The organism is Ectothiorhodospiraceae bacterium BW-2 (assembly GCA_008375315.1).
Lineage (GTDB): Bacteria > Pseudomonadota > Gammaproteobacteria > Thiohalomonadales > Thiohalomonadaceae > BW-2.
Map to the genome: position 1 here is coordinate 3,680,523 of CP032507.1, position 230,686 is coordinate 3,911,208.

Genomic DNA, 230,686 nt, shown 5'->3' on the forward strand with positions numbered 1-230,686 from the left:
GACCGCCACTCGGACGATTCGTGCCCAGCGCAGTCCTCCACTAGAGGCTAGACCGACATGGTTAATGAGCGTCTGCACCAATAGGTGCCCCCGCGGACGGCGCACATTGAACCGCACCGCCTCGCTCAGCGCGGGCGGCAGCTCCCCCTCCATCGCCACCATCGCCACCGCAAGCAGGGTGCTCTCTGGCGTCCAGAGGCCAAACAGGCGTATATTTGGCCCATCCAGCAGATGGCGCAGATCGAGCGGTGTGGTCTGATAATGGGCCGCAACCAGTAACTCAAATAGCTGCTGTAACAGCGGCTCCTGCTGCCATAGCGCCTCGCGGTTAAACTCCCGCAACACCACTCTATCGAGATCGGGCACCCAAACCGACTCGGCGCTAGGCTGGCTCTCTAAGAGCAGTAGCTGGCGGCTCCACGGCTCTAACTTATCGTCGCTCAACCAGCGCTGCGGCTGCTGTAGCTGACATAGCTGCCAGTTCGGTAGCTCCCTCTTAAGCCAAGGCAGTAGTCGCAACTGAAAGCCGCGACCACTGCCCTCATATCCATCCACGGTGGTCGCTAGTACCAGTCGCGGCAGCGAGATCAACCACTGCTGGAGCCGCTCTAACGGTAGTGTCGCGGCCTCATCCACCACCACCCAGTCGGCACCGCTTACATCGGCATCTGTGGCACAACAGTAGCGTAGCTGTCGCCCGCGCCAAGTTAGGCCGTTACGATCCAGTCTCGCCCCCGGTAGCTGGCGTCTCGCCTGTTCAAAGAGCGTTGTCACCATAGAGCGCTGCAACGCCACCACCACGATATGGCCTAGCTTGCGTTTGAGTAGCGCTGCGGCGGCCAACCCTAGCAGGGTACTCTTCCCCCGCCCGCGATCGGCCAAAATAACCACCGGACGGTAGCGGTGACCGGTCGCGTTGCGCTCTAAATAGGCGAGCGCCCGAATCTGCTCGGCACGGGTCAAATTGAGTCCTAAGGGGGGCTGCCGTAGCTGCTGTAACAGCGCCAAATTTTGCCAACCCCCTCCCCTCGCAGCGGCCACTTCAGCGACAAAGAGCGGCGGTTTCGCGACAGATAAAAAGCGCACTAACCGCTGTTGATACCGCCTATCCAGCGCCTCGGCCTGCCACGGATAGACCGCTAACCGCTGCTGAACTCGATCTGGCCACCCCTGTGGCCAGCACCGCGTCGGGGGGAGTAACCAGATCAGCACCCCACCCCCTTGCAGCGCCCCGACTGCGGCGGCAAACTGGTTCGGATCAAAGTCGTGGTGGCTAGAGAGCAGCAGCAGACGATACTCCGCACCGATAATCGCCTCGGGGCGATCTGAGGGCTGCAAAGAGCGCCACAGCAAGGCGGGGAGGTGCCGACAGTACCACTTGGCGATAGCGCGACACTCGTCCTCCTCACCACAGAGCAGCCAGATCGCCCGCTGCCCCTGTTGCAAAAAGCGGCAGAGCGCGTTGAAATCGAAACTAGCGTTCAACCATCGTCCTCGGCAGTAACCACGGTAACTGTAGTGATCGCCCCTGTAGTTCTGGATTGGGCACCACGCCAAATAGCTGTGCCATGCGCTCAGGCGTCAACACCTTTGCCGCCTCCCCCTCAGCGACCAGCTTCCCCTGCTGTAACAGCACCACTTTAGAGCTAAAATGGGCCGCTAGCTGCAGATTATGCACCACAAGAAGCAGAGCCCCCCCCTGCTGGCAAAAGCGCTCTAACTGCTGCATAAGCTGTAGTTGATGCGCCAAATCGAGCGCCGCCACCGGCTCATCCACCAAGAGAAGTTGCGGCTCACCGACTAGGACTCGCGCTAAGAGCAGCCGCGCCCGCTCCCCCCCCGAGAGGGTATCGGCACGCCGTTTTCGCAAAGGGAGCAGATCGCACTCGGCCAATACCCGCTCAATGAAGGGGGCCGCCGCCCTCACGCTCTGCATTGAGCCGCCATAGGGGTAGCGCCCTAGCGCCACCAACTGCTCCACCGAGACCCCCCAGGCGATCTCCCCCTGCTGTGCCAAATAGCCAATTTTTTGTGCCCGCTGCACCAGCCCCCAGCGATGGAGCGGCTGCCCCTGCAACCAGATCTCGCCGCGACTTGGGGTCAGCAGCCCCGCTAATAGCTTCAACAGGGTCGATTTACCGGCACCATTCGGGCCGACCAGCGCCACCATCTCGCCGGCACCAACCCGACAGCTCACCCCCTGTAACAACAGGGTGCGCTGATAGCCAAACGAAATATCTTTAACCGTTAACATCAACCCTCAACCACGCCTCCCCACTCAGCGCCGCAAGATTAGCCACAAAAAGAGCGGCGCTCCCAGCAGCGCCGTCACGACCCCCACCTTAAGATCGCCATGAGTCGGCAATAGGCGGGTAACGATGTCGGCCAAGAGTAGCAGAGTAGCGCCACCGAGGGCACTCACCCCCAGTAGATCGGAGGGCTGCTCCCCGACCCAGAGCCGCATCAGATGAGGCACCACCAGCCCGATAAAGCCGATAGCGCCACACACCGCCACCACCGGCCCAACCGTTAAGGCAGTACCCACTAAGACCACCAAACGCAAGCGAGTTAAATCGACCCCTAACGTCGCTGCACTCTCCTCCCCTAGCGTTAACGCATCAAGCGCTCGACCACTACGCCACAGCAGTAGCGCCCCCACTCCCACCCCCGGCAGCAGCAGCCAAAACTCGTGCCACGAGAGGTTAGCGAGCGAGCCGAGCAGCCATAACAGCATCTCTTTCACCGCATAGGCGCTCGGCGCTAAATTGAGCAGTAGCGAGATTAGCGCCATCGCCAATGAGTTCACCGCAATACCGGCCAAAATGAGCGTTAGCGTAGAGATACCGCCGCCGGCCAAACGATAGACCACAACCGTCACCAACAGCGCACCGATCACCCCCCCGAGCGGCAGCGCCAACGGCCAGAGCAGATAGAGACCAAAATAGAGGCTAATGACCGCCCCAAGCGCCGCCCCCGAAGCGCTGCCCATCAGTTCGGGCGCCGCTAACGGGTTACGCAGTAGCCCCTGCATCACCGCTCCGGCTAAACCGAGTGCCGCGCCAGCCGTTAGCGCGATGAGCGTGCGCGGTAACCGAATTTCGACCAAAATCGTCACAAAGGGGTGCGCCTCACCCGACCACCAGCGCTGTAGCGTTTCGAGTAACGGTAGCGGCTCCGCCCCAAGCGTCAATGAGAGTAGCGAGAGCAGTAGCAGCGGCAGCCCCCCCCATACCACTCGATACCCCCCGATCACTGCCTCCTCTCCCTACGAATATGGTAGAGCTGCTCAATCGCCTCGGCGATCTGTGGCGTAGCGCAGATCCAGTAGCGATAGTCGATATCGATCACCTGACGCCCCGCCATTAACCGCCTCAGCGCCGGGTGCTGTAGCAGCAGTTCGGCACGAGAGAGGGGTTCGCTACCGTAACGGGAGGTAAAGATTTGGCTAGGCTCTGCCACCACCAGATGCTCCAGCGCTATCGGCGCATACCCCTCCACCCCTAAATCGGCCGCCACATTACGCCAACCCGCTAGCTCCAGCGCCGTATGTTGCAAGGTATCACGACCGGTCGTGTAGCCATCGGGCTGAAAAAAGAGCGCCGCAACCCTCTCCGATTCGTTGGACGGCACAATGCGTGACAGACGCTGAGCCAGCGCCCGACTCACCCTCTGCCCTCGCTGCGCCGTACCTAGCCAGTGGGCGACCTGTTCGATAGTGGCCCTAATCGCCTCAATCGTCGTTGCAGCGGCCACGATCTCGACCCTTATCCCAAGCTGGCGTAGCTGCTGCAGTAGCTGCGGTGAACTATATTGGTGAGCTAACACCAGATCGGGCTGTCGCGCCAAAATCTCCTCGACTCGACCCCGATGGGCTTGAAATCGGGCCGCAGTTGCCGCCATCAACGAACTCTGTGGCTGCTGCACCAGATAGCTGACGGCGGCAATCTGTTCGGCATCGGCTAGCAGCAGCAGTAGCTGATCGCTACAGAGATTGACCGACACGACCCGCTGCGGCACCTCCCCCCTAACCGCACCGACCACCATCAGGAGGGCTAAGAGGGGTAACCACTGAGCAGCCTTGCGCCTCATCTACTGCCCCATGTTAAAACTCACCATCCAGCTTCGCCCATCAGTGTGGTAGCCCTTAATTTGCTGGTACTCCCTGTCGAGCAGATTACTCACCTTCGCCTCTAACTGCAGATGGCGATGGAGACGGTAATCGAAGCGCAGATCGAGCGTGGCATAGCCGCCAACCTCAGTTAAGTTCTGCTTATCGCTATAGCTGCCACCGCGACCATTGAGCTGTGTCGCTAGACCATAGTGCGCCTCTCGATAGCCGATCTGTAACCGACCGCTCTGCTGTGGTCGATTCGGCAACAACTTATCACTAGCCACATCTCGTGGTGTGAGCCAAGTGTAGAACAGTTCACTAAACCACCCCCCGTTTTGCCAATCGAGCTCTAACTCAACCCCCTCAATCATCGCCTGATCGACATTGGCATTAGTCGCCTCGCTAATGAGATTAAACTCAGCATCATACTCGGCCGGAAGATAGATAATCATCTCATCAATGCGATTACGAAAGCCGCGTAGCGCCCACTGACTCGCCCCATACTCGCCCTTTAACCCCAGCTCAAACGAACGCGATCTCTCAACCGCCAGCTCGGGATTGCCGCCATAGCCATAGAGATCGAGAAAATGGGGGGCACGAAAGGCGGTGCCAAAGCCTGCGGTGAGTTGAAACCGAGGCACAAAGCGCCAACCCCACTCCACATTGCCACTTTGATACTCCCCATAGGCGTCGTTATCGTCCCACCGGCCACCGATAGCGACGCTGTAGTTCAACTCCTCATGCAGATAGTTCATAAATAGCGCCCGATTATCGCGCTCACTCTGGCTAAACACCGCATCGCGTCCACCCACGCCATCACCGAGCCACTCGCCCCCCACCGTCAACAGCCCCCTATCGCTTAGATAGAGGTTGTTCTGCCAGTTTAACTGCTGGCGTCGGGTGTGGTACTGATAGGTTGAGAGGCCATCGGCCAAAAAGTCGCGACTATCGCGGCTATAACCTAGGGTGAGCCCCATATCCCAGCTCTCGTTAACCACCCAATCAACCCCTAGCTCCCCTGAGCGCAGAGAAGTTTCGGTCGTATCATCAACAGTCAGCCCCCCCCACTCGGGGGAGGTATCGTAGTCCGCCTCGCCGTCACTCAAAAGCAGAGTGAACCGACTCTTAAACCGCTCGCCATACCCCTCACGCCAACTGAGGCTAGCGCTGGTCTGCTGATAGCCATCGTTATCGGGGTGACTCCCCGCCATCGCTGAAAAACCATCACTACGACGACCGCTAAGCTGCATCGACAGCGAGCGCTCCCCCGCTGTCGCCTGTAGCAGCGCACGGGTGTGGTAAGTAGCGTCACTCCCCACCCCCAGACGAACTTGGGTTCGGTTCGCCTCACTACGGCGGGTAATAAGGTGGATCACCCCGCCGACGGCATCGGCACCATAGAGCTGGGAACGGGGGCCTCGGACTATCTCAATTCGTTCGATTTGCGCCGGATCGATAAGCTCTAAAGGGGCCGAACCAGAGGTCGATTCGTTAATGCGCACCCCATCGAGCAGCACAACCGTATGTTTTGAGGCCGTCCCTCGCAACATCATCGACCCAACCTGCCCCGCCGGCCCCTGATTAGAGACGACCACCCCTGGCAGACCATTGAGCAGTTCGGTCAGATCACGCGGCTGCTGGCGGGCGATCTCTTCAGAGGTGATCACCGTCACTGCAGCGACGGTGGCATTGAGCGTCTGCGGCATCCGGTTAGCCGTGACATAGAGGGGGTCTAGTTGCAGATCAGCGGCATTGAGACCAGAAGAGATCGTAGAGACAGCGAGAGTGAGTGTCGCCACTGTGGCGACGGGTAAATATTGAGGTAGCATCAATTTTCGCTCCGTTACATTGAGAAGTGACTCTGCGTAACCCAAAACCGGAGCGATCACTCACCACCCGCAGCTTTACCGTTACGCGCCAATGCGCCAGCAACGGAAAACCGCTCTGCAACATACCCCGTACCGCAGATTGTGACGCTGACAAGGCAGGTCTCCTGGCTCACAGATCACCACCGTAACCCCCTTCCCAACGCCTCTATTCGGTAAGCGCCAGTGGTTTTTGGTTACGATTCACTGTTTACAGTTGCGGGGACAGCCGGGGAGTGCGGTCATCTATCGACCCTACCCCGTTCCCTTTTAATCCCTAAGGACACCTTGTCGGTAGCGCTATTGTAAGTGAAGTCTAACCAGACAACAACCTAGCTGCGTGCCATGGCTGTGATCAGAAATCGGCTCTTTACTGTTGCGGGAAGAGCCGGTAAGTGAGGTACACTATGCCCTCACCCCGTTCTCTTTTAATCTGGATGACAAACGAAGTCTAACCATGCAACAACCTAGTCGTTTTCAGCTACAAACTGCCTGCCGCGCACTCTCTAACGGCGGTGTGGTTGCCTATCCTACCGAAGCGGTATGGGGGCTCGGTTGCGATCCTCTCCACTCAACAGCTTTACAGCAACTACTAACGCTTAAACGGCGCCGTGCTGATAAGGGGTTAATTCTCATTGCGGCCACTATCGAACAGCTCTCCCCCTTTTGGCACCCCGACTTTACCCCTACCCCTGAGATGTTAGCTAGCTGGCCCGGCCCTCACACCTGGCTAGTTCCTAAGCATCCACAGTTACCCCCTCTGCTATCGGGAGAGCATCAGACCATTGCCGTTCGGGTGAGCGCCCATCTTGGTGTCATTGCGCTCTGCCAAGCTTTTGGGGGGGCAATCACCTCCACGAGTGCTAATCGCAGCGGCGGCTCAGCGGCTATCACCGAGCGACAGTGCCGTCACCGTTTCGGTAATCGTATCCACTACCTGTCCGGCCCAACAGGGGGGGCAGCTCGCCCTAGTACCATTCGTCACGCCCTCAGCGGAGCTTGGATAAGGAGATAGTTGGTTATGTTAGTTCTCGGCATCGAAACCTCCTGCGATGAGAGCGGTATCGCCCTCTACGACAGTGACACCCATCAGGTTAACCACCAGCTATTTAGCCAAATCGAACTGCACGCCCGCTATGGCGGGGTGGTTCCCGAACTCGCCTCCCGCGACCATATCCGTCGAATATTACCCCTGCTGCAGCAGCTATTAGAGCAGCAGCAGGTGGCACTCAGTGAGTTAGAGGGTATCGCCTATACCGCTGGCCCCGGACTGATTGGTGCCTTAATGGTCGGTGCCGCTATCGGTCGCTCGCTCGCCTTTAGTCTCAATATTGCTGCAGTCGCAGTACACCACATGGAGGGGCATCTGCTAGCGCCGATGCTAGAGCCTCTGCCGCCGACATTCCCTTTTACCGCGCTGCTCGTCTCGGGCGGCCATACGCTGCTGGTCGATGTGAACGGCATCGGAGAGTATGCCATTATCGGCGAGTCGCTTGATGATGCCGCCGGTGAGGCGTTTGATAAAACGGCCAAGCTGCTCGATTTGGGCTACCCCGGTGGCCCCGCTATCGCTAAGGCGGCTGCCGCAGGTGACCCCCATCGCTGGCGCTTTCCGCGTCCGATGACCGATCGTCCAGGGCTCGACTTCAGTTTTAGTGGCCTCAAGACCTTTACGCTGAATACTTGGCAGAGCGGCTCACAAACAGCGGCAGATCGCAACGATATTGCCGCTGCGTTTGAAGAGGCGGTAGTCGATACTTTAGCCATAAAGTGCCGCCGTGCGATGCAGCAGACCGGCCATCGCCAGCTAGTGATAGCCGGTGGCGTCAGTGCCAATCAAAAGCTACGCCAGCGACTACAGCAACAGGCAGATAAGTACCGATTTGAACTCTACTACCCCCGAGCCGAATTTTGTACCGATAATGGTGCCATGATCGCCTACGCCGGTTACTGTCGTCTAGCCGCCGGAGAGCGAGCCGAGCCCCACTTTAGCCCCCGTCCGCGCTGGCCGCTAGATCAGCTAACGCCACCGTGAACAATGTTTGGCACTGTTAATGGCTCTATCTCGGTCAATCAAGATGACTCAGCGGGAAGCTAAAAATCGGGGTGGCAAACTTATCGGTACGCACTCTCGCTAACACCTTATTGGTGACGACAATCTCGCCACTGGCCAGATCGCGAATGTAGTAGCGACACTCACTGATACCGTGGTACATATTGACCGCCAAAATGTCGATTTGAGCCGTCTCCGAGGTATCGCTTAAATTAACCAGCGGTAACGAGAGGCCAAAGGTGTCGGTATCGGTTCCTATCGACTGAAAGAAGAGCTCTAGCTCAATGTCGGCCTCCGCTCTCTCTTTGGTCACAACAATCGCAAATCGCTGCTCTAAGCCGGTGGCTATCAGACGCTGAGCGTAGTCGAGCAGGGCACCGGTTTTAATAAAATGGCTCTGTAGATAGACCCTCTTGCCAGCGAGCGGCAGAAACTCCTCCTCCGGCAGGGAGAGCACCATCTTCTCTAAGCTGTAGCTAATCAGTCGCTGTTCGGTAGAGCCGTTGTAGTGATCCACCACCTGTCGGGTAGAGCAGCCAGCGACTGCCAGTACCATTAGCCCCACCACCGATACTTTTCGTAAACACCAAAACATACCCTTACCCCCTAAAAGAAAGCGATGCCACCGGAGTTATCAGCCGCCGCCTCCTCCTGAGCTGGAGAGCGCATCGTCTCAATCACGCGCGATAGCTCCTCATCCATCCCCAGACTCTGCCGAAACAGAGTATCGACTTCGGCTAGATGGCTATCGGCAATGGCCGAGAGCTGATCCTCCTGCTCGACAGTTAAGATCGCAGTTGCCCCCAAATTGGCTAGCTCTTGGTGGGTCTGCTCCACTAAATCTTCAAAAATTTTAGCGACTGAGAGGTTGAGCTGGTGGTTCTGCGCACGATATTTATCGATCACCCGATGAAACGCCTCCACCCCCTCTATCGCCCTCATTCCCGCCTCAAAGCCATCCATGAGCATCGCTAAATTATCGACATCGCTCTGCAACTTATCCACCAAGAGTGATGCACAGCCCCAGTTAAACACCGCTCGGTCGTGACCGAAACGGTAGATACGATCCTCATCTTGCAGCATCTGCAGCACGCTATTAGATATCTCATGGTTAATAGCGTTATCGGAGAGAAAGAGGTGATTTTGATCGGTGTGAATGTATAGGGTCGCCCGAGTACCAAACCCCCTCGTGACGACAAATAGGTTCTCACACAACGTCTTAACATCGCTGCAACTAAACGCCTTTTGCAGAAAACGGCAGATAGAGTAAACCTTAGCGTTATCGTTTTGCAGCGTCATCAGTGCCGAGGTCGTCAGTTGCAGACTATCCTCGACCTCTAACCGCTGCTTAGCGAGCGTCAGCTCATGCTTCACCTTGTTGTAGAGATCTTCGACCAAAAACGGCTTAGTAATGTAGGCCGCTGCACCGACATCGTAGCCGCGAAAGATATCCTCACCACTCTTCTTGCCACTCAAGAAGAGTACCGGTGTCCTAGCCCCTGCGTCGGAGCGCTTAATCTGTTGGCACACTTCATAGCCATCTATCGTTGGCATATTGACATCAAGCAGCACCAGATCGGGCGAACGCTGGTTAAAGGCCTGAATCGCGGCCTCACCGTTATTGACCACTAGCGTCTGAAACTCATCAAAGATATCGACCACCAGATCGGTTATCAACTCATCATCGTCGGCAATCAGAAGAATCGGTTTGGTTATCATGGATAGCTGCTTTTCCCTCACTCTCAGCGTTGAACTTCAAATTTTGGGGGTATGCTAGCATAAACACGAAAATATTTTGCGTCCCCATCACGAAATGGCTAGACTATGGGCTATGAAATACGAACAAAACGATGGCCTCTATCTGCTGCAAATTAGCATTCATGGCCTTATTCGAAGGGAAAACCTCGAATTAGGGCGTGATGCCGATACCGGTGGTCAAATAAAATATGTCATTGAGCTAGCAAGCGAGCTCGGTCACCACTCGGCGATTGCTCGGCTCGATCTCATCACCCGACAGTTGCAAGATGAGACCATCGCCGCCGACTATGCTGAGCCCTTTGAGCAGCTAAGTCCCCGAGCGCAAATTGTTCGCATCCCCTGCGGCGATAACCGCTATATCGTCAAAGAGCAGCTCTGGGACTATCTCGATAACTTTGCCGATAACCTACTTGACTATCTAAGCGAGCAGCCTCGTCTGCCCGATCTCATCCATAGCCACTACGCCGATGCCGGTTATGTCGCTACCCGTCTATCGCACCAGCTCGGTATCCCCCTAGTCCATACCGGCCACTCCCTCGGTCGCAGTAAGCGTAAACGGCTACTCGCCACCGGGCTCAATAGCGATACCTTAGAGCAGCGTTACAACATCTCCCGCCGCATTGAGGCTGAGGAGCAGACGCTCGGCAGCGCCGACCGGATTATCACCAGCACCTATCAGGAGATTGAGGAGCAGTACGGCCTCTACGACTACTACCAGCCAGATAGGATGCGGGTCGTCCCCCCCGGTACCGATTTAAGCCGCTTCTACCCCCCCGATGGCAGCGAAACCGACTCCCATCTCCTAGCCATGCTCGGCCACTTTCTGCGCCAGCCCGAAAAGCCACCGATTCTGGCCATCTCCCGCCCCGATCAGCGCAAAAATATCATCACCCTCATAGAGGCCTATGGGGAGTCTTTGGCGCTACAGCAGCAGGCCAATCTCATTATTATCGCCGGGAATCGGGACGATATTCGTGAGTTAGAGAGTGGCGCACAAGAGGTGTTAACCGATATTCTACTCACGATTGATCTCTACGATCTCTACGGTAAGGTCGCCTACCCTAAACACCATAGTAGCGATGATATCCCCCTCTTCTATCGATTAGCCGCCAAACTAGGGGGAATCTTTATCAATCCGGCGCTCACTGAACCGTTCGGGCTGACGCTCATTGAGGCCGCCGCCTGCGGTCTGCCGATTATTGCCACAGAAGATGGCGGACCGGTCGATATTATCGGCAACTGCCACAACGGCTTTTTAATCGACCCGCTCAGCCACGACGATATTAGCCAAAAGTGTCTGCAACTACTACAACATCAGGAGCTGTGGGAGCAGATGGCTCACAACGGCGCTCAAGGGGTGGCGCGACACTACTCCTGGTCGGCCCATGTTACCCGCTATCTTGAGGTGATACGACCGGTCATCGATAAGAGTGAACCGGTCATCCAGAGCCGTCCGCAGCGGCGGCAGATGCTCTACCACGATCGCGCCATCTTTAGCGATATCGATCAGAGCCTAATCGGCGAGCCGAAAGCGCTGCGGCAGTTTATTCAGCTATTGCAACAAAATCGACTCTGCACCACCTTTGGCATCGCGACCGGTCGCCGACTCGATTCGGCGCTAAAGCTGTTTCGTCAAGAGGGGTTACCGCAGCCCGATATCTTAATCACCAGCCTCGGTACCGAGATCTACTACGCCCCTAATCTGACCCGTGATACCGCTTGGAGCGACCATATCAACCATTTATGGGATAGAAAGCGGCTGCTACGACTGATGACCGATATCGAAGGGATATCGCTACAGCCGAAACGGGAGCAGAGCCCCTTTAAACTCAGCTACTTTATTGATCCCGATATCGCCCCATCGGTTAACGATATCTACCACTACCTGCTCCAGAACGATCAGTCGGTTAATCTGGTGATGTCGTTTGGAATGTACCTCGATCTGCTACCGGCTAGGGCCTCTAAAGGCCAAGCCCTACGCTGGGTCGCCCGCCAGTGGGAGATTCCATTAGACCATATCCTGACCGCCGGCGGCTCCGGTGCCGATGAGGATATGATGCGCGGCAACACCCTAGCGGTCGTGGTCGCTAACCGCCACCATGAGGAGCTCTCGGAACTTGCCGATGTAGAGAGGATCTACTTTGCTACCCAAAAGTGCGCCGCCGGCATTATTGAGGCGATCGAACACTACCACTTTTTTGATCTGTGCCGTCTCAATCATAACCCACCCTCAAAGAGTCCCGACAATGTATGAACAGGTCTCCCATACACTGCTAAACGACATTCTGCTAGAGCTGAAACCCGATATCCGTAGTCAAAATATCCGCCACTTCTATACTCGGCTAGGGGCCAACTTCTACAATATCTACTCACTCTTTCACCACCTCTATGGTCGGCGAGACGACTTTAGACTCCACGCCCAAAATCTGGTCGAGACAATGGCGCGGCAATATATTCGCCGCCCCGACGCCTTAAAACAGCTCGATCTGGAGCGGGAGCGAGATCACAACTGGTTTCTACACCAGCAGTGGGTAGGAATGGCACTCTATAGCGACGGCTTTGCCGGTAATCTGAACGGCCTACGGGAGCGGGCTCACTACTTTCAGGAGCTAGGGGTGAATATGATCCATCTCATGCCGATCCTCAAATGTCCCCGCGGCGCGAGTGACGGCGGCTATGCGGTGAGCGATTTTCGCCAAATTGACTCCCGCATCGGCACCATGAGCGATTTAGAGCAGCTCATCGAAGAGCTACACCGGCGCGACATTTTAGTGACGCTCGATGTTGTCCTAAACCATACCTCCAATGAGCATGAGTGGGCAAAACTGGCTCGTAGGGGGCAGACAAAGTATCAGGACTACTACTATCTCTTCGAGAATCGCGAAGTGCCCGATATGTTCGAACAGACGATGCCGGAGATATTCCCCGAGATGTCCCCCGGCAACTTCACCTGGGATGAACAGATGAGCAAGTGGGTGATGACCGTCTTTAATAGCTACCAGTGGGATCTCAACTACACCAATCCTGCGGTCTTTATCGAAATGCTCGATATTATCCTCTACTGGGCTAACAAGGGGGCCGACATTATCCGTCTCGATGCGGTCGCCTTTTTATGGAAGAAGATCGGCAGCACCTGCCAAAATGAGCGCGAAGCCCATCTGCTACTACAATTAATGAAAGATTGCTGTCAGGTCACCGCCCCAGGAATGATCTTTATCGCCGAAGCGATTGTGGCACCGGTGGAGATTATCAAATATTTTGGTGAAGATGCCATTAATGCCAAAGAGTGCGAAATCGCCTACAACGCCACCTTTATGGCGCTATTGTGGGATGCGATTGCCACCAAAAATACCCGCCTACTCTATCAGGGACTCAAATCGCTACCCGACAAACTAGAGCGGGCGACTTGGCTCAACTATGTCCGCTGCCACGACGATATTGGACTCGGATTTGATGATCACGATATTCGTATTGTCGGTTACGAACCCCTCGCCCATCGCCGCTTTCTGGTTGACTACTTTACCGGTGAGTATCCCGGCTCGACCGCAAAAGGGCTCCCCTTTGGCTGCAACGACAAAACGGGCGATGCCCGTATCTCTGGCACCCTCGCCTCTTTAGTCGGACTACACTACGCCTTAGAGCACGACGATGAGCATGAGCTCGATAGCGCCATTCGCAGAGTGATGCTGCTCCACAGCATGATTCTCTCCTTCGGCGGTATTCCGCTGCTCTACTACGGCGATGAGCTAGGCACCCGTAACGACTGCTCTTTTGTCGAAGATGAGAGCAAAATTAACGACACCCGCTGGGCTCACCGCCCTAAAATCGACTGGGAGAGGGCCGATCTACGCTGGCAGCCGGGGAGTGTCGAGTATCGTATCTTTCAGGGGTTACGCAACTTAATCGCGGTACGCAAGGAGATCCCCTCGTTTGCCGACTTTAACAACCGCGAGCTGCTCGATATCGATAACCCGCACCTCTTTGTCTTTATCCGCTTTAACCTAACGATGCCCGGCAGCGTGCTCGTGGTCGCCAACTTTGATCACCATCCTCAATACCTCAATCTCGATACCATGCCCCACCGCGCCTTTTCACAACCGACTCCCCTACTCGATCTCATTAGTGGCGACCGCCCCGCGATGTTTGAGAACCAGTTAGTTATCCCCCCCTACCACTGCTACTGGTTAACCCAATAATATCTGTTACTTCCCCTGACCATAGCCTACATATCGAGCCAGTGCTGCCATAACCAGCCACTAATAAAACCGCCAACCATCCCACTGATCAGACCGGCACTAGCGACTGTCGGCAACATGGCGGTCATCTGCACCACGAGCGCCTGATACTCCCCCGCTAACGGCGGATCGAGCGATGCGGCAATTAACCACAACCCCACCGTCACAAACAGCGACACCGCCATACCGACCAGCGCCCCATCGGCAGGAGGCGGCAATAACTTCTCAAACCAACCGATAAACCGCAACACCAACCGAGTATAGAACAGCCCCACCACCGGACAGAGAATAGCCACCATTATCGTCGGCGTCAGCCGCCACGCCATCCAATGAAACAGCCCCACCACCAGCAGCGACACCACCGCACCGGCAACGAGTCCCGTCATCGACTTCGCATCGGCTCTACCGACCCGACTATGGCGCGAAAAGAGGCCATAACCGGCACCGACCACGATCCCCACTAGCAGCGCATAACCAAACAGCTGTAACGGTTCGACCGCCTCGCCCTTCCAGATAAGATAGAAGACACCATAGGCCGACACAAAAAAGGAGAGGATCACCGTCAGGCGCATACTGCCATAGATTAACGCCGCCACTCCCGAAGAGAGGGTACCGGCTAGCAGATAGGCCAGCCCCCCCCCTCCCCACGGCAACGCAATGGCATAGAAAAAAGCAAACAGCACGCCAAATAGCGTGCCAACAAAGCCCCAAATAACAGCACGCAGAGTCGATTCTTTCAATAATTCAATCAATTGGGGAGGAATAGCGATACCACATCGTTCACACTCCTCCTCATCTAACCCCAACTCCCGCTTCAGATCATCATTTCGCATACACTACCTCAATTTAACCGCACAAGCCCAATCACCCCTTGCCTCTGTTCATCTTGGCTCGAAGTCCTTACAATAGCACGCAACGAGATAACTTTTGAGGATTGGCAATGGCAAATATTTTAATCGTAGATGACTCCAACTCAATGCGACAGATGGTTAGTTTCACCCTCAAGGGGGCTGGCCATCACATTACCGAGGCCAGTGACGGAGTGCAAGGGCTAACCAAGACGAAGGGGAGTCAGTTCGATCTGATCATTAGCGATATCAATATGCCCAACATGGACGGCATCGCCATGGTTAAAGCGGTGCGCCAACTGCCAAACTACAAATTTACCCCCATATTGATGCTAACTACCGAGTCGGCATCACACAAAAAACAGGAGGGCAAAGCGGCGGGAGCCACCGGCTGGATTATCAAGCCATTTAACCCTAACGGCCTACTCACCACCGTCAACAAAGTGCTGCGCTAACCAACCGCCGCCATACCTAAACCTTTGGAAAACCTCCCCACCTACCACTGTTTTGATGCCGAGGCGGTCAGCCTCGACACCTTTCGCGGCCAACGCATTATCGTGGTCAACCCTGAGAGTCTGACACGGCTAGCCGATGAGGCGTTCGGGACGATTAACCATCTGTTTCGCGCCTCTCATCTGCAACAGCTACGACAAATTGTAGAAGACAAACAGACCTCCCACAACGACCGCTATGTCGCACTGCAACAGCTAAAAAACGCCGTAACGGCCGCAGAAGGGCGGCTACCGGCGTGCCAAGATACCGGCACAGCGACGATTTACGCCCGCAAAGGGGCGCAGATCTGGAGTGGCGGTCACGATATTGCCGCCCTAGAGCAGGGGATTGTTCAAGCCTATCACCGCCTCAACTTGCGCTACTCCCAACTTGCCCCCCTAACGCTGTTTACAGAGAGAAATACCGGCACCAACCTACCCGCCCAAATCGATATTGAAGCAACTGCGGGGGAGCAGTACCAATTCCTGTTTCTAGCGAAAGGGGGAGGCTCGGCCAATAAGACCCTCCTCTACCAACAGAGTAAAGCTATCCTCAACCACGACGCACTAGAGCAATTTCTGCGCCAAGAGCTGCCCAAAATCGGCACCTCCGCCTGCCCCCCCTACCATCTCGCCATCGTCATCGGCGGCACGTCGGCAGAGGCGACCCTAAAGATGGTCAAACTAGCCGCAGCGCGTTACATCGATAGCTATCTGCCCCACAGTGGTGATGAGAGTGGCCGCCCCTTTCGCGATCTGGCGTTAGAGGCCGAAGTACTAGCGCTCACCCGTCAGCTCGGTATCGGTGCCCAATTTGGCGGGCGCTACTTTGCCCACGATGTCAGAGTAGTACGCCTACCGCGTCACGGCGCCTCCTGTCCTATCGGCATCGGCCTCTCCTGCTCGGCAGATCGCCATCTTACCGCCTATATCGACCGTAACGGGATCTATCTGGAGCAGTTAGAGCGAGATCCAGCCCGTTTTCTACCCCAAACCCCTCTAGCCGAATCGGCAGTGATCGACATCGATCTCAACCAACCGCTAGCCGATATCCGCGCCCAGCTTAGTCGGCACCCAGTAGGGACTCGACTGAGCTTAAACGGCCCCCTCATTGTCGCCCGCGATATTGCCCACGCCCAACTAAAAGCGCAACTCGATAGTGGCGAGCCGCTGCCGGACTACCTCAAACAGCACCCCATCTACTACGCCGGTCCGGCTAAGAGCCCCGCCGGCTACCCTAGCGGCTCCTTCGGCCCGACCACCGCTGGCCGCATGGATAGCTATATCGATCTATTTCAGCGCCACGGCGCAGCCCTCATCACCATCGCCAAGGGTAACCGTAGCCTAGAAGTCACTCGCGCCTGTCACCGCTATGGGGGCTTCTATTTAGGCTCAATTGGCGGTGTTGGCGCTCAACTGAGCCACGACTCGATTCGGGCGATGACCCCTATCGCCTTTGAGGAGCTAGGCATGGAGGCGATATTTAAACTACAGGTAAACAACTTTCCCGCCTTTATTATTATTGATGACAAAGGCAACGACTTCTACGCCACCCCCCACCCATAACCGATAGATAGTTAGAGACAGACTAGAGAGAACCGCTAATGCCTCCCCCCCTATTCGATCAAAATGAAGCGCTCGCTAGGGCCGGTCACAACGCCACCCTCACCGCTGAGCTATTTACCATGTTCCAAGCAGATCTTCCCGAGTATCGCCGAGAGATTGCCGCCTTTAACCGCCATACCCCACTCGCCCCCTTTGTCAATACGATACATAAACTGCTCGGGGCGACCCGCTACTGCGGCTTTCTAGCGCTGCAACAGCTCGTCACCGAGTGTGATGAGGCGCTAAAGAGCGGAAAAGCAGACCGTTTTCTCTCTCTAAGAGAGCCGTTGTTAACCCAAATCGACGCCGTCCTTGCCCTAAAATCCCCCTTTACTACCGCTACCGGAAGCTAACCCATGCGCTATCTTACTCTACCGCTCCTCACGCTTATGATTATCCTCTCTAGCTGTAGCTACACCTCACCCACCCCTGTAGCGACGACTAGCCAAGAGGTAGTCGTCATGGCCTCCGCCGAACCAGACAGCCTCATTATGGTCTCCTCGGCCACAGCAGCCGAGCATCTAGTCAACCAGATAGGTGAAAAGATGATTGAGGATAGACGGCTGCTAGTGACCAGCTTCGTCAATATCCATAACCTCAACGATAGCGCCCCCTTCGGTCGAGTCGCAGCACAGATCTACTCGACCCAGTTTACCAACTACGGCTTTTCGGTGCTTGAGACCCGTATGCGCTCCAATCTTGCGATTCGTGAACAGCAGGGGGAGTTTATCCTCTCACGGGAGCTCGATCAGATTAGCCAAGAGCATCGAGTGCAGGGGGTACTAGTCGGTACCTACGCCATTGCCGGTGAGCAGGTCTTTATTACCGCGCGGGTCATCGACTCGGCCGATAATGTCGCCATCGCCTCCTTCGACTACCGCCTCCCCCTGAACGACGAGACCCGACCGCTATTTAAGCCGGCCCCCGAACATAGCGATGCAGATCGTTCCCTCTATGGCGGCGTGATCAATAACCGCTAACAGCGCTTTGCCACACCGACTCACCGTTATCGTCACTGTTGTGCAGTCCAACTCGCGCCACTAAGCCGGTGTGGGCACCCGGTGCGGTCTCGAACGGTGCCATATAGAGCGCATCGCCAACAATAGCGCCACCAATATAGCCCCGACTACCGCTATGGAGGGTTGCCGTATCGCAAAAGTGCCACGCTGCCGGATCATCAAACGCTAACGAGCAGTGATAGCGGCTAATCTGCCCATGGTAGCGCCCTTCGGCTAGGCAGTGGGGGATAAAGTAGCAGTCGCCCTCATGATAGAGCGCCCCAAAAAACCCACGACTATCGGGCTGTAGGGTGGCGGTATCAAAAAAGTCCCACGACGACCCACTCTCCAGCGGCAGGTGGGTGTCATAACGGGCAATTTGGCCATAACGCCCCTCCCCATCGAAGTAGGGCGAGAGGTAGAGGTAGCGACCATCAAACGCCCCCCCCACAAAACCTCGGCCACGACGGTTAAAACGGCTGATATCGACACTGCGCCAGCTCGCGGCCGACTCAAACTCACCACGATTCGGATCATAAACCATCACCAAACCATGATAGTCGCGCCCCTCACGCACATAGGGGACAAACACAATCTGCTCCCCCACCACCACCGCCGAGTGGTAGCCTCGCGCCTCTGGCCAGCCATTCGCTTCGGCATCAAAAAAGTGCCACCCAGCACCGCTAAAATCGGCGCGAGTATCGTAGCTAGCAAACAGACCATGGTGGCGGCTCCAGCTCTGCTGATAGGGGGAGAGATAGAGCCTACCGGCCGCAAACGCACCGCTAATATACCCTTTAGCTCCGGCATGTAGCGACTCTAAATCGATCCAGTGCCACCCGTCACGACTCTCAAACGGCACGGTGGTATCGTAACGACAGAGCTCTCCATGGTGCCCCTGCTGATTATGGTAGGGCACCATATAGAGGTAGCGGCCATCAAAAAAGCCATCGACAAAGCCACAGCTCGCTGAGTTCACCGCTGCGGTATCGAAAAAGGCCCAGCTCGATGGCAAGCTTAACTCACGCTGAGTATCGTAGCGGGCGACTTGGCCATAGAAATGGCCACTCATCATCGGAATAAAGTAGAGGTAGCGCTGCCCGTCATAGACTGCGCCGGAGAACCCCTTAGCCGTCGGATTCAATTGACTGATATCGATAAACTCAATAGAAGGTTGCATAGTCTCCTACTTGTCCTAGTTTTGGTTCTGGTTCTGATTCTGGCGTGATCTCATGGCCTGAGTTAGCCTCAGAGCGTGACGACCACTCCACCCGTCGCGCTCGATAGAAACCACTACCGAAAGCGGCTCCGTAGAGGAGACTCGATTGGGTCGGGCCGAAGCTAAACAGCGGCACCGCAATGGCATTAAAAGCGCCAAAACTGACCCAAAACAGGAGGCTAGAGGCGAGGTTAAGCTGTAGCCTGCCTCCGAGCTCCATCACCTCCGGAATATGGCGCAGATCACTATCGGTTAACGATACTTGAGCGCTATTGGCCGTCAGCTCCGGCGCATGGTTTAACGAAATCGAGACATTCGCCTGCTTCATCGCCATCGCATCGTTCAGACCATCCCCGACAAAACAGATCCGATGGCCCTGTCGTTGCAAGCGGGCGATTAACGCCGCCTTGCCATCGGGTAGCACCTCAGCAAAGTAGCCGTTTAAAGGTAGCTGTTCGGCTAGCGACCGACACGCCGCCTCACTATCGCCGGAGACCATATAGATATGCCCCACCCCTAACGCCCGCAAGCGGGCGAGTAGCGGCTCCACTTCAGCCCGTAGCAGCGGAGCAAAACCCATCACCCCAACCACCTGATCATCGATTGCGACCACGCCGTGGGAGTAGTGAGAGGAGTCGGAGAGTGTCGCCTGTAGTGAGGCAGGAATCGTCAACCCTAGTGAGTCGATATAACGGAGACTACCAAAGTGGATAAGCTGACCATCAATAGTCGCCTCAACCCCCATTCCGGGCTGGTAGCGGCTCTTTTCGACCCTCGGTAGGGTCAAACCACGCCGCTTCACCTCCTGCTGTAACGACTCGGCCACCGGATGGTAGAGGCGCTCTTCAGCCGCCGTGGCGAGCGTGAGCAGCCTCTCTTCGCTAACTCCGGCACAGCACTCGATACGGACTAAGCGGGGCCTCTCCTCGGTTAGGGTGCCGCTCTTATCGAGTAGGACAGTGGTAATAAAGGGGAACTCCTCCAGCACCCGGCCATCTTTAATTAATACCCCCCGCTTAGCGGCAGCCTGTAGATGGCTATTGGTCTGTAGGGTTAACATCGTTCTAATGGTATTGGTCGGCGCACTAAAGAGTAGCGCTGAAGCGGTCGCTAGCCCCGCTAACGGCCAGACCAGCGCAGTCACCACTAACAGCGGCACGACAGCCCCATCGGCCCACGCCTCGCCCTTTAACTGGAGCCGATTTTTATAGTCTCGGGTCTGTTTGAGTAGCTGCTCTAACTGGCGGCTCTGGCTCTCTTTGCCGCTACAGCTAGCCTCTATCGTCATACGACCATCGACAAGGAGGGTCGAGGCATAGACTCGATCTCCGACGCGACGACTGATCGGCAGACTCTCGCCGGTCAGTAGCTGCTGGTCTAACTCTCCCTCCCCGGCAACGACAATGCCATCGACCGCCAGTAGCTCACCGGTTGTCAGATGGAGTCTGTCACCGCGCTGAATCTCGCTCAGTAACAACTCAATTTCGACCCCCTCCCGCTCAACCCAGAGCGTTCTATCCTGTTGGTCAAACGACTCGGTCAATAGCCGCGTGGTCTCACTCTGACTCTCAGCAACCGTTCTACCGGCCAGATGATAGACGCTGTTATGCACCGCAGCGGCAAAATAGCTCCCCCCCCCGACACAGAGTAGCGCCACCGCCGCACTGTAGCTGTGGCTATCGACCTTGTTATCGCGGTAGAGGGCGTTAAAAGATCGCGCTAGCATCGGTGCGGCGCTATAACTGATGAGTCCTAAATTGAGTATCGATAAGGGGGGATAGAGCCAAGAGCCCACCGTGGTTGAGAGCAGTGAGAGCTGACTTAAACGCAGATGGTGGTGATGGTGATCGTGGTCGTGGTCGTGATGGTCGTGGTGTCGTTGGCGCTTGTGCGAACTCTCCGCCACCTCCTCACTCTCTTGGCGGCGAGATCGCCGTTTCCCCACCCAATGGCTGCCGACAAGCGCCCCGAACACTACCCCTAACGGTAATAACAGCATCAATTATCTCCTCAAACTACGCTGAAAACGGGCGATATGGGTCAGATCGTGCGCTATATTGTGCCAGTGACGCGACGATAAGGGGCTATCCGATCCGCTCTCTAGGGGAAGATCACGCAGCAGATCGGGCCAGAGCGCTACCTCAGAGCAGCGGGATAGCTCCTGCTCGAACGCCTCATCCGCCCCCATTTGACGCAGGCGTGAGAGGGTATCGACGCGATAGCGCAGCGTCGTAATGCTATCGGCACATAACCCTTGATCGATGCGAGTGATTTTTGAGGGGGGCAGCACAAAAAACGCCCCGCCATCGACACGCACCACCGCTTGGCGTTGCAGATCAAAGAGCCGCGCATTATCGGTAATCGATCCCTCACGACAGCGATGGTCATGGTTGCCATAGATATGGAGCGTTAACAGCGGCTCGTGCCCCGGATTCCCGAGCTGATGAATCAGCGCAGGGCTCACCGTACGAACCTCGCCCGGCTCAAGCCATTCGCGAAGTTCGGTACGCAACTGCTCGCCCTGTAAGGAGAAGATACCGTGCTCTGCCCGACCTAGGGCCATAAAGGCCCCCCATCTAGCATGGCCGTGGTCATGAATCGCCGAGATATCGCCCGCTGCCCACGACATCACCCTAACGGAGAAGAAGCGACCATGGTAGAGCTCTCTTCTGCCATAACTGTCGCTCGGCGAGTGGTTAAACTCCCCCCAAGAGGCCAAATCGGCAGCCCGAATCTCGCTATCGGCCATCCACTTCGCGAGCTGTGCACTCTCTACCACCTCAGCAGACTCAATCGCCTCAACTATCTGCTGTAGTCGCTCCGGTATCGGCACGGATCCCTCCATTAGCTTAAATTGAGTCTCATATAGGCCGGATAGGCCTGCTCTCGGCTAAGATCATTCTCAAACAGCACCCAGTTATCGCGCCGCTCTAATTCACTAAAATGATTGAATTTATAGGTCATATACATCATGCGGTTACGATCATTTTCGACAAACTCTGCCTGTAGCTCTACCCCCGCTTCGCGGGCTAGATTGCGCAGATAGCTAATCATCACCCCACCGACCCCGCGACTCATCACTCGGCACGACATCAGCAGCAGCTTAATCGTCCACACCCCCTCCCCCTTCTCGATGAGAGTTAGGCCGATTTTGCCATAGCTGCCATACTTATCATCGAGTCCGGCAACTAGCAGGAGATGATCATCAGAGGCGGCAAAGTGGGCTAGCTCGTCATAGTCGTAGGTGTAGGCGGTGGTATTGAGTTGGTTGGTGCGTTGGGTCAGCTCCTCGGCCCGTTTCAGATCGCCCTCTTCGGCTGGGGCGATCGTCAGCACCATCTCTAGTGTGGCTAAAAAGGCATCTTGCGGGCCGTCGAACCGCTCTTCAACCTCCTTACGGGCGATATCGCTCTGGTACATCTGCCGCCTTTGGCGCGAGTCATCGGTGATAAAGCGCGGAATCATCACCGACATATCGGCCACCCGTGTGATATCGGCCGCATCGAGCAGTGTCACTTGGGGGTGAACAAAACCGACCTCCTCGCGCTCAAACGGCTGATCATCGATAAAGGCGATGGTATCGAGACCGATATTAATCGACTTGGCGATGGCGCTAATCGCCTCCGATTTGGTGCCCCAGCCAATTTGGGGGTAGAGAAAGTAGTGCTCTAGCTGTAGCTCTTTTAGCTTGGCTAGCGCCACTGCCGGATCATTTTTACTGGCGATGGAGTGGAGAATCCCACGCTCATCCAGCGTTTTTAACAGCGCCACCGCCTCCAGATTGAGCTCGACCTCACTATCTTCGAGCAGCACGCCATGCCAGAGAGTGTGGTCGAGATCCCAGACCAGACACTTGATTTTATGCTCCTTAGCCATCGCTCATTTACTCCTGTGGCTGTTTCGCCCGTCGCGCCGCCCGCTTGGCCACTAGATGTTGCTGATAACCCGATTTGGCGATAATAATCTGCTGCATCTGGTTACTCCCTTCAATAATTTCCATAATTTTGGCATCGCGATAGAAGCGCTGCACCGGGTAGTCGCTAGAGCAGCCATTAGCGCCATGAATCTGCACCGCACTATCGGTCGCTTTGACCGCGACGCGGGAGGCAAAATATTTGGCCATGGAGGTCTCCATAATCAGCGATGGCTCGCCAATATCTTTTAGGTAGGCGGCATGGTAATTAAGCATTCTAGCCGCTTTAATATCAACCACCATATCGGCCAAAAGCTGCTGAATTAGCTGATGTTTATTGAGCGCCTCACCGAACTGACGCCTCTCACCGGCGTAGGCCATTGAGGCATCAAGCGCCGCCTGAGCTAAGCCGACACAGCCCCAGCCGACACAGTAGCGGCCATGATCTAGCGCAGTATTGGCGATATGGCTAAAGCCAAAGCCGACCCGTCCGAGCAGATTCTCAGCCGGCACTACCACATCTTTCATCACCAGTTTAGCAATATTCGCCGCGCGAAAACCGAGCATACCGGTAATCGGTTCGCGACTAAACCCGGCCATGTTGCTCTGGACTAGAAACGCGGCCGGTTTATCATCAACTTTGGCAATGATTAAAATCAGATTGGCCGAATCTCCAAACGAAATCCAGCGCTTTTCGGCATTTAACAGAAACGAGCCATCCGCCTGCTCTACGGCGACACTCTCGATGCTCTTTGCGTCGCTACCGACATTCGGCTCGGTCAGGCCAAAAGCGCCAACCGCCGCACCGCTAGCCAGTTTAGGCAGCCAGTTCGCCTTTTGCGCCTCGGTACCCCACTTTGCAATCGACTGTAGTACCATGCCGTGAACGGTTAACAGACTCAGTAGCGAAGCGCTACCGCGACCAAACTCTTCACACAGCAGCCCCCAGCTCACCGCATCCATTGAGCCACCGCCATACTCGCTATCGATCAACGCGCCAAGGTAACCCTCAGCCGCCATCGCATCGATCATCGACTGGGGGGTACGCTGGGCGCTATCGTGCTCATCGGCCACCGGTTCGACATGGGTCTCTACCCACTGTCGAAAGGCCTGTTGCGAAGCCCGCTGCTGTTCAGTTAATGCCATATCCATCGCTGATCTCCCTTAACCCTTTTCACCAATAAAGTTCACAATTGCGTTAACCGACTTAAAATTTTCGTAGTCGAGATCCTCATTAGCGACCACAATGCCGTACTCCTTTTCAACAAACAGCACCAACTGCATCGCAAACAGCGAATTGACCATCCCCGAGGCAAACAGATCGTGGTCGCCATCGACCTCTGGATCGCTAACAAATTGACCTAAAAAGTCACGCACCTTCGCTTCAATATCCAATGTTCACTCCTGCATTTAACAACAATGGTTCATAGTAACTAAACTTTAACAAACAGCGCCATCGACTCAACATGGGCGGTATGGGGAAACATATCTAATACCCCAACCCGTTGCAATCGATAGCCAAACCGATTCACCAACTCACCGGCATCTCTAGCCAGCGTCGCCGGATTACAAGAGACATAGAGTAGGGTCGTCACCCCCATCGCAGCCAAATGGGGCAATACCCTATCGGCACCACTGCGTGAGGGATCGAGCAACACCTTGTCAAATCGCTGCTGCCACCACGGCTGCTGGGCTAAATTATCGCCACCTAAATCGGCCGCGTAAAAGGTCACATTATCGAGCCGATTGAGGGCGCTATTCTCTCTCGCCCGCTCAACCAGTAACTCACTCCCCTCCACTCCGACCACCTCAGCCACTTGAGTCGCTAGCGCCAGCGTAAAGTTACCTAGACCACAGAAGAGATCTAATACCCGCTGCTGCGGTTGCAGCTCTAGCCAGTCGAGCGCCTGGGTCACCATTAAACGGTTAATCGCCGGGTTAACTTGGGTAAAGTCGGAGGGTTCAAACTGGTAGCTCACCCCAAATTGGGGTAGCTGATACTTTAAGACTACCGTTTGTGGCCAGAGTGGCGTCATGCTATCTGGCCCTTTCGGTTGCAGATAGAGGGCCAACGAGTGCGATATGGCATAGTCGGTCAGACGCTGTAGATCGCGCTCAGAGAGCGGGTCGAGATGGCGCACCACTAGCGCCGTTTGGCTCTCATCGACCGCCACCTCTAGCTGGGCAATGCGGTCAAAGCTATCGAGTGAGCCGATCAGCTCAGCCAGTGCCGGTAGCTGCTCTGCAACTGATGGATGGAGTACCGGACAGTGGTCAATGTCGGCAATAAAGCTGCTGCGCCGCTCCCGAAAACCTATCATCACCCGCTCACGCGCCTTCACATAGCGCACCCCTAATCGCGCCTTGTGGCGATAGCCCCACTGCGGTCCTAGTAGGGGGGGGGCCACTTCAACCGCCGCCACCTTGCCGATACGGGTTAAATTACTCAATAACTGCTGCTGTTTAAAGTCGATCTGCGCTGCCGGTTTAAGGTGCTGTAGCACACAACCGCCACAACGACCGAAGGCGCTACAGCGCGGCTCAACTCGCTGTGGCGAAGCGGTGAGAATCGCCTCTGCCCGCCCGACATCGTAACTGCGCCGACTCTCAACATAACGAAAAGTGACCTGCTCCTGCGGTAGCGCATCTTCGACAAAGATCTTTTTCCCCTCGACAGTCGCCACCCCGCGCCCATCGTGCGAGAGCGAGTCGATAGTCACCCGCACCGGATCGAGCTGCTGCAGCCGCTGTCTAGCCCGTTTTCGTGCCATTAGCTCGAAAAAATACCCGTCGAGAGGTAGCGATCTCCTCGATCACAGACGATAGAGACTACCAAGGCCCCTCCTATAGTCAAAAACAACAACTTTATTGGCACAGACAGACATAAGCTCTCCAGTTCGGCTTCACTCAACATCGCCGCGCCACTTTAACACCGCTCATCCTCTGACGGCAATGGTGAACCCACATTCTGCCTGCCCATCTAGGATGGGGAGCCGCTAAGGCGGTTGACTATCGGCTCAGGGAAATGTATTTTTCAGGCAGGATTTGAAAAGATCAAAAACGGAACACAGGCTAAAATCGGTGCGATGCTAGGACAGAATATTTATGCGGTTGACCTGTTCTGCGGGGCAGGCGGACTGACGCATGGTCTCGTGAAGGCCGGTTGCGCGTGGGGGCTTTTGACCGATGGCGAACGATGGACGCTAGTCAACGCAGGGAAACCTTCTCTGGAGAGCCGCCCTAGGTGAAAAGCTGCAATGGCAATGCTAGTCGGTGAACTATATTCTCAGGGACATACAATATGATGGCTGATTTTTTAGATGCACACCAAAGGCATTGGGACGATGCTGAGCTGCTTTTCAACGCAACTTGCTGGGCCAATGCCGATCATCTTTACGGCTTGTCGGCGGAGTGTGGTTTGAAAAGACTGATGGAGCGATTCGGCATGGTGGTCGATATGTCCACCGGTACCCCCAAGAACCATGCGGATAGGGTGCATATAATGGAACATCGTAGGCAGGAAAATGCATGGGATCGCTATGAATCTTACCGCCACGGAAAAAATGCGGTCGCGTACGCCCTACCTGCTCAAAATCCTTTTCAAGATTGGGACATTTCCCAGCGCTATGCGCATCGAACAAATTTCACGCAAGAGATTGCTGAAGCCCACAGAGATGGGGCCAAATCAGTACACCATCTGATAACCATAGCCGTTTTAGAGGGCATTCTCTCATGAGCACTTTCGATCAAATATTGCCATCGGTTCGAGATGTGTTGAGTTCTTTCAATGGAGATTTGAAAAAACTGGGGCCGATAATCATCAACCGAGACCTGAATGGCCGTGTTCGTATGGTGCTTGAAGAAGTACAACACGGCAAAGCAAAAACCGCCGCTTTGATCAATGCTATCGTTCGGGCGCTGGTGGAACGACTCGGTGTACACGGTTTTCCCGTGGAACGCATGGTGCTTTTCGAATCCTCGCTGGAGGCCGTGAAGCGAGGGGCACCGTCTTTTCCATTAGAAGGTTTCGCCGATGTCACCGTTGTTGATCGTCTGGCCAGCGAGACCGATTGGGCCAAGATCACACCGATCTCTTCTGGTGCGCCGCGCATCGTGTTCTTTTCCATTAAGGGCGGAGTTGGTCGTTCCACTGCGTCAGCGGTCGCAGCGTGGTCGCTGGCTCAGTCTGGGAAGCGCGTCATGGTCATGGATCTCGACTTGGAATCGCCCGGCATCTCCAGTTCCCTGTTACCCGATGAACGCCGCCCTACCTATGGCATCACAGACTGGCTGGTGGAAGACTTGGTGGAAAATGGGGCGATGGTGTTTGATAGCATGGTTGCTAGGAGTGATCTCTCCTATGACGAGGAAATCTATATTGTGCCCGCTCATGGGCGTGATCCGGGCGAATATGTCGCCAAGCTTGGAAGGGTTTGGATGCCCAAAATTGATGAGAAAGGATCACAGGAACCTTGGTTCAGACGCTTGAGCCGACTGTTGCTCGAATTGGAAACGCACTGGCAGCCAGATGTGATCCTTATCGATTCACGCGCCGGCATTGACGAAGTCGCTTCGGCCTGCATCACTGATCTGGGTGCTAAAGGAGTGCTCCTGTTTTCGATTGATGGTGAGCAGACATGGTCGGGTTACAGCATATTGTTTCGGCATTGGCGTCAGACCGGTGTTGTGCGTGAGATTCGCGAACGCTTGCAGTTGGTCGGCTCAATGATTCCAGAGGTAAACGGAGCAGAATATTTCGATGGCTTGCGCGAGCAGTCGTGGACGGCCTTCGCCGAAGAACTTTATGACGAAGTTCCTGCTGGGGAGCTTGCAGATATCTATTTCAGTTTCGACCAGACCGATGAAAACGCACCGCACTACCCTTGGCCGATTCGTTGGCATAGAGGGTTTGCGGCGATTCAATCCCTCCATTCCCGCTTTCGGCGTCTCGATGAAGGTGAGTTGACGGCGATCTTCGGTCCTCTGATCACAGGAGTACATGCAATCGTCGGAGTCACGGGAGAACGTCATGAATGAAGCCATAAAGATTCGGGAGGCTATCATCGCTGCCATTCCCTATGAAACATCCAACTATGGACAACCTCCGGAGCCGGAGCGAGTATATATGCCGCGTGCGCATGCAAAAGCACTGAACATCGAATCAAACTTGGTGGTTGGATCGCGGGGTGTGGGAAAATCGTTTTGGACGGCGGCCCTCAACGCACCGAGTTTGCGTTCGATGCTAGGATCTTCGGTTCGCGAGTTGGACAATACCCAGGTAAGCGTTGGTTTTTCGGTCAACGAAAACATCAAAGCCTATCCCAATAGGGAAGTTTTCTCCGCTCTTTTGGGCTCTGGCTATACGCCATACGAAATCTGGAAAGCTGTCGTACTGAGGTGGTTGGCACCAGTAGCTGAAGAAAAGGTTCTCGTGGACGATTGGCGTGCGACAGCGGCTTGGGTTCAAGCTAATCCCGAACCTTTAGCAATATGCATACAGAAAGCTAATGCCGCATTTCACAACAACGGTCGGAAAGGACTCATCATTTTCGACGCACTTGATCGTTCGAGCAATGACTGGCGAACCATGGATGCAATTGTTCGAGATTTACTCCGGATCGTTTTGTGGTTGAAATCCTATCCCGCGATTAATGGCAAGGTTTTCCTACGAGAAGATCAGTTCGTACGCACTGTCACGGACTTTCCCGATGCATCAAAACTCTTGGCCACCCAATCGGAACTTACTTGGCGGCCTCATGATTTGCACGGTCTGCTGTGGCAATTGCTATGCAATGCTCCTAGAGGACATGGCGAGACACTTCGTAACATCTATGGAAAAATTATCGGCAAGTGCCCAGAACAAAGAGAAGGACTCTGGTGGCTTGCAGATGAGGCGAAGCTTGATGGAGCGAAACAGAGGGCTTTGTTCGAAGAACTAGCTGGCCCTTGGATGGGGAGAGATAGACGCCGTGGCGTACCCTATGTCTGGTCAGTAAGTCATCTAGCCGATGGCAGAGGGCAAACTTCACCTAGGTCATTCTTGGCTGCCATCCGAGCAGCCGGAGAGGACTCTTCCGAAAGGTATTTGAGCCATGAGTATGCCTTGCACTATGAAAGTATCAAGCGTGGTGTACAAAAGGCATCCGAAATTCGGATTGCGGAAATAGCGGAGGACTACCCATGGGTAAGAATTTTATTCAAACCTTTGGAAGGATTGACTGTGCCATGTGACTTCTCATTGATCGAAGAGCGATGGAAGCAGCAATTACCAGGCGATTTGTCAACGCTCACGCAAAACAGGCTTCCACCTCAACATTTGGAAGGTGGATGGCCGGGCATCCTTGAAGACCTTGTTCGTTTGGGTATTTTTGAAAAGATGAGGGACGGTCGATTCAATATGCCCGATCTTTACCGTGTTGGTTTTGGATTAGGACGGAAGGGTGGTGTTAAGCCGATGAGGCAAGTGACTACTGTCTAGCCCATTTTCGTGCCATTAGCTCGAAAAGAGACCCGTCGAGAGGTAGCGATCGCCTCGATCACAGACGATAGAGACTATCACACTCTCAGGCTCCGCCTCTCGTGCAATCTGTAGCGCCGCAGCTAGCGCCCCACCGGAAGAGATACCACAAAAGATACCCTCCTCTGTCGCCAGACGGAGAGTTAGCGTCTCCGCCGCCTGTTGCGATACATCTACGATTTTATCGACTCTTGAGGCCTCAAAGATCGATGGCAAATAGGCCGGCGGCCAGCGACGAATACCGGGAATCGACGCCCCCTCCTGCGGCTGCACGCCGATAATCTCAATCGCGCTATTTTGCTCCTTTAGATAGCGTGAGGTACCCATAATCGTGCCGGTGGTTCCCATCGCGCTGACAAAGTGGGTCACGCGACCGGCGCTATCGCGCCAAATTTCGGGGCCAGTGGTCTCATAATGGGCTTGGGGGTTATCAAAATTACCGAACTGATCTAGCACCTTACCCCGCCCCTCATCCTCTAGCTGCTGCGCTAAATCTCGTGCCCCCTCCATACTCGCCTCCTGCGAGACCAATACCAGCTCGGCACCGTATGCCTTCATTGAAGCACGACGCTCAAGGCTCATATTCTCCGGCATCACCAATACCATCTTATACCCCTTAATCGCCGCCGCCATCGCTAGCGCAATCCCGGTATTACCAGAGGTCGCTTCGATTAAGGTATCACCGGGCTGAATCTCCCCCCGCGCCTCGGCGCGGTTAATCATACTCAGCGCGGGCCTATCTTTGACTGAACCTGCCGGATTATTCCCTTCCAGCTTCAGCAGTACCGTAGCGGGCAGATCGTTCGCCAGCCGTTGCAGCCTAACCAGCGGGGTGTTGCCGATAAAGCGCTCAATAGTGGGTAAATTAGGCACCATCGCGGTTAGTGAACATGACCATGGTCGAGCTCTTCTGCGGTAGCATCACGCACATCAATAATCGCGACATCGAAATTGAGCCGCACACCGGCGAGAGGGTGGTTACCATCGATGACCACTTCATCATCGTTAGCTGAGACAACGGTAATCACAATTGTCCGGCCATCACCCGACTGAGCATGAAACTGCATGCCGGGCTCGATCGACTCCTCCTCTTCAAACATGGTGCGTTTAACCGTCTCCACCATCGACTCATTGCGTTCACCATAAGCCAACTCCGGCTCGATAGCCACGCTAAAGTTCTCCCCCTGACTACGCCCCTCCAGCGCCTGCTCCAGCCCCGGCACGATATTGCCCGCACCGTGGAGATAGGCAAACTCCCCCTCTGTCGAGCGATCAATAATCTCGCCGCTATCATCGGTGAGGGTGTAGTTGAAGGTAACAACTTTATTGGCACAAATAGACATAAGTTCTCCAGTTCAGCTTGATTCAAAATTACCGCGCCACTTTAACACCGCTCATCCTCTGACGGCAATGGTGAACCCACATTCTGCCTACTCATCTAGGCTTTTGAAGTGATCGACATCAATGAGCAATAGACAGATCGGCTGCTCCTGAGCCAATAGGCGTAATAGCGCGTTAGCATTATCGATAAGCGACATCTCACCGACTGAAAAATATTGCGGCAGTTCGCGGATCTCCGGAGAATCGACCGAATCGAAGCGTACTTGATCGCTAAAGCTTGTAGGGGGCTTGGTAAAAGCGATTTTAGGGGCTGCTTTGCGACTCATTTGACCTCCCGAGCAACAGAAGATCGAATTTTGCTGGCCCCAGAAACGAGTAACCCCTCACAGGGCGCTGATCTAACGGGTAGCGGGAGGGGTGTTGTTGCAATGATCATAGTTGAGGAAGTTGATCACCACAACATCAAATTGCTGCCCATAGCGATGACAACGGCCAATGCGTTGCTCTACCCGTTGTGGGTTCCATGGTGACACCTGGGCGGCGGAACCAGGGCGGCGATGCGCCCGATCAGTTCGAGCGGCGAGAGGATGATCTGGATTTGCCCGTCCGGGCCGGGCTTGGGCAGGTGGTAGATCAACCGCTGGGCATCGATCTCCTCCAGTCGGTCGGCGGCAAATGGCGGGCGGGCGCAGTAGCGCAGCAGACGCTCCAGGCCTCGCCGGTCGTGTGCCTCGATCCGCACGCTGGCGTCGAGGGAGAACCCGCCGCCGTGATCCCACTGCTCCATCTCCTAGCGATCTGCCTTTTCCAGCAATCCCCGCCGCACGAACGCCCGCAAGATGCGGCGGCGGATTTGGGTCTGCACCGCCTCGGCGTCGTCCGCATCGAGTTCCTCCACTTCGATGAAGTGTGCGCCCTGCTCCGGGTCGGGTTCGAAAATGCCGTCGATGACCAATAGGACGCCAACGGTAACCGCATTGCTGTTATTGACGCCCTGGGCCGCAAAACCGGCCAAAGCGACGAAAGCGGTCGTACCACCCACTACGAATACGATCCCAAGGCGCGCCTCCACCTCAACCGCCGCATCAATGCCGATGGCGGCATTGCCTAGCTAAATGCGTGATGTCAAGACTTGACCCCATGGTGCCCGGTATTGCATAAGCCACGACAAGCATGGTTATCGCCAGTTAGGTTCGTTTCTTTGCTTAACGGGTATCGTAGTGGCAGTGTCTAAGAGCAGCTATCAATTCTTTCCAGCGTGTCCGGATATTGATCAACTAAACGAATCAAAACAGCAGCTTGAGCATTGGGTTTCGTCCGGCCTTGCTCCCAGTTTTCCAGCGTGCGTTTGTTAATTTTAAGATAGTGGGCAAATATAGCCTGTGATAGGTGCAGCTTCTTTCGTACCCGGATTAACTCATCTGCCCCTAGCTCTAAAGACTTATCCATTGATGTCTCTACCGCATGGGTTCTGAGTGTCGTCTTGCCATCCCTTGCTTGTTTGAGTGCATCAAACCCTTCTACTAGCTCGTCGAATAAATTTCTACTCATACCTGTCGCGCCTTGCGTTCTGCCCTTAAAAGCCCGGATAACAACTCCCTTTCTTTCGCAGAAAGATCGGAAACTTCCCCTTTAGTATAGAGGGTGAAAAGCCAAAACTGTTTTCCTTCAGTCCACCAGTAGTAAATGATACGGATCCCACCGCGCTTTCCTTTCCCGCGTTCCACATCGCCAAATCGGGCTTTGCGTAATCCTCCTGTTCCCTGAATAACATCACCAGCTACAGGATTATGAAGTAACTCCAGCTGTAACCGCCTAAAAGCTTCATCAGTCATGTAGCGTTGTCTGTAGCGTTCGAATGGGGGGAGTTCAACAAAAATAGCGTCCATAGCCCAAAATATACGCTATTAGCGTATATTTTTCCATTAAAGAGAGAATAAAGGCGTATATCATTAACTAATATCCCCTCATTGAGGCCACCAACACCTCCTGGTTCTCCCGCTCCCGGCATGCCCACTGCCTTTCTACTGCCGGTTTTGACGGATAGGAAATCCAACCGCCTACGCCAAAGTATCCCCCAGCTCCAGAGTGCCGTCAAGATTCGGTCAGAGCCCCTTCGGACCACCGGAAGGCGACGATGAAACAGAAATTGGCCTGTCGGGAGGTGTTTGAGGCAGTTGTCGCGGCAGGGAGAGAGACGGAAAGAAGCGGGTTTCGCGCGAGCAGCAACGGTCGGTCCGGCAGCCCCTCGGCGGGCTGCTACCAAGTCAGGCTCCGCCGCCACGGGCTGAGGCGCGAGGGCGGTGACCGCCGGCCGCAGGGGTGAGTTGGGGGCGAGCACGCCGTAGTAGCGATGCCGGTGACGCTCCAGGCCTCGCCGGTCGTGTGCCGCGATCCGCACGCTGGCGTCGAGGGAGAACCCGCCGCCGTGGTCCCACTGCTCCATCTCCTGGCGATCTGCCTTTTCCAGCAATCCCCGCCGCACGAACGCCCGCAAGATGCGGCGGCGGATTTGGGTCTGCACCGCCTCGGCGTCGTCCGCATCGAGTTCCTCCACTTCGATGAAGTGTGCGCCCTGCTCCAGGTCGGGTTCGAAAATGCCGTCGATGAAGACGACATGGAAATGCGTGTGTTCCCAGCAGAATATAGCTGGCCAGTGTCTTTTAAATCTTGTGCGCATGACAACCATTAACGAACTGGATCAACGCAGTAAAAAACAGCAGACACTACGCAACCAACTGAAGCGTGAAAAGCAGATGAGTCGCCAAATCACACTCAATGGCGAACTGCGGCAACTCAATCAGACGATGACAACGCTCGTAAAAGCATTGTCTTGTCAATCTGTAATCGAGCGATTACAATCAAACCATGTACACCATTAAACAGACTCCGGAATTTATCCGCTGGTTTACCACCATTAAAGACGGCATGACACGCAGAAGATTAGCCACCCGACTGCGTAAAGCCTCTTTGGGAAATTTGGGTGATACCAAACCGTTAGGTGAGGGACTTTTTGAGATGCGCGAATTTTTTGGCCCTGGCTGGCGGCTCTACTACACCATACGAAATGGTGTCATGGTGATTATGATAGGCGGCGGCGATAAATCGAGCCAAATTTCCGATATTGCCAAAGCTAAAGCATTACTGCGTCAACTTGAGGATTAGACGATGAAAATAGCCGATTTACCTGAGTTTGATATGACCGAACATCTGGAAGATGAGCAGGCGATTGCCGAATATCTGACCATCGTGCTGGAAGAGGATGATCCTGCACTCTTAGCCGCCGCCATTGGCGACATTGCGCGTGCACGGGGGATGAGCGACATTGCCAGCCGTAGCGGCATCACCCGTGAAGCACTCTATAAAGCCCTGCGCCCAAACGCCAAACCACGATTTGAGACGATTAACCGTGTCTGTCACGCATTAGGCGTTAAGTTGGTGGCGCAAGCGAATAAACCACAAACGCTCGATAGTATTTAGGAACCCCAATGACCGAAAAAGCCAAAATGGAACCCTTCACCGAAACCGAGCACAACAGCCACGATGTCATCGGCGACAATCTCGAAGCATTAAAGCGCCTGTTCCCCGAATCAAGTTTCGTTTCAGGAAGCAGCCACGGTTTTTGGAGAGCCTTTAGCAATCAGTTTTGATGATCCCGATCGCTCCATTGATGAACAGAGATTTTTAACATTTGGCACAGCACAATACCTTCGCCAAAAAAATGAGGAGGGCGAGGGGCTAAGGTGATAAGCTTAAGTGACGAAACAACAAGCGAACACCGGAGCCCCAGCCCATGCCAGACATTATGTTACTTTTAACCTGTTTAAGCTACGAGTTAGGAAAAACAAATCAGCGTCGTTTAGTTCGAATCGCTGAAGCGATGCTGTCGATGACAGGCCGAGTCACCATGTTGGGACTTTCCCGTTCAGTCTATCGCTTATTAATAGAGGAGCGGCTGCGCCAAGAGGGGCTAGAGGCAACCGTCACCGGTCGGGAGAAGCACCTCTACAGCATCTACCAAAAGATGCGCGATAAACACCTCTCGTTTAAAGAGGTGACTGATCTCTTCGGCGTCAGAATTATTGTCCCCCGGGTCGATGCCTGCTATCGAGCACTCGGCATGGTGCATAACCTGTTTAAACCGGTGCCGGGGCGGTTTAAAGACTATATCGCTATTCCCAAAATTAACGGCTACCAATCGCTGCATACCTCTTTGCAAAGTAGCTACGGCTTTCCGATCGATGTTCAAATTCGCACCATTGAGATGGAACGCGAAGCGGAGCACGGTATCGCCTCCCACTGGCTCTATAAATCGGATGAGGAGAGTAGCATTCATGTCACCGAATCGAGAGTGCGGGAGTGGATGCAGAAGCTGCTGGAGATGCAGCAGAGCGCCGGCGATCCGCTTGAGTTTCTGGAGAGCGTTAAGCTCGATCTCTTCCCGGATGAGGTCTATGTCTTTACCCCCAAAGGGGAGATTACCGCGCTGCCACGCGGCGCCACCGCGGTCGACTTTGCCTACAGCGTCCATACCGATATCGGTAACCACTGTATCGCCGCCCGGGTCGATGGTCGCCCTGCCCCGCTCCATATTGCGCTGCACAACGGCCAGCGGGTCGAGATTATTACCGATACCAATGCCCAGCCTAACCCTTCGTGGCTACAGTTTGTCGCCACAGCCAAGGCGCGCACCAGTATCCGAAACTACTTAAAAAATATAAAAACCAATGAGGCGATAGAGCTGGGTCGGCGTATGCTCGATACCGCACTTAAAAGTCTGCACCACACCCTTGCCGAATTAGAACAGGCAGAGTTAATTACACCGCGACTGTCGAAGTGGCAGCTACAGAGTAGCGACGAGCTCTTCGCTGAAATCGGCTTTGGTAACCACCTTGCCCCGCTCATCGCCCGCGAACTGCTGCAGCAGCACGATGCTGAGCAGTCGGTCGCCGAGGCTAAAAGTACGTTGGCGATTCGCGGTACCGAAGGGAGTATCGTCACCTACGCTAAGTGCTGCCGCCCGATTCCGGGAGATCCCATCTTTGGCTACTTCACCTCCGGGCGCGGTGTAGTGATCCACACTTGTAACTGTAATAATCTCGCGACCTACCAAAAACATCCGCAAAAATGGGTCGATGTCACCTGGGATTCGATGCACGATAACACCCTGTTTCTGGCCGATCTGCGCGTTAGCGTCTCCAATCAGCGCGGGGTGCTGGCCACGGTTGCCGCGACCGGCCTTGTTCATCGTTTCGTCAGGCCGCCATCGCTAGCACAGGCTTAGAGTCCGGTTTTACTCGTTTTTGTGCGGGGCGCCGAGGTAGATCAACCTGATTGAGCAGGTAAGCAAATAGACTGTCATGCGGCCGCTGAAACAAACGTTGTGCCGGAGTGTCATTTCCTGCTGCGTTATGATAGTTGTGTACGATAGTTAGTGCAGAGAGCCTCTCATCGCTAAGTCGGTGCAAATGATGATGCCAAAGCGCCAAGTGGCCATTGCGCCCTTCCACGGCAGAGCTGGAGCGCTGGAACAGGTCAGCGCACTCATTGGCTACGGCTTCAATTTGTGCCCTTTCTTGCTCAGGTAGTGACATAATGGGGTGTTCGGGTTGGCGTAAGGATTCGAGCAACGCCTGACTGGTAGCGGCGATCGGTTGGGCTTTTTCTGCGGTGGTCATTCTCTGAGCTACCCGTTGAAGGTAGAGCGCCGGAATAAGCTGATCATGAATAGCATCTGTTATCTCCTCGTTGAGATCGAATTCCTTCAGTCGGGTATTAATCGTCTCAGTCACAAAGCAAAGCGTCTGTTGCATTGCCGGGAGTAGGCGCTCAGCCTTCTCAATAGAGGCGATCACTTTATCGCCTAAACCATAGCGATAGACTAACGATTTTAGCCGTTCCATGCGCTGTCGAATTAAGTCGATGCGCTCTTCTGGCGGTAACCCTGTGCCCTTTTGCAAGTCGACTAAATGGTAGTCTGAACTGATGCCGTTAAGCTCATCTTTGGCTTGCTTGCTGATAGTCGCGGGCGATTTGCTCGAAAGCGCGTTGTTCTTTATCAAGAACTGCTTGAGCCTGCTCCAGTCCGGGTTGATAGTTAGCAGGTCTGCCGGGGCCTCTCGGCTCAGTCTGTTGCCTCTCTATCCGGTCTTGCCAAGAGTTGACTCTTATCTGAGCACTATCGAGTTCTGCCAGGCATTCGCTATATTTTTGTGAAAAACGCCGAAAAAGTGTTTTGGCTATTTCGTGGAGTAGGTGAAAAAGATCGGGACTGTGATTGGCCTCGTAATGTTTGGCATGGCTGATGAGGCCTTTCGCTTCATCACTGGTTGATTGAATAACCTTCATAGTCAGCTCGTTAATCGACTCATCTACCACCTTATTCTAGGTATCGGCGCTACGATCCTTTGCATATTGTTCCACAAAAATATAGCCACTCACCGCTTCCATCGCCACTAAGCAAATGTCAGGATGAAAGGTCTCATCTTAGATCAAACTGATAGGCTTTACCGGCGTTTGGCTGCGGTGGGCAACGGCCTGTTCGCGTTGCTCGGCTCCATAGCTAAGGATTTTCTGTTCAATTGGCTGGGCAACGGCTTGCTGAGACCCCAGTGAGTTAGCCACAAAATATCCAGTCCACTGAGCTGAATCATTTGCATCACGCCCCGCAGACCATGCGGTTGATAACTCAGCACAAAGGTGAAGTGTAATAATCAATCGATGCAGAAACGCAATTCCATCCGGGTGCTCAAAAAAGTCAGCCACCACCGGTGAGCAAGGCAGCGACTCTTTGCGCTGACGCCAGTGACGCAGTGTGGTGCGAGGAATGTCCAAGTGCTGTGCAATGTCGGCTTCACTCAGCTCCTGAGTCATTTGCTCGTATTGCTCTAACAGTTGGGCAATGTCTATACGGCTACGGCGCGGTTTCTGCTTGGGATTTGCGACCGATTCAGTTACACTTGCTTCTGACATGACACTTCCTCTTTTGTGGCGATAAATGGTTTTCGTCAACAGATTTTACGCCTCATGAGTGTATGTGTCATGTCTCTTGTAAAATCGCAGCAATTCAGGGGCAGCTCCATAACCGACTAACTTCATAAACTTACATTGGCAAAAAAATTATTTTTTCCAGCAAAAATAGCCCATATATCTCCAATTTTGAGAGGTAACCGCATGTCAACTGCACGAAAATCAGCTTCGAACCAATCCGTCCGGTCTAAAAAAAGAATCGGAATAAACGTAAATTACAGCGCAAAGATGTCGTCTATCAACTCCACCTGACCATCACACACTTCTTTCCTGCTCTCTTTGAGCAGATGAGAGAGCTGGATGAGTGCCGGACATCTACTAATTATGATTTGGCGGCTCTTATTACGGCCTGCATTGCCATGTTTCTCTTTAAAGCCGGTTCTCGTAATGAAATGAATAATCTGCGCGAAGAGAAACGCTTTCGCAAAAACTACCAGCGGTTGTTCAAAATGCCGCTACCTCATATGGATACCGTCGATAATGTCATGCGACAACTCACGGAGGATCAACTGCAAAAACTGACTCAATCCATGGTTAGGGCGCTGTTGAAAAAGAAGATATTCCACAATCAACGGCTGTTTGGTGAATGGTTTGTCATTGCGGTGGATGCGAGCGGGATTCATAGTTTTACAGAGTGTCCCCATGAACAGGCGCTGCACAAAGACTACAGCAGCGGTAAAAGTAGCTGGCATAACATGGTTTTAGAGGCCAAACTGATTACCGCTAACGGCTTCGCCATCTCCATTGCCACAGAGTGGCTGGAAAACCCCGAAGAGGGCAACTATGACAAACAGGATTGTGAGCGTAAGGCATTCAAACGCCTAGCAAAAAAGTTGAAATCGGCGTTTCCGCGTCTACCCATCTGTCTGGTTGCCGATGGACTCTATCCTTATCAGGGATTCTTCGAAATTTGCTCAGAGTATGGTTGGGGCTGGATAGTCACCTTCAAGGATGGCAATCTGCCATCTGTTTGGGAAGAGGTTAAATCCTTGTGCCAGTTAACATCCGGCAATCAACGAAAAATCATTCTACGGCAACAGGATAATGTCATTGAGCAAAACTATACATGGATTAACGATATTGACTATCATGGCGTGAAACTACACTGGCTGGAATGCATAGAGACAACCACCGACAAAGAGGGGCAGATAATTGAAAATCGGTTCGTTCACATTAGCTCCTATCCCATCAACTGGAATACGGCACCGGAATTGAGCCGTACCGGACGCTTACGCTGGAAAATAGAGAACGAAGGCTTTAATACCCAAAAAAATCATGGATATGCATTAGAGCACAAATTTTCACGGGTGAGTTATCTGGCGACCAAGAATTACTACCAGTGCTTGCAAATAGCTCACATCATCAATCAGTTACTGGTATTTAGCAAGACATTTCAAAGTGTTATGCAGGGGAAGATGACCTTAAAGCGCATCTGGGGAAAGATGATTGCCGTTATGACTGAACGAAAACTGTCGGTAACGAAATTAGCCCAACTCACCGGGCGCCCCTGCCAGATTCGACTCATCAATTAAAAGACGATGGAGATCCCCGCTCCGAAATTCGGGATAACCCTCATTACACACTGGAGACAAGCTCACTCAACACCGCTGTACAATTTGAAATAGTTGACTTTTCAACAAGGAAATGTTGAGAAGAGGGGGGGTATTGTCGCCAAGAAAGCAAGGCTATGTAGTGATGCTGGTTTGGCGGTGACTCTGAATTGCTGTAAAATCGGGCAAGCTGCCGGTTTGTGGCTGTCCCTGACGAAACGATGAACAAGGCCCCTTAGCGGTTCATGGCCGCGAGGAGTTAGCCACAGTCATGCGCCGCCTGCGCGGGCTGGATAAGGTGCTTAAAATTAGTCGCGGGCGGTAGGACTTATCTTGGTCTCTCACTCATTATGGATAAAAGCTCTTCGACATTACGCACCGATAGCAACAGTTTAAACCCGACAGCTGTAGATGAACGCATCTCCCGTCTGACCGGAGAGTTTATTGACCCGAAACTGGAGCAGCAGTATCAGCAGCTCTACTGGAGAGAGCGGGCGCTACAGATTAGGATGGTACTGATAGTCAGCACATTGGCCTATCTACTCGCGACCTGGCAAAACCACATCGATCTGGGTAATAGCGAATATTTTGGCTGGATTATGCTATCAAGAATCCTATTATTCAGCTTCTTTATGCTATCTATTATAGCGACCTTCAACAACTATAGTCATACGCTTCGATTCCAACTGCTGATTTTTGTCACCGAAATCGTTACCGGAATAACTGAGGCGGTAGAGACCTACGCCTACCATGCAGCTCCCGATTTTGAAAATAACCTTTTAAGTGCGCCCTTCCTATTTTTTATTATTCTTATCTACTATGCCTTTATCCATATTCGCTGGTATTTAACAACACTCGCCTCGCTTATTGGCGGCACAATTCTGTTAGGTGTCTATGTGGTTATAGTAGAAGGCAATTTGGAGACCATAATTCGCCACCCGGTCATGCTTCTCGGCGTCATTGCTATTGGTGGTGGTGTGATTCGCAGTATGAATCGTCTACAGCGCCATAGCTGGCTACAGGGAAAAAAACTAGCGAATGAGGTTAACGAACGGCGGCGGGCAGAGCAGATAGCTCTGGAGGCTAGTCGTGCTAAGAGCGAATTTCTGGCTGTGATTAGCCATGAAATTCGCACCCCTCTTAACTCCATTATGGCGATGACCGAAGTTTTATCAGAAGATCCGCGCTTAGATAATAGCGATAATCAGCGCCAACTCAATATCTTATCCACAGCAGGGCACCACTTAAAGGATCTGGTAGAAGATATTCTCGACTTTTCCCGTTTTGAAGCTAATGTCAATCGCGTGGTGAATGCCCCTTTTGATCTGCGAGAGACGGTCAAACGAGCAATCATCTCGACTCAGGGTCTTGCCCAAAACAAAGGCCTGGAGCTCACTGTCGATCTAGATAGTCAACTGCCGCAACTCCTTATAGGTGATAAGCAACGAATTCGGCAGATATTGATCAACTTGGTCGGTAATGCCATCAAATTTACCGAACAGGGCACAGTGAAAGTGACTATCAGCCGATCAGACTCGGCCGATAACCAAATTCAGATCTGTGTCAGCGATACCGGTATCGGCATTCCGCCGCAGGAGCTAGAGCGCATATTTGACCCATTTCAGCAGGTTGACTCCTCCGTAACCCGGAAATATCAGGGCGTAGGGCTTGGACTAACCATCTGCCGCAACTTAGTCGAGCAGATGCAGGGCACGATTTACGCCCAAAATAACGCTAATGGCGGAGCGCTATTTACGGTTACCCTACCTTTAGCAGTCGCGACCTACCCTCCCGACGCCAAACACCCCGCTCCCCCTCAAAATAAGCCAGAGCTCCTCTCTCCGGCCAATGCAATTAATATACTGGTAATTGAAGATTCAGAACTCAATCGCCAAGTGATAGCCGAATATCTAAAACACACCCGCTGTAAGGTAATTTTTGCTCATAATGGCCGTGAAGGCGTGGAGAGCTATCAGAAAAATCTATTCGACATTGTATTAATGGATCTACATATGCCCGATATTGATGGCATATCGACCACCTATGCCATCCGTCAGTTAGAGCAGCAGCGCCACTTAAACCGCACTCCGATTGTTATTGTCAGTGCCGATAGCCAGCAGGAGGCGATAGAGCGGGCACAACACTGTGATATAGACGACTTTATCGTCAAACCTATCTCCCGGGCAGAGCTATTTCATGCCCTTAACCAGTTTACCGGTAATCACGACACTGTTTTCGCTACCACGCCTAATGAGAAAGAGGAGAACACCCTACAACCCTTGCTACCGCGCTTCTACCAACAGATGGCACAAGATTTAGAGCAGATGGTACTGGCATTTCAACAGCAAGAGTATGCCAAACTGGGGCTATTGGCTCATGTCGTCAAAGGGCACTGCCAACTATTTGGTTTTGATGAGCTGGCGGCGTCAGCTAAAGCGTTACAACAAAATTGTAATACGACGCCTCTACCCTTACCCCAGATCGCATCAAGCTGGAAAGATTTACAGCAGGGGTATCAAAGATACCTGACAAAACGGAGAGTATCTGAGTGAGAGATAATTTTCTAAGTTAGGGAATAATCAGCTTTAGTTGATTTGCGATTTTTATCAATTTTGCCATCGTAGGGTACTCAAGTTTGCGCATAATATTTTCCCGATGCTTCTGCACCGTGCGAATACTAATTGAGATTTTCTCTGCTATCTCCTTGCTGGTTAACCCTTCAGCGACCATCTTTAATATCTGCTGCTCACGCCGGGTTAAATCGATTGCACTATCCTGTGCAGAATCGCTACCCTCCAATATATAATCTGGCCGGACAAACTCACCGTCATAACACATCACACTAATAATAGAGCGACTCAAAGACGCCTTATCGGCTGTCTTTAATGCATAACCGTGCGCACCAAGCTTATCCGTACGCACTACCCCGTCAAGGCCTTCGTTACCAGTCAGCATCAAAATCCGAATATCGGGAAAGCGGCGGCTGATCTGATACGCCGCGTCCCCGCCATTCATCACAGGCATTAGTAAATCCATTAAAATCAGATCCGGCTTTAACCGCATCGTTTGTTGAATTGCTTCAATGCCATTAACAGCACGACCAACAACACTAATTTTAGGTTTTTTAAGGCTATGCAACAGCAGCTCCATAGCATCCAGGGTTAACAGTTGATCATCGACCAGCAGAGTTCGAATCAGTTGTTTAATTTGTGATGAAGAGTCGGCTTTTCTTTCCATATAAATCGACCGCAAATAAATGGTAAACAGAAACGCTCATGCACAATAAAAGCAGCCTGTCCTATTTTACTACTGCAACACATCAGCACCAGATTTTATCCTCTCTCATATAAAAAATATTATGTAATTAAATCATCTAAAAGATAGATGTTATCAAACTTATTAGTCAAAATCAAAAGCCCAATATAGGCATCAATCATTTCATACAAACTATCTATATATTGATATTCCACCTGAGCGAGTTTGCTTTTTGCCTCCTCTAGCTCAATAATGCTTCGTAATTGATGGTTATACCCCTGTTCCAGAGCTTTTACATATAGTTTGGCCGATTCAATCGCGCCATTATAAATTTGTATAGTTTCAATTGCCGAGTTAAATTTAAGCAATAACTCATCATAAATTAATGCCGCCTGCTCTTGTTCACTTAAAAATGTTTCATTAGCAGCCATTAAAGCAAGTTTAGCCTGGGAGAGTGTTGACGACAGATATCCCCCTGAATACAAGGGTAGTTTTAGATTAATCATTAACTGTTGACTAACATCATACTGACTATCTGTCGTTGGTGTATCAGTATCATATTGAGAATATGAAGCACTCATGCCTAGTGTTGGATAGTAGGTATCATAAGCACGCTCAACTTCCAGTTTTCTCATCTCCATAGTTAATCGTGCCTGATTTAACCTGAGCCCAGCTGAAATATTAGCACCATCATCTAAAATATGATTTTTTATTATTTCAAGATGCTGCATAGATAAGCTATCAGAAAAAACTTTTGGTAAATCAAACTCAGTACCACCAATATACCGACTTAGTTTTAATCTATTTAAGTTAAAAACCTGATCTTCTTTATTTAAATTTACTATGGCAGAATTCTTATCAACATTCGCTTCCAGAAAATCCATTTTATTAGCCAAGTTAAGTTTATACTTCTTTTCTATCGCTTTAAGTTTAGATTCAGTATATTGCAGATAGTATCGATGGTAGTCGATTTTGTTTTTAGATTTTAAGATATCTAAATAGACTTTAAATAACTCTTGAGCAAGCTCTTGCTTTTTGAGCTCTAACTCCATTCTTGATAACTCAGACTTCATCTCTTCTATTGAAATACCAGAATAGACACTTTTATCATAAATTAGCTGCTCAATAGAGATGGTATTGCTATTTAAGGTCTGTTTTATCCGCTGATCAGTGTTAAAAGAATAGGTTGAATTTAATTGCTGATCTGATATTTTATAATATGAAGCAAAATTAATCTTTGGGTAGAGTTTTGACTTTGCCTGTTTGACCAACTCCTGTTGCGATTCCGTTTGAAATTCATACGATTTTATATCTCTTGAGTTGCGCAAAGAGAGTTGATACAGATCTGAAAAGCTCAATACCTCAGCAGCTAACCGATCAAGCGAAAATAGCAACATAGTTAAAATTAAATATTTTCCCATAATTTCACTCTTCCAGAAAAGCCTTTTCCAACATCATAGCTAATGGTTTTAAAAGATACTCTAATGGTGTTTGAGAACCAATTAAAAGTGTAACAGTAACAGGCATACCCGCCACAACCACTAAATCATTTCGTGACAATACCTCTTTGCCATGCTCATTAATAATAAGTTTAACGATATAATAACTTATACCTTCACTATCTCTAACACTATCTGCAGATACAAATATCACCTCGCCTGTAATATCTTCAATCATTTTTCCCTTCATTTGAAATGCCGGAAATCTCATTTTTGCACCTAAGCCCACTTTGGCATAATCGATATATTGAGGATCAAGCTGTGCCTGAATAATTAACTTTGACCCTTTAGGTACAATCTCCATAATCGGCTCACCAGCAGGGATAACAGCCCCTAGTGTATGTACTTTTAAATTAAGCACAGTACCCTCTACGGGTGCAACGATAGAGGTTCTATGCAGCATATCTGTAATCGCTAGCATTTTTGCCTTCATATCAGCTAGTGCTGTTTGAGATTTGCGCAGCTCATCCTTTACTTTTCTAAAAACATCCTCTTCAGATAGCAAAAGTTGTGTTTGTATTTCATTAATTTGTATATTTGCTTTTTGTATTTCGGTTTGGGCTGTCAAAATTTCTGACTCAAGTGACTGAACTTTTCTCTGTACCTCTCGTAGCTGTGTTTTATCAATCAGATTCTCCTTAAGTAGATCTTGTTGTTCAGCCGCCTCCTCCTCATAAGAATTCTTTAAATTTAATTTAATAGCAATATTCTCCTGCAGACTTTTAATTTGCTCCCGCAACGATTCTATTTTTTGGCTAGCGATCTGTTTATTTTTTTCAAACGAGCTTTTATTGTTAGTAAAAATATCAATTTGGGCATTAATTAATTTTTCTCTCATTTGATCCGGAATAGATTGGAGCTCATCAGAGAAATTAATGCTACTCATGTTTTCATTTTCCGCAATAAGCCTATTTTCTAGCGCTAATGTTTCATAGTAATTAGCCTGCAAAGAGAGCAAGGAGGATTGAGCCTGAGTACGGCTAAGCTCAATTAAAACATCACCCTGTTTAACCTTATCACCATCTTTAACATTAATTTTATCAACAATCCCTCCCTCAAGATGTTGAATGATTTTATTATTAGCTTCTACCTCAACCTGTCCGGAGATCATAACTCCAGAATCCATCGGCGCTAAAGCAGACCATAAGCCAATCACCCCAAAGACAATAACTAAGGCAAATATTCCAATTGCTATATATTTACCATCATCTATAGCAGGGAGTTTTTGATTATTTTCCATTTTTCATCTTTTGATAATTTTGCAAGGCCTGAAATTGCATAATCTTAACAACATCCTCTTTATTTCCATAGGCTTTTAATTCGCCATTAGCTAATATAGCTATCGTATCTAAAGCACTTAAGATATTTGATCGGTGCGTCACAATAATAATAGTAGAACCACTCTGTTTCATTGCAATAATCGCCTCTAAAAGCTTTTTTTCACCATCTTCATCAAGATTTGAATTAGGTTCATCAAGCACAATCAAAGGGGGGCTCTTATAAAGTGCACGAACCAACCCTACTCTTTGTCTTTGCCCTGCTGATAAAATTGTACCTTTTGGACCGATAAGAGTATCATATCCGTTTGGAAGCTTGAGTATCATCTCATGGGCACCGGCTATGTTTGCAGCTTTTACAACCTCTTCTGACTCTATCTCGGCAAATCTACTTACATTTTCACTCACTGTACCTTCAAATAGTTCTATATCTTGAGGAAGATATCCAATGTATTTTCCCAACTCTTTGCTATCCCATTGATGTATATCGGCTCCATCAAGTCTTATAATCCCCTCTTTAAGCGGCCAAACACCTAAAATAGCCCTTAACAAAGTTGATTTTCCGGAAGCACTTGGCCCTAAAACCCCTACCGCTGTCCCGGCTGGAATATTCATAGTTATATTTTTAAGAACTTCTATTTGACTATGAGGCGGTACCACGACCACTTTTTCAACAGATATTTCCCCTTTTGGAGCGGGTAATTTCGTGGTATTTTGTATAGTTGAGAGATCCTCTAATAGGCCATTCAATCTTTTATAAGCACCTCTTGCATCAGAAAAGCTCTTCCATGAGTTTGTCAAAAGATCAATAGGTGCTAATGCTCTCCCTAACAATACCGCACCGGCTATTATCATCCCGGGAGTTATAGAGCCCTCAATAACCAAATATGCTCCTATACCGTATGTTAAAGATGCAAAGAGTTGTCTTAAGGTTTTACTTGTATTGGACCACTTGCCGCTTGTGTCACTTGCATTTGATTGTAAGTTTAAAAACTCTAAATGCTTATCAAGCCATCTTTTTTTAATCTGTTCATTCATCCCCATAGCGTGGATAATCTCATTGTTGGCGATATTTTTATCCACATAATTTACAGACTCAAAGCTCATCTTGTTTGCCTCTTCCATAAACTTTTTGGTTGTTTTATCGTTTATAAGCGTAATGGTAAAAATAACAGCCGCAGCAAACAGTGTAAAGAGTGCAAACCATGGACTAAAAAGATACATCACAAAAAGATAGATAGGAAACCAAGGGGAATCAAAAAAAGCAAAGACACCATTTCCCGTCATAAACTGTCTAAGCTTGGTTAAATCATTAAGCGGTTGAACTGAAGCGTTTTCAGGGCTCATTCGTGCTGAGTAAAATATAGTATCATAAAGTTGAGTATTGAGTTCAATGTCTATTTTGTTTCCTATTCTTACTAAAATTCTTGATCGTATGATCTCTAAAAATCCCATCGTTGCAAACAAAAACACCACTATCAATGTAAGCAAACCCAAAGTCTCAACACTCTGACTTGTAAGCACTCTATCGTACACTTGCAACATATAGATAGAGGGCACCAACATCAATAAATTTATAAAAAAACTAAACAGGCCCACATATAAAAATGATCTTTTTACATTTTTAAGAGTCCTTTCTAAGTGGGTGATTGAAGTTTTGTTTTGTTCTTTTTTCATCTATTACCCTATATCCTTACTATTCATTACTTATTAAGCTACAGATATATCAACCTGCTCACTTACACCCACAATTTCAGGATAAACAAAATCAAATGTAGCATCATTCATATCTATCGCTGCAATATTTGTCTGACCGGTATAGCTTTGTACAGGACCAATTACATTTACACCTGCCACAGAAAATTTTAAAAAATCCAACTGATAACCCAAATCTATCCCAAAATCTTGATTATGAGTCATATCTGCATCCAACCCAAGAAGCATATGCACATCCACATTACCATCGCCATTTTCATCATAGTATGAAGCATTATCAATTTGCATTGTATCGCCATATGTATAAGGTAACCTATCTCCATTTTCCATCAAAAGTGTTGCACTAGTACTATTCAATGCAAGTTGCAACTCTTCTATAAAATTTACTCCTACAAAAACATCCAAATCCAAAAATTGAAGCTCTATTTTTAAATCTTTTAACAAGCCTGGCATTTTGTCTAGCACTTTGGCAGTGCTAGGGTTATTCGGTCCAATAATCTTTGTGATAATTTCTTGAAAAGAAGCCCTGATATTAAACGGATTAAATACAATACCTGAATGGTTTCCTGCTGCTTTATTGGCGATTAATGCAAGAAGTTCATCCACATCAAACCAGATTCGGGCAAAATCATTACTTTTACCTTCTGCTAACAAAGTTCCAATAATATCAGGATCACTTGTATTATAAGTAAGAGGATTTGTAGTCATAGGTAAATCAGCCACAGGTTCTCCAGTCGATACACCAATCAAACTACTGGTCCCAGGTATCGGAAGTTTTGGAAGTCCAATACTGTCTAGTGTAACCATCGGTATTTCCATTGGACCATTGGTAGTGTAAGTAGTATTGGTGACATTTGCAATCTCTTCAATAGGTTCATAAGCTTGTTTTACAATATTACCCTTGGCATCGGTGTAGGTTACATTTCCATATTTATATGCCTTATAAAAATCACTCATCTCAAAATTCGCAAAAGTATAAAGAGATATTTTCGGCTTATACTCCATATGTGCATTTAAAGTTGGGTTATACACCGTTGGACCAAGTGGAGAAAAAACATAGATTGAATCAGTACTTTCTTCATATGTGATGTTTGAAGCAAGATCAAAAGGAATAGTTGAGCTAACGTGATTATTCTCAGAGTATTCAATTCGCAAACCATAGCCAACCTGCATACTATAATCCACTCCTGCTTGAAACCTAGTGTTACCAAACCAATAATCATACAAATTAGCTGTCCCTTCCATATCGATTATCGTCCATCTATTGTCACTATTATTTTGTGTTACTACTGATGGGCCCGACTGCCAAAGACTTTGATTTGAATTTGTGAACTGATTGGTAGGAGTGATAGGAGCAACAACATCGCCACTTATACCCTCAACATCTAAAGCAAGAGTGTTTGTTGATTTTTTACCGTTTGAATCAGTTATATCATAGGTAAATTCAACATTTTCTGTCTCTCCAGTATTTAAAAACTGTAAAGTTGTTGGATCGACAACAATGTTGTTTCCATCTTGATAAAAAGTTACCGACCATCCCTTTGTCTGCACGATATTCCCTATACTAAACGAGTCTCCATCCGGATCACTTACCTCTGCACTTAAGTCAATCGTCGATGGGGCTGCATCTTCATTGGTAGTAGCTTGAAGCGGTGTGGCAACAGGTGCATCGTTTGTGCCGGTAAGATTAATAGAAATAGTTTGTGTTGCTTTAGCACCTTTATCATCTACGATATCTACAGTGTAGTTCTGCACAAGCTTTTGTCCATCGGTCAAAAAATCGAGCGATCCATCTTCTACATCAAAGATCCAGTTTACTACCGTTGAGCCATCATCATTTGTGATAATTTCTGTAGTTAGATTACCCAGATAATTAGCTCCATTGGCACTAACATCTACATGGTGAGTATCACTGGCATCAACATCACTAAAGACAATATTCCCAACAGTTATATGGCTACCTGAGCTATTATAGCTATCCTCAAACTCTTCAACATTGCCTTGAAGCATTGATGAGTTTGAGTCAATCCTTGGCGCTGCGTTAGTCCCTGTGATCACAACACTTTTTTGCATCTGCTTTACATACCCATCTGGAAATACAAGATCATAATCAAACAACAACACCTCATATTCACCTTGTGAAAGGTGTTCATATCCGGAAGCTGTCAAGCAATTTGAGACCAGTTGTTAAAAAAATAAAGCTCTAAATCTAGCCGGTGATTGCCACTGCCCTCACCGGTAAATTTCGCCTATGTTGAGTCATGACGCAACAAGGAGCGAACATGACCCTCATGGCCCTTTGCCGCAAGAGCCAAGCCCTTCAGCAAGGGGGAGCTGCAAGGCGAACTGCAACCCCTAATCTAGGAACCTCCCTCCTGCACCGCGTTACCCACAGCCCGCCCCCCTACGATAATAAGGGGGTCTCCGGGGGGCGGGCTATGGATAACGCTCTGTCATTCAGCCACCACAACCGGCTAAAGCCATCGACGATAGACCCACTAGCGGCACCGTCACTCATCTCTCCTTCGCTCTATTCAGGGTTGGATAGTTGACCTCCAGCGACCCCACCCCCTCCTCCGGTAGAGCGGGGTTAATCCATACCTCAGTAGGGGGTTGCTTAACCTTGGGCTCACCATGAATAAAGCGTTTCGGATGCTGCTGATAGGCCTGCTTCAGCGCCTGTTCACGCTGCTCGCTAACCTCCTTGTAACGACCGGTAAATACCTGCTCTGGAGTGAACCACGCAATCCCTCGATGGTGGTGGTGGAAACAGTACCAGTCAACATAGTCACTAAACCATATTCTGGCATGGTCAACTCCTGTCAATCGTTGAGGATAATCGGGTTGTTGCTTGAGTGTTTTAAATTGACTCTCGCTAAACGGATTGTCGTTACTGACTCGTGGACGGCTGTGGGAGCAGGTGATCCCCAGTTCGGCCATCAAGTCGAGATAGCCTCTGGCGGTCATCGGCACACCTCTATCCTGATGCAGTGTTAAGCCACTGAGCGCGACCCGATAGCGAGCCGCTGCGTCACTGATTAACAGCTTGGAGAGCTCACTATTCTCCTTCCTTGAGACCATCCAAGCCACAATAAAACGGCTGTAGAGATCCATCACCACATAGAGATTCAAGAAGTTACCCTGCTCTGTGGTGGGAAGCTTAGTGATATCCCATGTCCAAACATCATTCGGGCGGGTCGCCCGTAATCGGGGGATAGCGTGTGATTTGGCCGGTTTTTGAGCTCGCCGCTCTCCCGTCTGTTGATTAGCACGAAGGATCCGATACATCGTACTGATTGAACAGTAATATTTCCCTTCATCCAGCAGGCTAGCATAGATCTCTGCCGGAGGTTGGTCATAGAATCGTTCGCTGTTCAAAAGCCCCAGAACGGCTTGCCTCTCTGCCTCACTCAGCGCATTGGCTGCGACGGGTCTTGGAAGGCTCGCTCGGGGGGAGACAACCGGAGCCTGTCGGCGGTAGTAGCCTGCACGCGAGAGCGCTAGGCTATCGCAAGCGGCTCTTATGCTCACCGAACTGGGGCACTCTTTTTCAACTAATCTCATAAGCTTATCTCTGTGTTCATCTGCTCCAATAAGCTGAAGGCTTTTTTTTGGAGCGCAATCACCCCTTCGGTCTGCTGTAACCGTTGGCTAAGACGCTGAATTTCCTTCTTTAAACGCTCTATCTCCTTATCTCGCTTGTCTAGGCTCGGTTTGCGACCACTCTGTTTCCCTTTCAGGCCAGCCTGCCCCTGTGCTTGCAGTTGTCGGCGCCATTTGGTCAGATGGGAGCTGTAGATCTGCTCTTTGCGCAGCAGCTCGCCTAGCTGACCCGGCTCCTTGCACTGCTCTGCTTCTGCTAGGATCCGAAGCTTCTCTTCCTCACTAAATTTGCGGTAGGAGCGCTTCTCTTCATCGGGGTCGGTAACCTCGTTGGAGGGTAAAACGGTAGTATCTTTGGGCATCGTGTATCTCCTCTGTTGCCCCCCCTGATTCTACATTCATTTCTCATCAGGGGTGGTCTCAGGGTATCTTGACACTCAGGGTATCCGGAGGTATCGATAGTTAGATTACCTTTTTCATCAATAGAGTAGCTTGGTGTCACCTGATCTTGTGGTGTTGTAAGGTTTTCAACAGAAAATGTTGCAGATGTACTCCAAGGAAGCAAAGTGATATAATTAGTTTTTGTGGTATCTAATGAGTAGCTATTTCCCATTGTCCAAATGTAAAAAGTCTGAGCAAACTCGGTTACATTGCCATTTGGATCAACAACTGTAAAGCTCAACCCGTTATCACCGTTTTTGATATATCGCCAATCTGTGTAATCCCACGCATAATCAGGCTGTGCTAGATCGATAGACCAATCTCCATTCTCATCAACCATCTCACTATAAGACCTTGGTCCATAGTGCAAGGTGATTGTACTCCCTGCCTCTGCCGTACCCTCGATTACAGGGAAAAGTTCCGTGCTATGCAGATCGCTGGTGATGCTTATATTAGGAGGTGTCGCATCAAAATAGGTGACACCCGATAGTGTATTGATCACCTCCCCCGTATTTGGATCTTTTTCAACCACCGTATATTCATAAATTTGAGTATTGCCATCTACAAAATAGTTAGGTGTCCATATTTGCCAAAATCCGCTATTTTCAGCATAGGTTCTATCATATTGTTCTCCCGAGTCTGCTGCCGTCGTTGTAAAAGTTTGACCGCCAAAAGTAACCTCGATATCACTTAAAGCCGACATTCCGCACATAAACTTGGACATCAGGAATAAACATCAATATACCGTTTTCCAAGCAAAAGCAGTAACTTTTTTTGGTGCTCATTTAGGTTCAGTATCATCTCTTCACATTTCCGAATGACTAAAACATGAATGCCTTTAAAATAGAGAAATACCCAGCGTGCTGTCGGTTTATTAGTCAACCCACCGACTTGGTCAGGAAAAAACTCATCAAATTGGCTAAGAGCTTGTCTAATCCGATGCTCCAAAGCGGCATAAATCATAAGACATAAAGTCATAATCATTGTGATTGCCATCAGTCTTTCCTCAGATTTAACAAAGAATGTTGTTGCCATAAATAATGGATCTTTTAGAAACCGAAATCCACGCTCTACTTTTTGCTGTTCTTTATAAATCTTCAACAGCTTAGAATTCGGCAATTCATTAGAATCAAGTTGATTGGTGGCAATAATAAAGCAACTTTTTTGTTGTATCTTTTTCTGAAATAGAGATGAGTCAGATGATAATATAGCGGAAACTTGAATGACTATCTTATCAGGTTTGGCATTCTTTGCCGGACGCCCCTTTTTGCTATAACGAGCGACTTCTTTATATTCAATATCAGTCAGTTCCGTCAGCTTTAGCTGTTTTTGAAGTTTTTCAACGGACTGCTCAGCATCGGCTTGACAGGCAAATTCCTGACGAAATAATGCGTTAATATTTCTCATCTCTTTGTCGCTTACTTTCTGAAACTGCTTTTTGCAAGTTTTAAGCGAACGTTGTCTCGCCTCAGGAGAATAGACTAATAACCAGCGTTGATCAATATCTCCGTACTGACAAGGCAAATCAATCATTGACATTTGATTAAAATCCACCATCAAAGAAGGAGCATGTGACTCAATAAAATAAAGAGCTAATGACAATGTCTCCGGAACGCGAGATATCCAGAATAAATCTTGGCTTAACTCGAGCGTTTCTCGAGTATAAAACGCGCTATCGGCAACTAAATATTCCAACCCAACGTCCTTTTTTAATTGGGCTATATGCTTAGTCACTGTATCCCTAAAGTTAATCTTATCATTACTGTTACCACTGAGAGGTTGCATGAGCACCGGAATACCCGACTTATTTTCACAAATTAATTGTAAAACAACCTGATTTAAATCAGGACGATGATCGCGACTATAACCTTTCGTGACATGTATAATATCACTACCCTCTTGGGGAGGACATTCGCTATTATATCTGCCATCAGTATGAAAGCTACTACTATCCATGTGGTAGATACCTCCCGTTAAGCCGAGTGTATGAACGCTTTTAACAGCTAATTGTCCATAGAGTGAGTCAATGCCATAGTTATATACAGCGTCTAAGGCTCGCCCCAGAGCATCGTCATTAATTTGATCAGCAGTAACTCCTTCTCCGATTAATCTATCGACAGGTTTATCCCGAAAAAAAAGAGGCGTGAGATAGAGTGCGCGATGAGCAAACCCTAATCCGTTCAAAATCATTGCTTTAACAGCCTGTCCGTGGGAAATAGTTTGTTTCTCTTCATCTTTAGGTAGTAGGGCATCTATTTGCTCAACCAACCCTAATTCATCAATCATGGCGGATACTAGACCCAAATGGTCTAGGGTTTTGGTTTCGTAATGGTTGGGATGTAATGGGGTACCTGTTTCTACATGGACTGACATACAATTCTACACCTGATGCTATATTAAAATTCACCAAATCTGGGCGTTGGCTAAATACTCAAGTGAAAATTTTGTATGCAGAACATCAAATACAGGCATGAATTTTGCTTAATATTATTCTTTATTTAAAATCAAAATTTTATTAAATTGCCAAATCTTGGAAATGTATGCGGAATGTCGGTTAAAGGATTGGCAGACCCTCTAATATAATACGCATCGTGTATATCATAAAAATTGGCATAGTATGAGGTGTTAAATACATGTAATCCATCAGGGATGATAGGATCATTGTAAAGTGTAGTGGTCTCACTGTAACTGATATTGCCATAAGCATCTGACTGAGATGCTGTGACATACACTTCTTCATCTGCTTTAAGCTTGGCGATATCTTGTGACGTTACACTAAGTGCCCAATCTCCATTTGCATCTACTGTGGTGACGTTTCCATTCTCCAAAACGATAGGGATACCATTTTTTGATTTGATCGAAACCGTAATATCAACATTTGGCTCACCCCATCCAGACAAGCTAAACCCATTTGTTTTTTCAACAGAGGTAATATGACCATAGTAGCCAACATCCCCTACATAGGCACTCACTTCTGACGGATCATAAGCCAATGTATCTACCATCACATCTTGATATTCTTCAATCCATAAACCATAAACATCTGTTTGCTCTAAATAAAAAGACCAATCACCCTCAGACCCTGAAAACTCATTTGGATCAAGCCGTAATGACCAGTATCCAGTATCATCAACCGTTACAACTCCATACGAATCTACAACAATTTCAGCTCCAGGTGATCCCATTCCTTCAATCAGATAATCAGTTGTAATCACCTCTGTTGTGATCACAGGAGGTATATTTTCAACAACCGTATAAGGGATACTTGATTGCTGGTAGTTTCCTATACTGTTACTAACTTTAACAAGAAGATCGTTCTCACCTAACGGGAGTGTTGGATTACTCCACAAATATATTCCCGCATCTCTTGTACCATTTAATGAATATGAAGAAATTTTATTATCAATAAGCTCTACCCAAGTCTCTCCGTTATCGACTGAGACAAGCACAGAGGTAATATCACCGGTTTCATCAGCTAAAACGTCTAGCTCAAGATCTTGATGTTGGTTGTCCAAAATTGTTAACTCATATTCACCCGCATTGACACCAACAAGTTCTGGTGTACCTGTATGACGATCAACATAACTATTTATATAAGCATCACCTATGTATTCATTTCCGGCTCTATCTTTAAATGAGTAAAATATTACATCACTTAATTCCACCTCATCAATGAATCCAATTTCTTGTGCTTTGAGTTTAGCAGTATATATAGAGTTATTACTACCGGCTACAGGTCTCCAGTCATATATTGATATCCCATTATGTTCAATTGGATTTACGCCCCAAGGTGTATCATATCCATCATAAATAAAATCCTTGACAGACTCACTAAATGTGAATGTTGCGGTTAGCACATTATTTAAACTAAGAGTTTCGTTTGGAACACTTATATCAAGCAGTGTGGGCGCTTGGGTATCTAAGTGTAAAGTTTGATTCGCGGTGTAACTGTTGCCTGCAACATCGCTAGATGTTACCTCTACTATATACTCACCATCTGCTGGAAGACTAAGTGTTCCACTATCTGGAGTGACACTTCCCGTATCTATACTCCAATCACCCTCACTATCAGTGATTGTAGAATATAAAGCCCCGCCAACCTCAAGGGTGATGTCACTACCTGCATCTGCGATACCACTAAAAACAGGATTAGAACTATTTGTATAAGAACCTGAAGTGATTACTACAAAAGGAGATGTTGTATCTAGGGTAAAGTTTAGGCTTGCTACAGGTGAGACATTCCCAGCACTATCACTCTGTCTTGCATAGATAGTATTGCTCCCCTCTTGAGCCGTTGGTTTGGTTGTGCTCCAGTTGGTATTATCGGTACTGTATTCTACTGTTGCGCCATCTTCAACTCCTGAGATAGTAAATATTCCATCATTAGTGATGAGATCATTTGTATTCTCTCCACTATCGTTATTGAGGGTTAATGTTGGAGCTGATGGTGCGACCTCATCAAGATCATTGACGCTAAGCGTAACCGTCCGCTCAGCGCTGTTATTCGACTCATCGGTTGCGATTACCGTGAATGCGTAACTGGCTTTAGCTTCATAATCGGGATCACCGTTGAGGGTGACGGCTCCGGTCGCAGCATTAATGGTGAATGCAGCCACATCCCCACTGTTTTTCAAGCTGTAGGTTACCGTTCCGGCGTCATCTGTCGCAGCAGCGGTGTAGATGGTTTGGCCTGCCCCACTATTTTCATTAATGGCAGCAGCCGTCGCTCCTGAAGTGAAGGTCGGCGCGTTTTCATCTAAGTCGTTAATATTCAGCGTAACCGTCCGCTCAGCGCTGTTATTCGACTCATCGGTTGCGATTACCGTGAATGCGTAACTGGCTTTAGCTTCATAATCGGGATCACCGCTGAGGGTGACGGCTCCGGTCGCAGCATTAATGGTGAATGCAGCCACATCCCCACTGTTTTTCAAGCTGTAGATTACCGTTCCAGCATCATCTGTCGCAACAGCGGTGTAGATGGTTTGGCCTGCCCCACTATTTTCATTAATGGCAGCAGCCGTCGCTCCTGAAGTGAAGGTCGGCGCGTTTTCATCTAAGTCGTTAATATTCAGCGTAACCGTCCGCTCAGCGCTGTTATTCGACTCATCGGTTGCGATTACCGTGAATGCGTAACTGGCTTTAGCTTCATAATCGGGGTCACCGTTGAGGGTGACGGCTCCGGTCGCAGCATTAATGGTGAATGCAGCCACATCCCCACTGTTTTTCAAGCTGTAGATTACCGTTCCAGCATCATCTGTCGCAACAGCGGTGTAGATGGTTTGGCCTGCCCCACTATTTTCATTAATGGCAGCAGCCGTCGCTCCTGAAGTGAAGGTCGGCGCGTTTTCATCTAAGTCGTTAATATTCAGCGTAACCGTCCGCTCAGCGCTGTTATTCGACTCATCGGTTGCGATTACCGTGAATGCGTAACTGGCTTTAGCTTCATAATCGGGGTCACCGCTGAGGGTAACCTCCCCACTATTAGCATCAATCGAGAATAGCCCGGCATCATCGCCCGCTTTTAAGCTGTAAGTCACGGTACCGCTATCGGTTGCTGTAGCGGTATAGATAACTTGTTCGGTACCACTATTTTCATCAATAGCAGTTGCTGTAACGCCAGAGGTGAATTGTGGCGCGTTTTCGTCCAAATTGTTAACCGCAAGGGTGACACTCTGTTCTGAGCTGTTACCGGCATTATCAGTCGCAATTACCGTGAAGCTGTAGCTGGGCTTGGTTTCGAAGTCGGGATCACCTGTGAGGGTAACCTGCCCGCTGTTAGAATCAATCGAGAATAGCCCGGCATCATCGCCCGCTTTTAAGCTGTAAGTCACGGTGCCGTTATCGGTCGCTGTGGCGGTATAGATAACTTGCTCCGCACCACTATTCTCATCAATAGCAGTTGCTGTGGCGCCAGAGGTAAATTGTGGCGCGTTTTCGTCCAAATTGTTAACCGCAAGGGTGACACTCTGTTCTGAGCTGTTACCGGCATTATCAGTCGCAATTACCGTGAAGCTGTAGCTGGGCTTGGTTTCGAAGTCGGGATCACCTGTGAGGGTAACCTGCCCGCTGTTAGAATCAATCGAGAATAGCCCGGCATCATCGCCCGCTTTTAAGCTGTAAGTCACGGTGCCGTTATCGGTCGCTGTGGCGGTATAGATAACTTGCTCCGCACCACTATTCTCATCAATAGCAGTTGCTGTGGCGCCAGAGGTAAATTGTGGCGCGTTTTCGTCCAAATTGTTAACCGCAAGGGTGATACTCTGCTCTGAGCTGTTACCGGCATTATCGGTCGCAATTACGGTAAAGCTGTAGCTAGCTTTAGCTTCATAATCGGGATCACCTGTGAGGGTAACCTCCCCACTATTAGCATCAATCGAGAATAGCCCGGCATCATCGCCCGCTTTCAGACTGTAAGTCACGGTACCTGTATCGGTCGCTGTGGCGGTATAGATGACTTGTCCGGCTCCGCTGTTCTCATCAATGACGGTTGCTGTAGCGCCGGAGGTGAACTGTGGGGCACCTTCATCTAAATCGTTAATATTCAGAGTGACCGTCTGTTCAGTGCTGTTATTCGAATCATCGGTTGCGATAACAGTAAAGCTGTAACTAGCTTGAGTCTCATAATCGGGCTCAACGCTGAGGGTAACCTCCCCGCTAGTAGCATCAATCGAGAATAGTGCCGCATCATCACCCGCTTTTAAGCTGTAAGTCACGGCGCCGCTATCGGTCGCTGTGGCGGTATAGATGACTTGTCCGGCACCACTATTCTCATCAATAGCAGTTGCTGTAGCGCCAGAGGTGAATTGTGGGGCGTTTTCGTCCAGATTGTTAACCGCAAGGGTGACGCTCTGCTCTGAGCTGTTACCGACATTATCAGTCGCAATTACCGTGAAACTGTAGCTGGGTTTGGTTTCGAAGTCGGGATCACCGCTAAGGGTAACCTGCCCGCTGTTAGCATCAATCGAGAATAGCCCAGCATCATCACCCGCTTTCAGACTATAAGTCACGGTACCTGTATCGGTCGCTGTGGCGGTATAGATGACTTGTCCGGCACCACTATTCTCATCAATAGCAGTTGCTGTAGCGCCAGAGGTGAATTGTGGGGCGTTTTCGTCCAGATTGTTAACCGCAAGGGTGACGCTCTGCTCTGAGCTGTTACCGACATTATCAGTCGCAATTACCGTGAAACTGTAGCTGGGTTTGGTTTCGAAGTCGGGATCACCGCTAAGGGTAACCTGCCCGCTGTTAGCATCAATCGAGAATAGCCCAGCATCATCACCCGCTTTCAGACTATAAGTCACGGTACCTGTATCGGTCGCTGTGGCGGTATAGATGACTTGTCCGGCACCACTATTCTCATCAATAGCAGTTGCTGTAGCGCCAGAGGTGAATTGTGGGGCGTTTTCGTCCAGATTGTTAACCGCAAGGGTGACGCTCTGCTCTGAGCTGTTACCGACATTATCAGTCGCAATTACCGTGAAACTGTAGCTGGGTTTGGTTTCGAAGTCGGGATCACCGCTAAGGGTAACCTGCCCGCTGTTAGCATCAATCGAGAATAGCCCAGCATCATCACCCGCTTTCAGACTATAAGTCACGGTACCTGTATCGGTCGCTGTGGCGGTGTAGATGACTTGTCCGGCACCACTATTCTCATCAATAGCAGTTGCTGTAGCGCCAGAGGTGAATTGTGGGGCGTTTTCATCCAGATTGTTAACCGCAAGGGTGACACTCTGCTCTGAGCTATTATTCGACTCATCGGTTGCTATGACGGTGAAGCTGTAGCTTGGTTTGGTTTCGAAGTCAGGATCACCTGTGAGGGTAACCTCCCCACTATTAGCATCAATCGAGAATAGCCCGGCATCAGCGCCCGTTTTTAAGCTGTAAGTCACGGTGCCGCTATCGGTCGCTGTGGCGGTATAGATGACTTGTTCGGCACCACTATTCTCATCAATAGCAGTTGCTGTAGCGCCAGAGGTGAATTGTGGGGCGTTTTCGTCCAGATTGTTAACCGCAAGGGTGATACTCTGCTCTGAGCTGTTACCGACATTATCAGTCGCAATTACCGTGAAACTGTAGCTTGGTTTGGTTTCGAAGTCAGGATCACCTGTGAGGGTAACCTCCCCACTATTAGCATCAATCGAGAATAGCCCGGCATCAGCGCCCGTTTTTAAGCTGTAAGTCACGGTGCCGCTATCGGTCGCTGTGGCGGTATAGATGACTTGTTCGGCACCACTATTCTCATCAATAGCAGTTGCTATGGCGCCAGAGGTGAATTGTGGGGCGTTTTCGTCCAAATTGTTAACCGCAAAGGTGACACTCTGCTCTGAGCTATTATTCGACTCATCGGTTGCTATGACGGTGAAGCTGTAGCTTGGTTTGGTTTCGAAGTCAGGATCACCTGTGAGGGTAACCTCCCCACTATTAGCATCAATCGAGAATAGCCCGGCATCAGCGCCCGTTTTTAAGCTGTAAGTCACGGTGCCGCTATCGGTCGCTGTGGCGGTATAGATGACTTGTTCGGCACCACTATTCTCATCAATAGCAGTTGCTGTGGCGCCAGAGGTGAATTGTGGGGCACCTTCATCTAAATCGTTAATATTCAGCGTGACCGTCTGTTCAGTGCTGTTATTCGAATCATCGGTTGCGATAACAGTAAAGCTGTAACTGGCTTGAGCCTCGTAATCGGGATTACCGCTGAGGGTAACCTCCCCGCTAGTAGCATCAATCGAGAATAGCCCGGCATCATCGCCCGCTTTCAGACTGTAAGTCACGCTACCTGTATCGGTCGCTGTGGCGGTATAGATGACTTGTCCGGCACCACTATTCTCATCAATAGCAGTTGCTATGGCGCCAGAGGTGAATTGTGGGGCGTTTTCGTCCAAATTGTTAACCGCAAGGGTGACACTCTGCTCTGAGCTATTATTCGACTCATCGGTTGCTATGACGGTGAAGCTGTAGCTTGGTTTGGTTTCGAAGTCAGGATCACCTGTGAGGGTAACCTCCCCACTATTAGCATCAATCGAGAATAGCCCGGCATCAGCGCCCGTTTTTAAGCTGTAAGTCACGGTGCCGCTATCGGTCGCTGTGGCGGTATAGATGACTTGTTCGGCACCACTATTCTCATCAATAGCAGTTGCTGTGGCGCCAGAGGTGAATTGTGGGGCGTTTTCGTCCAGATTGTTAACCGCAAGGGTGACGCTCTGCTCTGTGCTGTTACCGGCATCATCGGTCGCGATTACCGTGAAACTGTAGCTGGGTTTGGTTTCGAAATCGGGATCACCGCTAAGGGTAACCTGCCCGCTGTTAGCATCAATCGAGAACAGTACCGCATCATCGCCCGCTTTCAGGCTGTAAGTCACGCTGCCTGTATCGGTCGCTGTGGCGGTATAGACCAATCGACCGGCACCACTATTCTCATCAATAGCATCAGCTATGGCACCGGAGGTGAATTGTGGGGCACCTTCATCTAAATCGTTAATATTCAGAGTGACCGTCTGTTCAGTGCTGTTATTCGAATCATCGGTTGCGATAACAGTAAAGCTGTAACTAGCTTGAGTCTCATAATCGGGCTCAACGCTGAGGGTAACCTCCCCGCTAGTAGCATCAATCGAGAATAGTGCCGCATCATCACCCGCTTTTAAGCTGTAAGTCACGGCGCCGCTATCGGTCGCTGTGGCGGTATAGACTAATTGACCGGCACCACTATTCTCATCAATAGCAGTTGCTGTAGCGCCAGAGGTAAATTGTGGCGCGTTTTCGTCCAGATTGTTAACCGCAAGGGTGACACTCTGCTCTGAGCTGTTACCGGCATTATCAGTCGCAATTACCGTGAAACTGTAGCTGGGTTTGGTTTCGAAGTCGGGATCACCGCTAAGGGTAACCTGCCCGCTGTTAGCATCAATCGAGAATAGCCCAGCATCATCACCCGCTTTCAGACTATAAGTCACGGTACCTGTATCGGTCGCTGTGGCGGTATAGACCAATCGACCGGCACCACTATTCTCATCAATAGCATCAGCTATGGCACCGGAGGTGAATTGTGGGGCACCTTCATCTAAATCGTTAATATTCAGAGTGACCGTCTGTTCAGTGCTGTTATTCGAATCATCGGTTGCGATAACAGTAAAGCTGTAACTGGCTTGAGCCTCGTAATCGGGATTACCGCTGAGGGTAACCTCCCCGCTAGTAGCATCAATCGAGAATAGCCCGGCATCATCGCCCGCTTTCAGACTGTAAGTCACGCTACCTGTATCGGTCGCTGTGGCGGTATAGACCAATCGACCGGCACCACTATTCTCATCAATGGCAGTTGCTGTAGCACCGGAGGTGAATTGTGGGGCACCTTCATCTAAATCGTTAATATTCAGAGTGACCGTCTGTTCAGTGCTGTTATTCGAATCATCGGTTGCGATAACAGTAAAGCTGTAACTGGCTTGAGCCTCGTAATCGGGATTACCGCTGAGGGTAACCTCCCCGCTATTAGCATCAATCGAGAATAGCCCGGCATCAGCGCCCGCTTTTAAGCTGTAAGTCACGGTACCGCTATCGGTCGCTGTGGCGGTATAGACTAATTGACCGGCACCACTATTCTCATCAATAGCAGTTGCTGTAGCGCCAGAGGTGAATTGTGGGGCGTTTTCGTCCAGATTGTTAACCGCAAGGGTGACACTCTGCTCTGAGCTGTTACCGGCATTATCAGTCGCAATTACCGTGAAACTGTAGTCTTTGTTTCGGTTGCTCGGTTGCGTCTATGAGTATGTTTTCGATATTATTTTTCTCAAAAAACTCTTTAAATTCAGTGGGATCCTTAAATTTTCTAATTGGCATACATTCTAACTCATTTAATGCGTGCTCCAAAACAGAGAGACCAAATGCTTGAATTTTGTGCGCATAAGATGATGATATTCCAGCCACAAAACCCAAGTTATCATAAGTTAATCCACTCTTTAAACTGAACAGCGTAAAAAATAAAAGTTCCTCTGTGTTTTTGATACAGAATTCATCACCAATTTCAATCGTATTTTTAAGTAATTTCGATTCGATAATACTAGAGTGGCTTTTTTCGAAAGTTTCCAAAATTAAGTAAAACTGCTTTTTCTTTATGCCAGTAGCAGCAGCCCAACCTCTATCAGTATTTAACTCTGATGTGCTAAATTTCATCATTAAAACCTTTCAAAAAATTGTTTAAAAAAATTAATTATAAACTATATGGTTTGATTGGGAAACAACTTTACTAATTGACCGGCACCACTATTCTCATCAATAGCAGTTGCTGTAGCGCCAGAGGTAAATTGTGGGGCGTTTTCGTCCAAATTGTTAACCGCAAGGGTGACACTCTGTTCTGAGCTGTTACCGGCATCGTCGGTTGCAATTACCGTGAAGCTGTAGCTAGCTTTAGCCTCATAATCGGGATTACCTGTGAGGGTAACCTCCCCACTATTAGCATCAATCGAGAATAGTGCCGCGTCATCACCCGCTTTTAAGCTGTAAGTCACGGTACCGCTATCGGTCGCTGTGGCGGTATAGACTAATTGACCGGCACCACTATTCTCATCAATAGCAGTTGCTATGGCGCCAGAGGTGAATTGTGGGGCGTTTTCGTCCAGATTGTTAACCGCAAGGGTGATACTCTGCTCTGAGCTGTTACCGGCATTATCAGTCGCAATTACGGTAAAGCTGTAGCTAGCTTTAGCTTCATAATCGGGATCACCTGTGAGGGTAACCTCCCCACTATTAGCATCAATCGAGAATAGCCCGGCATCAGCGCCCGTTTTTAAGCTGTAAGTCACGGTGCCGCTATCGGTCGCTGTGGCGGTATAGATGACTTGTTCGGCACCACTATTCTCATCAATAGCATCAGCTATGGCACCGGAGGTGAATTGTGGGGCACCTTCATCTAAATCGTTAATATTCAGAGTGACCGTCTGTTCAGTGCTGTTATTCGAATCATCGGTCGCAATTACCGTGAAGCTGTAACTGGCTTTAGCTTCATAATCGGGATTACCTGTGAGGGTAACCTCCCCGCTAGTAGCATCAATCGAGAATAGCCCGGCATCAGCGCCCGTTTTTAAGCTGTAAGTCACGGTACCGCTATCGGTTGCTGTGGCGGTATAGATAACTTGCTCCGCACCACTATTCTCATCAATGGCAGTTGCTGTGGCGCCAGAGGTGAATTGTGGGGCACCTTCATCTAAATCGTTAATATTCAGCGTGACCGTCTGTTCGGTGCTGTTATTCGAATCATCGGTTGCGATAACAGTAAAGCTATAGCTAGCTTTAGATTCATAATCGGGATTACTACTAAGAGTAACCTCCCCACTATTAGCATTAATTGAGAATAGTGCCGCATCATCGCCCGTTTTTAAGCTGTAAGTCACGGTACCGCTATCGGTCGCTGTGGCGGTATAGATGACTTGTTCGGTACCACTATTTTCATCAATGGCATCAGCTATGGCACCGGAGGTGAATTGAGGGGCACCTTCATCTAAGTCATTGACGGCAAGGGTGACGCTCTGCTCTGAGCTGTTACCGGCAGCATCGGTCGCGATAACAGTAAAGCTGTAACTAGCTTGAGTCTCATAATCGGGATCAACGCTGAGTGTGACCTCCCCACTATTAGCATCAATCGAGAATAGTGCGGCGTCATCACCCGCTTTTAAGCTGTAAGTCACGGTACCGCTATCGGTCGCGACGGCGGTATAGACTAATTGACCGGCACCACTATTCTCATCAATGGCGGCTGTTGCAATAGCCGAAGCAAATACAGGGTTAAAAGAGTCGTAGGTAAAAGAAAAATTATTAACAGATGAGACATTACCCGCTGCGTCCACCTGTCTGACATAAACAATATTTTCACCTTCAACAGGAGTTAACTCTACACTGCTCCAGTTAGTATTGTCGGCACTATACTCCACCTTTGCCCCGACTTCCAAATCTGATACTGTGTATGCGCCATTATTAGTAACAAGGTCTGAATCATCTCTTCCGCTATCTGTTATTAAAGCCACAGTTGGCGCTGAAGGAACCGAAGTATCAAGAACAAACACTCCCCCTTCAACTGTAGTACTATTTCCTAACTGGTCTGTTATAAAGAGACTCGATGTAATAACCCCATCACTCAACGAGCTCAAATCGATAAAGTAAGTTCCATTTGCTGCAACCACCTCTGAGACAACACTACTTCCGTCACTAAACTCTACTGTAACATCTGTACCAGAAGCAACTCCTGCTACCGTATATACTACAGAGCTTTTTTCCACACTATTAATTAAATCATCTGCAACTCCAAATATAATTTCAGCAATAACAACGCTCTCTATTGATGTGGTCAGGTTCACAACATCTGAAGAGCGTTCCAAATCCGATACATCTCCGGTTTCAACCGCCTTAACAATATCTTTTTTTACCGCATCCGCAACAACCTGAGTCTGCGCAAGCTTAGCAAGCAAAACTGAAGCGCTACCATCTTCGGTTTGAGCGGCAGCAGTTTCGGCCATAACAGTATTCACATTAACTATAGAAGCTGACAAAGCTTGAGAAACATTATCAATTTTAGACAGTTTTTCTACCGAAGATGTCACCTCCTCTGCTGAGGATTTTATCACTGAACCAACAGTACTCTCTGACTGAAGATCAAGTTGACCATTTTCAATAACAGAAGAGCTTATCACGCTATCAGATAGTGATTTAAATACTGCATCAGCCGCCGACTTCTCATCCGAAACGCCTAAACTTGATATTGCAGTTGCCGACTGGTTCACAACATTTACGATTTGCACCGCTAAAGATTGTAACTCCAGAGCACTTTTTTGAACTTCACTACTTGAGTTAAGATCATTTGCTGTAGCGATGGGATCAAAATTTAACAGATCTACACTGGGATCAATATTAAATACCTTTGTGACCTTACTCAGAGCATCATCTACAGTGATATTGCCATTTGAATTTTGCACAATCTGATCCACCAGCGTGGTGATTGGAGAGATTACCGTAGAACCCTCTGGTGCAGTAAAAGTTCCCTCAAAAAGCAATCCAGTAGAGATGTCAATACCACCAGTTGCTATAAGATTACCGCGACCTTCAATAAGCTGAAAATCTCCGTTTTCATCTGTAACGGTTTTTGCCTCACCCTCATCCCATGCTCTATTGCCGTTCACATCTATAAATACTGTTGCACCAGCAATATAGCCATCACTTACCTTTCCTTGAATTACATCCTGCTGCTGACTATTAGGTTCTGGATCAGGATTAATAATTTGCGACCCATTTTCAATTTCTGGATATTGTAATTCTGGTTGAGGTTGGGGTTGGGGTTGGGGTTGGGGTTCCGGCTGAGCTTGATATTGTGATTCTGGTTCGGGTTGCGGTTGCGATTCCGGCTGAGGTTGAAGTTGCAACTCTGGTTGGGGTTGCGGTTGCGATTCCGGCTGAGGTTGAAGTTGCAATTCTGGTTCGGGTTGAGGTTGCGATTCCGGCTGAGGTTGAAGTTGCAACTCTGGTTGGGGTTGCGGTTGCGATTCCTGCTGAGGTTGGAGTTGCAATTCCGATTCGGGTTGCGGTTGTGATTCCGGTTGAACTGAAGATAAAATGGTGAGCGGAGCACCTGTCAATTGAAAATTGGACTCCTCAGAATCAAAAGATTGAAAAACATCTGTGTTTAATGAGAAACCAACAGGCAAACCATCTGCAAATTCTCTCCTGTTATAATCCCCATAAATATTATTCAAATCAAGCTTATCGTAATCATTTTTCACAAATTCAGCTAAAGCAGATTTATCAACCGACAGCTCCAGAGAGAGAATGGTTAAAAAATCATTAAAATCAACCTCTCCTGCCTCTATCTTCTCAACCCATCCTTGCAGCTCATCCTCACTTAAACCTAACCCAGTAATAGATAAATAAATTTCCGACAACCGTTCAACTAACCCACCAAAATCTTTAGCTCCAATCTGATTAATATTTTTTTCTACTTCAGATTGAACATCGGATTGGGCAGCACTATCTCCGTTTAACTCTCCTTTTGCTGTCTCTTTTGCACCCTCCCCCGAGTTCAGGTAGTCTGCCTTAGCCTCCTTGACTAACAAAGCCAAACTGACAACCACCAGAGAAAGCTGATATTTTCTGTTAGCAGAGAGCGCGCGATGCTTATCTTTATCCAAATATAACTTCAGCCTTTCAGCAGTAACAGATGCCAAATAAACAACATGATAATAACTCACTTTTTCACAACGAAAAAGATTCGATTTTTCAAAAAGTCTATCAGCTGAAATCATAACAAAAACCTTAATTACCAGTTAACCCAAATAACCAATCAATTTTATCTGCACATATATTTAATTAAAGACTCACACACTCTAACCCCCCCCCTTAATCGTAGACTCATACAACCTACTAACATAACCACGATTAAGGCGAATAACACATAATAATCTAAAGTATGACTTAGCGACTTATCACGCTTAAGGTGATTTAAATAGCGCAACACACTTCACAGAGCCTTGTGTAATTAAATTTAACTATATTTTAGAAACAAAGTTAACCATTTACTAATAGATTTTCCTGCTATATTCGCTTTTACGCAGTTTTGCGTACCTTGAAAATAAACTCATAAAAAGGATAGGAAATCCAACCGCCTACGCCAAAGTATCCCCCAGCTCCGGAGCGCCGTCAAGATTCGGTCAGAGCCCCTTCTGACCACCGGAAGGCGAGGATGAAACAGAAATTGGCCTGTCGGGAGGTGTTTGAGGCGGTTGTCGCCGCAGGGAGAGAGACGGAAAGAAGCGGGTTTCGCGCGAGCGGCAACGGTCGGTCCGGCAGCCCCTCGGCGGGCTGCTACCAGGAGACTCGTTGATCGTATTCGTACTCCGGCTCGGGCTGGGCGAGAGGGTCGCCCTGAAGGGAATCCTCGGCGTCGATGGCGTCCTCCACGGACTCTTCGTACCACTCTGGCGGTCCCCTGGCGGAGGCGATTCGTGGCGGGGCGGCGGGTTCGCCGATGTGCTCCAGGATAGCCCGCACCTCCACGGCCTCGGTGATGAAGGCGATGATCTGCATCTCGGCCCCGCACTGGGGGCAGGTCAAAGGGAACGCTTCGTAAATGCGAGCCAGCAGCATGGCCCAGAGGTAGCGGGCGGGGGATCGCCCGATAGCCACCGGAGGGTCGTCCGCTGCCGTCTCTACCGCCGGTTTCGTTTCAGGCTCCGCCGCCACGGGCTCGGGCGCGAGGGCGGTTACCGCCGGCCGCAGTGGTGAGTTGGGGGCGAGCACGCCGTAGTAGCGATGCCGGTGTTGCCTGGGCGGCGGAACCAGGGCGGCGATGCGCCCGATCAGTTCGAGCGGCGAGAGGATGATCTGGGTTTGCCCGTCCGGGCCGGGCTTGGACAGGTGGTAGATCAACCGCTGGGCATCGATCTCCTCCAGTCGGTCGGCGGCGAAAGGCGGGCGGGCGCAGTAGCGCAGCAGACGCTCCATGCCTCGCCGGTCGTGTGCCTCGATCCGCACGCTGGCGTCGAGGGAGAACCCGCCGCCGTGATCCCACTGCTCCATCTCCTGGCGATCTGCCTTTTCCAGCAATCCCCGCCGCACGAACGCCCGCAAGATGCGGCGGCGGATTTGGGTCTGCACCGCCTCGGCGTCGTCCGCATCGAGTTCCTCCACTTCGATGAAGTGTACGCCCTGCTCCGGGTCGGGTTCGAAAATGCCGTCGATGAAGACGACATGGAAATGCGTGTGTTCGTTGAGTGAAGAGCCGAATCGGTGGATGAACGCCACCGCGCCGGTTCGCGCCTTCGGACCTGCCCCAGGGCTCTGTTCGCGCAAGTGTTGCTCGACGGCATCGAGGAAGATGCGCAAAGCGCTGCTGAGCGCCTTGCGGTCGTGCTGGAGGTGGTAGCGCAGCCGCTTGGGCAGGGAGAGCACCCATTGGCGTACCGGCAGCCGGGGCAGGACATGATCGGTGAGGTGAGCAGCGGTCTCCGCCATCCGCCGGGTGTTGCACGAAGGGCAGACGCCCCGCCCTTTGCAGGAGAAGGCAATCAGGAAATCATGGCCGCATTCGTCACAGCGGGCGCGGGCGAACCCATAGGCGAGGATACCGCACTCCAGAAATCGGCGTAGTTCCCGTTCGGCGTGAGGGGAGACTCGCTCCTGCTCCCAGTCGTCATGGCACAGGGCAAGGAAGGTCTCTAGGTGGTTTTGCACCACCCGATACAGCGGGGTGTCGGCGGGCCGACGCGCTCGGTAGGGGGCTGGGATGCATCCCGGCGTTTGGGCGGCCATTGGCGAGTCTAGGGTGAAATGCGGATCGTTAGCATTTTATTTCCTAATCTTATTTTCTCAAAAAATGCTCTACCAAAGTCTATCGATACCATATTTATCAAACTCACTATCTTTGCTTACTAATGGAACCTGTTCATATAAACTAAGAGATAGGTAATTATATGAATTCATTATCCGACAATTCTCTTGGTATTAATATCTCAAACGATTACGAAATCTCAAGCTTGCTTAAGGATAGGAAATCCAACCGCCTACGCGAAAGTATCCACCGGAGGGCGATGATGGAGAAGAAATTGGCCTGTCGGGAGGTGTTTGAGGCGGTTGTCGCCGCAGGGAGAGAGACGGAAAGAAGCGGGTTTCGCGCGAGCGGCAACGGTCGGTCCGGCAGCCCCTCGGCGGGCTGCTACCAGGAGACTCGTTGATCGTGATAGTCAACCTGCCAGCCGTGACTCATCTAGGCTTTTGAGCATCAGAGATATTTTTAAACTAGCGGCCTCGGCACCCTTTAATCATCTTAGGGATCATCAGACTCTGTAGCCACGCCCCGTTCGGCCCAATCGTGCGCCATGAGGGGGTCGCTAGCTGTAGGGTCACCAGCGCGGCGGTGGGGACTCTTATCGTCCCGCCGCCCATTAAATAGCTAGCCAGCATCGACCAGGTCGGTTCGTGGCCAACTAGGAGTAGATGGCGCACCGAATCGGGCTGCTGCTGTAGCAGCGATATCACCTCCTCCACTGACGCGCCATAGAGCAGATCATTGCATTGAGATGGCGGTGGAGAGCGCAGCTCGTTGGCGACCAAAGCCCAGCTCTGCTGCGCTCTAAGCGCCGTCGAGCAGAGCACCTGCTGCGGAACTAGGCCACTACACTCTAGCCAGCCCCCCATGAGTGGCGCATCTCTTCGGCCCCGTTTAGCCAGTGGGCGTTGGTGATCGCTCTGCGCCCCACTCTCCCAGTCCGACTTGGCGTGTCGTAGTAGTGAGAGTAGTCGCGGCTTATCAGTCTCGTCAGTTAACACAGCGGTGACTCCTTAAGGGTTCATAGCAGTTAATGGGGGGGAAGAGAGGGCGAGTTAAGTAGTGAGCGCAGTAGCAGCTCTAGCGGATGGTAGAGCGCAATCTCAACCCCCCGTCGGCGTGCCTCGGCACCTAGATGGAGGGTACAGCCGATATTGGTGCTGATAATCGCGCCTAACGGCTGCTGCTGTAGCCACTGCAGTGGGGCGATCGCAAAACTAGCGGCATGCTCGGGATCGGATAGAAGATGGCTTCCTCCCGCCCCACAGCACCCATCGACAGGCAGCCTCTGCCAAACTAGCTGCGGAATCTTCGTCAGTAACTCCACCGCCTCGGCACTGTTATTTAGACGGTTACGGTTACTGCACGGGGTATGAAGGGCGTAGCTGCCCGACAGCGGGGCCGGCTGCCACGCATTAGGCCAGTATCGTAGCAGCAGCGCCTCGACTGTCGTGATTTTATCAAGCGCGGCAAAGGATAGTAGCTGCGCGATACAGCTACTACTCACCCCGACTAGCCAGTCAGCTCCACTTCGCTCTAACTGCGCTAGGGTCGCTAGCGCTAACCTATCTCCCTGCTCTATCTCACCGGCATGGCTATGCAGGGCGCCACAGCACTGGGGCTGGGTAAACTCCACCACCTCAAAGCCGCAGCTCTGTAGCAGCCGCTTTGCCGCCTCTAATGCCACCGGCTCTAGCTGGTTCCCCATACAGCCGCGAAACAGTGCCACTCGACCCTGTTGAGTCGAGGGTTGCGGAAGTGGCTCTAGGGGAAGTGGGCGGTAGTCGGGTAGCAGCGACTCTAACCGCGCTAGCTCCCCTCTCACCCATCCCCGCCTACGAACCACCCGTTGCAGACCACTCTTTTGGTACCACTGCCCCATCTGACCTAATAGCGCCAGAGAGCGGGGGTGCGCTACGGCGTCTAAGAGCCGCTCCCTGCCCCCATCGGCCGGCAGGGGTAGGATAGAGGCTCTAGCCGCCACCACAATCTCACTATATCGGACTTGTGAGGGGCAATGGGTCTCGCAGTTACGACAGAGTAGGCAGTGGTTTAGGGCAGTTTGATCGACCTCGGTTGGGGCGATCTCCCCCTTAGCCACCGCCTGTAGCAGCATCAAACGCCCTCGCGGCGACTCCGGCTCTCGCCCCTCGGCCAGAAAGGTGGGGCAGTGGGGTAGGCAGAGGCCACAGAGAACACACTGATCTATCGCTGCTAATAACTCGCTGCGCTGCATCATCACTCCTCTAGTCGGGAAGGTCGGCCATCGGTCGATTTAACTGTTCTACTACCGGCTCGGCAAACGCCCCATGAATACGGTATTGAAACATCGCCGCCTGCTCCACCTCCGGTTCAAAGAGATTCTGCAGCAGCCATAGCGCGGCCCCGACCTGCGGGCCAAGGATAATCGCCCCCGCGAGTGAGATAGTTTCGGTCAGTTTTGGAGCTATCGATAGCAGTAGGTTGAGCTGCTGCTGTGGTAGATCGATAGCGCCAGTCAATAGGGCGTTGCCCGGTACCGCCTTTAGCAACATATTGCTGCTGCTCATCTTGCCTCGGATGAAGCGAATATCGCCACGAATCGACTCATAACGAATATCGCGGCTACGCACATCGTCAAAGTTAAACAGCAGGTGGTTCGGTAACTTTTTCAGACTCAGCAGTTGCAGCAGACGAGTCGCCCCATTTTGGAGATCGCGAATTTTGCCATCGCGAGCGCTGAGAGTGATCTCACCGTGAAGTTTAGCTAAGGCAAAACTCTCCGGTGATCCGGGCCAGTTAAGCTCACCACTGGCGTTAAACTGCCCCTGCTGCAGCTCGCTCACAAAACCCCACTGCTGCAAGGTCGCCCCTAAATCGCTGCTAGTGAGCTTCACTTTCGCTCGGGTCTGCTCATTAGGGCGCCAGCTACCACTGGCATTAAACTGGTAGTTAGCCCCCTCTAATGTCAGGGTCGGCACCCACCACTCCCCCTGACGAGGCACCATTTTGAGTCTTAATGCCCCTAGCTTTCGCTCATCTATCCACAGCTCTTTGATGGCCACATTAACCGGTATCATCCCCTCCCGTATCACAGGCTCAGTCGCCTCGCCTCGCTCTTGATCCCTCGGCTCTGCCGCCCTCACCACCGTTAGCCGCTCCATATCGATATCAATCGGCAAGGTTAGCTCCTTTTGGCTACCGAACGGCAGTAGCTGCTGCCACTCTTTTAGCGCCACTTCGCCCCCCCCCGTGACCACAATACCGCTCCCCCCCTGCTGCGGTAGCGGGGCCTCGGTTGGCCCTAGGTGGAGCCGTAGCTGCTGTAATGTCTCTGCCTGTCGCTGTATATTGACCCCGACCCGCTCCCCTAGCTGAAGCTGAAACCGCTGCTGCTCCGGCTCAAGCTGTCCCCAAAACTGTAGCCGTAGCGGCTCCCCAATCGCTTTGGTGAGCGGCTTAGGTAGATTGAGCGCTAACGGCTCTAATTGGCTCTCAAATTCGACTCGAATCGCCCCCTGTTGCGGCAGTTGTAGCCGTAACTGCCAAGAGCTCCCCCCCGTAACGGCGCGGCTCGGCAGCGACAGCAGCGACTGCCACCCCTGATCGGAGAGGCTACCTACCGCCGCTAGAGTCAAAGTTTGACTCTCGCGCTCTCGCTCTAGCGCTAAGCGAAGCGGTTGCGAGTCGAAGCTGCCTAGCAGGGTACCGCTGTTAAAGCCTTGCTTATCAAAGTTCAGCTCCCCAGAGAGATCGGTGGCCGTTAGCCTATCAAAGGCGGTCATCCTCCCCTGCTGTAGCACCATCTTACCCGCCACAGTGAGCTCCTGATCTTCGAAGGTAAGGGGGCGATTGAGCGGGATCTGTAAGGTTAACTTCACCTCAGCCCGACCCGCCTGCGGCGCTATCTGTGCCCCAACTTGGTGAGCCCGCTGCTGTAGCGGGGTCTGTGCTAGCAGGGGGAGTAGCTGCGGCAGCGGCAGCGACAGCTCCCCTTCAGCACTTAGCTGCGCTCGGCGCATATCGGCGATCTGTACCCGCGTCTGACGCAGCGTTGCCGCTGCCATCTTCGCCTCGGTCGCAAAGATATCCATCGACTGGTTATAGAAGCGAAGCTGGCCTCGAATCGCCTCTAGCGCTGGCCAGTGAGAGTTAAAGACTATAGAGAGGTTTTCGGCACGGGCACGAACATCGATCACGCTACTCGGAGCGAGCTGGAGTAGCTCCTCTAGCGTGCCAAACATGAGCAGCCGTCCGCCACTCATCCGACCGGCTGTAAAGGCCTGTTGTAGCCAAACGGCCGTTTGCGGCGGCAGCAGTCGCTGCGGTAGTAGCTCGGTTATCGCGATCGCTTGCGGCAGCTCAAAGCGCGCTTGGGTATCGATATGGAGCGGCTGCTGCGGCGGCTGTTTTAGGCGCAGATCCCCCTGTAGCGTTAGCAGCGGCCCTTGCAGCAGTAGATCGCGCCCCCGCAGATGCCAGCCGCCCTCACCCTCCCTATCACCATGGTGTAGCTGCCACTCCCCCCGCAAGGTGCCCAAATCGAGCCGCTCAATGCCGGCCGTAGGGATTGAGAGCACCACTCCCTCTGCTTGGAGCGATAGGTGTAGCTGCTCCTCCCCCAGACGAATCCAGCTATGGTGCAACACCCCGCGATGGAGCGTTAGCGGTAGCTCTAGCCAGGGCTGTAGCAGCGGTTGCCACTGTGATAGATCGACCCGCTGTAGCCCAATATCGGTCTGCTGGCCACGATTGAGCAGATGGATCTGCTGTGGTTCGCCCTCACCACTGACAAACTGCACCACCGCCTGCCACCCCTGTGGCACCGGTTGCCACACCAGTCCCCCCTCCATCGGCGGCAGCGGCTTCGCTGCGCCTTTAATGGCGGGAGTCGCTGGGGTGAAGCGCCAATTCGACTGTAGTTGTAGGGGCTCCCCCTGCTCAAAATCGAGCCAAATCTGGCTACTAAGATCACCTGGTAGCTGTGGTAGCGATAACGACTGGTTAAACAGGTAGAGCGAGGCGGTAGGGGCGAGCACCCCCGACAGATAGTTCTGTAGCTCCCCTTTAAGTAGCGTCTTACCTAGTAGCGGTTCTGCCTCTAGTCGTGCCTGAAAATAGCTACTAAACCCCTGCTGTTGCAGTCGCAGCGCCTCAATCACAAGCTGCTCTGGTGGTGAGTTAAGGGGGAGCCCGGCATCTCGGGGCACGCTCACCTCGACACGCGCTATCTGTAGCTGCTGTTGCAGCAGCAGTCGATCGAGCCAGTCGGAGAGCTGCGACTGCGATACGGTCGCTGTAGCGCTATGTGAGCGCTGTGGTAGTTTTAGCTGCAACAGCTCTAGCTGTAGCTGCGCTAAAACCGGTTGTCGGTGGAGCAGCGAACGCAGCAGATTGAGCGAAAGCTCCCCCTGTTGTAGCGTCACCAGCGGTTCACCGGCACGATTTTGTAGCTGTAGCTGCTCAAAACGGAGCAGAGGATCCCGCTGCCACCCCCACCCCTGCAACTCGATAGCGACCAGCGACACCCCCTGCGGCTCTAAATAGCGGTTGAGCAGCGGCAGCAGCGAGTCGATCTGACTAATCGTTAGCCGCAGCGCGGTACTCGCGATCGCCATCCCCAGCAGCAGCAGCCACAGTAGCCGCCATACGACTCGGCCCGCGCCACGAAATCTCACCCTCAATCCCAACCGAGTCGCGGCAGTTACATGAGGACTATATCGAACTGCTCGCGACTATAGAGTAGCTCGGCTTGCAGTCGAATTTCGCGCTCGACAAACTCCTCTAGCTCCGCTAACGCGGTAGAGAGATCGTCTTCGAGTACATCGATAACCTCAGGTGCCGCAAGAACCAACAGGCTTGGGGTATCGTAGGCTTTGGCCTCACGCATAATTTCGCGAAAAATTTCGTAACAGACCGACTCGGCTGTTTTCACCTTGCCACGACCGCCACAGACAGGACACTCCTCACACAGCACCTGCTCTAGACTCTCGCGCGTGCGTTTACGGGTCATCTGCACCAATCCTAACGGCGAGACATCGCTAATATGGGTCTTCGCATGATCGCGCTCTAACGCCCGCTCCAGAGTGCGTAACACCTGCCGCCGATGCTCCAGCTCATTCATATCGATAAAATCGATAATAATAATGCCGCCCAAGTTGCGCAGCCGTAGCTGCCGTGCTAAGGCCGCCGTCGCCTCCAAATTGGTTTTAAAGATCGTCTCTTCCAGATTACGATGGCCCACAAAGGCACCGGTATTGACATCGATTGTCGTCATCGCTTCGGTCTGATCGACAATCAGATAGCCGCCCGATTTAAGCTCAACCTTGCGCCCTAGCGCCCGCTGAATCTCATCTTCAACCCCATGGAGATCAAACAGCGGTCGCTCACCGGTATAGGGGACGATCCTATCCCCTAGCTCAGGAATGAGCCGAGAGGCAAATTTAATCACCTTATCGTAGGTAATTTGGGAGTCGATACGAATCTTCTCGATCTCTTCAGTGGCCAGATCACGCATGGTGCGCATCACTAGCGGCATATCCTCATGCAGTAGCGTCGGGCCGGTTGTGGCGGCGATATTCTCCTCAATGGAGCTCCAGAGCCGTTGCAGAAACTTAATATCCTGCCTAAGAGCACTCTCCGTCACCCCATCGGCGGCAGTACGGACAATAAAGCCCCCCTTTAGGGTACCGCTCTCATCGACGACTGTACGAATTAGCCGCCTCAGCCGATCTCGCTCACTCTCATCCTCAATTCGTTGTGAGACCCCAATCTGCCGACTCCCCGGCAGATAGACTAGAAAACGGGACGGAATCGAGAGCTGGGTTGTCAACCGCGCCCCCTTGCTCCCTAAGGGATCTTTGGCCACTTGGACAATAATCTCCTCACCATCGTGCAGTAACTGTCGAATCGACGGTACCCCCTCGCCGTTAAACTCTGCCCGCTCGCGGTTCAGAAGTAGATCTGAGGCGTGCAAAAAGGCGGTGCGCTCCAGATTGATATCGACAAACGCCGCCTGCATTCCGGGCAGAACCCGACAGATACGACCGCGATAGATATTGCCCACCAGACCGCGCTTTTTACAGCGCTCAATGTGAACCTCCTGCAACACGCCATTTTCGACATAGGCCACCCGCGTCTCCTCGGGGGTCACATTGATTAGTAACTCTTCGCTCATCTCTACCTTGTTAATAGACTTTACTGCCATGTTCGCCCAAAATCGGAAACCCGAACTGCTGTAGCAGTCGCGCTGTCTCAAACAGCGGTAGGCCCACCACATTGGAGTAGCTACCGTGTAGTTGCTCGACAAATAGCGCTCCTCGCCCCTGAATCGCGTAGCCCCCCGCCTTATCTCGCGGCTCACCACTCTGCCAGTAGGCCTCCATGAGCGGCTCACTCAGTTCGGTAAACTTCACCCGACTCACGACCCGCTCTACCCGATCAAAATTGTTCGATACGAGCGCCACGGCGGTCATCACCTGATGCTCTCGCCCCGACAGCCGCGCCATCATCTGCATAAAGTCGCGCCTATCTTTCGGCTTACCGAGGATCTCCCCCTCACCCACCACGATCGCCGTATCGGCACCTAGCACCAGATGGCGCGGAAAGGCCCCCTCGACCACTCTCGCCTTATTAAGCGCCATACGCTCTACGTAACTAGCGGGCGACTCGCCACGGCGGGGCGTCTCATCAATTTTGCTAACCTGTTGCCGAAACGACACGCCGATTTGGGTTAACAGTTCCGCACGACGAGGCGATGCCGAAGCGAGAATTAACGACAACGCACTGGTCACTGTCACAAGCGATGGTAGGGGTGGTTATTGAGCAGCGACCAGGCGCGATAGAGCTGCTCGGCGACCACGATTCGCACCAGCGGGTGGGGCAGCGTGAGCGGCGAGAGTGACCAGCTCTGCTGACAACCACGCGATAGCTCAGACTCAATACCATCTGGCCCGCCGACAATCAGCGCCACCGGTCGCGCCAACTGCTGCCACTGCGCTAGCTGTGAGGCTAGCTGCTCGGTACTCCAGCGCTGACCCTCCACCTCTAGCGCCACGGTATGGGCACGGGGGGGGAGTGCCGCCTCAATGAGCCCCGCCTCCTGCCGTTTCAGTCGCTCAATGTCGCCCTTTTGACTCCGTTTAGGGAGCGGTAGCACCTTTAGGATCAAATTGACCTCGCGCTGTAGTCTGCGGGCGTAGTGGGCATAACCGGCCTCAACCCACGCCTCAGCTCGGTTCGCCACACTAATAAGGTAGAGATTCATACCGCCGCAGCGGGTGCCTCATCACCCCATAACTTCTCCAAATTATAAAAAGCGCGCGTCTCAGGTAGCATCACATGGACGACCACATCGCCTAAATCGACCAAAATCCAGCCACTCGACGGCTCCCCCTCGACACCTAACGGCACTACAGCCGCCGCCTTGCTCTTTTCGACCACACTCTCGGCGAGGGATTGTAGTTGGCGGCTCGAACTGCCGGAGGCGACAATGAGGGTGTCGGTCACCGAGGTCTTACCGATCACATTTAGCACCTTAATGTCGTTCCCTTTCAGATCCTCTAGCGCATCAACGGCTAACTGGGCTAACTCTTTACTCTGCATACTCTTCTATCTGCTCTATCTCTTTGGCCGCATAACAGCCATGTTGTTCTATCAATTGAATCACACTATCGGGGGTTAAATAGCGTATCGACCCCCCCCGCGCTAGCTGCTGTCGAATAGCGCTAGCGCTAATCTCCAACGGAGTCACTGCTACCTCAACCACCTCAGCCAGCGCCGCAGTGGCGCTATCGAGCTCGGCCACCCCCACTCGCCGCTGCCATAGCGGCTGTAGCGGTTCGGCAAGTGTCTCATCTCGCAAAGGGTAGCCGGGGCGGGTCATCACCACCAACCGACAGAGAGTCAGTAGCTGCCGCCAGCGTGACCAGCAGTGCAGTTTGACAAAGGCATCCGCCCCCATCAGCCAAAAAGGCATCGGCTGCCCCTCTCGCTGACGCTGCCACTCTAACAGGGTATCGACGGTGTAGGAAGTGCCGCAGCGCTGCTGTTCGATCGGATTGAGCCGAAAACGGCGATTCTGTTGCAGCGCCAGCTCAACCATTTTTAGTCGCAGCGAGGGGGCTACCTCTGGTCGATCACGCAGCGGGGGCAGCGCGGCGGGCAGAAATTCGACTCGCTCAAGCCGTAGCTGCTCCGCCACCTCCTCTGCGACGCGCAGGTGACCGTAGTGGATCGGATTGAAAGTCCCCCCGAACAGAGCGATCCGACCCTCTATCACCTCGCCCACCACCGCTGACGCAGCAGTAGCGCATCGGGTTCGGGCTGGGGTTCGGGCGGGACTATCTTCGGCTGCGACTTAGCTTCGACAACCCGCTTAGCGAGACTAAACAGCTCACTCTCTAGCCGCTGTAGCTCCTGCTGTAGCTCCAGAGTCAGACTCTGCTGCTGTAACTGCTGCTGCCGCAGCCGCTCTAGTCGCGCTTGGGTTAAGAGCCAATGATCATCCCACCCCTCTAACTGCTCTAGTGCTCGCCTATGGCGATTGGCCAGTGTCACGGCGGCAATGAGATCGATCTGCGCCACCTGCTGCTGCGAGGGGATCTGCAAACGACTACCCGGTTTAAGCTGCCAAATATTATCGTTAGTAAACGCCTGGCGGTTAAGATAGTAGAGCGCCACCATCCAGCGCTGCCAATGCCACGGCGACTCGCCGCGTAACTGACGCGCAATCTGATCCAGACGCTCCCCCTCCCCTACCGGGCCGTAGTAGCGCTCGGAGGCTACCGTCGTGCCAAGAAACACCAGCGAGCCGCAGAGCAGAGCAAAGGCTATTCTACTGCCGAATATGGCCGTCACCGATGACGATATATTTTTGCGAGGTCAGCCCCTCCAGCCCGACGGGGCCACGGGCGTGAATTTTATCGGTACTAATACCGATCTCAGCCCCCAAACCGTACTCAAAGCCATCGGCAAAGCGGGTAGAGGCGTTCACCATGACCGAACTCGAATCGACCTCAGTCAGAAAACGGCGTGCGGTCGTCAAATTTTCGGTCACAATCGCTTCGGTATGGCCCGAACTGTGGCGCTGAATATGGGCGATCGCCTCATCGATACCGGCCACAGTACGAATCGACAAAATCGGTGCCAGATATTCCGTATCCCAATCCTCATCCCTAGCCGATACCATATCGGCAACGATCTCTTTAGTCAGAGGACAGCCCCTCAGCTCCACCCCTTTCGCGCGGTACTGCCGCACAAGCTCCGGTAAAATTCGCTCGGCCACCGAAGCGGCAATAAGCAGCGTCTCCATTGCGTTGCAGACCCCATAACGGTGGGTTTTGGCGTTATAGGCGATCGCGATCCCCTTATCGAGATCGGCATCGCTATCGATATAGACATGGCAGATACCATTAAGGTGCTTAATAACCGGTACCTTCGCCTCGGCACTAATGCGTTCGATTAACCCCTTCCCCCCGCGTGGGACAATCACATCGACTAGCGACTGCATCCGAATTAGCTCGCCTACCGCCTCACGACTGGTGGTCGGCACCACCTGTACCGTCGCTGCCGGCAGAGCCGCCTGCTGTAGCCCGCGACTAATCGAGGCGGCAATCGCGTTATTCGAATAGTGCGCCTCCGAACCACCGCGCAAAATCGTCGCATTGCCCGATTTTAGGCAGAGCGCCGCCGCGTCAGCGGTCACATTAGGGCGCGACTCATAGATAATCCCAATCACCCCGAGCGGCACCCGCATCTTACCGACCTGTATCCCCGAGGGGCGCCGACTCATCTCGCTAATCGCCCCGACCGGATCGGGCAGAGCTGCAATCTGGCGCAACCCCTCTGCCATCGCGCTGACCCGTTCCGGATTGAGCGCTAATCTATCGAGTAGCGCCTCATCTAACCCCTTAGCCCTGCCCGCCTCAAGATCACGCCGATTCTCCTGCAATAGCTGACTCTGACTCTGTTCTAGATCGGTTGCTATCGCCAACAGAGCACTATTTTTCTGCCCTGTGGTTGCGGTGGCTAATACTCTAGCCGCCGCTTTAGCCGCCTCACCTAACCGCTGCATGAGCGCCTGCACTTGCTCCATCTACCTCTCCTAACACTTAATCCCAATCCGAATTTAGGGGCAGAATGATAGCAGCCTCTGTGCCAATTTGCGATAGCTGTTCATTGCTCTCATCGCTGTAGCGCCCGTTCTAGCTTTGGCCAGCACGAATGGCGCTCTATTTGTGCCATAAAACGCCTAAAGTGGCTGCGCAGATGACGCTTTAGGTGGGGGGTAATCTGGCGAGGAGGTAGCCGCTTTAGCGCCGCGAACAGTGCTAGGGCGTAGAGCGACTCAAGCTCTGAGAGATTGGCCTGTCGTACCGCATTGGGATTATAACAGCTACCACAGCCGCCACGATGGGTAAAGGCGCTATTAGCGAACATCACCCCAAAGCCCATATAGATCGCCAGCAGTTCGGTCGCATAGCCCCAACTCGCCTCTCCACCTGGGGGCGGCTCGCGACCCATTTGAGCCAAATAGTGGCCAATCACATGGGCAAAGGTGGCGATCATCCCCTCCGGTCTGGTGAGCTGATCGACCAGATAGGGGATCGGGATAAGTGCCGTCTCGGCCCCCGGCGGCATCGACTCTGCCGCTGGCCGGCGCAGTGGCGGCTCTATCGCCAGACGGAGACTCTCCACCGGCTGACACTGGAGCGAGGAGACGGCCACCAGCGGCCAGTGAGTGGTGCCGGCGTAGCGCTTAACATGATCCAAAATCAGATTGGCCATCGCATCGGAATGATCGGCCCGTCCGGGAAAGAAGCGCTCATTCGGTAGCACCAAGACCGTATGGTGCTGAAAAAAGTCGCTATCAAACTGCTCTAGCGCCCAGAGATAGGTATCGATAAGCCACTGTGTTGCCTGCGGTTCAACCACCGCCGCGGGTTTAAACCACTGCTTAACTGCCGTTAGTAGCGCCACGCCCCTCTCCCCACTAGCTGGCCAAAAAATAACCACAACCCCATCCAATCGACTCCTATCGCAACTTTAGTGAGTTATTCACCCACTTATCCACAAGAACTGTGGATAGTTAACGCGGCGCCTGCCCTAGCTCTTCAGCTAGGAGCTGCGCGAGCTCATCCTCTGAGAGCTGCTCTAGCTCCCCCTCTAATGCAGCGGCTAACTCCGCCGCCACCGCCTCGGTAGCCTTATCGGCATCGGAGTCACCGAGCCCTTGCCAACCGAGAACCTCATCGGCGATATGGCCCTGTAGTGCCTCAAGCGTTGGAAAGTCGAATAGCAGCGTCGAACGCAGCGTGGTGTTGAGCCGAGTCGCGAGGCGATTTTTTAGCTCAACCGCGCCTAGCGAGTCGAGCCCCAGTTCAAACAGCCGCTTGCGCGGGGCGATCGCCCTCCCATCGGCCAATCCCAACGCGCTGGCCACCTCATGCCGTAGCGCCTGCTCTAGTAGAGCGTGCCGCTCCTCTCTATCGGCCTGCTGTAACCGGGTCAAAAGCTCCCCACCGGCACGGCTATCGATCTGGACGAAGTGGCGATAGAGCGCCGTTACGGTACTACGCTGACCAAAGCGGTTCCAGTCGATAGAGGCGACCGCCATGTGACCATGCTCGCTGCCTAAACCTAAGAGCCGACCTAGCGTCATTAACGCCGGCTGTGGCTGCAACGGCTCAATACCGAGATCATAAAAGCGCTGTTGCAGCACTGTTGCCATCCCCAGCGACCAGGGCCCCCAGTTAATCGAGAGCCCCACCCGCCCCTCGCTGCGCCTTTGGGCAATAAAGCCATCGAGCCAGCCATTAGCGAGTGCATAGTTCGCCTGTCCTGCAGAGCCGAGTAGGGCAGCGATGGAGGAGAAGGTGACAAAGTGGTCTAACGGATCATCGAGAGTGAGCTGGTGCAGGTGGCGACACCCAGCCATTTTCGCTGCCATCACCGTCTCAAATCGCTGCCAGCTCTGCTCGGTGAGCGGCGCATCGTCGAGCCTCCCTGCTAGATGGAACACCCCTTTCAGTGGCGGAAGCTCTGCCCTTAATGGTGCCAATCCCGCCTGTAGCGCCCCAAAATCGGTCACATCGGCCTGAAGCAGTACCACCTGCGCCTGCTGTCGTAACGCGAGCAGCCGCTGCTGTTGCCCCTGATCGGGGGCGCGGCGGGCAATTAATACCACAGCCCCCGCCCCCCGCATCACCAGCCACTCGGCCAGCAGTAGCCCAATGTCGCCTAACCCCCCGCTAATCAGATAACTCGCCTCGGCACAGAACGATACGGTAGCCAAAGCTGATGGGTTATAGCGCTGTAGCTGCTGCTGCCATAGCTGACCGTTGTGCCAAGCTAGCTCGTGGCTCTGCTTGAGCGCCAGTAGTGGCGGCAGCGAATTAGGTGAGCCATCAAGCGGCAGATCGAGCCACTGGCAACAGAGCTGTGGATATTCACGCGCGATCACGCGCCACAGCGCGACCAGCGCCGTTACCGCAGGATTGAGCGTTGCCCCCTTGGCAACCGCAGCTCCCCCCCGAGTCAGTAGCCATAGGGTGAGTGTGCTATCGGTTAGCTGGCCTAATAGGGTCAGTAATGGTGCCACTAACGGCTGCAGCGCGGCATCATCACCACTCTCTAAGTCGAGCGGGGCGGCAAATAGAAGCGCGGTTACCCCCTCACGCTCAAGGCTATGGAGTTGGTCTAGTGCTATCGTTTGATAGTCATCCACCCCTTCAGCCTGTAGTAACGATAGGGCGATACCGGCTCGATCAGCCACGACGGCCCAACGCCCGCTAGCTGCCGGTGCGACGTCGGTAAACGGTAACCAGTCGGGGTGGTAGAGGTGATCATCATACCCCTTTCGTAGCTCCCGCAGTAGCTGCTGCTGCGCCACCCGTTTGGCTCGAAACCCCTCGATATGGAGTAGCCGCGCCCCCCTCTCATTGACCAGTTCGACCCGACTGACCACCTCCCCTCGCGCCTCATCCTCCTCTAGCAGCTCGATATAGCTCCAGAGCGGCTGCGGTAACGGCTCTGAGCGACCATAGTAGTCGAGCCTATCGATGGCAAACGGAATCACCACCTCATCAGACTCTATCGCCACTAGCGCAGCCAATACCTGCAGCGTGGAGTCAAAAAGACCCGGGTGGAGCTGTAGCTGCTCGCCCATTAGCTGCTTTAGCGGTGGCTCCAATCTGGCCAAAACGGCCCGCTCGCCGCGCCATAAGGCCCTAATCCAGCGAAACTCTTCGCCCAGTTCGATATGGCTCTGCCAGATATGTTCATAAAAGGGTTCGCTTAGCTGCCCACACTGTCGCTGCCATAACGGAAGTGGCGCGGCCTCTAGCCGAGGCTCTGTCAATGGCATCAGGCGACCGGTCGCGTGCTCCTCATAGTGGTTTGGCGTGTTAAAACTCACTAGCGCGAAACTCCCCTCGGGGTTGAGCTGTAGCTGTACGGTTCGCTCCCCCTCGGCAGGGAGTACTAACGGCTGGGGAAAGATCACCTCCGTTAAGCGGCACGCGCTCTGCCCCTGCTCCGCCTTGGCCGCCTCTAGCAGTAGCGATAGATGCCCCGCTCCCGGTACCACTACCTCACCAAAGACGCGATGCTGGGCGTAGAGCGGCAGGCGTTGGAGTGAGAAAACGCTCTGGTAGAGGCGACTCTCTAGCAGCGGTGCTACCACCGCCTCACCTAGCAGATCAGCCATCGCCTCGCCGCTATTGGTAACCGATGAAAGGGGGGCGGCGGTCGCCTCTCTCGATAGCCAAAAGCGCTGGCGCTGCCACGGGTAGCGCGGCAGCGCTACCCGATGGCTGCGATCAGTGGCGTAGAAACGCTCCCAGTTGATCGCCACCCCTCGTAGCGCCAAGGCGGCCACCGTGCGACTTAGCTGCTCCCCATCGGCAACGCTACTGCGAAGTGTCGGCAGCCAGAGCGCCGCCTCCCCCCCCGCTAGCGCCGCCCCTAGGCCGAGAAGGTTAGGCCGCGGGCCAATATCGATAAAGGTGTTATACCCCTGATCAAGCAGCCTCTGTAGCCCCTGGCCAAACTCGACCGGCTGGCGCAGATGGTTAACCCAGTAGTCGGGTGTCGCTAGCTCCTCTCCGCCCCAATCGCCACTGACATTGGCCATTAGGGGAATCTTTAGCTCACCAAAGTTGATCTGAGCCACGGCGGCAGCAAAATCGGCCAAAATCGGCTCCATCTGCGGGGTGTGGAAGGCGTGCGAGACCGAGAGGGGACGGGTCTCAATCTGCCGCTGCTCTAGCGCTGTGACTAGGTTGGCCACGGCGTGACTCTCTCCAGCGATCACGACATTAGCCGGACCGTTACGGGTCGCCACGACCACCTCTGGCTGCTGCGCTAACAGCGGTTTTAGCTCCGCTTCGGTCGCCATCACCGCTACCATACTCCCCTTAGCGGGTAGCGAGCCCATTAACTCAGCCCGCCGACAGATAAGCCTCAGCCCCTGCTCCAAACTCAATAGTCCAGAGATAGTTGCCGCCACATACTCTCCCACACTGTGGCCGATGAGAGCCTGCGGCTCTATCCCCCAGTGGAGTAGTAGCTGCGCTAGCGACCACTCCAACGCAAATAGCGCCGGTTGGGTATAGCGGGTGTGGTTAAGTTTGCTCTCCGCGGCCTCAGACCAGAATAGCTCTGGCAGCGTTAGCCCCAATAGCGGCGCTAAAATCTGATCACAGCGATCCATCGCGGCTCGAAATAGCGGCTCTCGCCGATAGAGCGCCTCACCCATGCCACGATACTGCGCCCCCTGACCGCTAAAGAGCCAGACCACTGCGGGGGCCTCCCCCGTCTGACTCTGTTGCTGCCAGTGGGGGCTCGCTTCGGCGGCCAGAAACTGGTTGATCCCCAGCAGTAGCTCTGCGCCTGACTCCCCCACCAGCGCCAGCCGCTGCTGCTGTAGTGGCCGGCTGACGGCACTGCTATAGCCAATCGCGGCCAACTCGGCCTGATCGCTCTGTTTAAGTCGCTGCCGATAACGATCGGCTAGCTGCCGCAGTGCGGTACTCTGTTGGGCAGATAGGAGCACAATAGTCTGTTGCAGTGGGGCCGTCGGCGCACCACTCTCTTCGCCTCTGTTGGCAACGGGGGCAGCTGAGAGGATGGCGTGCGCGTTAGTCCCGCCAAAGCCAAACGAGCTAATGGCGCTATAGCAAGCTACCGCCTCCGGCCACGGTTGCGTGGTATTGACCAGCTCAAACCGACTCCCTGCCAGCTCAATCAGTGGATTGAGTGTTTTAAAGTGGCCATTCGGTGGCAGTTGGCGATGGTGAATCGCCAGCACGCTCTTAATCAATCCGGCCATACCAGCCGCCGCCTCTAGGTGACCGACACGACTCTTAACCGCTCCTAAACGGCATGGCCGCTCCCCCTCTCCTAGCACCGCCTGTAGCGATTTGAACTCAATTGGATCGCCAAGTGCGGTGCCGGTTCCGTGGGTTTCGACATAGCCAATCTCACCGGCAACGACCCCACTATCGGCCAACGCCGCGCGAATCACCGCCTGCTGCGCTAGACCATTCGGTGCCGTCAGGCCGTTACTGCGGCCATCTTGGTTAACGGCTGTCCCTCGTACCACGGCCAGAATCGGATCGCCATCGCGCTCTGCCTCGCTAAGCCGTTTTAACACCACCACCCCGCACCCTTCGCTTCGTACATAGCCGTTCGCCTCGGCATCAAAAGTTTTACAGCGACCATCGGGCGAGAGCATCTGCGCCTGCGACAGCGCAATCGAAAGGGTTGGCGAGAGGAGGAGGTTCACCCCACCACTCAGCGCTAGCGAGCACTCCCCCCGACGAAGCGCCGCTACCGCCTGATGCAGCGCCACAAGGGATGAGGAGCAGGCGGTATCGATCGCCATACTCGGCCCATGAAAATCGAAACAGTAGGAGAGCCGATTCGCGGCAATAGAGTAGGCCTGCGCCGGAGCGGTATAGGGGCTAAGCTGTGCCCTATCGGCCAACTGCCACTCACTATAGTCGTGGGTACTGATGCCGATGAAGACGCCGGTATCGCTGCCGGCGAGTTGGTCGGGGTTAAGCCGCGCCGACTCTAGCGCCTGCCAGCTACACTCCAGTAACAGCCGCTGCTGCGGATCCATCACCTCAGCCTCTGGCGGGGTAATTCCAAATAGGGTCGGATCAAATTGATCGACTCCCTCGATAAAGCCGCCGCTACGGTTATTGATTCTACCCGGTGTGCCGGCTATCGGATCATAGAGCGCCGCGCTATCCCAGCGCTCAGCAGGGACATCGATAACGCCATCGCTCTCGCTACAAAGAAACGCCCAATAGGCCTCAGGGGAGTCGCTGCCGCCGGGCAGACGACAGCCGATGCCGATTAGCGCTATCGGTTCATGGGTTGAGGCTGACTGTTTCGGTGCAGGTTGTATCGCTACAGAAACGCCGCTAAGGTGGCGGCAGAGGGCGTCGATGGTCGGATATTCCCATAGGAGGGTTCCCGATAGCCCCTCCTCGCCTAACCACTCCTCTAAAGCGCCTATCAACTCGACCGCTGCGCGGGAGGTGAGGCCATAGTCGGCTAGCGGCGTCGTATCGTTAAGCATCGCTGCCGAGAGGTGCAGTCGCTGGCTTAACTGCTGGCGCAGCCAGCGCCGCAGTGTCTCGGGGTTTATTTGCCTCGCTATGCTCACCGAGTCACTCTCAGCGGAGCCTGCGCCCGAGTCATCCTCACGACACCAGCTAAAGTGGCTCTCAAAGCGCTTATCGAGCCACGCCTGCCGACAGCCACGGCGCTGAATTTTGCCGCTAGAGGTCTTTAACACTTGGCCTTTGCGCAGTAGCTGCAGGCCGTAGAGTTCAACCTCATGGGTTTCGGAGATCGCGCGGCGCAGGCTCGCTAACAGCGGTTGCCAATCCTCAAGCCGTTGCTCAACTTCGGCCACCACCACCAGATGCTCCTCGCCATCGCTCTCAATCGCGAAGGCGGCGCAGTGATCGCGCCGAATCAGATCGGAACTAGTCTGTAGCGTCCACTCAATATCCTGCGGATAGTGGTTCACTCCGGCGATAATGATTAAATCTTTCTCACGACCGGTCATATAGAGCTCACCACGGAGCATAAAGCCTAAATCGCCGCTACGCAGAAACGGCCCCCGCTGTGGCTGATCGATGAGGCGGGCGCGAAAGGTCGCTTCACTCTCCTCTGGACGCTGCCAGTAGCCGGCACCAACGCTCTCACCGCTAATCCAAATCTCACCTACTTCGCCATCGGGCAGCCGCTGCTTAGTGTCGGGATCGACAATCACAATATCCATCCCCTCGCCCGGAACGCCACAGCTCACGATCGCGCGATGTGGGCGCTCTCCCTCTGGAGAGAGCTCCTCAATGCGGTGCTGCTGCTCTAAAAGCGTCGCATCGGCATAACAGTATTGGGGTAAGCTTTGGTGAGGTTTTGCGGTTACTAATAGGGTCGCCTCTGCCAAGCCATAGGCCATATAGAGCGCTTCTGGATCTAACCCACACTCGGCGAAGGTCTGAATAAATCTCTCCACCGTATCGCGCCGAATCGGTTCGGCCCCATTACTCGCCTCTCGTAGTGAGCTTAAATCGAGCTGTTGGCGCTGTTTGGGGGTTATCTTTTGAATACACGCCTCATAGGCAAAGTTGGGGGCTTGGGTATGCGTCCCCTTAAAACGGCTAATCACCTCCAGCCAGCGTAGCGGTCGCTTTAAAAAAGTTAAAGGCGAGAGGATATAGCAGGGAATGCCGCTATAGAGCGGCTGAATCAGCCCATCGACTAAGCCGTAGTCGTGAAAATAGGGCATCCAGGTCACTTCAACGCTACTCTCGTCATACGCAAACGAGCGCTTTAATACAGCGCTATGGCGCATAATGTTAGCGTGAGTCAGCATCACCCCTTTCGGGGTCGAGGTCGAGCCGGAGGTGTATTGCAGATAGGCGATCGACTGCGGATCTATCGCCTCTAGCGCTTGCCACATTGAGGCTTGCGTTAAATCGACACGATCTGAGGCGAGCCAAGCCATGGTTTGACTCCCCTCATCGGCATCCATCACCGCCTGTAGCTGCTGCTGAATGTTGGCGGTGGTGATAACCCAAGCGGCCTCGGCATCATTGACGATGGCATTTAATCTCGGCAGAGTCCGTTTTAGGCGAGCGGTATCGGGGGGGGGGGCCGGAATCGCGATCATGCCTGCATAGAGGGTGCCAAAAAAACCGGCCAAAAATTCGATACCTGGCGGGTAGAGCAGTAGCGCCCGCTCTCCTTGATGTCCGGTCAGCGTCACTGCGATAGCACGAGCCGCCTCATCTAGTTCAGCATAGCTGTAGCTAGCGCTCACCTCTTTACCATCTTTGACAAAGGAGTAGGCCATTTTATCGGGAGTTGTAGCGGCACGATGGCGCAGCAGAGCAACAAGATCGTTAAGCGTTTCCATGCAGAATCTCTCTAGGCAGATAAGAAATTAACAGTTTTAATACAGAAATAGAAAGGGGCCACCCACTATGGATGGCCCCTTACTCTAAAATCGACTTATGTCGTCAAGAGGCTGAGTTTAGTTTGACTCGCGACGCCCCCCTCTAGCTAGATAGCCAGCAGAGAGCAGCACTAACAGCAGCAGCAGCGGGTCGGTGGCGCTGCGGCTAGTGGAGCAGCCGAATGAGTCGGTACCGTCGTAGCTATCTTTGTATTGACGAGCATAGGAGACCTCGCCATTGGCCATAACGCCGTCGTCAGTTTTTGCATCGCGAGATTCGACCGCCGCATCAGCCTTGCGCTGTACCTCTGTGGCAATCGCACTCAATTCAGCGCTTAAACCACTATTTTGTACGGCGGTATCGGCATCGGTAGCGCTATTGAGAGTTCCATCTAGCCAACGCAGGGTATTGAGTACGAACTGCTGATTATTGGTAGCCATCTGGTTATTAAAACCCATTTGGGAGGCGGCATCGGCTGCAATTTGGGCGGTAAACATTCCCGCTTCTGCAAATACCGCCAAACGCCCTTTACCTACTGTTAATACCGCCCCTTGCAGATGATAATAATCGACCGAACCATCACTATGCCTCACAGGTTTGGTCTCCTTTTTAGGCACGGTATAGTCGGGAACATTGCCGGTGGTTAGTGTGGTTGCGACCAGATTATCTTCTGAAGCATCAGCATCGACGCCAAAGTAGTTATCTTGTGCGGTCGTCATCAGGGTGTAGGTTTCGTCACCTAAGCGCATTAGCTCAAGAAAGTTACCGTGCTCACCACTACCATAGGCCTGTAGATCGCCCGCTAGCGGCTTGTTATAGGTAAAACTCTGACCGGTAAAACTGGTCACATAGGGGATCGACTCTGCAGCAGTTCGCCCGCGGGTTATCGGGTGGTCAGTCAACCAGCCATCCCCTTCAGAAAACCCCTGCTCGGCTGTCGGTAGGTCACCTGCCCAAAATAGCAGCGAGTTAACATCGGCACCTAAGCCAACCATAATCCGTCGAACTTCATCGACCAGATCGTCCTTAACGGTACGCTCTTTCCACTCACCGGTCTTCTTTTTGTAGTTATAGCAGATACCATCTTCGAGTTTATTCCCAGACTTCTCTACCGGACAGGGCTCCATGGAGATATCAGAGGTTAATTTCAATTGACGGCGAATATCTTTCGCTAGCTGCCCCTCTAACAGATCATAGACAAAGACATCGTTGTAGTTAGGGTCGAAGTTGTAGCCGTTATCAAATTTAAAGCCAAACCGCATCGCCAACTCGGCCACAGCAGCTGGGAACGGGTAGTGGTCGGCAATGAGGAGCAGATTCCCCCCCTCAGAGACCCACTTGACAATGGCATCCATCTCGCTCGGGCTATAGGCGCTGTAGATAGGATCCATCCAAGCATCGGGCTCCCCTTGGGATTTGGTCGCCGCATTAGAGATGACTAAGACATCGCTACCAATGCTCTCTAGGGTCTCGTTTCGAGTCAGTTTAGCCAAGGTGCCGCTGGCATTACCGCTGGCATCGATATCAAAGCTGATGCCCTCTTCAATAAAAGCGTTGACGCTATAGCCATCCTTCTCTAGTAGCGTTGCAAAGGGCAGAAAACGGCCATCACGGGTATGGAAATTATCTCTGGAGACCGATTGCTCAATGTAGATCTTAGGCGAGCTTGCGGTATGGGCTGGGGCATTGACGGGGATGAACTGATCCCAGTGGATGAAGCACTCGTCATTTCTCTGGCTGCCATAAAACTGGCTGGCATAACGAGTGACACAGTCCTCATAACTTGTTGTGCTCTCTACCGTTATCGTGCCCGCCTCAGCAGAGGTGGTAACCGCTGCAACCGGTGTGGCCTCTTCTGCGTTGAGAGAGCCAGAAACCGCGCCCATAGCCAGCAGTGTGGTAATTGCAACCGTTTTCATCTTGAATTTCATTAAGTAACCTCGCTTTACAGAAGAAGTAGCCGTGGCCGATGCCCGATGATTTGCCGCCAGCGGCCTAAACTAGGGGCCGCCAGCCAAAAACTGCCCGCATATTACCCGCTCTGAAATTTGATGACAACACCTCTGACCACTTAAATTATGAGCAGCCCCCCCCTTTCACTCGCTGCTTGACTCTCCTGAGTGACTACAGGATACTCCCCTTCGTGGGCAGCCGATGCTATGGCTACACTCTGTTTTGTTCATTTTGTTCATCTACACTTGACTTTGTAAGGAGTAACAGCAGCGCTATGGGTCTATTTGATATGTTTAAGGGTGACAGCGAAGAGATGACACCCCATTTCGCTTTTGCCACGGCGTTAATCTACATGATGGGAGCCGATGGTGAGTTCGATAACGAAGAGATTGGCCACCTACTCTCGGTACTTGGCGGTTCAAAAGAGGGGGGCTCTATCGGTGTAGGGGCTAACAATAAGGCGCTACTCGATCGAGCGGTTCGTTATGCTCAGAAAAATCCGCTAGATAAGTTTCTGGAGGAGAGCACTCCGATTCTAACCGAAGGACAGAGGTTCTGCATTTTGGTCAATCTTATCGACTCCTCACTCGCAGACGGCCAGGCCGAAAGGGAGGAGCAGGTGATGTTTGAGAAGATTATGCAGACATGGGGCATTAGCGAAGCGCAATTTGAGCCCTTCTTTGAGGTGATCGTGCTCAAAAATGACCGCTCCATCTTCACCGATCAGAGCCATCCGAAAAACCAGCCGGGATATCAGGTGAAGTTGGGCGTTTAAACCCCCTCTTCACCCATAGTGGGCGCACAGCCGTGCGCCCCTATCCTACCGAGTCGCGTTGCCAATACTGTTATGACTCTGTTACAGCGCTATCGCTGTTGGCAGCGGCTATAAAAATCCCTATACTGTCAGCCGTTTTCTGCCACATTGGCAGAGGCTAACGCCAGATTTGCCTTTAAGTCTGCCGTTTGGGGTGGTCTAGTACCACACATCTGCGACTCTACCCACTGCGTGAACACTGAAACATGGCTTACGATCTCGATACTGTCCGCTCGCTCTACGCCCACTTCCCCGCCCGAGTTGAGGCTGCCCGCCAGCACCTTGGCCGCCCTCTGACCCTAACCGAAAAGGTGCTCTTTGCCCACTTAGGGGAGCCCCTTGCCGACTTTAAGCGGGGTGAGAGCTATGTTAACTTCCACCCCGACCGAGTGGCGATGCAGGATGCGACCGCCCAGATGGCGCTGCTACAGTTTATGAATGCCGGTAAAGAGCGCACTGCGGTTCCTTCGACCGTCCACTGTGACCACCTCATCGCCGCGAACGCTGGTGCAAAGAGCGATCTGGGCGTGGCAATAACGCAGAATAGCGAAGTCTATGATTTTCTACAATCGGTCTCGGCTCGCTACGGTATCGGCTTCTGGAAGCCGGGGGCTGGGATTATTCACCAAGTCATTTTAGAGAATTACGCCTTCCCCGGCGGAATGGTTATCGGCACCGACTCCCATACGGTCAACGCCGGTGGCTTAGGTATGATCGCCATCGGCGTCGGCGGTGCCGATGCGGTCGATGTGATGGCCGGTATGCCGTGGGAGCTAAAGATGCCAAAGCTGATTGGGGTTAAACTAACTGGCCAGCTACAGGGGTGGAGCTCTGCTAAAGATGTCATTCTTACATTGGCCGGTATTTTGACGACCAAGGGGGGCACCAACGCCATTATCGAATATTTTGGCCCCGGTGCCGATTCGCTCTCTTGCACCGGTAAGGCGACCATCTGCAACATGGGCGCTGAAGTGGGGGCAACGACCTCCCTCTTCCCCTACGATGCCAACATGGCGACCTACCTCAAGCAGACCGGTCGCGAAGAGATTGCCCAACTGGCCGATGGCCTGGTGGCCTCGTTACGCCCCGATGATGAGGTAACCAACCACCCGGATAGCTACTACGATCAGCTCATTGAGATCGATCTCTCCTCGTTAGAGCCGCACATTAACGGCCCCTTTACCCCCGATGCCGCCCATCCTCTGTCACAGTTTGCCGCTGCTGTTAAAGCGAACGACTATCCTAACAAACTGGAGGTTGGCCTCATCGGCTCCTGCACCAACTCCTCCTATGAGGATATGAGTCGCGCCGCCTCACTCGCACGGCAGGCGATGGAGAAGGGGCTAAGTTGTCAGGCAGAGTTTATTATTAACCCCGGCTCAGAACAGGTGCGCTATACCGCTGAACGAGACGGCATTTTAGAGGCGTTAACTCAACTCGGCGGAACGGTCATGGCTAATGCCTGTGGCCCCTGTATCGGTCAGTGGCAGCGCCATACCGACGATCCGAACCGTAAAAATTCGATTATCACCTCATTTAATCGCAACTTTGCCAAGCGCAACGATGGTAACCCCAATACCCATAGCTTTGTCGCTAGCCCCGAAATGGTGACAGCGCTGGCAATCGCAGGCTCACTCAGCTTTAATCCTGCCACCGACACGCTCACCAATAGTCGGGGTGAACAGGTCAAACTCGATCCACCCACTGGGGAGGCGCTGCCACCAAACGGCTTTGCAGTCGAGGAGGATGGCTTTTTAGCCCCCCCCGCCGAGGGTAGCGGCGTCGAAGTTAAGGTCGCCGCCGACTCGGATCGACTCCAACGGCTCGCCCCCTTCGCCCCTTGGCCAGGGGGAGATATCGAACAGGCCCCGCTACTGCTTAAAGCTAGCGGTAAATGTACCACCGACCATATCTCTATGGCCGGCCCGTGGCTCAAATATCGCGGCCATCTCGACAATATCTCTAATAATCTGCTTATCGGGGCCGTGAACCACTTTAATAGCAAGACTAACTCGGTGCTTAATCAGCAGAGCGGGGAGTATGGCGCGGTGCCCGATGCCGCTCGTAGCTATAAGGCGGCCGGTTTGCGCTCTATCATTGTCGCTGAAGAGAACTATGGTGAGGGCTCCTCGCGAGAACACGCCGCGATGGAGCCGCGCCATCTCGGTGTCGCTGCGGTCATTGTTAAATCGTTCGCCCGTATCCACGAAACCAACCTCAAAAAGCAGGGGATGCTAGCGCTCACCTTTGCTAATAAGAGCGACTACGACAGTGTGCGAGAAGAGGATAAGCTCTCCATTCACGGTCTCGACAGCTTCAGCCCCGGCGTGCCGCTACAGGCCACATTGCACCATCGCGATGGCACTCAGGAGCAGCTCACACTGAACCACACCTATAATGAGCTGCAGATCGCTTGGTTTCGCGCCGGCAGCGCACTTAACTACCTCTCTAGCAGAGAGGGCTAAGGAGTTATCTGATGGAAGAAGGTCTGATCTGTACCCCTAAAACTGATGTCATCGAAAATATCTCTGAATCGATCAAGTGCTCCAGCTATATCGATCTGGCGCTGTTTGACCAGTTTAATGTCAAACGAGGGCTACGAAATGCTGACCATAGCGGGGTACTGGTCGGGCTGACCAATATCGGTGAAGTGGTCGGTTACCAAAAAGAGGGGGAGCTGCTCATTCCGGTTGAGGGCGAACTCTACTATCGCGGCATTAGTGTCAACGATCTCGTGCGAGGGATTCAGCAGAGCGGTCGCTACGGTTTCGATGAGGTCGCCTTTCTGCTCTTAACCGGCCGCCTACCGACTCGCAGCGAATTAGAGGGGTTCGAGAACCACTTAGCCGACAATCGTGAACTCAATCGCGATGTGGTCAACAGCTTTATCCTCTCGCTCAAGGGCTCTAATATGATGAATGTCCTCGCCCGTACTGTATTAGGTCTCTATACGCTAGATACCTGTGGTGATGATACCTCCCATACCAATTTGGTGCGTCAATCGCTAGAGCTCATCGCCAAAGTCCCCGCGATTATCGTCTATGCCTACTTTAGTATGCGCCATAAGTACCATCGCGACTCGCTCATTATGCGCTACCCGCAGCCGGGGTTAAGCACCGCCGAAAATTTCCTCTATATGCTCAAAGGAGAGGAGTACACCCCACTTGAGGCGGAGCTGCTCGATTTAGCACTCATTCTCCACGCCGAGCATGGCGGTGGTAATAACTCCAGCTTTACGATTCGCGTCACTAGCTCCTCGGGAACCGATACCTATTCGGCTATCGCCTCAGCCCTCGCGTCACTAAAGGGGCCGCTTCACGGCGGCGCTAACCTAGAGGCGCAAGATATGATGGATCACATTAAGGCCAATATTAGCGATTGGGATGATGAGGCAGAGATTCGCGCCTATATCGCCAACATTTTACGCAAAGAGGCGTATGACGGCACCGGTAAGGTCTATGGCATCGGCCACGCTATCTACACCCTCTCCGATCCACGCGCGGTACTGCTAAAAGAGCGAGCACGAGAGCTCGCCAAAGCGAAGGGGCGTGAGGCGGAGTTTCGGCTATTTGAACATATTGAAAGGCTCACCCCAGAGGTCTTTAGTGAGATTAAGGGCAATAAAAAGGTGCTCTGTGCCAATGTCGATTTCTACTCCGGTTTTGTCTATACCAGCATCGGGATTCCTAAAGAGCTCTATACCGCACTGTTCGCTATGGCGCGTATCGCCGGCTGGTGTGCCCACCGCATAGAGGAGCTTAATTTTACCGCTCGGCGAATTATTCGCCCCGCCTATCGCAATGTTTTTGGGCGGCGAAGTTATATAGCTATCGATAAACGGGGTAGCACGGTTTAAGTCAAGCCGCTCCAATGCTCCCCCGACAATAGTGATACACTAACACTCGATCTACTGTACTGTAAGAGGCTACCCCCCCGTGCAACACCCCCTATCTTTTCGCGTCCAACAGGTAAAACCCTCCCCCACTCTGGCCATTACCGCCCGTGCGCAGCAGCTTCGTAGTGAAGGGATCGATGTCATCGGCCTCGGTGCTGGCGAACCCGATTTTGCCACCCCAGACCATATCAAACAGGCAGCGATTGCGGCGATCCATCATAATCAGACCCGTTATACCGCAGTCGATGGAACGGCGACCCTAAAAGCTGCGGTTATCGATAAGTTTCAGCGCGATAACCGCTTACTCTATCAGCCCGATCAAATTTTAGTCTCCTCCGGTGGCAAACAGAGCTTCTTTAATCTGGCTCAAGCGCTGCTAAACTCTGGTGATGAGGTGGTTATTCCCGCCCCCTACTGGGTCTCCTACCCCGATATGGTGCTACTCGCCGAGGCTAAACCGGTGATTGTTCCGACCGGCATTAACCAGCAGTTTAAAATCACTCCCGACCAGCTACAGCAGGCCATGACCCCTCGCACTCGCTTAGTGGTCTTAAACAGCCCCTCTAACCCCACTGGGGTCTGCTACAGCGAGGCGGAGCTGGCGGCACTGGCCGAAGTACTACTGCCCCATAGAGGGATCTATATCGCCTCAGACGATATGTATGAGCATATTCGTTGGAATCACCTCCCCTTTTGCAATATCGTCAACGCCTGCGCCGAGCTCTATGAGCGCACTTTCGTCCTCAATGGTGTCTCTAAAGCCTACGCCATGACCGGCTGGCGTATCGGCTACGCTGGGGGGCCGAGCGATATTATTAAGGCGATGAAACGGGTACAGTCGCAAAGCACCTCCAACCCCTGCTCTATCTCCCAAGCCGCCGCCGAGGCGGCGCTAAGTGGCGATCAGAGCTGTGTGAGCGACATGGTGACCGCCTTTAAAGAGCGCCACGACTATGTGTTAGAGCGCGTGAATCAAATGGAGGGCTTTTCGGCTATCGCCTCAGAGGGGGCCTTCTATACCTTTGTCGATATCAGCGCTTATCTTGCCCAACACCCCCACTTTAGCGACGATATCGTGCTCGCCGATTATCTGCTTAACGAAGCCAAAGTAGCGGTTGTCCCCGGCTCCGCCTTTGGCCAGTCTGGCGCGATACGGCTCTCTTTTGCCACCTCGATGGCACAGCTAGAGAAGGCACTCAACCGCATTGAAGCTACCCTGTACCACCCTTAACCCACCTAGAGGCGCCTCTCATGGCTATAGTGTTCCAGTCACTCTTCATCGCTCTACTGCTCTTTGGTACCGCCCAGGCTAACACCGAACTACAGATCACCCCGATGATGACCGATCTGAGCCACCCTTGGGGGATGGCATTTCTGCCCGATGGCACGCTACTAGTCACCGAACGGGGGGGGGCGCTATACCATATTGATCTCGATAACAGCAGCAAACATAGCGTTACCGGCGTACCTAAAGTGGCCGCTCTCGGTCAGGGGGGGTTACTTGATGTCGCCGTTCACCCCGACTTTGCCACAAATCGCCTCATCTACCTCTCCTATGCCGGTGGTCAGGGTAACTCTGTCGGTACGGAGGTCGCTCGGGCAAGATTGGCAGCGAATCGACTCACTCAATTAGAGATTATCTTTCAACTCGATCCTAAGACCCACACCGGCTACCACTTCGGCTCCCGTCTGGTTTTTGATCAACAAGGCTACCTCTATATCACCAATGGTGATCGAGGCGTCAAGGAGCGGGCACAAAATCTGGCCGATCACGCCGGTTCAGTGGTTCGGCTGCACGATGATGGCACGATTCCGAGTGACAACCCCTTTATCGACCAAGGCTCGGCCCACCCCGGTATCTACACCTTTGGCCACCGAAATCCGCAGGGAATGGTGGTCGATAGCGCTAATCAGATCTGGATTCACGAACATGGGCCACAGGGGGGCGATGAGCTTAACCTCATTGAGGCGGGCAAAAACTATGGCTGGCCAGTCATCACCTACGGGGTGAACTACGGTAGCGGTACCCCCATTGGTGAAGGGTATGAGAAACCAGGGATGGCGCAGCCTCGCTACCACTGGATCCCCTCTATCGCCCCCTCTGGAATGGCGCTCTATCGGGGCGATCTCTTTCCACAGTGGCAAGGTGATCTACTGCTCGGTTCGCTTAAATTTCGAATGCTAGTGCGGCTTGATGTTGAACAGGGAAAAATCGTCGCCGAAGAGCGCTACATTAAAGATCGCATCGGTCGCATTCGTGATGTCGAGATCGACCCACACGATGGTTCGATTCTGGTACTAACCGATGAACGCAACGGCGGACTCTACCGCCTAACCCCAGCCACTCCGTAGCCTCCCCCACCCTACTCACTCTCAGTTTGGAGCAATTTATGCAGCGTTGGTCTATTGTATGGCTCTTTCCGCCGATTCTTATCGGTATTGCCGTGGTTAACTTTGTCGCCTCCGAGCGTCCCGCTCCGACTCGAATCGAACAGAGCGAGACGGCTCGCACGGTTCGAACGCTAACATTAGAGCCGATTAACCTCATCCCCGAGGTACGCGGTTACGGCAGCGTCACCCCGGCTCGGGTTTGGCAAGCCGTAGCCCAAGTATCGGGGCAGGTGATTGAGATGCATCCACGACTACGAAACGGTGAGATGATTGCCGCCGGTGAGCTATTGCTGCGTCTCGATCCGACCGATTACGAGTTACGCTTAGTTCAGGCCGAAGCCGAACTGAACGAACTCACTATTCGCCAGCAGAACACCACCGCACTGCTACAGATAGAGCAGAGTAGCTTGGCCTTAGCCGAACGGGAGTGGCAACGACTCTCTGAGCTGCGCACCCAAAATAGCGTCTCCCAAAGCAGCGCCGATAGTGCCGAACGCACCCTGTTAAATAGCCGCACAGCGGTACAAAACCTACAGAATACGCTAGCGCTCATACCCACTCAGCGCAAGATACTCCAAACCAAAGTGAAACAGGCTCAGCGCGATCTAGAACACACCCGCTTACGAGCCCCCTTTAATCTGCGCGTGGCCAATTTGCAGATAGAAGAGAACCAATTTGTGACCCAAAATAAGCAGCTCTTTAGCGGCGACTATGTTGATAGGGTCGAGGTGATCGCCCAGCTACCACTGAGCTCATTTCGCAACCTACTGCTCGATGAGCGCTATCGCCACCCCACCCAAGACGCCTCTTTGCTCTACGATAACAGTCGCCTACAGCAGTTCACCGGCTTTAATGCCACACTCAGTCTCGATATCGGCACCCATCAGGCGCAGTGGCAGGCGCAATTCGTCCGTTTTAGTGATGCTATCGATAGCCAGACCCGTACTATCGGCGTGGTGGTCGCGGTCGATAAGCCGTTAGAGAAGAGCAGCCCTGGCGTGCGACCTCCGCTCTCTAAAGGGATGTTTGTCGAAGTGACCCTACGAGGCAAAGAGCAGCAGGATCGGATAGTGGTTCCCCGCTCTGCGCTGCACCAACAGCAGCTCTACCGTCTTAACCACGATAACCGGCTACAGATCGTACCGGTCACACCGCTGTTTTACCAAAATGGCTGGGCTATTATGAACGGGGAAGTTAAGGCCGGAGATCAGATAGTCCTCACCGATCTAGTCCCTGCGATTGAGTCGATGCGACTAGAACCTGTCGTCGATAGAGAGGCGACAGCGGCACTTCACGCCTTAGCCAGCTCCACTCACTCGGGAGAGTAACCGATGATTCAGTGGCTCGCCTACCACCCGACCGCAGCCAACCTCATGATGGTAGCCATTATGGGATTAGGGCTCCTTTCGCTACCCGAACAGCAGCGAGAGACCTTTCCAACCATTAAAAACGACAAAGTTGAGATTCGCACCCTCTATCCGGGAGCAACGACCGATGAGGTCGAAGACGCGATCTGCCGTCGGATCGAAAACCGACTCGATAGTATCACCCTACTCGATGAGACCCGTTGTGAAGCGCGAGAGGGGATCGCCATTACCACAGCCATTATGGTCGAAGAGGGCGATATGTCGCGCTTTCTCGACGATGTTAAGGCCGAAATCGATGCCATTACCGACTTTCCTGACGAAGTAGAGCTACCGACGATCCAGGAGTTAGGCCGCACCGACCAGGTGATGTCACTCGCCATTACCGGGCCGAGTGATCCTGTCGTGCTCAAAAGCTATGCTGAAGATCTAAAACAGCGCCTACTGGCCGAAACTGATATCGCCACCGTCACCATTAACGGCTTTGCCGCCGAGCAGATTGTGATCGAACTGAGTGCGGCGACCCTACGCCAATATGGCCTCTCGGCTGCCGATATTGCCGCACTGGTGCAGGGGCGGAGCCTCTCAACCCCGACAGGTCAGCTTAAAGGGGTGGATGAGGATGCGATTATTCGCGTCGATGATCAGCGTCGAACAGTGTCTGAGCTACAAGATCTAACGGTTATTTCAGGCGTGCATGGCGCGGCGATCCGCTTAGGCGATATTGCCACCCTTAGGCACGAATTTGCCAATACCGAAGAGAGGATAGAGTTTAACGGTAAACGGGCTGCGATGCTTAGTATCACCAAAACCCGAGATCAAGATACCCTCAACTCATTCGATTCGATCGCCGCTTTTATTGCACAAGAGCGCCAAAATCAGCCGCCGGGGCTAGAGTTAACGATCACTCAGGATGTCTCCTCAATCGTGCGAGATCGCCTCAGTATGCTAGTCCGAAACGGTATTCAAGGGTTAGCTGCGGTCTTCTTGATGTTATGGCTCTTCTTTGGCACCCGCTATAGCTTCTGGGTCACCCTAGGGCTACCGGTCTCTTTTTTAGGGGCGCTGGCGATTCTGCCCCATCTAGGGGTCACCATCAATATGATTTCGATGGTAGGCCTACTGATCGGCATCGGTCTGTTAATGGATGATGCCATTGTGATTTCAGAAAATATCGCCGCCCGTCTCCATCGCGGGGAGCGGGCACTACAGGCGGCAGTGGCTGGTGCTACACAGGTTCTGCCTAGCGTGCTCTCCTCTTTTACCACCACTATTCTTATCTTCGGCTCACTCGCCTTTATTAGCGGCGAGATAGGTCAGGTGCTGCGAGTCATGCCGATTGTACTGCTTGTTGTGCTATCGGTCAGTCTATTAGAGGCGTTTTTAATCCTACCGAACCATTTAGGCCACTCACTAGCCCACATGGATAAGCACCAGCAGCCCTATATCCAGCGCAAAGTCGAGCAGGGCTTTAACGCACTCCGAGATCGCTGGTTCGGGCCACTTCTCGATCTGGCTATCGACTACCGCTATCTAACGGTGGGGTTAGTGGTGATGTCGCTCCTGCTCTCCATCGCTCTCCCCGTTGGCGGCTGGCTTAAGTTCAAAGGCTTTCCCAATATCGACGGCGATATTATTGAAGCAAGATTACTGCTACCCCAAGGCACACCTCTAGCGCAGACCGAGCAGCTAGTAAAACAGATTACCACTGCGGCAACCCGTAGCGGTGAGCACTTTCAGGCGGCGCAGCCAGAGGGGCAGAGTTTAATTCGTAACATTAGCGTTATCTACGGTCAAAACCCCGACGCTTTTGAGAGCGGCCCCCATGTGGCTCGAATCGTGGTCGATCTGTTAAGCACCTCAGAACGGGGCACCACGATGGATCAGTTTCGCGATCACTGGGCCGCCGAGGTAGATCATTTAACGGATGTCATTGCGCTTAAATTTGCCGAACCGACGATGGGACCGGGTGGTAAAGCGCTCGATCTGCGCATTATTGGTCCCGATCTGGAGCAGTTGAAAGAGGCCTCACACCAACTACAGCAGTGGCTAAATAGCTATGCTGGAGTCATTAATCTTAGCGACGATCTGCGCCCGGGAAAACGGGAGTATCGCATTCGGCTCAAACCCGACGCCGGTGTCTTAGGGTTGAACGCCTCACAACTAGCGAGTCAGCTACGCACCGCCTTTCAAGGGATAGAGATCGATCAATACCCTAACGGCTCCTCGACTATCGAGATTGAGCTACAACTTAACGCCGCGGATCGAGAGAGTATTACCGATCTGGAGCAGTTTACCGTTACCGGCCCAAAGGGGGTACTCATCCCCCTCACGGTGGTCGCCGATATTGAGGAGGTACGCGGCTGGGCTAGAATTCACCGCATTAACGGTCAGCGGGCGATTACCATTCAAGGCGATGTCCAGCACGGCGTGGCTAATGCTCAAGAGCTGTTAGCACTGGCGCAACAGCAGATTATTCCTCAAATTAAACAGCAGTTCCCCCATATCCAGATCGATATTCAAGGAGAGAGTAACGAATCGGCTAAGACCAGCCGCTCCATGTTAGGCCATATTCTCACCGGCCTGTTTGGGGTCTATATCCTGTTAGCGATCCAGTTTCGCGGCTACCTACTGCCGGTGGTCGTGATGGCCATTATGCCGGCAGCCCTCATTGGAACGCTAGTAGGCCACTGGGTGCTAGGGCTCGATATGACTATGCCGAGTATTATCGGACTCGCCTCACTCTTTGGCGTGGTGGTCAATAACTCTATCCTATTGGTGATCTTTATGCGCGAAGCGCACACCCAAGGCGAGAGCGTGATCGATGCGGCAAAACAGGCCGGCAGAGCCCGCTTCAGACCCATTGTGCTCACCTCAATGACTACCATTGGCGGACTCACACCACTCCTACTAGAGACCAGCTTGCAGGCACAGGTGGTGATTCCGTTAGCAGCTAGCCTAGCGTTTGGGTTAACCTCGGCAACTTTAACGGCTCTGTTTACAGTCCCCGCGCTCTACACGATTTTGCACGACTTTAATCTATCGCAGCCCCACTCCCAAGATTAACAGATTAGCCAGTTAGAAGATTAGTACGCCTCGTCCACCTCCGCACTCGCTGAATCGATAAGCGGTGCGGCATCTAGCTCATTCGCATCCATCATACTCGCCACCCGCTGTAGTGAAGAGAGCAGCAGCGACTGCTCCCACTGCTCTAGCCGGCTAAAAGCTTCGATAAACGACTGCTGCATTAGCTGTGGGGCCTGCTGTAGGGCAACCGCCCCCTGCTCGGTCAAAGAGAGATAGACCTTACGCCGGTCGCTCTCTGATCGCCGCCGCCGCACCACCCCTTTACGCTCCATCCGATCGAGAATAGAGGTCACCGTCGCCTGACTTAGGCTCACTCGACGCGCCACCTCTCCGGCCGAAATCGAACTATCCTCACTCTCACCAATCGCGTGCAGTACCACTAGCTGAGGCCCCGTCAGTCCCGATTCGCGCTCAAGTTTCTTTGAGTTTAAATCAATGGCTCGAATAATCTGGCGCAGAGCCACCAGTACCTGCTCATGCGTATTCATCATTATCCCTTTGATACATGACATTGTATAGATACATTTGCTATCTCTTCTAGGCCGTGTTAATATTTAGTCGTCTAAACAATTGCTGATAGCAACAAGTCAAACTTATGCCACATCAATCAAACCTCCTTTTCCGTCACCCCCTTGCCGATGAGGGGCTTATCATCACTAACTTAATAGCTGCTAACCCGCCGCTCGATAGCAACTCGATCTATAGCTACTACCTACTCTGCCGCCACTTTGCAAATAGCTGCGTTGTGGCCGAGACAGCGGGCGAAATCGGAGGTTTTATCTCCGCCTATCCTCTGCCGACTCGACCTAAGACGCTGTTTGTTTGGCAAGTCGTGGTCGCCCCTAACTTAAGGGGACAAAGGATTGCTCGCCGTATGCTCGACTGGCTACTGCAACAACCAATGTTGCGCCATATTACCCAAATCGAGGCCACAGTTAACCCCAACAATATCGCTTCACGCAAGATATTTGAGGGAGTCGCACACGATCAAGGCACCGCTATCGATGAAGAGCTCTTTCTTCCCGCCACCGCCTTTGGCAGCGATGCCTCCCATGAGAGCGAAATTCTATTACGGGTAACCTTAAAAATCTAATCAGTTCTATCGTCAGCAGCTCATGCTGGCGCCCTATCCCACTTTTCTAGCAACACAGGAGAATACCATGCGTATATTTGAGGAGATGGAGTCTGAAGTTCGCGGCTATGTTCGTGCATTTCCGGCCATATTTGATACCGCCAAAGGGGCGTTTCTCTACGATGAACATGGCAACGAATATATCGACTTCTTTGCCGGTGCCGGCACCTTAAATTATGGCCACAATAATCCGCTTATTAGCAGCGCCCTGATCGACTATCTGCAGCGGGACGGCATTGTACATGCCCTCGATAAGGCGACGGTCGCCAAAAAGAGTTTTTTGCAGAAGTTTCGCGACACCATTCTCTCCCCGCGCAATCTCGACTACAAAGTGCAATTCACCGGCCCTACGGGGACGAATGCTGTCGAAACGGCTCTCAAACTGGCCCGAATGGTCAAACGGCGCTCTAATATTATTGCCTTTACCAACGGCTATCACGGTCTGACCATGGGGGCGCTGGCGGTCACCGGTAACGATTTTTATCGCGACGAGTCGTATGGTGCCCGCAATAACGCCGACTCAGTCCCCTTCGATGGCTATCTAGGCGAGGGGGTCAATACCATCGACTATCTGCGTAAAATTATCGGCGATAGCTCTAGTGGCGTTGATCTACCCGCCGCCATTATCGTCGAGACGGTTCAGGGTGAAGGGGGCATTAATGTCGCCTCATTTGAGTGGCTCAAAGAATTAGAGCACCTCTGCCATGAGTTCGATATTCTACTCATTATCGACGATATCCAGATGGGTAATGGTCGCACCGGCACCTTCTTCAGCTTTGAGAGAGCCGGCATAAAACCCGATATGGTTACCGTCTCCAAATCGATTGGCGGCGGATTGCCGATGGCACTGCTGCTCATGCGACCTGAGCTCGATCAGTGGCAACCCGGTGAACATACCGGCACCTTTCGCGGCAATAATCTGGCCTTTGTTGCCGCTACCCAAGCGCTGGGCTACTGGGATAATGACGACTTCGCTAACGCTATTGACTATAAAGGCGAGATTATGGAGCAGGAGCTAGGTGCCATTGTCGAAAAGTATCGCTCCAAACTCGATATCGAACTGCGCGGTCGCGGCATGGTATGGGGGCTCGATATTCACCGTACCGGTTTTGCGAGCGAGGTCTCCCGTGCCGCATTTCAAAAAAATCTAGTCATTGAGCTAGCCGGTGCCGATGATAGTGTGGTTAAGTTCCTCCCCGCCTTGATCATTGAAGAGGAGACGCTACGACAAGGCATCGCTATTATCGATGAGGTCATCGGTGAGTTACTAGCGCAAAAACAGATCGCCATGACGGGGGATACTGCCGCATGATCGTTCGTACACTCGATGACATGAAGGGCACCGAGCGGGAAGTTCATGCCGATAGCGGTAACTGGGTTAGTCGCCGTTTTGTTATTGATAGCGATCGAGCCGGCTTCTCGTTCCACGAAACTATCATTAAAGCGGGCACAAAGACCCCGATTTGGTACAAAAATCACATTGAAGCGGTCTATTGCGTCGCCGGTGATGGAGAGATAGAGGATCTAGCTAGCGGCGAGATCCACCCCATTCGTGACGGTACCCTCTATCTGCTCAATAATCATGACCGTCACATTCTGCGTGGCGGCAGCGAAGACATGCGGCTCATTTGCGCCTTTAACCCCCCGGTAACCGGCCACGAAAAACATGATGCTGACGGTGCCTATAGCGCCCATCCGCAACATGAGGCGTGGCAGAAGCTGCGGCGGGGGGCATAAAATCAAAAAATAGCCTTGACACATTCAGAAAATTATCTATAATACGCCCACCTTTCGGGGCTATAGCTCAGCTGGGAGAGCGCTTGCATGGCATGCAAGAGGTCGGCGGTTCGATCCCGCCTAGCTCCACCAAAAAGAGAGGTAACTGTTTAGTCCCCATCGTCTAGAGGCCTAGGACATTGCCCTTTCACGGCAGTAACAGGGGTTCGACTCCCCTTGGGGACGCCAATTAAAATCAAAGGGTTACGAGTGATCGTGGCCCTTTTTTATTGGCTGTACACTCATCCTTATAACGGCTTGACTAGTTCACTAGTTCGGCAAAGCTATCGACACAGAGCCACGGCACCTGACCCGCCTCGCGCTTCGGCTGTTTAGAGTCGGGGGCTAAAATCGCCACTAAATGGCGAAAACCGTAGTTAAACGCCGCCTGTAGCACCGAGACAGAATCATCAACAAACAGCGTTCTATCGGGATCAAACGGCTCAATCTGTTGCAATCGGTGCCAGAAGTCGGGATGCTCTTTGGCCACCCCTAAATCGTGGGAGCTAATCGAGGCATCGAGCCAAGTGTGAAGCCGAGTCTGCTCCATCTTTAGCGCCAAACTCTTTGTGTGGGCATTGGTCACTAAGACGACTCGCCGCGCCGAGCGCTGTTGTGACTCTAAAAAGGGAATCACATGGGGGTGAATTCGAATCAGATGGCTCACCTCCCGTTTTAGTAGCGCAATATCGAGCTCAAGCTCCCGACTCCAGTAGTCAACGCAGTACCACTCTAGCTGCCCTTGCAGCGCCTGCGATTTGGCCATCACATCAGCCGTCGCCTGCGCTAGCGGCAGGTTATGGCGCAAAGCGTACTGTTTAGGCACATAGGTGAGCCAGAAGTAGTTATCGAAATGAAGATCGAGCAGCGTCCCATCCATATCGAGAAAAACGGTATCAATCTGCTCCCAAGCTATCGTCGGCATAGGCCTCTCCCCTTAAATGCGCTATGATGAGCGCTAATGTTACCACAAGCTAAAGAGAGCAGCCGATGTCAAGTATGATCAAACTTGCTGATATCTCCCGTCTGACAGCAGCGGTGATCGAGATCGCACACGAAGCCGGGCGCACCCTTTTAGAGCTCTACGCCACCGAGCTAAAAGTTGAACAAAAGGCCGATATGACACCCGTTACCGCCGCCGATCTTGCCGCCCACCGCCTCATTCAACAGCGACTACAGCAGCTCACCCCCGCTATTCCGGTCTTAAGTGAGGAGTCGGCAACTATCCCCTTTAGTGAACGGCAGCAGTGGCGCTGCTATTGGCTGGTTGACCCCTTAGATGGCACCCGCGAATTTATCGACCATACGGGGGAGTTTACCGTTAATATCGCCCTCATTTGCGACCAAATGCCAAAATTGGGGGTAATCTATGCGCCAGTGGTGGAGAGCTACTACTACGCCTGTGAGGGGGAAGGGGCGTGGAAACGGGAGGCGACACGCCCCCCTAAAACGATTAGGGTGCGCCAGTGGCAGGGGGGCAGAGTCGTGCTCGCCTGTGGCCGCTCCCGCTACAGCGCTGCTTTAAAAAGGCTGCTACAGCGCCTACCGGAGTATGAGATTCTCACTCTCGGCAGTGCGCTAAAATCGTGCGCTGTCGCCGAAGGGGTAGCCGATATCTACGCCCGCTTCGGCCCGACCTCGGAGTGGGATACTGCCGCGGCGCAGATTATTCTGCGAGAGGCGGGCGGCCACTTGACCGATACCACCTTAACGCCGCTACGCTATAACTGCCGTGAGGAGCTGCTCAACCCCCACTTTATCGCCTTCGGTGGCGGTGAGGCGCTGCGCCACTACCTGCTGCCCTCCCCCTAATGCGCCCTATAACCCCTGCTGTTGCAGCCAGAGCTCCGGCAGCGCTAAATGCCACAGTTGACTCCCCTGCAGACGGGTGAAGTGTTGGTCTGGCTCTAAGAGTAGCTTATCGACATAGCGTCGCTGATAGAGCCCCCGCTGACGACACGCCTGACTATTTAAAATATCGCCCATAAAGTCGAGAAACTCCCCGCGCACATATTTGAGCGCCGGCATCGGAAAGTAGCCCTTTTGACGATCAATCACCGCCGCCGGTAGTAGCGGCCGAGCAATCTCTTTTAGGGCATATTTGGCTTCATCCCCTTTCGGGCCGAGTTTTAACGCTGGCGGTGCCTGCATCACCTGCTCAATTAGGTGGTGATCCAAAAACGGTACCCGCGCCTCTAACCCCCACGCCATGGTCATATTATCGACCCGTTTGACCGGATCATCGACAATCAGTGTTGTCACATCGAGCCGCAATATCTGATCGAGCCAACTGTCGGCACCCGGCTGTTGCAGTAACGCCTCAATGGTGGCGGCGGTAACATCGCCGCTTATCCACTCTGGCTGCAACATCTGCACCATGTCAGCATGATCTCTATCAAAATAGAACGGCGCAAAGCGCTCTAATGGGCTCCCCTCCGCCGCCACCATCTGTGAGTACCAGAAGTAGCCCCCAAAGAGCTCATCGGCTCCTTGACCACTCTGTACTACCTTCACGGTTTGTGAGACCTGTTCGGCTAGCAGATAGAAGGCGACTGCGTCCTGTCCGACCATCGGCTCGGCCATTTGGGTGACCGCCTCTGGCAGCCGCTGTAGCACCTGCTCATTGGCAATAATAATTTTATGGTGCTGACTCTGATAGCGTTCGACCACCTGATCGGAGTACTCAAACTCACTCCCCCTCTCTTCGGGTTGATCTTCAAAACCGATGGAGAAGGTGTGCAGATCACTCACCCCCTGATCGGCTAGCAGAGCGACTAAGAGACTCGAATCAAGCCCACCTGAGAGCAGTACCCCAACCGGTACATCGGCAATCTTTAGCCGCTTTTTTACCGCCTGCTGTAGCTGCTGCTTGATCCTCTCTAACCACTGAGCTTCTGATAACGGCGTCGCGGGCCGCTCTGCGGTCAGACTCCAGTAGCGGTTGAGCTGTGCCTCGCCTCGATAGTTAATCAGCAGGGTGTGGGCGGGGGGGAGTTTATGGATGCCGGCCAAAATGGTATCGGGTGCCGGCACCACCGCGTGCAGGGTAAAGTGGTGGTGCAGAGCAATAGGGTTGAGCGTGGTGTCGATCCCCCCCGTCGCGAGTAGCGCCTGAGTGTTAGAGGCGAACAGAAAGCGCTGCGGGGTGTGGCTATAATAGAGCGGTTTAATGCCAATTCGATCTCGCGCCAAAAAGAGCCTCTGCTGACGACTATCCCAAATTGCAAAGGCAAACATGCCATCTAACCGAGCCACCGCCGCCTCGCCCCACTCGGCGTAGGCTTTTAAGATGACCTCGCTATCGCCATGGGAGCGGAAGGTGTGCCCCTTAGCGATGAGCTGCTGCCGCAGTTCGGGGTAGTTGTAGATCGTGCCGTTAAAGACCAGCGTCAGGCCGGTCTCGCTATCGACCATCGGCTGCGCCGCAGCGTCAGAGAGATCGATAATCGCCAGACGGCGATGACCTAAGGCGATCTGCCCCTGCTGCCACTGCCCACCGCCATCCGGCCCACGACGCTGTAGCTGCTGCAACATTCGCGCCACGGTTTGGGGTTGGGGCTTTTGGCCATCAAAACGGAACTCACCGGCTATTCCACACATTATGCCACCTGCTATTGATAGTAGTAGTCGTAACGACTGAGCACCTTTTGGGTAAACTCCCACGCCTCGTTGTAAGAGAGGCCGCTATTATCGGGAATAATCACCTTAATGTAGAGCTGATTATGGTGCTGTTGCTGTAGCTGCTGCAATTTTTGATGCAGTTCGGGCAGCGACAGTTGGGTATAACCCGCCTCCCCCGGTAGATGGTACTCGATAATTTTAGCCCCTGCCTCCACTCGATAGCGCACATCGACCACATATTTGCCCTGCGCGGTACGGGCCGGACGCACCAACTTGTCATACTCTACTTTGAGCTGCTCATACTGTCCCTGTACTAGTGAGAGCCGCTGATCACTACTGCGGCTAAGTCGCTTTAGCGTCTCATAATCGACAACCTGCTGCTGGTAGTTCTGTTGCAGACTCTCTAGCCGCTGCTGCTCTGTTTGAAGTAGCTGTTCGAGCTGCTGTTTCACCTCGCGGGTCTGTTGTAGCTGCTGTTGGCTCTCGCGAGCTAGCTGACTCTGCTGCGAGAGATCGCCACGCAGTCGCTGGAGCTGCCCATTTAGATCGGTTAGCTGCTTATCTTGATCTTGCAACATTTGGGTCATCAGCTCATTGGCCTCCTCCCGCTGCATCAGTTTCATTCTTAGTTCGGAGACTTGGTACTGGGTCTGCGATAGCTGCTCTTCGAGTGTGGCGTTGGTTTCGGTCGCTACTTCAGCGAGACGGCTAGCGAGCTGTTCTGCCTCCATGGTGCTACTGAGCTCCTTTACCAGCTCAAAGTTACGCAGCACTAGCACTGTACTGGCCAGCATAAAGATCATCACCACCACCATCATAATGTCGGTAAACGATGGCCAGAAGCTGCCGGCACCGTGGTCACTGCTGCTATCGTGGCGCAGATCGACAAAGCCCCCTCTTAACATGATGGCCGATCGCCCCGTTTTAGTGCCTCCAGATCGCTCTCAGAGAGGCGAAAACCGAGCTGTAGCAGGCGGGTAATGCGCTCCATCTCACCGGCAACGGGAGCGAGCTGCTGCCGAAAGCCATCGACTGCCTGATAGAGCTCTCTTCCTGCTGCTGCATACTCCTGCTGGCTACTCTGCATAGTGATCACAATGTTGTGCAGTTGACGCACCAATCCCCCGACTTCGGCAATCACCGACTGCTCGCTGTGGCTATAGCGGGGCAGAAGATAGACCGAGGTCACCTCCTCCACTCGACTCAATAGATGGGTCTGGGCATCGGTCAATTTCAGATAGAAGTAGCCGAAAAAGACATAGCTAATAATGGCAGTAATGGTGGTCGATAGTGCGGTGGACATACCGTGAATCACCATCCCCATATTGCCAAATATCTCTTTATTTTCTAGCAGATTAGATGCCCCAACCAAGGCGATAGAGAGGGAGACGATGGTGCCAAACACGCCGCTTAAAATCAGAATATTGTGGACAAATTTTGGCAGTGAGATACGAGTACTCTCACTCGCTAGCAGCATCGAGGCGAGCGCCGCCTGATCGATAGGTACGCTACGCTGGTTCATCTTCTTAACCATCTCGTAGCGCTGACAGATGATCCGCTTCGGCGACAGATCGTCAGTCGGCTGAGACTCACCGGCATCAATGGCACTCACAAACTGAGCCAGTGCCCCCTCCTCAGCCTGATAGCGTAATAAAATCAGAAACAGCTTCACCATTCCTAGCCCAAATAGCGCCAAAATGGCACCATTAATTAACAAGCCGGTGGTGGTGAGTTGATCTTCCCAATAGATCGCCCGCAGCTCAATCGCGCCATAGACGACCAGCCCCCCGACTAGCAAGGTAAGAATGACAAATCGAATCAAAATCGATCGGCTATAGTTTTTGCCATAACTGCCCATAGAGTAAAGCTCCTACAGAGAAAAATGTGGTTGAAAGTGTAGCACAACTCGCTCGCCATCGTCGTTGCAATATGGCCCCCACCCGCCCCTCTTCGGCCATTGGATTAATTCCCCGCTTCAGGCTACCATAGCCCCCTTATAGCGACATAGACAGGAGCCTCCCCCTGAACCAACTCTCCCCCCGCCTACTAGATCGACTGCTACTGCTGATTCTAGCTATCGGTGCCGGCTGCGGCCTCATCTACGAATATCTACTCGCCCACTACGCCGGACGGGTTTTAGGCGCGATGGATGTGGCTATTTTCGGCATGATTACCACTATGATGATCTCGATGGGGTTAGGATCGTTTGCGGCCAGAAAGATTACCAACCCCTTTACCGGCTTTGCTTGGTTAGAGAGCCTGCTAGCCCTCATCGGTGCCTCGGCCACCCTCATTATCGGGGCTATCTTTGCCCTAAGTTACCTGCTGCCACAGAGTCTGGCCGATACTTTCGCGCTACCGCGCGATCTAATCCCTGAAGGGGGAGTCTTACAGAGCCTAGCGCAGTTTACCCGCCTCAGCCCCTATCTACTCGGCGCCCTGCTCGGCTTTTTAATCGGTATCGAAATTCCGCTTATCGGCCGCATTCGGGCCGAGCTCTACCAAGATTGGCGTCGCAACGATCCCGGGGCTATCTACGGCATCGACTATATCGGTGCCGGTATCGGCGCGACCTTATGGATTGTGGCGATGTTATCGCTGCCGGTCACACTAGCCGCATCAATGACCGCTGCGGTCAACCTGCTGCTAGGGCTCACCTTTTTCGCCCTATTTCGGCAACGCATCGGCCATGCCGGAGCGCTGCTGCTAGTTAACGCCACCGTAGCGCTGATTATTCTACAGATAGCGAGCTACGGCAGCGACTGGGATCACGCCATGGAGGATCTCATCTATCGAGATGAGGTGGTACTGCGCCACAACACCCGTTTTCAGCGATTAGTAGTCACCTCACGCCAGCTCTCGCCGACAGAGCCGGAGGTGATCTTTTTCCATATCAATGGCCGTACCCAGTTCTCAAGTGCCGATGAGCATATCTACCACGCCATGCTTACCTACCCGCCGATGGTAGCGAACCCCCACCGTCACCATATCTTAATTATCGGCGGTGGCGATGGCTTAGCGCTGCGCGATATTTTGCGCTGGAACCCCGACACTGTCACCCTACTCGATCTCGACTCAGAGCTAGTTGATCTCTTTACCCGACCGCTAGAGTTACAAGGTAGCGTAGTCAATCAACGACTACTACAACTCAATCAACACGCTTTTAGCGATCCGCGGGTAAAGACCCACTTTGGCGATGCCTTTATTACCATAGATAGTCTGATTGAGGCACAGCGGCTCTTTGATGTCGTCATTATCGATCTACCCGATCCGAACCACCCCGATCTGAATAAACTCTACTCCTCCCGCTTCTACAGCAAAATTCGCATGGTGATGGCAGGCGATGCGGTACTCTCTCTCCAATCCACCTCCCCCTATCATGCCAAACGCGCCTTTCTCTCTATCGGCAAGACGCTAAAACATGCCGGTTTTACCCATGTCGAACCCTACCACGCCAATGTCCCCTCGTTTGGCGAATGGGGCTGGCATCTTGCCACCTTAAACGATCCCCCAGCCTCAGAACGGATTGCCACAGCCGCAGAGATGCCGGTTGACGACGGCTGGACGACCAAAGGGGTGCTCTTAGCGGCCTTTCAATTTAGTCGCCACTACTTTGATGAGGTTGAGTCGATAGCGATCAACCGCCTCGGCTCGCTAGCCACCTACCAGTACCACCATAAGGACTGGCAGCGAGAGATGGGAATCGTTCCAAACCAAAAAAGAGTTGCACTGCCAAACGAGGGTGATTAATACTTAACGCCATGAAACAGCAATACCCCCTCCATATCCACATCTCGACCCTCTTTATCGCGCTAGTCACCCTCACTGGTCTGCTATTAGGGCTCTCCTCCTACTATGAGGGCCGCGCGATCCTCGCCTCAACGGCCGATAAACTGACCACCCGAGTCAGTCAACAGACCCAAACCACCCTGCACAGCATGGTCAAACCGGCGCAAATGGCGGTCAATTTAATTCGCGCTCACCCCCTCATTGAGAGCAGCAGCACCACAGAGCGCCTGCGTCACCTCCCCTTTCTGCGCCAAGTGCTTGACAATGCCGATGGCGTGATTACCTCCCTCTATCTGGCCTATGGCGATGGCGACTTCTTCTATCTGCACACCATTGAGAACGACAACGAACGGTTTGGGGTGCCGATACCGGCCCACAGCCGCTATATTGTGCAGACCATCGAAGGGGAGCGAGGTCAAGTCCTCTTTTTCGATACCGAGCTGCAACAGCTACAGCAGCTAGAACAACCCGACTACCCCCAGCGCTACAACCCTCGGCAACGCCCTTGGTATCAGGCCGCGATTGGCAGTGACGAGCTAATTACCACCCGCCCCTACCCCTTCTTTACTAGCGGTAAGAGCGGCTACACCATCGCCGGCAGCGTTAGAGAGGAGGGCGTCGTCATCGGGGTTGATATCCTTACCGAAACGCTAGATAAGTTGATGTCACAGCAGAAGATCACCCCCAGCGCCGTGCTGCTACTCATTACCCCACAAGGGGCGATTATCGCCCACGAACAGATGCAGCAGCTACTGCAACAGAGGCGCACGGAAGGGCTGCCAACCCTAAGTGGTAGTGGCGATCCGCTACTCCAAGCGATAGCCCAACAGCCGTTACACAGCGGCGATAGCTATCGCACCGTCTCACTAGAAGAGGGCGATTGGCTCTACCACCTAACGCCGTTTCTGCTTCAGGGGGCGGGGGATATTCTGTTACTCTCGGCCATGCCCGAACCGGAGCTATTTGCCGAAGCCTATACGATTCTTAAACGCTCGGCGCTGACCAGTTTGGCGATTATCTTAGCCGTTATTCCGGTGATCTGGTGGCTCTCTAACCACCTTGCTAGCTCAATTCGACAAGTGGCCCGCTACGCCGAGCGGCTGCGCCACTTCGACTTTTCGAGCAAGATTGAAGCGCATCCCTCGCTGATTATTGAGGTCAACGAGCTCGCACTGACACTCAAAAATCTCCAGAGCACCATCAATACCTTCCAACAGACTAGCACTTCGCTAGTGGCTGAACACGACTATACCCTACTGTTGCCCTATATCGTTAAAAAGATGTTGGCGATATCGACGACCCGCTACGGCCTCCTCTACATCTACAATAATAAACTCGGTCGCCTTGAACCGACAGTGGCGATTCACCATAGCGGCAACGCCCTCCCCCTCCCCACCACCCCCCTCGACTGCGGTAGCCAGAAGAGCCTAGCGACCCTCTCCATGCTCGATGGCTCGACCCGCAGCTCAGAGCTAAGCGCCGCCGAGATGGCCGCTCTAGGCCTCCCCCCCCTACCCGATCCGCCCATTTACCAAGTGGCCGTGCCGCTACTTAACCGCCAACAACAACCGATCGGCCTACTCCTACTACTGCGCGAGCAGCAGCCGGTCGATGATGCCCAAATTAGCTTTATTGAAGCCTTCTCTGGACTCGTCGCGGTCACACTGGAGAATCGACAGCTAACCGGCCAACATAAAAAGCTGTTTGAGTCGTTTATTCAACTCATCGGTAGCGCTATCGATACTAAAAGTCGCTACACCGGCAACCACTGCGCCCGTGTTCCCGAACTAACCCAAATGTTGGCCCAAGCGGCTCAGGCAGAGAGCAGCGGCCCCTTCGCCGATTTCCAGCTCACGCCCGCTGAGCAGTACGAACTCCATATCGCCTCTTGGCTACACGACTGCGGTAAAATTACCACTCCGGAGTATGTGGTCGATAAGGCGACTAAGCTCGAAACCATCTATAATCGTATTCACGAAGTAAGACAACGATTTGAGATATTAAAGCGCGATGCCGAGATTCAGTGCTACCAAGCGATTCTCAGAGGGGAGAGTGACGCGCAAGCAAAACAGCAGTGCCAACAGCAGCAGCAGCAGCTCGATCAGGAGTTCGCCTTTATCGCCGAGTGCAATATCGGTAATGAGTTTATGGATCCGGCCAATATCGATCGCCTCAAACAGATTGGTGCCCGCACCTGGCAGCGCACCCTCGATGATAGACTCGGCCTCTCCTATATGGAGCTACAGCGCTATAGCGAGCCGCCGCAGCCGCTACCGGTCACCGAAACCCTACTAACCGACAGAGCAGAGCAGCGCATTGCCCGCCCCGCCGATGAGGTGATGCCGATCGATAATCCGTGGGGGTTCAAATTAGAGTCTCCAGAGCTGCTCTACAATCGGGGTGAGCTCTATAATCTCTCGATCTCCTACGGCACTCTGACGACCGAAGAGCGCTATAAAATTAACGACCACATCATTCAGACCCAAATGATGCTAAGTCAGCTAGAGTTTCCGGAGGGGCTAGGCAAGGTAGTCGACATTGCCGGCAACCACCATGAGACCCTTGATGGTCGCGGCTATCCGCGTCGATTAACAGCCAAAGAGCTCTCCACCACCGCCCGAATGGTCGCCATTGCCGATATTTTTGAGGCGTTAACTGCCGATGATCGCCCCTATAAAAAGGGCAAGTGTTTGAGCGAAGCGCTAAAAATTCTCGCCTCAATGAGTGAAAAACAGCACATAGATGCCGAGCTATTCGCACTATTTCTGCGCAGCAATATCATTGAGAACTATGCAAAACGCAACCTCAATCCGGCCCAAATCGATATGGATAGTGCAGCCATTGCCGCCTTCGCCTCCTCCCTGCGCTAACTTTTTTCGGCCAAGCCGGCACTCACGACTCGGTTACGGCCATCATGCTTCGCCCGATAGAGCGCATGATCGGCCTGAGTCAGGCAATCTAGCCTCGCCACCTTTAAGAGGTTGTTCTACCCACCCCCATTCTCATCTCTCCTGTTCAAACACAACACTTACTCTAACGATATCCGCAGCGCCACAGCGGCCGCTAAGGGGGCGAAAAAGAGCGCAACTAGCGTCATGGCGGTTAACAGATAGAGGTGCCCCTCCCCACCCAGTCCAGAGCTATCGGCCTCCACTGCACCTGCACCAAAGATAAGCACCGGAATCACCAGCGGCAGTATCAGGAGCGACACCAGCGCCCCTCCCCCACGCAGCCCCAGAGTTAGCGCCGCCCCAATCGCGCCAATCGCACTTAGCGCTGGAGTCCCTAAAAGCAGCGAGATAAACAGCACCCACAACGCCCCCCCCGGTAGCCCATACTGTAGCCCGACTATCGGTGCCATCACCACCAGCGGCAGCCCGGTGACCAGCCAGTGGGTAACAATTTTCGCCAGCACCAGCAGCGACAGCGGCCAGCTACTCAAACAGAGCTGCTCTAGGGTGCCATCGGCAAAATCTTGTCCAAAGAGCCGCTCTAGCGCCAGCATCGACGCCAGCAGTGCCGCCACCCAGACAATACCTGGCGCGATCATCCGCAGCACCTCCAGCTCCGGGCCAATCGCCAGCGGAAAGAGGCTAGTGACAATTAAAAAGAAGACCAGCAGCGTCACCATATCGCCCTGATGACGCATCGTTAGCCGCAGATCACGCCGAACCATCGCCAAAAATGCCCTACCCATGCGTGAGCCCCTGTAACTGCAGCCGCTGAATCTCGACATCACTCCAATTGACCTCCTGATGGGTGGTCATCATCACCATCCCCCCCTGCTGCAGATGGGCATGAATCGTCGCCATTAACTGAGCCACCGCTCGCTTATCGAGTGCGGTAAAGGGCTCATCTAGCAGCCATAGAGGCGCCCGATTTAACAGCAGCCGCGCTAGCGCTACTCGCCGCTTCTGCCCCGCCGACATCGCTCTAGCTAGCTGATCTTCATAACCCCTTAACCCGATCTGCCATAGCGCCTGCCATACCGACTCCTTCGTGACCGGTTGGCAATTCATCGCGGCCGCAAACTGCAGATTCTCTGTCGCTGTCAGCTCCTCTTTAATACCAGCACGATGGCCTACATAGAGCATCTGCTTAAAATACTCCTCCATTAACTCGCCAATCGACTGCTTCTGCCACCAAATCTCCCCCTCCGCGGGGTTAAAGAGTCCCGCCACAGCTCGCATTAGCGTCGTTTTACCGGCCCCATTACGACCCTCCACATAGAGAAGCTCTCCTGGCTTTAGGGTAAAGTTAACCCCTGTAAACAGACGCCGCTCCCCCCGCTCACAACTTAACTGCTCAACCTGTAACACCCGCTACCACCCTCCGTGACGACTCTCACCACCTTGGCTAAAGAGCCACTGTCCTATGAGTCGCTCTAGCGTCATCGCAGGCTGCGTGAGCACGATTTCAGCCCCCGCTTGTAACAGCTCACTCGCCCCCCCCGGCTGTAGCTGCACATAGCGCTCGCCTAAAAAGCCGTAGCTACCGATCATTGCACCGGTATCACTCGGCAGACGGCCATATTGGGGCGCGATGGCTAGCGTCACCACCGCTTCGTAGCTTAGCGGATCGAGCGCAATGTGCGTCACCTCGCCCACCACTACCCCAGCAATGGTTACCTCAGCCCCCTGTTTCAGCCCCTCGACCCCCATAAAACGGGCGCTGAGGCTAAACGGTGCCGCGCTCTGACACCCCCAAAGTAGCGCCGCTACGACTAGCGATAGTAACAGCCCGATACCTCGTCTTACTCTCAACACTTCTCCCTCCTCCTAACGATTCAACCCTGGATTAACTGACGATAGTGGCAAACAGATCGTGCTCATCGGCTGCGGTCACTTCGATATCGACCACATCGCCCGCCTGATAGCGAGACGGTTCACGGCTATCGAGCCAAACCACCCCATCGATCTCCGGTGCCTCTGCCGGGGTTCGCCCCACCCACTGCCCCCCCAGCGCCTCATCAATAATCGCCACACTCTGCTCCCCGATCCGCTGCTGTAGCCGATTGGCACTAATGGCACTTTGCAGCTCCATAAAGCGCTCTAACCGCTCCTGCTTTAGCGCCTCGGGTACCGGATTAGGCAACCGATTCGCCACCGCCCCGTCCACCGCCGAATAGGTAAACGCACCGACCCTATCGAGCTGAGCCGCCGCTAAAAAATCGAGTAGCTGCTCAAAATCCGCTTCGCTCTCCCCGGGGAAACCGACAATAAAAGTCGAGCGCAAGGTTAAATGGGGCAGCTGCTGACGCCAAGACTCAATGCGCCGCAATATATTCTCCTGCTTCGCTGGGCGACGCATCGCCTTAAGCAGTGGCGCTGAGGCGTGCTGTAGTGGCATATCGAGATAGGGCAAAATAAGCGAATCGGACATCAACTCAATCAGCGCCTCAAGATGGGGATAGGGGTAGAGATAGTGGAGTCGAATCCACGCCCCCAGCTCACCGAGTTCAGCCACCAGCGTCTCGATACGGCTCTTCAGCGGCCTACCACGCCAAAAGGCGGCCTGATAGCGCTTATCGACCCCATAGGCGGCCGTATCCTGGGCGACGATGAGTAGCTCTCTAACCCCATCGTCAACCAGCGCACTCGCCTCAGTCAAAATAGCCTCCAACGGGCGGCTAACTAGCGGCCCCCGCAAGGAGGGGATAATACAGAAGCTACAGCGCTGGTTACACCCCTCGGCAATCTTCAGATAGGCGTAGTGGCGCGGGGTCAGTTTGACGCCGCCTGCGGGGAGTAGAGCGGTCAAAGGATCGTGCTCTGGCGGCAGGTGGCGATGGACAATGTCAACCACCTCGGCGGCAGAGTCTGGCCCGGTCACCGCTAGCACCTGCGGATGCGCCTGCTCCACCACCCCCGTCTTCGCCCCCAGACAGCCGGTCACCACCACCTTACCACTCTCTTGCAGCGCCTCACCGATAGTGGCTAACGACTCCTCTATCGCCGCATCGATAAAGCCACAGGTGTTCACAATGACTAAATCGGCCGCGCTATAGTCATTGACAAACTGATACCCCTCCGCCCTTAAGCGGGTCAAAATTCGCTCTGAATCGACCGTCGCCTTAGGACAGCCGAGGCTAATAAAGCCTATCGCACCACTCACTCTGCCTCTTCTCCTTAGAAATATATTAAAATATGATAGAGTCGCTTATAGTCGATAGCGCAGATCACGCCACGGGTAGTCGAGCGTAGAGCGCCCCTTCTCCAGCAGCAGTAGCTTAAACTTATCGCCCATGTCAGCCGGATCGGTCAACCACTGTAGCTGCTGCGTTAACTTGATAGCGTCGGTATCGCTAAGCGTACCGCCTGAGAGCTGTCCCTCTGCTAACGATAATAGCCCGGCACCGAGTAGCCACTGCGACTGCGTTGTAAAGCTGCGCACAGCTAACCCCAGCGCCAGCGCACTATCGGCCAGCGCGGTAAAGTTGACATCGCAGGTCAAATCGACCAATCCCGGCCATAACAGCGGGTTATCGAGCAGATGGTGGCGATAGTAGCCGCGCAGCCGCCCCTCTGGTCGCTCAAAGTAGTCGGCCATCGTCACCCCATAATCGAGTAACCAAATCGCCCCCTCTTTCAGCGCCTCGGCCACGGTCGCTAGCCAAGCAGAGTGCTGGCGGCCAAACTCAAACCTTAGATCAACCGAGGCGGGGATAGGCCACGATGGCGGCGGCATTCGGCTCGACTCCAGCGCCATCTCGGCCCAATAAAAGGCCCCATCACGCCACCCCACCCCCAGCTCATGTAGCCCCGACTCGCTCTGGCAGTAGCAGTTAAAGGGGATGGCGTCGATCACCTCATTCGCAATAACTATCGCCGTTAACGCCTGCTGTGACGGTAGCGTGTGCCACCACTCAATGCGAGAGAAGAGCTCAGGTAGCTGCTGCTGTAGTCGCTGCTGCTGCTGCTGCTGTCGTGCTGCGCTTAGTTCGACAATAATATAGCGCTCCGGCAGCCTATCTAGCTGCGCTAGGCGCTGTAACAGCGCGGCGGCTAACTTACCACTGCCGGCACCAAATTCGATAAGTCGCGTCTGCTCACCCCACTGCTCTAGCTGCGGTAACAGCGCATTAGCTAAACTTTGACCAAACAGCGGCGTTAACTCTGGGGCGGTGATAAAGTCCCCAGCGACACCGAATAGCTCAGTCGGGCGGCAGTAGTAACCATAGCGCGGTTGGTAGAGCGCCTGCGTCATAAAGCGCTCAAAAGAGATCGCCCCCACCGCAGAGGCGTTCATCTCGGCCACTAGCTGCCGCTGTAGCGGCTGTGAGAGCGCCAACTCATCGCCACTCGGTTGCGGTAGCTGACTCATTGGAACGAGCATCAGTCTTGTAACCAGCTCGCCAACCACAAGCGCCCCCGTAGCCCCCACTCGCTGGTATAGCCACGGGTGACAAAACGGATCTGGTTGTGGCCATCGACAACTAGCGTTACCGGCACGGAAAAGACCCCTAAAGCGCGACTCAAGGCAGCCTCGGGATCGTTAATGACCGCATAGCTCAACTGCTCCTCGGCCATATAACTAGCCACCTCATTGAGGCTGCCAGAGCTCATGGCGATACTCATTAGCGGTACATCCACCGCCAGCGACTCCATTGAGGCGTGCTCCAGCTCACACACCGGACACCAGCTCGCCCATAGATGGAGCAGCCACGGCTGCTCTGCAAACTCTCGGCTATTGAACTGCTCGCCCTCAATAGTCGTCGCGACAAAAGCGGGCATCTCCCCCCTGACCACTTCACGACTCAACCACCACTCAGCGCCCCAGAGCAGAATTAAAAAGAGGGCAATCTGCCCTCCCCACCGCGCTATGTGAATCGGCCGAATAGATCCTTTCGTCAACCAACCCAACCGAGCGCTCCGGTTTAGCTGTTATCGCCCTTTTTCGATTGCACCACTTTGTAAATCACCCAACCAATTAACGCCAAGCCAATCATTGAAAACAGCATGCCCATCATAGTTCTACTCCTGAGTTTAATGTCAGATCTAATTTCAGACTAATCGGCGTCGGGCCAGTTACGGCCCCGCTTATTCGCCACCGAATTTTGCATCATCTCCTCATCTTCGTCCATTAAGATGCGCTGGCCGTCACCATCAAGATCATCATACTGACCGCGACGCACCGCCCAAATCAGCACCCCTACCAAAATTAACCCCAAAAAGATCATTCCCGGAATTAATGAATAGATCACTTCCATTGCCAGAGTACCCTAAGAAAAAATAGATAACCGGCCCATTATGCCCGATAGCCGATAGGGATGCTAGCGCCCCTACCCTCGAAATAGTGCCTCTATCGGCAGGCGAAACTTTTTTAAGCGTTGCGGTGTCGCCGCTAAGAGCTGCTCTAGCAGGTAGTGGCTGCGATAGAACATCTCCTCAGCTAAGGTCTGATCGAGAATAAATCGAGTCGAGGTGGCAAAGGAGCGCACCAGCCCTAGTGCCAATCTCGCGTCAAAGCTCTTATCCCTCTGTTTTAGGGCAAATTGACGCCGATTTTGATAAAAACGGCGGCAGAGGAGCATAATCCGCTGCCGCACCTGTTGATCTAAAATTCTGAGTCGATAGTTCGAGACCATAAAGACCGCAATATCTTGCACATAGTCCATATAGCAGGAGCGGTGGAGGTCGATAAAGTTAATCCGCTTCTCGTTAGGATCAAAAATCACATTATCGACATTAAAATCGCCATGAATATAGACCGAAAAGGGGGCGATTAACTGCTGCTCTACCTCTTCGGCCCGCTGTAATAGCTGCTCAAAACTCCTTAAGCGGCTGCCCCCTATCGTCACCGAACCGTTTTGAAAATGGGGGTGAATCGCATAGACATCAGGCAGCCGTTGGCGCAGTTGAGCCATGTGGTTCGCCTGAATCGGCTGGTTGCGCCGCGTCTCTAGCCAGACTTGGCTTAAGGTTCGGTTGAGATATTTGAGTGCTGTCATAATCTGCGCCTGCGACTGGTGTAGCACTATCCGCTCGAAGGTCTCGCCGGCAAGGTGCTCAATCAGTAGTGCTGCCGATTCACCCCGCTTTTTATAGGAGAGGATACGCGGTGCTAGACCGGGATAGATCTCGTGCCAGCTCTCGACCCCTTCGCGCTCCTCTTTGAGTTTCCTCTTTTGACCCGCTTTATAGATGGCCGTGGTCTGCTGTTCGCCGCGCGAGAGGGTTAAGGCCGAAATACCGCTACCGGAACGGGTTTCAGCGATTGACCGCATCGAGACCGACTCGGCATCCCCCTCCTCGGTCAGCGACTCTATCGATGCCTGTAGCGAGTAGAAGCTCTCCATATCGAGCGGTTGGCCCACATTGCCGGAGATGATCGCCTCGCTCATCAATAACAGACTATCCCCCATCTGTTCGATTAACTGCGCTATTCGCAACAGTAGCAGCCGCTCTTCGGGCGCTCTACCCCGCTGTAGCTGTTTGAGGGTTTGACGCCAATAGCGGGCGTAGTGGCGATCGAGCCTCGCTTCGCTACGGCCAATTTTTAGCGCCAGACGGCTATTTTTTTGCGCCAGTGCCGGTTCAATATCGGCAATCGCCGTCTGTACGATCTCTAACCACTGCGCCAGCTTGCTCTGTTTTAATTGACTAGGACGCTGTAGGTGGTCAACCTGATGCACAATGTGACGCCCTAGTGCGGTTATCTGCGCTAGCTCTGAGGCCACCGTTTCGATACCGCGCCAGTAGTGGACATTGGCAGCTTCGCTCTCTTTAAGTAGCTCTAGGCAGTGGTTTTGAATGCGCACCTTGAGGTTATAGCCATACCCACTGCGACCGAGAAGCGCCTCACCGACCGTCTCGCTCGGCTGCTGTAGGTAGTGCGTTAGGGTCGCTAACTGCGATGCGACCTCTATCACTAAAAAGTGGAGATTATCGTCTATCGCCCGCTGTAGCTGCTTCGTCACCCTAACGCTCTCCTCTACTGCCGTAACTGCCGCAGCGCAGGTTCTAATTCAGGGTAGTCAAACTCAAATCCCGCCTCTAGCAGCCGTTGGGGTATCACCCTCTGTCCGGTTAATAGCAGCTCATCGGCCATCTCCCCTAAGAGCAGCCGCGCCACCACCGCCGGCATCGGTAGCTGTAGCCAGCCTCGATGAACCCGCTTTAGCGTCGCCATAAACTGGTAGTTAGTCACCGGCTGTGGCGCGGTCATATTGACAGGACCGGCGATATCGTCGCGCTGCAGTAACCACAGTACCATCTTTATATAGTCGTGCAGATGTACCCACGATAGCCACTGCCTCCCGGTACCAAAGTGGACGACCATCTTGGCCAGCAAAGAGCGCTGCATCTCAGGTAGCGAGCCACCCTCACGACCGAGCACAACGCCGGTTCGTAGCATAATCCGCCGAACGCCCTGCTGCTCCACCGCTGCCGTAGCCTCTTCCCAATCGCGACATAAGCGGTGGGAGAAGCTATCAACCCCTAAACTCGACTCTGTCAGCGCCTCATCCCCCGCCGGGCCATAAAAGCCGATAGCCGAGCCGCTTAACAGCACCTTAGGCGGCTGCGGGCGCTGCTGCAACCATGCGGTTAATGCGGCTGTCGTCTCAACTCGACTAGCGACAATCTCCGCCTTATAGCGCTCACTCCAACGCTTAGCCGCTAAGGAGGCTCCGGCAAGATTGATCACACCATCCAGTGGCTGATTCGGTTCGAACTGCTGCAACGACTCAATCGGCTTCGCCTGATGAAACAGCTTTTTTGCCGTCGCCATCGCACTGCGGGTCAAGACAGTCACGTCACACCCCTGCTGATGGAGAGATGCCACCAGCGCACGACCAATAAAACCGGAGCCACCGGTAATTAAAATATGTTTAGGTAGATAGTTATCTAACACTGTTATTTCTCCTCATTCAACTTCCCCACACCTCAACCACCCGCCCTGAGGCGTTATGGCGCTGGTGCCAAATTTTCTCATCCCAACTCACGCTAGATGCACGGTTAAATATCACCAGATGCGCTTCAGCCGCAGCCGCTTTATCGGCATAGTCGCTGATCTGTAGCAGCGCCTCAGGCAGCAGCCTCTCTAGCGAACCGCGCAGCAGTTTGAGTTCGACCACAATGCGCTGCACCTCCCCCCAAAAGCCCGCCTCGCTCACCGGCCACTCGATAATCAGATCGGTGCGACGGCGACCGAGGGCGTATTCGCGGTTAATCCGACCGCCGCCGTTAATAATTCGCTGCAAAAAGGCCTGCATCAGTAGCTGCGGCCCCGCCTCTTGATAGTCAAAACGCTCTAACCAGCTCTCGGAGTGTTCGCGAAAAAAGTGTTGAAAGGCGGTCAAGAGTTTCACCATGTCGAGGCGGTTCGCGGGGGTTAAATACCAGCTCTGCTCCTGGTTGCTGATGGTTAGTTGCGCCCCCCAAGAGAGTTCCCTTGGAATAATCTCCTGATAGATGCGGTTGCCAATCACCACGGTGCCTCCCCGCTCTTGGCGTATCAGCCCTAAATCGGCCACATAGCTCAAATCATCCGGTTGAATGGTCTCGCTCCCCTCTTCACCCACCAAAATCGGCGCAATCACCCGATGCACTCTCGGCTCTTTGAGTTTGTCGGCCAGTTGATCTAGATGGGTCGCCCGCGACTGAATCAGGCGCTCTCGTGCAGCTAGGTAGTGTGCTAGGGTAATCGGCTGGGTGCGATCGCGCAGGCTGCGATCTTTCCAGCACATCTCATGGGCAAGGGCGTTAACTAGCCACGGCTGACCGGCGGTGTCGAGCCAGAGCGGTTCGAATAGCTCGGCGGCAAAGCGCTGGCCGGTCTCCGCGGTGTGTTGCAAGTAGAGCTGTTCAACCTCTTGCCGGCTGAAGTTGCCCAGACGCAGCGATTCAGTCTTAATGTTAAAGGCGCTGCCGCCGGTAATCACTTCGCCATTGCCCTGATGGATGCGGTAGTCTTTGATGTCACGCACGCCACAGAGAATAATCGACTGCGGAAAGGCGTTGGGGCGTTGGGTGTAGCCGGCGCGTAGTTGGCGCAGTAGGGAGATTAGGGTATCGCCCACCAGCGCATCGACCTCATCGAGCAGTAGCACGGTCGGCTGTTCTACCGTGGTCGCCCAGTACGATAAGACGGTTTTAAAGCGCTGTTGCGGCTCCCCTTCCGCCACTAGCCGACGATAGGCGCTCTCATCCATCCTATCGGGTAGGTAGTAGCGGGCGCTTTGTAAAAACGAGTCGCAAAACTGGCGGTCACCTAGCTCGGCATCATTACGAGCGGTTTGTGAAGTCTCGATATTGACATAGAGCGCCTGATAGTTGCCGCTGCCATTGAGCGCCTCCATGAGCTCCAGTAGCGCGGTGGTCTTGCCGGTCTGACGCGGTGCGTGCAGCAGAAAATAGCGCTGGGCGGCGACTAGGTGGAGTAGCTCCTCCCAGTCGATGCGCTGGCAGGAGGGGATGGTGTAGTTTAGCTCCGGCTTTTGCGGGCCGGCGGTGTTAAAAAAGCGTTCCATGAGGCGACTCTCCGTTGGCAGCGATGGGGGTCAAGTTAACCATGTCACTAGCCTTACCGCAAGCGCGGCGATAGGATGACCGTGTTTTCAAGGCCCGAACGATTTTTGGTCATCAACGGCGTGTCGGGGCACCACTTTCTTAATGCAAGACTGAAGGATATACTGCGCTACCTAAAAGTTGACCCTCAATTGAAAGGAGCAATTAACAGCTGCTTGATTTACATTCAAAGATGTCTATAATTACGTGTTATGAGCAGTAGATACAGCATAGGCGAGTTTGCCACGCGCATTGGGCGGTCAGTGCAAACCGTGCTGCGTTGGTAAAGAGAGGGGAAGTTACAGTCCAAGCGCCTGCCATCGGGGCATCGGTATTTCGATGAGTCCGATGTTCGCCTGATGCTGGGCGGGGCGCCTAAGAGGCGAGATGTGGTGGTGTATTGCCGAGTCCAAGGATGTGTGCGAATGAAGGTCACGCGAGTTTTGAACGCAAAACGCCCGAACAAGGGCAAAGTCGCCGCATTGCGCGAGCAGGCGCGTCGGCTTGGCCAAGTGCGTACCGAGGTCTGGCAGAGGTTTGGGTCGGTCGGTGGCGTGGGTCTCTCGGATCGCAAGATTCGCGATGGCTGGCTGAAGGAAGGTCGCGCCTTTCCGGTTTCCGCCAACGCTTGGAAAGAGACCCTACGCGATGCGAATGGCAACATCACCGCCTGCATGGAAGCGGCCAAGGTTAAGGTTCGCCAATCTGTCTTTCGTCACACCCGGGACGAAGCCGAGCAAAAACGCCTGTTCACTGCCCTCAAGCGCAACGAATGGACGGGCGATTCTTATCTGCGCCGGCTCATGCGTAAGCACTGGCATCATGGCCATAACCATACCCATAACCAGATTATTGTCCGTTCAGATAATTACACTACCTTCCTCCTGGGTGGGTGCGTCTGGATCAAGATCCCCGGCCTTGTTAAAGGTCAGCGTATCGCCATTTTGCTCAATACCACGATCACGCCAACTGGCACTCTGCGCGTCATTATCAAAAACGATGACCGTATTGAGGTTCACACCACCGTTAATGTCGAAACCAAACAGGATTGCGGCAAGCGCACCCTCGGCATTGATAAAGGCTACTCCGAAGTGCTTGTGGATTCAGACGGCGATCACCACGGCCAGGAGCTCGGTCAAGTACTGACCGAACAATCCGATAAGCTAAAAGCCAAATATCAGCGCCGATCAAAACTGCGAGCGCTCGCCAACACGACCCGTAACCCGCATAAACGCGAGCACATTCGTCGCTTTAACCTTGGGCGCAAAAAGCTAAACCGGCAGATGGACAAAACCCATGCAAGCATCCGTGATGTGGTGTTTCAGTCGGTTCATAAGGTTGTTGATAAAGCCGCCGTGATTGCGGCGGAAGACCTCACCGCCCCGATGTCGGGCAAGTCCTTCGGCAAGAACGTCAATCGTCGGCTGGCAAGCTGGACGAAAGGCGTCATTGCCGAAGCACTTGATAGTGTTTCAAGCCGCAGAGGTTCTGCGGTCGTTCTGGTCAATCCTGCCTACACATCGCAAATTGATTCCCGCAACGGATGCCTACTCGGCAAACGCCAGGGGGATCGGTTTTACTGTTTCGACGGGGTTGTGTTGCAGGCAGACCAGAACGCTGCGCGAAACGTGCTGGCACGGTTGTCCGATCTTGACATCGATCGGTTCATGCCGTACCGACAGGTGAAGACGATCTTGCAAGCGCGGACTGAGCGCCTCCGGTTGGGACTGCTCAACCAGGACTCCAGTTGCTCGCCCGTACGGGTGTTATCAACGGAGAGCGAATTACCGAAAAACTGCCATGAGCAACTTTGCTTAGGTTTTTAGGAACAGAGAGCAGTGTCAGGCATCAACCCCTACCAATATATGCAGCAGCTTGCGGCCCAAATCGACTCGATGGAGACACCGGAGCGACTAAATCGTGCCCTAGATGAGATGGAGTATCTGTTTGAGATCATTCCCCCCGAACTACAATCCCCAGCCGAGGAGCTCATTGCCCGCCTGCGCCAAAAATTGGGACTCAACTAGTGACGCCTCCCGTCTGCCGCTGCTACGCCCTGCGGCGACTCAACCCCTTTCTCGGTCTGATTCAGGTCGTCGAGAGCGCCATGGGGCGAGCGCTCTCTTTTAACGGCCTCAACTGGGAGATTGAGGTTAAGAGTGACCGCACCCCAACGCTATGGGGCTCGCTGCCACAACCCTCTGAGACCGCCTACTTTCGCTACGGCCTCTGGTCTGCGAGCGAAGGGCTAGCGACCCGCAGCTACGCCTCCCACTACGACAATAACGGCCTGCGCCCCCGTGCCGATGAGGTTGTTGCCGCCGTGCAAGCTTCACTTAGTCAGCTACCGTTTGCGCTAGCCGACAGCCACGAACTATGGCTGCTCGATCAAGAGCAGGGGCTCCCCCTAGCGCTTATCGCTGCGGTTAGACCCGAACAGAGCAGACCGAAACCGGAGCCAAGACGCTGGAGTGCCTGCCTTAGCAGTGATATTCCCAGCCAACCGAGCTACCCCAATGGCGATGCGTTAACCGCGCTAGTCAAGGCGCGGGTCGGGTTCAATATTCGTAAAGAGTGGATTGAGCGCCATAGCGATGGCAGTGGTACGGTGCTACGAACCCAAACTAGGCTCGCCGCAGAGCACCTCTCCCCGCTGCTACTTAGCCGCCACTGGCCAGAGGCCTCACAACCATTAGTCGAAAACTACTTTAACTGGATTGCACCAGTACTGCTGACCCTACCCCATCTATCCGCAGAGCTCAGAGGCCATCTGGAGCAACAGCTACACCGCTGCGCCGCGACGATAGAGCACCACTGGCGCCTCTACCCGACGATGATAGAGCCACAACTAATCACCTCGGCACGGGTGCAGAGTAGGCTACAGCCTTAGTTATAGCGCCAAGACTCAGGAGAGCTATTCCCCTACGATAGCGAAGCTGCTACCATGCTACCCACTCTATTAACCCAAAGACTGAGGTGAGAATCATGCCAATCCGTAACACACTCTATTTTTCACTCCTCATTCTGCTGCTGCTCTACCTCCCCCCAGCCACCGCTGCTGAGCCGCTCATCTTCTCCGCCGCCCCCACCCAAAACCGCCTAACCGCCGAAGCGCTCTATCAACCGCTAGTCAGTTATCTACAGGCAAAGAGCGGCCAGAGTATCAAACTGGAGCTAGAGAGCCACTTCACTAGCTATACATTCAAAGTTCGTAGCGATAAATATGACATTCTGTTCGATGGCCCCCACTTTGTCGGCTGGCGCATGGATGTTAAACGGCACACTCCGCTAGTTCGACTCCCCGGCGCAATACAGCTAGCGGTGGTGGCTAGCAAGCGCTCTAATATCGGCTCACTTGACGATCTCCGCCTCGGTCGGGGACGGGTCTGCGCCTTTCCACAGCCGAATATGTTAACCATGATCTTTTTGGACCAGTTCCCCAATCCGCTCCAGCGACCCCATTTAATCCGCTCGCAGGGGTTTAGCGAACTAGAGCAGTGTCTGCGCAGCGGTCGTGGCGATGTGGCGCTGATGCCACTCAATCAGTGGCAAACCTTGGCTAACCCCGACTTCATCTCACTCGATTTTCCCCCCCACACTTACCCTAACCGCACTCTTACCGTTAGCTCACGGGTCGATAAGGCGACCGCTGAGAGTATCAAACAGGCGCTGTTAAGTGGTGAGGGGGCGGCAGTGGCCAACAATATTTTGACCCTCTTTAACGCCGCCCGCTTTGAAGAGGCCAATCCGGCAGAGTATCAAGGACTCGGCAAACTGCTAGCGAGTGAGTATGGCTTCCGCTACTAGAACGACTCTCTTCACGCTGCTATCGATGCTTGCAACTCAGGTGCTAGCAGAGGATCGCTGGTATGCCATTGAGATGGTGCTATTTCTGCACAAACCCTTAACCCAGGCAGTTACAGAGCAGCCCTCACCGCTTCGTGTCGAACCGCTACTACGGCAGTTTGCCGTTGCCACCCCGCTACTCGGCCCTGCTTTGGATAGCACCACTGGGCGTCCACTCCCCTTTAGTGAGGTCGCCTCAGAGCAGCGGCAATTTAGCAAAGTGGCTCGTAGTATTCAGATCTCCAGCCGCTACCATCGACTCTATAGCTACGCTTGGTACCAGCCCGGGCTCTCACAACGCCAAGCGGTAACGCTGCGACTGACCCCTCCTGGGTGGCGTCGGGATCGAGCCCCTTTTATCGAAACGGTAGCAGATGAGAGTGGGATAAGCCACCAAATCGAGCTCGATGGCACCGTCACGGTCTCACTCTCTCGCTTTTTGAATATCGATCTCAACCTGCTCTATCGCCACAGTCGTAGCGATGGCCAGAGTCGCAACTACCCGATACAGACGCTGCGCAAGATACGCAGTCGGGAGATTCACTATATCGATCATCCCCTAGTCGGTATCGCCATTCGTGCCGAACCGGTGAGCTTCGCCGCCGAGTAGGCCAACTTACTTCAGCCGCCGCTCGCCACGAATTCGGGTCACACCCTCTCTATCGGGGCGCTTAAAGAGCGCCAGCGAGTTCGCTAGCTGGCGATCATTGCGATCTCTGGGGGCAATGTCGATACTCCATTTGAGCAGATTGGCTTGGGTCATCGTCGCCTCCCCACCAAACGACATATCGCCCCCCTCATTACTCAATTCAGCCCGCAACACCTGCTCCGAAGTGGTCGATAGCTGAGCTGTGACCGTGCCAAAACTTATCTGTCGCGGCACATTGGTCGCGGCATTCACCCAGCGAATCGTCCCCTGAATCTCCTGCCACTGTGTTAGCGTCGCCCGTATCAGCGGCAGATCGACCAGCAGTTGCCCCTCCAACACAAACGGCATAAAGGGGACGAAACGGGTCACATCGGTAACCAATAGCTGCCCCTTTGCCTCGGTCAGAATCACCCCGGCAAGGTTCAAATAGCTCTCCCCCTGCAGATAGCTCTGCATCTGGGGTGACCAGCGCCAACTACCCCCCGCCTGTAGGGCTAATAGCGCTCCCCAGCGAGTACGCCACTGCACAGCGCCAAGCGGTTGACTCGCATAGAGTAGCTCATCACTCTGCCCCTGCCAGAGACTCCCCCGTAGCTGCCTAAGCTCCAGTGGCAAGTTAGCTCTAAGCTGCGACTCATACTGCTCATAGACCAGAGCCGCCGGCAGCCGTAGCAGTAGAGCGCCACTTAATAGCAACAGAAACAGCGAACTGTACCCCAATAGTCGTCCCATTATCCCGCCTCCCTGCCGACAACTAAGCGGGTATTAACCCGACCTAGGGCATCACTTCTCTCTACCACCAGACTATCTATCGTGAGGTTATGGCGCTTATCGAGCTGGTCAATCCAGCTCAATACCTGATCAAAAGCCGCCTCTTTAAGCCGAATCTGGACTCGGCTCCCCTCCGGTTGCACCCTCTCGATATTGTCACCGAGCTGAAACTGCTTCAAGGTTCTATCGACAATCGTCAACAGCGGTTGCGAACCTGCCCCCCCCTGTTCGGTTGCACGCTGCTGTAACTGCTGCACAACCTCCGCCGCCTGCGCCATCCAAGCTAAATCGCGCTCTAGGTTAATAACGCTCTGCTCTAGCTGTTGTGACTCTTTGACCACCGGCTCCCACAGCACGAGATAGAGCAGTAGCATCAACAGCACCCCGCCACCGAGCATGATTAGCCACTGCTCTCGGGACTGTAAACTATTCCAATAGTCACGCATCACTCTCTACTCCTGCGCCATGGTAATCACAATTCGACTATTAACCCCGCTGCGACCCGATGTAGCGCTCTGCACACTCATCACCAGCCCTTGCTGCTGTAGCTGCTGTTTTAGCCGATCCAGCGTCGGCAGACTCTCTAGCATGAGATCGATCTCAAGCGCACTCTGCTTATAGCGCAGGATAGTCAGCGTGCTGCCGGGCGTAGCGGCAATAATCGGCATTGAGAGCGCCATTAGGTCGATAAAACCCTGCTGCGCCTTAGGCTGCTGCATGTTTGCTAATCGACGCTCCATCTGTAATTTGGCGTTGACGATATTGCGTGCATCGGGAAAGGTCTCGCGATAGAGCTGCTCAATCTGCTGCTGCAGCGCCTGCTCCTGTGTTAGTAGCTGCTGTCGCTTAAATAGGTTATCGGCCATTAACAGCGCCATTAGCGTTAGCAGCAGTAGCGCCGCGTTACGCCATGGACGCAGATAGCGCCCCCAACCACTTTGGCGACTATAGCGCCCCTGTAGCAGATTGACCGCCGCAGGTAGCTGCGCTAGCTGCCCAGCCATCAATCCAGCGACCCCCTCCGGCGGCAACGGCTCCTCTACCCGTTCGATACTCTCTGGCAGATCGGTCTCAATCGGTTCACCATACCAGTAGATCTTTTCGGGCCGCTGCGATGCCTCTTCTGCCTCTAGCAGCGCCGGTAGCAGCGCCCCTAGCTGGGTCGTCGCTAAGCGCGTGCCGCGATAACGGCCAGTTCTGAGCCACCCCTTATCGCCCTCAACCACCACCGACCAGCTCTGCTCCCGCCACGGCAGTAGCAGTAGATCGGGCACTAGCCGATAGAGCGCAAACCCGACCCCCTCAGCTAACTGCAACCACTGCTGCATGAGAGCATTGGAGGTGACAGCCACCTGTTGTCGCTGCCACTCGCGGCCAATGAGGGCAAAATGGAGCGCCTCCACCTCCTGACAGAGCTGCTCCTCAAGCGCATAGGGGAGTGCCTGCAGTAGCTGCTGGCGCGAACGGCTGGGGATCGAAATGTCGGTTAACAGTAGCTGCTGTACCGGCACCACAAGCACCACTCGACTCTGACCGGTAGCCGGCGGGCTCTCGCCCCGTGCTAGCTTCGGCGCCGCACCGCGCTGATGGCTGAACCAAATGAAGTGATTCCACCCACTATCGGGAATCACGGTATAACTGGAGATAGACAAATTAATTAAATTCCCGTGTTCTCAAAATAACCTGCACCACCTCTTGTGGCGTTTTATAGAGCAACGATTGCCACAGGCGCTGCACATGGGCTATCTGCACTGCGGTCTGTAACAGAAAGTAGTCGCTGCTAACTTGGATCTGGCCTAGATCGATCGCTTTATCTTTAAAGGCGGTGTGCTGCCCCACCTCCTCTAGCGATTCAAATGCCGCTTCGGTACGGCGGGTAATAATATCTTCGGCATCCATTGCCGAGATCTTATCACTTATGCTCTGCAATATCTCGACTGTGGCCCAGTTTATGTTGATTTTACTCCCCGAAGGGAGCGCGGCAATATAGGGCTTAAGGGTATCGAACCACGCCTGCTCCACCCCATAGACTAGCCGTAACTCCTCCAGATCGACCATCGACCGGTTCGGGGTGCGATACCCGCCACCATTGTCGCTCATATAGGCTAAATCTTCAGCGCCGTTAGGAAAGGTCACCTCCATGTCACTGTCGAGCCAATCGATAATCGCATCGATAGGGTCGCTATCGAGTTTAAGCAGCGTTAATAGTCGTTTAAACTGCTCAATCGCGGCAGGATTCGCTCTCCCCTCGGCTCCGATGAGATTATTGAGGTTAAACCGAGCCTGCAAGTCCATCAATAGCTCGGCCGACACCCACCCCCCCTCAATCTCCTCCTGATAACCGACGCTGGAGATAGCAGCAAACTGCTCGTACTGCTCGCGGGTTAAAAACTCAAGTTGCTCCCAGTAGCTCTGTAGTAGTGGCGTGGCGTGATCCTCAATCGCATAGTGGTAGAGTCGCGCCTGCTCGGCGTGGAGCAGGTTGGCGGTTCGATGAATATCGAACTGCTGTCGCGAAACCATATTGACCGCTAAAAGGGTCGCTAACGCCACCACCAGCATCGCCGTAATGAGCGCCACGCCCCGCTGCCTATCCCTAAACGGCACCTTGCTACCGCCCCGCTTCGTCAAAAACATACCGTTACCCACTTCAAACTTAACCAAGAAGCGCTTACAATAGCGCCCCGCTAACCTTAAGCCCCATACGATACCATAGAATCAGCCACAAGGAGGATGAGTGAAAAAACGCAAAGGTCGTAGCAGCCGTACCGCCGTGGTCAGTGAATCGGCACTGCAACAACAGATTGCTAGCTACCGAGAAAACCAAAATTACGCCGAGGCGATTAAGAGCTTCAAACAGCTCCTAAAGATGGCTCCTGAGACCGATAAAATTGAGTTAGCCGAACTCTACCTAGGTAGAGCCCAGCAGCAGGCGCAGCAGGGGCGCTACAAAGATGCGAGCATCACTTGGGAGAACCGCCAGCCCACTCTCGCCGCCGAGTCCGACCCGAGCCTGGGCGACTATCTGCTCTGGTTGCTCGCGGGTGGTAGGCATGAGCGGCTCATCAATCTCTGCGGTCAGGAGGCCTACGCTAGCTTGATAGCGCAGCAGCCTGAGCTACAGGCTCGTCTCTTTGCCCTGCTGCTGGCCAAACCTGAGCTCCACTCCCTACTTGCAAAGTCGAGACCCGACTGGCTGCCGCCGCTACAGCAGGCAGAGGCGCTACTTCAAAGCTACTGCCACGGCGGCAGCAGTGAGGCCCTAGAGCCGTTGCTAAAACAGATCCCCTTTCGCTCGCCGCTGCGGGGGTGGGCACAGCTACTGCGCCTGCTATTGAGCTATGAGGCCGGCGCAACAAGCCACGAGCTAGAGGGCCAGCTATCGCGCCTAAAGAGCAATCCAACCTACGCCCTACTCACCGCGCCGTTGCAAGCCGATGAGAGTGATCATCGCGTTAATCTCGGTCGCTATGGAACAAAGATCAGCGGCTACACCCCCCAGCAGCAGGAGGCACTAACGGCGCTGCAGCAGATAGATGAGCATGATAACACGCTCTTTACCCTCATGCTGCGCCACCACCGCACCATCGGCAGCGACTATGTCAAAGAGCAGCTACGCCACTGGTTACCGCTGTTAACCCCGCAACACCTCGAGCGCTATATCCATATCTTTAAAAATATCTCCAAAGATGAACAGCTACGCATTGCCGCTCTAGGAGAGGATGAGCACTACTACCCCAACGCGGATGAGTTGTGGCAGGGCTATCAGAAGAGCTTTAATATCAACGACCCTCAGCAGCGAATATTGGCGGCCATGGTACAGCACCATCGCGCTAAACAGTGGCTAAACTGGGATAATAGACACCAGTCGGTTAAGACGGCAAAAGCCATTGTCAAGCTACTGCGAGAGGCGATTGACCTATACCCTGAACAGATTGAGAGCTATGAGCTACTGCTACTCGCCTATCGAAGCTATAGTGACTACAGCGATAAAGATATCAATCAACTCTTAACAGAGTCGCTACAGCAGTTTCCCAACAATGTCACCCTACTGACCGAGGCCGCCCTCGCCGCAAGTCAGCGCAGCAGCCATAAGAAGGCGGCCACTTATGCCACAAAAATTTTAGCCGTCGATCCTATCAACACCACCGCCCGCACTATTTTAGTGAACGCCCACCTCTCCCACTTTCAAAAAGTCTTTAAACAGCAAAAGTGGCACCTAGCCGAAAAAGAGCTCGAACACGCTCAAAAGTATGATCGTAAAGGGAGCCGAGATCCGCGACTACCGATTAATCGAGCACTGCTCGCCAACTTCCACCACAAAAAGCGCGATATCGCGATAGAGCAGCTCCAAAGTGCCCTAAAACGGTGCCATGACAACCTACTCGTCGCCTCGGTACTCATCGATTTAGAGTGCCGCAAGCTCAATATTGATCCAAAGCTCTACACCGCCTCCACCTCCCTAGAGGCCAAAAAGAGCCTACTACCGATGCCGATTGAGGACAAACTCCCTACAGAACAGCAGTTCGAACAGCTATTGGTCACCCTTAAAAGCGCCTACGACACCCTCCCTAAGGAGGTTCACGGTACCTTTAGGCGCTGGTATGAGTGGCTAAAAAAGTGTGATTTGGATATGACTAGCGAGAGCCTCTGTTTAAGCTGCTGTCGGCTGTTACATGAGATGAACCAAGATAAACTGCTGCTAGATTTCGCCAACTATGGCACGCTAGAGTGGCCTGATCAGATACTGTTTGAGTTTTACTGGATTGTCGCAGAGTGTGAGTGTGATCCAAAGCAGGCTGTTGATGTCTATGGGGAGGAGATGATGGATCTCGCTGATCAGGCCTATGAGCTAAATGATCGCCACACAGCCTCAACGATCCGCTCTTATATCGCCCAAGCCCTCCCCCCTCCCCCTGATTTGAGAGGTTTTGATCTTTCCGAACAGCTAGATAAATTGGCAATGGCACTCTTTGGTACCTCAGAGCCAACCACTGAGCAGATCGACCAGATCATAAAGATGGGGCCCAATGCCGTTATGAAGGCGCTGCTCAATTTAGAATAGCTTTTTACCCTCTATTCTTGTTTACGCTTTTGCCACACCGACTGGAGCAACTATGACCCCATTTTCCATTTTAGGCCTTGATGAGTCGATTGATGACGATGAGCAGATTAAACTCGCCTATCTCACCAAGACCCGCCAATTCCCCCCCGATCACGCGCCGGAGGCGTTTCAGCGCATTCGTCAAGCGTATGAGACCATCGCCACCGCCAAACAGCGGCGCCACTATCAGCTCTTCTACTGCGCCCCTTGTCAACCTAAGGAGGTGATCGCCCAGCTCAACCAACAACAGCGCAACCCCTTTGAGCGTCCAGATGAGGCCGCCCTGCGCCAAGCGCTGTTAACGGCTGCAACCACCCTCTCCTCTGCCACGACTCAGGAGGCGTAGCCGATGCAAAAGGAGGAGTTACTCAGCGCCTTTAGCCTCTACCTTGATCGGGTTGAGCCGGAAGAGGGGCTAAAAGAGCAGCCGATCGATCTCCATACCCTACTCACTGAGATGGCCGCCCTGCGCACTGAGGTAAAGACCGAATCGCGACAGTTTAAGGGGGTATTAGAGGAGTTTCACAAACTCTATGAGATCACCGAACAGAGTCAACAGCAGCTCAACCAGAGTCGCGATCACCAGCGCCAGCTACAACAGCAGTTTCAAGAGAGTCGCCTGCGTGATATGCTACTCGACACCCTAGAGCTCTACGATCGAATGCATCATGCCCTAGAGCAGCTAAACAACTACCAGCCTGGCCTCTTCAGTCGTCATCGGGATCAACAGTTTATCGAAGCGGTACGACAGGGGCAGCAGATGACTCTGAACCGTATCGAACAACTCCTCGAACGCTATCAGGTAGAGCCGCTGCAAGCTATCGGTCGGCTACTCGACCCCCACACTATGCGAGCCGTCGAGACAGTAAAAAATCCGAAGTTAGCCGATGGCACTGTCTGTAGCGAACAGCGGCGCGGTTTTCTATGGAACGGTACGCTGCTACGCACAGCTGAGGTCAGCGTCAATAAACTTACCCCCACATCACAGGAGAACAATTAACTTATGACTAGCGAGACGATTATTGGTATCGATCTAGGCACCACCAACTCTGAAGTCGCCGTCGTTGAACACGGTAAAGTGACCGTTATTCAGGATCAACACAGCAGTGTCGTCCCCTCGGTCGTCGGTCTGGACGATAATAATCAACTGCTCATCGGCGAGGCGGCTAAAAATCAGTACCTACTCTACCCCGAACGGACTATCCGCTCGATTAAGCGCCGCATGGGAGAGGAGGTCAGCCTCCCCTTAGGAGAGCAGAGCTACTCTCCAGCCGAGATCTCAGCGATGATTCTACGCCACCTAAAGGGGCTAGCTGAATCCTATCTAGGAGAGACTATCTCTAAAGCGGTGATTACCGTTCCAGCCTACTTCTCCGACGCCCAACGCCAAGCGACCCGAGAGGCAGGAGAGATTGCCGGTCTCGAAGTGGTGCGCATTATTAACGAACCGACCGCTGCCGCGCTCGCCTACGAACCGCAACAGAGTCGAAGCAGAGTGCTCGTCTATGATCTCGGCGGTGGTACCTTCGATGTCTCAGTCGTCAATATGGAACAGGATGTGGTTGAAGTCCTCTCTAGCCACGGCAATAACCACCTCGGCGGCGACGATTTTGACCAAGCAGTGGTCGATTATCTGCTCGAATATCTTAAAGATGAGCACGATCTAGAGATTAGCGCTGATCGCAAAGCGATGGCTCGTATTAACCGCGCGGCCGAAAACGCCAAAATCGCCCTCTCCGATCAGCCCTACATCACCATCGCCGAGGAGTATCTAACTGAAAAAGAGGGTCAACCGTTCCACCTGTCGTTAGAGTTCTCTCGCCATAAATTTAATGAGCTAATTAATGACTATATCGTCGAAACGCTCGATGCAACCCACACCGCCCTAAAAGATGCCGGTCTGACCGTTAGCGATATCGACAAAATCCTACTCGTCGGCGGCAGTACCAAATCCCCCGTCATTCGCGAGCGGCTCTATAGCGAGTTTGGGCTCGAAGCGCACGGAGAGATTAACCCCGATCTCTGTGTCGCTACCGGTGCCGCCGTCCAGGCCGGTCTCATCGGCCATGCCGATATCTCCACCATTTTGGTCGATATCACCCCCTATAGCTACGGCACTAGCTGCCTTGGCGAACTCGACGGCCAACTGAGCAACGACCTCTATATACCGATTATTCGCAAAAACTCGGCACTGCCGATTAATAAAAGCGAAGTCTTCTACACCAATGTCGATAACCAAGAGACCATCTTAGTCGATGTCTATCAGGGGGAGAGTCGGCACGCCTCCGAAAACGACCTCATCGGCGAGTTCCATGTGCACGGGCTACAGAAGGTGCCCTCAGGCAATCCGATTATCATCAACTTTGATCTCGATCTTAACGGTATCTTAAATGTCACCGCCAAGGAGAAGAGTAGCGGTCTTAGCAAAAGCATTACGATAGAAAATGCCCTAGCTAAAGCCGATGCGACACAGCTATCGGCCTCAAAAGAGCGTCTAAACGCCTTCTTCGCTAGCGAAGATGGTGACAGTGGTCAGAGCAGCGACAACGCCACAGCAACAGAGTCAATGAGCGCCACCCCCTCGCCACAGAGCCCTACTGATGAGCTCATTGCCCAAGCGGCCGCGCTGTTAGAGTCGGTCTCTGAGGATGATCAGGAGGATATTAATAGCCTTATTAAGGCGATTAACAGCGCTAAAGAGGATGGCGATAACGAAGCGGTCACCCGCTACAGCGAAGAGCTGCAAGATATTATCTACTACCTGCAGAGCTAATCGTGACGCGCTGTCCTGTCTGTCGCGCCCGCGAACCGGGCGCTCAATGCCCTCGCTGCGGCACCGATTTTAGCTCAATTATCGCCCTTCAGGCTGAAGCTAAAACGCTGCTGCAACAGGGGATATGGCTTGCTGGACAGCGCGAATATAGCAGCGCACTCAAACGGCTACACAGAGCCAAACAGCTCCACGATACCGAACTGACACGCCACACAATGGTGCTACTCCATGAGCAGTTACTAGAGCTAACTTTAAAGGCGATGCTCGACGAGCAGTGGTCGGTCGCCACCGGCTATACGGAAGCCATTTTAGCCACCCAGCCCCACCACCCATTAGCTAAGGTCATGCACCAATTTAGCTTGCAACACTCTCCCGCCCCCCCTAACCCTAACGACACAGGTTACTGGTGACAGTCACAACCGTTACCCTCCATCACCACCTCTGCGAAAACTATTTTTTTATAGCTATAACTTATTGCTTTTTAAAAGTGACTTTTTTAGCGGGAATGACTGGTTGCTCTAGTCGCTGCAGCGCCGGTTGGATTAAGTTGGGTTCAAAGATAGCCCGATAGATACCCTTAACATTGAGAATAGAGAGCATCTCTTGTCTCTCATACCCCATATCAGGCTGCACAATATATTGAACCAACCCCTCCTTCGAACGCATCATTTTTTCATAAACACTTAAAGAACGCACAGGAATTTCTGGGCTATCCATCACCCTATCGACGACTAAACCTATCAGTTCGACATTATGATAATCATCTTGAAACTTGGTCACAACAATAGAGTCACACTCTTTATCGTACTTATTATCCCCTCCGACTAGCGCTCTTAGTGAAACGACAGGAATAGTCTGCTTCATAAACGAGATCAGACCAAGATAGTGTGAGGCTGTTCCCATCACTTTTGTCACCTCCTGCCCGTTAATCGAACAGATAATGGAGTGTGATTCGATGCCATAAAGGCGCTGATTAACCAAAAAGGTCGATATCTCCACCGTCTCCTCCCCTCCGTGAAGTTTAGGATAGAGAAAACTCGTTTTTATATTATAAGGCGTCCCCTCCTGCTGGTTCGGCGTCTGACTCTGACTTACCTCGCCAATCGAAAAAAAGATCAGCGCGACAACATCATTTTTATATATATCACTGGTTTTATACTCACGATAACCCGCGCTCATTTGGGCGCCAACAACATAGTATCCCCCCTCTATCTCGACAATATCTGACAAACTCTCGCCACTATTAAGGGTAAAAAATCTATCATCTAGTTTCAAAATAGAGCCTATCGGATAGTCTGAATTCGTGGTAGCAATAACACTTTTATGACGATCAGCAAAGATACCATAACAACCACGAATCACCTCCCCTCTTCCATCCTTAGGTAGCGCATCGCTCAACATAGCATAGAACTGTGGTTCCGAATCGAAGACTATCGCGATACCGCCAACGGTGCGACCCTCTTTTATATCCGTAATCGCAGCGCCATAGATATAGGTATATTTATCGTTATAGAGATGGCTAGGTTTAAATGGACTCACAGTATAGTGCTGGCTATTTGTAAGCGAGAGCGTTTCGCTAACCCACGAGACCGACAGAGATGTGCCAACTAGCTGAGCCTCTGCGCTATTAGAGACAGCGACAATCTTACCGTTACGATCATAGACAATCAGATTCGTATAGACAGTATAAAGATTATTAATATAGCTAAGTATGTTAGTTATCGTTGCCACCTCTGAAGGGTGTAGCTCCCCTGCTGCCAAAATTTGACGAAAACGGGAAGTTAAAGCCCACCAACGGCAGTCGTTAGCCCTCTCATAAAGATTTCGATCCATAATATCGACCGCCAACATGGCGTGAAACTCAGCATCCTCCAAAAAAGAGGAGATAACAGTCTGATTAAGATTAGCGATAGACTCCTCAAACACCTGTTTAGTTTTAGCTCCCGTATGGGATATCTCGTTCAATAGGCTTTTAGAGAAGGAGTTATCTCCCGTTTTAGTATTGGCAATTTGTACATTACCATTCCATACTGTGACATCTAAATCGCGTTGAATTCTATCTGCCTGACGGGGAATATCCACTAAATCATCTGCAAAGAGTGTCGAGGCACTGACAACCTTTTTCATCATCACACTATTAATTTGCTTTTGAGTTTGATTAACACTCACCCGAAAGGCGGAGTCGAGAGGCACCATAACATGACCAAACCACCCTAAGCCGGTAAAGCCCTCATACCCCCGAGTTGCGCAGGTTTTAGCCAAATACTCTCTCCCCGCAAAATGGATAATCTGATAGGGTTTATCGAGAACTTTTGGCAACGAGCAGCCGCACGGAATATGGTAGGGATCGCTAGAGGCGATCACCTCCCCGTCACTATTTAGCAGCGTGATTTCAGCCCAATCCTCCTCATCAAGAAGGTTATTAAAGACCCCCTTCATCTCATTTTCAAAACGAAACAGCAGGCACAGTACGCCTAATACCGGTGAACCTGCGTCATTACTCTCAGTAACTCTGTAAGCATAAATCAGCGCACGCCCTTGGTTAGGAGAGATATCAGAGTAGCGATAGACCTCAACATAGTCGAGAGGGGTTCTAACCGCCTCATCAAGCAGAGGATCTTCTGAGTGTGTGAGCGGGTTATTATGATCTAGTTGAGCTAATAGCGTACCCTCTTTAGAGAGCAGAACAATATTGTGATAAACAGAATATTTGGAAACATACTCATTAAATCTATTGGTTATCTTAGATAAGAGCGTCTGTTTTCTGTTTTGGTCTAAATGACTACCTCTCATCTCTTGTATAAAAGCGCGAATATCATCATCAGTCGCTAAAAAACCGATGTCAGCTGTGCGTTCAAACAGATTTCTAATCACAATATCGACGGCAACCTGAGCTTTTGCCTCCATCTCTGAAGTGAGTTTATTGAGCGTTTCGTTCGTTAATCGCTCTAACAGTCTGTCGGTCAAACTCTGAAATCCTTTTCTAGTCTCTGTCATATCCATACCAATATTGGACATCTGCCCTAAAAGCGTCAATAGATTCCAACGCTCTGAGAGAGTAGTTAGCGAGGCCCTATAGGCCTCAACTTCTGGCATTTTTGAGATAAAATAATTTATATTCATAATAGGTTGACTTTATAATTTAGTTAAACTTATTAATTAAGCAAATGCCATACCTATTTTTTAATATATTTTATATATCAATCTTATTCTATCTATTGACTCTCCATAGAGCTAGGCTAATTGTCCACTTCCCGACACAATCCGACTATTGAATAGTCGCCGTTCATTCCCTCTCAATAGAGCGGCGAAATCTATGCAGCTGCGTTTTGCGAATTTTATCTAGGTGCAGATTGTAGATATCGGCGGGAAAGAGAAACTCGGCCACCCCACTATCAAACAGCCGTCTGACTTCATACTCATCATGGGAGATACCGCGCTGATAGCGGTAGTTAAGATAGGTCTGATTAGTGTGAATAATAAACTCGACCCGTAATCCACCGAGGCGGGCAAAAAACTTTAACATCGGCGTGCTAGAGCTACTACCGGTAGAGGTCGCGTGATATCTCCCCCCGGTAAGGGTATCGCTAATATCCTCTAGCACCATCACCGAGTCGTGTCTTACCGCCGCTTTAGTCAGATGGCGCATAAAGCGCTTAATATCGGCGATACTATCGAGTACAGCCATCAACCCTAACTCATCATCGACGGCGACAGCAGGATTTTTCTCATTTTTACGCAACAGCTTGATAATTTTTGCCGCTGCATCCTTTTTTCTAACCGAGACATAGACCGGGATCTGACGCTCCCCTTGCTGAAACAGCCGTCGTTTGATGAGAGTAACCTTCTCCCGCTCTCCTCGGCGCTGCGGTGGATGGTTAATATCACTCTCGATCACCTCAACACTCTCACAGCTAAACTCCGTTTCACTATGGGTGCTATGGAGCCAGGCGGTCTCTACCTCACCAATTTTTAATCGAGGCGTCCAGACATAGCGGTTAAGAAAATTTAAAAAGGCAGCAAACTTATTTTCGATATCGGTTTCGCGCTCCCGTTGATCAATGGAGGCGGCTAGCCCCATGAGGACTAACTTGCGCTTAGCTTCAAAACGAACTTTTTTATCGTAACGGCTATCAAAGATCAGTAGCAGCAGCTCGATCGGGTTATGAATCGTTTCGATTTCGTTACTAATCTCAATACTCGATTCGTAACCGTTAAAGACTCGCTGTTGCAGGTGGTTAATCACCTCATCGGCACTCGCAGCATAGCGATAGATACGGTTAGCGATCTCCCTATGCTCCCCCTCAATCGCATAGAGATTAGCCAACAGGGCGTAGGCGCGTTGGGTACGGCCAGCTAGCTGGCTACTCTCAGAGAGCAGTGGGTGGATTTCGGCAAACGAATCAATCTGCAGCAGATCAAAAATATGGGCTCGAACGGAGCGATATTTGGTCACCGTCACCGGTTCGTGGCAGAAGCGCTTCACCCAAGCTCTGGAGTGGAGAGTCACTATCCGTCCGAAATTGAGCTCATTAGTCACCGCAAAGGGGCCGTTCTGCTTCATGGCGGTAAAGATGGAGTTGTCACCGACAATGCTCATAAAGTACAGACTCCGCAAAGGTTGCAATAGGGGGGACTATTTTACCGATGATCGACGATTTTTTCGAGCTATTGCCTCGTCAGCAGAGAAGTCTCCTCGGTAGTCAATCGCGTAGATGCCCGCGCCCTCGAAACCGATCAAGTCGGCCATGGGGATAAGAACAGTTTAACCGATCTCATCCTCCGCCCTAGCGCGCCCCCTAATGCCCGCTAACCAGCGGTCAAGATGATCTGCGAACGCCTTTCTATCGTTCTGACTCAGCGGGGGGGGGCCACCGGTCTGCACCCCACTCGCTCGCATCGTCTCCATAAAGTCACGCATATTGAGTTTGGCGCGTATATTACCCGCTGTCATCCAGTCACCGCGCGGCGAGAGGGCGTTCGCCCCCTTGTCGATCACCTCGGCAGCTAGCGGAATATCGGCCGTAATCACAATATCGCCGCTATCTACCTGTTGAACTATCCAGTTATCGGCAATATCGAATCCAGCACCCACCCTGTGCAATCCGATATTGGCCGCTCTTGGCACAGTTATCGCGTGATTCGCCACTAACTGCAACGACACGCCAGTCCGTTTGGCTGCTCGAAACAGAATCTCCTTAATCACAACCGGACAAGCATCGGCATCGACCCAGATAGCGGGTCGCCTATGCTCAATGATTCGCCCGATGCTCAATCAGATCCTCAACCACAGAGGGATCGGCCAGCGTAGAGGTATCACCTAAGTTATCGAGCTCATTGGCGGCAATTTTGCGCAAAATTCGCCGCATAATCTTACCCGAACGGGTTTTCGGCAGCCCATGCGCCCACTGAATCACATCGGGTGAGGCGATTGGCCCAATCTCTTTACGCACCTGCTGTACCAGCTCCTTTTTCAGCGCATCGGTCGGTTCAACCCCAGCCACGGGAGTCACATAGCAGTAGATACCCTGCCCTTTAATATCATGTGGAAAACCGACCACCGCAGCTTCAGCCACCGCCGCGTGCAGTACCAGCGCCGACTCGATCTCAGCCGTGCCCATACGGTGGCCAGAGACATTGAGCACATCATCCATCCGCCCGGTAATCCAGTAGTAGCCATCCTCATCACGACGGGCGCCATCGCCGGAGAAATATTTGCCCGGATAGGTCTTAAAGTAGGTATCGATAAAGCGTTGGTGGTCGCCATAGACCGTCCGCATCTGGCCTGGCCACGGGCGTAACATCACCAGCGCCCCTTCGGTAGCCCCCTCCAGAATCTCGCCGCTTTGCGGATCGACTAGCGCCGGCTCAATCCCAAAGAAGGGTCGAGTCGCCGAGCCCGGTTTCAGCGCTGTCGCTCCCGGCAGCGGCGTAATGAGATGGCCGCCAGTTTCGGTCTGCCACCAAGTATCGACAATCGGGCAGCGCCCCTCGCCGATAACATTGTAGTACCACTGCCACGCCTCAGGATTAATCGGCTCACCCACTGTGCCTAACAGCCGTAATGAGCTGCGGCTAGTCCGCTTTACCGGCCCATCGCCATCACGCATTAACGCCCGAATCGCAGTCGGGGCGGTATAGAAGACCGACACCTGATGCTTATCGACCACCTGCCAGAAGCGAGAGGTATCGGGGTAGTTCGGCACCCCCTCGAAGGAGAGGGTCGTCGCCCCATTAGCCAGTGGCCCATAGACCAGATAGCTGTGACCGGTCACCCAGCCGACATCAGCGGTACACCAATAGACATCCCCCTCTTGCAGATCAAAGGTATATTTAGTCGTCATCGCCGCATAGAGCAGATAGCCACCGGTCGTATGAAGCACCCCCTTCGGCTTACCGGTAGAGCCGGAGGTATAGAGGATAAACAGCGGATCTTCAGCGTCCATCGGCTCCGGCGGACAGTCGGCAGCGACCAGAGCCATCGCCTGGTGATACCAGATATCTTTCGTCTCATCCCAAGCGATATCGCCGCCGGTATGTTTGACCACCAAGACGGTAGTAACGGCAGGACACTCGGTCAACGCCTTATCGCAGTTCGCTTTCAACGGCACATGCTTACCTCCGCGCAGCCCCTCATCAGCGGTAATCACCACGCGGCAATCGGAGTCGAGAATACGATCTTTGAGCGATTCGGGCGAAAAGCCACCAAAGACAATCGAGTGAACCGCCCCGATACGGGCACACGCGAGCATGGCATAGGCCGCCTCAGGAATCATCGGCATATAGATGCAGACCCGATCCCCTTTAGCCACTCCACGAGCTTTAAGGACATTGGCCAGCTTGCTCACTTCGGTGTGGAGCTGACGGTAGGTGATCTTCTTATCGACCGATGGATCATCCCCCTCCCAGATAATCGCCACCTGATCGCCGCGCTGCTCTAAATGGCGGTCGATACAGTTGTAGCTAACATTAAGCTTCCCCCCCTCAAACCATCTAATATGCAGATCCTCTTCGGCGTAGCTCCAGTCGAGCACCTTATCCCAAGGCTTATCCCAACTTAAAAACTGCTCAGCCTGTTCGCCCCAAAAGCCCTCGGGATCGTTAATTGAGCGGTGGTACATCTCTGCATAGCTCGCCTCATCAATTAAGGCAGCCTTAGCAAACGCAGCAGAGACGGGGTAGATTTTCTCATCGGCCATAGATATAGCGCTCCTCTTGTAGTCAGTCGGTTATCAAATCAACCGCACCAATTTTACATGAAACTGTGTCAGGCGTATGAAACTAAGCCCTCATTTTGCAAAAAAAACGCCCCCACCGCCCCCTCCCTCCCTCCATGACTATTCAGTCATGCACAATTTTTGTCGATTAAATATAGCCATGAGACTACTCATGCAGCGCCACTTATGGCAAGCTAACCCCTATGTCAATACAGAAGAGAGTGACACGACTTGGAGAGCATTAACTATGAAGATTAACCTGCCGGTTAATGAACGCGAAATCGACTACGACAGCCACACGGAGATTATCTCCACCACCGATCTCAAAGGTCGCATCGACTCGACCAACCAAGACTTCATCGCCATTAGCGGCTATGAGAGCGAGGAGTGCCTTGGCCAGAGCCATAACCTAGTGCGCCACCCCGATATGCCACCCGAAGCGTTTGCCGATCTATGGCACTACCTCAAAGAGGGCAAAGCGTGGATGGGGATGGTCAAAAATCGCTGTAAAAATGGCGACTACTACTGGGTTGACGCCTTTGTCTCGCCGCAATATACCAACGGCCAGATCGACGGCTACCAATCGGTGCGCTTTAAACCAAAGCAGGAGTGGGTAACCCGCGCGAGTCAGCTCTACCAAAAAATAATGCGTGGCAAATCGGAAGATGACAGACGCCGCTCCCAACTAGATGAGATCAAACTACAACGCTTCCCCCTCGGTTTAGGGGGGAAATTAACCCTTGCCACCCTCCTCCCCCTAGTGCCGCTGCTGCTATTTCTGCTGCTTCTCAATCCCCACCAGTGGTGGCTCAGCCTAATCGCTATCGGCACCACCGCCCTCCTGATCTCGTTGATAATCCACTGGCTCATCACACCCATCAAAAAGCTGGCTAACATGTCAGAGCGGCAGGCCAATAACCCGTTAGCCCGCTATATCTACACCGGTCGCAACGATGAGGTGGGGCAGCTCGCCTACGCCTACCTATTCAATACCGCTAAATTGCGCACTGCCATGGGACGGGTGAGTGACTCATCCAATGTCCTAGAGCGCTCCGCCTACGAAATTGCCCACGGCAGCAACGATCTCTCCCAGCGCACTGAAGAGCAGGCCTCCTCCCTACAACAGACCGCCTCCAGCATGGAGCAGATGACCTCAATCGTCAAACAGAACGCCGATAACGCCCGCCAAGCCAACCAGTTAGCCGCCGGTGCCCGCAATCAAGCCGAAGAGGGGGGCAAAGTAGTCAGCCGTGCGGTTGAAGCGATGAAGGAGATTAGCACCTCCAGCAAGAGCATTGGCGATATCATTAGCGTCATTGACGAAATCGCCTTTCAGACCAACCTACTCGCGCTCAATGCCGCCGTTGAAGCGGCTCGCGCTGGCGAACAGGGTCGCGGCTTTGCCGTTGTTGCCGGTGAAGTTCGCACGCTAGCAGGCCGCAGCGCCGAGGCGGCTAAAAAGATTAAAGAGCTCATTAGCGACTCACTCGCTAAGGTCGAACACGGCTCACAACTGGTCGATGAGTCGGGTAGAACGCTGCGTGAGATTGTAACCAGCGTCAAAAAAGTGACCGATATCATGGCCGAAATTGCCGCCGCCAGCCAGGAGCAGGCAATAGGTATTGAACAGGTTAACAAAGCAGTCATGCAGATGGATGAGATTACCCAGCAAAACGCCGCGCTAGTCGAACAGACCGCGGCAGCCAGTGATGAAATGGTCTCTAAAGTGAAGATGCTTTCGGGACTCGTACTGCAATTTAAAATGAATGATGAGTAATTTTTTGGTTACAATAGCGGCGGAGCAGAGTCGAACGCCCGATAACTGCCCCTTAAGATAACCAATTGCACGACACTACAGGAGATAATTCATGGGCATTACTACACAAATATCATCCGATGGCGCACAGATGACGATTAAACTACCCGCTTCGTTTGACATCGGTGTCAGCAAGGAGTTTCGCAACATCAAAAATAGTGCCGCCACCGGCTTAAAAAAATTTGTCATCGACTTTAGCCAGACCGAACACATGGATAGCTCCGCACTCGGTATGCTGCTGCTGCTACGCGAAGAGTTAGGCGGGGATACGGTCAATATTGAGCTGCACCACTGCTCAGAGACTATTCGTGAACTACTGAAACTAGCTCGATTTGACGACCTGTTTACCATTATCTGATCGTCACCCCCCCAATGCCCTCAAAAACCACAGTTCTAGCGGTCGATGACGAGCCACTCAACCTGGAAATTCTGGCAGAGATGTTAGGGGAGGAGTACCGCATTATCACTGTTGAGTCGGGGGAGGCCTGTCTGCAACAGCTAGCACACTCCCCCCCCGACATTATTCTGCTCGATATCAATATGCCCGGTCTGAACGGCATGGAGGTCTGCGCCCGCATCAAGGCCGATCCTAACACCCGACATATCCCCGTACTCTATATCTCGGCACTCTCTCGGCCTGAAGAGATCGAGCAGGGGCTTCGTAGCGGTGCTGAGGGGTATATCACCAAGCCCTTTTATGAGGATGAGCTTATCGATAAACTGGAGACGGCGCTTGGTTAACCCTGATCCCTCAACCGTTGCAACCGTTAACCGCCGCCGCCCCGCCTCGATCTCAAACTAGGAGCGCCTATGTCTGCCGACAATATTCTCATTGTTGACGATGAAGAGCTGAATATCGATATTCTGCAAGAGTATCTGCTCGAAGATAACCCCGACTATAAAATCGATACCGCCTACAGCGCAGAGGAGGCGTGGCAGAAGCTGCAACAGGTTCTCCATACCCCCGCCGAGTTCGATCTCATTCTGCTCGATAGGATGATGGATGGCATCGACGGCATCGAACTGGTCAAACGGATGAGCGAAGTCTCCTCACTGCGCCACATTCCGGTCATACTACAAACGGCCAAAGTTTCCCAACCCGATCTACTCGCAGGGATGGAGGCGGGTGCCTACTACTACCTCACTAAACCGTTCGATGATCGCATCCTCTGGTCGGTAGTCCGCCGAGCGCTACGCGATAGAGAGACCTATAAACAGCTACAGCGCGATATCTCCACCCTAGAGAAGATGATGCTAGCGCTCGATAGCGGCACTTTTCGCTGTCGCGATATCAATAGCGCCCGCAACCTCGCCGCCCTTATCGCTAACGCCTACCCCAAACCCGATAGCGTCATTACCGGCCTACAGGAGCTAATGATTAACGCCATTGAGCACGGCAATCTCCATATCAGCTACGAAGATAAGTCGAGCTACTACCGCGATGGAGTCTGGGAGGAGGAGATTAACCGTCGCCTAGATCTCCCCGAAAATCGGCACAAATATATCACCATTGAGTTTGAACGCAGTGAGGAGGAGATTCGAACCACCATTAGCGATATGGGTGAAGGTTTCGACTGGTCGAGCTACCTCCATTTCGATCCAGCCCGAATACTCGATAACCATGGCCGAGGGATCGCGATCGCCAACAACCTCTGCTTTCATGAGCTACAGTATCAAAACGGCGGCAGTCGCGTCTGTACCATCTTTCGGCTCAACGAGGCGTAGGCCCTGATCGTGTCACTCGATATCTGCTGCTATCAGATCGTACTCGACCACCTAACAACCGGCGTGATGCTACTCGATGAGCACCACACCATTCTCATCGCCAACACCCCGTTAGCCCAGCTCTTTCACCACACGACTACCGCACTTCGCGGCCAGAGCTACCAACAACTCACCGGTCAAGCCACCCCCCCCGATTCAGAGCAGAAGAACAAGTGTTGCCTGACCCTACCGTTAGAGGGGGGAACTCGTCGCACCCTTGAGATAAAACGGCTACCACTCGCGTCCCCCCCCTCCTGCATGGCAGGATATCAGCTACTCACAGCCACCGATATTACCGTACAAAAAGAGCAGCAGAGGCAGAGCGAACAGACTATGCTCGCGCTCATTGATGCAGAAAACGCCGAAAGTCTCTTTATGAGCAACATGAGCCACGAGCTACGCACCCCGATTCACGGTATTAGCGGTATGCTACAGCTCATCGCTAACGAAATTAGCCCCGACTCTGAACGGGGCCACGAATATATTATGCAGGCCTGGAACAAATCACAGGAGCTAACTCGGGTAGTGGACACCATTCTCGACTTCTCCCACATTAGCGCCGCCGACTTTACCCCCAAAGTGGCCCCCTTCTCATTAAACTGGCTGTTAATGGAGCTAATCGATGAGTATCGCCAAGACGCCTCCCACAAGGGGCTAACCCTAGAGCTACAGCACGACACCACACTACCGGAGTGGCTGTTAGGTGATCGCATTCGGCTGCAACAGGTCTTAATCAACCTGCTCTCTAACGCCATCAAATTCACCATTGAAGGTCAGATCAGCCTAGCTACCCACGCCCTTACCAGCGATGAAGAGGGGAGCTGCCGCATCCGTTTTAGTATCAGCGATAGCGGTATCGGCATTGAGGCACAACATTTAGAGTCTATTTTCAAACCGTTCTGGCAGGTCGAACGCACCCGCCAGCGCCGCTTTAGCGGTACCGGCCTCGGGCTAACTCTTAGCGAACAGATTATTCGCAATATGGGCAGTGAACTGCGGGTAGAGAGCGAACCGAACCGAGGTAGCTGCTTCTACTTCGAACTCACCCTCCCCCTCTCCACCACCACCCGCCCGCCATCAACAGCAGACATCGACGCCCTCGTCGAGAGCGATCTGTTCGATGATGATGACACCGAACTATTTACTACCGAACCGGCACCGGCGCCGCGCCACAACAGCCTTAAGATCGCCGATGAGGCTAAAATTGTCCAACTACAGCAGCTAATGGGAGACCGTTTTACCACGCTACTCACCACCTTCTGTCAAGATGCGTCACAAAAAATAGATCGCCTAAAACAGTGTCAAACCCCAGCCTGCCGACACGACCTACTTATTGCTCTAAGAGGCAGTAGCGCAGCGGTCTCTGCTACCGAACTAGAACAGCTCTGCCACCACCATGAGCAGCAGTTACGACAAAACCCAGCGTCTGAAGATGACAGCTATGATAATATCGTCATCGAACTGATTGACGCCCTTGCCCGCTTTGAAAACTACAGCCAAACCTACCTATCGCTATCATCCGCCAGAGAGACTCCATGCCCGTCGTACCACCAAATAGATTAACCCCCCCTAGCATGACCATTCTAATTGCCGATGATGATCTCATTAATCGGATGGTATTAGAGGGGATGCTACTTGAGTCGGGCCATACTGTCCTGATGGCAGAGGATGGACGCAGCTGTATTGAGCGCTTTATTGAGGCGCGTCCCGATCTCATCTTAATGGATGTGATGATGCCGGAGATGGATGGCTACCAAGCCACCCGCCAAATTAAGGCCTACGCTGACGAAATGGGCTTTTTTATTCCCATCATCTTTCTGACCGCCATTACCGATGAGGAGGGGTTAGCGGCCTGTATTACCGCCGGTGGAGATGATTTTCTCACCAAGCCGTTTACGAAGGTGATTTTGCTCTCAAAAATTCAATCGATGCAGCGCCTCTCCCACCTCTACCAGACCATTAACCAACACAAAGAGGAGATGATCGCCGAGCAGGAGACGGCCAAAATTGTCTTTAATCGCCTCATTGAGATGGGCTCTCTCACCCAGCACGACAACTTCAAATATGTCAACTCCTCCATGTCGCTATTTAACGGTGATCTACTCATCGCCTCCGATCTACCCGATGGTAGCACCTGTGTACTGTTAGGGGATGCGACCGGCCACGGCCTACCTGCGGCACTCGGTACCATGCCGGTATTTGATACCTTCTATTCGATGTGCAGCAAGGGGATTGAGCCGGAGAAGATCATCTCCACCTTAAACGATAAGCTCAAAGCACGACTACCGGTGCAGTACTTTATCTGTGCCGCTCTTATCCATATTAGCGCCACCAAAGAGCGCGTTGATATCTGGAACTGTGGTCTGCCCGAAGTGATCGTTTACTCCCCATCGAACTCAAGCATCACAACCAAAGTGACCGCCACCGGCCTGCCGTTAGGGATTCGGGCCGGCGTGGAACTCAAATCGATCTCCATTCGCGTTGAGACCGGCGATCGCCTCTACGCTTACTCCGATGGCATCACTGAAGCGAGATCGCCCGCCGGTGAGATGTTCGGCAAACAGCGACTAGAGGCCTGTTTTCTGCAAAATAGTGCCCCAGAACGGTTATTTGAAGAGATTTTAGCGACGATAGAGCGCTTCACCGCCGGACTCTCACAGGGGGATGATCTGACAATTATCGAAATCTCGCTGTAGAGCAGATCAGTCAACACGCCGCTAGCCTAGCACCAAATCGGTGCACTCCTGCCCTGTAACGAACCATTCAACTCGCTATTGAACGCCATCGCTTAGAGCAGACGCAAACCGTCATTCCCTCTCACTCTCTATAAAATCATAGCGTTATCGGCGCTATGGCGATAGCCAGCCTCTACTGGCACACAATCTGCTTTACCCATACCAACTGGCAGTGACGCTGGTTACCGCTTTCAGGCAGTGCCTGAAATCAAATGTAGGTTGTTATGGGTTTTGGACAGCGGCACCGCCCCCTTAGGGTCACGGTGCCGTCTTTTTTTCCTAATCGTGTTCATCGGGATAGAGGACATCCCGCTCTAATTTGCGCTGCTGAATGATTTTACGCAACTTTTGTAGCGCCTCATTCTGAATCTGGCGCACCCGCTCTCGGGTGATATCGAGATCGATACCGATCATCTCCAGCGTCTGTGCAGGGTAGTTATGCAGTCCGAAGCGGCGCAGCACCACTTGGCGCTGGCGCAGGGTTAAATGGGTTAACCAAGTATCGACCAGCGCATGTAACTCCTGATCTTGTATCACTTCAGAGGGATCGGGCTGTAACTCATCAATCAGCGTATCGGCTAGCGTCAACTCCCCCTCTCCCGCTAACGGCGTATCGATGGAGCTGTTTCGCTCGCTCAGCTTCAACAGCCGCTCGACCTCCTCTAGTGGCTGATCGACCGCTTTGGCAATCTCATCACAGCTCGGCTCGTGCTCAAGCTGCTGCGCTAGCTGCCGCGCTGCTCGCAGATAGGTATTAATCTCTTTTAGGATATGCACCGGCAGCCGCACAGTGCGACTTTGATTCATAATCGCCCGCTCAATCGTCTGCCGAATCCACCAAGTCGCATAGGTCGAAAAGCGAAAGCCGCGACGCGGATCAAACTTCTCGACCGCATGAATCAGCCCTAAGTTGCCCTCCTCAATCAGATCCGGCAGCAGCACCCCCCGATTGGTAAATTGTCGTGCAATTTTGACCACCAGACGCAGATTGGCCTCAATCATACGCTGCCTAGCCTCTCGATCTCCCGTCTCGATCTTTAGCGCCAGTTCGATCTCCTCCTCTGCACTTAGCAGCGACTTAAACCCGATCTCGCGCAGATAGATTTGGATGGTGTTAACCTCGGCACTCATTGTGCCCTGCTCTATGGGGAGTGAGACTTCGCTCTCGATATCTACATCGGTATCGGTATCCATACCAGTTTGAGGCGGCTGTGGGCTCACCACAAACTCACCCACGACCGCCAGCTCAGCCTATCGTCGCGGTAGGTAGCGCATCGGATCGGTCGGTTTACCATTTTTCCGAATCTCAAAGTGAAGTAGCGGCCCACTTTTACGAGTCGCCCCCATCTGCGCAATTTTAGTCCCGCGAGCCACTGACTCACCCTTATCCACCAATAGGCGTCGATTATGTCCATAAGCACTCAGATAGGTCTCGTTATGACGAATAATGATTAAGTTACCATAGCCTAACAGGCCGTTACCACTATAGACTACCACCCCGTCAGCGGCTGCATAGACCTCACTCCCCTCCTGACCATTAATATCGATACCGTTGCGGCGCTGATTAGGGGAGAAGCTCTGCTCTATCTCGCCATCCGCTGGCCATTGCCAGTGAATGTCGTCTAAAAGTCGGGTCGGCTGCGGTTTGATCTCCGCCAACGGCTTAGAGACCAAAGGGGTACTCTCTTTTTTCGCCGGTGTCGGCGTCGGTGTCGGCGTCGGTGTCGGTGTCGGTGTCGGTGTCGGCGTCGATGTTGGCGTCGGTGTCGGCGTCGGTGTTGGCGTCGATGTTGGCGTCGGTGTCGGTGTTGGCGTCGGTGTCGGTGTCGGTGTTGGCGTTGGTGTTGGCGTTGGTGTTGGCGTTGGTGTTGGCGGCGGTGTTGGTGCCGGTGTCGGTTTAGGCGGCGGCTCGACTCGCTCCCTCTCACTGCCAGCCCGTACCGTCACCCTCCCCCGCTCCTCAACCACAGCAGCGGTGACCGTTGGAGCCCCACTCTCAACCCCACTCTCAGCCTCAGCCTTGCCCTCAGCCCCACTCTCGCCTCCAGTCTCTCCCTCAGCCTGCCACCACGGCAGCAGCTTACCATGCTCTGGTGCAGTCATCGCCAAGACTTCTCCCACCCGAATCAGATAGGGGGGCTTAATGCCATTTTCAGCCGCAATATCGCGATAGTCGAGCCCGTAGAGGAAAGCGATTGCGTAGAGAGTATCACCACTCTCTACCTTATGGTAGAAGCGACGCTGGTGATCGAGCATCACCAAGCCGGTACAGCCCGAGAGCAGCAGCAGCAGTGACAGAACTTTGAGCTGCAACAGAACTCTCAAACCAAACTACCCTATCTGATAGAGCAGTAACCCCACCCCAACCAGAGCCACTACCCCCCAACCGATCGTATCGACATGACGGCGCAGGGCACGCTCCATCGCCTCCCCCCCCCACCAAATCAACCCAGCTACCAGATAGAAGCGGGCGCCGCGCCCAATGAGTGAGGCGATCATAAAAGGTAACAGCGCCATCTGAAACAGACCGGCGGTAATGGTAAACATTTTATAAGGGATCGGCGAAAAGCCGGCCAAAAAGACCACCCACACCCCCCAAGCATCAAACCAAGCGCCAGCAGAGTCGATTTTATCCATATAGCCCAGCCGCTGTAGCAGCGGCTCAACCAGATCAAACGCCCACAAGCCGATAAAGTAACCCAACACGCCGCCTAATAGCGAGGCGATAGTAGTGATAAAGGCGAACCGCCACGCCCTCTCCGGCTGCGCTAGAACCATCGGCGCTAGCATGACATCGGGTGGAATAGGAAAAAAAGAGGATTCCGCAAAACTCATGCCGGCCAGCAGATGGGGTGCCTTTGGGTGAACAGACCAGCGCATCACTCGCTCATAGAGACGGCTAAAAATCGCCATTATCGCATCGCTCCAGTTAACATCGGTACAAAAGAGGCCGCCTCGACCACACTATCGTGAAACTCCCCCCCCTGCCGATAGAGGGTGTGTAGCTGCTGCTGCGAACTCCCTAGCGGTAACACCATCACTCCCCCCTCTGCTAGCTGTTGTAGTAGCGTCTGTGGTAGCTGTGGCGGTGCGGCAGCGACAATAATGGCATCAAACGGCTGCTGCTGTGGCCACCCCTCATAGCCATCCCCATGGCGCAGACGGATATTGGTAAAGCCTAATTGAGTGAGTCGATTTCGTGCCCGAGTGTAGAGGGCACCGATCCTCTCAATGGTATAGACCTCAGCGATTAATGAGGCGAGAATGGCCGTCTGATAGCCGCAACCGCTACCAATCTCTAGCACCTTGCGCGGTCTCACCTCTAGCAGCAGTTCGGTCATACGGGCCACGGTGTAGGGGCGGGAGATAGTCTGACCATAGCCGATAGGGAGGGTAGTCTCCTCGTAAGCACGGTGGGAGAGCGCCTCATCGACAAACAGATGGCGCGGGGTAGAGGCGATCACCTCCAATACCTGCTGATTGGTAATCCCGCGCTGCTGTAGCGTGTAGCGTAACCGATCGCGAGTCCGCTGCGAGGTCATGCCACTGCCATAGAGCTGCTGCGCTATCAAGATTTCTGTTCCTGCATTAAGCCGATCCAGCGGGCAATCCCCGCGAGCGAATCGTGGCGAGTCAGATCGACCACCACCGGCGAGACCGAGACCTTATGCTGACGAATAGCGGCAAAGTCGGTCCCCTCACCACAATCGGCCTCACCACCACTCGGGCCGACCCAGTAGATAGCCTTGCCTCGGGGGTCGTAACTGCGCACCATCGGCTCTGCACGGTGGCGACTACCGAGCCGAGTCGCGACCACCCCCTCGATCTGCTCTAGCGGTAGATCAGGAACATTAATATTCAAAATTGTCTGCGGCGGCAGCGGGTGGCTATCGATCTGCTGCAGAATCTGTAGCGTATAGTAAACTGCACTTTGAAAGTGGCTCACTTCATGGTGAGAGGTGACCGAGGCTAACGAGACCGCGATGGCAGGATAGCCGAGAAAACGCCCCTCCATCGCTGCCGCCACAGTCCCAGAGTAGAGCACATCGTCACCAAGATTGGCACCGTGGTTGATACCGGAGATCACCATATCAGGATCCCCCTCTAGCAGACCAGTCATCGCAAGGTGAACACTATCGGTCGGGGTGCCATCGACCGCCCAAAAACCGTTGCCACTACGCTCAGCCCGCAGCGGCCTAGTGAGCGTCAGCGAGTTACTCGCCCCGCTACGGTTGCGATCGGGGGCAACCACCTGTAGCTCATGGTCAATGGCCAAGGCATCGGCTAGGGCGATAATCCCTTCGGCCTGATAGCCGTCATCGTTACTTAACACTATTTTCATCGAATCGAATCTGTTCTTGTGGGGTAAAATCGTCATTTAACCCAAACATCATACCAGTTTATCGCCCCTACGGCAGCAGCAGCAGCAGCAGATAGAGCAGCCACAACGAGCCGAGTAGCAATCCCCCCCCCAACCAGCGGCTCTGTTGCAACAACTTCTGCTCAAATCGGCTCAGAGGTTGCAGCAGTTCGCGGCTAGATATCCAGCGGTTAGCTCGCAGCTCAAGCTGTTTTAACAGGCTCGGTCGCCAATAGACCATGAGCCCAATGATGAGTGCAAACAGATGGCTACCCCATAGCAGCAGCAGCAGCGCCCCGTAGAGCCACTGCCAAAAGGGGAGCCAGTGGGGGTTGTAGCGCAGATCCTCCGCCTCCAGCTCCCCTTTGGCATAGAAGGCCAATAGGTAGAGAACGGCGGCCGCAAAGAGTGCCACAACAGCCCCCACCGCCTCATGGCGGCGGTAGAACCAAGCGTCGATATAGCGGGGACGATCTATCGGCTCTAGTAGCTGCTGTGACCAAAACCAGCTCCACACATTTCGCTGTAGCCAGACCATTCGCTGCGGCCACAACATCAGCCCCACTGCTAGCAACAGGGTGAAAAGAGCGATTGCCACTAACAGCCACACCCCAAGTATCCATAAACTATCCATCCGGGGTCTCCAGTAGGTAGGCATCTAGCGTCTGTAGCTCAATACCGCGCAGATAGGCCGCTTCACCCATATGATGCGGATGGTAGCGAGCCACCACCATAAATCGAATCGTGGTGCGCTCGCCGAGCGGAAACCAGAACGCCTCCGTCTCGCCGATACGATAGATCAACTGCCCGGTGCTGCGTTCAAAATACCAGCTTCGTAGCGCCAGCTCGCTCTCGTTCACCGACTCAATTTCGCCGCCATAGTTAGGGGGGCGCGTCCCCAACCACTCGATAGGATTGGCACGATTCATCGCCGCTAGTTCAGCCACGCCGCCTCGTACCACTCGCCGCGACATCTCAGTCCCTAGGGTACTTTTTAAGACCCCCACCATCCACTGTACGTGGGTACGCTCGGCGCTAATACGAAGCTGCCAAATCGTATCTAACGCCACCCAGATGAGGGTCATCACCCCCGCTAGCACTAGCAGCCACTGGTAGAGCCTCACCTCCCGCCGCTGACGACGAAACTGCTGCATTGAGTCGGTCATAGACTCCCCCTACCCTTTAGCCATGCCGGTCAGCTCCCACATCGGCAGGAAGATCCCCAATGCCAACACCCCGACAATCGCCCCGACCGCCGCCAACATAATCGGCTCTATCGCAGCGCTCAACTTTTCAACATCATACTCCACTTCGCGCTGATAGTAGTCGGCGACCTCAGAGAGCATATCATCAATCGCCCCCGTCTCCTCCCCAACCGACATCATCTGTAGCGCTAGTGGGGTAAACATTCCCGTTTGGGTGGCGGTATTGGTAATCGAATCGCCCCGCTCAATGCCACTGCGCATCGAGAGCACCTTTTCGGCAATATAGTCATTATCGACCGCCTGCGAGACCACAATCAGGGTCTGAATAATCGGCACGCCACTGCGGCTCGACATCGAAAAGGTACGGGCAAAACGGGCCAGAGCGGCGCGATGGAGAATAGGGCCGACCAGCGGCAGTTTAAGTTGCTGTTTATGCCACATCATCCGCCCCGGCTTGGTCTTAACATAGTAGATCACCCACACCACCAGCAGCGTCAGTCCCACTCCCATATAGCGCCAGTAGGCGACAAAGAAATCGGAGACGGTAATGAGTAGTTTGGTCTGCCACGGCATATCCATCCCCATGCCATCAAAGACGCCGGAGAAGGCGGGAATAACATAGATATTAACCACCGCGAGTGCGATCGAAATCGCAATGAGAACAAAGGCAGGATAGCGCAGCGCTGAGGCGATCCGTTTGCGGGTCTCGCGCTCCATCTCCAGATAGTTACCGAGTTGAAAAAAGGCCTCATCGAGTTTACCGGTGTTCTCCCCCACCCGCACCATACTGATCATTAGCGTCGGAAAGATATCGCTGTGGCCAGCCATAGAGGTCGCCAGATCACGCCCCGACTCCAGACCGCGGCGCATATCATCCATAATCGCTTTAAGTACCCGATTTTGGGTGGTCTCAATCAGCCCGGAGATGCCACGAATAATCGGCACCCCCGCCTTGGAGAGGGAGTACATTTGGCGACAAAATAGCACTAAATCGTCTAACTGCGGCCGCTTTTGGTTCAGCTTCTCTAGCCACTCACTCAGACCGGGGCCGCGACTGGCTAACTCAATTTCGGTAATCGTAATCGGGGTGCTGCCTTGGTTGCGCAGTAGCGTCGCGACCGCATCGACAGAGGCCCCCTCTATCTCACCGCTCACCATCTCCCCGCCCCGACCTCGGGCACGATAGCCGTAGTGTGGCATCGGCTACTCCAAGGGGACTAAGGTTAATTGGCCCAAATCAAAAGCGCTCCGTTTGGGCGGTGGCTCAGGTGCCCTAGGTGCAGGCTCGGGTAGTGGTTCTAGTGGTTCTAGTGGCTCTAGCGGTTCAAATTGGGGCGATGGTTGCGGCTCAGGTGCTACGGGTAGCGGCTCTAGTAGCTCAAACGAGACTGTCGTCGCCGTATCGGTGTCAGGTTGGGATATCGCCTCAAACAGGCTCTCTGGCAGCGGCTCTAGCGGCTCAAAGGCGATGGCGCTAGATGTTGGTGTCGGCGTCGGTACTGGTGTCGATAAGTTCGCTACCGGTGCCACCGCCTCCCTCTCTGTCTTCTGCTGCTGCCGTTTAAGCTGCGAAAGCGAATCGTCCCCCGATATCCGAATCACCTCCTCTAAGGTGGTCACCCCCTGCTTCGCATACTCAAGGGCATTAATCGATAGGGTGGTAAAGTCGGGATCGTTTAACGCCGCCCGAGCAAAACCGTTTGTATCGTTCATTCGCAGTGCATCGATCATATCGTCGCTCATCTCCAGTAGCTCAAAGACCCCAATTCGCCCGCGGTAACCGGTATTATTACAGAGGTGGCAGCCGCTCCCCTGCTTAAATGTCAGCCCCTCTAGCCCCGCCTCGCCCCCTAAAGTCGCCACCAGCCAGCCGTGCTCTTGAAGGTTAGGATCGTGCTCCAACACACAGTTATCGCATACTCGCCGCACCAGCCGCTGAGCGATAATCGCCTCTAGTGAGGTGGCGACCATAAAGCCGGGGATCCCCATATCGATTAATCGAATCGCAGTGCTAACCGCATCGTTAGTATGCAGCGTCGAGAGGACTAAGTGGCCGGTAATCGCCGCTCTAAGGCCGATTTCGGCGGTCTCCTGATCGCGCATCTCGCCAATGAGCACGACATCAGGATCTTGTCGCAGCGCCGTACGCAACACAGTGGCAAAGGTTAACCCTATTTGGGCGTTCACCTGCACCTGATTCACCCGTGGCAGACGATACTCAACCGGATCTTCGACGGTAATAATCTTCTTCGACGGCTCGTTCAACTCGGTTAGTGCGCCATAGAGGGTGGTGGTCTTACCACTTCCAGTCGGCCCGGTCACCAGCACTAGCCCGTGCGGTTTGCGGATATGGCGCTTAAAGCGCTCTAAGATCTCCGCCGGCATGCCGATTTTACTCAACTGCAAGGTGCCGCCGGTCTGATCTAGCAGCCGCATTACCACCGCCTCACCCGAAGTTAATGGCATCGTCGAGACCCGCACATCGATGCTGCGATCGCGCACGCGAATATTAAAGCGCCCATCCTGCGGCAGCCGCTTTTCGGAGATATCGAGCCCCGACATCAGTTTCAACCGTGAGACCAACGCGCCAGCAATACGCTTCTCCTTCATCACCTGCTCCTGTAGCTGGCCATCGATGCGTAGCCGAATCCGTAGGGAGCTCTCATCCGGCTCGATATGGATATCAGAGGCACCGACATGCACGGCATCATCGAAGATACTCTGTAGCAGCCGCACAACCGGTGCTTCGCTGGTATCGGAGGTCGAGAGGAGATCTTCGAGAGTGTAGTCGGTCGCGGTCAGCTCCTGATTGAGCTCTTCGGCTAGCGAGTCGAGTACCGCACTGCCGCTGCTGCGATAGACGGTATCGAGCGTGGTGACCAGATCGGCCTCACGCACAATCGCTAGCTCCAGATTATGGGGCTGGACGAGTTGACTTAGCTCATCGTAGGCGAAGATATCGGTCGGATCGGCCATGCCGACCAGAATGGTGTTGGTACTCTTGTTGATACTTAACGCCACGGCGCGATAGCGGCGGGCGGTATGCTCTGGAATCAGATTGACCACTTCGGCGTTGTATTGAAAGTGGCGCAGATCGATTTGGGGTAGCTTTAGCTGTTGAGCTAAAAACTCCAGTAGCTGATCTTCGGAGATGTACTTCAGCTCGATTAGCTGCTTGCCGAGCTTTAGTTTGCTCTGTTTTTGGGCCGCTAAGGCAGCCATTAACATATTTTCGGTAATCAGGCCGTTATCGACCAGTAGATCACCTAAACGCAGTTTCTGTTTCATCGACAGTCGTTAGCGTGCAGTTAGCAGCCACACCTAGGCGTTTGGGTGTTGAGCTGTAGTGACCCTCTCAACTCGCTCAAACTGAGCTGGTGCTGCTGCAGATAGTCGGCGATCCCTCGATTAATCTTTGGGCAGATGAGTGGATCGTAAAATAGCGCCGTGCCGACCCCTACCGCTGTCGCACCGGCGATTAGAAACTCAATTGCGTCATTCGCCGAACTCACCCCTCCCTGACCGATAATCGGAATTTGGTGCGCTTTGCATACCTGATAGACCTGATGCACTTTTAATAGCGCCACCGGCTTAATCGCCGGCCCCGATACCCCCCCCTGATTGTTACCTAGCACCGCACGACGAGCATTGATGTCGATAGCCATCCCCATTAAGGTATTGATCACCGCTAGAGCGTCACTACCGGCCTCAAGACAGCGGCGGGCATTGTCGGCAATATCGGTCTGATTCGGGGAGAGTTTGGTAATCAACGGCTTAGTAGTTACCTTGCGCACGGCCGCGACCACTTTCGCTGACATCTCAGGATCGTTGCCAAAGGCCGCCCCCCCGCGCTTAACATTAGGGCAGGAGATGTTGATCTCGACCGCATCAATGGGCGAGTTATCAAAAATTCGCGCCACCTCAACATACTCCTCTAGCGTAGAGCCGGAGAGGTTAGCAATAAAGCGGGTCTCACTAAAATCGAGCTGCGGCAAGATCGTATCGACCACATATCGCGCCCCCGGATTTTGCAGACCGATAGCGTTTAACATCCCCTGTGGCGTCTCATAGAGGCGATGCGGTGCGTTACCGAGCCGTGGCTCTAGCGTCGTCCCTTTAAGGCAGACGGCACCGACCTCCCGATTAGAGAACCCTTCGATACGGGTGTACTCCTCCCCAAAACCGACACAGCCAGAGAGCAGCACTAGCGGCGAGCTCATCGACAGACCACAAAAATCGAGCGCTAACGCGGGCAAACTATTCGCTTGTTCACTACTCATAGGAGATAATGGGCCATCCTCAACCTGAATCTATCTACAACAATGCTGCATATTATTCTCTACCAGCCAGAAATTCCACCCAATACCGGTAATATTATCCGCCTTTGTGCCAATAGCGGTGCCCGCCTGCACCTCGTTGAGCCGCTAGGTTTTCAGTGGGAAGATAGCCGCCTGCGCCGAGCTGGACTCGACTACCACGAATTTGCCTCGGTCGGTCGCTACCCCTCGCTAGCGGAGTGCCGGCGACAGAACCGCTTTAACACCCTCTATGCCTGTACCACAAAGGCCAAACAGCACTACCATCAGGTGAGCTATCACTCTAACGATGCGCTACTGTTCGGCCCCGAAACTCGTGGCCTACCCGATGAGATACGGCAGCAGTTCAGTAGCACTCAAATCCGTATTCCGATGCGAGCCCAAAGTCGCAGCCTCAACCTCTCTAACGCCTGTGCGATTATCCTCTACGAGGCGCTACGGCAGCTCGGTTTTGAGTCGATTGGCTAGGCGATAACTCCTCATCGGTCGCTGACTGCGACCGCTCGCGCCGCTGATGCTGTAGATGGAGCGCCGATTTGGCCATCACATGGGCACTAATCGGGGTGGTAACAAACAGGTACATCGCAATGAGCACCTCATGTAGGCTCAGTTCAGAGCTGTAGAAGATAAAGTAGAGGGTCGAGGCGATTAACAGCGATCCCACCCCAAGCGTCGTTGCCTTAGTCGCACTATGGAGCCGAGTAAAGAAGTCGGGCAGCTTAACTAAGCCGATAGAGCCGACTAACACAAAAAACGACCCCAATAACACCAATAGCGAAATAATTAGCTCAAAGACCATCCGCCTACTCCATAATATCGCCGCGCAGCAGATACTTACTTAGCGCCACGGTACCAATAAACCCCATCACAGCGATGAGTAGCGCCACCTCAAAATAGAGCCCATTCTCTAGGTAGAGACTGACCATAATTAACAGGGCAATGGTATTAATATAGAGCGTATCGAGCGCTAAAATTCTATCGGGCGAGCTCGGCCCCCGAATCAGACGATAGAGGCTCAGTAATAGCGCGACAGAGACCAGAAAAAAGCCTAACGGCAAAATATAACTTAGCATGGATCAAAGATCTCCATTAACGACCTCTCATAACGCTGCTTAATTAAAGCGACCTCCTCTTCGACCGAATCGACCGAGAGGCCATGAACAATCAGAAAACGCTGATCTTCACTTAAATCGCAACTCACTGTGCCGGGCGTTAAGGAGATAGTACTCGCCAAGACACTAATACCGACCGGATCGCGAATATCGAGCGGCACTTGAAACAGCGCCGGTTTTAGGTGGTGGTTAGGAGAGAGCACCTGCTTGGCCACAATGATATTGGCAACTACAATATCGACCATCACCAGCGCAATAAAGCGAATAAAAACCGTAAAATGTCTAAAATGGACCGGCTCATCCCAAAACGAAGAGGTAAAGAAGGGAATCACAATCGCCAACAGCGAGCCGAGTACGACATGGCCCGGCGCAACGGTATTATTCAATAGCAGCCAGACTAGCAGCAGCAGCAGCGATAGAATCGGGTGGGGTAACAGTCGCCGCCGCTCCTGTTGGGAGGGGGGGGGGGAGCTCTCTACCGCTCTATCCATCTTAACGAACCTCCTGTGGTAGCACCGCCTCAAGATAGAGGCTACCCTCAAATAGCGAAGCGGCAATCTGATCAGTTAACTGCGTCATCGGCCAAGCCAACGCCACCAGTAGCGGCGAGGCCGCCAACAGAACCAATATTGGGGTTAACATCAGCCACGACCAGTGAAACTCTGTCGTCTCACTCTCAGCACGGGTCTCATAAAAGAGCGCCGAGCCGGTTCGTGCTAACGACACCACCATTAACAGTGTGGTTATCAGCACCACAGTGATAATTAACATCGCCTGCGGGTGTAACAAGGCCGCTTTCAAAATCATCACCTTACCCAAAAATCCCGATAGCGGCGGCAGACCGGAGACGGCAATAGCGAACAGAAAAAAGAGCGCCCCAAGCGACACTAAATGGGTAAAGGGCGGCATCCATTTAGTAATCATCGCGCTACCCCGTCCCTGGATCAGCAGATCGGCCAGTAAAAATAGCCCGCCGGCAATGAGCGTCGAGTGTACCGTGTAGTAGATCGCGCCACTGAGTGCCTGTGGGGTATTGATACCCACTGCCACCAGTAGTAGCGCCACCGACGCTAACACCAGATAGGCGATCTGCCGTCGAATATCGACCGCGCTCATCACCCCAAACGCTGCCATCACCAGAGTCACTAACCCAAGCGCGAGTAACCACGGCGCATGGAGTCCAGCTAGCTCACCAGCCTCGGCACCAAAGAGGGTACCATGAACTCGAATAATGGCATAGATACCGACCTTAGTCATAATCGCAAATAGCGCCGCCACCGGGGCGGAGGTATGGTGGTAGGCACTAGGTAGCCAAAGATAGATCGGAAAAACCGCCGCCTTCAGTCCAAACACCACCAGCAGCATCAACCCCGCGACCGCCACCACGGTGACACTCTCAGAGGGTAGCTGGGCAATTCGTAGCGCCATATCGGCGATATTGAGCGTTCCGGTCATGCCGTAGAGGGTACCGATAGCAAACAGAAACAGTGTCGAACCGACCAGATTAACGACAACATAGTGGAGCCCTGCCCGAGTCCGCTGCCGCCCCTGACCATGGAGCAGCAGACTATAGGAGGCGAGTAGCAGCACCTCAAAAAAGACAAATAGGTTAAATAGATCGCCAGTCATAAAGGCACCATTAATGCCAAATAGCTGGAACTGAAACAGCACATGAAAATAGTGCCCCTCTCGATCGGTGCCTCGGCCAACGGCATACCACAGCGCCATAAGTGCCAACAGCGCGGTCACCACCACCATAAGCGCCGATAGTGGATCTAGTACCAAGATGATCCCGAAAGGGGGCGACCAGCTCCCTAACGCATAGATCTGCGCCCCCTGCTGCAACGCCTGCTGCAATGCATAGAGGGCAAGCACCAACCCAAACGCCGTCGCCAGTAGTGAAAAGAGCCGTAGCCACCCCGGCATCAGTCGCTGTAGCAGTAGCAGTAGTACCCCAGCCAACAGCGGCCATAATAGAGGTAGAATCGGTGCGTGGTTCATTCAGTTACTTCCCATCAACATGATCGCTATCAAACTCGCCTCTAGCTTTCAAAGAGAGCACAATCACAAACGCCGTCATCGCAAAGCTAATCACAATCGCCGTTAAGACCAGCGCTTGGGGCAGCGGGTCGGCGTAGTTAACCACACCCGGCTGTAAAATAGGGGCTTGGTTTAAGGTTAATCTCCCCATCGCGAACAGAAACATATTCACCGCATAGGCGAGCAGCGTCAACCCCAGCACCACTGGGTAGGTGCGTGCCCGCAGGGTTAAAAAGACCCCAGCGACCGTTAAAATGGCAATCATGAGCGCTAGAACAATCTCCATACTACTCCTCCTCGCTAGCTGAACTCTGCAGCGCAGCCGAATAGCGCTGCGATTGGAGACTCAGCTTACCCAACTCCACCAAAATAAGCACCGTTGCCCCAACCACGACCAGAAAGACCCCCAAATCGAACGCCATAGCGCTGGCTATCTCAAATTTTCCCACCACCGGCCAGTGGAGATAGCTAAAGGCGGAGGTGAGGAAGGGGTAGCCTAACGCCATTGAGACCACTCCGGTCACGGTAGCAATCAGCAGCCCTAGCGCAATGAGGCCATCTTTCTCAAACCGTAATCTAGCGCTAGTCCACTCAATACCGTTAACCAAATACTGCACAATGAGCGATACAGCGGCAATGAGGCCGGCGATAAACCCCCCTCCTGGTAGATTATGCCCCCTTAAAAAGATATAGACTGCCACTAACAGCATTAACGGCAAAATGAGTCGTGTTAAAATCTTCATCATCGGCGGATGCATCACATGCGACCACGGCAGCCCCTCCTCATTCTGCTGCGGTGCATAGAGGCGCAGCCCCTGTAGCATAGCGAAGATGCCTAACCCAGCTAGCCCCAAGACGGTAATCTCACCTAAGGTATCAAACCCACGAAAATCGACCAAAATCACATTCACCACATTAGTCCCCCCACCGCCGGGCAGGGCGTTCTCAAGAAAGTAGCTCCCAATGGAGTCCACTTCGCGAGTCAACACCGCCATCGTCAAGATAAACACCCCCACACCACAGGCGATAGAGAGCAGCCAGTCACGCCAGACTCGTAAACGACTCGACTCGTGCGGCAGACAGGACTGCGGCAGGTAGTAGAGTGCCAGCAGAATTAGCACCACTGTCACCACCTCCACACTAATTTGGGTCATCGCCAGATCGGGGGCTGAAAAGCGAACAAAGACTAAAGTCACAATCAGCCCCACCACGCCTATCGTCATGAGGGCAATAAAGCGCTGTCGATGTAGATGGACTGTCACCGCAGTCGCCGTCAGCAGGATGATAAGCGCCACTAGCGCCACCCAATCGAACGGCAACAGCTCCCGCTCACCCCACAAGGGGGAGTCACCATAGAGGAGAAAGCCCGCTCCTAGAGCGATCAGAGCAGTGACCATGAGCGTCGCTACCATGCTCTGTAACGAGCCGCGATCAACCCGTGAGGTCAGCCACTGCGACAGCGTAAAGAGCGACTCAACCAAGGCTCTATAGGGGACTCTAGCATCTATCGGCTGCACCACCCGTTCGTACCATGCAAACAGCCGTTGACGCCGAAAATAGATCGCTATGCCACCGACAAAGGCGATCACACTCATCAGTAGCGGTAGCGTAAAGCCGTGCCACAGCGACAGCGAGTAGTCTGGCGGGGGGGCTTGCAACGCATCGGTGACCGCCACCGCTAGCAGCGGTGCCACGGTATAGAATGGCAGCGTTCCGACAGCAAAGCAGGCGATCACTAAAATATCGACCGGAATTTTCATGAACCGAGGCGGCTCATGCGGCACTCTGTCGAGATTATGGTGATTTTTGCCACCAAAAAAGACATCGTGAATAAAACGCAGCGAGTAGGCGACCGAAAAGACCCCAGCTAGCGTTGCTAACAGTGGGATCATAAAATTAAAGATACCACTATCGGTCAAGGCGCGTTCAAAAAACATCTCCTTACTTAAAAAGCCGTTGAGTAGCGGCACGCCGGCCATCGCCGAGGCGGCCACCATTGCCAAGGTCGCCGTATGGGGCATGTAGTGCCACAACCCGTGCAGGCGGCGCATGTCGCGGGTACCGGTCTCATGGTCGATAATGCCCGCCACCATAAAGAGCGACGCCTTAAAGGTCGCATGGTTAATAATATGAAAGATAGCCGCCACCGCCGCTAAGGGGGTCGAAAAGCCGAACAGTAGCGTAATCAGCCCTAAATGGCTAATCGTCGAGTAGGCCAGTAGTCCCTTCAAGTCGTGCTGAAACAGCGCAGTAAAGGCGCCTAGTAGCAGCGTTGCCATGCCGGCGGTCGAGACCAGCACTGTCCACTCGGGAGTGCCACTGAGTACCGGAAAGAAGCGGGCCAAGAGAAATATCCCCGCCTTAACCATCGTCGCCGAGTGGAGGTAGGCCGAAACCGGCGTCGGTGCCGCCATCGCGTGCGGCAGCCAGAAGTGGAACGGAAACTGTGCCGATTTGGTAAACACCCCAAGCAGAATCAGCACCACCATTGGGGTGTAGAGCGGGTGGTTGATAATAAGCTCCCGTTGAACCAGAACCTCGCTCAACTGGTAGCTACCCACGATATGGCCCAACATCAGTACACCAGCTAATAGCGCCAAACCACCTGCACCGGTCACTGTTAGCGCCATTTTTGCCCCATCGCGACCATCGGGGCGATACTGCCAGTAGCTAATGAGCAAAAATGAGCTCAGGGAGGTTAACTCCCAAAAGAGCACTAGCTGGAGCAGATTCTCCGACAGCACAATCCCCAGCATCGAGCCCATAAAGAGCAGCAGGTAGCCATAGAAGCGCCCCATACAATCTTTAGAGGAGATATAGTAGCGGGCATAGAGAATAACCAACAGGCCAATGACCAAAATCAGCAGCGCAAACAGTAGCGCTAGGCCATCGAGCCGAAACGCGAACGACAGCCCAATCGAGTCGATCCAGCGCCACGACTGCACCAGCGTCTGACCAGCCATGACAGGCTCAAGTAGCTGCAATAGCTGTAGCAGCGCCAACAGCGTAAACAGCCCCGCCCCCCAAGCGCTAGCGATTCGATTCTTTCCGGCAAGCCAAGCCACAACCACTGCGCCAATAAATGGCAGCAGTACCACAGTCGGTAACGAAAAACTCGGTGATATCATCTAAACAGCAACCGCCCTGTCATCAGTTAAATACCTAGCGCCGATTCTAACCCGAACGCTCCTCGCAATGACAGCAAAATTAGCCCTCTATCGACTATTCTCTATCCAGCACCGCTATAGATTGCAACAACCTCTATGGAAGTTAGGCATCCCCCCTACTCATACACCACATTGGTAATCCAGAGAGTTTGATAGGGCTTTAACTCCACCGTCTCATTAAACTGCTGATAGCGGTAGCCACTGATCAGATCCTGCCACTCATCGGTCACAATCAGATTGAGCTCCGAGAGGCGAAATAGCTGCGGCTCGGCACTGATATTATTAACCGCAAAGATACTCTGCCGCCGATCAGGGCTCTGACGCCAAAAGGCGAAGATGGCACAGCCTAAATGGAGGGTAAACTGGGTCGCATTAGGGTGAAACGCCGGCTGCCGTTTACGCAGAGCAATTAACCGCCGCAACCGATCTAGCACCTGTCGCTGACGGCTCGTCTCATCCTGTAGCAGCACCTCTAGATGGGCCATCGACCACTGGTGGCGATTAATATGGCGGTTATGGCCACTATGCTCCATGCGTTTATAGTCATTGCCGGTGGCGATAAGCGAGTGGATATAGAAAGCGGGGATCCCCTCTAACGCCAACATAATCGCATGGGCGGCGATAAAGCGTTCAATCTGCCAGCGATCTCTCCCCGCAGCACTCCCAGAGAGGGCATCGAACAGGCTAATATTGATCTCATAAGGGCGCCTCTCCCCCCCCGGCAGCGAGCGCCACGAGACCCGTCCGCCAAACTGCTCCATGGTGGTAGTCAGAGTCGTTAACTCCTCATCGCTCAGTAACCCCTCGGCCGGTCGCAGGCCGATACCATCGTGCGAGGCGATAAAGTTAAAGTAGCAGGTGCCATTTTGCGCCGGCGGCATACTCATTAACCAAGTTTTTAGATGGGTCGCATCGCCACTAATTAGCGTATGCAGCAACAGCGGCGGCAGAGAGAAGTTATAGATGGCGTGCGCCTCGTTGGCGTTGCCAAAATAGGAGAGGTTCTCCCGATTCGGGATATTGGTCTCGGTAATCACCATCGCCTGCGGGTTCCGCTGCTCAATTAACAGCCGCAGCAGGCGGATCACTTCGTGCGTCTGCGGCAGATTAATGCAGCTACTGCCGTTCTCTTTCCACAAAAAAGCGACCGCATCAAGACGAAAAATGGTTATCCCCCGATCGAGATAGTAGCGAATAATGGTCACAAACTCAGCTAACATCGCCGGATTAGCAAAGTTAAGATCGATCTGATCGGGGCCAAAGGTACACCAAAGATACTTTTTCCCCTGTCGCGTCTCCACCTCGCGCAGGAGCGGTGTGGTGCGTGGCCGCACAACCTCGCTGTAGTCCCCCTCAGGATCGGCTTCAATAAAGTAGTGGCAGCCAACCCCCTCCCCCTTACGAAAGTTCTCAAACCAGCGGCTGCGGCTAGAGCAGTGGTTAATCACGACATCGGCCATCAGCCGGTAGTCTCGGGCAATCGCCTCGATATCGGGCCACTCGCCTAACGCCTCATTCACCTGCAGATAGTCGATAACGGCAAAGCCGTCATCAGAGCTCCAAGGAAAGAAGGGTAGGATATGGACAGAGTTAATGCTCTGACGCAGGTAGCGATTTAAAAAGCGGTGCAGCGTCTTTAACGGCTTCTCCCCCGGTGCCTGTAGGGTATCGCCATAGGTGATGAGGGCGATATCGGCCTGACTCCAGCGATTTTGATTCGGCACCAACGGTTCAGCCGCCGCCGCCACCCCCATTAGAGCTAGTAACTGCTGCGCCAATTCAGGCAGGTAGGCTTGCTCGCCGTAGATCTGGCACAGGTGGTGCTGTAGTCGAGTGGTGATATCATCTAGTTGTGTCTGCACGGTCGCTGCTCCCTATCGCTTTAGGTTAATTTCCATATTCAGCCATATCGGCATCCACTGCCGTTAGTAAGCGGGAGAAGATGTCGGGCGCTGCACTCACCACTCGATTCCAAGCGGGAATAAACGGCTTCTCCATCGGATTATCAAGAAAGGCATCGCCGGCGGTAATGATATTTTGCGCAAAGAGCTCCACCGCCTGCTCTTCGCGGTGGGTGTCATAGTCTAACCCGTTCATAATCGCATCGTTACGGTAGGTTTCGACAAAGTCGAGCGCAATCCGAAAGTAGGCCGCCTTAATCGAACGAAAAGTCTCGCACGAGAGCACCACCCCATGCGTCGCTAGTTTACGAAAGATCGCTTTGGCGATATCGACTGACATCTTCGATAGCCCCTGCTGCTGATCCTCTACCGAGAGCTGCTGGTGTTTATGGTCATAACACTCGGCAATATCGACCTGACAGAGACGGTTGGTCGCGTAGTTGCGTTTCATCTCTGACAATACCCCTATCTCCAGCCCCCAGTCGCTAGGGATACGAAGATCGGTCAGTACATCACGCCGCATCGAAAACTCCCCAGCAAGGGGGTAGCGGTAACTGTCGAGATACTCCAGATAGTCGATAGCCCCTAAACTCTTTTTTAACGCCCGTAACAGAGGGGTGACTAGCAACCGACTGACGCGGCCATTCATCTTGCCATCGGCAACCCGCGCATAGTACCCCTTGCAAAACTCGTAGCTATAGTTAGGATTCGCCACCGGGTAGATGAGCCGCGCCAACATATCGCGTTCATAGGTAATAATGTCGCAGTCGTGCAGCGCGATCGACTCAACGCTATCTGAGGCGAGAAAGTAGCCCATGCAGTACCAGACATTGCGCCCCTTGCCCGCCTCCTTAGGCGCTAAGCCTAGCGCCGCTAGCGATGCATCGATCTCCCTCAGTCTCGGGCCATCGTTCCATAACACCCGTACACGCTGCGGCAGACGGGAGAAAAACTGCAGCGCATGGCGATATTGACTCTCATCGGCTCTATCTAGACCAACCACAATTTCGCTTAAGTAGGGCACCTGCTGTAGCTCGGTCACAATGGTCTCTAAAGCCTGCCCTTGTAGCTCTGAATAGAGCGAAGGGAGCAGCAGCCCTAGGGGCCGCTGGCGGGAGAACTCCAGCAGCTCTCGCTCTAGCTGCTCCACCGGACGCTGATTGAGATTATGCAGCGTGGTAATAATGCCATTTTGGTAAAAATCGGCCACTGTTCACTCCTCTGTCTGTGCTATCTATGCTGTTAATTGCTCTCTGTTATGGGACCTGTTCATCAACCAACTAGCCGAACGCCTGACGCGAGAGATTGATGGAGTGGCATCTAGTGGGGGGTGGGTTTCAAACCCGCCCCTACGAAACCCGAAAACCGCTATCCATTGCCCACTCAGTGAAATAGATCTTCGGGCTTTTCAGCGGTCAGGATGCGTTCGGACCAATGCAGCAAAGTGTCGGCATCGGCCTGTTCGATCCTCCCTATAGCCTCACTAGGTACCGTGCCAAATTTAGTTTGCATTAGACGGATGAGTATATTTGCCTCACCTTGTTGCAAGCCTTGTTGCACATATTTATCGATAAATGTCTGCATCAGTGGTTCTCCATCGGGTAGGGTCTGTAATGCTTCACGCGCTTCGGTTTCGCTAACTCGTTCCGTGGCTTGTACATAGTAGCGCAATAGGCACTCTAATACATCTACCGCTGTGGCGCGATCTTGAATTTGCCGGATTAGGTCAATCAGCTCTAGCAGTCGCTGTAGCGGTTGCTTATCATAGATATAGCGTAACGCTAATGAGGCCATACGGGTCAACACCTCCCCTTTGAGTTCCAGTTTTCCGTGGGGGAGATGTCGTGTAGATCGTAACGAAATTGGGGGATATAGGGGGTGAGTGCTGCGGGGAGTGGTCGGATTAGGGCTTGATAGTCGCGGGCTATATTCCAGCGCGATTGGCCGTGGTAGAGCACTATCGGATAGACCGGCGGCAGGTATTTGGCTTTCGGATTCTGTTTGCGATAGGCCTCTGCACTAAGCACTTGATAACGAAGTAGTTGTAGCGCCACCCAGCGGTCGGGGGTGCTTTTGTGGTCAAACAGCAGGTAGATGTGAACCCCTTCTGGCCTCTCCTCCTCGGATAGGTCGGGTTCATGACGATACTCTACGCGATAGACTAGATCTGAAAACGATTTGCGTAGCTCTTTGCTGACATAGCTATCTTTGGCGATGGTCAGGGTGCTCATATCTAGGAGGGCGACTATCTCGTTCGGTAGGTAGTGTTGCAGGTAGTCTTGCGCTAGCTCTTTGCGTTCGAAGTTCTCGCGAAAGAAGCGATCGTGGGGGTCGGTGAGGGTGGTGTGGGGCGGTTTTTTCATGTGGTAGTTTTGATAATTTTTGGCAGCTAGTATCAAGGGCGGATTTGAAACCCGCCCCTACGAAACCCGCTATCCATTGACCACTCAGTGAAATAGATCTTCGGGCTTTTCGGCGGTCAGGATGCGTTCGGACCAATGCAGTAAAGTGTCGGCATCGGCCTGTTCGATCCTTGCCATCGTCTCACCAGGTACTATGCCAAATTTGGTTTTCAGTTGGCGGATGAGTATATTTGCCTCACCTTGTTGCAAGCCTTGTTGCACATATTTATCGATAAATGTCTGCATCAGTGGTTCTCCATCGGGTAGGGTCTGTAATGCTTCACGCGCTTCGGTTTCGCTAACTCGTTCCGTGGCTTGTACATAGTAGCGCAATAGGCACTCTAATACATCTACCGCTGTGGCGCGATCTTGAATTTGCCGGATTAGGTCAATCAGCTCTAGCAGTCGCTGTAGCGGTTGCTTATCATAGATATAGCGTAACGCTAATGAGGCCATACGGGTCAGTACTTCCCCTTTGAGTTCCAGTTTTCCGTGGGGGGAGATGTCGTGTAGATCGTAATGAAATTGGGGGATATAGGGGGTGAGTGCTGCGGGGAGTGGTCGGATTAGGGCTTGATAGTCGCGGGCTATATTCCAGCGCGATTGGCCGTGGTAGAGCACTATCGGATAGACCGGTGGCAGGTATTTGGCTTTCGGATTCTGTTTGCGATAGGCCTCTGCACTAAGCACTTGATAACGAAGTAGTTGTAGCGCTACCCAGCGGTCGGGGGTGCTTTTGTGGTCAAACAGCAGGTAGATGTGAACCCCTTCTGGCCTCTCCTCCTCGGATAGGTCGGGTTCGTGACATTTGAAACCCGCCCCTACGAAACCCGCTATCCATTGCCCACTCAGTGAAATAGATCTTCGGGCTTTTCGGCGGTCAGGATGCGTTCAGACCAATGCAGTAAAGTGTCGGCATCGGCCTGTTCGATCCTCCCTATAGCCTCACTAGGTACCGTGCCAAATTTAGTTTGCATTAGGTGGATGAGTATATTTGCCTCACCCTGTTGCAAGCCTTGCTGTACGCCTTGCTGTACGCCTTGTTGCACATATTTATCGATAAATGTCTGCATCAGTGGTTCTCCATCGGGTAGGGTCTGTAATGCTTCACGCGCTTCGGTTTCGCTAACTCGTTCCGTGGCTTGTACATAGTAGCGCAATAGGCACTCTAATACATCTACCGCTGTGGCGCGATCTTGAATTTGCCGGATTAGGTCAATCAGCTCTAGCAGTCGCTGTAGCGGTTGCTTATCATAGATATAGCGTAACGCTAATGAGGCCATACGGGTCAGCACTTCCCCTTTGAGTTCCAGTTTTCCGTCGGGGGAGATGTCGTGTAGATCGTAACGAAATTGGGGGATATAGGGGGTGAGTGCTGCGGGGAGTGGTCGGATTAGGGCTTGATAGTCGCGGGCTATATTCCAGCGCGATTGGCCGTGGTAGAGCACTATCGGATAGACCGGCGGCAGGTATTTGGCTTTCGGATTCTGTTTGCGATAGGCCTCTGCACTAAGCACTTGATAACGAAGTAGTTGTAGCGCCACCCAGCGGTCGGGGGTGCTTTTGTGGTCAAACAGCAGGTAGATGTGAACCCCTTCTGGCCTCTCCTCCTCGGATAGGTCGGGTTCATGACGATACTCTACGCGATAGACTAGATCTGAAAACGATTTGCGTAGCTCTTTGCTGACATAGCTATCTTTGGCGATGGTCAGGGTGCTCATATCTAGGAGGGCGACTATCTCGTTCGGTAGGTAGTGTTGCAGGTAGTCTTGCGCTAGCTCTTTGCGTTCGAAGTTCTCGCGAAAGAAGCGATCGTGGGGGTCGGTGAGGGTGGTGTGGGGCGGTTTTTTCATGTGGTAGTTTTGATAATTTTTGGCAGCTAGTATCAAGGGCGGATTTGAAACCCGCCCCTACGAAACCCGCTATCCATTGACCACTCAGTGAAATAGATCTTCGGGCTTTTCGGCGGTCAGGATGCGTTCGGACCAATGCAGTAAAGTGTCGGCATCGGCCTGTTCGATCCTTGCCATCGTCTCACCAGGTACTATGCCAAATTTGGTTTTCAGTTGGCGGATGAGTATATTTGCCTCACCTTGTTGCAAGCCTTGTTGCACATATTTATCGATAAATGTCTGCATCAGTGGTTCTCCATCGGGTAGGGTCTGTAATGCTTCACGCGCTTCGGTTTCGCTAACTCGTTCCGTGGCTTGTACATAGTAGCGCAATAGGCACTCTAATACATCTACCGCTGTGGCGCGATCTTGAATTTGCCGGATTAGGTCAATCAGCTCTAGCAGTCGCTGTAGCGGTTGCTTATCATAGATATAGCGTAACGCTAATGAGGCCATACGGGTCAACACTTCCCCTTTGAGTTCCAGTTTTCCGTGGGGGGAGATGTCGTGTAGATCGTAACGAAATTGGGGGATATAGGGGGTGAGTGCTGCGGGGAGTGGTCGGATTAGGGCTTGATAGTCGCGGGCTATATTCCAGCGCGATTGGCCGTGGTAGAGCACTATCGGATAGACCGGTGGCAGGTATTTGGCTTTCGGATTCTGTTTGCGATAGGCCTCTGCACTAAGCACTTGATAACGCAGTAGTTGTAGCGCTACCCAGCGGTCGGGGGTGCTTTTGTGGTCAAACAGCAGGTAGATGTGAACCCCTTCTGGCCTCTCCTCCTCGGATAGGTCGGGTTCGTGACGATACTCTACGCGATAGACTAGATCTGAAAACGATTTGCGCAGCTCTTTGCTGACATAGCTATCTTTGGCGATGGTCAGGGTGCTCATATCTAGGAGGACGACTATCTCGTTCGGTAGGTAGTGTTGCAGGTAGTCTTGCGCTAGCTCTTTGCGTTCGAAGTTCTCGCGAAAGAAGCGATCGTGGGGGTCGGTGAGGGTGGTGTGGGGCGGTTTTTTCATGAAACAAGGCCGGTTACGATAACCACCACTCTACCGCCTCAATCCACCCCATTGGGGCCGGTTGTCGGGTGGTATAACAGGCTCGATTGAGTACTAGAGCCGGTTTAGGGGGATTAATCACCACGGCAGCCGCCTCCGCCTGCTCCAGCATCGGGCGATCATTCTCACTATCGCCCAGCGCCAGCGTCCGCCACGACGATGTCGGACTAAGCGGCAACAGCAGATCGGATAGTCGCTGCAACGCGCGTCCCTTATCGCAGCGATCGCCAATATGGACAAAACGCCCGCCTCGGGTCACCACCGCGCCGCTCTCCTCTAGCCGTTGACGCAGAGCCTGATAGTCGCTATCGCTACCGTGCCAGCAGAGCGGTTCGCTATAACGGCGCTGTGATGCCAGCTCCGCCTCGGCCAGACTTAAGCCGGTCGCTGCAGCAATCGCCGCCACCTCCAGCCGACTCCAAGGGGTAAAGCTGTGTTGCAACTCGGCCGGTAGCTGCTGCAGTCGCGACAGCCACTGCTGTCGTGGGCCACTGAGTTCTAGCAGCGCATACCCCTGCAGGCGCGGCAGCTCATCGGTTAGCAGCTCTGCATAGTCGGGAGTATCGGGCAGTGCAATCGCCGCCCCATTTTCGCAAATAAAGGGCCAGCGCCGTTCAAAAGGGGGGGGGTAACTAAACGCCGCCAGCTCGGCAAAGGTTTTGCTACTATTGAGCACCACCACAACCCCTTGCTGCGCTAAGCGCTGCAATAGCGGCCTAGCCGCCGTCCAGTGATAGTCGTGGTGGTTAAGCAGCGTACCATCTAGATCAGTACTAATAAGTAATCCGCTATTCACCACTCAGAACCATTAAAGCGGACGATTAGTGTCACAATGGCTGATTTGGCGCGACTCATTCAGGGCGTAGCAGAAGTGACAGCGGGCAGGGAGCTGCCGCAGCGCGTGTTCGGTTAGGCGCTGGTAGTGGTGAATAAAGCGCTCCATCGCCGTCGGCTGTAGCAGCGGGGTCGAAACGCCGGTTTTGGCCGCCAACTTCTGCTCCTGCTCCATGCGCCAGCCATAGACCGTCTCGAACGATGGTGCCTGCAACATTAACCAAATATCGCACTGCTGATAGAGCGGCTCATAGGCAACCGCGATTTGGTGATTGACATAGTGGCGCCATACGCCGTCACTATCCTCTTGCGCCTCTAGCCGATTCAGCGGTTGAACTAACTCAGCCTGCGACTGCGGCGGAGTTCCCCAGCACCACCCTTCAAATAGCACCACGCCGACCGGTGTGGTCTGTTGTGGCCACTCACTAACGGCAAAGGGGTTATCGCAGCGCTTATCGAAGCGGGGTAGCCTAACCTCTCCTAGCCGAGATAGCTGCTGCAATAGCGTATGCGCTAGTGACATATCGTGCGTGCCCGGCACCCCTCGGGTCTGTAGCAGCGGGTGAATCTGCTTAGCGAGCTGCTGTCGTGCACGCGATGAGAGGTAAAAATCGTCTAGCGATAGCGTCGCAGAGCTTAACTGCCGCTGCTGTAACGCTAACGCTAGATAGGCGGTTAAGGTCGATTTGCCCGATCCTTGCGAGCCGTTAATGCCGACGATAATCGTCCGATCTACCGCTCGCTGGTATGCCACAATCGCCTCAACCGCTGGCGTAAACCACGCCTCTGCCGCTGTTACATAGGCCTCAGGTAGCTGCTGTTGGCTTAAAAACTGTTGGTAACTCTCCACTCGACTGTCCATTAAACATGATAGGGCGTTACGGCAGTGGCAGTGGGGGGAGATGATCGGTAAACTTCAGATAACCGTAGAGCAGTAGCGCGGTTAATGCAATCCCGATGACCCCCATCACTATCGGCACAAATTGACGCTGGCGTACCCCCCGCATAATCCAGTAGCTCTCCAGACCGACAAAGCCGGCAGCGGCCCCATAGGCGATGAAGAGCCCCTTAGGTTCCATTGAGGAGAAGAGGATCGCCACGATATAGAAGGTAAAGGCGATTCCGACCGGAATCATGCTAAAGATCCAGCTCTCAATCATCTGTGAACTGTTTTGAGGCGTGTCGTTACTTGCCATTATAGACTCCGTTAGTTGTGTTTCATTTTGTTTATCAGTTAGTTACCTTTGCCGCATCGAACACCGCAGCGGCAACCTGCTGATGCAGGGTTTTATCGATACCGTTAGCCACCAGCGCCCTGTCAGGTGCCAACTCGGCTAGCCTGACGGCAGCGGCAATTTTCATCGCTTGGCTGATGTGGCTCGCCTCAGCATCAAGCGCACCACGAAACAGCCCCGGAAAGGCGAGCATATTGTTAACACTCTTGCCATCAAGCGCCACTAGCGCCCCATGGGCTAACGCCACCTCCGGCTCAATTTCGGGGTCGGGATTGGTGAGCGACAAAATGATCTGTCCTGCTCTAACCCACTCCGGTTTAATCAACCCCTTTACCCCCGTCGTGGTCACGACAATATCGGCCCTAGCCATCACCTGCTCTAGCGTCGCCCCCTCCCCCCCAAGGCTCTCTAAGCGGGCGGTAGCTGCGGGGTTAATATCGCTCCCGAGCACTTTGGGCATACCGTAGGCCAGTAGCAAAGAGCAGATACCGATACCGGCCGCCCCTAACCCGATCTGGCCAAAGGTCGCCTGCTGTAAATCGATGCCATGCAGCTTAGCCGCCTTGAGCAGCACCGACAGAACCACCACCGCTGTCCCGTGCTGGTCGTCGTGAAAGACCGGAATATCGAGCCGCCGTTGTAACTCTGCCTCAATCTCAAAACAGTTCGGCGCGGCGATATCTTCTAACAAAATCGCCCCAAACGAGGTCGCAATCGCCGCCACGCTGTCGATAATGACCTTAGGCTCTGAGCTTTGAAACAGAATCGGCTGGCAGGAGATAGCGGCAAATTGGGATAAAATCGCCGCCTTACCCTCCATTACCGGTAGGCCGGCTAGCGCCCCAATAGGGCCTAACCCCAAAATCGCACTGCCATCGGTAACAATCGCCACGCTGTTACCTATATTGGTGTAGCGTCGCACCAAAGCGGGGTCGGCCGCAATCGCCTGACAGACCTTCGCTACACCGGGGGTGTAGATTTGGCGCAATAGCGCTTCACTCTCAATCGCTACTTTAGAGACCATCTCAATTTTGCCACCTAGGTGGCGCTGAAAAACCTCATCCTGCTCCATATCGCACCTTTCAAACCTCTCAATTAGCCGCAAGGGGCGCTTATGGTAACCGATTCTGTCGCCAATAGGCCAAAATTCCTGCCGCTGCATAGATTGTCACCGCTATTGTCGTTACAATCGCCCTTTTGACAAACCAGTGACAGGGAGCCTATGGAGTTAATTCGCGGTCTGCACAATTTACGCCCACGCCACCACGGCTGTGTCGCCACCATCGGCAACTTTGATGGCGTCCATTTAGGGCACCAGGCGGTGCTAGGCCATCTGGCCGCACAGGGAGCTAGACTCAACCTCCCCACCACAGTGATGACCTTCGAGCCGCAACCGGCCGAATATTTTCAGCGCCCTCAACTCCCTCCCCGACTCACCCGCCTGCGGGAGAAGATAGGCGCGCTACGACACCTCTCGGTGGATCGGATCGTCGTAGTCAAGTTTAACCCCACCTTCGCGGCGATGAGAGCCGACCGTTTTATCGAACAGCTCTTAATTCGTGCCCTAGGGGTCAAATTTCTGGTCGTTGGCGATGACTTTCGCTTCGGTGCCGATCGTAGCGGCGATTTTCAACTACTCACCGAGGCGGGCGAGCGAGCCGGCTTTCAAGTTGTCACAACACAGACCTTTGCTCTGGGCGAGGCGAGGGTGAGTAGCACCCGCATTCGCCAAGCGTTAGCCGCAGACGATTTTGCCACGGCAACAGAGCTACTAGGCCGCCCCTATCGCATGAGTGGCCGAGTTGCACACGGAGCCCAAAAGGGGCGCACCATCGGCTTTCCGACTGCCAATATTCTGCTCCATCGCAAAGCCTCACCACTACACGGCGTCTTTGCAGTTAAGCTGTATGGCATTGGCGCTGAGCCGCTACAAGGTATCGCCAACCTCGGCAACCGTCCGACTGTCGATGGCCACAATACGCTGCTAGAGGTACACCTATTCGACTTTAACCGCGATATCTACGGCTGCTATGTCGATGTCGATTTTCTGCATAAAATTCGTAATGAGCAGAAGTTTGCCTCGTTTGAGGCGCTAAAGAGCCAAATTGAGGCCGATGCCGCCGCCGCCCGACAGTGGCACCAGCAGCAGGCAGCGACTCCCTAAGACCCACCGGCCCCCTCCCCGATTAAATAATAGTTGAGACCATCGCCATGAGTGACTACAAAGAGACCTTAAACCTACCTAAAACTGACTTCCCGATGCGCGGCAATCTGCCCAAGCGCGAACCAGAGCTGCTCGCTTGGTGGGAGAAGATTCGCCTCTATCAGCAGCTGCGTCAGGCAGGTGAGGGCAGAGAGAAATTTATCCTCCACGACGGCCCCCCCTACGCTAACGGCGATATCCATATCGGCCACGCGGTCAATAAGATTCTTAAAGATATGATTGTCAAATCGCGCACCCTATCAGGATTTGACTCCCCCTATCTCCCCGGCTGGGACTGCCACGGCCTGCCGATTGAGCTACAGGTCGAGAAAAAGCTGGGGAAAGCGGGTAGCGCCATTAGCGCCGATGAGTTTCGCCAAGCGTGTCGCGACTTCGCCACCGCGCAAATGAACGGCCAGCGTGAAGATTTTAAGCGTCTAGGGGTGATCGGTGACTGGGAGACCCCCTACCTCACCATGAGCTACCAAAATGAGGCCGATATTGTCCGAGCGCTCGGGGAGATTATCGCCAAAGGCCACCTCCATCAGGGCTCTAAGCCGGTCCACTGGTGTACCGACTGCGGCTCGGCGCTAGCGGAGGCGGAGGTCGAGTACGAAGATAAGGCCTCACCGGCGATCGATGTCCGCTTTAGCGTTGCCGATCGAGCCGATCTACAGCAGCGCCTCGGCGAGTTAACCGCCCCACTTCAGCCCAATACCCATATCGTCATCTGGACTACCACCCCTTGGACACTACCGGCTAACCGCGCTGTCGCCCTCCACCCTGACCTCGACTATGTGCTGCTCAATACCCACAGCAGTGAGTTCGGAGAGGAGACCCTCATTCTGGCCGAGGGGCTATACGAAGAGGCGCTACATCGCTACGAGATAGCACAATTCGAGATTATCGGCCGCTGCAAGGGGGCTCAGTTAGAGCATCTCTCCCTACACCACCCCTTCTACGATTTTAGCGTCCCTACCATTTTAGGCGACCATGTCACCTTAGAGGCCGGTACTGGCGCGGTTCATACCGCCCCTGGCCACGGTCAGGAGGATTTTATCGTCGGTAAACAGTACGATCTGGAGGTCGCCAATCCGGTCGGTAACGATGGCTGTTTTCTGCCCGATACCGAGCTGTTCGCCGGCCTACATGTCTTTAAGGGCAATCAGGCCGTCATTGAGGTGCTACAGCAGCGGCAAAAATTGATCAAAGTCAAACAGATTCTCCATAGCTACCCCCACTGCTGGCGCCATAAAACCCCCGTTATCTTTCGCGCCACCCCGCAGTGGTTTATTAGCATGGAGCAGCAGGGGCTACGGCGAGCCGCGCTAGAGCAGATTAGCCAAACCCGCTGGCACCCCGACTGGGGGCAGGCAAGAATTGAGGGGATGATCGCCAACCGCCCCGACTGGTGTATCTCGCGCCAACGCAACTGGGGGGTGCCGATTACCCTCTTTGTCCATCAACAGAGCGGTGAACTCCACCCCCGCACCGCAGAGCTATTTGAGACGGTGGCGCTGCGAATCGAACAGGAGGGAATTAACGCTTGGTTTAACCTCGATCCGGCTGAACTCTTAGGCGATGAGGCTCCCGACTACCATAAGGTCACCGACACGCTCGATGTCTGGTTCGACTCCGGTGTCACCCACTCGACCGTGCTACTGCGCCGCGACGAGCTACAGCGCCCAGCCGATCTCTATCTCGAAGGCTCCGATCAGCACCGCGGCTGGTTTCACTCCTCGCTACTCACGGCGGTGGCCATGACCGGCCAAGCGCCCTACAAAGAGGTTCTAACCCACGGCTTTACCGTCGATGCGAAGGGGCAGAAGATGTCAAAATCGAAGGGGAATGTCGTGGCACCGCAGAAGGTGATTAACACCCTTGGTGCCGATATTTTGCGCCTCTGGGTCGCCTCTACCGATACCAGTGGCGAGATGGCCATCTCCGATGAGATATTAAAGCGCACCGCCGATGCCTACCGCCGTATTCGCAACACTGCCCGCTTTCTGTTGGCCAACTTAGGCACCGGTGATGAGAAGCCGCGTGCGTTTGATCCCGCTACCGACATGATCCCCCCCGAACAGCTACTAGCGCTCGATAGCTGGGCGGTAACGAAAGCAAAAGCGCTGCAACAGGAGCTACTACCGGCGTTTGAGAACTATGAGTTTCACCAAATCTACCAAAAGGTGCACAACTTCTGCTCGGTCGATATGGGATCGTTCTATCTCGATATCCTAAAAGATAGAATCTACACCACCGCTGCCGACTCCCTGCCTCGCCGTTCGGCTCAAACGGCGATTTACCATATCCTCCATGCCATGAGTCGCTGGTTAGCGCCGATCTTAAGCTTTACCGCCGAGGAGATTTGGCAGCAGCTACCAGGAGAGCGCAGTGAGACCATCTTTTTAACCGAGTGGTACTCCTTTGCGCCCATGGATAGCTCCCCCATGGGGCTCGACGACTGGAGTGAGCTGATGGAGCTACGCGATGCGGTCAATCGAGAGTTAGAGCAGCTACGCAATCGGAAGATAATTGGTGCTAACCTGCAAGCAGAGGTGACCCTCACCTGTCGCGGCAGGCTCTATGAGCGGCTCCGACAGCTCGAAGATGAGCTACGATTTGTGCTGATCACCTCGGCAGCAACGCTGATTGAGGGGGCGGCAGAGAGCTCGGCGGCAGCCACTACCCTCAAAAGTGGGGCGAAGGTGGTCATTGTCGTTGAGGCGAGCAAGCAGGCCAAATGTAGCCGCTGCTGGCACTATCGCGAGGATGTTGGCCAGCACCCCGACCACCCTGAGCTGTGTGGCCGCTGTCTCGACAATATTAGTGGTCGTGGCGAAGTGCGCCGTTTTGCCTAGTCTCACTCCACCTCGGCCCTCCTCTAGCGCTAGTGGAGGGCTAGGAGGTGGGAGAGCGGCGCAGACGAGATACCTCAAGCGGATGCTCATGCCCCTTCACCTGAATCGACTCCGGTTCACTCCACTGTTCGCTGCGACAGCCGCTATGGCGCAGGGTACGCTCCTCCACCACAATCTCCCACACCTTAGCCGCCGCACAGAGACGAGCGGCCAAATTAACGGTATCGCCGATAATGGTAAAGTCTTTGCGATCCTCCGAACCGATACTACAGGCCAACACATCACCCGCCTGAATACCAATACCGATGCCACGATACAACTCCATCGGTAACAGCGTATCGATAATCTCTTCAGCGGCTAAAACGGCACTTCGCTCCCCCTCTGCGCCATCGAACTGCGCCAATACGGCATCCCCAATCAACTTATCAACATCGCCGCCATACTTTTTAATAATCTCGATTTGAATCGACATCACCCTATTCAGATAATCGATCACCTCCGCCGGTGGCAAGCTATCGGCTAGACTGGAGAAGGAGCGAATATCGGAGTAGTAGATCGTCGTCGCGATGCGTACCGGCTGAATCTCTCCGGTTGCCGAAGCAGAGGCGATAGAGGCGGCCTTAATCGTACTGAAAGAGACAAACTGCTCCAACTTTTTACGCACCGAGATCAAGGCGTCAGAGCGCTCATCAATATCGGTCTGGGCCTGTTTAATCAATCGGGTAAGATAGGTAAATAGCCCCCAAAACAGCAGTGTAGGGACGATAATGGTCGGCAGAAAACTCTTAAACAACAGTTCATCTAAGTAGTCGCTCTTTTCGTAGAGCTCAAACACCAGCCGAACCTGACCGCTACTATCAAGCAGAGGGATATAGAGCTCATTTTCACCCGCCTCCTCCTTGGGCAAAATGAGCGGGATACCGCGCCGAAACACAGGATCGAGTGTTGCTTTATTCTCAAACTCGCCAATACGCTCCTGTTGGGGGCTGTAGAGTAGCACTCGGTTGGCATTATAGAGCTTAAAACGATCCGTACGGCTATCCACAAGCAGGTTATTGATGGTAGTCATGAGCGCCGCACCACGCTCACTTTGAATAAACAGATCTGGATGGCGCGACTCTATCAGCTCGCGCCATGGAGCCGGGGAGGCCTTTTGGAGACTAAGTTCAATGGTTTCGGCACGATTTGCCGCCAAACTAAGGTAGATATTTTCGGTTAAAGTGTGAACTCCCCACAGGGCCAAACCCATTAAGACAGCCATGGAGAGCACCAGACCCGGAATAATGCGGGAGTAGAAGAGGCGCTGTAGAGGGAACGCCTTTTCCGGCGGAGCAAGATTGATCATCATGGTTAACTTCCTGTTTGGTTCCTCAAGAGGGCTAAATTCGGCCAAGTCTAACAGATAATGACCGATAAACTTGCAGCGCGCCGCTACCCAATTTAACATATCTCAATGATCCCAGCCCCCTCCCCCCTAACCATTTTGCAGCAGCAGTTTGGCTACGATAACTTTCGTGGCCATCAAGCCGCTGTCATTGATACCCTCATTCGTGGTAACGATGCGCTAGTACTGATGCCGACCGGTGGCGGTAAATCGCTCTGCTACCAGATACCGGCCATGGTTCGTAACGGCGTGGGGGTGGTGGTCTCGCCTCTTATCGCCCTCATGCAGGATCAGGTCGATGCCTTACGGCAAAACGGTGTCGCCGCTGCCGCGCTTAATTCAACTTTAAGGATGGAACAGGTGTGGGAGATTGAGCGCCAGCTACAACAGGGGGAGCTCGATCTGCTCTATATCGCCCCCGAACGACTACTGCTACCGGCCACATTGACGCAACTACAGCAGCTTAAGATCGCCCTATTTGCCATTGATGAGGCCCACTGCGTCTCACAGTGGGGACACGACTTTCGTCCCGAATACACCGAACTATCGCAGCTACAGCGGCTCTTTCCGACCGTCCCCCGCATCGCCTTGACCGCCACAGCTGATGAGACAACTCGCAAAGAGATTATCTTTCGCCTAGGATTAGAGCAGGCGCAACAGTTTATCAGCAGCTTTGATCGCCCCAATATTCGCTACCACATTCAAGAGAGTCGCGGTAATGCGAAACAGCAGCTACTACAGTTCATTCAGCAGCAGCACTCACAAGAGGCGGGTATTGTTTACTGCCTGTCGCGCAAAAAGGTCGATGAGACCGCCGCTTGGCTCTCGGCCCAAGGGTTAACTGCTCTGCCCTACCATGCCGGTATGGTAGCTGAGCTGCGACTAGCGCACCAGCGCCGTTTTCTGCATGAGGAGGGGGTGATTATTGTCGCCACCATCGCCTTTGGCATGGGAATAGATAAACCTGATGTCCGCTTTGTCGCCCACCTTAACTTGCCAAAAAGTATCGAGGCCTACTATCAAGAGAGTGGTCGCGCCGGACGAGATGGCCTACCGGCCGATGCTTGGATGCTCTACGGCCTACAGGATGTGATTACCCTGCGTCAGATGCAGGCCGAATCGAGTGCCGATGAGCAACATAGACGAATTGAGCGCCACAAGCTCGATGCGATGCTAGCGCTATGCGAGACTCTACAGTGTCGTCGCCAGCAGCTATTAAGCTACTTTGGCGATAGGCTAGAGCAGCCGTGCGGCAACTGCGATACCTGTCTAGAGCCACCTAAGAGCTGGGATGCCACCGTTGCGGCACAAAAAGCGTTATCGTGCGTCTATCGAACCGGACAGCGTTTTGGCGTCAACCACTTAATTGATGTGCTGTTAGGGGCCAATACCGACAAAATTCGCCGCTTTGGCCACCAGCAGATCTCGACCTATGGCATTGGCACTGAGCTCAATCAACAGCAGTGGCGCAACCTCTATCGACAGCTCATCGCGTTAGGACTCTTAAGTGTCGATATTGAGGGGCATGGGGCGATTCACCTAACCGAGGCGAGTCGCCCGGTACTACGAGGCGAGCAGCCGCTAATCTTAAGGGAGCAGCAGCGCAAAACCGATCAACCCACCCAACAGCGGGCGCACTCAAACCTTAACGAGGCGCAGCAGCCGCTCTGGCAGGCACTTAAGGCGCTACGCAAACAGCTAGCCGATGAGCAGGGGGTGCCCGCCTTTACTATTTTTCACGATGCGACACTCATTGAACTCATCGCCCACCACCCCACCTCACTGCAACAGTTCGCGACCATTCACGGCATCGGTCAACATAAATTGACACAGTATGGCGAACCGTTTCTGGCGCTACTACAGCAGTTTGAACCGACCGATAACGCCAATCTCCTCTCCCCCTCCTCCCCTCCCTCATCACGGCCACCATCTAGCCTCACCGATACCGCTACCCTCTCGCTCGAACTCTATCAGCGCGGCTTAACGGTTGAGGCCATCGCCATTGAGCGAGGACTCAAACTAGGAACTATCTATAGCCACTTAAGTCAGGCGATTGGGAACGGAACGCTCGATGTGATGGCGGTCACAGGTCTCTCTCAGCAGCAGTTCGATCTTATCTACCAAACGATGGAATCGATGCGAGACATGGAGGAGAAGAACCGCCTAAAGCCGATCTATGAGGCGCTAAATGGCACCTTCTCATACGAGATTTTGCGCTGTGTTCAAGCCGCAATAACCCAAAACTAACTTTGCGCTATCCCAACGGCGATGGGCGGCCTGACGCTTTCGGCGCATCCCTCTCTCGTGTTAAACTACCCTTTTCACCGTAACAGGAGTTATCCAAAGATATGACATATCGCTCAATATCCCGCCTCGTTTTAGGCGTCGCGCTACTCTCACTCGCGGCGCTCTCTGGCTACACACCGCACGAAGTACGCGCTGACAGCCTCAACGAGGGGGTCTCAATTCAACACGGCTGGGTAAGAGCCGTCCCCCCGACCTCGCGGATGTCGGCGGCCTATATGCAGCTACAGAACCACGCCACCGAGGAGGATCACCTAGTCTCAGCCACCTCAGATGTCGCCAAGGTAGTCGAGCTACACAATGTGCGCAAACATAGCGGCATGATGGAGATGTATCAGGTCAAAAGCATCGGTATTAGTGGCGGCAGTACGACTGAGCTTAAACCAGGCTCCTACCATATTATGCTGATCGATTTAGTCAAGCCACTCAAGGTGGGCGATCAGATCTCGCTGACACTCAACTTTATGAATGGGGGTGCCCAAACCATCACCCTGCCGGTGAAAGAGGGCGGGATGATGAGAATGCCACAGGGGGGCAACCACTAAAATCTTACGGTCAACTGACTACCGCCGCCCAGATCGACGCTGCTGTCACTCAATCCCCGTAACAGATAGAACGACTCCCCGCCTCTAGGCTGTACTTCACACTCACGGTGCTATCCCCCCGTCCCGACTGGGTGACGGTGGTGGTACTAGTCGCCACACTCACCCCATCCACCACGACGCTCCCCTCCGGCCCGCTCCAGCGAGTTAGGCTGGTGGTCGCTCTTAAGCTCCACTGTCCGCTGCGCCAGCCCAGAGCTAGCGGGAGGGAGATCATCTCGGTCGCGATCGATAGGCCATAATCGCCACGACTAACATCGATTCCACTGGTCACGCTCCAAGGCAGAGGAGCGGCTGCCGCAACAGCGTCAGGAGTGACAAACACAACACTCAGTAGCAGTGGCGCTAAACGGGTAGATATCAACATCGGGCTGTTAATGGCTCCTAAGGTCGGATAGGTCGAATGGGACGGGGCGGCAATCCCCCCCCTCTCTCTAGCGGCAAGGGGCGCTCTAGCACCGCACCTTCTGGACGAGCTGGCCGCAACGGCAGAGGAAAAGGGGGCTTAGGAGGGCGATTAGCATGGGGATCGTAGCGCAGATAGCGTATCTTTAGGCGCGAGGGGGGCAGCGCCTCAAACGGCAAGCGATGCAGCCCCATCAGCGGGTAGAGCGATCTCTCCCCCTCCCCTCTCGGGGCTGATAGGCGACGCTGTTCAATCGATAGCTGCCTTAGCGGCTGTAGTGAATCGAGCGATAGCTCTGGCTCAATCGTTGTGGTGCGTAAAATGCCTTGGCGATACTCTCCCCGCACCACCACCGCCTGCTCACGCCATGAGGAGGGCTGCGGCAGCAGCAGCGGCTGCTGGCCGATGGTCGTCTGCCCATCGGGCTGTTCGGTGACAACACCGCGCAGTAGCACCATCGCGGCCGGCTCAATCGGCTCAATTGAGGTTGCGTAGATTTCACCACTCTCGCTACGAAGACCGGAGATCCTCAACCACTCCCCCGCCTTGTAAGTAGAGGACACTGCCGATAGCTCCTCTAAGCGAACCGTCTGCCCTAGCACTATTAATAGCTTATCGGCTGCCTCGTAGTGGCTAACCGGCCCACGCAGTTGATCGATAATCTCCACCTCTGTCGCCACCAACGGCTCAGTCGCCCTCCCCCGCGCCACCACTCGTAGCTGCTGCCCTAACGCCAGCGAGGCCACGGTGGAGGGACGGCCATTACGCTGATAGTAGGTCTGCTCATCTAACTCAATATGCAACCCATTGACCCAAATACTACCGAAGGCGGTTAGAGTCCCCATCACTCCCGTACCGCCTAGCCCCCGCTCCTCGCCATCGCTTAAGAGCACCCCAGTGCCCCCTAGCCCCCGCTCAGGTGTCGTTCCGCTCACATCAGGATAGGTCGGGCTAACGCAACCGCTAAGAAACAGTAGCCCCGATAGCACCACCCGTTGCAGCCATCGCATCATAGCTAGCTCTCCTCCCTCTGCCGGCTCTCCCCCTCCCCCGACTCTTGATAGTAGTAGAGCCCAAAGGTCATACGCCCCCTCTCGCCCGATTGCTGATCATCCACTTTTGCTAACGCTAAGGCTTGGCGATTAAGCTGTTGTAGCAGCGCTAGCCCCTGCTGTCGGCTCACCTCTCGCAACTGCTGAAGCGACGCTTCGCTCAAACCATCATAAAAGAGTGCCCGATCGATAAAGGGCTCCTCTCGATGCCGCAGATTATGCACCCCAGCACTCAAATGATCGCGTAGATTGCGCCCAAAGAAGTGGAGTAACTCCTCCTCCCCCTGTTGCGGTACAAACGCCTGCTGTCGCAACACCACTCGCTGTTCGGCGTCGATCTCGACTAGTCCAAGTCGTAACCAGTCATCCAGCACCGAACGGGGGCGAACATCCCGACTGACTGACTCCACCAGCGACTCAAAATCGACCCCCTGCTCACTTTTGCGCGGCAGCGGCAGCGGATTACCCTCAGCATCGCTGTAGCTCGGCTCTCCTAGCCACAGCGCCAATAGCCGAGTACCGAGTGAAATATGGCCGGCAGGGGGCTCCGACAGCAGTGGCTGCTCTAACTGCCGTTTAATCTCCTTACGATGAATACCGGTCGCGAGCGATAAGGCGCTCATATTAGCCTTGCCCACTTGGGCCGCTTTCGCCTCTTCAATATAGAGCGGACGCAGTTGATCTATCAACATCGGCAGAGTAACCCCTTGTTGTAAAAGCAGCTTCACTAGCGGTCGCAGTAGCGTTCGCACTGCTTTTAATAGCTGCTGTTGTAGTTCGGTTAGTGGCACAGTCAACTCCTCTTTAGCCATCCATCCCCCAAGTATAGCTCAAAAATGTGAAAAATTCCCACAAATTTCTTCAGTGAAATGGGTAGGCGTTAGGCGTAAAAAAACCCGTTGTCACACGGGTTTGAGTGGGTTGGGTTGGTGATAGGGTGCTGAAAGTAGATCTGGTAGTCGCGATTGGATTTGAACCAACGACCCCTACCATGTCAAGGTAGTGCTCTAACCAACTGAGCTACGCGACTTTTGAATTGGCAGGCATTATAACCGGAAAAAAAATTGTGTCAACAGGTTTTTTAACCCATTGAATTTAAATTAAATCTACTAGCTGCAGTTCAGATCACTGTTCATTGCTCTCAGCTCTACTTCCAGTAGGAGAGCCCATATTTTGCCAAAATCTGTTCGAGCTCGCCCGATTTTTTCATGGCCACAATCCCTTTAGATAAAATATCGGCGTATGTTTTTGACTCTGCAAGGGCTGGGGAGAAGGCGATATAGAGCTTATTCGCGTCGCCTTGATCACCGACGTGTTCGATTTTGTCGCTCACCCCCATCTCTTTCACTTTTTGCATGAAGACATTCGAATCTTCAACCAAAACATCCACTCTACCGGCCAATAATTTTTTGATATTTTGATCCAAGGGTGTTTTACCAAAGACATGCTCGGTGATTTGGGGGTGTTTGGCAAAAAAGTCATCTAACTCCTCTCCAAAGGAGTAGTCCTGAATAATACCCACCTTCAGGTTAAGCAGTGATTCGAGCCCCGTATAGCGCCAAGCTGATCCTTTTTGCACAAAAAAGGAGTTTTTGGAGACGCCAAACTCCTCGTCAGGAAAGATGAAGTCGGGGGCATCCTCAATATAGGCACCAATGACGGCACTATATTTACCCTCTCGGGTCTCCTTTAACGCTCTATTCCACGGCATAATCAAATAGTTAACACTATGGCCAGCTTGGGCAAAGGCCTGTTGAGCAATCTCTATTCCATAACCTGGCATGGCCGAATTCGGCACACTGTTATAGGGTGCCCACTCATCCGCCACAATCGTAATCGTATCCGCTTTGACTAAATTAGCCAAGAGCAGTAGTACCGCTAACACAATCATATTTGCACGCATCACAATATCTCCGGATAGTCATTAAAAAGTTGAAGCGGGTAGCCTACCCTCAAATTATTAATTTCTGACTACAATTTGTTTACAAGTCGTTTAATAAATTAAGAGGTTGCTCATCGTTTCGCCCTTTTTTGGTCTCCTACCCCCCCCCACAGCGGTGGAAGGTCGGTTGCGCAGGTTTTTCTTTGGGATTGGGATAGAGTCGGTTACACTGGCCTCTGACATCACACGGCCTCATTTGGGCGATGTGTTGATGTCACTTGCGTCCTGAGAAACTTTACCGGTTTTCGCTCTTAGCTGGCGATACGAAGCAATTTTATCTAAAAAATGGGCATTGTGATTATGTATCAAGAAAAACTGGCTCAATTTAAAAATACTGAAACCCTTGCGTGGAAAGCGTGGCAACATGCTTTGACTATTGATTTATTATCGGATACAGACATTAAAGACTGCTCCATAGAGTGTTTCCATTATCAACAAATGATGGAGCTCTTTTTCAAGCACTTACTGGAAACAAAAAGTCAATTCGGTTCATATAGCAAGTCTCATAAACTACAAAAATTATTAGAGGAAGTCCTTGCTAGTACAAAATTTAAAACGAACAAAACAAAATACTTTATGGCGCTCCAAGTTATTACGGTTTGTGCGGAAGAATACAGATATCATTTTTTAATCGATTGTGACGGTTACAGACAAAGTGTAACTATTTGTGACAATCTTCTGGATGAGTTAATCGAGTTTAATGAAAACGGCGAAACACCAGCCGATTCTTAAAAAAATGGGCCTTGTTCATCATTTCGTCCAAGCTAAGGAGTTTGCCTAAATGAACGGCGGTAAGATAAGAGATATCTTTAGCACATTTTTAAAACTTGGCTTAACCTCTTTCGGTGGCCCGATTGCCCACATCGGATATTTTCGAAAAGAGTTAGTTGAGCGACGCCAATGGGTGACAGAGAGTCAATATGCTCAACTACTGGCAATATCCCAATTTTTACCAGGCCCGGCAAGTAGTCAACTCGGGTTTGCGATAGGACTGATACGAGCAGGTGCCGCAGGTGCTATCGCCGCATTTATCGCCTTTACGCTCCCCTCCGCGCTACTCTTACTCCTCTTCGCTTATCTGGTTCCTAACCTCGTCGATCCTATTGGTCAAACGATTATTCATGGCCTAAAAATCGTTGCCTTTGCGGTTGTGGCCGATGCCGTATTCACTATGTTTCGTAACCTCTGCCCCGATACTAAACGACGCGCTATTGCCATGTTTGCGACACTTTTGTTGCTGCTGACTAGCTCAGCTTGGTTCCAAATTTTGGTAGTGCTCTTTGGGGCCGCGCTTGGGCTGATGCTCTGTCGGCAGGAGCACGCTGTCACCGAGGCGCAGATCACAGTCCCCATAGCTCGCCAAACCGCCCTACTCCTATTCGCCCTGTTTCTGCTGCTGCTCATAGCACTCCCTTGGCTAGCGACGGCTACCGGCGAGCTCGCTAGTATCGCTAATGCCTTCTATCGTTCAGGCGCTTTGGTCTTCGGGGGCGGGCATGTCGTCTTGCCAATGCTCGAACAGTCGGTAGTCGAACCCGGCTGGGTAAGTGCGGAGCACTTTCTAGCGGGGTATGGTTTTTCGCAAGCGATTCCCGGCCCAATGTTCGCCTTTTCGGCCTATCTAGGCGCACTCATCCCCTCAGATCATAGTAGTTTACTCACAGCCACGATTGCGCTAGTTGCTATCTTTCTCCCCGGCCTGTTATTAATTGCAGCGGCGTTACCCGCTTGGCAAGTTATCTCTCACCAACCGTTGGCACTCAATGCTATCGCTGGTGTCAATGCGGCCATTGTCGGGATTCTCTGCGCCGCGCTATACGATCCACTCTTTACCTCTGCCATTTTGTCCACTACCGATATGGCGATTGCTACCGCCGCTTTTGGTATGCTCACCCTCTGGCGACTATCGCCACTCTGGGTTGTTGCCTGGGGCGTTGCTGCCACGGTGATTAGTGGCATACTCTAGCCAATGCGGAAGGCCTTGTTCATCTCTTCGTCAGCCCCCGCCAAACTTCCCCCCGCTGGTGGGAGGCTTTTTATGCGCCTAGCCCCCAGTAGGAGTGCTTGGGGAGGGGGAAGGCGGGGAATCGTTCCTCATGAGGGTGACGAGACGATGAACAAGGTCGTCCACATGGCTTTTATCTCTTGTTCATCAGCTTGCAGTTTTGCAACCGGCTTCCTTCAGATATCTGTTAATTGCTCCTCGCAGGATTAGCCCTTGCTTTTCGCTGGTAGTTATCGTCTAATCACTCATCAATGGTTGACCGTGACTTTCCTACAGGGGAGCCATTAAATGTGCTGGGTATCATAGCCAAATGAATGATAAGGCAGCGGCGTGCTTAAAAAGATGAAAAATTTACCTCTGACAAGATGGCACTAGACTACGCCACATTAGAGCTGCTCCGCCAGAACCACCCAGCGTGGCGGTTACTGTGCGCAAATCACGCGCCGCTGGTGGCCAGTTTTCTGCACCGGGTGTTCATCGTGCCTAATGTGCGCAATCTCTCTCAGGCAGATCTAGTCGAGGCGTTGGAAGATGAACTCTTCGCCCTGCGTGAGCAGCTCGGGGCCAATGCCTTTGCCGCAACGGCGCAGAGCTATCTTAAAGAGTGGGCCGAAAACGATAAGGGGTGGCTGCGAAAATTCTATCCACCCGAAACGGACGAGCCGCACTTTGACCTGACCCCCGCAACAGAAAAGGCCTTGATCTGGCTAGAGGGGCTGACCGAACGCGCCTTTGTCGGTACCGAATCGCGCCTACTGACCCTGTTCGATCTGCTACGGCAGATGAACGAGGGGAGCCAGAGTGACCCACAACTACGCATCGCCGAACTGCAAAGACGCCGCAACGATATTGATGTGGAGATCGCCCGCATTTTGGCGGGTGATATTCCGCTTCTGGATGAGACCGGTCTGAAGGATCGCTTTCAACAGTTTTTACAGTTGGCGCGGGAGCTGCTGACCGATTTTCGCGAGGTGGAGCACAATTTTCGCACGCTCGACCGGCGGGTGCGAGAACGCATTGCCCTCTGGGAGGGGGCTAAAGGGGCACTGCTCGAAGAGATCATGGGCGAGCGCGATGCTATCGCCGATTCGGATCAAGGAAAGAGCTTTCGTGCCTTCTGGGATTTTCTGATGTCTCAGTCTCGGCAAGAGGAGTTGACCCGCCTACTAGAGCAGGTTTTATCCCTGCCTCCGATCCAGTCGATGCGTCCTGAAACTCGCCTGCTGCGCGTCCATTATGACTGGTTGGAGGCAGGTGAACACACCCAGCGCACGGTGGCTAAGCTTTCCGAGCAGCTACGGCGCTTTCTCGACGATCAGGCTTGGTTGGAGAACCGTCGCATCATGGAGCTCCTGCACGCTATCGAAAACCATGCGCTAGCGTTACGCGAGACGGCACCTAAGGGAGATTTCATGCCGTTAGCCGAGACATCCGCAACGGTTGAACTGCCCTTCGAGCGACCTCTCTACCGACTACCGCTTAAGCCCCTCATTACCGAAGTGGCACTAGATGAGGGGGATGCGGATGTCGATACAGCGGCTCTCTATGCCCAAGTGGTGGTTGATCGGGCCGAGTTGAGTCGAAATATTCGGCAAGAGCTCCAAGTTCACAGTCAGATCACCCTAACCGATGTGGTCACTCGCCATCCGCTGAGTCATGGATTGGCCGAGCTGGTGGTCTATCTGCAGCTAGCTGGTGAGTGGCCCAAAACGGCCGTGGATGATGAGGTTCAGGAGCAGGTGAGCTGGCAGATAGAGAGCGGCCTCATGCGCCAAGCAACCTTGCCGCGCATTATTTTTCTGAGGAGCAATGAATAGCTAAGATGAGTGTTACTGATGCCGACCCTAACTATTCGGCTAGACCGAACCACGAGCTCTCGTCTGTGGTGGTGCCGCTACTGAAAGGCGTGCTCTATCGGGAGGAGAACCCCGGACTATGGGGCTCGCTGCTGAAGCTGCAAGCGAGCGTGCTGGATTTTGTCGCCGTGCTCGGTCTGGAGCTAATGCTCGATGAGGCGGAGGGCTACGCTTTTTTGCGTTCGCGGCCGGATGAGGAGGGCCAGACTCTCACGCCGCGCCTAGTGACGCGGCGGCAGCTCTCCTATCCGGTCAGTCTGCTGCTCGCTCTGTTGCGGAAAAAACTGGCTGAGTTCGACGCGGGCGGCGGTGATACGCGGCTGATTCTCTCCCGTGATGAGGTGGTGGAGTTGATCCAGATCTTTCTACCGGCAGGCAGCAACGAGGCGAAACTTATCGATCAGATCGATACTAGCTTGAACAAAATTGCCGAGCTCGGCTTTATCCGCCGTCTGCGTGGGCAGGGGCAGATGATCGAAGTGCGGCGCATTATCAAGGCGTTTGTCGATGCGCAGTGGCTCGCCGATTTTGACCAGCGATTGGCCGAGTATCGACAGCAGCTAGCTGGAACGCTGGAGGGGAGCGATGGCTAAATCGTTTCAATTGGAACTTATGGCAGATGATCGGTTGGCCGGTTTTCGGCTGCAACGACTTGAGGTTTTTAACTGGGGAACCTTTGATGGGCGGGTCTGGACGCTGCGTCTGGGCGGAAAAAACGCTCTTCTCACCGGGGATATAGGTTCGGGAAAATCGACCCTAGTTGACGCCGTCACCACCCTGCTGGTGCCGAGTCATCGCGTTGCCTACAATAAGGCGGCCGGGGCCGATAGTCGTGAGCGTTCACTCAAATCCTATGTGCTGGGGATTTACAAGTCAGAACGGCAGGAGAGCTTGGGTAGCGCTAAGCCGGTCGCACTACGGGACTTTAATAGCTATTCGGTAATCCTCGGCGTTTTCTACAACGCCGGCTACCACAAGACGGTTACCTTAGCGCAGATCTTCTGGATGAAAGAGGCCAATACGCAGCCGGTTCGCCTGTATGCGGCCTGTGAACGCGATCTCTCTATTGCGGCAGACTTTTCCGGATTCGGCAGCGAGATGGTGGGGCTTCGCAAACAGCTACGCTCGAACGGTGTCGAGCTGTTCGATAGCTTTCCGCCCTACGGCTCTTGGCTCCGCCGCCGTTTCGGCATCGATAACGAACAGGCCTTAGAGCTCTTCCATCAAACCGTGTCGCTCAAGTCGGTCGGCAATCTGACCGACTTCGTGCGCAGCCACATGCTTGAGCCCTTTGATGTCACACCGCGCCTCGAAGCCCTCATCGGCCACTTCGAGAGTCTCAACCGCGCTCACGAGGCAGTCCTTAAGGCCAAACGCCAAGTGGAGATGCTGACACCACTGGTGGCCGATTGCGAGCGACATCGACAACTTGCCCAAACGGCAGATACTCTACGAGCTTGCCGCGCTGCCCTACGCCCTTGGTTCGCCTCATTGAAACTCGATCTCCTAGAGAGACGCCTCACCTCGCTGACTGAGGAGTGGGATCGCCACCGAGTCGCCATTGAGCGGTTAGAGGAGCAGCGTCGCACCCAGCAGGGGCAGGAGCGTGAACTACACCGTACCATCGCGGAAAATGGGGGAGACCGTATTGAAAGCATCGGTCAGGAGATCCTCAAACAGCAGCATGAGCTAGAGCGTCGGCAGCAGCGAGCCTCGCGCTATGAGACACTGGTACGCGCCTTAGGGCAACACCCCGCCGCGACCGAAGAGGAGTTTCTACAGCAATGCTCTGAAATCGCCAAGTGGCGTGAGACGACAGAGGAGGAGGAGGCTCACATCCAGAATAGTCTCAATGAGGCAGGTGTCCTCTTTAAACAGGGTAAGGACGAGTACACTCAGTTGCACTCTGAAATTACGGGCTTAAAAGCCCGAGTCAGCAATATCGACGAAAAACAGATTACCATGCGCCACACCCTCTGCCAGGCACTCGCTCTTGCCGAAGAGGAGATGCCGTTTGCCGGTGAGTTGCTACAGGTACGCGAGACGGAACGGGAGTGGGAGGGGGCGATTGAAAGGTTGCTCCACAACTTCGGCTTGTCGCTGCTAGTTCCAGATCGCTACTACACTAAGGTGGCGCAGTGGGTTGACCAGACCCACCTACGGGGGCGGCTGGTCTATTTCCGTGTACGGGACGGGGGGCGCGGCGAGTTGCCATCACTCCATCCAGACTCCCTAGTGCGTAAGCTGCAAGTCAAGCCCGATTCGCCCTTTTACGACTGGATCGAACGGGAGGTGGCCCACCGTTTTGATCTGGCCTGCTGTGAGAGCCAAGAGCAGTTTCGTCGTCAAACTCGCGCTATTACCAAGGCCGGACAGATCAAAGCGCCCGGGGAGCGGCATGAGAAGGATGATCGCCATCGGCTAGATGATCGTCGCTGTTATGTCCTTGGCTGGAGCAATGCCGAAAAGATCGCGGCATTGGAAAAGGAGGCCAAACGGCAAGAGGGCTGCCTTGCCGACCTTGCCACTCGCATCAGCGCACTGCAGAAGGAGCAGTCGGCCTTCAAAGAGCGTCTCTCGCTCCTCTCGAAATTAGGAGAATATACCGACTTTCGTGATCTTGACTGGCGACCCGTGGCGGTTATCATCGCCAGATTAGAGGCTGAGAAACATGAGCTAGAAGCGGCCTCGGATCTACTCAAGACTCTGGCCTCACAATTGGCCACACTCGAAGAGGCGTTACAAGAGACCGAGAGTCAGCTCGATGAACGGAAGGATAAACGCTCGAAAACCGAGCAAAAAATCAGCATCGCGCAAGAGCTACAGCAACAAGAGCAAACTCTTTTAACAGCGACACCCGAAGCTATTAGGCAGAACTTTGAGCAACTGGAAGCGATGCGCGAGGAGGTGCTTAGTGGTCAGATGCTGACAGTCGAATCTTGCGACAATCGTGAGAGCTATATGCGTAACTGGCTGCAAACTAGGATCGACACCGAAGATGCGAAGATCAAGCGTCTCTCGGAAAAGATCGTTAAGGCCATGACCGAATATAGAGGGATGTGGGCGCTAGAGAGTGGCGAGGTCGATGCCAATCTAGCGGCTGCCCCTGAATATAGATCAATGCTAGATCAGCTACAAGCCGATGATTTGCCCCGATTTGAAGGGCGTTTTAAGGAGCTCCTAAACGAGAACACCATTCGCGAGGTGGCCAATTTTCAATCCCAGCTAGCACGCGAACGAGAGACCATTAAGGAGCGCATCGCAAGAATCAACGAATCGCTCACCCAGATCGATTACAATCTAGGTCGTTATATCAGTATTGAAGCGCAGATAAATCTCGACGCCGATATCCGTGATTTCCAGACTGAGTTGCGTACCTGTACCGAAGGTGCGCTCACCGGCTCGGAGGATACGCAATATTCGGAGGCAAAGTTCTTGCAGGTGAAGCGAATTATTGAGCGGTTTAGAGGCCGAGATGAGTACTCGGAGTTAGATCGGCGCTGGACGGCCAAGGTGACCGATGTGCGTAACTGGTTCGTATTCGCCGCTAGTGAGCGCTGGCGTGAAGACAACAGCGAGCATGAACACTATGCCGACTCCGGCGGAAAATCGGGCGGACAGAAGGAGAAGCTCGCCTACACCGTCCTTGCCGCTAGCCTAGCGTACCAATTTGGTCTGGAGTGGGGGGCGGTACGCTCGCGCTCTTTCCGTTTTGTAGTCATCGATGAGGCGTTCGGACGCGGTTCCGATGAGTCGGCCCAATATGGTTTACAGCTATTCGCGCAGCTCAACTTGCAGCTACTGATCGTCACGCCGTTGCAGAAAATCCATATCATCGAGCCGTTTGTCGCCGGTGTCGGGTTTGTACACAATGAGGATGGCCGCAACTCGGTCTTGCGCAACCTGAGCATTGAGGAGTATCGAGCCGAAAAACAGCGGGCGCAAGAGTGAGCTGGACGAGCCTAGCTGATCTTAAAGCTCAGGTGCGAAAGCTTTGGGATCGCGGTTGGCTGCTCGCCGCTGCGTGCGGCAACGGGGATGACAAAGAGCCGCTCTTCCCTCGGCGGCTAACCCTCAAAGGCCCTAACTCTCGGGAGCTGAGCGAGCGATTCCCCGAAGTGCGGGGTTGGATTACGCAACTATCCGCCGGTGCAGGTCTCTATCGAATTGAGTGGCGCAGCGTCAACCACCGTGTTCTTGGTAACAATGAGATCCCAGCGGCAATCTGGATCGACCAGCTAGCAGATGCTCTCGATCTGATTGGCAAGCGCCGAGCAGCCGATCAGTTTGCATCTCTGCTCGAATTGACCGAAGAGAGATGCCCCGAATTGCTCCCTTGGCTGGCAAAACGGCCTCTGCGTGCCTTGGCGTTGACCGAGGAGTGGCCACGACTGCTAGAGATTATCGCTTGGTTGCTTAAGCATCCTCGTCCGGCGATCTATCTGCGTCAGATAGATCTGCCAGGTGTCCATACCAAATTGATCGAAGGGCATCGCGGTGTACTGGCAGAACTGCTCGATCTCGTGCTGCCAGAGGATTCTATTGATAAGAACCACACGGGCATCAACGGCTTCTGTCGTCGCTACGGTTTTCTTGATAAACCGTCGCGAGTCCGTTTTCGGCTGCTAGACTCAAACATCCAACTACTGCCAGTGGCAGCTGAGCAGGATATCACCCTAACAGAGGCCACCTTCGCCTCACTCGCTTTGCCGGTATCGAAAGTGTTTATCACCGAAAATGAGATCAACTTTTTGGCGTTTCCGGATATCTCTATGGCAATGGTAATCTTTGGTGCAGGATACGGCTTTGACAATCTCGCGGCCGTACCGTGGCTGCACGAAAAAGAGCTCTACTATTGGGGAGACCTCGATACTCACGGCTTTGCCATTCTCAATCAATTGCGCGGGCTCTTGCCTCATGTCGCCTCATTTTTGATGGATCAGCAGACACTCCTTGCCCATAAAGCACTGTGGGGAGTGGAGAGGCAGCCTAACACAGGAGCTCTGATGCGGTTGAACTCTGAAGAGAGCCTACTTTACGATCAATTGCGTCAAAATTATTGGGGAGAGCAAGTTCGTCTGGAGCAAGAGAGAATTGGGTTCGACTTTCTGCGAAATACTCTACCGCTAAAAGATTAGGTATTCTAGCCTTTTTTATCGTTAACCGAAAAGCGGTAACCGATACCACGAACGGTACGAATATAGTGTGACAATCCATAGGGTTCTAGCGCCTGTCGAAGACGGCGAATATGGACATCGACAGTGCGCTCCTCGACATAGCCACTTCGACCCCAAATGTAGTTTAGTAGCTGATTTCGGTTAAACACCCGCTCTTTATGCTTAATAAAAAATAGTAGCATTTTATACTCAAGCAGCCCCAAATTTACCTCATTACCATCACAGTAAATTTGATAGGCCTCGATATCAATTTTTATTTTTCCAGCTTCGACAATACCATCTTTCTCATGCGAAAAGGCACGACGCAAAATAGTATTAATTCGAGCAACTAACTCGCGCGGGGAGAATGGTTTGGTAACATAGTCGTCCGCACCGGTATCAAGCCCTTGAACTTTCTGATTTTCACTCACTTTTGCGGTGAGCATCACCACCGGAATATCGGAGTAAATATCGCTCTTTCGTAGCTGTTTCAAAAATTGTACTCCCGTGGTGCCCGGTAACATCCAGTCGAGTACAATTAAATCGGGTCTAATATCAGCAATGCGAAGCTCTGCCTCGGGGACTGACTCAGCCTCAGTCACCATAAACCCCTCTTGGGTCAAGATTTGGTGCAGCATTGAACGAATCGATTTTTCATCGTCAACTACCAAGATAACTTTGTGCATTATTCCAGAGACTTAAATCTTTCTTTCAAGCTAAAGACACCATGAGAAAACTTGCTCAACAGAGTAAAACTCTCCTCGGCTCTATTAAAACCTAAAGCAAATTTAATCATAACCGGTTAGAGCGCCAACACTTAGGTTAAACTGGCCGAAATATCACTAGCTCTCTCATGGCGAATATCTTTTCCCTCTACCATATAGATTGCCGCTTCACCAATATTTCTGGCATGGTCACCAATGCGCTCTAAGGCATAGGCAACCCACATTAGATCGATAATGACGGCGACATGCTCTGGTGCATCGAGTGCTAATTGGTTCAGTTTAGTCACCACTTCACTATAGTGCTCATCAATCAGCTCATCATGACGCACAACATCAATCGCCTGCTGGGTATCCATACTTTTATAGGTATTAAGAGCGCTATCAAGACCGGAGAGCGCCTCATTAGAGAGGTTAATCAACCCTTGGTGAACACCTGGCAATGAGGCGTTTAACTCTGAGTGATTTAATATCTTTTTCGAGATATGTTTCGCCTGATCACCAATGCGCTCTAAATCATTAACAATTCGGGTTGAGGCAATAATTACCCGTAAATCGACAGCGGTCGGCTGATAACGAGCAATAGTCTGATTGCATTCATTATCTATGATCATCTGCAACCGATTAATCTCCGTATCGCGAGAGATAACTCGATTCGCAATCTCATGGTTGTGTTCTAACAGCGCCTGCATGGTATGCTGTAACTGCTCTTTAACCACGATCCCCATTGAGCTAACATTATTAACAATCGTCATTAGCTCAACATTAAATCTATTTGAAATATGATGTTTAATATCATCCCGTTCCATTTTTGACTCCTCTAGTCCAAGCTATATAAAATCAGTTAGCCACTACTCTGTAATGGCGCTATTCACTAGGCTCTTACCTACCACCAAGGTGACAATCGAGTCACAAATATTTAGCGTGTGATCTCTAACCTGATCCATGGCCCGTAAAATCCACATAGTGTTTAAAACCTGCCCCACCTGTGAGGGGTGCTCTATTATACATTCATTTAGCTGTTTTAAAATCGATTGATACTCACAATCGATTGCCGCCTCTAGGTTGACCACCTCTCTCGCCTTAGCTGCATCGACAGTCACTAGCGAGATAAGTGCCATCTCCAGAGAGTTATTGACCCTCTCAGAGAGCTGACTTAACTGCATTACGCACTCTAAATCGTGCTCCTGTTTCCGCTCCATAGAGAGTGAATATCGGGCAATACTAGCCAGATGGATCCCAAGGCGTTCTAAATCAGTCGTCGATTTAATAATGACAATAATCAGCCGCAAATCCCGCGCCGTTGGCTGATAGCAAGCGAGAATATGGGTATATTTCTCGCCTAACAGTAACGCACAGTGGCGAATCCGACTCTGATTACGCGTAACCGTCTCTGCAAAACGGCTATTTTGAGAAGAGAGAATAGCAGAAGAGAGCGATGCCTGCTGCTGCACCAGCCCACTCATGCGGGAGAGAAGCGTCCGTATCTCCTCTATATCCGCATTATATTTTTGCAGAATATGCTGTCTGAACTCCATTGAGATTAGAGCGCTCCAGTTCAGCACGGCATACGCTGTTAAAATCTAACCGTAGCGACCGGTAATATAGTCCTCGGTCTGCTTTTCGGTTGGATTGGTGAACAGCATGTCGGTAGCCCCAAACTCAATCAGATCGCCCATATACATAAATGCGGTATAGTCAGAGACCCGAGCCGCTTGCTGCATATTGTGGGTGACGATCACTATCGTGTATCTATCCTTCAACTCATAAATGAGCTCTTCAATCTTTAAAGTCGAGATGGGATCAAGCGCTGACGCCGGCTCATCTAGCAGTAGTACTTGGGGCTCAATCGCAATTGCACGGGCGATGACTAGCCGCTGCTGTTGACCTCCGGAGAGGCCGAAGGCGCTATCGTTTAGACGATTTTTCACCTCTTCCCACAGTGCAGCCCCCTTGAGTGAGCGCTCGACAATCTCGTCCAAATCACTCTTCTTGTTCTGCCCCTGCAATCTTAAACCATAGGCGACATTTTCATAGATCGATTTAGGAAAGGGGTTCGGTTTTTGGAACACCATGCCAACATGGCGCCTTAACTCGGCCACATTTACCCCTGGAGCGAAGATATTGCTCCCCTCTAGCCGAATCTGGCCAGTAACGCGACAGCCATCGACAAGATCGTTCATACGGTTAAAACAGCGTAACAGAGTCGATTTACCACAACCTGAGGGGCCGATAAAGGCAGTGACTCGCTTATCGGGAATCGTCATATTGATCCCTTTTAGCGCCTGTTTTTCGCCATAAAAGAGATCAAGATTATCAACTTCAAGACAGATAGTCTCCTCCTCTAGCGATCTACTCTTCGCATTCGTGTCAATTGAACTGGAGATATCTACAGCATGGGTAGGGGTTGTATTACTCATAAGGGTCTCTTCTGTGCCTTAAACTATAAATTAATAACGAGGGTTAGCGGTGCGATTAATGTTCCAGCGCCCGATACTTCTCACGCAGGTGGTTACGAATATGTATCGCAGAGATATTCAGCAAGATAATCACCAACACCAGCAGTAGCGCTGTGGCATAGACTAGTGGTCTTGCCGCTTCCACATTAGGGCTCTGAAAACCGACATCGTAAATGTGGAAACCGAGGTGCATAAATTTGCGATCTAGGTGTAAAAACGGAAAGTTACCATCCAGTGGCAGCGTTGGTGCCAACTTAACCACCCCGACCAGCATTAAGGGCGCGACTTCGCCCGCTGCCCGCGCGACGGCTAAAATCAGGCCTGTCATCATCGCAGGACTTGCCATCGGAATAATGGTACGCCACAAGGTCTCGATTTTCGTTGCCCCAAGCGCCAAGGAGCCCTCACGAATCTGCTGCGGAATACGGGATAACCCCTCCTCTGTCGATACAATGACCACCGGCAGGGTCAAAATTGCCAGCGTTAATGATGACCAGAGCAGCCCTGGTGTCCCAAAAGTGGGCGACGGTAACGCCTCTGGATAGAACAGAGCATCAATACTGCCGCCGAGGAAATAGACAAAGAAGCCTAGACCAAACACCCCGTAAACGATCGACGGTACCCCCGCTAGGTTATTTACCGCAATTCGAATCAGACGGGTGAGTGGCCCTTGGGTCGCATATTCACGCAGATAGACCGCCGCCACCACGCCAAAGGGTGTCACGATTACCGCCATCAGAAGTACCATCAGTACCGTACCAAAAATAGCGGGGAAGATCCCCCCTTCGGTATTAGCCTCTCTTGGCTCGCCAAAGATAAACTCACCTAGTTTGGCAAAATAGAAGCCCACTTTATCCCCAAAGGTCATACTATTGGGCATATAGGCGCGAACAATTTTAGCGAGGGATAGCGTCACAGTGGTGCCATCCATAATCGTTGCCGTTAGACTATCGCGTTCGCTCTCGCGGTAGAGCTCATTGAGCTGCTGCTGCAGGACTTTATACGCTTCATCTAGCTTAACTCGCTCCGCCGCAATCTTTTGGTAGGCTTGCGATCCTTTCGGCTCTTTATCTAGCTCCAGTCGCCGCTCAGCTAAGCGCAGCTCTTCGAGTTGATAGTTTATGGCACCGATGTCATCGCGCTCAATCACCTTAATCTGCTCATGCAACAGGGTCACTCTCTCCAGACGAGTCTGTAGCTCTCCCCAAAGATTGCCACCGGCGGGGGTGATCGTCTCTCCCTGCTCCTCTATCGACTCTAAAAAGCCGTAGAAGTTACCCCACTCATGCCGCTCTAGCACCATGAGGCTCTCCGGTTTCTTCACCGATTCGACCTCATCGACCACAATCCAGCGAAAATCGAGCCCGTTGGCTTCGCGGTTACCGATCTTAATCAGGCGGCGCTCTACCATCTGATCTGGATCTTCGGCATTGATGGTAATTTGACGCATCGGCACCGTTTCGGAGTCGTGAGTCTCACCAATCAGCCGGATGGAGGTACCCTGTGCGTTTGGGTACTGATACTCCAATACCTCTTTAGGCCAGAAGTGGCCCATGCCACGCACTGTAATCAGAATCAGCAGCGAAACCACCATGACCACACTGATACTCACCGCACCAGCGTTAAGCCATATCCATGGAGAACCACTTTTATACCAATCTTTCATGATTCAATTCCTGTCAGTTACATTGAGCTATATTTTTTACGCAAACGGTGTCTGACAATTTCAGCCAGCGTATTAAAGAAGAAGGTAAAGATGAGCAGTACCAGTGCAGTGAGAAACAGAATCCGGTAGTGGGTTGAGTCCACCTCCGACTCCGGCATCTCTACGGCAATGTTAGCTGCTAGGGTTCTCATCCCTTCAAAGATATTAAAATCCATAATCGGGGTATTACCGGTAGCCATTAGCACGATCATCGTCTCCCCCACGGCACGACCGAGACCGATCATCACCGCTGAGAAGATACCCGGACTCGCGGTCAAAATGACCACTCTTGAGAGGGTCTGCCATGGTGTCGCCCCCAAGGCTAGCGAGCCGAAGGTGAGGTGCTTTGGTACACTAAATACCGCATCCTCGGTAATCGAGAAGATGGTTGGAATAACCGCGAACCCCATCGCTAGGCCGATAATAATTGAGTTTCGTTGGTCAAAATCGACCCCAATCTCCCCTAGCCAACCACGCATGTCACCGCCGAAGAAGAGGCTCTCTAATAGCGGGCTAATCGCCAGACTCAACCAGATGGCAATAAAGACTACCGGCACCAGCATCGCCGCCTCCCAGCCATCGGGCACGCGGCTCTTTATATCTTTAGGCAGACGCCACCAACCATAACTAGCAGCAAATATCGACAGCGGGACAATGAGCAGCATGGCGAACATACCGGGCAGATTGACCTCTATTGACGGCGCTAGCCACAAACCGGCTAGAAAACCGATAATAACCGTAGGCAGCGCCTCCATAATCTCAATCGTCGGCTTAACCATCTGCCGCATCTTGGGAGTCATAAAGTAGGCGGTATAGATAGCCCCCAAAATCGCCAGCGGCACCGCCACCAGCATCGCATAGAAGGCCGCCTTCAAAGTACCAAAAGCGAGCGGAACCAAGCTATATTTAGGCTCAAAATCGTTATTAGCGGCAGAGGATTGCCAGATAAACTCCTCTTGTGGGTAACCTTCGTAGTGGACAGAACTCCAGAGGGAGTTCACCGACACTTCAGGGTGCTCGTTGTGCACCTCATAGAAGTGGAACTGGTTCCCACTATCGAGCGCTAAAAAGCTATCGGAACGGGGTGAGCTGGCCAGCGCTACAATCGGATCATCGCTTACCGGCACCTTCAACAGCTCCCGCTCGGCAGTGGTGTGGTAGATGGTGACATTGCCTAAACTGTCCCCCGTCAACACCCCTTTACGGCGCAGTTCGGTAGCAATGGTGGTCACTTCGCCGCCGGTGCTGCTAGCCTCACCTAAATCGCGAATCCGTTTCAGGGTCAATGCGCCCTGCTCATCGCGCACATTAAACCATTGGGATAGAACGCCGGTCGCATCACCGAAGAGTAACGATACTCCGCCAATCAGAAATTTAATGCTGTTAATCTCGCCACTCTCAAGCAGCCGTCTCTCCTCTATTTTAGAAATAGCTTCGACATTGGTGACTAGAAACTGCTGATAGTTACCCTCTCTATCAGCTAAAAAGAGGTGGCGCTGCTCCGGATCGAGCATAATAAACTCTGGCGTAAGCTCCGTATCGATCACGCTGCTGCTGCGGGTGAGCGTCACATCATCCTCATCTAGGAAGGAGACCTCCTTCTGAATTTGAATCAGCTCAATACCGCGACTGCCGCTTAGGGCTGCCAAAGTCAGCTTCTCATCACTATTGCGCATCGCTAGCCGACGGAGAGTTGAATCGCTCACCTGTAGCGGCTTCTCACCGTAAGGAAACTCCACTAACGGCTTAACCACTCGGCGATCTGGATAGGTCACCCTAAAACCGGCCCGAACGACCAGCGCCGACCCATCGTCATACCCCAGCGCCAGCACCCCATCTTCGTAATTATCGACCGCAAGGGTGGTCATGTTGCCGTAGGAGGAGAAGTCGTAGCGCTTAATCTCTACCCCAGTGCGCACATCGAAATAGATAATTTCGGCGCGGTTATTAGCGACAATGGCGTATTCACTCTGCTCATCGACCAGCATGAATTCGACCTGACCGCTATTCTCTAGCGCATAGGTGGCTACTTTGGTGCTATCGGGGCTCTCGAACATCGGCAACACCACCCAAGCGAGGTAGAAGAAGATGGTCACAATCGCCGCGATCACCCCAACCCCCCCCAGCGTAATTCCGAGCCGGGCGAGTTTATCCTTTTGCGTCCGCCACTTTTGACGGGAGTCTGCTACAAGCTGAATCATAGTGCCTCATTTAGAATCGGGTTAATTAACTGCGGCGAGAATAAAGGGCAGGCGTTAATAGTTAATGATGAAAATATTAAGTTTTAGTGACAGCAGCAGCGAGCCAGCCGATTTTATCAAACGGCCACTATCGATCCTGTTATCACCTTCCGTTATACTGCACTTTGCCTTCGGTTCAAGGATAGTTCTATGTCAAATCTCGTTAAAATACTCCTGCTCGCAAGCTGCTACCTCACGACAGCAACGGCAACGGATATCAAATTTAGCTGTACCTCGGCAGGGTGTGAGCCCTTTTTTGACGCCTCAATCGCGTGGGCTACGGCGCATGGTCACACCTTAGTGCCGTATCAGTCCGGACGACTAGCCGATAACCTACTCGGACTCTACCGTCAGGTGTTAAGTACCCGAAGTGATGAGTTCGACATTATGCTGATAGATACCGTCTGGCCGGGAGCATTAGAGAGCCATCTCATTGATTTTAAAAAAATTATCCCCCAATCCCAACTCGATAGCCACTTCAAACCCATTATCGATAACTTAACCACAGCAGACGGCCGTCTCATCGCCATGCCGCTCTTCACCGACGCCGGAGTGCTCTACTACCGCAAAGATCTGCTGCAAAAATATGGCTTTGCCCCCCCAAAGACTTGGGGGGAGCTAAAAGATATCGCCCTAGCGATTATGGCTAAAGAGAATAATCCCGATCTAATGGGGTATGTGTGGCAAGGCAAAGGGTATGAGGGGTTAACCTGTAATGCGCTAGAGTGGATCGACTCCCATCATGGCGGCACCTTCATCGATGCTAGCGGTAACATTACCGTTAACAATCGCGCCACTGAGACAGCACTAGCGATGGCACGAGACTGGATCGGCACCCTCACGCCGGTGGAGGTGCTCAACAGCTGATACAGCAGCAGACACTCACCAAAATCGAGACTCAAAAGATGCAGATAGCGCAGCAACTTGTCGAGGCTAAAGAGCAGCTAGAGCAGCGGCTACAGCAGCGGTTAGCGATTATGGTTGAGACGGTCAAGGCCCCCCTACTTAACCATATTAGCGCCATCAATCTACCCGACAGCCCGATAGCAAAGCAGCAGTTTGTCGGGCAGTTTAGAGACTGTATTGAGAACTATAAGGCCCTCCTCCTACAACACCACTGCCTTAAAGCCGTCTCGCACCAATTTGCTACCGATTCGGTCGCACTTATTAACCGAGTGATGATTAAAACGGTTATTGAACTGCTGCTATCGAGTGACGAGTTAGTCGCGGTAGAGATACACGACTGGAATAAGGCACTATTTGAAAGCTTTACGATAACTCCAGAGGGTACGCTACAGCCACTACAGCACCCCTTTATCCCCCCCGATGAGACTCAAGAGTTGAGTCGCGAAATCATTGATGGAGAGTATCTAGGTAGCGTCCACCTCTTCTATCAGACCAAAACACTAAAAGAGATAGAGCGCCAAGGCGAGCAGAGCATTGCCGATTTTATTGACCAAAGTGAGCGACTCTTTGCTGAAACTCGACAACGGATGCTCCGCTCTCGTCTGCTTGAGGTGGTGATCTTCTTTATCGTCACCGTTGCGGCGATGTTTACCATTAGCCTGCTAACGATAGTTCGCCCCTTTAAAGCGGCTCACCGACCATGCCGCCAAGTTAGCTAAAGGGGAGTTTGTACTGACCACGGTGTCGGCCAAAGGGAACGATGAAATTGCTCTGCTAGCTCGTACATTTAACACCATGAGCAGCAATTTACAGCTCTCCTACGAGGCATTAAAGGCGACCAATAACTATTTAGAAGAGAAGGTACGCGAGCGCACTGAAGAGCTAGAGCAGAAGAACCGCCAACTACAGCAGCTATCGATCACAGATCGTCTCACACAGTGCTATAACCGCGTTAAAATGGAGGAGCTACTAGCGCAGCAGCTCCATCTAGCCCAGCGCTACCAGACCCCCTTTTCACTCTTTATCGCCGATGCCGATCACTTTAAACAGGTCAACGACCACCATGGCCATCAGATGGGAGACAAAGTACTCATCGAGCTAGCTAACCGCCTAAAAGAGGCCATCAGAGAGAGTGACGCTATCGACCGTTGGAGGGGAGAGGAATTTCTCATTTTATGCCCTAACACCGCAGCAGAAGCGGCACAACAACTAGCACAACGGCTCTGTCAAACGGTTGCAGCAACGGCGTTTAGCTGTTTTAACCGGCGGATGACAGTAAGTATCGGCGTCTCAGCTCACCAAAGCAGTGATAACTCCATCGATTCACTCCTTGAACGAGCAGATATAGCCCTCTACAGCGCGAAGGCAGAGGGGCGAAATCGGGCCGTTCTCTATCGGCCAAAAGCGGCAGCGAGTTAACCGTCTTCACTAAAAATTAACCCTTGATTCATTAATTAGTCACAATTTAGCGTCAAGATCACCGCTGTTTTCACAACTCTGACTAAAGGAGAACTTTATGCGTTGGCAATCTATTTTGACTGCTACCTCACTCGTGGCATCTTCGATGCTAATCCCTCTTTCCGGCCATGCCATTGAACTCGATGCCGGACTTCCCGACTATCAGCGCACCGGGGGTGTCTCTGGTAACCTCTCTAGTATCGGTTCAGATACCCTAGCTAACCTCATGACACTGTGGGCAGAGGAGTTTAAGCGCCAATACCCGAATGTTAACATTCAAATTCAGGCAGCTGGCTCCTCCACAGCCCCTCCGGCACTGACCGAAGGGACTTCAAATCTTGGTCCAATGAGCCGCAAGATGAAGGATAATGAGATTGAGGCCTTTGAGCGCAAACATGGCTACAAACCGACCGCAGTCCCGGTCGCTATTGATGCGCTAGCGGTCTATGTCCACAAAGATAACCCGGTTAAGGGGTTAAGTATCCCTCAGGTCGATGCTATCTTCTCCGCTAACCGCAAGTGTGGTGGGGCTAAGGATATCACCAAATGGAGCGATGTCGGTATCGGCGGTGCTCTAGGGGGACAGATTATTCAGCTCTACGGTCGTAACTCAGTCTCGGGGACTTATGGTTACTTTAAAAGTGTCGGACTCTGTAAGGGCGACTTTAAAAATAGCGTTAACGAGCAGCCAGGATCGGCGTCAGTGGTGCAGTCGGTCTCTAGCTCAATTAACGGTGTCGGCTACTCCGGTATCGGTTACAAAACCTCCGGTGTCCGTGCTGTGCCTCTAGCTAAAAAAGAGGGGGGTGCCTTTGTTAGCGCTGAACCAGAAAACGCCATCTCTGGTGAGTATCCTTTAAGCCGTTTCCTCTATGTCTATGCCAACAAGCATCCTAGCAAGCCGATGGGGCCACTAGAGCGCGAATTTTTTAAGATGGTGCTCTCTAAGATCGGTCAAATGGTCGTCCTCAAGGATGGTTATATCCCACTACCTGCCACTGTTGTTAATAAGCAACTTGAGAAGCTAACCAACTAGACGGCGACGCTCTCATCTCCCTTGCCTCACGAGGGAGAGCTAGAGACCGGCGGTATAGTTCACCACTTTAGACTAGCCGCCGACTCTTTTATCTCCTCCCCTCCCCCTCCCCTACGCAAACCCAAAAGTGATCTATATCAAGATAAGCTGAGTTAATAAAAAAGCGGCTTGATTAAGCGTCTCCCAACCTATATAAGTATATTATTATTTTCTTATACATATAAGTATAAGATTAACTTTCAATTAGTTAGGAGATATTTTTTATGAATACTATGCCCGCAATTGTCTTAGCTGCCCTAATGAGCGATGCTAACCTAGCAGAGGTTGATGTGGCTGTGATTAGCTGCCCTAGTCTGGAGCAGGCCGCTTGCGCCCTACCGGATGGCAAGGTTTACTCCTATCAACGCTGGACCGAAACCATGGCTCGCTCTCCGGTAGAGGTGCTGCATGTCAGCCATAACCAAGGCGGCCTAGATCAGATTTGGTATATTAAACGCCCTGCGCTAACTGCGGCGGTCACACTAGATCAGACAGAGGAGTAGATCGTAACCGCCGGACAGTCAGTGCGGCACGCTGTTCGATTAGGGGATCTTGTTCATCGTTCCGTCACCCTTGCAGTTTCTATTATGCCCCTCTTTTTAAACGACCCTTTTTTCCGGTAATCCACGGCTCATGAGGCATGATTCCCTCGCCCTCTCTCTGAGATGAACAAGGCCGATTAGGGTAACGATGCGCACAATCTTAGCTGATCGGCAAAAGGGGGCAGTACCCGCTATTGACGGGCGATAGCGGATAAACTCTCTGCCTAAGCGAGAGTTAAGCGCCGATAGATATCAGAGATCTTATACGGTAGCTGCTCGACACGACTCACCACCGTATAGGCGGCTGGCCCATAGAGGTGGGGCAGATAGTCCCGCGCATCTTGATCGATAGTAATGCAGTAGGGGTGAATACCGTTGCGCCGCGCCTCAATTAGCGCTCGGCGGGTATCTTCAATACCATACTCACCGCGATAGTCGTTATAGTCATCGGGTTTACCATCGGAGAGGGTAATTAAAAGGCGCGTTTTCGCTTCAACCTCAAGTAGCTGCTGCGTTAAATGGCGGATTGCAAAGCCCATACGGGTATAGTCCTGCGGGCGAATGGCGCTAATTCGCCCCTCTATCTCACGGCTAAAGGGCTCCTCAAACCGTTTAATCGTATAGATTTCACACCGCAGGCGAGTCATACCGGAGAAGCCGTAGATAGCGTAGCGATCATTGAGGCTCTCTAACGCTTCACACAGCAGCAGCAGCGATTCGCGTTCGGCATCGTTAATCCACCCCTTAGTCGAACCGCTCATATCGACCATAAAGACCACCGCAATATTGCGATCTGCCCGGTGCATACGGGTAAAGAGCCGATCGCTCATCTCCTCCCCCCGCGCTCGATCAGCTAGCGCCTCGACTAAGGCCTCAAAATCGATACCATCGCCACTCTCCTGCTTGCGTAAAACTCTATCTTCATCACGCATTGCCTCAAAAGTTTTACGCAAATGTTTCATTAATGGCGAGTATTTTTGCCGAGTTAAATAGATAAACTCATCGTCAACCGGAGTCACCTCCTTCTCCCGCACCGCGCACCAGTTTTTACGATAGTGCTGCCGACCGTGATCCCACTCATCGTAGAGAGAGGCCCCCTCCAGATGGTAGGTACCGTGCCAAACCGCGTCGCTATCGGCTTCGCTATCGGGAAAGAGCCACTTCGGATCGTAATCCCCCGCCCCAGCCGGTTGAAGGTAGTCGGGAGGGAGTTCACCAAAATCTTGAACAATCGATCGCAGTAGCTGCCGCTGCCTCTGTGGCAGTTTAATCACGCTGCCATCGAAGGTAATCTCGATCTCAAAGCCATCAGGATGCTCCGACTGCTCCTCTATCTTCTGTTCGATCGCGGGTAGCTCAATCGTCTCAGGACGCAGCTCCTTAACTAGCTCATCCATACCGACCTTAAACCGCGCCTTCTCCTTCGGCTGTCGCTCTAGCTGCACCCGTAGCACCGCATCGAGATGGAGCTGCGGCTGATAGCAGCAGGGGGCGAGGGGTTCGAGCCGGTGTAGCTGCTGTTCGACTAACGAGATGACCGACTCGACCTCTCGCGCCTGTAGTAGCTGCTGGCGTAACTGCCGCCACTCGGCACTGAGTTGACTAACATCGTCACTTAGGCTCTGCATGGAGCGGTAGAGCCCCGGTAGCTCTCTAGCGATGTAACCCTCCAGACGCCAGCGATCTAGCGCCGCAAAGAGCTGTAGATAGCGCTCAGGGTAGCCAGAGGCCTCGGCATAGCGCTGCAATGGATAGCGAAAAGTCCCAAAACGGGCCTGCGCCCACTGATAGACCATGAGCGCTTTATAGAGCAGAAAGTTCTCCTCTGGGGTATCGCGCTCGGCCACCATCGCCGGCAGATAGATCACCTCGGTATCGGTATAGCTAAACGGCTCCTCTGAGCGTTTAATATCGAGTTCCCGTCCAGAGAGACCGTGTAGAACATGGCGCAGCACCCGCTCGTGCCGATCGAGCGGGGCACCGAAACTGCGCTCTCGTTGACTTTGAAAAAAGATCTCAATATCGCGAATTTGCGCCATCGCCGGATGGAGACCCGACACATCATAGGTATCCATCACATGCAGCGCCCACGACTCAATGAGCTCGCGATCGATACCCCTCCCCTCGCCCTCAGTGTGGGTTAGGGCGTTCAGAATCAGCTCATACCCTATCTGAATGTGGGTTGAGGTGATCCGCCCTAGCCAGTTGAGAATAAACTCCTGCTCACTACGATTCAGCTTAACAATACGATCTGCCAACACCTGGCTATGGAGGAAGGTAAACTCGACCTCCAGCAGCTCATCAAGGTGGCTAACCAGCGCTTGGTAACCTAACGGCGACTTTTGCATCGGTTATAGACGGTAGTTCGGTGCCTCTTTGGTAATCTGCACATCGTGCACATGACTCTCGGTCATACCGGCGTTAGTCACCCGTACAAATTCGGGCATCGTGCGCATCTCATCAATAGAGGCGCAACCGGTATAACCCATACTCGAACGCAACCCCCCCATCAATTGGTGAATCAGCGGCTGCAGCGACCCTTTGTAGGGGACGCGCCCCTCAATCCCTTCGGGCACCAGCTTATCGGCCTTACTCCCCTCCTGAAAGTAGCGATCTGAGGAGCCCTGCTGCGACGACATCGCCCCGAGTGACCCCATACCACGATACGCCTTATAGGAGCGCCCTTGGTAGAGCTCCACCTCACCCGGTGCCTCCTCCGTACCGGCAAACATACTCCCCATCATCACCGAATCGGCACCGGCAACGATCGCCTTAGCAATATCTCCCGAGTAGCGAATACCGCCATCGGCAATGACCGGAATATCGCTTCCAGCTAGCGCGATGACAGCGTTATCGATAGCCGTAATCTGCGGCACACCAACACCGGCGACGATACGAGTCGTACAGATAGATCCCGGACCGATACCGACCTTCACCGCATCGGCCCCCGCCTCTTTGAGCGCCAGCGCCGCCGCCCCGGTGGCAATATTCCCCCCGATCACCTGCAACTCAGGGTAGTGCTGTTTAATCCAGCGAACCCTCTCCAACACCCCACGAGAGTGGCCATGAGCCGTATCGACCACCACCACATCGACACCCGCAGCCACTAACGCCGCTACCCGTTCGTCAGTCCCCTCCCCGACCCCGAGCGCAGCACCGACTCGCAGCCGCCCAGAGCTATCTTTACAAGCAAACGGCTTATCGGTCGCCTTCTGAATATCCTTAACAGTAATCAGGCCGCACAGATGGAACTGATGATCGACCACCAAGATCTTTTCGATGCGGTACTCATGCAATTTGTGCAGGATCTCCTCCCGCTCAGCCCCCTCAAGCACCGTAATCAACTTCTCTTTTGCCGTCATAATCGTCGAAACGGGGGCATCGAAGCGGGTCTCAAAACGGAGATCGCGGTTAGTTACAATCCCCACCAAATCGCTACCATCGACCACCGGCACCCCCGATATCCCGACCCGCTGAGTGAGCTCAATCACTTCACGAATTGAGGCACGGGGCGAGACGGTAATCGGATCCTGAATAATACCACTCTCAAACTTCTTAACTCGGCGCACCTCTTCAGCCTGCCGCTCAATGGTCATATTTTTGTGCACAATACCGATGCCGCCCTCCTGTGCCATAGTGATGGCTAATCGCGACTCAGTCACCGTATCCATCGCTGCCGAGACTAGCGGGATGTTGAGCTCAATCTCCCGCGTTAAACGAGTTTTTAACGAAACATCCTTCGGCAAGAGATTTGATTCGGCCGGAATTAACAGCACATCATCAAAAGTCAGGGCTTCCTGGGCTATACGCATAGATTTATCGCCTTCAATTGGTTGGGGGTTTGAAAACTCTGTTGTCACTTTAACCATTATAGGGTTTGACGCCCCAGTGGTAAACTGGCTAAGCTATAATCGGTTTCAACCAAATATAGCGCTTCCAACATAGGGTTTGACCCGCCGGAAGCTCAACTAGCCATCATTGACCGCCAAAATCGAGGAGATAGAGACTTATGTTAAAACAGACCATTGCCGCTACCGCACTAGGGCTACTCGTTGCCTGTTCCATCACACCAGAGCAGAAAGCCAGCCTTTACATTAAGGACGCTCAAAGCGATCTGGAAATTGCAAAATCAAAGGGTTACTCAGGAAGTGACGCCTCTAATTCGCTCCAACAAGCCCAAGCGCAACTGGCTAAAGGCCAATATGGCCCCGCCATCACACTGGCTAAACAGTCGCAGTTTCAGTCGGCCGAAGCGATTATGCACGCCGACGCGATGGAGATGATTCAAGCGGCAAAAGCGATGCTAAAACAGGCCGGCAATCACGCCTGGCGCGATACCGGCAAGATGATTCAGCAGGCACAGGAGCTGTTCGACCAAAAACGCTACGCCGACTCCCTAGTCATCTCTCAACAAGCCAAACGGCAGTCGGAGCTAGCGCTGGCGCAGTATGCCCAGTATAAGGGGGCCGCGGACAGATTCTAAGCCTAACGCACCAAGAGTCGGGTCAGGGCTGGCGCTGCTCCAGCCCTCCCCCCTCCCCTAGGTAATCGCTCAAACATGGCCAACTTTAAAACCCATATCGTCACCGCAACGGTCGCCTCCGGCATCGCCTCAACCGCCCTCTATGTCATGGATCTACTTACCAGTGTTGAATCGGTAGTGATGCTAGGTGCGGGCATTATTGGCGGCGCTCTGCCCGATATCGACTCAGATCACTCCACCCCGCTAAAGATCGCCTTCACCCTACTCTCGATTATTATTTCATTCATTGTTATGTTCTCCCAGCCGTTTGGCGATACAGTCGTTGAGTTAATCGCGCTCTGGATTGCTACTTTTATGGTGATGCGCTTTGTAGTACTACGACTATTTCAATCGATAACTGTCCATCGGGGTATTATCCACTCACTACCGGTCGCCGCCATCGCCGGCCTGCTATCGGTGCACTTTATCTACCACTACTCTGATCAGAGCGCCTACCTCGCCTGGATGTTCGGCAGCTTTATCACCTTCGGTTTTCTTGTCCACCTACTATTAGACGAGTTCTATAGCGTCAACCTACTCGGCATTGAGGTCAAAAAGTCATTAGGAACCGCCTTTAAATTGTACGATAGCAGCCAAATCGGCCTATCGCTACTGATGTACCTAATCGCAGCGGCGCTCTTTTGGAGTGCCCCCTCCCCGCTCCAATTTGCCACTATGATCTTTAACGCCCACAACTGGGATCACTTTCTGACGATGCTCTACCCGACACAGGGGTGGTTTACTCGCTAACCCCCTCCCCACGCAAAGCGGCAAGATGCGCCAACATCGGCCCACTGATATGGGCGATTTTTTGACGCATCACCGAACCGATAGAGTCATTGACACTAAAGACCGGCAACACCACCGTCTCATCAAAATGGGCCAAAAAGAGTAGCGCCTCCAAAGCTAGCCGCTCCTCCTCATCGAGTCGCTCCTGTAGCTGCCGCCACTGACTATCCTCAACGCCCTTCACCACCGCCTCAATCTCCTCAATCGTTCGTAGCGGCTCATGGTGGTAGCGAAGAGGAGCAAAATAGCGGCCAATGGCACTAAAGAGCGCCGACACCACCTCCTGATCCGCTGGCCGTCTCATCGCTTCGGTCACCATACGGCAGAAGGTCTGCCCCGCTGCCGAATAGAGGTGGAGGAGCTGCGTGGCATAGCGATTCTGCTGCGCGATGAGTGGTGCTAACGACTGCTGTAGCGCTGCCCACTTCGGATGGGGCGGATCCTGTTCGGGAAGATTATCGGGCTCAGAGAGCAGAAAGCCGACCCGATAGGTGCTTTTACTCTTGCCACGCTGCCACAGCGCCAGACGCTGCTGTGCATTAATTAACCCCGGCTGCAGCACCAGCCGCACAGTATCGAGCATATCGCGATGTTCGGTCTCAAACGGCAGATGCTCAACCAGATGCTCGGCCAATACCTTCCCCATCGTCCCCTCGACCACCGCCCGCCGCTCCAACATCCGTCTAGCGTGTTCCGACCAAGGGGCGATCCACCACGCCTTTCGGGCCAACTCATCGGTTAACCCGGGCGCACAGACGACAGCCATCACCGCCTCCATCTCGCCGATGCGTAGCAACCTATCTAACTGATCGTTATCGATCTGCCCCATACGAGTCCAGCGGCGCAAAAAGACCGGATACCCCCCCGGCGAATCGAGTACCACCGAGGCGAGTAGCTCCCGCACCGCCGTTAGATACCTATCCGCTCGCAGCGTGGGGTTAAGATCGACCCTCATCTCTTGCTCCCCCATGAGACCATACACCGCCATCGCGTTCTCATCAATGCGCACCGCCTCCGCCTGCGTCAATAACACATTAAGGCGCAAATTATCTTCCGGACTTAGACTCAAACCACTCACTCCCATTCAAAGTTGACGCTGGCGCCAGCTTTGCAACCGCTCTAGCGCCAGCTCAATACGCTCAATCGAGGTCGTATAGGCAAATCGCAGATGATCAGCGGCGCGATAGTCGCCAAAATCGCCCCCCGGCGTCACCGCCACCCCCGCCTCGTAGAGTAGCCGTCGCGAGAGCCCCATGCTATCGTCAGACCAGCGACTCGAATCGACATAGAGATAGAAGGCCCCCTCTGGCAGCCGCGCCGGCGGCAATCCTAACTCACACAACCCTTCGGCCAATCGATCACGACGCTGCAAAAAGTGGTGCCGTCGCTGCTCGACTATCTCGATAGTCTCCGGCGCAAAGGCGGCCAGTGCCGCCTGCTGCGACAGCGTTGTCGGGGCAATATAGAGATTTTGAGCCAACTTGGCCACCTCCTCTACCGCCCCCGCTGGCAGCAGTAGCCACCCTAAGCGCCAGCCGGTCATACAGAAATATTTGGAGAAGCTATTAATCACAAACCGATTGCCCCCCAGCGCTGCCGCGCTCGGCAACGGCGTCTCACCATAGCTTAGAGCGTGATAGATCTCATCGACCAATAACACCCCCTCCCGCTCTGATACCTCAGCGGCTAGCTGTTGCAGTGCCGGTTGAGATAGCACCGTACCGGAGGGGTTGGAGGGCGAGGCAAGCATCACCGCCCGACTATGATCGCGCCAATGTTCGGCCACCGCAGCGGCGCTTAACTGATAGTTATCATCAGCACTGACCGCCACCGGCTGTGGTTCGGCACCGACAAAGGTGACAATGTGGCGATTACAGGGGTAGCCCGGATCGCTTAACAGCACCCCCTCCCCCCGATTAACCGCGACACCGAGGGAGAGGAGCAGCGCCGCCGAGGCACCACTGGTGATGACGATATCGTCCCTATCGATACTCAACCGATAGCGCTCACCATAGAACTGCGCGATGGCCTCTCGTAGCGCCGGTAACCCCAGCGCCGAAGTGTAGTGCTGCGACTGCTGCTGCAGAGCCCTCTGCGCAGCTCGAACCACCGGCTCCGGCGTCTCAAAGTCGGGCTCACCAATCTCCATGTGGACAATATCACGCCCCTGCGCCTCTAGTGCCCGCGCCTCATCTAATAGCGCCATCACGCGAAACGGCTCGATGGCTACCATGCGCTCGGCGGCGCTAAACATCAGCTATAACCCATCTTTTGATGCAGTTTTTGAATTAACTCAATATCGACCCACGAGTGACCAAAGCTCTGCCCCTGCCGCAGGGTGAACGGGGCATCGGGCTCGCCAAAATCGGAGACCACTAGCGCCGCACCGTTAAACTCGTCACTAGCAGTGTAACCATTGGTGGTAATCAGCACCGGCAGTTCGGCATTGAGTGCCGACTGGAGCCCGTTCCAAGAGTCCTCAAAAGCGAAACACTCCTCAGGTCGCAGCCCCATTTCGGCCATCGCAAACTGATAGACCGCCGGCGAAGGCTTTTTCGCCTCGACAATATCACCGGCCGCAACCACCTCAAACCAGCCCATATAGTCCTTGCCTAAGGTATTGAGCAGCAGCGCATCGACATTCTCTGGCGTGGTAGTCGTTGCAATCGCTAAACGCAACTTCTGCTCCCGCGCCTGCTGTAGCAGCCGTTTAACCCCTGGACGCAGCGGAATGTTGCCCTCGCCTAGCAGCTCGGTGTAGAAGCTGGTTTTACTACGGTGGAGCGAGGCGATAAACTCGCTGCGCTCTCTAGGGGGCGTATAGTCGGGTAGATAGGTCTCCATATAGTGGCTAATACGCTCCTTCCCGCCGGTTATGTTGAGCAGCTCGCCATAGAGCGCCTCCGACCAGTGCCACTGTAGAGCAGCGGCGCGAAAGGCGAGATTAAAAGCGACCCGATGCCCATCTCGTTCAGTATCGGCCAAGGTACCATCAACATCAAAAATAAGTGCTTGTAGCATAGCGACTGTTAACGACTCCTAATAGTTCATGGGGCAGGGCTTAGACATAGCTTTTGCGCATTCTGCGCCCCCCCGGACTCTTCTTCTGGGTAATCACCCCCTTAATCGCCTGAGCGCCACTTAACGGCTCATCGGCAAAGTGGGAATTTAAGGGGTGGAGCCAAAACGCCTCCCCTCGAATATGTAGCTGGCGAAAGATATACTCCCCCTTATGCCAAGCGATAACATAGCTGCCATCGACATAGGGGTGGCTCGGTTCGATCACGATAATATCGCCATCGTTAAACTCCGGCTCCATACTATTGCCCATCACCATGAGCACATAGGGCTCCGCCTTTTCACAACTACCGCTATCAAACAGCGGCTCGGCGCCACTCTCTTCGGCCGGTACCGCGTGGTCATCGAACGCGGCGACATAGTAGGGTTGCCTCATAACACCTTCTCTAACTCAATTTCACTCAACATAGTCCCTAAACAAAGTGGTAAAATGGGGCCATGGTACCAAATTTCACCGCAATAGCCCTATTTTGAACCGGAAATCTCTGCATGAAACACTTCAACGATCTCATTGCCGAATGTCTGACCGAAGTTGACGAACTCTTTCCTTGGGATCTGGAAGAGCGACTTAGCCTAGACAACGCCCCCTTTCTACTCGATGTGCGTGAGCCGGAGGAGTATCGGCAGCTCCACATTCCCGGCTCAATTAACGCCCCTCGGGGGATCCTCGAAACCTGCTGCGAATGGGATTATGAAGAGACCATTCCCGAGCTAGTCGAAGCACGCGACCGAGAGGTAGTCGTCATCTGCCGCTCCGGTAACCGCAGCGTCCTAGCCGCCCACACCCTACAACGAATGGGGTATAAAAAAGTGATCTCTTTAAAAACCGGCATTCGCGGCTGGAACGACTACGAACAGCCCCTAGTCGATCAGACTGAGCAACCGGTCGCTATTGAACAAGCCGATGAGATCCTCCGCTCCCGTATCCGCCCTGAACAGCGTCGCCCCCCCCTTTAACTACCCCTTCGCGGCGCGACGAAACGCCTCAGCCATCGCCCCGGCGGCCGCACTGCCGCTCGGCGTTGGCGCAGTTGGTGCACTGGTCTGACGAGAGCGACCCCGCCCGTTGCTCTTCTCAGTCGGGCGCGGCTCTTGGAGCCGCATAGAGAGCGCGATACGCTTACGAGCCACATCGACCTCCACCACCTTCACTTTGACAATTTCGCCCGCCTTAACCACCTCATGCGGATCTTTCACAAATTTATCGGCTAGCATCGAAATATGGACTAACCCATCCTGATGGACTCCGACATCGACAAAGGCACCAAAGTGGGTCACATTGGTCACCACCCCCTCCAGAATCATCTCCGGTTTCAGATCCGCTAGCGTCTCGATCCCCTCTTTAAAACTAGCGGTGCGAAATTCGGGGCGAGGATCGCGCCCCGGCTTCTCTAGCTCGCCAATAATGTCGCGCACCGTCGGCTCACCAAAGCGATCATCGATAAAATCGTTCGCCGCTAACTGACCTAACAGCTCTTTAGCACCGAGTAACTGCGCGATTGAGCGACCCGTTTTGGCAATAATTCGCTCCACGATAGGATAGGCCTCAGGATGGACAGCCGAGGCATCGAGCGGATTATCCCCCCCAAGGATGCGCAAAAAACCGGCACACTGCTCAAACGCCTTCGGGCCCAGTCGCGGCACCTTAAGGAGCTGTTGTCGGCTACGAAACGGGCCGTTGCCGTCACGGAACTCGACCACATTGGCCGCCAACGCCCCATTGAGCCCCGCGACATGGCTCAACAGCGCCGTTGACGCGGTATTAATATCGACCCCGACCCCATTGACACAATCTTCGACCACCGCCACCAATGCCCGCTGTAGCCGAGTCGAGGCTACATCGTGCTGATACTGCCCCACCCCAATCGACTTAGGATCGATCTTGACTAGTTCGGCAAGCGGATCTTGCAGCCTGCGAGCGATAGAGACCGCCCCTCGCAGCGAGACATCGAGCTTAGGAAACTCATTTGCCGCTAACTCTGAGGCCGAATAGACCGATGCCCCCGCCTCACTCACCACCACCTTAGTTAAGTTAAGCTGCGGATAGCGCTGCAGCAGCTCGGCCACCAGCTTCTCGGTCTCGCGGGAGGCGGTACCATTACCGATACTCACCAGCTCCACCCGATGGCGCTCAGCGAGCCGTTTAAGCTGCGCTAGCGAGCTATCCCACTGCCGTTGCGGGACATGGGGGTAGATAGTCACGGTCTCCAGTAACTTACCCGTACCATCGACCACCGCCACCTTCACTCCGGTACGAAACCCAGGATCGAGCCCCATCGTTGGCCGATGACCGGCTGGGGCCGCTAAGAGCAGATCTTTAAGATTACGGGCAAAGACCTCAATCGCTGCCCCCTCGGCACCTTCACGAAGCTGGCTCATAATATCGGTCTCTAAACGGGTCGCGAGCTTAACCCGCCAGCACCAGCGGATACTCTCCTGTAGCCAGCTATCGGCGGGGCGCTGCTGCGGCTTAAAGCCAACATGGCGAGCCACAACCGCCTCAGCTTTTCCCATCTCACCTAGCGCCAGATCGCGATCCGTGCTCAGTTCAAGGCTAATGGTTAACGCCCCCTCACTCTGCCCACGAAACAGCGCCAACAGTCGGTGGGGGGGGATCTCGGCCACCGCTTGGTGATAATCGGCATAGTCGGCAAACTTCCCCTCCACGACCGACTCATCGATCCCCTTGGCAATAACCACCCCCTCCTGCCATAGTAGCTGGCGCAGCTCAGCGACTAGCGTCGCCTCTTCGGCCCACTGCTCCATTAAGATCTGCCTAGCGCCATCGAGCGCGGCCTTCGCACTCTCCACCCCCTTATCGGCATCAATAAAGGGCACGGCTGCCTGCTCAGGCAGACTCTCTGGCCGCTGCCATAGCTGCTGCGCCAGCGGCTCTAACCCCGCCTCCCGCGCGATGTGCGCTTTAGTTCGCCGCTTCGGTTTATAGGGGAGGTAGAGATCTTCTAGCTCAGTCTTACTTGAGGCCGACTCTAGCGCCTGCTGTAGTGCTGGCGTGAGCTTCTGCTGCGACTCAATCGACTTTAAGATCGTCTGCCGCCGCGCCTCCAGCTCTCGTAGATAACCAAGCCGCTCACTGAGATGGCGTAGCTGGGTATCATCCAGCCCACCGGTAGCCTCTTTACGATAACGGGCGATAAAGGGGACAGTCGCCCCCTCATCGAGCAGCGCTATCGCCGCCGCCACCTGGTTAATATGAACAGCTAACTCGGTTGCTAAGCTCTTTGCAATGGTTGCCAACACGCTCTCCTTATGTTTTAGGCAATAAAATATTAATTAAACGCCAGCGAAGATAGCCCTGGCGCTGCAAAATAAGTTGCAGATGCTGACCACGACTATTCACCGCATCAATGGTAAACTGCTCTAGCGAGTTAAAACCGAAGGTTATCTGATCAAACAGCGGTGGCTGCGTCGCCTCCCCACTCGCTGACGGCTCCCCCCCCGAACTATCGGGAGCCGATAGCGGCTCCACCCCCTGAATGGCACTGGCTAACCCCTCGGGGGTGACATAGGCATCAATAACCCCATCGGCTAACCGTCCCGCCAGAGCCGCCCCCAATAGAGCCAGTGGATGACTCTGAGCCTGACTGCTCTTTAGCTTCTCATCTAGCCGCTGCTTTAGCTGAGCTTTGATATTTTGCCGTAACTGCGGATAGTCGATGACCGGATCAAGCCTCGCCGCATCGCGCTGCTCTAGCCCCTGCTGCAGCTCTTTTGCCGCCAAAAAGGGGCCGGCGACAAAGGTAGCCACCGCCACCAGCGCCACGATTATGACTAAAATGATCACTTTTTTAACCATCACAATTGACTCCATAAGTTTCGCATCAATCAATAACTCAAGCGGCACCCACCAGCGCTCTAACCCTATCGGCCAACTGCGCCGCCAACCGCGCCACTTGATCAGCCTCCTCCCCCTCGACCATCACCCGCAATAGCGGCCAAGTCCCCGATGCACCCACTACAACCCTTCCACCACCCCCCACACCACTCTCCCCCACTCCTCCCCCTCGACCATCACCCGCAATAGCGGCTCAGTCCCCGATGGACGCAATAGCACCCGTCCCCGACCCGCTAGCGCCTCTTCCGCCGCGGCCACCGCCTGCTGTAGTGCGGGGCTCTGCATAATCTCGGCTGCGGCGGTACCTAATTTGACATTGCATAGCTGCTGCGGATACCTCTCTACCCCCGCAAGCGCCTGCGCCAGCGTCAACTGCCGACTCACCAATACCGCTAGCACCTGTAGTGCCGCCACAATACCATCACCGGTAGTGGTTTTAGAGAGATCGATAATATGCCCCGACCCCTCCGCCCCTAAGTGCCACTGCCGCTGCTGTAACAGCTCCAACACATAGCGGTCTCCAACTGCCGCGCGGGCCATGACAACCCCCTGCTGCTGTAGCGCCCTCTCTACCCCTAAATTGGTCATTAGAGTACCGACCACACCCTCAGGCCGCTGTTTACCATGCACCGCCAAAATATAGAGCAGCTCATCGCCATCGATTAGCCGCCCATCACCATCGACAAACAGCACCCTGTCGCCATCGCCATCAAACGCGATCCCCATATCGGCTCGATGGTGTCGCACCGCCTCAATGAGCGCTTGCGGCTCGGTTGAACCGGCATCGACATTGATATTGAGCCCATTAGGCTCGACACCTAACGGAATCACCGTAGCCCCAAGCTCAGTGAAGACACTCGGCGCGATATGGTAGGTCGCCCCATGGGCCGAATCGATGACCAAGGTGAAACCGCGCAGATCGAAGCGATAGGGAAAAGTCCCTTTACAGAACTCGATATAGCGCCCGGGGGCGTCATCGATGCGATAGGCCTTACCCAGCTTTTCCGAGCTCACACAGCGCAGCGGTCGCTTTAGCGCCGCCTCAATCTCCATCTCGACACTATCGGCCAGCTTCATCCCCTCACGCGAAAAAAATTTAATGCCATTATCGTGATAGGGGTTATGCGAGGCGCTAATCACAATGCCCGCATCCGCGCCGAGGGTACGGGTGAGATAGGCGATCGCCGGAGTCGGCATCGGCCCTAGCAGCATCACCGTCACCCCAGCTGCCGCCAACCCCGCCTCCAGCGCCGACTCAAACATATAGCCGGAGATACGGGTATCTTTGCCGATAACGACCTTCCGTTCCCCTTTTTGCGCCATCACCTGCCCGACTGCCCAACCTAAATGGAGGGCAAAATCGGGGGTAATCGGATACTCACCCACCCGCCCCCGAATGCCATCGGTACCAAAATAGTCTCTGCTCATCAACTCCCCCTCCTCATCTCATCTCTCCCCACTGCGCTACCAACTCAATAGGCTCTCCATAAAACTGCGATCGAAGCGAACTTTAACATAGTCTCCTAGCTGAATCCTTCTCGCCTCCTCTGCCTTATCCACCAGCGCCCAGCTATAGTCGGCACCGATCTGGTCGGTCACAGTGGCACTCCCAATACCTCGTTCGACCAAAGTCACTTTCTGAGTCAAACGGTTACCCTCCTGCCGCAGCCGGATAATCTCGATCTTATCCCCTTTGCTAATATGGCGCTGCCGGCCAATCATTATTTTGATCAAATACTCTTCGCCATCGCTGCGCATATCGACCACATAACTGCTAGCCGCAAACCGGTTCTGCAACTCAACCCGTCCGCTATCGAGACTCTCCTCTCCAGCCCTCGCCACTAGAGCGCTATATTTGCCGTTAGCGCTGCTACAGTGTTGACTCTCCTCCTCCATCGTCTCGCTACCACTTAGGGCGATACGCTCCACCATCTGTAGCTCTGGAATCGAAAAGATCTGTAGCGTCGCCTTCACTGTCGCTTGATAGGTACACTTCGCAGGGACTCGCTCGCTCCCCTGCTTGGTCTTTCTCTCGTAACTCTTGGCAAACTGACTACCCGTCTCAATGCTATCGATCCGCCCCATAACGGCAAAATCGGCCACCTCCGGCCCCTGATAGCTCCCCGAACGACCGGTCGCCTCGGCCAGTGCTAGCTCGCTCAACAGCTTTTGCGCCTGATGGCGATCAATGAGCTGCACCCCCGCCCCAGTGAGATGCTGCTCTAGTCGGGCAGAGAGGGTGGCTACCACTTGGCTCTGCTGCGCTAAGGCGCTCGGCTGCGATAGCGTAAAACCGGAACTCACCACCCGAATCTTCTGCTGCGAACGGGCTAGCTGCGCCTCGGTCGGGGCGAGCTCTGCTAGCGGCAGATTGACCGGCTGCCAAGCGTCAATATCGTCAATCGTGAGTCCTGCGCAGCCAAAAAGGGCTGTCATCACGGTAGCGACTACTGCGGTAGCGACTCTGTTTCTATTTCGATGCTGCACGTCACTCTCCTCCCGCTAAATTCCCAACAGCGTTAACACCGACTGCTGCGCTATCTGCTGCTGCAGCGAGCTCACCGCGCTCTGTGTCGCGGCGGCATAACTTAACGCCGAAGCCCCCGATAGCTCCAGATTGCGACTCGCCACCGCTTCACCCAAACCATCCTGCGCCACCAGCGAGACAAACAGCTTCACGATAAAGTTACCGTAAACCTTTGAGCGCTGCTCACTCACCTCAATCGTAATATTGACCCCACTCTGCCCGCGCGAGGGGGGAGTCACCAGCGTATAGCGCTCCCGATTCAACCCCTCACGCAGCACATCGCTAATACTACGCCAGCCGCTCGCCCCCTGAATCGAAAATGTCAACCCCGCCGCCGCCTGCTGTAGCGCTCGGCGCTGCGAGGCGATATCGATCGGCTCGGATAGACGATGAAAGGCGTTCAAAAGTTGCTGCAATAGCTCTAGCTCATCGATTTTCGCATACAACGGCGCCATCTGTTTTAGCTGCCGCAGGGCGCTTTGGCGCTTAAATTGGGCTAAGGAGAGCTCAATATCTTGCTGTAGCTCTTGCAGCCGCTGCTCTTTTTGGCGCAAAAACGGCCCCTGCTCCACCTGTAGCAGCACCAAGTGGCGTCCCCCCTGCTGTAGCCGCTGCATGACCCGATAGTTATTGAACGTCAGCGCAGCACTCTCGGCGGTAACACTCTGACTCGACTGCCGCTGTAACTGCTCTCGTCCATTGAGAGTGGAGACCGAGAGCTGCTGCTGACTACGGGAGCGAATTGTAGTCTGGAGACGAGAGGCGATCATCGCTAGCGCCTTCTCCTCCGCCTGTTTGGGTGTCACCGCCTCAGCCGCCCCATACCAAAAACGGCCATCGTCAGTCGGTGGCGAAAAGAACCATGCCGGCGGGGTATTCACGACCGCCTCGGAGCCACTCTTCCCCCCCCCTAGCAGGCTACAACCCGCCACAGCCCACACCATAACGGCTATCATCGCACCGATATGCCAGTTCAACATGACCCTAACCTCTTCGTTACCACTATTCCGATGGCGACCAAATGTGTATGATGGCCGCTTTTTAACCGTGAGGGGAGTTATGTTACACCAACTACGATATTTTGGGTTGTTGATTCTGCTACTATGGGCACCTTTGTCACAGGCAGAGACGATTAAGGTCGTCCTAACAACCAACCTAGGCGAGATGATGATTGAGCTCTATCCCGATAAAGCACCAAAAACGGTCGCTAACTTTCTTAACTATGTCGATAGCGGCTTCTATGAGGGGACGATTTTTCACCGCGTCATTGATGATTTTATGGTTCAAGGGGGTGGTTACAGCGCCGATTTTGCCAAAAAACCGACCCAAGCGGCTATCGAAAACGAGGCCGACAACGGCCTGCGCAATATTATCGGCACCGTGGCGATGGCCAGAACGGGTGACCCCCACTCCGCAACGAGCCAATTTTTTATTAATGTCGCCAATAACAGCTTTCTCGACTTCAGAGAAAAGAGCCCTAGAGCGTGGGGCTATGCCGTTTTTGGACGGGTCGTTAAGGGGATGAGCACCCTTGAGGCGATCAAGTCCACCCCTACCGGCGCTAAAGGGCCATTTAGCAAAGATGTCCCCCTTAGTACGGTGACCATTGAATCGATTCAACGACTGCAGGAGTAAACAACCCGATGATTTTAATGCAGACTAGCTATGGTGATATCACCCTAAAACTCGACGCCGACAAAGCACCGGAAACGGTCGATAACTTTGTTAGCTATGTCAATGACGGCTTCTATGATGGCACCATTTTTCACCGCGTGATTAACGGTTTTATGATCCAAGGCGGCGGCATGGAGCCTGGCATGAGAGAGAAGGAGACCAAAGCGCCGATCCAAAATGAGGCCTTTAACGGCCTAAAGAACAGCCGCGGCACCATCGCCATGGCTCGTACCATGGAGCCCCACTCGGCCACGGCGCAATTTTTTATCAATGTTAACGATAATAACTTTTTAAACTACACCGGTAAGACCCGTGATGGTTGGGGCTACTGCGTCTTTGGCGAAGTGGTCGATGGCATGGAGGTGGTTGACAAAATTAAAGCCGCCACCACCGGCAATGCCGGCTACCATCAGGATGTCCCGGTTAACGATATCCTCATCGAATCGGTACGGATTATCGATGATCCTGAATCGAGCAAGTAACCGCTCTCGCCTCCCCATTTAAACACTTGAAATAGCCCTATGCGCCGCGCGTTTATCGCCGATCTCCATCTGAGCCCCGATAACGGTCGGCGTCGGGCACTCTTTAGCGACTTTTTAGCCTACGCTACCACAGAGTTTACTCAGCTCTATATCTTAGGCGACCTATTCGATATCTGGTTAGGTGATGATATTGAACTAGAGCGCTTTCGGGACGAAATAGAGGCACTCGCCGCTGCGAGTGCCGCAGGATTAGCCCTCTGGTACCTGCCCGGTAACCGCGATTTTCTGATCGGTGAGTCGTTCTATCGACAGAGCGGCTGTCAGCCGCTACCGGAGCCGACCACGATTCAGTGTGGCCGCTACCCGACACTGCTACTTCATGGCGATACCCTTTGCAGTGACGATAGCGACTATCAACAGCTACGCCAACAGCTACGACAGCAGCCATGGAGAGACGATTTTCTCGCCAAATCTGCCACAGAGCGCCAGAGTATCGCCACAACACTCCGCCAACAGAGTGACACAGATAAGCGACAAAAGAGTGCTGCCATCATGGATGTGAGCCCCGATACGGTGGTTACCATAGCCACCGAGTGGCAAGTCAGTCGCATAATTCATGGCCATACTCACCGCCCCGGGGTCAATCTACACCAACTGCATCAGCAGGCGCTGCTGCAACGATTCGTCGTCGATGAGTGGCAAGATAGCAGCGCCGGCTATCTTAGCGAGAGAGAGGGCCACTTCGAGTTCCATCGCTTTGCCCACACAACCTCATCGACTACCGCGACTCACCGTTAAGCCACTGATAGAGCGTCTGATAGAGCCGCTCCGGCGCTAGCGGTTTAGTGAGAAAGTCGTTCATGCCGACACTTAACGCTAGCTCTCTATCTTCGGGGCTCACTTTAGCCGTCACCGCAATAATCGGGGTATTGTCGTGGTGCGATAGCTGCCGAATAGCCACTGTCGCTTCGATACCGTCCATCACCGGCATCTGTAGATCCATTAATATCAGTTGATAGAGATGGGCTCTAGCCTGCTCGATCGCCTCGACGCCATTGTCGGCCGTATCGATGCGAAGCCCTAAATCCTCCAGCAGCGACAGCAGAATATCTTGATTAATCGGCTCATCCTCCACTAGCAGTAGCCGGAGCTGTTCGCCTTGAGCGATAAGCCACTGCTCAGCCTCTGTCGCATCGTCCTGCGCCTCTGCCGCCATCTTCTCTACCCTGGCCGTGAGCCAAAAACAGCTCCCCTCACCGACTCGACTCTCAACGCCGGTCTCGCCCCCCATCAGACGCGCAAGACGATGGCTCTGTCGCAGACCGATACCGACGCCGCCATAACGGCGAGTATCAGAGCCATCGATCTGCTCAAAGAGACAGAACAGATGGTGCAAATTCTGCGCTTCAATACCGATGCCGCTATCCTCGACCTCAAAACAGAGCACGACTGTTTGAGAAGACTCTTCGCTTATCGATACCCGTAACACAATCTCCCCTTCAGGAGTAAATTTAAAGGCGTTACTAATAAAATTAAACAGCGCCTGCGATAGCCGTTGCGCATCGCCGCGCAGGGTGAGATCACCACAGCTATTATTGATGCTAAAGCTAACTTTAGGGTGGTATAGCGGTGCCGTGCGACTCTGGACTATCTCTAGTAGCTGCTGTAGCGTAAAGGGGTAGCTACTCAAAATAAAGCGCTCCGATTCGAGCCTCGCAATATCGATAATATTGGTCAGCATATAGAGCAGTTGATCACTCGACTTAATGATCGTCTGTAATCGCTGCTGCTGCTGTGGTAGTAGTGGCTCGCGCTGAATCAGATTGGCCATCCCGCTAATTGCGTTTAGGGGGGTTCGCACTTCGTGGGAGATATTGGAGAGAAACTCATCTTTGGCAATATTGGCCGCCTCAGCCCGCTCTTTAGCCTGCTGTAGCTCCATCGTTCGCTGCGCTACCTGCTCCTCCAGACTCTCTTGGTGCTGCACTAGCGCCTGTTGACTTAGCGTTAGTTGATCATGGAGCTGTTTATGCTCTAACTGGCTGCGTACCCGAGCGATTACGCTAGTTGCCCGATAGGGTTTGGAGATAAAGTCGTTCGCCCCGAGCGCTAACGCCCGCTGCTCAATCTCATCTTGATCGCGACCGGTAATAATAATCACCGCAGTCCCATCTAATAGCGAATCCTGTTTAATAGTGCGACAGATATCGAGTCCATCCATATCCCCTAGGCCGATATCGAGTAGCAGCAGATCGGGACGGCGCTGGCGCAGCAGCGTTAACCCCTCAACACCCGACAGAGAGAAGATAATCTCTAGCGGCTCACGGGCTAAGGTCTGTCGCAGTGACAAAATGGTCTCAGGGGAGTCATCAATAATCAGAACCAGTGGCTGGTGGCGAAGGGAAGAGTGACGGTCTTGGTCAGATATTGTCATAATAGTACCGTTGAGTTAGGTAGATAGAAGCCACTCTTTGAGCAGGGTGGCCGCCTCATTAAAACGCAAATTGTGAATTAAGTCGGCCAACTCATGTAGCTCCTCTTGCGCCATCTGCTGCTCAAGCCATGGCTGTAGTTGGCGAAAGTGATCATACGCGATCAGATCGTGCCTTTGAAGCTGCGACACCAGTTGCTGCAACGCCGACGCATCTCCAGCGACTTCATGGTTAGTTAAGCTCTGCATCTGCTGCTGTAGCTGTGGTAGCTGTGCGGCTAATCGACTCAATTCATCGGCCAGCTCAGGGCAGCTCACCTCGTGGTTGTCCGAAGCGTGCTGTAGTCGCGTCTCACAACGACGGGCGGTAGCGGCGAGTGACTCTAACCCCAACAGTAGCGCCCCTCCGGCTAGCTTATGGCACCTCGCCGCGGTTAACTCGGCCTCGGCGGTCGTCTCCATTAAATCGGCAAACTCCGCCATAAAGCGCTGCACCATGAGCCCAAATAGCGCCAAATCGCCATCGAGTCGCCGCCAAACTGACGCCATATCGACACCTTCGAGTTGTGGCCACTGCCGTAGTGCTATCTCACTACTGCGACTTGCGGCTGTGGCTGGAGAGGGTTGCGTTTTGTCCACCACTGTTTGACCACGATAGCGCTCAATTTGTGCCGCGATGGTCTCAAGTAGCAGGGCTGGCTCTATCGGCTTAGTTAAGTAGAGATCCATCCCCGCCTCTAGCGAGCGATCTCGTTCGGTCGTTAACGCCCCGGCGGTAATACCCACAATCGGCAGGGTTAGCTGTAGCTGTTTACGAATCAGTCGCGTCGCCTCATTACCATCCATCACCGGCATCTGTACATCCATTAAGACTAGATCGAACTTCTCAGGATCGTGTTGCAGTCGCTGTAGCGCCTCCTCGCCATTGGTCGCTCGTGTCACCAGCACCCCCTCACGGCTGACAATGCGCTCCATCAGTTCGAGATTAATTTGGTGATCATCGACCAGTAGCAGGTGGTAGCCCGTTAATGTCGAGACGCCAGAGGGCGCGGCGATCGGTAGCGGCTCTAGCGCTGTCGCTATCGACGCCTCACTCTGTCGCTCTAGCTCATCAGTCGGATAGCATAGCGGTATCTCTACCCGAAACGAGCTACCACTGCTATCACTATGGAGCAGTCCCACCTCCCCCCCCATCAGACGGCAGAGCTGCCGTACAATCGAGAGTCCCAACCCCGTGCCGCCATGTCTGCGGGTAAAGGAGCTATCGGCTTGGGTAAAGGGTTCAAACAGATAGTGCTGCACCTCAGGCAAAATCCCCTCACCGCTATCGTTGACCTCAAATCGAAGCCAAATTTGGTTCTCGCTGCTCTCCTTGCCATAGATCGGTGCCACCGTTACCCGAACCCACCCTTTATGGGTAAATTTGAGCGCGTTCCCGATAAGGTTGATCAATATCTGCCGTAGCCGTCCGGCATCGCCCCGAAGTCGCTGCGGCAGATGATGGCCAGTATCCACAAGGGTCAGGTTGATGCCTCGGGCGTTGGCGATCGGGTCGAACATCCGCTTAATGGAGGCCAGAAAGCGCCCTAAATCGAAGTTAACTGGCTCTAACTTCAGCTCATCGGCCTCAATTTTAGAGAGATCGAGAATATCGTTAATTAGCTGCAGCAGATGGCGTCCAGAGCTCTCAATCGCCGCCACATCGTCAAACTGCTGCGCCTGTAGCTGCGACTGTTTGAGCAGGTGGGTCATGCCGATAATGGCATTTAACGGGGTACGAATTTCGTGGCTCATATTGGCCAAAAAGGCGCTTTTAGCCCGATTCGCCTGCAAAATCGCC

193 protein-coding genes, 3 tRNA genes, 6 pseudogenes and 1 riboswitch (2 of these 203 only partly in view) are annotated in these 230,686 nt (G+C 53.2%); of the genes and pseudogenes, 76 read left to right on the plus strand and 126 right to left on the minus strand.

The annotated features are described in order from the left end of the window. The 5 genes in view from D5085_17250 to D5085_17270 are tightly spaced (at most 24 nt apart) and all read right to left on the minus strand, a layout consistent with a single transcriptional unit that may run on beyond the window. Positions 1–1,557: the 5' portion of a GNAT family N-acetyltransferase gene (locus D5085_17250; GenBank protein QEP44728.1), read on the minus strand. The gene continues 633 nt to the left of window position 1, outside the view; the window shows 1,557 of its 2,190 coding nt (coding positions 1–1,557); its start codon is at positions 1,555–1,557; its stop codon lies off the left edge, out of view. Beyond that, positions 1,475–2,254: an ABC transporter ATP-binding protein gene (locus D5085_17255; protein ID QEP44729.1), complete on the minus strand. Its 780-nt coding sequence runs from the start codon at positions 2,252–2,254 to the stop codon at positions 1,475–1,477. The genes D5085_17250 and D5085_17255 overlap by 83 nt, the downstream gene beginning before the upstream one ends. Positions 2,255–2,278: 24 nt before the next feature. Then, positions 2,279–3,253, minus strand: a complete 975-nt coding sequence (locus D5085_17260) for an iron ABC transporter permease (GenBank protein ID QEP44730.1) — start codon at positions 3,251–3,253, stop codon at positions 2,279–2,281. Next, positions 3,250–4,089: a cobalamin ABC transporter substrate-binding protein gene (locus D5085_17265; GenBank protein ID QEP44731.1), complete on the minus strand. Its 840-nt coding sequence runs from the start codon at positions 4,087–4,089 to the stop codon at positions 3,250–3,252. The genes D5085_17260 and D5085_17265 overlap by 4 nt, the downstream gene beginning before the upstream one ends. Next, a complete protein-coding gene (locus tag D5085_17270) occupies positions 4,090–5,940 on the minus strand; it encodes a TonB-dependent receptor (GenBank protein ID QEP44732.1) in 1,851 nt (616 codons plus the stop codon). Between the two features lie 136 nt (positions 5,941–6,076). Further along, positions 6,077–6,282: riboswitch (cobalamin riboswitch) on the minus strand. A gap of 151 nt (positions 6,283–6,433) precedes the next feature. Between D5085_17270 and D5085_17275 the strand changes: the two genes are divergently transcribed. After that, entirely contained in the window at positions 6,434–6,991 is a 558-nt protein-coding gene (locus tag D5085_17275) for a tRNA threonylcarbamoyladenosine biosynthesis protein RimN (GenBank protein QEP45212.1), read from the plus strand. Between the two features lie 6 nt (positions 6,992–6,997). Further along, the gene (gene tsaD, locus D5085_17280; GenBank protein QEP44733.1) at positions 6,998–8,011 is read left to right on the plus strand and encodes a tRNA (adenosine(37)-N6)-threonylcarbamoyltransferase complex transferase subunit TsaD; all 1,014 of its coding nucleotides are present in this window, start codon (positions 6,998–7,000) and stop codon (positions 8,009–8,011) included. Between the two features lie 34 nt (positions 8,012–8,045). Here the strand turns inward: tsaD and D5085_17285 are convergent, their stop codons facing one another. Both D5085_17285 and D5085_17290 read right to left on the minus strand, forming a co-directional pair. Beyond that, positions 8,046–8,624, minus strand: a complete 579-nt coding sequence (locus D5085_17285) for a hypothetical protein (GenBank protein ID QEP44734.1) — start codon at positions 8,622–8,624, stop codon at positions 8,046–8,048. A gap of 11 nt (positions 8,625–8,635) precedes the next feature. Continuing rightward, on the minus strand, positions 8,636–9,748 hold the full coding sequence (locus D5085_17290) for a response regulator (protein QEP44735.1): 1,113 nt from the start codon (positions 9,746–9,748) through the stop codon (positions 8,636–8,638). A gap of 112 nt (positions 9,749–9,860) precedes the next feature. Here D5085_17290 and D5085_17295 point away from each other — a divergent pair, with 112 nt between their 5' ends. Next, complete coding sequence (locus D5085_17295) at positions 9,861–12,041, plus strand: HAD-IIB family hydrolase (GenBank protein QEP44736.1); 2,181 nt, start codon at positions 9,861–9,863, stop codon at positions 12,039–12,041. Then, positions 12,034–13,983 (plus strand): alpha-amylase, encoded by a 1,950-nt coding sequence (locus D5085_17300; GenBank protein ID QEP44737.1) that lies wholly within the window; start codon positions 12,034–12,036, stop codon positions 13,981–13,983. Before D5085_17295 ends, D5085_17300 begins: the two co-directional genes overlap by 8 nt. 26 nt (positions 13,984–14,009) lie before the next feature. On the opposite strand, the gene D5085_17305 is transcribed toward D5085_17300, so the two are convergent. Next, positions 14,010–14,855, minus strand: a complete 846-nt coding sequence (locus tag D5085_17305; GenBank protein QEP44738.1) for a hypothetical protein — start codon at positions 14,853–14,855, stop codon at positions 14,010–14,012. A 107-nt stretch (positions 14,856–14,962) separates the two neighbouring features. Here D5085_17305 and D5085_17310 point away from each other — a divergent pair, with 107 nt between their 5' ends. The 4 genes from D5085_17310 to D5085_17325 all read left to right on the plus strand — a co-directional run bounded on the left by D5085_17310 (position 14,963) and on the right by D5085_17325 (position 17,946). After that, complete coding sequence (locus D5085_17310) at positions 14,963–15,325, plus strand: response regulator (GenBank protein ID QEP44739.1); 363 nt, start codon at positions 14,963–14,965, stop codon at positions 15,323–15,325. A 12-nt stretch (positions 15,326–15,337) separates the two neighbouring features. Next, positions 15,338–16,927 (plus strand): fumarate hydratase, encoded by a 1,590-nt coding sequence (locus D5085_17315; protein QEP44740.1) that lies wholly within the window; start codon positions 15,338–15,340, stop codon positions 16,925–16,927. Positions 16,928–16,965: 38 nt separating this feature from the next. After that, positions 16,966–17,319, plus strand: a complete 354-nt coding sequence (locus tag D5085_17320) for a hypothetical protein (protein ID QEP44741.1) — start codon at positions 16,966–16,968, stop codon at positions 17,317–17,319. 108 nt (positions 17,320–17,427) lie between these two features. Next, positions 17,428–17,946, plus strand: coding sequence for a hypothetical protein (locus tag D5085_17325; GenBank protein ID QEP44742.1), 519 nt, complete (start codon positions 17,428–17,430; stop codon positions 17,944–17,946). Here the strand turns inward: D5085_17325 and D5085_17330 are convergent. From D5085_17330 to rlmD, 7 genes are read right to left on the minus strand one after another with little or no spacing between them, the layout of a single operon-like run. Beyond that, positions 17,933–19,144 (minus strand): hypothetical protein, encoded by a 1,212-nt coding sequence (locus tag D5085_17330; GenBank protein ID QEP44743.1) that lies wholly within the window; start codon positions 19,142–19,144, stop codon positions 17,933–17,935. The two genes, D5085_17325 and D5085_17330, sit on opposite strands and share 14 nt — an antisense overlap. After that, positions 19,128–21,182 carry an HAD family hydrolase gene (locus D5085_17335; protein ID QEP44744.1) on the minus strand — a complete coding sequence of 685 codons (2,055 nt, stop codon included), beginning with the start codon at positions 21,180–21,182 and terminating at the stop codon, positions 19,128–19,130. The genes D5085_17330 and D5085_17335 overlap by 17 nt, the downstream gene beginning before the upstream one ends. Before the next feature lie 3 nt (positions 21,183–21,185). Then, positions 21,186–22,028, minus strand: coding sequence for a cysteine dioxygenase (locus D5085_17340; protein ID QEP44745.1), 843 nt, complete (start codon positions 22,026–22,028; stop codon positions 21,186–21,188). Continuing rightward, on the minus strand, positions 22,028–23,059 hold the full coding sequence (locus D5085_17345; protein QEP44746.1) for an HAD-IIIC family phosphatase: 1,032 nt from the start codon (positions 23,057–23,059) through the stop codon (positions 22,028–22,030). The genes D5085_17340 and D5085_17345 overlap by 1 nt, the downstream gene beginning before the upstream one ends. 7 nt (positions 23,060–23,066) lie before the next feature. Beyond that, positions 23,067–24,248 carry an acyl-CoA dehydrogenase gene (locus D5085_17350; GenBank protein QEP44747.1) on the minus strand — a complete coding sequence of 394 codons (1,182 nt, stop codon included), beginning with the start codon at positions 24,246–24,248 and terminating at the stop codon, positions 23,067–23,069. Positions 24,249–24,260: 12 nt separating this feature from the next. Next, a complete protein-coding gene (locus D5085_17355) occupies positions 24,261–24,485 on the minus strand; it encodes an acyl carrier protein (protein QEP45213.1) in 225 nt (74 codons plus the stop codon). A 44-nt stretch (positions 24,486–24,529) separates the two neighbouring features. Continuing rightward, a complete protein-coding gene (gene rlmD, locus D5085_17360) occupies positions 24,530–25,867 on the minus strand; it encodes a 23S rRNA (uracil(1939)-C(5))-methyltransferase RlmD (GenBank protein ID QEP44748.1) in 1,338 nt (445 codons plus the stop codon). A gap of 282 nt (positions 25,868–26,149) precedes the next feature. On the opposite strand from rlmD, the pseudogene D5085_17365 reads away from it, so the two are divergent. The 4 genes and pseudogenes from D5085_17365 (at position 26,150) to D5085_17380 (ending at position 29,574) form a co-directional block, all read left to right on the plus strand. Further along, positions 26,150–26,260: pseudogene (locus tag D5085_17365) on the plus strand (DNA cytosine methyltransferase). A 137-nt stretch (positions 26,261–26,397) separates the two neighbouring features. Further along, positions 26,398–26,832: an SAM-dependent methyltransferase gene (locus D5085_17370; protein ID QEP44749.1), complete on the plus strand. Its 435-nt coding sequence runs from the start codon at positions 26,398–26,400 to the stop codon at positions 26,830–26,832. Further along, positions 26,829–28,133 (plus strand): ParA family protein, encoded by a 1,305-nt coding sequence (locus tag D5085_17375; GenBank protein ID QEP44750.1) that lies wholly within the window; start codon positions 26,829–26,831, stop codon positions 28,131–28,133. The genes D5085_17370 and D5085_17375 overlap by 4 nt, the downstream gene beginning before the upstream one ends. Further along, positions 28,126–29,574, plus strand: coding sequence for a hypothetical protein (locus D5085_17380; protein ID QEP44751.1), 1,449 nt, complete (start codon positions 28,126–28,128; stop codon positions 29,572–29,574). The genes D5085_17375 and D5085_17380 overlap by 8 nt, the downstream gene beginning before the upstream one ends. 15 nt (positions 29,575–29,589) lie before the next feature. Here the strand turns inward: D5085_17380 and cysM are convergent, their stop codons facing one another. From cysM to D5085_17400, 4 genes are all read right to left on the minus strand, one after another. Then, positions 29,590–30,489 (minus strand): cysteine synthase CysM, encoded by a 900-nt coding sequence (gene cysM / locus D5085_17385; protein QEP44752.1) that lies wholly within the window; start codon positions 30,487–30,489, stop codon positions 29,590–29,592. Positions 30,490–30,494: 5 nt separating this feature from the next. Continuing rightward, positions 30,495–30,956: a peptidylprolyl isomerase gene (locus D5085_17390; GenBank protein QEP44753.1), complete on the minus strand. Its 462-nt coding sequence runs from the start codon at positions 30,954–30,956 to the stop codon at positions 30,495–30,497. Positions 30,957–31,043: 87 nt separating this feature from the next. Beyond that, on the minus strand, positions 31,044–31,280 hold the full coding sequence (locus D5085_17395; protein ID QEP44754.1) for a hypothetical protein: 237 nt from the start codon (positions 31,278–31,280) through the stop codon (positions 31,044–31,046). A 179-nt stretch (positions 31,281–31,459) separates the two neighbouring features. Further along, positions 31,460–31,741, minus strand: a complete 282-nt coding sequence (locus tag D5085_17400) for a hypothetical protein (protein ID QEP44755.1) — start codon at positions 31,739–31,741, stop codon at positions 31,460–31,462. A gap of 189 nt (positions 31,742–31,930) precedes the next feature. On the opposite strand from D5085_17400, the gene D5085_17405 reads away from it, so the two are divergent. After that, positions 31,931–32,065, plus strand: coding sequence for a hypothetical protein (locus D5085_17405; GenBank protein QEP45214.1), 135 nt, complete (start codon positions 31,931–31,933; stop codon positions 32,063–32,065). 119 nt (positions 32,066–32,184) lie between these two features. Here the strand turns inward: D5085_17405 and D5085_17410 are convergent, their stop codons facing one another. From D5085_17410 to D5085_17420, 3 genes are read right to left on the minus strand one after another with little or no spacing between them, the layout of a single operon-like run. Next, on the minus strand, positions 32,185–32,505 hold the full coding sequence (locus tag D5085_17410; protein QEP44756.1) for a transcriptional regulator: 321 nt from the start codon (positions 32,503–32,505) through the stop codon (positions 32,185–32,187). Further along, positions 32,502–32,843: a toxin gene (locus D5085_17415; GenBank protein ID QEP44757.1), complete on the minus strand. Its 342-nt coding sequence runs from the start codon at positions 32,841–32,843 to the stop codon at positions 32,502–32,504. Before D5085_17415 ends, D5085_17410 begins: the two co-directional genes overlap by 4 nt. After that, positions 32,786–33,643, minus strand: a complete 858-nt coding sequence (locus D5085_17420) for a hypothetical protein (GenBank protein ID QEP44758.1) — start codon at positions 33,641–33,643, stop codon at positions 32,786–32,788. Before D5085_17420 ends, D5085_17415 begins: the two co-directional genes overlap by 58 nt. 179 nt (positions 33,644–33,822) lie before the next feature. Between D5085_17420 and D5085_17425 the strand changes: the two genes are divergently transcribed. The 4 genes and pseudogenes from D5085_17425 to D5085_17440 all read left to right on the plus strand — a co-directional run bounded on the left by D5085_17425 (position 33,823) and on the right by D5085_17440 (position 36,238). Beyond that, positions 33,823–34,119, plus strand: coding sequence for a type II toxin-antitoxin system RelE/ParE family toxin (locus D5085_17425; GenBank protein QEP44759.1), 297 nt, complete (start codon positions 33,823–33,825; stop codon positions 34,117–34,119). Positions 34,120–34,122: 3 nt separating this feature from the next. After that, complete coding sequence (locus D5085_17430) at positions 34,123–34,434, plus strand: putative addiction module antidote protein (protein QEP44760.1); 312 nt, start codon at positions 34,123–34,125, stop codon at positions 34,432–34,434. A 114-nt stretch (positions 34,435–34,548) separates the two neighbouring features. Then, positions 34,549–34,701 (plus strand): annotated as a pseudogene (locus tag D5085_17435) (BrnT family toxin). Between the two features lie 46 nt (positions 34,702–34,747). Further along, a complete protein-coding gene (locus D5085_17440; GenBank protein QEP44761.1) occupies positions 34,748–36,238 on the plus strand; it encodes a bifunctional (p)ppGpp synthetase/guanosine-3',5'-bis(diphosphate) 3'-pyrophosphohydrolase in 1,491 nt (496 codons plus the stop codon). Here D5085_17440 and D5085_17445 read toward each other — a convergent pair. The 3 genes from D5085_17445 to D5085_17455 form a co-directional block, all read right to left on the minus strand. Then, positions 36,210–36,857: a hypothetical protein gene (locus tag D5085_17445; protein ID QEP44762.1), complete on the minus strand. Its 648-nt coding sequence runs from the start codon at positions 36,855–36,857 to the stop codon at positions 36,210–36,212. The two genes, D5085_17440 and D5085_17445, sit on opposite strands and share 29 nt — an antisense overlap. A gap of 94 nt (positions 36,858–36,951) precedes the next feature. Next, complete coding sequence (locus tag D5085_17450; protein QEP44763.1) at positions 36,952–37,332, minus strand: hypothetical protein; 381 nt, start codon at positions 37,330–37,332, stop codon at positions 36,952–36,954. Between the two features lie 108 nt (positions 37,333–37,440). Then, positions 37,441–37,926, minus strand: coding sequence for a hypothetical protein (locus tag D5085_17455; GenBank protein QEP44764.1), 486 nt, complete (start codon positions 37,924–37,926; stop codon positions 37,441–37,443). A gap of 344 nt (positions 37,927–38,270) precedes the next feature. On the opposite strand from D5085_17455, the gene D5085_17460 reads away from it, so the two are divergent. Continuing rightward, positions 38,271–39,515 carry a hypothetical protein gene (locus D5085_17460; GenBank protein QEP44765.1) on the plus strand — a complete coding sequence of 415 codons (1,245 nt, stop codon included), beginning with the start codon at positions 38,271–38,273 and terminating at the stop codon, positions 39,513–39,515. Between the two features lie 368 nt (positions 39,516–39,883). Continuing rightward, positions 39,884–42,085 carry a response regulator gene (locus D5085_17465; GenBank protein QEP44766.1) on the plus strand — a complete coding sequence of 734 codons (2,202 nt, stop codon included), beginning with the start codon at positions 39,884–39,886 and terminating at the stop codon, positions 42,083–42,085. 16 nt (positions 42,086–42,101) lie between these two features. Here D5085_17465 and D5085_17470 read toward each other — a convergent pair whose 3' ends face one another. The 11 genes and pseudogenes from D5085_17470 to D5085_17520 form a co-directional block, all read right to left on the minus strand. Further along, positions 42,102–42,770 (minus strand): DNA-binding response regulator, encoded by a 669-nt coding sequence (locus tag D5085_17470; GenBank protein QEP44767.1) that lies wholly within the window; start codon positions 42,768–42,770, stop codon positions 42,102–42,104. A gap of 119 nt (positions 42,771–42,889) precedes the next feature. Then, positions 42,890–44,209, minus strand: a complete 1,320-nt coding sequence (locus tag D5085_17475; GenBank protein ID QEP44768.1) for a TolC family protein — start codon at positions 44,207–44,209, stop codon at positions 42,890–42,892. A 4-nt stretch (positions 44,210–44,213) separates the two neighbouring features. Beyond that, positions 44,214–45,527: an HlyD family type I secretion periplasmic adaptor subunit gene (locus D5085_17480; GenBank protein ID QEP44769.1), complete on the minus strand. Its 1,314-nt coding sequence runs from the start codon at positions 45,525–45,527 to the stop codon at positions 44,214–44,216. Further along, positions 45,517–47,241, minus strand: coding sequence for a type I secretion system permease/ATPase (locus D5085_17485; GenBank protein ID QEP44770.1), 1,725 nt, complete (start codon positions 47,239–47,241; stop codon positions 45,517–45,519). Before D5085_17485 ends, D5085_17480 begins: the two co-directional genes overlap by 11 nt. A gap of 33 nt (positions 47,242–47,274) precedes the next feature. Beyond that, positions 47,275–49,404: a hypothetical protein gene (locus D5085_17490; GenBank protein ID QEP44771.1), complete on the minus strand. Its 2,130-nt coding sequence runs from the start codon at positions 49,402–49,404 to the stop codon at positions 47,275–47,277. Positions 49,405–49,794: 390 nt separating this feature from the next. Beyond that, positions 49,795–50,844: an IS3 family transposase gene (locus tag D5085_17495; protein QEP44772.1), complete on the minus strand. Its 1,050-nt coding sequence runs from the start codon at positions 50,842–50,844 to the stop codon at positions 49,795–49,797. After that, complete coding sequence (locus D5085_17500) at positions 50,841–51,245, minus strand: hypothetical protein (GenBank protein ID QEP44773.1); 405 nt, start codon at positions 51,243–51,245, stop codon at positions 50,841–50,843. Before D5085_17500 ends, D5085_17495 begins: the two co-directional genes overlap by 4 nt. 802 nt (positions 51,246–52,047) lie before the next feature. Then, positions 52,048–53,697, minus strand: a complete 1,650-nt coding sequence (locus tag D5085_17505) for an IS1634 family transposase (protein ID QEP44774.1) — start codon at positions 53,695–53,697, stop codon at positions 52,048–52,050. Positions 53,698–53,828: 131 nt separating this feature from the next. Next, positions 53,829–61,859 carry a cadherin repeat domain-containing protein gene (locus tag D5085_17510; protein QEP44775.1) on the minus strand — a complete coding sequence of 2,677 codons (8,031 nt, stop codon included), beginning with the start codon at positions 61,857–61,859 and terminating at the stop codon, positions 53,829–53,831. A gap of 138 nt (positions 61,860–61,997) precedes the next feature. Further along, positions 61,998–62,066, minus strand: a pseudogene (locus tag D5085_17515) (hypothetical protein). Positions 62,067–62,528: 462 nt separating this feature from the next. Next, positions 62,529–65,720, minus strand: a complete 3,192-nt coding sequence (locus D5085_17520; GenBank protein ID QEP44776.1) for a cadherin repeat domain-containing protein — start codon at positions 65,718–65,720, stop codon at positions 62,529–62,531. On the opposite strand from D5085_17520, the gene D5085_17525 reads away from it, so the two are divergent. After that, positions 65,691–65,888: a hypothetical protein gene (locus D5085_17525; GenBank protein ID QEP44777.1), complete on the plus strand. Its 198-nt coding sequence runs from the start codon at positions 65,691–65,693 to the stop codon at positions 65,886–65,888. The genes D5085_17520 and D5085_17525 overlap by 30 nt on opposite strands. A gap of 1,267 nt (positions 65,889–67,155) precedes the next feature. Here D5085_17525 and D5085_17530 read toward each other — a convergent pair. Beyond that, positions 67,156–68,601 (minus strand): IS91 family transposase, encoded by a 1,446-nt coding sequence (locus D5085_17530; protein ID QEP44778.1) that lies wholly within the window; start codon positions 68,599–68,601, stop codon positions 67,156–67,158. Positions 68,602–68,762: 161 nt separating this feature from the next. Here D5085_17530 and D5085_17535 point away from each other — a divergent pair, with 161 nt between their 5' ends. Beyond that, the gene (locus tag D5085_17535) at positions 68,763–69,023 is read left to right on the plus strand and encodes a hypothetical protein (protein ID QEP44779.1); all 261 of its coding nucleotides are present in this window, start codon (positions 68,763–68,765) and stop codon (positions 69,021–69,023) included. A 64-nt stretch (positions 69,024–69,087) separates the two neighbouring features. Here the strand turns inward: D5085_17535 and D5085_17540 are convergent, their stop codons facing one another. The 13 genes from D5085_17540 to D5085_17600 all read right to left on the minus strand — a co-directional run bounded on the left by D5085_17540 (position 69,088) and on the right by D5085_17600 (position 90,008). Beyond that, complete coding sequence (locus tag D5085_17540) at positions 69,088–69,618, minus strand: histidine phosphatase family protein (protein QEP44780.1); 531 nt, start codon at positions 69,616–69,618, stop codon at positions 69,088–69,090. 29 nt (positions 69,619–69,647) lie between these two features. Further along, on the minus strand, positions 69,648–70,856 hold the full coding sequence (locus tag D5085_17545) for a (Fe-S)-binding protein (GenBank protein ID QEP44781.1): 1,209 nt from the start codon (positions 70,854–70,856) through the stop codon (positions 69,648–69,650). 7 nt (positions 70,857–70,863) lie between these two features. Continuing rightward, positions 70,864–74,274 carry a hypothetical protein gene (locus D5085_17550; protein ID QEP44782.1) on the minus strand — a complete coding sequence of 1,137 codons (3,411 nt, stop codon included), beginning with the start codon at positions 74,272–74,274 and terminating at the stop codon, positions 70,864–70,866. A gap of 26 nt (positions 74,275–74,300) precedes the next feature. Further along, positions 74,301–75,773, minus strand: coding sequence for a ribonuclease G (locus D5085_17555; protein QEP45215.1), 1,473 nt, complete (start codon positions 75,771–75,773; stop codon positions 74,301–74,303). Positions 75,774–75,783: 10 nt separating this feature from the next. After that, positions 75,784–76,395, minus strand: coding sequence for a septum formation inhibitor Maf (locus D5085_17560; GenBank protein QEP44783.1), 612 nt, complete (start codon positions 76,393–76,395; stop codon positions 75,784–75,786). Beyond that, the gene (gene rlmH / locus D5085_17565; GenBank protein QEP44784.1) at positions 76,392–76,862 is read right to left on the minus strand and encodes a 23S rRNA (pseudouridine(1915)-N(3))-methyltransferase RlmH; all 471 of its coding nucleotides are present in this window, start codon (positions 76,860–76,862) and stop codon (positions 76,392–76,394) included. The genes D5085_17560 and rlmH overlap by 4 nt, the downstream gene beginning before the upstream one ends. Beyond that, positions 76,859–77,200, minus strand: coding sequence for a ribosome silencing factor (rsfS, locus tag D5085_17570; GenBank protein QEP44785.1), 342 nt, complete (start codon positions 77,198–77,200; stop codon positions 76,859–76,861). Before rsfS ends, rlmH begins: the two co-directional genes overlap by 4 nt. Continuing rightward, positions 77,190–77,888 carry a nicotinate-nucleotide adenylyltransferase gene (locus D5085_17575; protein ID QEP44786.1) on the minus strand — a complete coding sequence of 233 codons (699 nt, stop codon included), beginning with the start codon at positions 77,886–77,888 and terminating at the stop codon, positions 77,190–77,192. The genes rsfS and D5085_17575 overlap by 11 nt, the downstream gene beginning before the upstream one ends. Then, entirely contained in the window at positions 77,873–78,466 is a 594-nt protein-coding gene (locus D5085_17580; protein QEP44787.1) for a hypothetical protein, read from the minus strand. The genes D5085_17575 and D5085_17580 overlap by 16 nt, the downstream gene beginning before the upstream one ends. Continuing rightward, positions 78,432–79,670 (minus strand): glutamate-5-semialdehyde dehydrogenase, encoded by a 1,239-nt coding sequence (locus D5085_17585; protein QEP45216.1) that lies wholly within the window; start codon positions 79,668–79,670, stop codon positions 78,432–78,434. The genes D5085_17580 and D5085_17585 overlap by 35 nt, the downstream gene beginning before the upstream one ends. Positions 79,671–79,780: 110 nt before the next feature. Next, positions 79,781–80,623: a hypothetical protein gene (locus tag D5085_17590; GenBank protein QEP44788.1), complete on the minus strand. Its 843-nt coding sequence runs from the start codon at positions 80,621–80,623 to the stop codon at positions 79,781–79,783. 61 nt (positions 80,624–80,684) lie between these two features. Continuing rightward, entirely contained in the window at positions 80,685–88,037 is a 7,353-nt protein-coding gene (locus D5085_17595; protein QEP44789.1) for an SDR family NAD(P)-dependent oxidoreductase, read from the minus strand. A 117-nt stretch (positions 88,038–88,154) separates the two neighbouring features. Continuing rightward, positions 88,155–90,008: a hypothetical protein gene (locus D5085_17600; GenBank protein ID QEP44790.1), complete on the minus strand. Its 1,854-nt coding sequence runs from the start codon at positions 90,006–90,008 to the stop codon at positions 88,155–88,157. A gap of 296 nt (positions 90,009–90,304) precedes the next feature. Here D5085_17600 and D5085_17605 point away from each other — a divergent pair, with 296 nt between their 5' ends. The 7 genes from D5085_17605 (at position 90,305) to D5085_17635 (ending at position 101,560) form a co-directional block, all read left to right on the plus strand. Then, a complete protein-coding gene (locus tag D5085_17605) occupies positions 90,305–90,805 on the plus strand; it encodes a TerB family tellurite resistance protein (protein QEP44791.1) in 501 nt (166 codons plus the stop codon). A 245-nt stretch (positions 90,806–91,050) separates the two neighbouring features. Next, the gene (locus D5085_17610; protein ID QEP44792.1) at positions 91,051–93,309 is read left to right on the plus strand and encodes an aconitate hydratase; all 2,259 of its coding nucleotides are present in this window, start codon (positions 91,051–91,053) and stop codon (positions 93,307–93,309) included. A gap of 11 nt (positions 93,310–93,320) precedes the next feature. Continuing rightward, positions 93,321–94,700 (plus strand): citrate synthase, encoded by a 1,380-nt coding sequence (locus D5085_17615; GenBank protein ID QEP44793.1) that lies wholly within the window; start codon positions 93,321–93,323, stop codon positions 94,698–94,700. A gap of 79 nt (positions 94,701–94,779) precedes the next feature. Next, positions 94,780–95,970: a pyridoxal phosphate-dependent aminotransferase gene (locus tag D5085_17620; protein ID QEP44794.1), complete on the plus strand. Its 1,191-nt coding sequence runs from the start codon at positions 94,780–94,782 to the stop codon at positions 95,968–95,970. A 20-nt stretch (positions 95,971–95,990) separates the two neighbouring features. Next, positions 95,991–97,091 (plus strand): PQQ-dependent sugar dehydrogenase, encoded by a 1,101-nt coding sequence (locus tag D5085_17625; GenBank protein QEP44795.1) that lies wholly within the window; start codon positions 95,991–95,993, stop codon positions 97,089–97,091. Positions 97,092–97,129: 38 nt separating this feature from the next. After that, entirely contained in the window at positions 97,130–98,458 is a 1,329-nt protein-coding gene (locus D5085_17630; GenBank protein QEP44796.1) for an efflux RND transporter periplasmic adaptor subunit, read from the plus strand. Between the two features lie 3 nt (positions 98,459–98,461). Beyond that, positions 98,462–101,560: an efflux RND transporter permease subunit gene (locus tag D5085_17635; protein ID QEP44797.1), complete on the plus strand. Its 3,099-nt coding sequence runs from the start codon at positions 98,462–98,464 to the stop codon at positions 101,558–101,560. A 20-nt stretch (positions 101,561–101,580) separates the two neighbouring features. Here the strand turns inward: D5085_17635 and D5085_17640 are convergent, their stop codons facing one another. Further along, positions 101,581–102,069 (minus strand): MarR family transcriptional regulator, encoded by a 489-nt coding sequence (locus tag D5085_17640; protein QEP44798.1) that lies wholly within the window; start codon positions 102,067–102,069, stop codon positions 101,581–101,583. A gap of 107 nt (positions 102,070–102,176) precedes the next feature. Between D5085_17640 and ectA the strand changes: the two genes are divergently transcribed. The 5 genes from ectA to D5085_17665 all read left to right on the plus strand — a co-directional run bounded on the left by ectA (position 102,177) and on the right by D5085_17665 (position 104,678). Continuing rightward, positions 102,177–102,674 (plus strand): diaminobutyrate acetyltransferase, encoded by a 498-nt coding sequence (ectA, locus tag D5085_17645; GenBank protein ID QEP44799.1) that lies wholly within the window; start codon positions 102,177–102,179, stop codon positions 102,672–102,674. A 67-nt stretch (positions 102,675–102,741) separates the two neighbouring features. Then, positions 102,742–104,025, plus strand: a complete 1,284-nt coding sequence (gene ectB, locus D5085_17650; protein ID QEP45217.1) for a diaminobutyrate--2-oxoglutarate transaminase — start codon at positions 102,742–102,744, stop codon at positions 104,023–104,025. Then, entirely contained in the window at positions 104,022–104,450 is a 429-nt protein-coding gene (locus D5085_17655) for an ectoine synthase (protein ID QEP44800.1), read from the plus strand. Before ectB ends, D5085_17655 begins: the two co-directional genes overlap by 4 nt. A 56-nt stretch (positions 104,451–104,506) precedes the next feature. After that, positions 104,507–104,582, plus strand: a tRNA-Ala gene (locus D5085_17660). Positions 104,583–104,602: 20 nt separating this feature from the next. Further along, positions 104,603–104,678 (plus strand) — tRNA-Glu (locus D5085_17665). Positions 104,679–104,751: 73 nt separating this feature from the next. Here D5085_17665 and D5085_17670 read toward each other — a convergent pair. Further along, positions 104,752–105,414, minus strand: a complete 663-nt coding sequence (locus D5085_17670; protein QEP44801.1) for a GMP/IMP nucleotidase — start codon at positions 105,412–105,414, stop codon at positions 104,752–104,754. A gap of 74 nt (positions 105,415–105,488) precedes the next feature. Between D5085_17670 and cysQ the strand changes: the two genes are divergently transcribed. Further along, positions 105,489–106,301 carry a 3'(2'),5'-bisphosphate nucleotidase gene (gene cysQ / locus D5085_17675; protein ID QEP45218.1) on the plus strand — a complete coding sequence of 271 codons (813 nt, stop codon included), beginning with the start codon at positions 105,489–105,491 and terminating at the stop codon, positions 106,299–106,301. 6 nt (positions 106,302–106,307) lie between these two features. Here the strand turns inward: cysQ and D5085_17680 are convergent, their stop codons facing one another. Genes D5085_17680 through D5085_17690 form a run of 3 tightly spaced genes read right to left on the minus strand, consistent with a single transcriptional unit; the run spans position 106,308 to position 109,968 of the window. Beyond that, positions 106,308–108,089, minus strand: coding sequence for an N-acetylglutaminylglutamine amidotransferase (locus tag D5085_17680; GenBank protein ID QEP44802.1), 1,782 nt, complete (start codon positions 108,087–108,089; stop codon positions 106,308–106,310). A gap of 11 nt (positions 108,090–108,100) precedes the next feature. After that, positions 108,101–109,015, minus strand: coding sequence for a hypothetical protein (locus D5085_17685; protein QEP44803.1), 915 nt, complete (start codon positions 109,013–109,015; stop codon positions 108,101–108,103). Then, complete coding sequence (locus D5085_17690) at positions 109,009–109,968, minus strand: hypothetical protein (GenBank protein ID QEP44804.1); 960 nt, start codon at positions 109,966–109,968, stop codon at positions 109,009–109,011. The genes D5085_17685 and D5085_17690 overlap by 7 nt, the downstream gene beginning before the upstream one ends. Before the next feature lie 146 nt (positions 109,969–110,114). Between D5085_17690 and D5085_17695 the strand changes: the two genes are divergently transcribed. After that, positions 110,115–111,860, plus strand: coding sequence for a polyamine aminopropyltransferase (locus tag D5085_17695; GenBank protein QEP44805.1), 1,746 nt, complete (start codon positions 110,115–110,117; stop codon positions 111,858–111,860). Positions 111,861–111,871: 11 nt separating this feature from the next. Beyond that, positions 111,872–114,769 (plus strand): phosphohydrolase, encoded by a 2,898-nt coding sequence (locus D5085_17700; protein QEP44806.1) that lies wholly within the window; start codon positions 111,872–111,874, stop codon positions 114,767–114,769. A 158-nt stretch (positions 114,770–114,927) separates the two neighbouring features. On the opposite strand, the gene ccmB is transcribed toward D5085_17700, so the two are convergent. From ccmB to D5085_17750, 10 genes are all read right to left on the minus strand, one after another. Continuing rightward, entirely contained in the window at positions 114,928–115,596 is a 669-nt protein-coding gene (ccmB, locus tag D5085_17705) for a heme exporter protein CcmB (protein QEP44807.1), read from the minus strand. Next, the gene (gene ccmA, locus D5085_17710) at positions 115,589–116,218 is read right to left on the minus strand and encodes a cytochrome c biogenesis heme-transporting ATPase CcmA (GenBank protein ID QEP44808.1); all 630 of its coding nucleotides are present in this window, start codon (positions 116,216–116,218) and stop codon (positions 115,589–115,591) included. Before ccmA ends, ccmB begins: the two co-directional genes overlap by 8 nt. Positions 116,219–116,221: 3 nt before the next feature. Further along, on the minus strand, positions 116,222–116,665 hold the full coding sequence (locus D5085_17715) for an MCE family protein (protein QEP44809.1): 444 nt from the start codon (positions 116,663–116,665) through the stop codon (positions 116,222–116,224). A 31-nt stretch (positions 116,666–116,696) separates the two neighbouring features. Further along, the gene (gene rimO, locus D5085_17720; GenBank protein ID QEP44810.1) at positions 116,697–118,013 is read right to left on the minus strand and encodes a 30S ribosomal protein S12 methylthiotransferase RimO; all 1,317 of its coding nucleotides are present in this window, start codon (positions 118,011–118,013) and stop codon (positions 116,697–116,699) included. Positions 118,014–118,058: 45 nt separating this feature from the next. Next, entirely contained in the window at positions 118,059–119,234 is a 1,176-nt protein-coding gene (locus tag D5085_17725; protein QEP44811.1) for a class I SAM-dependent methyltransferase, read from the minus strand. After that, on the minus strand, positions 119,234–119,761 hold the full coding sequence (locus tag D5085_17730) for a protein disulfide oxidoreductase (protein ID QEP44812.1): 528 nt from the start codon (positions 119,759–119,761) through the stop codon (positions 119,234–119,236). Before D5085_17730 ends, D5085_17725 begins: the two co-directional genes overlap by 1 nt. Positions 119,762–119,907: 146 nt before the next feature. Then, on the minus strand, positions 119,908–120,108 hold the full coding sequence (gene ccoS, locus D5085_17735; GenBank protein QEP44813.1) for a cbb3-type cytochrome oxidase assembly protein CcoS: 201 nt from the start codon (positions 120,106–120,108) through the stop codon (positions 119,908–119,910). A 72-nt stretch (positions 120,109–120,180) separates the two neighbouring features. Beyond that, positions 120,181–121,818 (minus strand): hypothetical protein, encoded by a 1,638-nt coding sequence (locus D5085_17740; GenBank protein QEP44814.1) that lies wholly within the window; start codon positions 121,816–121,818, stop codon positions 120,181–120,183. Between the two features lie 14 nt (positions 121,819–121,832). Next, on the minus strand, positions 121,833–122,759 hold the full coding sequence (locus D5085_17745; GenBank protein ID QEP44815.1) for a TIGR01777 family protein: 927 nt from the start codon (positions 122,757–122,759) through the stop codon (positions 121,833–121,835). A 10-nt stretch (positions 122,760–122,769) separates the two neighbouring features. Beyond that, positions 122,770–124,371, minus strand: coding sequence for an ATP-binding protein (locus D5085_17750; protein ID QEP44816.1), 1,602 nt, complete (start codon positions 124,369–124,371; stop codon positions 122,770–122,772). 249 nt (positions 124,372–124,620) lie between these two features. Between D5085_17750 and D5085_17755 the strand changes: the two are divergent. The 6 genes and pseudogenes from D5085_17755 to D5085_17780 all read left to right on the plus strand — a co-directional run bounded on the left by D5085_17755 (position 124,621) and on the right by D5085_17780 (position 128,864). Then, positions 124,621–124,818: pseudogene (locus D5085_17755) on the plus strand (MerR family transcriptional regulator). A 15-nt stretch (positions 124,819–124,833) separates the two neighbouring features. Next, positions 124,834–126,234: a transposase gene (locus D5085_17760; protein QEP45219.1), complete on the plus strand. Its 1,401-nt coding sequence runs from the start codon at positions 124,834–124,836 to the stop codon at positions 126,232–126,234. A gap of 12 nt (positions 126,235–126,246) precedes the next feature. Then, the gene (locus tag D5085_17765; protein QEP44817.1) at positions 126,247–126,435 is read left to right on the plus strand and encodes a hypothetical protein; all 189 of its coding nucleotides are present in this window, start codon (positions 126,247–126,249) and stop codon (positions 126,433–126,435) included. Next, a complete protein-coding gene (locus D5085_17770; protein QEP44818.1) occupies positions 126,435–127,298 on the plus strand; it encodes a hypothetical protein in 864 nt (287 codons plus the stop codon). The genes D5085_17765 and D5085_17770 overlap by 1 nt, the downstream gene beginning before the upstream one ends. A gap of 95 nt (positions 127,299–127,393) precedes the next feature. Next, entirely contained in the window at positions 127,394–128,215 is an 822-nt protein-coding gene (locus tag D5085_17775; protein QEP44819.1) for a hypothetical protein, read from the plus strand. Continuing rightward, positions 128,199–128,864 carry a hypothetical protein gene (locus D5085_17780; protein ID QEP44820.1) on the plus strand — a complete coding sequence of 222 codons (666 nt, stop codon included), beginning with the start codon at positions 128,199–128,201 and terminating at the stop codon, positions 128,862–128,864. The genes D5085_17775 and D5085_17780 overlap by 17 nt, the downstream gene beginning before the upstream one ends. Positions 128,865–128,870: 6 nt before the next feature. On the opposite strand, the gene D5085_17785 is transcribed toward D5085_17780, so the two are convergent. From D5085_17785 to D5085_17800, 4 genes are read right to left on the minus strand one after another with little or no spacing between them, the layout of a single operon-like run. Continuing rightward, on the minus strand, positions 128,871–129,635 hold the full coding sequence (locus D5085_17785; protein QEP44821.1) for a type II secretion system protein N: 765 nt from the start codon (positions 129,633–129,635) through the stop codon (positions 128,871–128,873). After that, on the minus strand, positions 129,635–130,120 hold the full coding sequence (locus tag D5085_17790) for a type II secretion system protein M (protein ID QEP44822.1): 486 nt from the start codon (positions 130,118–130,120) through the stop codon (positions 129,635–129,637). Before D5085_17790 ends, D5085_17785 begins: the two co-directional genes overlap by 1 nt. Before the next feature lie 6 nt (positions 130,121–130,126). Then, positions 130,127–131,332, minus strand: a complete 1,206-nt coding sequence (gspL, locus tag D5085_17795; protein QEP44823.1) for a type II secretion system protein GspL — start codon at positions 131,330–131,332, stop codon at positions 130,127–130,129. After that, entirely contained in the window at positions 131,328–132,311 is a 984-nt protein-coding gene (locus tag D5085_17800; protein QEP44824.1) for a general secretion pathway protein GspK, read from the minus strand. Before D5085_17800 ends, gspL begins: the two co-directional genes overlap by 5 nt. A gap of 100 nt (positions 132,312–132,411) precedes the next feature. Here D5085_17800 and D5085_17805 point away from each other — a divergent pair, with 100 nt between their 5' ends. From D5085_17805 to D5085_17825, 5 genes are read left to right on the plus strand one after another with little or no spacing between them, the layout of a single operon-like run. Further along, a complete protein-coding gene (locus tag D5085_17805) occupies positions 132,412–134,739 on the plus strand; it encodes a hypothetical protein (protein QEP44825.1) in 2,328 nt (775 codons plus the stop codon). Positions 134,740–134,791: 52 nt separating this feature from the next. Next, complete coding sequence (locus tag D5085_17810) at positions 134,792–135,124, plus strand: hypothetical protein (GenBank protein QEP44826.1); 333 nt, start codon at positions 134,792–134,794, stop codon at positions 135,122–135,124. A gap of 3 nt (positions 135,125–135,127) precedes the next feature. After that, entirely contained in the window at positions 135,128–135,778 is a 651-nt protein-coding gene (gene grpE / locus D5085_17815; GenBank protein QEP44827.1) for a nucleotide exchange factor GrpE, read from the plus strand. 3 nt (positions 135,779–135,781) lie between these two features. Next, on the plus strand, positions 135,782–137,551 hold the full coding sequence (locus tag D5085_17820; GenBank protein QEP44828.1) for a heat-shock protein Hsp70: 1,770 nt from the start codon (positions 135,782–135,784) through the stop codon (positions 137,549–137,551). Between the two features lie 2 nt (positions 137,552–137,553). Next, positions 137,554–137,961, plus strand: a complete 408-nt coding sequence (locus D5085_17825) for a hypothetical protein (protein QEP44829.1) — start codon at positions 137,554–137,556, stop codon at positions 137,959–137,961. 61 nt (positions 137,962–138,022) lie between these two features. On the opposite strand, the gene D5085_17830 is transcribed toward D5085_17825, so the two are convergent. The 4 genes from D5085_17830 to acs form a co-directional block, all read right to left on the minus strand. Next, complete coding sequence (locus D5085_17830; protein ID QEP45220.1) at positions 138,023–140,668, minus strand: chemotaxis protein CheW; 2,646 nt, start codon at positions 140,666–140,668, stop codon at positions 138,023–138,025. 169 nt (positions 140,669–140,837) lie between these two features. Continuing rightward, positions 140,838–142,151 carry a hypothetical protein gene (locus tag D5085_17835; protein QEP44830.1) on the minus strand — a complete coding sequence of 438 codons (1,314 nt, stop codon included), beginning with the start codon at positions 142,149–142,151 and terminating at the stop codon, positions 140,838–140,840. A 165-nt stretch (positions 142,152–142,316) separates the two neighbouring features. Beyond that, the gene (locus D5085_17840; GenBank protein QEP45221.1) at positions 142,317–142,787 is read right to left on the minus strand and encodes a YaiI/YqxD family protein; all 471 of its coding nucleotides are present in this window, start codon (positions 142,785–142,787) and stop codon (positions 142,317–142,319) included. A gap of 16 nt (positions 142,788–142,803) precedes the next feature. Next, the gene (acs, locus tag D5085_17845) at positions 142,804–144,750 is read right to left on the minus strand and encodes an acetate--CoA ligase (protein QEP44831.1); all 1,947 of its coding nucleotides are present in this window, start codon (positions 144,748–144,750) and stop codon (positions 142,804–142,806) included. 76 nt (positions 144,751–144,826) lie between these two features. On the opposite strand from acs, the gene D5085_17850 reads away from it, so the two are divergent. The 7 genes and pseudogenes from D5085_17850 to D5085_17880 all read left to right on the plus strand — a co-directional run bounded on the left by D5085_17850 (position 144,827) and on the right by D5085_17880 (position 151,044). Next, on the plus strand, positions 144,827–146,545 hold the full coding sequence (locus D5085_17850) for a PAS domain S-box protein (GenBank protein ID QEP44832.1): 1,719 nt from the start codon (positions 144,827–144,829) through the stop codon (positions 146,543–146,545). A gap of 91 nt (positions 146,546–146,636) precedes the next feature. After that, positions 146,637–146,942, plus strand: a complete 306-nt coding sequence (locus D5085_17855) for an anti-sigma factor antagonist (protein ID QEP44833.1) — start codon at positions 146,637–146,639, stop codon at positions 146,940–146,942. Between the two features lie 14 nt (positions 146,943–146,956). After that, positions 146,957–147,325 (plus strand): response regulator, encoded by a 369-nt coding sequence (locus D5085_17860; GenBank protein QEP44834.1) that lies wholly within the window; start codon positions 146,957–146,959, stop codon positions 147,323–147,325. Positions 147,326–147,394: 69 nt separating this feature from the next. After that, positions 147,395–148,309, plus strand: a complete 915-nt coding sequence (locus tag D5085_17865; GenBank protein ID QEP44835.1) for a response regulator — start codon at positions 147,395–147,397, stop codon at positions 148,307–148,309. A 9-nt stretch (positions 148,310–148,318) separates the two neighbouring features. Further along, the gene (locus D5085_17870; GenBank protein ID QEP44836.1) at positions 148,319–149,911 is read left to right on the plus strand and encodes a hypothetical protein; all 1,593 of its coding nucleotides are present in this window, start codon (positions 148,319–148,321) and stop codon (positions 149,909–149,911) included. Further along, positions 149,884–150,270 (plus strand): annotated as a pseudogene (locus tag D5085_17875) (response regulator). The gene D5085_17870 and the pseudogene D5085_17875 overlap by 28 nt, the downstream one beginning before the upstream one ends. A 6-nt stretch (positions 150,271–150,276) precedes the next feature. Then, positions 150,277–151,044: a serine/threonine-protein phosphatase gene (locus D5085_17880; protein QEP45222.1), complete on the plus strand. Its 768-nt coding sequence runs from the start codon at positions 150,277–150,279 to the stop codon at positions 151,042–151,044. Positions 151,045–151,362: 318 nt separating this feature from the next. Here the strand turns inward: D5085_17880 and rpoS are convergent, their stop codons facing one another. The 10 genes and pseudogenes from rpoS to D5085_17930 form a co-directional block, all read right to left on the minus strand. Then, positions 151,363–152,277 (minus strand): RNA polymerase sigma factor RpoS, encoded by a 915-nt coding sequence (gene rpoS / locus D5085_17885; GenBank protein QEP45223.1) that lies wholly within the window; start codon positions 152,275–152,277, stop codon positions 151,363–151,365. 57 nt (positions 152,278–152,334) lie between these two features. After that, a complete protein-coding gene (locus D5085_17890; protein ID QEP44837.1) occupies positions 152,335–153,396 on the minus strand; it encodes a LysM peptidoglycan-binding domain-containing protein in 1,062 nt (353 codons plus the stop codon). 18 nt (positions 153,397–153,414) lie between these two features. After that, the gene (locus D5085_17895) at positions 153,415–153,996 is read right to left on the minus strand and encodes a DedA family protein (GenBank protein ID QEP44838.1); all 582 of its coding nucleotides are present in this window, start codon (positions 153,994–153,996) and stop codon (positions 153,415–153,417) included. Next, the gene (locus D5085_17900; protein QEP45224.1) at positions 153,996–154,625 is read right to left on the minus strand and encodes a protein-L-isoaspartate(D-aspartate) O-methyltransferase; all 630 of its coding nucleotides are present in this window, start codon (positions 154,623–154,625) and stop codon (positions 153,996–153,998) included. Before D5085_17900 ends, D5085_17895 begins: the two co-directional genes overlap by 1 nt. A gap of 26 nt (positions 154,626–154,651) precedes the next feature. Continuing rightward, positions 154,652–155,425: a 5'/3'-nucleotidase SurE gene (gene surE / locus D5085_17905; protein ID QEP44839.1), complete on the minus strand. Its 774-nt coding sequence runs from the start codon at positions 155,423–155,425 to the stop codon at positions 154,652–154,654. A 67-nt stretch (positions 155,426–155,492) separates the two neighbouring features. Continuing rightward, positions 155,493–156,077 (minus strand): hypothetical protein, encoded by a 585-nt coding sequence (locus D5085_17910; protein QEP44840.1) that lies wholly within the window; start codon positions 156,075–156,077, stop codon positions 155,493–155,495. Further along, positions 156,070–156,609 carry a hypothetical protein gene (locus D5085_17915; protein QEP44841.1) on the minus strand — a complete coding sequence of 180 codons (540 nt, stop codon included), beginning with the start codon at positions 156,607–156,609 and terminating at the stop codon, positions 156,070–156,072. The genes D5085_17910 and D5085_17915 overlap by 8 nt, the downstream gene beginning before the upstream one ends. A gap of 9 nt (positions 156,610–156,618) precedes the next feature. Next, the gene (locus D5085_17920) at positions 156,619–157,848 is read right to left on the minus strand and encodes a type II secretion system F family protein (protein ID QEP44842.1); all 1,230 of its coding nucleotides are present in this window, start codon (positions 157,846–157,848) and stop codon (positions 156,619–156,621) included. Between the two features lie 234 nt (positions 157,849–158,082). Next, positions 158,083–159,942, minus strand: a pseudogene (locus D5085_17925) (MSHA biogenesis protein MshE). A 14-nt stretch (positions 159,943–159,956) separates the two neighbouring features. Next, positions 159,957–160,928 (minus strand): dihydroorotate dehydrogenase, encoded by a 972-nt coding sequence (locus D5085_17930; GenBank protein QEP44843.1) that lies wholly within the window; start codon positions 160,926–160,928, stop codon positions 159,957–159,959. Positions 160,929–160,970: 42 nt separating this feature from the next. On the opposite strand from D5085_17930, the gene trmL reads away from it, so the two are divergent. Next, the gene (trmL, locus tag D5085_17935; protein ID QEP44844.1) at positions 160,971–161,432 is read left to right on the plus strand and encodes a tRNA (uridine(34)/cytosine(34)/5-carboxymethylaminomethyluridine(34)-2'-O)-methyltransferase TrmL; all 462 of its coding nucleotides are present in this window, start codon (positions 160,971–160,973) and stop codon (positions 161,430–161,432) included. Here the strand turns inward: trmL and D5085_17940 are convergent. From D5085_17940 to D5085_18020, 17 genes are all read right to left on the minus strand, one after another. Further along, positions 161,383–161,763, minus strand: a complete 381-nt coding sequence (locus D5085_17940; GenBank protein ID QEP44845.1) for a Na+/H+ antiporter subunit G — start codon at positions 161,761–161,763, stop codon at positions 161,383–161,385. The genes trmL and D5085_17940 overlap by 50 nt on opposite strands. 4 nt (positions 161,764–161,767) lie before the next feature. Further along, a complete protein-coding gene (locus tag D5085_17945) occupies positions 161,768–162,037 on the minus strand; it encodes a K+/H+ antiporter subunit F (protein ID QEP44846.1) in 270 nt (89 codons plus the stop codon). Continuing rightward, the gene (locus D5085_17950) at positions 162,031–162,567 is read right to left on the minus strand and encodes a Na+/H+ antiporter subunit E (GenBank protein QEP44847.1); all 537 of its coding nucleotides are present in this window, start codon (positions 162,565–162,567) and stop codon (positions 162,031–162,033) included. The genes D5085_17945 and D5085_17950 overlap by 7 nt, the downstream gene beginning before the upstream one ends. A 1-nt stretch (position 162,568) precedes the next feature. Further along, positions 162,569–164,077 (minus strand): monovalent cation/H+ antiporter subunit D, encoded by a 1,509-nt coding sequence (locus D5085_17955; GenBank protein ID QEP44848.1) that lies wholly within the window; start codon positions 164,075–164,077, stop codon positions 162,569–162,571. 4 nt (positions 164,078–164,081) lie between these two features. Continuing rightward, positions 164,082–164,402, minus strand: coding sequence for a Na+/H+ antiporter subunit C (locus D5085_17960; GenBank protein ID QEP44849.1), 321 nt, complete (start codon positions 164,400–164,402; stop codon positions 164,082–164,084). Position 164,403: 1 nt separating this feature from the next. Beyond that, positions 164,404–167,244 (minus strand): monovalent cation/H+ antiporter subunit A, encoded by a 2,841-nt coding sequence (locus tag D5085_17965; protein ID QEP44850.1) that lies wholly within the window; start codon positions 167,242–167,244, stop codon positions 164,404–164,406. Between the two features lie 155 nt (positions 167,245–167,399). Next, complete coding sequence (locus tag D5085_17970; protein ID QEP44851.1) at positions 167,400–169,145, minus strand: alpha-amylase; 1,746 nt, start codon at positions 169,143–169,145, stop codon at positions 167,400–167,402. 25 nt (positions 169,146–169,170) lie between these two features. After that, positions 169,171–170,394 carry a glycosyl transferase gene (locus tag D5085_17975; GenBank protein ID QEP44852.1) on the minus strand — a complete coding sequence of 408 codons (1,224 nt, stop codon included), beginning with the start codon at positions 170,392–170,394 and terminating at the stop codon, positions 169,171–169,173. 173 nt (positions 170,395–170,567) lie between these two features. Further along, positions 170,568–170,918 carry a DUF4351 domain-containing protein gene (locus tag D5085_17980; GenBank protein QEP45225.1) on the minus strand — a complete coding sequence of 117 codons (351 nt, stop codon included), beginning with the start codon at positions 170,916–170,918 and terminating at the stop codon, positions 170,568–170,570. A 65-nt stretch (positions 170,919–170,983) separates the two neighbouring features. Beyond that, a complete protein-coding gene (locus D5085_17985; GenBank protein ID QEP44853.1) occupies positions 170,984–171,583 on the minus strand; it encodes a hypothetical protein in 600 nt (199 codons plus the stop codon). 48 nt (positions 171,584–171,631) lie between these two features. Further along, positions 171,632–172,444: a DUF4351 domain-containing protein gene (locus tag D5085_17990; GenBank protein ID QEP44854.1), complete on the minus strand. Its 813-nt coding sequence runs from the start codon at positions 172,442–172,444 to the stop codon at positions 171,632–171,634. Beyond that, complete coding sequence (locus D5085_17995; protein QEP44855.1) at positions 172,435–173,475, minus strand: Rpn family recombination-promoting nuclease/putative transposase; 1,041 nt, start codon at positions 173,473–173,475, stop codon at positions 172,435–172,437. The genes D5085_17990 and D5085_17995 overlap by 10 nt, the downstream gene beginning before the upstream one ends. A gap of 48 nt (positions 173,476–173,523) precedes the next feature. Next, the gene (locus tag D5085_18000; GenBank protein QEP44856.1) at positions 173,524–174,504 is read right to left on the minus strand and encodes a DUF4351 domain-containing protein; all 981 of its coding nucleotides are present in this window, start codon (positions 174,502–174,504) and stop codon (positions 173,524–173,526) included. 13 nt (positions 174,505–174,517) lie between these two features. Further along, positions 174,518–175,342, minus strand: a complete 825-nt coding sequence (locus D5085_18005) for an HAD-IIB family hydrolase (protein ID QEP44857.1) — start codon at positions 175,340–175,342, stop codon at positions 174,518–174,520. Positions 175,343–175,351: 9 nt separating this feature from the next. Continuing rightward, positions 175,352–176,239, minus strand: a complete 888-nt coding sequence (locus tag D5085_18010) for a kinase (protein ID QEP44858.1) — start codon at positions 176,237–176,239, stop codon at positions 175,352–175,354. 16 nt (positions 176,240–176,255) lie between these two features. After that, positions 176,256–176,537: a hypothetical protein gene (locus D5085_18015; GenBank protein ID QEP44859.1), complete on the minus strand. Its 282-nt coding sequence runs from the start codon at positions 176,535–176,537 to the stop codon at positions 176,256–176,258. 70 nt (positions 176,538–176,607) lie between these two features. Further along, positions 176,608–177,774 (minus strand): NADP-dependent malic enzyme, encoded by a 1,167-nt coding sequence (locus D5085_18020; GenBank protein QEP44860.1) that lies wholly within the window; start codon positions 177,772–177,774, stop codon positions 176,608–176,610. A 60-nt stretch (positions 177,775–177,834) separates the two neighbouring features. Here D5085_18020 and D5085_18025 point away from each other — a divergent pair, with 60 nt between their 5' ends. Both D5085_18025 and D5085_18030 read left to right on the plus strand, forming a co-directional pair. Continuing rightward, complete coding sequence (locus tag D5085_18025) at positions 177,835–178,776, plus strand: bifunctional riboflavin kinase/FAD synthetase (GenBank protein ID QEP44861.1); 942 nt, start codon at positions 177,835–177,837, stop codon at positions 178,774–178,776. A gap of 47 nt (positions 178,777–178,823) precedes the next feature. Further along, positions 178,824–181,673 (plus strand): isoleucine--tRNA ligase, encoded by a 2,850-nt coding sequence (locus D5085_18030; GenBank protein ID QEP44862.1) that lies wholly within the window; start codon positions 178,824–178,826, stop codon positions 181,671–181,673. Positions 181,674–181,713: 40 nt separating this feature from the next. Here D5085_18030 and D5085_18035 read toward each other — a convergent pair whose 3' ends face one another. Continuing rightward, the gene (locus D5085_18035; GenBank protein QEP44863.1) at positions 181,714–183,120 is read right to left on the minus strand and encodes an adenylate/guanylate cyclase domain-containing protein; all 1,407 of its coding nucleotides are present in this window, start codon (positions 183,118–183,120) and stop codon (positions 181,714–181,716) included. A gap of 6 nt (positions 183,121–183,126) precedes the next feature. Here D5085_18035 and recQ point away from each other — a divergent pair, with 6 nt between their 5' ends. Together recQ and D5085_18045 are read left to right on the plus strand one after the other, a co-directional pair. After that, positions 183,127–185,304 (plus strand): DNA helicase RecQ, encoded by a 2,178-nt coding sequence (gene recQ / locus D5085_18040; GenBank protein ID QEP44864.1) that lies wholly within the window; start codon positions 183,127–183,129, stop codon positions 185,302–185,304. 101 nt (positions 185,305–185,405) lie between these two features. After that, positions 185,406–185,906 (plus strand): copper chaperone PCu(A)C, encoded by a 501-nt coding sequence (locus tag D5085_18045; GenBank protein QEP44865.1) that lies wholly within the window; start codon positions 185,406–185,408, stop codon positions 185,904–185,906. A 49-nt stretch (positions 185,907–185,955) separates the two neighbouring features. Here D5085_18045 and D5085_18050 read toward each other — a convergent pair whose 3' ends face one another. The 5 genes from D5085_18050 to D5085_18070 all read right to left on the minus strand — a co-directional run bounded on the left by D5085_18050 (position 185,956) and on the right by D5085_18070 (position 189,324). Continuing rightward, entirely contained in the window at positions 185,956–186,330 is a 375-nt protein-coding gene (locus tag D5085_18050; GenBank protein ID QEP44866.1) for a hypothetical protein, read from the minus strand. Positions 186,331–186,347: 17 nt separating this feature from the next. After that, a complete protein-coding gene (locus D5085_18055; protein QEP44867.1) occupies positions 186,348–187,382 on the minus strand; it encodes a hypothetical protein in 1,035 nt (344 codons plus the stop codon). Between the two features lie 2 nt (positions 187,383–187,384). Further along, the gene (locus D5085_18060) at positions 187,385–188,233 is read right to left on the minus strand and encodes a hypothetical protein (protein QEP44868.1); all 849 of its coding nucleotides are present in this window, start codon (positions 188,231–188,233) and stop codon (positions 187,385–187,387) included. Positions 188,234–188,374: 141 nt separating this feature from the next. Next, positions 188,375–188,451: transfer RNA gene (locus D5085_18065), tRNA-Val, on the minus strand. A gap of 117 nt (positions 188,452–188,568) precedes the next feature. Beyond that, positions 188,569–189,324 (minus strand): hypothetical protein, encoded by a 756-nt coding sequence (locus tag D5085_18070; GenBank protein ID QEP44869.1) that lies wholly within the window; start codon positions 189,322–189,324, stop codon positions 188,569–188,571. A gap of 324 nt (positions 189,325–189,648) precedes the next feature. On the opposite strand from D5085_18070, the gene D5085_18075 reads away from it, so the two are divergent. The 6 genes from D5085_18075 (at position 189,649) to D5085_18100 (ending at position 198,362) form a co-directional block, all read left to right on the plus strand. Then, entirely contained in the window at positions 189,649–190,095 is a 447-nt protein-coding gene (locus tag D5085_18075; protein ID QEP44870.1) for a HEPN domain-containing protein, read from the plus strand. Positions 190,096–190,144: 49 nt separating this feature from the next. Then, positions 190,145–191,329, plus strand: a complete 1,185-nt coding sequence (gene chrA / locus D5085_18080) for a chromate efflux transporter (protein QEP44871.1) — start codon at positions 190,145–190,147, stop codon at positions 191,327–191,329. A 404-nt stretch (positions 191,330–191,733) separates the two neighbouring features. Further along, a complete protein-coding gene (locus tag D5085_18085) occupies positions 191,734–193,185 on the plus strand; it encodes a DUF3375 domain-containing protein (protein ID QEP44872.1) in 1,452 nt (483 codons plus the stop codon). A 5-nt stretch (positions 193,186–193,190) separates the two neighbouring features. Next, the gene (locus D5085_18090; protein ID QEP44873.1) at positions 193,191–193,817 is read left to right on the plus strand and encodes a DUF4194 domain-containing protein; all 627 of its coding nucleotides are present in this window, start codon (positions 193,191–193,193) and stop codon (positions 193,815–193,817) included. Then, positions 193,810–197,175 carry an ATP-dependent exonuclease SbcCD, C subunit-like protein gene (locus D5085_18095; protein QEP44874.1) on the plus strand — a complete coding sequence of 1,122 codons (3,366 nt, stop codon included), beginning with the start codon at positions 193,810–193,812 and terminating at the stop codon, positions 197,173–197,175. Before D5085_18090 ends, D5085_18095 begins: the two co-directional genes overlap by 8 nt. After that, positions 197,172–198,362: a hypothetical protein gene (locus tag D5085_18100; protein ID QEP44875.1), complete on the plus strand. Its 1,191-nt coding sequence runs from the start codon at positions 197,172–197,174 to the stop codon at positions 198,360–198,362. The genes D5085_18095 and D5085_18100 overlap by 4 nt, the downstream gene beginning before the upstream one ends. A gap of 5 nt (positions 198,363–198,367) precedes the next feature. On the opposite strand, the gene phoB is transcribed toward D5085_18100, so the two are convergent. From phoB to D5085_18130, 6 genes are all read right to left on the minus strand, one after another. Further along, entirely contained in the window at positions 198,368–199,066 is a 699-nt protein-coding gene (phoB, locus tag D5085_18105; GenBank protein QEP44876.1) for a phosphate regulon transcriptional regulatory protein PhoB, read from the minus strand. A 131-nt stretch (positions 199,067–199,197) separates the two neighbouring features. Then, complete coding sequence (gene phoU, locus D5085_18110) at positions 199,198–199,911, minus strand: phosphate transport system regulatory protein PhoU (protein ID QEP44877.1); 714 nt, start codon at positions 199,909–199,911, stop codon at positions 199,198–199,200. Positions 199,912–199,953: 42 nt separating this feature from the next. Continuing rightward, complete coding sequence (gene phoU / locus D5085_18115; protein ID QEP44878.1) at positions 199,954–200,640, minus strand: phosphate transport system regulatory protein PhoU; 687 nt, start codon at positions 200,638–200,640, stop codon at positions 199,954–199,956. Positions 200,641–200,685: 45 nt separating this feature from the next. Continuing rightward, the gene (locus tag D5085_18120) at positions 200,686–201,522 is read right to left on the minus strand and encodes a phosphate ABC transporter ATP-binding protein (GenBank protein ID QEP44879.1); all 837 of its coding nucleotides are present in this window, start codon (positions 201,520–201,522) and stop codon (positions 200,686–200,688) included. A gap of 55 nt (positions 201,523–201,577) precedes the next feature. Then, on the minus strand, positions 201,578–203,227 hold the full coding sequence (gene pstA, locus D5085_18125) for a phosphate ABC transporter permease PstA (protein QEP44880.1): 1,650 nt from the start codon (positions 203,225–203,227) through the stop codon (positions 201,578–201,580). A gap of 17 nt (positions 203,228–203,244) precedes the next feature. Next, the gene (locus D5085_18130; protein ID QEP44881.1) at positions 203,245–205,467 is read right to left on the minus strand and encodes an ABC transporter permease subunit; all 2,223 of its coding nucleotides are present in this window, start codon (positions 205,465–205,467) and stop codon (positions 203,245–203,247) included. 189 nt (positions 205,468–205,656) lie between these two features. Here D5085_18130 and D5085_18135 point away from each other — a divergent pair, with 189 nt between their 5' ends. The 5 genes from D5085_18135 to D5085_18155 all read left to right on the plus strand — a co-directional run bounded on the left by D5085_18135 (position 205,657) and on the right by D5085_18155 (position 209,448). Further along, a complete protein-coding gene (locus D5085_18135; protein ID QEP44882.1) occupies positions 205,657–206,373 on the plus strand; it encodes an extracellular solute-binding protein in 717 nt (238 codons plus the stop codon). Positions 206,374–206,411: 38 nt separating this feature from the next. Next, positions 206,412–207,131, plus strand: a complete 720-nt coding sequence (locus tag D5085_18140; GenBank protein QEP44883.1) for a hypothetical protein — start codon at positions 206,412–206,414, stop codon at positions 207,129–207,131. A gap of 22 nt (positions 207,132–207,153) precedes the next feature. Next, the gene (locus tag D5085_18145) at positions 207,154–207,831 is read left to right on the plus strand and encodes a diguanylate cyclase (protein ID QEP44884.1); all 678 of its coding nucleotides are present in this window, start codon (positions 207,154–207,156) and stop codon (positions 207,829–207,831) included. Between the two features lie 97 nt (positions 207,832–207,928). Further along, a complete protein-coding gene (pstS, locus tag D5085_18150) occupies positions 207,929–208,906 on the plus strand; it encodes a phosphate ABC transporter substrate-binding protein PstS family protein (protein QEP44885.1) in 978 nt (325 codons plus the stop codon). A gap of 263 nt (positions 208,907–209,169) precedes the next feature. Further along, a complete protein-coding gene (locus D5085_18155) occupies positions 209,170–209,448 on the plus strand; it encodes a hypothetical protein (protein QEP44886.1) in 279 nt (92 codons plus the stop codon). A 263-nt stretch (positions 209,449–209,711) separates the two neighbouring features. Here the strand turns inward: D5085_18155 and D5085_18160 are convergent, their stop codons facing one another. Continuing rightward, a complete protein-coding gene (locus D5085_18160; GenBank protein ID QEP44887.1) occupies positions 209,712–211,835 on the minus strand; it encodes a VWA domain-containing protein in 2,124 nt (707 codons plus the stop codon). 3 nt (positions 211,836–211,838) lie between these two features. Next, a complete protein-coding gene (gene guaB, locus D5085_18165) occupies positions 211,839–213,299 on the minus strand; it encodes an IMP dehydrogenase (protein QEP44888.1) in 1,461 nt (486 codons plus the stop codon). 197 nt (positions 213,300–213,496) lie between these two features. Between guaB and D5085_18170 the strand changes: the two genes are divergently transcribed. Both D5085_18170 and D5085_18175 read left to right on the plus strand, forming a co-directional pair. Next, positions 213,497–213,970, plus strand: a complete 474-nt coding sequence (locus D5085_18170) for a hypothetical protein (protein ID QEP44889.1) — start codon at positions 213,497–213,499, stop codon at positions 213,968–213,970. Positions 213,971–214,045: 75 nt separating this feature from the next. After that, positions 214,046–214,759: a metal-dependent hydrolase gene (locus tag D5085_18175; GenBank protein ID QEP44890.1), complete on the plus strand. Its 714-nt coding sequence runs from the start codon at positions 214,046–214,048 to the stop codon at positions 214,757–214,759. Here the strand turns inward: D5085_18175 and D5085_18180 are convergent. From D5085_18180 to D5085_18195, 4 genes are read right to left on the minus strand one after another with little or no spacing between them, the layout of a single operon-like run. Continuing rightward, positions 214,749–215,882 (minus strand): hypothetical protein, encoded by a 1,134-nt coding sequence (locus D5085_18180; protein QEP44891.1) that lies wholly within the window; start codon positions 215,880–215,882, stop codon positions 214,749–214,751. The two genes, D5085_18175 and D5085_18180, sit on opposite strands and share 11 nt — an antisense overlap. After that, positions 215,883–217,052: an aminotransferase class I/II-fold pyridoxal phosphate-dependent enzyme gene (locus D5085_18185; protein QEP44892.1), complete on the minus strand. Its 1,170-nt coding sequence runs from the start codon at positions 217,050–217,052 to the stop codon at positions 215,883–215,885. Beyond that, on the minus strand, positions 217,052–217,819 hold the full coding sequence (locus D5085_18190; protein ID QEP44893.1) for an HAD family hydrolase: 768 nt from the start codon (positions 217,817–217,819) through the stop codon (positions 217,052–217,054). Before D5085_18190 ends, D5085_18185 begins: the two co-directional genes overlap by 1 nt. 40 nt (positions 217,820–217,859) lie before the next feature. After that, the gene (locus D5085_18195) at positions 217,860–218,252 is read right to left on the minus strand and encodes a S24 family peptidase (GenBank protein QEP44894.1); all 393 of its coding nucleotides are present in this window, start codon (positions 218,250–218,252) and stop codon (positions 217,860–217,862) included. A 113-nt stretch (positions 218,253–218,365) separates the two neighbouring features. On the opposite strand from D5085_18195, the gene D5085_18200 reads away from it, so the two are divergent. After that, complete coding sequence (locus D5085_18200) at positions 218,366–218,833, plus strand: rhodanese-like domain-containing protein (protein QEP44895.1); 468 nt, start codon at positions 218,366–218,368, stop codon at positions 218,831–218,833. On the opposite strand, the gene D5085_18205 is transcribed toward D5085_18200, so the two are convergent. From D5085_18205 to D5085_18230, 6 genes are read right to left on the minus strand one after another with little or no spacing between them, the layout of a single operon-like run. Next, positions 218,834–221,134 carry an RNA-binding transcriptional accessory protein gene (locus tag D5085_18205; protein QEP44896.1) on the minus strand — a complete coding sequence of 767 codons (2,301 nt, stop codon included), beginning with the start codon at positions 221,132–221,134 and terminating at the stop codon, positions 218,834–218,836. Positions 221,135–221,144: 10 nt separating this feature from the next. After that, entirely contained in the window at positions 221,145–221,741 is a 597-nt protein-coding gene (locus D5085_18210) for a DUF2939 domain-containing protein (protein QEP44897.1), read from the minus strand. Beyond that, positions 221,731–221,919, minus strand: a complete 189-nt coding sequence (locus D5085_18215) for a hypothetical protein (protein ID QEP44898.1) — start codon at positions 221,917–221,919, stop codon at positions 221,731–221,733. The genes D5085_18210 and D5085_18215 overlap by 11 nt, the downstream gene beginning before the upstream one ends. Continuing rightward, positions 221,853–223,160, minus strand: a complete 1,308-nt coding sequence (locus D5085_18220) for a phosphoglucosamine mutase (protein ID QEP44899.1) — start codon at positions 223,158–223,160, stop codon at positions 221,853–221,855. Before D5085_18220 ends, D5085_18215 begins: the two co-directional genes overlap by 67 nt. A gap of 36 nt (positions 223,161–223,196) precedes the next feature. After that, positions 223,197–224,219: a hypothetical protein gene (locus tag D5085_18225; GenBank protein ID QEP44900.1), complete on the minus strand. Its 1,023-nt coding sequence runs from the start codon at positions 224,217–224,219 to the stop codon at positions 223,197–223,199. Between the two features lie 15 nt (positions 224,220–224,234). Continuing rightward, entirely contained in the window at positions 224,235–225,239 is a 1,005-nt protein-coding gene (locus D5085_18230; protein QEP44901.1) for a hypothetical protein, read from the minus strand. 79 nt (positions 225,240–225,318) lie between these two features. Here D5085_18230 and D5085_18235 point away from each other — a divergent pair, with 79 nt between their 5' ends. The 3 genes from D5085_18235 to D5085_18245 are packed head-to-tail and all read left to right on the plus strand — an operon-like array spanning position 225,319 to position 227,213. Then, entirely contained in the window at positions 225,319–225,894 is a 576-nt protein-coding gene (locus D5085_18235) for a peptidyl-prolyl cis-trans isomerase (protein QEP44902.1), read from the plus strand. A gap of 8 nt (positions 225,895–225,902) precedes the next feature. Next, on the plus strand, positions 225,903–226,415 hold the full coding sequence (locus tag D5085_18240) for a peptidyl-prolyl cis-trans isomerase (GenBank protein QEP44903.1): 513 nt from the start codon (positions 225,903–225,905) through the stop codon (positions 226,413–226,415). Positions 226,416–226,454: 39 nt separating this feature from the next. After that, complete coding sequence (locus D5085_18245) at positions 226,455–227,213, plus strand: UDP-2,3-diacylglucosamine diphosphatase (GenBank protein QEP44904.1); 759 nt, start codon at positions 226,455–226,457, stop codon at positions 227,211–227,213. On the opposite strand, the gene D5085_18250 is transcribed toward D5085_18245, so the two are convergent. Both D5085_18250 and D5085_18255 read right to left on the minus strand, forming a co-directional pair. After that, the gene (locus tag D5085_18250; protein QEP44905.1) at positions 227,194–228,849 is read right to left on the minus strand and encodes a response regulator; all 1,656 of its coding nucleotides are present in this window, start codon (positions 228,847–228,849) and stop codon (positions 227,194–227,196) included. The two genes, D5085_18245 and D5085_18250, sit on opposite strands and share 20 nt — an antisense overlap. A 15-nt stretch (positions 228,850–228,864) precedes the next feature. Next, positions 228,865–230,686: the 3' portion of a PAS domain S-box protein gene (locus D5085_18255; GenBank protein QEP44906.1), read on the minus strand. It continues 1,334 nt past the right edge of the window; the window shows 1,822 of its 3,156 coding nt (coding positions 1,335–3,156); its start codon lies off the right edge, out of view — the gene reads right to left on this strand; its stop codon occupies positions 228,865–228,867.

Excerpts from the sequence above, each read along its gene's own strand:
- D5085_17440 (QEP44761.1), top strand. The coding sequence starts at position 34,748 with ATGCCAGACATTATGTTACTTTTAACCTGTTTAAGCTACGAGTTAGGA.
- D5085_18030 (QEP44862.1), top strand. The coding sequence starts at position 178,824 with ATGAGTGACTACAAAGAGACCTTAAACCTACCTAAAACTGACTTCCCG.
- D5085_17465 (QEP44766.1), top strand. The coding sequence starts at position 39,884 with ATGGATAAAAGCTCTTCGACATTACGCACCGATAGCAACAGTTTAAAC.
- D5085_17370 (QEP44749.1), top strand. The coding sequence starts at position 26,398 with ATGATGGCTGATTTTTTAGATGCACACCAAAGGCATTGGGACGATGCT.
- D5085_17320 (QEP44741.1), top strand. The coding sequence starts at position 16,966 with ATGCCTCCCCCCCTATTCGATCAAAATGAAGCGCTCGCTAGGGCCGGT.
- D5085_18060 (QEP44868.1), bottom strand. The coding sequence starts at position 188,233 with ATGGCTAAAGAGGAGTTGACTGTGCCACTAACCGAACTACAACAGCAG.
- phoU (QEP44878.1), bottom strand. The coding sequence starts at position 200,640 with ATGGAGTTCAGACAGCATATTCTGCAAAAATATAATGCGGATATAGAG.
- D5085_17255 (QEP44729.1), bottom strand. The coding sequence starts at position 2,254 with ATGTTAACGGTTAAAGATATTTCGTTTGGCTATCAGCGCACCCTGTTG.
- pstA (QEP44880.1), bottom strand. The coding sequence starts at position 203,227 with ATGAAAGATTGGTATAAAAGTGGTTCTCCATGGATATGGCTTAACGCT.
- D5085_17800 (QEP44824.1), bottom strand. The coding sequence starts at position 132,311 with ATGTTTTTGACGAAGCGGGGCGGTAGCAAGGTGCCGTTTAGGGATAGG.
- D5085_18235 (QEP44902.1), top strand. The coding sequence starts at position 225,319 with ATGTTACACCAACTACGATATTTTGGGTTGTTGATTCTGCTACTATGG.
- D5085_17270 (QEP44732.1), bottom strand. The coding sequence starts at position 5,940 with ATGCTACCTCAATATTTACCCGTCGCCACAGTGGCGACACTCACTCTC.
- ccoS (QEP44813.1), bottom strand. The coding sequence starts at position 120,108 with ATGGAAGTGATCTATTCATTAATTCCGGGAATGATCTTTTTGGGGTTA.
- D5085_17410 (QEP44756.1), bottom strand. The coding sequence starts at position 32,505 with ATGAGTAGAAATTTATTCGACGAGCTAGTAGAAGGGTTTGATGCACTC.
- D5085_18240 (QEP44903.1), top strand. The coding sequence starts at position 225,903 with ATGATTTTAATGCAGACTAGCTATGGTGATATCACCCTAAAACTCGAC.
- D5085_17295 (QEP44736.1), top strand. The coding sequence starts at position 9,861 with ATGAAATACGAACAAAACGATGGCCTCTATCTGCTGCAAATTAGCATT.
- D5085_18050 (QEP44866.1), bottom strand. The coding sequence starts at position 186,330 with ATGTTGATATCTACCCGTTTAGCGCCACTGCTACTGAGTGTTGTGTTT.
- D5085_17420 (QEP44758.1), bottom strand. The coding sequence starts at position 33,643 with ATGGTTGTCATGCGCACAAGATTTAAAAGACACTGGCCAGCTATATTC.
- D5085_17275 (QEP45212.1), top strand. The coding sequence starts at position 6,434 with ATGCAACAACCTAGTCGTTTTCAGCTACAAACTGCCTGCCGCGCACTC.
- D5085_18250 (QEP44905.1), bottom strand. The coding sequence starts at position 228,849 with ATGACAATATCTGACCAAGACCGTCACTCTTCCCTTCGCCACCAGCCA.
- D5085_17895 (QEP44838.1), bottom strand. The coding sequence starts at position 153,996 with ATGGCGATTTTTAGCCGTCTCTATGAGCGAGTGATGCGCTGGTCTGTT.
- D5085_17920 (QEP44842.1), bottom strand. The coding sequence starts at position 157,848 with ATGCCACACTACGGCTATCGTGCCCGAGGTCGGGGCGGGGAGATGGTG.
- D5085_17610 (QEP44792.1), top strand. The coding sequence starts at position 91,051 with ATGGCTTACGATCTCGATACTGTCCGCTCGCTCTACGCCCACTTCCCC.
- D5085_17390 (QEP44753.1), bottom strand. The coding sequence starts at position 30,956 with ATGTCTATTTGTGCCAATAAAGTTGTTACCTTCAACTACACCCTCACC.
- D5085_17750 (QEP44816.1), bottom strand. The coding sequence starts at position 124,371 with ATGGAACGCTTTTTTAACACCGCCGGCCCGCAAAAGCCGGAGCTAAAC.
- ectA (QEP44799.1), top strand. The coding sequence starts at position 102,177 with ATGCCACATCAATCAAACCTCCTTTTCCGTCACCCCCTTGCCGATGAG.
- D5085_17425 (QEP44759.1), top strand. The coding sequence starts at position 33,823 with ATGTACACCATTAAACAGACTCCGGAATTTATCCGCTGGTTTACCACC.
- D5085_17470 (QEP44767.1), bottom strand. The coding sequence starts at position 42,770 with ATGGAAAGAAAAGCCGACTCTTCATCACAAATTAAACAACTGATTCGA.
- D5085_17500 (QEP44773.1), bottom strand. The coding sequence starts at position 51,245 with ATGCCCAAAGATACTACCGTTTTACCCTCCAACGAGGTTACCGACCCC.
- D5085_17690 (QEP44804.1), bottom strand. The coding sequence starts at position 109,968 with ATGGGCAGTTATGGCAAAAACTATAGCCGATCGATTTTGATTCGATTT.
- guaB (QEP44888.1), bottom strand. The coding sequence starts at position 213,299 with ATGCGTATAGCCCAGGAAGCCCTGACTTTTGATGATGTGCTGTTAATT.
- D5085_18090 (QEP44873.1), top strand. The coding sequence starts at position 193,191 with ATGAGTGTTACTGATGCCGACCCTAACTATTCGGCTAGACCGAACCAC.
- D5085_17375 (QEP44750.1), top strand. The coding sequence starts at position 26,829 with ATGAGCACTTTCGATCAAATATTGCCATCGGTTCGAGATGTGTTGAGT.
- D5085_17685 (QEP44803.1), bottom strand. The coding sequence starts at position 109,015 with ATGTTAAGAGGGGGCTTTGTCGATCTGCGCCACGATAGCAGCAGTGAC.
- D5085_17335 (QEP44744.1), bottom strand. The coding sequence starts at position 21,182 with ATGCTGTTATTACCGTTAGGGGTAGTGTTCGGGGCGCTTGTCGGCAGC.
- D5085_17395 (QEP44754.1), bottom strand. The coding sequence starts at position 31,280 with ATGAGTCGCAAAGCAGCCCCTAAAATCGCTTTTACCAAGCCCCCTACA.
- D5085_18220 (QEP44899.1), bottom strand. The coding sequence starts at position 223,160 with ATGAGCAGAGACTATTTTGGTACCGATGGCATTCGGGGGCGGGTGGGT.
- D5085_18135 (QEP44882.1), top strand. The coding sequence starts at position 205,657 with ATGTCAAATCTCGTTAAAATACTCCTGCTCGCAAGCTGCTACCTCACG.
- D5085_17965 (QEP44850.1), bottom strand. The coding sequence starts at position 167,244 with ATGATATCACCGAGTTTTTCGTTACCGACTGTGGTACTGCTGCCATTT.
- D5085_17785 (QEP44821.1), bottom strand. The coding sequence starts at position 129,635 with ATGGGACGACTATTGGGGTACAGTTCGCTGTTTCTGTTGCTATTAAGT.
- D5085_18015 (QEP44859.1), bottom strand. The coding sequence starts at position 176,537 with ATGATTGAGAGCTGGATCTTTAGCATGATTCCGGTCGGAATCGCCTTT.
- D5085_17945 (QEP44846.1), bottom strand. The coding sequence starts at position 162,037 with ATGCTAAGTTATATTTTGCCGTTAGGCTTTTTTCTGGTCTCTGTCGCG.
- recQ (QEP44864.1), top strand. The coding sequence starts at position 183,127 with ATGATCCCAGCCCCCTCCCCCCTAACCATTTTGCAGCAGCAGTTTGGC.
- D5085_18010 (QEP44858.1), bottom strand. The coding sequence starts at position 176,239 with ATGGACAGTCGAGTGGAGAGTTACCAACAGTTTTTAAGCCAACAGCAG.
- D5085_17535 (QEP44779.1), top strand. The coding sequence starts at position 68,763 with ATGAATTCATTATCCGACAATTCTCTTGGTATTAATATCTCAAACGAT.
- D5085_17305 (QEP44738.1), bottom strand. The coding sequence starts at position 14,855 with ATGCGAAATGATGATCTGAAGCGGGAGTTGGGGTTAGATGAGGAGGAG.
- phoB (QEP44876.1), bottom strand. The coding sequence starts at position 199,066 with ATGCACAAAGTTATCTTGGTAGTTGACGATGAAAAATCGATTCGTTCA.
- D5085_17960 (QEP44849.1), bottom strand. The coding sequence starts at position 164,402 with ATGGAGATTGTTCTAGCGCTCATGATTGCCATTTTAACGGTCGCTGGG.
- chrA (QEP44871.1), top strand. The coding sequence starts at position 190,145 with ATGAACGGCGGTAAGATAAGAGATATCTTTAGCACATTTTTAAAACTT.
- D5085_17545 (QEP44781.1), bottom strand. The coding sequence starts at position 70,856 with ATGATGCAGCGCAGCGAGTTATTAGCAGCGATAGATCAGTGTGTTCTC.
- D5085_18170 (QEP44889.1), top strand. The coding sequence starts at position 213,497 with ATGTTAAAACAGACCATTGCCGCTACCGCACTAGGGCTACTCGTTGCC.
- D5085_17780 (QEP44820.1), top strand. The coding sequence starts at position 128,199 with ATGGCTTCCGCTACTAGAACGACTCTCTTCACGCTGCTATCGATGCTT.
- D5085_17630 (QEP44796.1), top strand. The coding sequence starts at position 97,130 with ATGCAGCGTTGGTCTATTGTATGGCTCTTTCCGCCGATTCTTATCGGT.
- D5085_17615 (QEP44793.1), top strand. The coding sequence starts at position 93,321 with ATGGAAGAAGGTCTGATCTGTACCCCTAAAACTGATGTCATCGAAAAT.
- cysQ (QEP45218.1), top strand. The coding sequence starts at position 105,489 with ATGATCAAACTTGCTGATATCTCCCGTCTGACAGCAGCGGTGATCGAG.
- D5085_17495 (QEP44772.1), bottom strand. The coding sequence starts at position 50,844 with ATGAGATTAGTTGAAAAAGAGTGCCCCAGTTCGGTGAGCATAAGAGCC.
- rpoS (QEP45223.1), bottom strand. The coding sequence starts at position 152,277 with ATGGATACCGATACCGATGTAGATATCGAGAGCGAAGTCTCACTCCCC.
- D5085_17530 (QEP44778.1), bottom strand. The coding sequence starts at position 68,601 with ATGGCCGCCCAAACGCCGGGATGCATCCCAGCCCCCTACCGAGCGCGT.
- D5085_17345 (QEP44746.1), bottom strand. The coding sequence starts at position 23,059 with ATGGCTAAGGAGCATAAAATCAAGTGTCTGGTCTGGGATCTCGACCAC.
- D5085_17325 (QEP44742.1), top strand. The coding sequence starts at position 17,428 with ATGGCCTCCGCCGAACCAGACAGCCTCATTATGGTCTCCTCGGCCACA.
- D5085_17480 (QEP44769.1), bottom strand. The coding sequence starts at position 45,527 with ATGGAAAATAATCAAAAACTCCCTGCTATAGATGATGGTAAATATATA.
- tsaD (QEP44733.1), top strand. The coding sequence starts at position 6,998 with ATGTTAGTTCTCGGCATCGAAACCTCCTGCGATGAGAGCGGTATCGCC.
- D5085_18195 (QEP44894.1), bottom strand. The coding sequence starts at position 218,252 with ATGAGGCAACCCTACTATGTCGCCGCGTTCGATGACCACGCGGTACCG.
- D5085_17820 (QEP44828.1), top strand. The coding sequence starts at position 135,782 with ATGACTAGCGAGACGATTATTGGTATCGATCTAGGCACCACCAACTCT.
- D5085_18245 (QEP44904.1), top strand. The coding sequence starts at position 226,455 with ATGCGCCGCGCGTTTATCGCCGATCTCCATCTGAGCCCCGATAACGGT.
- D5085_17880 (QEP45222.1), top strand. The coding sequence starts at position 150,277 with ATGCAGCGCCTCTCCCACCTCTACCAGACCATTAACCAACACAAAGAG.
- D5085_17380 (QEP44751.1), top strand. The coding sequence starts at position 28,126 with ATGAATGAAGCCATAAAGATTCGGGAGGCTATCATCGCTGCCATTCCC.
- D5085_18185 (QEP44892.1), bottom strand. The coding sequence starts at position 217,052 with ATGTTTAGCGCCGCCGAGCGCATGGTAGCCATCGAGCCGTTTCGCGTG.
- D5085_18160 (QEP44887.1), bottom strand. The coding sequence starts at position 211,835 with ATGCAAAAGTCGCCGTTAGGTTACCAAGCGCTGGTTAGCCACCTTGAT.
- D5085_17415 (QEP44757.1), bottom strand. The coding sequence starts at position 32,843 with ATGGACGCTATTTTTGTTGAACTCCCCCCATTCGAACGCTACAGACAA.
- D5085_17445 (QEP44762.1), bottom strand. The coding sequence starts at position 36,857 with ATGGAACGGCTAAAATCGTTAGTCTATCGCTATGGTTTAGGCGATAAA.
- D5085_18020 (QEP44860.1), bottom strand. The coding sequence starts at position 177,774 with ATGCAGCGGCAGGAATTTTGGCCTATTGGCGACAGAATCGGTTACCAT.
- D5085_17775 (QEP44819.1), top strand. The coding sequence starts at position 127,394 with ATGCCAATCCGTAACACACTCTATTTTTCACTCCTCATTCTGCTGCTG.
- D5085_17955 (QEP44848.1), bottom strand. The coding sequence starts at position 164,077 with ATGAACCACGCACCGATTCTACCTCTATTATGGCCGCTGTTGGCTGGG.
- D5085_17850 (QEP44832.1), top strand. The coding sequence starts at position 144,827 with ATGAAACTAAGCCCTCATTTTGCAAAAAAAACGCCCCCACCGCCCCCT.
- D5085_17835 (QEP44830.1), bottom strand. The coding sequence starts at position 142,151 with ATGAGCATTGTCGGTGACAACTCCATCTTTACCGCCATGAAGCAGAAC.
- D5085_18180 (QEP44891.1), bottom strand. The coding sequence starts at position 215,882 with ATGGGAGTGAGTGGTTTGAGTCTAAGTCCGGAAGATAATTTGCGCCTT.
- D5085_18140 (QEP44883.1), top strand. The coding sequence starts at position 206,412 with ATGCAGATAGCGCAGCAACTTGTCGAGGCTAAAGAGCAGCTAGAGCAG.
- D5085_17700 (QEP44806.1), top strand. The coding sequence starts at position 111,872 with ATGAAACAGCAATACCCCCTCCATATCCACATCTCGACCCTCTTTATC.
- cysM (QEP44752.1), bottom strand. The coding sequence starts at position 30,489 with ATGGTGCCTAATTTACCCACTATTGAGCGCTTTATCGGCAACACCCCG.
- D5085_17290 (QEP44735.1), bottom strand. The coding sequence starts at position 9,748 with ATGATAACCAAACCGATTCTTCTGATTGCCGACGATGATGAGTTGATA.
- D5085_17950 (QEP44847.1), bottom strand. The coding sequence starts at position 162,567 with ATGGATAGAGCGGTAGAGAGCTCCCCCCCCCCCTCCCAACAGGAGCGG.
- D5085_18095 (QEP44874.1), top strand. The coding sequence starts at position 193,810 with ATGGCTAAATCGTTTCAATTGGAACTTATGGCAGATGATCGGTTGGCC.
- D5085_18175 (QEP44890.1), top strand. The coding sequence starts at position 214,046 with ATGGCCAACTTTAAAACCCATATCGTCACCGCAACGGTCGCCTCCGGC.
- D5085_17285 (QEP44734.1), bottom strand. The coding sequence starts at position 8,624 with ATGTTTTGGTGTTTACGAAAAGTATCGGTGGTGGGGCTAATGGTACTG.
- D5085_18000 (QEP44856.1), bottom strand. The coding sequence starts at position 174,504 with ATGAAAAAACCGCCCCACACCACCCTCACCGACCCCCACGATCGCTTC.
- D5085_17810 (QEP44826.1), top strand. The coding sequence starts at position 134,792 with ATGACCCCATTTTCCATTTTAGGCCTTGATGAGTCGATTGATGACGAT.
- D5085_17640 (QEP44798.1), bottom strand. The coding sequence starts at position 102,069 with ATGAATACGCATGAGCAGGTACTGGTGGCTCTGCGCCAGATTATTCGA.
- D5085_17625 (QEP44795.1), top strand. The coding sequence starts at position 95,991 with ATGGCTATAGTGTTCCAGTCACTCTTCATCGCTCTACTGCTCTTTGGT.
- D5085_17940 (QEP44845.1), bottom strand. The coding sequence starts at position 161,763 with ATGGTCTTTGAGCTAATTATTTCGCTATTGGTGTTATTGGGGTCGTTT.
- grpE (QEP44827.1), top strand. The coding sequence starts at position 135,128 with ATGCAAAAGGAGGAGTTACTCAGCGCCTTTAGCCTCTACCTTGATCGG.
- ccmB (QEP44807.1), bottom strand. The coding sequence starts at position 115,596 with ATGGGTAGGGCATTTTTGGCGATGGTTCGGCGTGATCTGCGGCTAACG.
- D5085_17310 (QEP44739.1), top strand. The coding sequence starts at position 14,963 with ATGGCAAATATTTTAATCGTAGATGACTCCAACTCAATGCGACAGATG.
- D5085_17605 (QEP44791.1), top strand. The coding sequence starts at position 90,305 with ATGGGTCTATTTGATATGTTTAAGGGTGACAGCGAAGAGATGACACCC.
- D5085_17910 (QEP44840.1), bottom strand. The coding sequence starts at position 156,077 with ATGGATAGTTTATGGATACTTGGGGTGTGGCTGTTAGTGGCAATCGCT.
- trmL (QEP44844.1), top strand. The coding sequence starts at position 160,971 with ATGCTGCATATTATTCTCTACCAGCCAGAAATTCCACCCAATACCGGT.
- D5085_17725 (QEP44811.1), bottom strand. The coding sequence starts at position 119,234 with ATGCTCGTTCCAATGAGTCAGCTACCGCAACCGAGTGGCGATGAGTTG.
- D5085_17300 (QEP44737.1), top strand. The coding sequence starts at position 12,034 with ATGTATGAACAGGTCTCCCATACACTGCTAAACGACATTCTGCTAGAG.
- D5085_17900 (QEP45224.1), bottom strand. The coding sequence starts at position 154,625 with ATGACCTCGCAGCGGACTCGCGATCGGTTACGCTACACGCTACAGCAG.
- D5085_17855 (QEP44833.1), top strand. The coding sequence starts at position 146,637 with ATGGGCATTACTACACAAATATCATCCGATGGCGCACAGATGACGATT.
- D5085_17455 (QEP44764.1), bottom strand. The coding sequence starts at position 37,926 with ATGTCAGAAGCAAGTGTAACTGAATCGGTCGCAAATCCCAAGCAGAAA.
- phoU (QEP44877.1), bottom strand. The coding sequence starts at position 199,911 with ATGGAACGGGATGATATTAAACATCATATTTCAAATAGATTTAATGTT.
- D5085_18085 (QEP44872.1), top strand. The coding sequence starts at position 191,734 with ATGGCACTAGACTACGCCACATTAGAGCTGCTCCGCCAGAACCACCCA.
- D5085_17595 (QEP44789.1), bottom strand. The coding sequence starts at position 88,037 with ATGGAAACGCTTAACGATCTTGTTGCTCTGCTGCGCCATCGTGCCGCT.
- D5085_18230 (QEP44901.1), bottom strand. The coding sequence starts at position 225,239 with ATGTTGAACTGGCATATCGGTGCGATGATAGCCGTTATGGTGTGGGCT.
- D5085_17400 (QEP44755.1), bottom strand. The coding sequence starts at position 31,741 with ATGGAGCAGTGGGATCACGGCGGCGGGTTCTCCCTCGACGCCAGCGTG.
- D5085_17340 (QEP44745.1), bottom strand. The coding sequence starts at position 22,028 with ATGGAGGGATCCGTGCCGATACCGGAGCGACTACAGCAGATAGTTGAG.
- D5085_17585 (QEP45216.1), bottom strand. The coding sequence starts at position 79,670 with ATGCAGCGGTTAGGTGAGGCGGCTAAAGCGGCGGCTAGAGTATTAGCC.
- D5085_17790 (QEP44822.1), bottom strand. The coding sequence starts at position 130,120 with ATGCGTGACTATTGGAATAGTTTACAGTCCCGAGAGCAGTGGCTAATC.
- D5085_18045 (QEP44865.1), top strand. The coding sequence starts at position 185,406 with ATGACATATCGCTCAATATCCCGCCTCGTTTTAGGCGTCGCGCTACTC.
- D5085_17600 (QEP44790.1), bottom strand. The coding sequence starts at position 90,008 with ATGAAATTCAAGATGAAAACGGTTGCAATTACCACACTGCTGGCTATG.
- D5085_18200 (QEP44895.1), top strand. The coding sequence starts at position 218,366 with ATGAAACACTTCAACGATCTCATTGCCGAATGTCTGACCGAAGTTGAC.
- acs (QEP44831.1), bottom strand. The coding sequence starts at position 144,750 with ATGGCCGATGAGAAAATCTACCCCGTCTCTGCTGCGTTTGCTAAGGCT.
- rlmD (QEP44748.1), bottom strand. The coding sequence starts at position 25,867 with ATGGCACGAAAACGGGCTAGACAGCGGCTGCAGCAGCTCGATCCGGTG.
- D5085_17555 (QEP45215.1), bottom strand. The coding sequence starts at position 75,773 with ATGAGCGAAGAGTTACTAATCAATGTGACCCCCGAGGAGACGCGGGTG.
- rlmH (QEP44784.1), bottom strand. The coding sequence starts at position 76,862 with ATGAATCTCTACCTTATTAGTGTGGCGAACCGAGCTGAGGCGTGGGTT.
- D5085_17475 (QEP44768.1), bottom strand. The coding sequence starts at position 44,209 with ATGGGAAAATATTTAATTTTAACTATGTTGCTATTTTCGCTTGATCGG.
- D5085_17760 (QEP45219.1), top strand. The coding sequence starts at position 124,834 with ATGAAGGTCACGCGAGTTTTGAACGCAAAACGCCCGAACAAGGGCAAA.
- rsfS (QEP44785.1), bottom strand. The coding sequence starts at position 77,200 with ATGCAGAGTAAAGAGTTAGCCCAGTTAGCCGTTGATGCGCTAGAGGAT.
- D5085_17460 (QEP44765.1), top strand. The coding sequence starts at position 38,271 with ATGAGAGAGCTGGATGAGTGCCGGACATCTACTAATTATGATTTGGCG.
- D5085_18035 (QEP44863.1), bottom strand. The coding sequence starts at position 183,120 with ATGTTAAATTGGGTAGCGGCGCGCTGCAAGTTTATCGGTCATTATCTG.
- ectB (QEP45217.1), top strand. The coding sequence starts at position 102,742 with ATGCGTATATTTGAGGAGATGGAGTCTGAAGTTCGCGGCTATGTTCGT.
- D5085_17330 (QEP44743.1), bottom strand. The coding sequence starts at position 19,144 with ATGCAACCTTCTATTGAGTTTATCGATATCAGTCAATTGAATCCGACG.
- D5085_18025 (QEP44861.1), top strand. The coding sequence starts at position 177,835 with ATGGAGTTAATTCGCGGTCTGCACAATTTACGCCCACGCCACCACGGC.
- D5085_17930 (QEP44843.1), bottom strand. The coding sequence starts at position 160,928 with ATGAGTAGTGAACAAGCGAATAGTTTGCCCGCGTTAGCGCTCGATTTT.
- D5085_17350 (QEP44747.1), bottom strand. The coding sequence starts at position 24,248 with ATGGATATGGCATTAACTGAACAGCAGCGGGCTTCGCAACAGGCCTTT.
- surE (QEP44839.1), bottom strand. The coding sequence starts at position 155,425 with ATGAAAATAGTGTTAAGTAACGATGACGGCTATCAGGCCGAAGGGATT.
- D5085_18070 (QEP44869.1), bottom strand. The coding sequence starts at position 189,324 with ATGCGTGCAAATATGATTGTGTTAGCGGTACTACTGCTCTTGGCTAAT.
- D5085_17505 (QEP44774.1), bottom strand. The coding sequence starts at position 53,697 with ATGTCAGTCCATGTAGAAACAGGTACCCCATTACATCCCAACCATTAC.
- D5085_17860 (QEP44834.1), top strand. The coding sequence starts at position 146,957 with ATGCCCTCAAAAACCACAGTTCTAGCGGTCGATGACGAGCCACTCAAC.
- D5085_17635 (QEP44797.1), top strand. The coding sequence starts at position 98,462 with ATGATTCAGTGGCTCGCCTACCACCCGACCGCAGCCAACCTCATGATG.
- pstS (QEP44885.1), top strand. The coding sequence starts at position 207,929 with ATGCGTTGGCAATCTATTTTGACTGCTACCTCACTCGTGGCATCTTCG.
- D5085_18075 (QEP44870.1), top strand. The coding sequence starts at position 189,649 with ATGGGCATTGTGATTATGTATCAAGAAAAACTGGCTCAATTTAAAAAT.
- D5085_18130 (QEP44881.1), bottom strand. The coding sequence starts at position 205,467 with ATGATTCAGCTTGTAGCAGACTCCCGTCAAAAGTGGCGGACGCAAAAG.
- D5085_17865 (QEP44835.1), top strand. The coding sequence starts at position 147,395 with ATGTCTGCCGACAATATTCTCATTGTTGACGATGAAGAGCTGAATATC.
- D5085_17670 (QEP44801.1), bottom strand. The coding sequence starts at position 105,414 with ATGCCGACGATAGCTTGGGAGCAGATTGATACCGTTTTTCTCGATATG.
- D5085_18055 (QEP44867.1), bottom strand. The coding sequence starts at position 187,382 with ATGATGCGATGGCTGCAACGGGTGGTGCTATCGGGGCTACTGTTTCTT.
- D5085_17915 (QEP44841.1), bottom strand. The coding sequence starts at position 156,609 with ATGACCGACTCAATGCAGCAGTTTCGTCGTCAGCGGCGGGAGGTGAGG.
- D5085_18190 (QEP44893.1), bottom strand. The coding sequence starts at position 217,819 with ATGCTACAAGCACTTATTTTTGATGTTGATGGTACCTTGGCCGATACT.
- D5085_17485 (QEP44770.1), bottom strand. The coding sequence starts at position 47,241 with ATGAAAAAAGAACAAAACAAAACTTCAATCACCCACTTAGAAAGGACT.
- D5085_18120 (QEP44879.1), bottom strand. The coding sequence starts at position 201,522 with ATGAGTAATACAACCCCTACCCATGCTGTAGATATCTCCAGTTCAATT.
- D5085_18155 (QEP44886.1), top strand. The coding sequence starts at position 209,170 with ATGAATACTATGCCCGCAATTGTCTTAGCTGCCCTAATGAGCGATGCT.
- D5085_17265 (QEP44731.1), bottom strand. The coding sequence starts at position 4,089 with ATGAGGCGCAAGGCTGCTCAGTGGTTACCCCTCTTAGCCCTCCTGATG.
- D5085_17430 (QEP44760.1), top strand. The coding sequence starts at position 34,123 with ATGAAAATAGCCGATTTACCTGAGTTTGATATGACCGAACATCTGGAA.
- D5085_17655 (QEP44800.1), top strand. The coding sequence starts at position 104,022 with ATGATCGTTCGTACACTCGATGACATGAAGGGCACCGAGCGGGAAGTT.
- D5085_17680 (QEP44802.1), bottom strand. The coding sequence starts at position 108,089 with ATGTGTGGAATAGCCGGTGAGTTCCGTTTTGATGGCCAAAAGCCCCAA.